The sequence below is a fragment of the Sphingopyxis sp. Root154 genome (genome assembly GCF_001427105.1).
Lineage (GTDB): Bacteria > Pseudomonadota > Alphaproteobacteria > Sphingomonadales > Sphingomonadaceae > Sphingopyxis.
Genome location: NZ_LMGI01000003.1, coordinates 114277 through 339736, shown reverse-complemented (window position 1 = coordinate 339736; position 225460 = coordinate 114277). Strand labels below are relative to the sequence as shown.

Here is a 225460-nt window from a genome sequence, read left to right as displayed (position 1 = left end):
GGTGCGATCAGTCATAGACTTCGGCGGCGGCGGTCAGTTTCGCGAGGATGGCCATCAACGTCGCGCGTTCGCTGGCGCTGATATTCGATTCGAGTTGCGTCTCGCTGGCTAGCGCCGCGGGGACGATCGCGTCGTAGAGCGAACGCCCCGTTTCGGTGAGTTCGAGATGGTGCGAACGCCCGTCGGCCTCATGCGCCTGGCGCGCGATCAGCTGGCGGTCGGCCAAGGCTTTCGCTGCGCGGTTCACCGTCACCTTGTCCATGCGCGTCGCCTCGACCAGCTCGCGCTGCGTCTTGGGCTGCCCTTCGCCCAGCACCGCCATCAACCGCCATTCGGGAATCTTCAGCCCGAAACGATTCTCATATTCGGCAGCGATCCGGCTCGACAGGGCGTTGGAGGCGATGGACAGGCGGTAGGGCAGGAAATTATCGAGATTCAGCTTCTTTGCGGCCATGAATTGGTCACCCCCACACGCTCAAAAAATCCCGGCGCGTCCATCCTATCGCCTGTTTCCACCCTGTGAAGGGCGGAATGACGCAAAAGTCAGAAAGAAAGGCGCGCGCCGAACCACAAGGTCCGCGGGGTCGCACGCTCGACGATCCCCGACGACGAGATCGCAGCGGGAACCAGCTCGTCGAAGAGATTCTCGCCGCGCGCCTCGATACTGGCCGCGTCCGAAAAGCGCCACGACAGCCCAGCGTCGAGCGTCAGTGCATCGTCCAGCGCGAGCAGGCCGAGATCGTCCTCATTCTGCTTGCCGACATAGCGCAGCGTCGCGAAGCCGCCGAAGGGGCCGCCCGTGCTGCTGCGCAGCGACACGCTGCCGCCGTGCTTCGCGATCTGCGCCGGGCGGCGGCCGTCGAGCCCAAGCGCCGCGCCCGATGCATCGACCTTGGCATCGGTGAAGGCATAGGTTGCACGCAGCGTCGCGGGACCGATCCGCTGCTCGGCGCTGACCTCGACGCCCTTGCTGTCGATCGCGTCGAGATTCTGCCGCTGGTTGAGGTTCGGCGCGAGCGTCACATTGGCGATGGCGTTCGTCAGACGGTTGGCGAACAGCGTTGCCGACAATTTTGTATCGCCATTGTCCCAGTCGGCGCCGACCTCGCCGCCCCACAGGTGTTCGGGTTTCAGCGCGGCATTCGCGGTCGTCACTTCGGCACCGACACGGAATGGGCGATAAAGCTCGTTGAGCGTCGGCAGACGCCAGCCACGATAAGCCGCGGCGCGCAGCGAGATGGCATTCGAGGTCCAGCGCAGGCCAGCGCGGCCGCTGCCTTCCCAGCCCTGCCGCGCCGCAAAACGCGCATCGGTGATGATGGGACCGGCAATATTGCGTTCGAGTCGATAGCCCTCGCCGACCCACCAGCGGTCGATGCGGCCGCTGAGCGTCCAAAGGAAGCCGTCGCCGACGTCGCCCGACGTCCACTCTGCAAAGGCACCGACGGTATCGCTGCTGCCGCCCGCTATGCGGTGGCGACCGGGGACCGTGCCGCTGAAGAAGAAATCCTCCTCGGTGCGGCCCACCGTCCGCCGCCAGTCGGCGCCGACCCGCAGCGGATTGGCGCCGTCGATCGCCGGGCGCAACTCGAAGCGCGCGCCGAGGCCGGTGGCGGGCACGCGCTGGAACAATGCGGGGGCGATGCTGTTCCGCCCGGCCGCGACGCTCGCGAAGCCGCTTTCGAAATCGCGGAGCTGGACATAGCCGAGCGCGAGCCATTGTGCCTCGCCGGCGGGATCGTGGACGAAGCGCAGGCTTGCATCGATCCCGTCGAACTTGCTTTGTGTGAAATCGGTCCCACGATCGCGCCGGTCGGAAAAGGCGCGTAGCGCGGCTTCGACCCGACTGTCGTCACCGGCGTCAAAACGAAGACGCAGGCCGAGGCCGCCCTGTTCATAGGGCGCGGCGCGATCGACCGAGCCGCGTTGTCCCTTCGCAACCGGCACGAAGCCATCGCCGCGAATGTAGCGGCCATCGACCGCGATTTGCCCGTTACCGATTTCGCCGCCAACCGACGCCGAAGCATCCCAGCTGTCGCGGCTGCCGTAAGCGAGACTTGCTTCGGCGCCGTCGGTCATTTCCGAATAGAGACCGACCGTACCCGCGAGTGCGCCTGGACCATCGACCCCGCTGCCACCGCCGCGCGTGACGATGATGCCGCCGAGGTTGATCGCATCATAAGCGCTCCACCCGACCCAGCCGCCGAAGGGATCGGCCTGCGGCACCCCATCGAGCGTGACGAGCGCGCGCGCCGACGCATTGCCGCCTAGCCCGCGCAACGTGACGCCCTGACTCGTTGGATGCGCCGAGCGGCCGTCGGAACGGCGGAACTGAACGATGCCGGCTTCGTCGCGCAGCCGGTTTTCGACCCGAGCGCCGAGCCCGGGTTCGGGATAGGCGATCAGGCTGGAGCCTTGGACGCTGTCGCTGTCGCCGGGACGAAGTACGCCGCTACCCCGAACGACGATGACCTCGGTCGGAATACGCGGGAAGAAAAAACTGCAACAGCCGCCGTCGTTGTCGGGATCGGGCGAATCCGCCTGGACGCCCTGCGCCATCGCCGACGCCGGCATCGCCAGCGCGAGGGCCCCCGTCAGAAGACGCATCACGCCGGCTTGACCGCGTCGGGATGCGCCTTCTGAAACGCTTCGAGCTCCATGCACGCGGCATCGATCTCGATCAGCCGCGGGAATGCGTCGAGCGGCACCTCGAAGCGCCGAGCATTATAGATTTGCGGGACAAGGCAGCAGTCGGCGATCCCCGGCGTTTCGCCGCCGAGATAGCGTCCGTCGCCCGCCATCGCCTCGAGTGCCTCGAAGCCCTGCGTGATCCACGTCGCGATCCAGCGCTCCTTGGTCTGCTCGTTGAGCCCGAGGTCGCGTTTCAGATATTTGAGCACGCGCAGATTGTTGAGCGGATGGATGTCGCTTGCAATCACCTGCGCACGCGCCAGCGCGACCGCGCGCGGCATCGCCTCTTCGGGGATTAGCCGCGGTTCGGGGTAGGCGCGATCGAGCCAGTCGATGATCGCCATGCTCTGGATGATCGGCTCGCCGTCGACGACCAGCATCGGCACGAAGCCCTGTGCATTCTGCTCGAGATAGGCGTCGCTGCGCTGCTCGCCCGCGATCAGGCTGACCTCGACGCGCTCATAATCGAGCCCCTTGAGATTCATCGCGATGCGAACGCGAAAGCTGGCCGAGGAGCGAAAATAATCGTGGAGCACAAGCTGGGTCATGACCCGCCTAATGCGATGCTTTCGGCATCTCCGCAATCCATTGCCTGAGCAGCGCCGCGCCCTCCTTATGCACTGTCGAGCGCCCGACCTCGGGCATCGCGATGCCGGGGTCGGTGCTTTCGAGGCGATAGATGAGGAAGCTGTGGCCGGGATCGCCGGACGCGATGGCAAAATCCATCCCCCCGCTGCCGCGCCCCGCCGCGGTCGGACGCTTGCCGATGCCATAGTTCACACCCGCCGGATCATCGGTCCAGCGCAGGAACAGCCCGCTGTTCGACGCGCTGCCCGCGGGGTTGTGGCAATGCGCGCAATTGACGTCGAGGTAGGCGCGCGCGCGGGTCGCAACGCTGCCTGCTTTGGGATCGTCCCATTGCGGCATCGTTGGTTTCAGCGCGGCGGGGTTCTCGAAATAGACGCTGCGCAGCTTGTCCGAGGCCACGGGATCGAGGATGAAATTGCGTGCCTTGGGCCCGATCGGTACGATCTCGCCGCCGAGGCTGTGACATTCCTTGCACTGATTCTTGTTCGGCACCGCATAGCGGATGTTGTGCTCCTCGCCGTCGTGGCTCTTGAAGGTCACGGGCACGCGCCGGCCGCCGAGCGCCAGTGTCGCATCCTTGCCGTCGGCATCCCAGATATAGGGCAGCGCGGTCCAGCCCGACGCACGGCGGATCAGCAGCCGCGTCTCTACCGGGCGCCCGCCGTTGACGTCGCTCCAGCCGAAGCTTTTGACGAGCACGGTCCCGACCGGAAAGTCGATCACCCCATCGTCAGCGACCTTCGCCTTCTTCCCTGCGGGAATCGAAATGAAACGATGCTTGTCGGTATAATCGCTGAACAACGGCGCGCGCAGCGTGTAGCCGATGCCAGTCGAAGGCTGCATCGGATCATTGCCGCCGAACAGCCCGAACGCCGACAGCTTCGTCGGCATTGCGTCGCTTTCGACCACCGCCTGATCGACCCCGGGCGGCGACGATGCCGCCCCGCCGCTCGCGCACAGCAGCGCCGCTCCAACCGCGGCGAAAACGCGCCTCACTTGACCTTTGCCTCCATCGCATCGGGCAGCTTGATCACGGGCAGCGCGGCGGGCGGCGTGCCCTTCGACAGGTCGGCAGGCGACGGCTTCGCCTCGCTCTGCGGCGTTTTCACATCGGGCAGGTTCAGCGACAGCACGCCGACCTTGTCGAGCACGACCGCGTCGCCCGCACCGTCCCACAGCACCGGCGGAATGCTGCCCCCCATCGCCGCCGCGATCATGTCGCCGCCGGCAAATTTAGGCGCATAGCCCGCCTTGCCGTGCTGGTTGCCGCGCACGACGATGCCCTTCGGCAGCGGCTGATATTTCGGATCCTTGTGTTCGTAACGATAGCCGACGATCATCACATTCGCAGTGCCATTCTGGTCGAAGACATTGTCGAAAATCTCGACATTGCGGTTCGCCATCACGAGCACGCCGGTGCCGGTGGGGACGCTCGCGACGATATTGCCCTTGGGCGCGAAGTTTGGCGTGCTGTTGTCGTTGACGATATTTTCGAACACGCGAACATTGTGGCCGCCCTGCATCGGCAGGCTCGGCAGGTCGAACACAAGGATGCCGCCGGTGTTCTTCGTCGCGACATTGTCGTGGACGTCGGCATCGTAGCTGTTCTCGATCTCGATTCCCGCGACATTTTCGGTGGCGATCGAATCGCGAACGACGATATTCTTCGACTGACCGACATAGATGCCGGCATCCGACGCGCCGCGCACATAGACGCTGTCGATCAGCACGTCGGTGCTTTCGACGGGATAGATGCCGTAGGCACCGTTGGTTTCCTTGGGCCCTGCGGTCCATTCGACGCGCAGCTTGTGATAGACGATGCGGTCGGCGCCCTTCGACTTGATGCCGTCGCCCCTGGTGTTGAGAACCGCGAATTCGGTGAGGAAGACATCGTCGGCGGTGACGAGCAGCCCCTCGCCCGCGCCCTGTTGCCCGGCAAAGTCGAGGATCGATCCGCCCTCGCCCGCCCCGGCGCCGCGCACCGTCACATTGGCAACGTCGAGCGAGAGGCCGTCGGTCAGCTTCCACACGCCCGCGCCGAGCTGCACCACATCGCCCGGCTGTGCGAGGATGAGCGCTTCTTGCAGCTTTTCGTTGGCGTCGGGCGTTGTTGCATTGACGCTGATCAATTTCGCCGTCGCCGGACTGGCGGCAAAGGCCGCCACGATGCAGAGCGTCGCCGCGTGGCGCAGGCCATGGAATCGCATATGTCTCTCCCCTTATTTTCGGGGAGCATGGTGCAAGACTTGACGGATGCCAAGCGATGTTGCTGACATATGTGTAGCTAACCGGGGAGAGGTCGCTTTGATTCACAGATTTGGTTTGGCGCTTGTCGCCCTGATTGCCGTGCCGTCGATGGCCGCGGCGCCCGCGCCGATTGCCGGGCGCTGGAAAACCGACGATGGCAAGGCGGTCGTGGTCATGGCCGCGTGCGGGAGCAAGATGTGCGGTCGAGTCGACCGCCTGCTGATCAAGCAGCCCGCCGGGGGCCAGCTCGACGAGCGCAATCCCGACAAGGGGAAGCGCGGCCGCAAGGTCACCGGGCTACAGATTTACTGGGATCTCGTGCCGCATGGCGACGGCTGGAAAGGCGAAGGCTATAGCCCCGAGGACGGCCGATATTACAAGGCGCATCTGCGCGCCAACGGCGGCAAGATGACGATGAAGGGCTGCGTCAGCCTGTTCTGCCGCACGGTGACCTGGACGAAGATGAGCTAAGCTAACCCCCTCCCGCAAGCGGGAGGGGAAAAGGATCAGCCTTCGCCCAAAATCCAGTCGACGCCCGCCGTGACGTGAATGCGCGTCGTGTCATAGATTGGCAGGACATTGGCGTCCGTATCGACCAGCATCACCAGCTCGGTACACGCCAGCACGATCGCCTGAATATCCTGCTTCGCGATGTCGGTGATGAAGGTCTTCATCGTGCGGCGCGAACTTTCGTTCACCTTACCGAGCATCAGCTCTTCGTAAATGATGCGGTCGATCTCGTCGACGCGGCTCGTGTCATAGGGTGCGAGTGTCAGCCCGTGACGGACGAGCCGCTGGCGGAACCAGGGTTCGGTCGTCACGTTGCGCGTGCCGATCACCGCAGCCGACTTGACCCCGTCGGCCTGCATCTTTTCGCCGGTTTCGTCGACGATGTGGAGCAGCGGGATCGAGATCTCTGCAGCGACTTCCTCGGCCACCTTGTGCATTGAATTCGCGGCAATCATCAGTGCGGTCGCGCCGGCGGCCTCAAGCCGCTGGGCCGAGGCGATCAGCACCTCTTTCGCATGCGTCCACCCTTCGGGAGTCGTGATGCGCGACAGGTCGCAATAGTTGAGGCTCTCCATCAAAATCGGCGCCGAACAGGCGGTGCCGAGGCGCTTTTGCACGCCCTTGTTGAGGTGGCGGTAATAGAGCTCGGTCGATGCCCAGCTCATTCCCCCGATCAGGCCGATTTTGCGCATTTTATCTCCAGAAAAACAAAAATCCGTTCGCCCTGAGCTTGTCGAAGGGCTGTTCTTCCACCCGGTAGAGGAAAAAACAGTGCTTCGACAAGCTCAGCACGAACGGTGTTTTGATCGGGCTGTCGGATTTAATGCCCGCTGCCGCTCAGGGCCTTGACGATGTCGTCGGCCATCTTCTTGGCATCGCCGAGCAGCATCATCGTCTGGTCCATGTAGAAAACGTCATTATCGACGCCGGCATAACCGACCCCGCCCATCGAGCGCTTCACGAACAGCACGGTCTTCGCCTTTTCGACGTCGAGCACGGGCATGCCGTAAATCGGCGACGTCTTGTCGGTCTTCGCCGACGGGTTGGTCACGTCGTTCGCGCCGATGACAAAAGCGACGTCGGCCTGCGCGAATTCGCCGTTGATGTCCTCGAGTTCGAACACTTCATCATAGGGGACGTTTGCTTCGGCGAGCAGCACGTTCATATGACCGGGCATGCGCCCCGCGACCGGGTGGATCGCATATTTGACCGTCACGCCCTCTTTCTTGAGCTGGTCGGCCATTTCGCGCAGCGCATGCTGCGCCTGCGCGACCGCCATGCCGTAACCCGGAACGATGATGACGGTGTCGGCCTGGCTCATCAGGAAGGCCGCGTCCTCGGCGCTGCCGGGTTTCCACGGACGCTGTTCCTTCGACCCGCCGTCGCTTGGCCCGGCATCGGCGCCGAAGCCGCCCGCGATCACGCTGATGAAGCTGCGATTCATCGCGCGGCACATGATGTACGACAGGATCGCACCCGACGAACCGACGAGCGCGCCGGTGATGATCATCGCGGTGTTGCCGAGCGTGAAGCCCATCGCCGCCGCCGCCCAGCCCGAATAGCTGTTGAGCATCGACACGACGACCGGCATGTCGGCGCCGCCGATCGGGATGATCAGCAGGAAACCGATGGCGAAGCTGAGGCCGGTGACGGTCCAGAAGACCCACGGGCTCTGGTCGAAGGTGAAATAGGCGACAAGCCCGATGATCGCGGCGAGCGTGCCGAGGTTGATGATGTGCCGGCCCGGCAGCATGATCGGCGAACCCGACATATTGCCGTTGAGTTTGAGGAACGCGATGACCGATCCCGAGAAGGTGATCGCACCGATCGCGATGCCGAGCCCCATTTCGATCCGGCTGACGGTGAAGATTTCGCCCGCGGCATCTGCAATGCCGAACGCTTGCGGATTGAGATAGGCCGCCGCTGCGACCGCGACGGCGGCAAGGCCGACAAGGCTGTGGAAGGCCGCGACGAGCTGGGGCATCGCGGTCATCGCGATGCGGCGTGCCATAACGATGCCGATGACGGCACCGATTCCGATCGCGACGAGGATTTCGACCAGCCCGATCGTATCGAGGGCGCCATCAACGGTCGCCGGTGCATGGGTGAGCAACGTGGTAACGACGGCGATCAGCATGCCAGCCATGCCGAAGCGGTTGCCGGCTTGCGCGGTCGCCGGGCTCGACAGCCCGCGCAGCGCGAGGATGAACAGGACGCCCGCTACCAGGTAGGCAACGGAGGCCCAGGGATTAACCGCGAGACCGTGGCCGCCGGATGCGGCGGAAAGGATCGACTGAAATTCCATCTCAGCGCTCCTTCTTCTTGTACATCGCCAACATGCGCGCGGTGACGGCGAATCCGCCGAAGATATTGATGCTCGCCATCACGACCGCGGCGAGGCCGAGCCATTTCGACGAGGCCGAACCCGCCGCGGCGCTGGCGATCAGCGCACCGACGATGATCACCGACGAAATGGCGTTGGTGACGCTCATCAACGGCGTGTGCAGCGCCGGGGTCACCGACCAGACGACAAAATAGCCGACAAAGCAGGCCAGTACGAAAATCGAAAAAATCGCGATAAAATCCACGGGCTCGCTCCCCTGCTGATTCCGTTTCGCGCACCTCTTGCCGCGCGCCGCCGAATGTGTCGACTCCAAAGCTCCCAAAAAGAAGCGCCCGCATTTCTCAGCGTGAGAAACGCGGGCGCTTTGCGACATAAAATATCGCTTTGCCGGGCCAGCCGGCGATGTTTTTTACATTTTCGGGACGAGCACCGCGTCGATGACATGGACGACACCGTTCGCCTGGCCGACATCGGCCTGCGTCACCGTCGCCTTGTTGCCGCTGGCGCTGGTCAACAATATGGCATCGCCGCTCTTGGTCGCAGCCAGATCCTGCCCGTCGGCGGTCTTGAGCACGGCCTTGCCGCCGCCTTCGGCGATCTTCGCACTAAGGTCCGCCGCGGTCAGCTTGCCCGGAACGACATGATATTTGAGTACGCTCGCGAGCACATCCTTCTGCGCCGGGCGCATCCAGCCGTCGCGCGTCACCGGCGGCACCTGCACAAAGGCGGCGTCGTTCGGAGCAAACACGGTGAACGGCCCCGCGCCCGACAGCGTCTGCACAAGACCAGCCTGCGTCACCGCCGCGGCCAGCGACTTGTGGTCGGGCGAGGCCGCGAGATTCGCGGCAATGGTGCTGCTCGCCAGCATCGCCGGCGGGCTGGCGGCGGGCGCGGGCGCTGTTTCGCTACCCGCGACCGTCGTCGTCTCGGCCGGCGTTTCCTTCTTGTCGCCGCAGCCCGACAGCGCGAGCGCGGCCGCTGCGGCCGTCAAGATCAGGTGGGTTTTCATATCCTTATCCTTTCAAAAGCCGAACGCAGCGGCGCGAATCATCAGCCGAGGGTCGGCATCAACACGCCGTTGATGACGTGAATGTTACCGTTCGACTGTTCGACGTCGGGCTGGGTGATAAAGCCGCTGCTGCCCTGCGTGCCATCGACCTTGATGTTGCCCTGCACTTCGGTGAAGGTCAGCGTCTCACCCTCGACGGTCGCGAGTGTCGCCTTGCCGCCGCCGGCCTTGATCTTCGCGAACAGATCCTCGGCGGTCACGCGGCCCGGAACGACATGATAGGTCAGCACCTTCGCGAGCGATTCGGTGTTGTTCGGGTTCATCAGCCAGTCGGTCATCGGCTGCGGCACCGCGGCGAAGGCCTGATCGGTCGGCGCGAAGATCGTGAACGGCTGGCCCGCGAGCTTGTCCGACACGCCGGCGGCGGTCAGCGCCGTGGCCAGCGTCTTGTGATCGGGCTTGGCGGCGATTTCGAGCGCGATGCCGGTAGGCTGCGCGGGTGCCGCAGAGGCTGCGGCTTCAGCGGGAGCAGCGACTTCGGCCGACGCAGCGGCGTCTGCTGGTGCAGCGGCCTCGGCCGGCGCGGCGGTTTCCTGCGCGTAAACGGGCGACAGGGTAGCAAGTACAAGGAGGGGAGTGGCGAAAAGCTTCGCAGACGACATCAATCATTCTCCAGTTGGTTGAAACTCAGGGTTTGGGAAACCCTGAACGCATAGTAACCAAAGGAGGTTTCATGAAAAGGCCGAAAACGGCCATTTTTTCCGATACGTCAGCGGCCGACGATCAACTGTGCCATAAGCTGATGGATTTTCTGCGGATCGCTCTTGCGCGAAATCTTGACCTCGAGCGGCGTCGCGGCGCCTGATACCCACACTTTCATGTCGGCATCGAGGTCGAAGGTGCCAGCTGTTTCGAACGAGAAGCGCGTGACCGAACGCCAGGGAATGCTCTGGAAATCCTTCTTCGATCCCGTCAGTCCCTGAACATCGACAAAGATGAAGCGCAGGTTCGTCAGCAGCACCGTATCGCGGATCGTCCGGAACGCCGCGAGGACGCGCTCGCCCTCGATCAGCCACGCCTGGAACTCGGCCTGCGCGCCGGCAATGTCGATATCCCCGGCGCTGAACAGGCCCATCGCTTAGCCCAGCAGCCGCTCGTTCACGACCTTGCCGCCCTGCGTCAGCCGAACCGCGTTGCCGATTTCCTCGTCGAGCACAGGCTTGCCGGCTTCCTTGTCCCAGAAGGCCGAGAGGAAGTTGAACAGGTTGCGGCTGAACAGCGCGCTGGTGTCGGCGGGCATCAACGCCGCGATATTCTTCGCGCCGATCACGGTCACACCGTGGATGCGTTTCGCCTCGCCCGAGACCGAGCCTTCGACATTGCCGCCGCTTTCGGCCGCCATGTCGACGATCACGCTGCCCGAGCGCATTGTCGCGAGCTGCGCGTCGCTGATGAGCCGCGGCGCGGGGCGCCCCGGGATCAGCGCGGTGGTGATGACGATGTCCTGCTTGGCGATGTGCGACGACACGAGTTCGGCCTGCGCCGCCTTATATTCGTCCGACATTTCGGTGGCATAGCCGCCCGCGCCCTCGCCCTCGATCCCCGCGACGCTCTCGACGAAGATCGGCTTGGCACCGAGCGACATGATCTGTTCCTTGGTCGCGGCGCGCACGTCGGTGGCGCTGACCTGTGCGCCGAGGCGGCGTGCGGTCGCGATTGCCTGCAGCCCTGCGACGCCGACGCCCATCACGAACGCTTTCGCTGCGCTGACGGTGCCCGCGGCTGTCATCATCATCGGAAAGGCGCGGCCATAGGCATTCGCCGCGATCAGAACGGCCTTGTAGCCCGCGAGATTCGCCTGGCTCGAAAGGATGTCCATCGACTGCGCGCGGGTGATGCGCGGCATGAATTCCATCGCGAGCGCCTCGAGCCCGAGCTTCGCATAGGCATCGACGCGTTCGCGCTCGCCGAACGGGTTGAGACCTGCGGCGAGCCAGGCGCCCTCGGCAAAGCCCGAAAGCCCCTTGGGATCGGGCCCCTGAATCGCGAGGATGATGTTTGCGCCCTTCAGCGCGTCGGCGCGGCTGCCGACGCTCGCGCCCGCGACACTATAATCGGCATCGGCGATCGAGGCTTGTTCACCTGCCCCCGATTCGACGGCAACTTCGGCGCCCAAGCCGATGAATTTCTTCACGGTCTCCGGGGTAGCAGCGACGCGGGTCTCGCCTCCGGCGAGCTCCTTCAGAACAGCGATGCGCATGCCGGTCCGGTCAGGACGCGATGAGAAGGACGACGCCGATGACGACGACCGCGGTGATGATCGAGCCGATCTTGAACAGGCTGATGAAACCCGCATAGGTTTCTTCGGCTGCCTTCATTTCCTGCTGTGCCATCGCTTTTCCCCTTAAACGGTCATTTGCTGTGCGCGAACGCACAGCGCCGCGCCCAGAATCGGTTATCGCGCCGGTCTTAGCCACGCGCCCCGCGATGCTCAAGTGCGGGTTTGGCTGCTGGACTTCGATGCAGGAAAAGACGAATGCCCTTAATCGCCCTTTTACCCCTATCGGATACTCATGCAGCCCTCAGCAAAACAAACCCATAGCAATGTCGGTTCAGGGGGCAGATTCGAAACGATGACTAGCACGCGCGACACGCGAATGGTGATGATCGTCGACAGCGAGCCTGCCCAGCAGCGCTTTCTGGCCGCCCTTGTATCGCGCGGTGGCTGGCGCAGCGTCATCGCCGCCGACACCGACACCGCGCTTGCCAAGCTCGGCACCCAGGAGGGCATGGCGCTCGACGCCGTGCTCGTCGACCAGGGCGCGCCGGGCATGGATATTTCCGAATTCGTCGGCGAACTCCGCCGCTGGCGCCCCGCCTTGCCGCTTGTCGTGATCACGATGCGCAACGGGGTCGAGGTGGCGGTTGGCGCGATGCGCGCCGGGGCGAGCGACTTCGTCCAGAAACCGATCGCCCCCGACCGCCTGCTCGAAGCGCTCGACCGCGTCGTGTCGACGAGCGGCCCGCAGGGCGAACTGCGCCCGCTCACCGAAAAGCTGCGCGCGCCATTGGCATTCGAGGAAATCATCGGATCGAGCCCCAATTTCCGCAGCGCGCTCGCGATCGCCGCCAAGGCCGCGCGCGCGCGCGTGCCGGTGATGATCAACGGCAAGCCGGGCACCGGCAAGGAAGTCTTCGCCCGCGCGATCCACAGCGCGAGCCCGCGCGCGCGCGGCCAGCTCGTCATGGTCGATTGTTCGGCGGTGTCGCCGGGCCTGATCGGGTCGGGGCTCTTCGGCCACGAACGCGGCGCTTTCGCGGGAGCGTTCGATCGACAGGTCGGCCGCCTCGTTCAGGCCGATGGCGGCAGCATCATCATCGACCATGTCGAGTGTATCCCGCTCGAAACGCAGGCGAAGCTCGTCGAATTCCTGAATAGCGGCGAAGTCCAGATGATCGGCGGCTCAATCCGCCAGAGCGTCGATGTGCGCATCATCGCGACGAGCACCAGCCCGCTCGACAAGCTGATCGAGGCCGGCCACTTCCGCGAAGACCTGTTCTACGCGCTGTCGAGCGCGCAATTCACCCTGCCCTCGCTTTCGGAGCGCCGCGGCGACGTCGGCCCGCTCGCGCGCCATCTGCTCGCGCGCATCGGCGGCCTGCCGGGCATGGGGCCGATCGGGGTCACCGACGACGCGCTGCGCCTGCTCGCCGCCTATGCCTGGCCGGGCAATGTCCGCCAGTTGCAGGACGTGCTGTTCCGCGCCGCGGTGAACAGCACCACCGACGTCCTCACCAGTGCCGATTTCCGCGCGATCGAGGCGACGCTCGGTGGCGGCAGCCCGAGCGGCGAAGGCGAGATCGCGATCAACGGCGAAGCGATCGGCGTCACGCTGTACCTGCCCGACGGCAACCTCCGCCCGCTCGAGGAAATCGAGGCCGACGTCATCCGCCTCGCGATCGGCCATTATCGCGGCCGCATGAGCGAAGTCGCCCGCCGCCTCGGCATCGGCCGCTCGACGCTCTATCGCAAATTGAGCGACCTCGGGATCGATACCGCCGCCTGACGCGCCGTCAGCGCGGTTCGCCCGATCACGCTTGATATATAAGTTATAGCTTATATATTTATCCCGAAACCATCGGGAGAATTATTATGTCGTTCGATACCGTCGCCCAAGCCGCCATGGTCGTTCGCAAGGTCGAGGACGTCACGCACGAGGGCCAACCCGCGCGCGCGGTTATCGCGTCGCGCGACTATCCCACCGACATCGCCGACCTGTGGAACGCGATCACCGAAAAGGACCGCATCCCGCGCTGGTTCGCGCCGGTCGACGGCGACCTCACGCTCGGGGGAAAATATCAGATCAAGGGCAATGCCGGGGGCACCGTCACCGCGTGTGACCCGCCGCGCAGCTTTGCACTGACATGGGAATTCAGCGGCGGGATGAGCTGGGTCGAGGTCGAGCTGGCTGCGGCCAGCGACGACAGGACGCGCCTCACGCTCAGGCATATAGCCCCGCTCGACGACAAATCGGAGGAATTCTGGGACAGGTTCGGCCCGGGCGCGGTCGGTGTGGGTTGGGACCTGTCACTGATGGGGCTTGGCTGGCACATCGAAACCGGCGAGAGCAACGAACGCTTCGCCGAAGAGACCTGGGCGCTGAGCGATGAAGGCAAGGCGTTTGCGACGTGGAGCAGCGAGGCATGGACCGCCGCTTCGATCGCCTATGGGACCGCCGAGGAGGCCGCGAACCGCGCGGGCACCAATACGACTGCCTTCTACACCGGCGCCGCTGCACCCGAATGAGTCACGCCTTTGACATCCTCGGCGATCCGGTGCGACGGCGTATCCTCGAATTGCTCGCCGACGGCCAGCGCGCATCGGGAGAGATCGTCGATGTGATCGCCGCCGAATTCGCTATCTCGCAGCCCGCGGTGTCGCAGCATCTGCGCGTGCTTCGCGACAGCGGTTTCGCCACGTCGCGTGCCGACGGGCGGCGGCGGCTTTACGCTGTCGCGCCCGATCGTTTCGACGAGATCGACGCGTGGGTCCAACGCTTTCGCCGGACGTGGGAGCCAAGGTTCGAGGCGCTCGCGACCGAAGTGGCGCGCGGGAAAAAGGCGCGGCGGCAGGACAGCGAGTCTGCCAGGCCGGTCGACTTGCCCGACGCGCCGCGTTAGGCTGGCGCCATGACCCGATCATTCACCGGACGAACGGCGCTCAAAACGGGGCATTGCTCCGGCATCGGCGGGGCGGCCGCCGCGCTGCTCGCCGAAAGCGGCGCGCGCGTAATCGGCGTGGACGTTTCACAAGGACGGGACGTCACGAGCCCCGAAATGTGGGAGGCACTGGCCGGCGATCTCGCGGAGATCGACCTCGCGGTCGTCAACGCCGGCATTTCCAGCGCGGGCGAGATCGCCGAAATGGATTTCGTGAGTTGGCGCCGCACGCTGTCGGTCAACCTCGACGGCGCGATGCTGACCCTGCGCGCGGCGATGCGTGCGATGATCGCGCACGGACGCGGCGGCGCGATCGTCGTCACCGCTTCGATCTCGGGTATCAAGGCCGAGCCCGGGGTTGGCGCCTATGGCGCGTCGAAGGCCGGCGTCATCCAGCTGGCGCGCGTCGCGGCGAAGGAAGGCGCACCGCACGGCATTCGTGTGAACGCAATCGCCCCGGGCGGCGTAGACACCCCGATTTGGGACGATCTCGACTTTTTCCCTGCGATGGTCGCCGAATATGGCAGCCGCGAAGCCGCCATCGATGCGATGGCAAAAGCGGCGACGCCGCTCGGCCGCTGGGCCAGCGCCGGGGAGGTCGCGCGGCAGATAGGCTTTCTGTTGTCCAACGATGCGGCGAATATCACCGGCGCCGTGCTCGCCGCCGACGGAGGCTATTCGCTTTAAACGGTGAGCGCTGCATCGCGCAGGCCGCGCCAGACGCGCAGCGCCTGCCGGTTCTCCGCAATGTCGTGGACGCGCAGCAATTGCACGCCCTGCGTCGCCGCCTGATAATGCAGCGCCACCGTGCCGCCGAGCCGCTGGTCGGCGGGCGCTTCGTTATCGAGCGCGCCGATCATCCGCTTTCGGCTGGCTCCAAACAAGACCGGGCAGCCCAATGTGTGGAACAACGCGAGGCCGTTGATCAGCGCGAGATTGTCGCCGACGCCCTTGCCGAAGCCGAGCCCCGGATCGACGATGATCTTTGCCGGGTCGACCCCGGCGGCGATGCACGCGGCGACGCGTTGGGCGAGCATGTCGTAGACGTCGAACAGCGCATGCGCATAGGTACCGCCCTCGTGCGGGTCGCTCTTCGTTGACGGCGCGTGCATCAGCACGACGGGGCAGCCCGCGTGCACGACCACTTCCATCGCGCGGTCGTCGTAGCGCAGCGCCGAAATATCGTTGACGATCCGCGCGCCGGCGGCGAGCGCCGCCTCCATCACTGCGGCCTTGCGTGTGTCGATCGACACCGCGACCCCGCCGCGTGCGAGCGCCGACACCACGCCTTCAATGCGCTTGATCTCGTCGCCTTCCCAGACCAGCGGCGCGCCGGGCCGCGTCGATTCGCCGCCAACGTCGATGATCGCCGCGCCTGCCGCGCCCATCGCGAAACCGGCTTCGGCCGCGGCAACGGCATCGACATGTTTGCCGCCGTCCGAAAAGCTGTCGGGCGTGACGTTCAAAATCCCCATGAGCTGCGGCTCGCTCAGCCGGATCTTCCGCTCACCGAGTTGGAGCATGCCGCGCGGCCGCACGACGCCGGCGCGCTGCGCATTTGCCGCCTGCGCCAATCTGTCGGGCATCGCCGCAATCCAGCCCTCCCATTCGGGAACCGGAATGATCGTCGACTTAACGGTCAAACCGTCGCGCAGACTGATGTGCCAGGCTGCGAACCAGACCATAGAGTCGGCGATCCGCAGGCAATCGTCGTCGAGCTCGTGCGGACGTTCGACGAAGCAGGTCGGGCGGCAATAGATTTGCGCGTCCGCCGACGTGGCGCCGAGGTCGGGCTTGGTCAGCGGCTGAAACATCAGGCTTCGTTCGCCAGCAGCCAGTCCTGCCGCACCGCGTCGATCACGCGGAGTTCCTTGCCATTGTCGACATGCCAGAAGGTCCAGCCATTGCAGCTCGGTGCGCCCTGCAGCCCCGCGCCGACCTTGTGGATCGACCCCGCGGGCTGGCCCTCGCAATCGAGGCTCCCATCGACGCGCACCTTGGCTTTCCAGCGGCGCTTGGCATCGGTCAGCACCGTTCCTGGTGTGATCAGGCCGCATTCGACGAGTGTGCCGAACGCGACGCGCGTCGCGGCCTTGGGCGCCATCATCGTCTTCACCGCGCTTTCGTCGAGCGGCAGCGCCAGTTCGATACGTTCCAGCGCGGCGGCGATATAATCATCCTCGCGTTCGATGCCGATGAAGTGACGACCGAGGCGCTTTGCCACCGCGCCCGTCGTGCCGGTGCCGAAGAAGGGATCGAGGATCACGTCGCCGGGGTTCGAGCAAGCGAGCAGGACCCGATAGAGCAAAGCCTCGGGCTTCTGCGTCGGGTGAACCTTCGTCCCGCCCTTCTTGAGCCGTTCCTGACCGCCGCAGATCGGGATCAGCCAGTCCGAACGCATCTGCAATTCGTCGTTCAGCGTCTTCATCGTGCGATAGTTGAAGGTGTAGCGCGACTTTTCGCCCATCGACGCCCAGATCAAAGTCTCATGCGCGTTAGTAAAGCGCGTGCCCTTGAAATTGGGCATCGGATTCGCCTTGCGCCATACGATGTCATTGAGGATCCAATATCCATTGTCCTGCAACGCCGTGCCGACGCGGAAGATATTGTGATAGCTGCCGATCACCCAGATGCTGCCGTTCGGCTTCAGGATGCGTTTCGCTTCCTTGAGCCAGGCATGGGTGAAGCGATCATACGTCGCGAGGCTGTCGAACTTGTCCCAGTCATCGTCGACCGCGTCGACCTGGCTGCCATCAGGGCGCAGGAGGTCGCCGCCGAGCTGGAGATTATACGGCGGGTCGGCAAAGATCATGTCGACCGACGCGGCGGGAAGCGAGCGCATCATCTCGACGCAATCGCCCTGCAAGATGCTGTCGAGGGGCAGGTCCGCGGGGTCGACTTTCGGCGTCCGCTGCTTCGTCGCTGGCGCCTTGACCCGTTCCATCACACCCATGCTTCACCCCGTTCCTTGCTCATAAGAAGGCCCTGATGAGTCCAGCGGAGTCCGCCGTCAAGCGCAGGAGTCTAAGGATTCCGCCTCTCTAACTGGTTAACGCGATGAGAACGAAACGAGTCTGACACACCATATGGAGTCGGCCGCGACTCGGAGACTCAACCACTGGTGGTGTGGTGACAAAGACTCACCGGCGAAAAAAATTTGCGTCGCTGGGTCAAAGCCCCGGATCGACCCCCGTCAGCTCAATCGAACGCTGCCACAGTTCGCGGGCGAGCTTCGGATCGCGTGCGTCGCGCGTCGCGCGCGCCGGGCCCGAGCGGCCCGACACCTCGCCGAGCCCCTGCGGCCCCAGATAGTCGCCGCCCTGCACGCGCGCGCCGGCGGCCGCTTGCAGGGTCGGCCAGGCGCCCTGCGCGGCGCTGTTGAAGAAAGGGCCAGCGAGCGGCGTCAACGTGCGCAGCGGTAGCGGCAGGTGGCGCGTGAGTTCGGTGAGCGCGACCCCCGGATGGCATCCGATCGCCTGTGTGGCGCGCCCCGCGGCGCTCAACCGCCGGTCGAGTTCGAACATATGGAGGAGGTTCGCGAGCTTGCTCATCTGATAGCGCGCCCAATTATGGTAGCTACGCGACGCCGACAGGTCGCTGTAATCCATTGCACCGTTCCGGTGCGCGATGCTGCCGGTGATGACGATGCGGTCGTCGACATGCGGGTGAACAAGGCCGGCAAGCGCGAACGTGCCAAGATGATTGACCCCGAATTGCAGCTCATATCCCTGCTTGGTCAGCGTCCGGGGCGGGATCATCACTCCCGCATTGTTGATGAGGACGTCGATCCGCGGTCCCGCGAGCACCGCCTTCGCCGCATCGCGGACATTGTCGAGGTCAGCGAGATCGAGCGGCTGGAACGACAGTTCGGCCTTTGGCACGTCGACCCAGATGCGGTTCATCGCCACCTCGGCCTTGTCCTCATCGCGGCACGCCAAGACGACATGCGCGCCGCGCGCCGCGAGGATCTTGGAAACTTCGAACCCGATTCCGGCATTGGCACCGGTGACAAGGAAACGCCGCCCTGTTTGCGCACCGACATCGTCGGCCGAAAATCCTCTGCTCATCGCCTGTTCCCCTCTTAGGCTTTTAGGCTTCGGGCGGTCAGACCAGCTGCATTTGTGCGACCGGGGCAAAACTGGTCCGATGGTGCGGCGTCGGGCCATGTTGCCGCAGCGCCGCGAGATGCTGCGCCGTACCATAGCCCATGTTTGTTTCCCAGCCAAAGCCGGGGAAGTCGCGCGCCGCCGCGACCATGAAGCGGTCGCGATGCTCCTTTGCGACGATGCTCGCCGCCGAAATGCACGGGTGGAGTGCGTCGCCGCCGATGATCGCGGTCGCGGTGTAGCGCCAGCGCGGCAGCCGGTTGCCGTCGACGAGTATCTCGGCCGGCTCGAACCCCAGCGCCTCGACCGCGCGTGTCATCGCGAGAAAGGTCGCTTGCAGGATGTTGATGCGGTCAATCTCCTCGACACTCGCCTCGCCAACGCCCCAGCGGCAGCGCGCCTTGATCTGCGCTTCAAGTTCGGCGCGGCGTTTCGCAGTCAGTTTCTTGCTGTCGTCTAACCCATCGATGCCGCCCTCGCAGAGCAGCACCGCTGCGGCGACCACCGGCCCCGCGAGCGGACCGCGCCCGGCCTCGTCGACCCCGACGATCATATGCGCCACGGCGGATAACGCCGATATTCGGCCGCCTGATACAGGCACAGGCGGTTCCCCGCGGGATCGGCCAGCCGCGCCTCGCGCCAGCCCCATTCCTCATCCTTCGGCATCTGTTCGAACCGCACGCCGCGCCGCGCCAGATACGCGACCCACGCATCGAGCGCACCGCTCTCCAGATAGGCGGTCGCGCCGCCCGCCGCGCCGTCGCCGACGTGGATCGACAAGGTAACCCCGTTGGCGGCTTCGAAGCGCGCATATCCATTGTCGGGGCTATCGACGATCTGCTTGAGACCCATCTGCTTGTAGAAAGCGACCGACACGGCATAATCGTTCGCGGGCAGCGTCATCTGATTGAGCGCCGGGCCGGTGAACAGGCCGTCGTTGCGCACATATTGCTGCCCCATAGGGCCATGTCCCTGCCCCAGTCCCGGTGCGTCCAGCAGCGACAGTCGGACGAAATCGCGCGCGCGCGCAATTGCGGGTTCGAGCGGCATGCCCTGCGCCAGCCCCGTCGCGATTGCGCTCGCGAGCGTGCACCCGGTGCCATGGCTGTGCGGGGTGTCGATCCGCGGCGCTTCCCAGCGCGCGACCTCACCTTCGCCGGTTTCGAGCAGGCGATCGATCACCGTCTCGCCCTCGGCATGGCCGCCTTTCACAAGCAGCGAACAGCCGTGCGCGAGCACCGCCTCCTCGCCGCCCAGCGCATCGAGTTCGGGCAAGTTGGGCGTCGCAACCATCGCGCGATCGAGTAACGCGCGAAACGCGTCGATCGTCGCCGCGTCGGCGAGCACCGATCCGCTCGTCGCGACCATCACCGGATCGAACACGAGCGTCGCTTGCGCGAGATCGGGCTGCGACAATCGCTCTGCCACCGCCGCGGCGGTTTCGGCGCTGCCGATCATCCCGATCTTGACCGCATCGACGCCGATGTCCGACGCGACGCTGTCGATCTGTTGCAATACCATCGCGGTCGGGACCGGATGGACGCCCTGCACGCCTAGCGTATTCTGCGCGGTGATCGCGGTGATTGCGGTCATCGCATGGCCGCCGAGCATCGTGACCGCCTTGATGTCGGCCTGGATGCCCGCGCCGCCCCCGCTATCCGAGCCCGCGATGATCAGGACGCGCGCGGTCACCCCTTATGCTTTCGCTCCGTCGATGCGGGGAACTTCGCGAGCGCCGCGCCCTCGCGCAGCGGCCGGTCGAGCAGGTCGCCGCCGCAATTGGGGCAAATTTCGTCGAGCTTGTCGGCGCAGTTCGCGCAGAAGGTGCATTCGAACGAGCAGATGAAGGCGCCGTGAAGGTTGGCGGGCAAATCGCGTCCGCATTTTTCGCAATCGGGTCGCATTTCAAGCATGGTAAGTCTCTTTCGGTTCTAGAAAATCAAATGGCTATGCTGTCGCCGCGCGCACGGCGTCGCAGATCATGTCGACGACCTGCTCGACCTGTCCGGCATCATCGCCCTCGGCCATCACACGGATCAGCGGTTCGGTGCCCGACGGGCGGATAACCAGGCGGCCGCGCCCGTTGAGCGTCGCTTCGCCCTCGGCGATCGCTGCGATGACCTGCTTGTCTTCGAGCGGCTTGCCGCCGGCAAAGCGGACATTTTTCAAAAGCTGCGGCATGGGGTCGAACTGGTGCAGCAATTCGCTCGCGGGCTTGCCCGACGCGATGAGCTCGGCGAGCACCTGCAACGCCGCGAGCGTGCCGTCACCGGTCGTCGCATGATCCGACAGGATCATATGTCCCGACTGCTCGCCGCCGACGTTGAAGCCGCCTTCGCGCATCCGTTCGAGGACATGGCGATCACCAACCTTGGTGCGTTCGAGCCGGAGCCCCTCACCTTCAAGGAAGCGCTCGAGCCCCAGGTTCGACATGACCGTCGCGACGACACCGCCGCCTTTCAGCCGCCCCTGTCGCGCCCAGCTCGCGCCGATCAGTCCCATGATCTGGTCGCCGTCGACGATCCGGCCCTTTTCATCGACGACGATCAGCCGGTCGGCATCGCCGTCGAGCGCGATGCCGATGTCGGCGCCGCTCGCGACCACCGTTTCCTGCAGCAGTGCGGGCGCGGTCGATCCGCATTTGTCGTTGATGTTGGTGCCGTTGGGCTCGACCCCGATCGCCACCACGTCGGCACCGAGCTCCCAGAACACCGTCGGCGCGCTGTTATACGCCGCGCCATTGGCACAATCGAGCACGATACGCAGCCCGTCGAGCCGGACGGACTCGGGCAGGCTCTGTTTCACCGCATGAATATAGCGCCCGCGCGCATCGTCGATGCGCTTGGCACGTCCGATGTGACTCGGTTCGGCGAGCTTCGGTTCCTGCGCGAGCAAATGCTCGATCTGCGCCTCGTCCTCGTCGGACAGCTTATACCCGTCGGGACCGAACAGCTTGATCCCATTGTCGTGATACGGATTGTGACTCGCCGACAGCATGACGCCCAGATCAGCGCGCATCGAGCGCGTGAGCATCGCGATTGCCGGGGTCGGCATCGGGCCGACCTGCACCACGTCCATGCCGACGCTGGTGAAGCCCGCGACGAGCGCGTTTTCAAGCATATAGCCCGACAAGCGTGTGTCCTTGCCGATCACGACGCGATGCTTGTGCGTCCCGCGCAGGAAGTGCGCGCCCGCCGCCATGCCGACGCGCATCGCGACTTCCGCGGTCATCGGGACCTGGTTGGTCAGGCCGCGAATCCCGTCGGTTCCGAAAAACTTGCGCATGTTCCCTCTGCTACCTAACCATCGCCTGGCAATTGCCTGCCCCGGCTTCCCACGGGATGGCCCCCGCGGAGCATTTCCCGGCCCAAAAACCGGTTCCCGTTTCTTTCGGGAGGTGCTCTAAGTCACCCTCTTTTGCTTGGCAAGCAGGCCAGAAAAAACGCCGGGAGAATCCGTCTTGAAATCCGCTTGGTTCATCCTTTCGGCGCTCGTCGCCGGCATGCTGCTGGGAATCGGCGTCGAGCTGGTGTCGCCCGACGCCGGGACCGCCTCGCTTCCCTTCGTCGAACCGATCGGACTGCTCTGGCTCAACGCATTGAAGATGACGATCGTCCCGCTCGTCGTCGCGCTGCTGATTACCGGCATCACCGCGACCGCCGATGCCGCGCGCGCGGGCAAGCTCGCCTTTCGCGCGGTGATGATCTTCCTCGGCGCGATCACGCTTTCGGGCCTGATGTCGCTGTTGATGACACCGCTCCTGCTGCGCCTCTTCCCGCTCTCCCCCGGCGCCGCCGAAGCGCTGCGCCACGGGCTTGGTGGCACAACCGACGCGGGGCCATCGCCGACCTTTGGCGATTTCCTGCTCTCGTTGATCCCGACCAACCCGATTGCCGCGGCGGCCGAGACCGCGATCCTGCCGCTGATCGTCTTCACGACCATTTTCGCCTTTGCGATCACGAAGCTCGAGCCCGTGCAGCGCGCGACGCTGTCGGGGCTGTTCAAGGCGCTCGGCGACGCGATGCTGATCGTCATCGGCTGGGTCCTCGCGCTCGCGCCGATCGGCGTTTTCGCGCTGGGCTATGCGCTCGCGGTCAAGGCCGGGGTCGCGGCGTTCGGCGGGCTCATTCATTATGTGCTGATCCTGTCGGCAATCGGCATCAGCTGCCTTCTCCTCGGCCTCCTGCTCGCGTGGCTCGTCGTCGGCATATCGCTGCCACGCTTCGTCCGCGCGATGGTCCCGACGCTCGCGGTCGCGATCAGCACGCAAAGCTCGCTCGCCAGCCTGCCTGCTATGCTGAAATCGTCGGAGGAACTCGGCGTCGATCCGAAGAAGGCCGACGTCGTGCTGCCGCTCGCGGTCGCACTGTTCCGCTTCACCAGCCCGGCGATGAACCTCGCGGTCGTCGTCTATGTCGCCTGGCTGTTCGGTGTCGAGCTCACTCCATGGGAAATGGCGGTCGGGCTTGCGGTCGCGATCGCCGCGGCGCTCTCGTCGGTCAGCCTGCCCGGATCGATCAGCTTCGTCACCTCGATCGCGCCGATCGCGGTGTCGATGGGCGTCCCGGTCGCACCGCTCGGGCTGCTCGTCGCGGTCGAGACTTTTCCCGACATCTTCCGAACCCTAGGTAATGTCGTCGGCGATGTCGCCGCGACCAAATATGCCGCCGACGGTGTCGACGACACAGCCCCCACAGCAGGAGTTACGCCATGAAATATCGCAAGCTCGGCCACGGCCTCGAAGTGTCCGCGATCGGCATCGGCTGCATGCCGATGATCAAGGGCGGTAACATCCTCTACGGCGAAGCCGCCGACCTCGACGAATCGACGCGCACGATCCACCGCGCGATCGACCTTGGCGTCACCTTTTTCGACACAGCGCAAATCTATGGCCCGTTCAGCAACGAGGACCTGCTCGGCGCGGCGATCAAGGGCAAGCGCGACGGCCTCGTCATCGCGACCAAGTTCGGCTTCAAATTCGAGGGCAAGCAGATCACCGGCGTCGACGGCTCGCCCGCCAATGCGCGCGCCGCGTGCGAGGGCTCGCTCCAGCGGCTCGGCATCGACACGATCGATCTTTTCTATCAGCACCGCGTCGACCCGTCGGTCCCGATCGAGGAGACCGTCGGCGGGATGATGGAACTGGTAAAGGAGGGCAAGGTCCGCCACATCGCACTGTCCGAAGCCGGCGCCGACACGATCCGCCGCGCCGCGAAGGCCGCGCCGATCACCGCGCTGCAGAGCGAATATTCGATCTGGGAACGCGATGTCGAGGATGAGATCCTCGGCGCGTGCCGCGACAACGGCATCGGCTTCGTCCCTTATTCGCCGCTCGGCCGCGGCTTCCTCGCGGGCGCGGTGCGCAGCCGCGACGAGCTTCCCGAGAATGACTGGCGCCGCAACGATCCGCGCTATTCGGACGAGAATTTCCCCGCCAACCTCGCGATCGTCGACGCGATCGGCGCGGTCGCCGACAAGCATGGCGTATCGAAGGCGCAGGTCGCGCTTGCGTGGCTGCTCGCGCAGGGCGACGACATCGTCCCGATCCCCGGCACCAAGCGCCGCGCGACGATGGAGGACAGCGTCGGCGCGGCCGACGTCACGCTGACCGCCGACGATCTCGCCGCAATCGACGCCGCGGCGCCGAAAGGCGGGACGAGCGGGCCGCGCTATGGTGAGATGGGCATGCGGATGGTGCGGCTGTAGCCGCACCATCCACGTGGCCGCTTTCGACCGGAAGCTGCCTCAAAGCCAACATCACTACGGCCTCCACCCTAACCCTTCACATCCATCCGCTCGCACAGCGCGTCGACCTTCCCCGCGAGTTCATGAATCCGCATCTGGTCGAGCTTCTCATGCAACCGCATGATCTCCAGCTCGGCGCGCAGGTTGATCTCGTAATCGAGCCCCGCCGCGATCCGGTCCTTTGCCGATGCGCGGTTCTGGCTCATCATGATGATCGGCGCCTGGACAGCCGCCAGCGTCGAGAGCATCAGGTTCAGGAAGATAAAGGGATAGGGATCGAACGCCATCCCCCAGCGCGACAGCACGTCCGAATTGAGCAGCATCCAGCCAAGCAGCACCGTGGTGAAGGCGATGATGAAGCCCCACGACCCGCCCACCGCGGCGACCCGGTCGGACAGGCGCGCGCCGAAACTCGCCCCCTCATCGTCGATGTCGGCGGCGTCGCGGCTAATCAGGCGGCGCTCGGCGATCGCGTCGAGAACGCGCCGCTCGTCGGCATCGAGTTCGTCGAGCGGCCGCCCGAGCAAGCGAAGCGACAGGTCGGCGGTCGTCGTCGTATCGTGCATCCCGTCAACCCATCCAGCGCCAGATTCCGGCGACCATATATCCCAGTGCTCCATGCGCCCAGGTCGCGACAAACCAAAGTAATATTCCGCCGAATAAAGCATGCGGGCGCGGGATCGTGTCGGCCCATGGTGCCGTGCCGCCGACCTGCCGCGCATAGGGCACGAAACTCGTCCGCGCCGCCCACTGGCGCCAGGCGTCGCCCATCAGTCGCGCCTTCTTCGCATCCTGCCCCGCCGAACCGACGAGCGCGAGAAAGACGATCGTCGCGGACAGGATGATCTGCGCCCCGGTCGGCATCACCAGGGCGTGCGCAAAGGCCCACAGCCCAAAGCCCCACATCATCGGGTGCCGCGTGATCGCAAACACGCCGCGCGGCGCGGCCTGCGCAGCCTTCGCCGCTCCCGGCGCCGGCAGGGCGGGATTGCCGATCAGCGATCCAATGAACAGGATGCTCGCGAAGAGCACGATCAGCGATGCGAGTATCCACAGCGGGTCATCGACTGTCCATAATGGCGGCTCGGGCGGCATACCTCGCCACGCCTGCACCACCATGATGAACGTCGCGATCGCGACGATCGAATAGGTGATCTGAAATCCTCGTTCGCCGAGCCGCCCCGCGAGCCCGCCCCGAAGCGGATGCGACAGCGCGAGGTGCGAGCCGACGAACAGAACGCAGGTCGCGATCAAAAGCGACATCGGTTGCATGACCAGTCCCTCCTCCAGCAATGTCATCTCTATCGCGCAAATCGCGACCACGCGCGACTCGGGACGCGTTCACCGACAGGGTTTGCGCGACAAAGATAACAGTGTCAACATGGAGGACGAAGATGGGCAGGCGATGAAACGCCTGCCCTGCCTACCTGTCGTATGCCTTGGGCAGCACCCCTTCCTGCGGGGTCGCATAGCGGTCGCGCAGGCGGTCCTGCCGCGTCGTCAGCGATTGCGCCTTGCCGTCGATCCACACCGCCGTCGGGCGGCTGCCGAGTTCGAGCGGGTCATTGTCCCAGATCACGACATCGCCGGCGCGGCCCGGACGCAGCGAACCGATGCTGCTCTCCATGCCGACGGCGCGCGCCGGAACGCTGCTGATCGACGCGAACGCCTGATCCCATGTCATGCCGCTCGCGCCCGGAACGCGCGCGAGGCCGACAAGATTCCCCGCATATTGCGTCGCATAGCCCATCTTGTGCGCGTCATCGTCGTCGAACACGCCGACCGACACGTCGACGCCGGCGGCCTTGAGCCGGCCCGCGTTCGATTGCGTCGCGCCGAGCTGTTCGAAACTCGACGGCAGGTCGGTGAGCGGCGACACGAGCACCGGCACCTTCGCCGCCGCGATGTCGCGCGCGACGAGCCAGCCTTCGGTCACCCCGACGAGCACGAGCTTCAGCGCGGGAAATTCGCCCTTTAGCTTGATGACATTGACGATGTCGGCGGCGCGATCGACGCGGACGAACAAAGGCGTCGTGCCGTCGATCACGCGCACTAGCGCGTCGGCGTCGGCGCGCTGGATCATCGCGTCGTTGCCCCATTCGGCGAGCGTCGCCGGGTTGCGGGCATAGCTGCGCGCCGCGAGCAATTGTTCGCGGAAGAGCAGGAAGGTCGCCGCGCGGCTGCCCCCCGCCTTCGCCGAGCCATCCTCGCCGAACGCGACATATTGCAGCGCGCGCGGGCGCGTCACCATCTCCATATCGTCGGCGAGGTCGACGACCGCGCCTTGCCCGGCGAACAAATTGCTGCTGCTGCCCGGCGCGACGATCGCACGTGTCACGCCCGAGGCGCGGTTGACCGCAACGGGCGAGCCCATCGGGTTCAGCGCGGGCGCGATGTCGAGCCCCGCCGAAAAGCGCGTGCGCGGTGCCGACCGGTCGTTGGTGCCGCTGACGGCATCGACTTCGGTGAGGCCGACGCGGCTGAACGCCGCGACGATGCCCGGCGTGACATAGCGCCCCTGCGCATCGACGCGCTCGACACCCGCGGGAACGGCAACGCCCGCGCCCGCCGCGACGACCTTGCCGCCGCGCACGACCACCGTGCCGCCCTCGATCGGCGCGCTGCCGTCGCCGATGACGAGCTTCGCGTTGACGATCGCGACATCCTGCGCAGCCACCGGAAGTGCGATCAGCGCAGCGGCGGAAAGAAGGAATGCGCGGATCATTTCACGTCTCCTTCGCCCGGCTGGCCCAGCTCGAAATCGCTCACCGGGCGGCGTTTGGGGTCGTTCGCATCGAACATCAACGCGCCATCGATCCACACCTTTTCGGGGCGCGTATAGGCGCTGAACGGGTTGCCGTTCCACAGCACGACATCGGCCATCTTGCCCGGCTTCAGGCTGCCGGTCTTGTCGGCAATACCCAATGCCTTGGCGGGGTTATACGACAGCCAGGTCCATGCCATCTCGTCGCTGACGTCGATGCCGATGCGGCGTCCCGCGGCGCGCGCCTTGGCGGCTTCCTGGTTCAAACGCTGAATCTGGTTCGCGTCGTCCGAGTGGACAATCGTGCAGGCGCCGGCCTTGTAGACGAGCGGGATATTCTCGTTGACCGAGTCATAAGCTTCCATCTTGAAGCCCCACCAGTCGGCCCACATCGCGGAGCAAATGCCTTCCTTCTGGAGGATGTCGGCGATCTTGTACGCCTCGACCGCGTGGTGGAAAGTCGACACTTTGTAGCCGAACTCCTTCGACATATCGATGACGAGCGCCATCTCGTCGGCGCGGTAACAATGGTTGTGGACGAGAATTTCGCCCGACAGCACGCCCGCGAGCGTTTCCATCGCGAGGTCGCGATCGACGGCCTTTCCGTCGTCCATCTTCTTCTTATACGCCGCCGCCTTTTGCCAGGTCGCGCGGTTCACCGCGAAATTGCCCATGCGGGTCGAGGGCGCACGTCCCTTCCCGCCATAGACGCGCTTCGGATTCTCGCCGCACGCCATTTTCAGGCCGTAAGGCGCGCCGGGGAATTTCATCCCCTGCACCGTGCGCGAGGGAACATTCTTGAGCGTAATCGAGCGCCCGCCCATCAGGTTCGCGCTGCCGGGCAGGATCTGAAGCGATGTCACACCGCCATTGGCGAGCGCGCGGCTGAACCCCGGATCCTGCGGCCAGACACTATGCTCGGACCAGACTTCAGGCGTCGTCGGCGAAGTCGCCTCATTGCCGTCCGAATGCGCATCGACGCCGGGCGAAGGATAGTCGCCAAGATGGCTGTGGATGTCGATGACGCCAGGGGTCAGATATTTCCCTGTGCCGTCGATGACATCCGCGTCGGTCGGCAGTTCCATATCGGGGCCCCCGATCCGGTCGACTTTCCCACTCGTCATCACGATCGAGCCATTGTCGATCCGCCCGCCCTCGCCGTCGAAGATGGTGACGCCCTTCACGACCGTCAGGCGGGTCGGGTATCCCTTGTACGTCGACGGATAGGGATCCTTGTTGAACTTGACCGGTTTCTCGGCGGGCTTATCGCTCGCCGAGGCCGTCTCTCCACCACTCGCCGCGCAACCGACGAGCGCCAGCGATACCGCAGCCAGCAGGCTGCCCTTCACACCCCGGATCATCGATTATGCCCCCTTGGGTTCGGGATGAACGCCAGCCGCCTGCGGCTCGGCGAGTTCGCTCGTGCCCGCGATATCGTCGCGGTCGCGCAGCGTGTCGAGGTGCATCCAGCGCTTCACGATCGGGCTGACCAGCAGCACGGCCACCGCCGCACCAATCGCTATCCAGCCGAACATCTCGTAAATCTCGAGCAGCTTGGCCTTGCTCATCTCACCGCCATGTCCGCCGGTGGCTTCACCGATCTTGCCGGCAACGAAATTGCCGACCGCGGTCATATAGAACCACGCGCCCATGATGAGCGACGCGACGAAGGTGGGCGCGAGCCGGTTCATCGCCGAGAGGCCCACGGGGCTGAGGCACAGCTCGCCGGTGGTGGCGAGGAGGTAATAGAGGAAAACGAAAATCACCGGAGTCATCGCCGCGATGCCAAATGCCTGCGCACCCCAGACGAGTATGAGGTTCGCAAGCCCCATCTGCGCCAGCGCCAGCCCGAATTTGGCCGGGGCCGACGGCTCCTTGCCGCGCTTGCCGAGCCATTGCCACAACGCGGCGAACAGCGGAGCGAGCAGGATGATGTAGATCGGGTTGATCGACTGAAAGATCGAAGCAGGCACCGCGCCGCGATCGACATAACGGTCGGTAAACAGGTTCATCGATCCGCCGGCCTGCTCGAACAGACCCCAGAACAGCGGGTTCAGGGCGATCAGGAACAGGATCGCGAACATCCGGTCGCGCGCATGATCTTCGCGGTTCATCTTCTCGACCACCATCACGCCGAGGAGGAGGAGGAAGCCGAACAGCGCGACCCACGCCGCGGGCGCGAGCCCGAGTGCGACGGGTCCGCTGGCGATGCCGAGGCCAAGGATGAGCGCCAGTGGCAGGAACAGCATCAGGGCGAGCCCCGCGAGCGCGGTGTTGACGCGGCTGCGTGGACCGGCGCCGATCGACCCATAGGGCAGCTGGAACGTCGCCACCAGAATGACATAGCCGAGCAGAAGAATGCCCGAGACGAGCAGGAGGTTCTGGATGACGTCCTGATACTGGACGAGCGCCCATATCACCGCAACTGCGGCCAATCCGACGGCGTAGAGGGTCCACTCGCTCGACCGCGACAGCGGTGCAGGCGCCTCGCCCGCGCCCTTGAGCGCGCTCTTGCCGAGCACGAAGACGACAAGGCCGGCGAGCATGCCGATGCCGGCTAGCCCGAAGCCATAGCCCCAACCGATCCGCTGGCCGAGATAACCGACAAGGATCGTGCCGAGCGCGGCGCCGACGTTAATGCCCATATAGAAGATCGTATAGGCGCCATCGCGGCGAATGTCGGTGAGCCGGTACAACTGGCCGACCATCACCGAGATATTCGCCTTGAGGAAGCCCGAGCCGACAATGATGAAGGCGAGTGCCGCCCAGAAGATATTGATCGTGGGATCATCCTGCCCGCCGACGCCTTCGACCGCCATCAGGCTGTGGCCAGCCGCCAGCAACAGGCCGCCGAACAACACCGCCTTGCGCTGGCCGAGGTAACGGTCGGCGAGATAGCCGCCGAGCACCGGGGTGATGTAGACGAGGCTGGTGTAGGCGCCGTAAATCAGGTTCGACTTGCTGTCGTTGAACAGCCAATGCTGGGTCAGGTAGAAAATCAGGATCGCGCGCATGCCGTAGTAGGAGAAGCGCTCCCACATCTCGGCAAAGAAGAGCATGTAGAGGCCCTTGGGGTGTCCGGCGAATTCGGGTTTCTTGCTGCCGGCAATCAGCGCACCGATGCTGAGGAAGACGCCCAGGACCAGAAGTGCGATCACCGCAATCCAGTCCCCCTCGTCCCACGAGCCCATATTTTTCATTATGTTGCGTCCCTTTTAGGATTGTCTGGCGCGGCCTCCCGCCGCGCGAATGCGGCAACCTAGCGCGAAAATTGCGTATTGGAAGAATCTAATTGCGCATGAAACCGTCTCAATCGGGCCAAATATTACTGCGAACCATTCGCAACACTTGCGCAGGTGCACGCGAAAGGCCACATGGCGCACCATGTTCAACGACACCTCCTCGCTCCTCGCCCATCTCGCCACGCGCCGCTCGGGTAAAGCCCGCGACATGATCGCCCCGGGTCCCGATGCCGCCACACTGCGCGACATCATCGCGCTCGCGCTGCGCACGCCCGACCATGGTAAGCTCGCGCCCTGGCGCATCGTCACCGTCGCCAACGATCAGCGCGAGGCCTTCGCGGCGTTGCTGAAACGGGCTTGGATTGTCGAGAATCCCGGGGCGGCGGGCATGGACCTTTCGGCGCTCGACCAGTTCGCGCATCAGGCGCCGACCTTGCTCGTGCTCGTCTCGACGCCGGTGCCCGGAGCCAAGATCCCCGTTTGGGAGCAGCAGATGTCGGCCGGCGCGGTCGGCATGAACCTGCTCCATGCCGCGCACGCGCATGGCTTTGTCGGCAGCTGGCTGACCGGCTGGGCCGCCTATAGCGCCGAGGTCGCGACCGCGTTCGGCGCCGGCGAAGGCGACACGATCGTCGGCTATTTCTTCTTGGGGATGCCTTCGCGACACCTCGATGAGCGGCCCCGTCCAGAATATGACGCCGTTGTCCACACCTGGGAAATTTAGTTTCATTTTCTGAACCTAGTTTGTAATTAGTGGCATTTGACTGTGCTGCTGTCTTATGGCATTAAGGCGGCATGCTCGATCAGTCCAAACCCGTGTATCAGCGTCTGCGCGATGTCATCGCCAACGCCATCCTCGACGGCCAATTTCGCGACGGCGACATGTTGCCGTCGGTCCGATCGCTTGCCGCCGAAGAAGGCGCCAACCCTTTGACGGTGGCGAAAGCGTATCAGACCTTTCAGGACGAAGGGCTGGTCACGGTGAAGCGCGGCGTCGGCATGTTCGTCGCCGCGGGCGCGACCGAGCGCCTCCGCGACCTGATGCGCGCCGATTTCCTCGCCAACGTCTGGCCGCCGGTCGCACAGCAGATGCGCCGCATCGGCCTCGACGCGCGGACTTTGCTCGACCTCACCGAGGCTTAACGCCCGATCTGCGCCGCCTTGTCGCGCAGGTCCGCCGCCGCTTGGTTTTTGCCGCGGCGTTCGAGCAGATCGGCGTAAAACTCCATGATCCCGGCATTGAGCGGCTGCAATCGATAGGCGCGGTCGATCAGCGGGAGCGCACGCGTGTCGTCGCCCTTTGCCGCCCACGCCCGCGCCAGTTCGCGTAGTAGCACGGCGTCGCGATTGCCGATCCGGCGGCGCACGCGCTCGAAATGCGCGATCGCCTGATCCCAATGCTCGATGTCCATCGCCAAATGCCCCGACAATCGGTCGGCGGCGATGCTCGACGGCTGGCTGCGCTGCAGCGCGAGGATCGCGGCGCCCGAACCCGCGGCATCCCCTGCGCGGAAAAGTGCATTGGCGAGCCGCAATGTGGTGCGCTCGCTCGCATCGAGGTCGCGCGCGGCGCGATAAGCCTGTACCGCCAGATCGGTTCGCCCGCCCGCCAGCGCCGCGTCGCCCAGCAGGATATGCGCGTCGGCGACGCCGCGGTTCGCATCGCGGAGCCGCGTGGCGCGCGCGATCGCCCGTGCTCCGTTGCCACTCGACAGGTCGGCCGAAATGGCCGGAATCGCATAAGCTGGATTGAGCGGCGCGGCGTCTGCCGCCATCGTCAGCAGGCCATAATCATTGTCGGCGGCAAAGGGCACCGCCTCGCCGGGCGCCAGCGCCGCCGCGCGTCCCAGATAGTCCGCCGATTGGATGCGCCGGCCGAGTTCCGCCGCAGAGCGCGACGCGAGCAGCAGCGACCAGCTGTCGGCGTCGGGGCGCTGGACCAGCGGCAGCAAGGCCGCGAGCGCGGCGTCAGCGTCGCCATCGGCCCATTCGGCCGCCGCGAGGATACGGCGTGCGGTGAAATTCTCGGGCTGCTCGGCCAGTAAGCGGTCGGCCCAGGTCGCGGCGACCGCCTCGCCGCCGAGTTCGAGTTCGACGATCGCGCTGAGCAGCATGAACGACGGCTGCGCGTCGAGTTCGCCGCGCGTGCGTTGCAGCAGGCTGCGCGCGAGCTGGTAATTGTCGGCCCGCGCCGCGAGCACCGCCTGCAAATAGAAGAGACGCGGGTCGCGCGGCACGATCGTCGCGGCGTGGCGCAGCGCAGTCAGCATATCGCGATAGTGGCCCAAATCGCCGAGCGTCGCCGCCTGCTCGATCAGCGCATCTTCATTGTCGGGATCGGCGGCAAGCGCGTCGTCGTACCAGGCGAGCGAGGCCTTGAGCCCCTCCTCGGTCCGCACTAGGTTCGCCTTGAACGCAAGCGCCGCACTGTTCGCCTTGTCGAGTTCGATCGCATAGTCGACCGCATCGCTCGCGCCGAGCGTGTCGGCATTGGCGTCGCGAAAACGCGCGACATCGACCCACAAGGCCGAATTGCGCGGCAGCTCATGCACCGCGCGGTCATAGGCTTCGCGCGCCGCGTCCAGATCGCCACCCGCCAGATGCACATCGCCCGCGACCCACGCCGCTTCGCCGACCATCTCGGGGATGATCGGGCCGCCGTCGAGGGTTTCGAGCGCACGGTTCCCCTCATCCTGCATCGCATAGGCACGGGCCAGCAGGGGGCGCAGCGCCGCTTCCTTGGCCCCCGCGCCGAGCGCGCCCCTGACCGCCGCCTCGGCCCCGACGCCGTCGCCCAGCTTGATCGCTACGCGCGCCAGTTCGACGCGGCGTGCGATGTCGTCCGGGTTGTCGGCGATCGTATCCTCCAACGCGGCGCGGCGCTGCTCATTGACCTTGCGCGGCGCGTCGGGCGCCCCGCCGTCTCCGCACGCCCCAAGCAGCATTGCCGCGAGCAGCGACACCGCCGTCCAGACGCGGCAAAAATCCATTCAGGCGTGCATCCGATATTGTTTGAGCAGGTCGTAAAGCGTTGGGCGGCTGATCCCGAGCAGCTTGGCGGCGGCCGAAATATTGCCCTCACTCTGCGTCATCGCGCGGCGGATCGCGACGCGATCGGCGGCCTCGCGCGCGCTGCGCAGGTTGAGCCACGCCTCCTCGCCTTCTGCCTCGCCGCCCGCCATGTCGAGATCCTCGCGCATCACCAGCTTGCTGTCGGCCATGATCACGGCGCGCTTGATGCGGTTTTCCAACTCGCGGACATTGCCCGGCCAACGCCCCTCGTCGATCGCCTGCAACGCGTCGGGGGCAAAGCCGCGCACGCCAGGGTTCATCTCAGGCGCATACTGGTGGAGAAAATGCCGCGCGAGCAGCACTGCGTCGCCCGGCCTCTCGGCAAGAGACGGGATCTTCACCACCATCTCGGCGAGCCGGTAGTAGAGATCGTCGCGGAAGCTCTGATCGGCGATCATCGTGTCGAGGTCGCGGTGGGTCGCGCAGACGATGCGCGTGTCGACCGCGATGGCCTTGCGCCCGCCGATGCGCTCGATCGTGCGCTCCTGCAAAAAGCGCAGCAGCTTGACCTGCAGCGGCAGCGGAATGTCGCCAACCTCGTCCAGGAATAGGGTCCCGCCGTGTGCGAGTTCGATCTTGCCTTCGGTCGTCTTGACTGCGCCCGTGAAGGCGCCCTTTTCATGTCCGAACAATTCGCTTTCGAGCAAATTCTCGGGGATCGCGGCGCAGTTGATCGCGACGAACGCCCCGTCGCGCCGCCCGCTGGCCTCGTGCAGCCCGCGCGCGAGCAACTCCTTGCCGGTGCCGCTCGCGCCGAGCAGCATCACACTGACGTCGAGGTTCGCGACGCGCTCGATCGTGCGCGCGACCTTCAGCATCTCGGGCGCGCCGGTGATCATTCCGCCGAGCACGCGATTGTCGTTCGCGCCTTGCTCCGCCAGCCGCGCATTCTCGACCTCGAGCTCGCGCACATGAAAGGCACGGGCAACGATCAGCCCCAGCTCGTCGATATCGATCGGCTTCTGGTAGAAATCCCACGCCCCGCTCGCGATCGCGGTCAGCGCGCTCGCACGCTCGCCATGCCCCGACACGACGATCACCTTGGTGTCGGGTTTCGCCTCGAGAATCGCCTTCAGCGTGCGGAACCCCTCGCGTGTCCCGTCGGGATCGGGCGGCAGGCCAAGGTCGAGCGTTACCACATCGGGCTCCTCTGCGCGCAGCAACTCGATCGCGGCATCATGATCGCCCGCGACGAGCACCTGATAATCCTCATACGCCCATTTGAGCTGAGTCTGCAGCCCCGGGTCGTCCTCGACCACTAGCAATTTGCGCAGATTGGCCCCGCTTTCGTTCATTTATGTCCCACTTTCATCACACGCGCATCGACACCCGCGTCGCCCCGCGCATCGGCAAGCGGCAGCCAGAGCGTGAAGCTGCTCCCCTTACCCGGCTCGCTCGCCACTTCGATCGCCCCGCCCATCGCCTGCGCGATCTGCAGCGCTTCGAACGCCCCCAGTCCGAAACCCGACTCCTTCGTCGACACAAAGGGCTTGAACAGCTCGTCGCGGATGAAATCACGCGTCATGCCGCACCCCTGGTCGATCACGTCGATCCGCACGCGTCCCTGTTCGGCGACAGCGACGACCTGCACCGGCGTATCGGGCGCCGACGCGTCGATCGCGTTGGCGACAAGGTGCTGGACAATCTGCCGGATCGCGCCCGCGTCGGCCCACGCCGACAATCCGGCCTGACAGCCGACGAATAGCGCACGGCGCGGCCGCATCTCTGCCGCGATCTCGTGCAGCACCGGCTCGACCAACGTCCGCCCCGCCTCCGCCGCCGGCCCGCGCTCGCGCGGCGACAGGCGAACGAGCAGGTCGGAAAGCCGCCCCGCCGAAATTTTCAGTGTCTCGACCATATCGGCACGGAAATCGGGCTTGTCGGCGTGGCGTTCGGCATTGCGCGCGAGCAGCCCGATCTGGCTCGCCAGATTCTTGATGTCGTGCATGATGAAGGCAAAACGCCGGTTGAATTCGTCGAACCGCCGCGCTTCGGACAGAGCCTGCTGGCTCTGCGATTCAGCGAGATAGCTCGCCGCTTGCTGTCCCGCAATTCGCAGCACGTCGAGGTCCTCCCAGTCGAGCGCGCGCGACACCGCGGGGCGGTGCAGCACGACGATCGCGATCATCCGCTGGAAATGCAGCACCGGCACGATAACCCAAGCGCGCGTATCGGCGATCAGCCAGTCGGGGATCGCCAGATCCTCGCCGGGATGCCCCCGGCGCTCGGCGTCGAGGTCGACGATATGCTGCGTCTCCTGCAGCATGAAGGCCGACCGCAGCGACAGCGTCGCATCCTCGCTCGCCCCGTCTGGCCAATGCCAATGCTCGGCAATGCGAAAACCGCCCGATACGCCGGGCAGCATCAGCAGCGCGCCGGGGCTTCCGGTCAGTTCGGCGAGCGCCTTGGCGACGCGGCGATGCAGGTTGCGGTCGTCCTCGCCCCCATCGCCTTTGGCGCCCTGCCCCAATGTCGCGGTAAAGCGCATCCATTCGGCGCGATAGTCATAACGATGCTCGAAGAAATGCTTGGAAATCATCACCGACAGCCAAGCCCGCGAGCGCGCCGAGGCGAGCATCAGGCCGCCGGTGCCAAGTGCGACGAGCAACGAGATCGCCTGCGCCAGTTCGGCATAATCGCCGCCGACAACGCGCGCGACGGCCCCCGTCAGCGCGATCACGATCAGATAGGCGGCGGCGCCCAGCAGGATCAGCGTGCGCGTCGCGGCGGTGCGCGACAAACGCATCCTTTCGCGCCCGATGTCCATCGCGGCGACGATATAAACCGGCAGGGTGAGCAGCACGATCGCCGGAAGCAGCGCGATCAGCATCGATGCGATTTTGCCCGTCAGCGCGCCGATCAGCTGGACGTTGAGTTCATAGGCCCACAGCATCGCGAACCCGCCCGCGACAGCCATCACCGGCATGCGCTGCCCCGCGCTCGCGTGTCGAACCCCGGCGTCGATCATCAGCAGTCCGCCAATCGCCACGACCGTCGCGGCGAAGCCCATCGTCGGCGTCATCCATGGCTCGGCCGCAGCACCGGCGCGCAAATGCGCCGCCGCGCCGAGCAGCAGCGTCAACAGGCAGATCGTCGCGAGCATGCGCGCAATCAGGCGGAGCGGCCGCGACATCGCCGCGCGCGGCGACCAGAAGGTCGCCCCCAGCCAGACGAGCATGGCGAGGTCGCGCACCGTCTGCACGACCAGCGATTGCGACGATCCCGGACCATAGACAGTCAGCGATGCGCACCACAGCGCGGTGGCGGCGGCGCTCGCGGCGAGCAATCGCGGCGCCGGCATCAACGCCGCCATCCGCGCGCGCGGCCGCATCAGTAGCCACAGCGTAACGCCGGCAAAGCCCGCCAGCGCAAGGCCCGACAGGATTTGGGACAGGCCGGTCAGCGCCGACACGGCTACCTTGCCCCCTCCGGCCACAGCACGACGCGCACCGTCTGGAGCAGGATCAAAAGATCGAGGAAGGGCGAATAATTCTTGGCGTAATAGAGATCATATTCCAGCTTCACTCGCGCATCCTCGACCGACGCGCCATAAGGATAGTTGATCTGCGCCCAGCCGGTCAGCCCGGGCTTCACCATGTGGCGTTCGGCATAATAGGGCAGCTTCTTTTCGAGTTCCTCGACGAAGCTCGGGCGTTCGGGGCGCGGGCCGACAAAGCTCATGTCGCCCTTCAGCACGCACCAGGTCTGCGGCAGTTCGTCGATGCGCAGCTTGCGGATGATGCGGCCGACGCGCGTGACGCGCGGGTCGTTTTCGCTCGCCCACACCGCCTTGCCCGACGCTTCGGCATCGGTGCGCATCGAACGGATCTTGAAGATGTCATAGGGTTCGCCGAACAGGCCGACGCGCGGCTGGCGGTAAAAGACCGGACCGCGGCTATCGAGGATCACCGCAATGCCCGCGATGATGATCAGTGGCAGGCCGACGACCAGCACGAGCAGACTGGCGAGGATGTCGAACAGCCGCTTGCCGACCTTCGAAATCCGTTGCCCCGCCGAAAATCCGTCGGAAAAGATCAGCCCGCTGGGGTTCGTCGTCGCCAGATCGACGCGTCCCGTCTCGCGCTCGATGAAACTCGCGATGTCGTTGACATGCACACCCGTCGTCTTGACACGCAGCAGGTCGTTCAGCGGCAGCGCGTTGCGCCGTTCCTCCAGCGCGAGCACGACTTCGCCGGCGCGCAGCGTCACGACGTGATCCGACAGATTGTCGAGCTGTTCGCGCGGTATGGCGCCCGGCACGGTCTTTTCGGTCGCGCTCATCGCAACGAAGCCGACCATCTCGAGCCCGCTTCCGGGCGCGTCGGCCAGTGCGGCCAGTCGGGCGGCGCGCGGCCCCGCGCCCAGCACCAGGATGCGGCGCCGAAATGCCTCGGTTCCTCCCGACTGGGTCAGCGCCAGACGGATGACGAACAGCACCGCGATGGCAAAGACCATCGCGTACAGGCTGTTGGCGCGCCACAGCGTCGCCGTCGGCAACAGGAAGCCGAGCACCGAAAGGAAAATCACGCCGAGCGAAATCGCCGCGAGCAGGCGCGCGGTGGCGAAACGCATCGAGCGCAGCCCTTCGTTCCCGTACATTCCGGTCGCCATCATCGCGAGCGAATTGGAAAGGCCGAATGTCAGCAGCGGCAGCCAGCGGCCCGCGAGCGGCCCGGCGTCGAACCCTGCCTGATGCGCATAGAGATGCCACGCCCCCTCGGCCGAGCCGAGCAGCGCGAAAAATTCGATCAGCGCCAGCCAGACGACCGCGTGCGGAACATAATGTTTAAACAGCCGGAACATGGGGACCTTTCGCTCGCGCGATACTACAGCCGAGGCGTCAACTGTCGGTTAATTTTACACTCGCTATATCGGCAATGACAGCGTGACCCGCCGCATCCAACAGGATAGACCGGACGTTATGACGCCGATGATCCAGCCCGTTATCCTTTGCGGCGGCGCCGGCACACGCTTGTGGCCGGAATCGCGGGGCACCCGCGCGAAGCAATTCCTGCTGCTCCACGGCCAGTGCAGCCTGTTCCGCCAGACCGTCGAGCGCACCCCGGCCGGCCCCGATTTCCTGCCCCCGATCGTCCTGTGCGGCGACAGCCATGTCGCGATGGTGCGCGAACAGATGAGCGACCGCGAGGAATCGCTGCTCGTCGAACCGATGCCGCGTAACACCGCCGCCGCGATCGCGCTCGCGGTCGCACGGGCCGATGCCGACACGCTGCTGCTCGTGATGCCGAGCGATCATGTCATCGCCGACGTCACCGCTTTTCACGCCGCGATAGCCAAGGGGGTGCGCCTCGCGCAGCAGGACTGGCTCGTGACCTTCGGCATCACGCCGGACAGCCCCGAGACGGGTTTCGGCTATATCGCCGCCGGCCATCCGCTCGGCGGCGCCGACGAATCTTGGGGCTTCGCGGTCGACCGCTTCGTCGAAAAGCCCCCGCTCGCCGACGCCGAAACCATGCTCGCGTCCGGCGGATACAGCTGGAACGCCGGCATCTTCCTGTTCCGCGCCGCGCGCATGCGCGACGCGATGCTGACGCATTGCCGCCCGATCTTCGAGGCGGCCGACAGGGCCCTCGCTGCGGGAATGCACGATGGCGACGCGCTCTATGCCGACGCCATCGAATTTGCGAAGGCACCGTCCGATTCGATCGATTATGCGGTGATGGAAAAGGATGATCGCGTCGCGGTCGTCCCCGTCGCAATGGGCTGGTCCGATCTCGGCTGCTGGCACACGATCCATGCGCTCGCCGACAAGGACGAGGCCGACAATGCCGTCACCGGCGACTCCTTTCTTCACGAAAGCAGCGGCAATCTCGTCCGCGCAGGCGACAAGCGCGTCTCGATCCTCGGCATGGACAATATCGCAGTGATCGTCGACGGCGACGACATATTGGTGATCCCGCTCGAACGATCGCAAGAGGTCCGCGCGGCCGCTAAGGCGCGCGAATAGCTCCCATGGCATCGCTGCCCTGCTTCGCCGACGCACCTTTGGGGTTGCTCGACCACGGCCCCGGTGAATTGCGCGACCGGCATTGCCATGATCGCGCCTTTGTCGCGGTCGTGCTCGAAGGGGGCTATCAGGAAGCTGGCGACGAAGGTCGCTGGAACGTCCGGCCCGGCGATGCCCTGATCCACCATGCCTATGAATCGCACCTCGACCGCTTCGAGGCAAAGGGCGCGCGCGTGCTTGTCCTGTCGCTCCCCGCTGAGCTCGCCACGACGACGGCCCTGCGCGGCCGCGTATCCGATCCCGACGGTCTCGTTCGCCTCGCCGAGCGCGACGGCTGCGCCGCATCGGCGCATTTCGCCGACCTGTTCGTCGCCGCTGCGCCGACGGTGCTCGACTGGCCCGACATGCTTGCCGACGACCTTCGCCGCCTCGATCCCTTCGCGCTTTCCGACTGGGCCGAGGAAAAGGGTGTCCGCGCCGAAACACTGAGCCGCGGCTTTCGGTCGGCCTATGGTTGCACGCCCAAATCCTATCGCGCGGGCGTCCGAGCGCGGGCGGCCTTTGCCGCGGCCCGAATGGGCGACGAGTCCTTCGTGGAGATTGCGCACCGCCTTCATTTCACCGATCAGGCGCATATGACGCATGCGGTCGCCGGGCTGACCGGCGCCACGCCCGGTTGGTGGCGGCGACGTCAAATGGATACAAGACAACGCTGAAGTCGCCGTTATAGTTGAGCAATACACACTCAACGGAGGCTTCCCCATGTTCGACCGTCGCACCCTGCTCGCCGCCGCCGCGGCCTCCTCGATGCTCGCGGGTGTCCGCCCGCGCGCCGCCTTCGCCGCGGCGCCCGACAGCGAAGGCGCGCGGCTGACCGCGATCTACGAGCGCATCTACGACATGCTCGTCGATCAGGATCCCGAATTTGCGACCTCGCTCGGGCTCGACAAGGGCGACCGCGCTGCCGCCAAGGCCAAGCTCGCCGACCGCTCGCCCGCGGGGATCAAGAAGGGGCACGATCTTTATCGCACCGGGCTCCGCGAACTGAAGACCATCGACCCGAAGAAGCTCTCGGGCATGGATCTCGTCAATTACGAGACGTTCCGCGGTCCGTGGGAAGGTTATGTCAAGGCGTACGATACCTTCGCCTACGGACTTCACAGCTGGCCTGAACCGCATCCGGTGACCCAGCTGAGCGGCTCATATCGCTCGATCCCCGATTTCCTCATCAACCAGCATAGCATCGCGAACGCCGCCGATGCCGAGGCATATCTGTCGCGCTGCGCCGATTTCGCGGTCCAGCTCGACAATGAAACGGGGCGGATCAAGACCGATCATGCCGCCGGGATCATCCCGCCCGATTTCGTCATCGACCGCACGCTCGGCCAGTTCGACCGAATCTGGGCGCCTGCCCCCGCCGCCAACAGCCTGACCACAAACCTCGCCGCCAAGACGAAGGACATTCCGGGCGACTGGGCCGGGCGCTGCGCCGCGATCGTCAAGGACCGCATTTACCCCGCGATGCGCCGTCAGGCCGACGAACTGCGCGCCGTCCGGTCCAAGGCGACGCACGACGCCGGCGTCTGGCGCCTGCCCAAGGGCGACGAATATTATGCCTATGCGCTGCGCTTCGCGACGACGACGGGCATGACAGCCGAGGAGGTGCACAAGCTCGGGCTCGACCGCGTCGCCGAACTCACCGCGCGCGCCGACGCGATCTTCAAGGCACAGGGCATGACCAAGGGAACGGTCGCCGAACGCATGCTCGCGCTCGGCAAGGATCCGCGCTTCCTTTACCCGAACACCGACGCGGGCAAGGAAAAGCTGATCGCCGAACTCAACAGCCAGATGCAGGCGATCCAGGCGCGCCTGCCCGAAACCTTCGGCCGCCTGCCCAAGGCGAAGGCCGAGATCCGCCGCGTCCCCGCGGACATCGAAGATGGCGCGACCGGTGGTTATTACCAGATCCCCGCACTCGACGGCTCACGCCCCGGCGCTTATTATATCAACCTGCGCGATACGGCCGAAAACCCCAGCTGGACGCTTCCGACGCTGACCTATCACGAGGCGTCACCCGGCCATCACCACCAGATCGCGCTCGCGCAGGAGGCGACAGGCATTCCGCGCCTCCGCCGCCTGCCCGCCTACTCGGTCTATACAGAGGGCTGGGGGCTCTATGCCGAGCAGCTCGCCGACGAGATGGGCGTGTATGAAAACGACCCGTGGGGCCGGCTCGGCTACCTACAAAGCTATATGTTCCGCGCCGCGCGTCTCGTCGCCGACACCGGGCTCCACCATTTTCGGTGGACCCGCGAGAAGGCGATCCAATATTATAACGAAACGCTCGGCACACCCGAGGGCTCGAACGTCACCGAAATCGAGCGTTATTGCGTTTGGCCCGGTCAGGCGACGAGCTACATGGTCGGCCAGACGAGCTGGGTCCGTATCCGCGAAAAGGCCAAAGCCGCGCTCGGCGACAAATTCGATATCCGCGGCTTCCACGACACCGCGCTGTCAGCAGGCGCGATGCCGATCTCGGTGCTCGAGTCGGTGATCGACCGCTGGGTGGCCGCGCAAAAAGCCTGAGCCGAACACGAAAAACCCTTCGCCTGTCGGGCAGGCGAAGGGTCATCGTGGCTGATCGCTGGGGATCAGCTGACCTGCGAACGCTTCTTCCTCGGCACTGAGCGACTCCGATTCAATTACGTTGGTCATGAGGTTCACATGGGTGCCCATGGCGTTTCTCTGTCGCCTGCGGTCAGATGAAGATCAGATGCGGCATCACCGCAAAGATCAGAAAGGCGAAGCTGAGCGACGCCATTGCGGCGAGGGGTTCGCCATTCAGGGTTTTGAAGTTAGCGTACATTTTTGCCTCCTTTGTTGGCGAGAGGAGAAATGCCAGCGCGCCGTGTGCGGCAGCGTTTGAACGAGCGTTGGAATTTGCCGTGACAGCGTGGAAATTGCGCGGCAGGACATCCAAATGCGCGGATCAGAGCCCTTCGAGGTCAGCCTGCTCGGCGAATTCGGGCTGCGCCGCGGCGGCACGCCGGTAGCGCTCCCCGCTTCGCGCAAGACGCGCGCCTTGCTCGCCTATCTGCTGCTCACCGCAAAACCCGTCCGCCGCGAGCGCCTCTGCGAGATGTTCTTCGACATTCCCGATGATCCGCGCGCCGCGCTCCGCTGGTCGCTGTCGAAAATCCGCGCGCTGCTGGGCGACGAGGCTGACCTGCTGGCCGCCGACCGCGAGCGCGTCGCGATCGACGCGTCGGGCTTTGCCTTCGACATCGACCGCCCCGATCCGCTGCGCGCGCTCGAAGCATCCTTGCCCGGGCTCGAACTCTCGGGCCTTGATGACTATACTTTGTGGCTGGCCTCCGAACGCGCGGCGATCGACCGACGCCGACGGCGCTGCCTCGACGAAGCCTCGCGAAGCGCGATCTGGCCCGCCGCCGATCAGGCGCGCTTCGCCGCCGCTGCCGAGGCGCTCGGTGAAGACGGATCGACGATCGAGCGAGCCGAATTCCCGGTGCAGCAAGTGCGCTATTGCTTCGCCCCCGACGGCGTCCGCATCGCCTATGCCATCACCGGAGGCGGTCCGCTGCTCGTCAAGACCGCCAACTGGCTCAATCATCTCGAACTCGATTGGGGAAGCCCGCTGTGGGGCCGCATGGTTGGCGGCCTGTCCGAGCATTTCCGGCTGGTGCGCTACGACGAGCGCGGCAACGGCCTGTCCGACTGGGATGTGGGCCATATCGATTTCGAATCGCTGGTTACCGATCTGGAGGCGGTCACCGACGCGCTCGAGCTCGATCGCTTCCCACTCTTCGCGCTATCGCAGGGCTGCGCGGTCGCGATCGAATATACGCGGCGGCACCCCGAGCGCGTCTCGCACCTGATCCTGCTCGGCGGATATGCGACCGGCTGGCGCCACCGCGTCGATCAGGGCGAGGCCGACGAGCGCGAGGCCGTGATCAAGCTCGTCCGCCGCGGCTGGGGCAAGGACACGCCGATCTATCGCCAGATCTTCTCGCAAAGCTTCACGCCGTCGGCGACGGCCGACGAACTCACCTGGTTCAACGATTTCCAGAAGCAGACGGTGTCACCCGACAATGCCGCCGCCTTCCTCGACCTGTTCGGCAATATCGACGTCCGCGATCAACTGGAGCACATCGACGTCCCGACGCTGATCCTCCACGCCCGCGCCGACCAGCGCATCGGCATCGAGCAGGCGATCGAGCTGGCTTCGGCTATCCGCGGCGCCTCGCTCGTCACGCTCGATACCGACAATCACATACTGCGATCGAACGAGCCCGCGATGGACGTCGTCATCGAACAGATCGTCAATTTCCTGAGCTGAGCACGCTAAGGCCCTAATTCTGGAATATCGCCGGCGTTCCGGGTTTGACCATCTGCGCCAGACGCGCGGCGTCCCAATTGGTCAGCCTGACGCAGCCATGGCTCTCGGAGCGCCCGATCGTATGCGGCTCGCTCGTTCCGTGAATGCCATAGTGCGGCTTGTTGAGGTCGAGCCACACGACGCCGACCGGACTGTTCGGGCCGGGCTGCAGCAACACCGCCTCCTTGCTGTCGCTGACGTCCCAGAATAGTTTCGGATTATAATGAAAGTCGGGATTGCGGCTGACGCCCTGAATCTTCCACTTGCCGATAGGCAACGGGTCGCGGCTGCTGCCCATCGTGGCGGGGAATTGCGCGACCAGCTCGTCGCCCTCGTCATAGACCTTCAGCACGCCCTCGGATTTGTCGACCACCAGCTTTGCCGCCGTAACCTGTTTCGGCGCAACCCCCAGGCGTTCGAGCGTGCCGTTCCAACCGCGCGCATCCTCGCCCAATGTCGCCCGGTCGATATCGGGGATGTTGGGGACGCGGAAGGGCCGGCCCGCGCCGACCAGCGTCGCGGGGCTGTTCAGCGCAACAAGCGTTTCGGGCGTCGTGTGAAAGCGTTCGGCGAGTGCTTCGGTCAGATTGCGATAGCCGAGCGCGGGCAGCTTGGCTTGCTCCGCCGCATCCTTCGGAAAGGCGGGGACGAACGGCCCCGCGGCAAAGGCGGCGGGAACGATCACCAGTCGCGTCGCCGGAATCTGTTTCCATTGTTGCAGCGCCTGCAGGGTCGCCGCATCGAGTTTGCCGCTGTCCTTCAGGTCATGCGCTTTCTGGAAACCGCGCAGCGCGGCGGCATAGGACTGCCCTTCCTTTCCATCGATCACACCGGGGGAAAAGCCGAGATGATCGAGCAGGACTTGCGCGCGCAGCGCGGGTGGTTCGGTGAAGGAACCCGCCGCCGGCGGGGCATCTTTGAAATCCAGCGAAGCCGGATCGGCCGCAGCCGTCGAGGATGTCGGTTTTTTAGAGCTATCGTCCGGGGCGGCATTGCAACCGGCGATCAGGAAAAGACACGGCAAAAACGGGGAAAGTTTCAATCGCTGGTCCTCTTGGCTAGGAGCAGGATCAACGATCCTCCGCGCGAAAGGATGCGCGCGTAGCGGGGATCGGCCGCCCGTAGGTCAGTTGGACGTGCTCATTGCGCCGCGCCGCGCGGGCCAATCCGATGATCGGAAGCCGGCACGGCGGCAGACGCCGTGTTCGAGGCAAGGACGCGAACGCGCAGCACCTCCCAATCCTGAAAGCGCCAGAAACCGGGGCTGTCGCGGCTGATGATCCGCGGGTGTTCGGCCGCCGGCGCGATCGCGCGGTCGATGGGTTCGATCTCGGACAGCGTCTCGCAATCGAAAAAGACGCGAACGACGACATCTTCGTCGGCCTCGCCGCCACTTCCTGCGACAACCCCGAGTTCGCCCGTCGACAGCCGGACCAATGTCCCGACAGGAAATATGCCCAGGCTGTCGGCGAAGCGGTCGAGCAGCGCGGGGTCGAAATGCCCCGTCCATCTCTGCATCTCGGTCAGCGCCTCGCACGGCGTCCACGCGTCCTTGTACGGGCGGTTCGACGTCACCGCGTCATACACGTCGCAAATCGCCCCCATGCGCGCGGCGAGTGACAGTTCATCGCCCTTCAGCCCGCCTGGATAACCCGACCCGTCGATCTTCTCATGATGCCGCAGACAGAGCTCGAGCGCGAGGTCGGGGGCACCGGGTGAACTTGCGAGCAGGCGATGACCGGCGACCGGATGGCTCCGCACCGATCGCATTTCGACTTTCGACAACGCGCCGGGCTTGTTCAGTATCGCATCGGACACCGCGACCTTGCCGACGTCGTGCAGCAGCCCCGCAACGCCCAGATCCTCGACCTCCTGCGGATCGAGCCCCATATGGCGTGCGAAGTTGATCATCAGCGCGCAGACCGCGACCGAATGGAGATAGGTATATTCGTCTTTTTCCTTGAGGCGCACGAGGTTGATCAGCGCCCTGGAATCGCGCTCGATCGAGGCGCCGATCGCGCTGGCGAGCTGGACCATCCGGCGAACCTCGACCGCCCGGCCAAGTCGCGCGGCGTCGAACATATCGACCACCGCCTCGCACGTCCGCTCGATCGCCCGCTTGGCGCGGCGGCACTCCCCCGCATAGCCGCGGCGGCGGCGCGGTGCGTCGCGCGCTGGCGACGGCGGCGGCGCGAAGGGGACGGCGGCGCGGAGCGGAATCGCGTCGCCCCCCGGCCGTTCCGATGCCGACGGACGCTTGCCCTGCGGCTTTTCTCTGGTTTCGGTCTCTAGCAGGTTTTCGGGCGCGCCAAGGCCGCGCCCGTCATCGATGACGATGCCATCGATGCCTGAATGGCGGATTCGTTGAAGCTGGTCTTGGGTCTCGACCCGAAAATAACGGCGCCAGAACGGGTGGTCGAACCACGACCCTTCGAAGGCGTGGATGAACATGCCGATCTCGACGTCTTCTGGTCTTATTCGAACAAGCATTTTCGGTCCCGTCGCGGCCGATCACCGCGCCACTTTCCAAATACGGCACCGCGCGTATCAATTTAAGCCGCGCATCGGCGATTTGCGTTCAATCGCCCGCGAAATCGAACGCGCTGACCCCGCGCTCGCCTTCGCGGAATCGCAGCGGGCGGCCGAGCGGCGGCATCGACCGCTGGACGCAGCCGGTGCGCGTGCAGCGACGGCAGCCGAGCCCGATCGGCGTCGCGGGGCTGCGCATCAGGTCGATCCCGCGCGCGGCGATCAATGGCGCCGCGACCTTCGCATCGACCCCGACGCACACCGCGAAACGCGCGGGCGTGCCGCTTCCCGTCGCCCCGGGCGCGGCGACCGAACGCGACTGGGTGAACCAGCGCGATCCGTCCTCGAGCTCGACGAGGTCGGCAACCACCTCACCCGGCCGCGCGAAGGCTTCGTGTACGCCCCACAAAGGGCAGCGCGCATCGCCGTCGACCAGCGGCGACTGGCTCGCCCCGGCGTAACGCTTACTCCCCTGCCCGGCGCGGTCGATGCGCAGCATGAAAAAGGGCATCCCCCGCGCGCCGACGCGCTGGAGCGTCGTCAGCCGGTGCGCGACCTGCTCAAAGCCCGCGCCGAAGCGTCGCTGGAGCAACAGCAAGTCATAGCCGGTCGCGTCGCAGGCGCGCAGGAAACGGCTGTACGGCATCATCAGCGCGGCCGCGAAATACTGGATCAGATGTCGCTCGAACAGCCGCGCCGCCGCGCTCTCGGCAAACTCCGCACCCGCGACAAGCGCATCGATCTCTGCCTTCGCCTCGATCTGAGCGAGTGTCGCCGCCGCCTGAAAGGTGCGCGACGCCGGACGCAGCAACTCATTGAGCATCAATTGCCGCGCGTGCCAGTCGAGCCAGCGCAACCGGTCGGGCATCACATCGCTCGGCAATATGCGGATTCCAAGCTGGTGCCGCGTGCGCAAACGTTCGGAAATCGTGCCGTACAGGTCGCCCCCGGCCAAGCGCAGTTCGTCGGCAAGCTCCTCGGCGCGCGCGTCGAGGTCGGGAAAATGATTGCGCCACTTCTCGATCGCTCGGCGCACGGCGGCAACTTCGGGCGCATCGGCTTCACCCTCCGCGCGCGCCTCAGGCGCCGCATCGAACAGTCGGGCGAAGGCAGCCGCCGTGGCGGGCGCGGTCTGGAGCCACTCCTCGACTTCCTGCGTTCCGATACCGAGGTCAGCGAAACGCGGGTCGGCGAGCCGCCGCCGGAGTCCCGCGAGCCCACCGGGCAAGTCTTCGGCGCCCAATTTTGCCGCGTCGAACCCAAAGCGTTCGGCGAGCTTTACGATAACCGTGGCACTAAGTGGCCGCTGCCCATGCTCGATCAGATTGAGGTAGCTCGGCGAAATATCGAGCGCCTCGGCCATCGCCGCCTGTGTCATCGCCGCCTCGCGCCGCACCTTGCGTACCGCCGGCCCCGCAAACACCCGTCGCTCCGCCATAGCTTGTAACTTTCTTTACTAATTTACACGCTGATTTACACGTATCAGCCATATTTCACAAATATTATTGACAAAGCTTTTCACTTTCGGCGGCAAATTCGGCAACTTCCACCCATCACCTCCGCACAAGGATAAGACGATGGGTTATCAGGAAGACATGGCGCAGGCAGGCCGCCTCATCCGCGATTACGACGGCACCTGGGACGGCATCAGCGGCGAAAGCATCGCCCGCATGCGCGCTCAGAACAAGTTCCGCACCGGCCTCGACGTCGCGCGCTACACCGCGCGCATCATGCGCGCCGACATGGCCGCCTATGACGCCGACCCCGCGAACTACACCCAGTCGCTCGGCTGCTGGCACGGCTTCATCGCGCAGCAGAAGATGATCTCGATCAAGAAGCATTTCGGGACCGTCAAGGGCCGCTACATCTATCTCTCGGGCTGGATGATCGCCGCGCTGCGCAGCGAATTCGGTCCGCTGCCCGACCAGTCGATGCACGAAAAGACCAGCGTCCCGGCGCTGATCGAGGAAATCTACACCTTCTTGCGGCAAGCCGACGCCCGCGAACTCGGCGGCCTGTTCCGCGAACTCGACGCCGCACGCGCCGAGGGTGACGAGCTCAAGGCCAAGCAGATCCAGTCGGCGATCGACAATCATGAAACGCACGTCGTGCCGATCATCGCCGACATCGATGCGGGCTTCGGCAACGCCGAGGCGACGTACCTCCTCGCCAAAAAGATGATCGAAGCCGGCGCCTGCGCGCTCCAGATCGAAAATCAGGTCTCGGACGAAAAGCAGTGCGGCCATCAGGACGGCAAGGTCACCGTGCCGCACGAGGACTTCATCGCGAAGATCCGCGCCTGCCGCTACGCCTTCATGGAACTCGGCGTCGAGGACGGCATCATCGTCACGCGCACCGACAGCCTTGGCGCGGGCCTGACGAAACAGATCGCTTTCTCGAAAGAAGCCGGCGATCTTGGCGACCAGTATAACAGCTTCCTCGATTGCGAAGAGGTCGAAGGCGCGGGCAACCCCGGCGACGTCCTGATCAACCGCGACGGCAAGCTGGTGCGCCCGAAGCGCCTGCCGTCGAACCTCTATCAGTTCCGCGCCGGCACCGGCGAAGACCGCTGCGTGATGGATTGCATCGCAAGCCTGAAGAATGGCGCCGACCTGCTGTGGATCGAAACCGAAAAGCCGCACATCGAACAGATTGCCGGCATGGTCGACCGCATCCGCAAGGTCGTCCCCAATGCGAAGCTCGCGTACAACAACTCGCCGAGCTTCAACTGGACGCTGAACTTCCGCCAGCAGGTGTTCGATGCCTGGGAGAAGGACGGCAAGGACGTCAGCGCCTATGACCGCGCCAAGCTGATGAGCGTCGATTATGACGGCACGCCGCTCGGCGACGAGGCCGACAACCGCATCCGCACCTTCCAGCGCGATTCGGCGAAGCGGGCGGGGATCTTCCACCACCTGATCACGCTGCCGACCTATCACACCGCGGCGCTGTCGACCGACAATCTCGCCAAGGAATATTTCGGCGACGAAGCGATGCTGGGTTACGTCAAGGGTGTCCAGCGCGCCGAGATCCGCCAGGGTATCGCCTGCGTGAAGCACCAGAATATGTCGGGCAGCGACATCGGCGACGATCATAAGGAATATTTCGCCGGCGAAGCGGCCCTCAAGGCCGCAGGCAAGGACAACACGATGAACCAGTTCGCCGCGTAAACAAGTTAGACGCGGGGGCCCGTTGCAACCCCCGCGTCGCCTATCTTGGCGCGGGGCCAGCGACCCGTCCCGCGCCTACCGAGCTTTCCTGGGGAGGAAAGCCTGTCCGTCGGAAGCCCTTGCGCTTCCGGCGGACATTTTTATTGCGGCAGCGCCGCTTCTTCCTCCCGCGTCTTGACCAGCGACCAGATGATGCCGCCCGCGATCAGTGCGACCGTCACGCCCAAGCTGACCAGCGGCGGAAACTTCGCGCCATCCAGGACGAAGTCGGCGACGAATATCTTCGACCCGATGAAGATAAGCACGAGCGCGAGCGCATATTTCAGATAATGGAAGCGGTGGACCATCGCCGACAGCGCGAAATAGAGCGCGCGCAGGCCAAGGATCGCCATGATGTTCGACGTGTAGACGATGAAGGTGTCGGTCGTGATCGCAAAGATCGCCGGCACGCTGTCGACCGCGAAGACGAGGTCGGCGAGATTGATCACCACGAGCGCGAGGAACAGCGGCGTTGCGGCGAGCACGATCTTGCCCGTTTTCGTATCGGGCACACGCACGAAGAACTTCTCGCCGTGCAATTGCTCGGTGATCGGCATCCGGCGCGACAGCCATTTGACAACCGGATTGCCCGCGACGTCCATCGGCTTTTCGCTCGCGAACAGCATCTTCACGCCGGTGAATACGAGGAACGCCGCGAAGATATAGAGCAGCCAGCCATATTCGGTGACGAGCGCCGCGCCGCCCGCGATCATGATACCGCGCAGCACGATCACCGCGACGATGCCCCACAGGAGCGCGCGATACTGGTAGCGCGGCGGGATCGCGAAGGTGGTGAAGATCAGCGAGATGACGAAGATATTGTCGATCGACAGCGCCTTCTCGATGAAGAAGCCGGTATAATATTGCAGGCCGGCCTCGCCGCCCTTCGCCGCCCAGACCCACGCGCCGAACGCGGTGGCGATGCCGATATAGAGCGCCGAGAGCTTCAGGCTCTCGCCGATCCCCATTTCCTTGTTTTCCTTGTTGAGGATGCCAAGGTCGAAGGCGGTGAGCGCGATGACGAGCGCGATGAACGACAGCCAGAACCAGGCCGGGGTGCCCAGCCAGTCGGCAAACAGAAATTCCATGGTGATTTCCCTGGATATGCCGAGCGCGCCGCCTTTCGGCAGCGTGCCCGGTCGTCAATTATGGTGGGTTAGCGGGCGAGCGCCGGACGCAGAGCGGGCCGCATCGTCAGAGCGGCAAGCCGTTCCTTCACCGCGAGCTTCAGTGTTTTCAGGCGCAGCAGGCGGAACGGATCGGCGCCGCGCCGGCGCACCTCGCGGCGCTCGGCATCGTCGAGCTGGCGATGCAGCACGGTCAGGCGATAAAGATTGGGATTCAAAGTCATAAAGGGCCTCCTGATTGAGAAATCAAGCAGGTGACGCCGATGCCGGGACCCCGAGAAACAGGGGGGAGATAGGGCCAGAGCATCGGGGTCACCCGATGCGGTCCGACATCACGTGGCGGGAAATATCCCGCCGACGCCAGAGGGGCCCGGCCCGCATTTCTTTTATTTAGGGTGCCGTCCCGCGGCTTGCAAGTCCCCCGGCGCCCCGGCACGCTGCAATGGAAGAAGGAGGAGGTTTGCATGAGCGTGCTTGTGAAAAGCGACGGCCCCGTCACGATCGTCACCATCGACCGCGCGGCGCGCCGCAACGCAGTCGATCCCGATACCGCGGTCGCCTTGCGGAATGCCTTCGCCGCCTTCGCCGCCGACGAAAATGCACGGGTCGCAATCCTGACCGGCAACGACGGGCATTTCTGCGCGGGCTTCGACCTCAATGCCGTCGGCACGTTGCGCTACGACCCCGACGGTCCCGGCCCGATGGGTCCGACGCGTATGCTGCTCGAAAAGCCCGTGATCGCCGCGGTCGAGGGGCATGCCGTCGCGGGCGGGCTCGAACTCGCGCTGTGGTGCGACCTGCGTGTCGCGGCGGCCAGCGCGGTGTTCGGCGTCTATTGCCGCCGCTGGGGCGTGCCGCTGATCGACGGCGGCACCGTTCGCCTGCCGCGCATCGTCGGCCAGGGCCGCGCGCTCGACATGATCCTAACCGGCCGCCCGGTTGCCGCCGACGAGGCGCTGCAAATCGGTCTGGCCGACCGTGTTGTTCCCGATGGCGAAGCGCTCGGCGCCGCGATCGAGCTCGCGAAACAGATCGCCGCCTTTCCGCAAATCTGCATGAACAGCGACAGGCTTAGCGCGTATCGCCAGTGGGATTTCGACATCGAAGGCGCGCTCGCGCATGAAGCGCATGCCGGGGTTGCCCCGCTGCGCGAAGGCGCCGCGGAGGGGGCGAAACGCTTTACCGCAGGCGCCGGACGCAGCGGCAGTTTTACGACCGGGGGAGAATGAAAATGAGGATATGGATTTCCGCCGCGGCGCTGGCCGCCCTGCCCTTGCCCGCTTTTGCGGCAAGCCCGGCCGATATTCCGGCCGCTATCTACACCGACCCGCCTGCCGACAAGGCGCACCCCGCGGCGATGGAGGTTGTCCATATCCCCAGCGGCAAGGTCGCGATCAACAGCGTCGTCTATGTCGCCGCCGGAGCCGGCCCGCACCCGACCGTCGTCCTCTGCCATGGCCTGCCCGGCAACGAGAAGAGCCTCGACCTCGCGCAGGCGATGCGCCGCGCGGGTTGGACCGTGATCACCTTCAACTATCGCGGATCATGGGGCAGCCCCGGCGATTATCGCTTTGCGCAAAATCTGGAGGATGCCGACGCGGCGCTGGCCTTTGCACGCGATCCCGCCAACGCCACGAAGCTGCGTATCGACCCGAAGCGGCTCGTGATCATGGGCCACAGCATGGGCGGCTGGGTCACCGCGCTCACCGCCGCGCACGACAAGGAATTGCTCGGCGCCGCGATGATCTCGGCGGGCAATATGGGCTGGCTCGGCGAACTGCCGCGCGATCAGGCGGTGAAGGCATTGGCGGACAACGGAATGGAGGCACTCGCCGGGACAACCCCCGAGATCTTGGCCGACGAAATCATCGCCAACACCGACCGCTTCGATTTCGTGAAATCCGCTCCGCAACTAGCGCAGACGACCCTGTTCGTCCTGACATCCGACGATGGGCTGGCACCGATGAGCAATGCGCTTTCGACCGCGATCGCTAAGGCCGGCGGGACCAGGACGAAGACCGTCCACGTCGCGACCGACCATAGCTGGTCGGACGCGCGCATCCGGCTTCAGGCCGAAATATTGAACTGGCTGGCGACGCTGAAGTAGCAGCTATTTCTTCGCCATCAGTTTCATCGTCATTGCCGTCAGCGCCTCGGTCGCGGTCGAGATGACCGCGGGCGCGTCGGGCGCCCAGAAGGGCGAATGGAGGCTGGGCAAGGTCCGCCCTTCCTTCTTCGCTGCGTCATATTCGGCCTGCGGCACCCCACCGACCCAGACGATCAGGCTCTTGATGCTCTTGTCTTCGCGTCCGAAGCGGCTGAAATCCTCGCCGCCCATCACCGGCGGCATCTGCACGACGCGATCGACCCCGAAGCTCGTTTTCAGATACGCCGCCATCTCTTCGGTGAATTCGGGGGTGTTGAAGGTCGAGGGCGTATATTCGTTCTTGTCGACGCTCACGACGGGCATTTTGTCGTCGGGCATGCCCGCGGCGATCGCCTCGCCCTTGGCGATGCGCGCGATGCCGTCCAGAAGGTGATCGCGCACTTCGTCGCTATAGCTGCGAACGGTAAGCTGCAGCTTCGCCTCGTCCGAAATGATATTGTGCTTCGCCCCGGCATGGAAGCTGCCGACGGTCACCACCGCGCTGTCGAGCGGACTGATCTCGCGCGAGACGAGCGTCTGCAATGCTCCGACGATGCGGCTGGCGAGCACGATCGGATCCTTGGTCGTCTGCGGATAGGCGCCGTGCCCGCCGACGCCCTTCACCGTGATGTCGACGCTGTCGACATTGGCGAGCGCATAGCCCGGCGTGTAGCCGATCTTGCCCGCCGGGAACTGTGCGGCATCGTGGAACGCGAGCGCATATTGCGGCTTGGGAAAGCGCGTGTAGAGCCCGTCGGCGAGCATCATCCGCGCACCCGCGCCGCGCTCCTCGGCGGGCTGGCCGATCATCACCAGCGTGCCCGACCATTTCGCCTTGTTCGCCGCCATCAGCCGCGCAACTCCGATCCAGGCGGTCATATGCGTGTCGTGGCCGCACGCGTGCATCACGCCGGTTTCGACGCCTTCCTTCGTGGTCACGCGCACCTTCGATGCGCCGGGCAGCCCCGTCTGCTCGGTGACCGGCAGGCCGTCCATGTCGGCGCGCACCAGCACGACCGGCCCCGGACCGTTCTCCATCACCGCGACGATACCCGTGCCGCCGACCTTTTCGGTGACCTTATACCCCAGTTTGCGCGTCTCGGCGGCGAGAATGCCCGCCGAGCGGACTTCCATGAAGCTGAGTTCGGGGTTGGCGTGCAGATTCTTGTAGATCGCCATCAGCGACGGCATCTGTTTTTCGACCTCTCCGCCGAGCGTCTGCGCGGCGGCGGGCGCAGCAAGAGCCAGCGCCGCGGCGCTCATCCACATAATTCGCATGCTAATTCCCCTGTTGTTCTTATTAGCTCGCCGGGACCAGTTCGATCACGTCGAGCAAGGATTCATACGCCGGAGCGGGCAGCACCAGCCGCCAGCGATTGTCGCCGATCCGCTCGACCAGCCCCGCCATGTCGCGCATCCGGTCGCTGCCGTAATTGACCGCCATCTTCTCGTCGCCGAGTTCGAGCGTGCCGAGGAAAATCTGCCGCTTCAGATTGTCGGGAAAGATCAGGCCGACCGGCCGCTGCGATCCCGAAATCTTGGTCAGGCTCGACAGCCCCTGTTCGGGCGCCACGCGGCACCGGAACCAGCCATAAGCGACATAGGACAGGCCGCTGCGCCCCTGCGCACCGACCTTGATCGTCCGGCACCGGTAATCGCCGGCGGGCAAATGCGGATTTGGCAATGCCGCCATCGGTTGCAGCAGCACACCTTCGCGGTCGATGTCGGCGCCAAAGCCTTTCGCGCGGGCGTCGGTCAGTGCCGCCTGCCAGCTGCTGTACCAGCCGCGAATGCGCTCCTTGTCCGCATCGGTCGACGTCGCACGCCAAGTGCCGTTCGCGTCGGGCGGCGCGTCTGCCGCCGATGGCGGCACCGGCGGCACGGTACGGCAAGCGCTTAAAGTGGCGCCCAGCGCCACCGCCAAAACCCATATGGTGCGACCCATGATTCTCTGTTTCTCCCCGATCCCTCTGCCGTTAACCTTAGGAGAGCGAAGAAGATTGCTCAAGGGCGCAGCCGATCAGGCGGCCGTCCACCCGCCGTCAACGCTGAGGTTCGCGCCGGTGATGTTGGCGGCCTCGTCGCGGGTCAGGAAGGATGCGATTGCCGCGACCTGCTCGACCGTCACGAACTGCTTCGTCGGCTGGCCCGCCAGCAGCACGTCGTTGATGACCTGTTCGCGCGTCATGCCGCGCGCCTTCATCGTGTCGGGAATCTGGTTCTCCACGAGCGGCGTCCAGACATAGCCGGGGCTGATGCAATTCACCGTGATCCCGGCATCGGCGACCTCAAGTGCGACCGTCTTGGTGAGGCCCGCGAGACCGTGCTTGGCCGTGACATAGGCCGATTTGAACGGCGAGGCGACGAGCGAGTGCGCCGACGCGGTGGCGATGATCCGCCCCCACTTCTTCTTGCGCATGACCGGCACCGCATGGCGGATCGTGTGGAACGCCGCGGTCAGGTTGAGCGCGATGATCATGTCCCACTTCTCGACCGGGAAATCCTCGACCGGCGAGACGAACTGCATGCCGGCGTTGTTGACGAGGATATCGACGCCGCCGAAATCCTTCTCGGCGCGCTGGAACATCTCTTCGATCTGGTCGGGCTTGGTCAAGTCAGCGCCGTCATAGGCGGCCTTCCCGCCGCTGATCGCTTCCAGCCCCTTACGCTCGGTTTCGATCGCGTCGGCATCGCCGAACCCGTTGATGATGATCGACGCGCCCTCGGCGGCGAACGCCTTGGCGATGCCGAGACCGATGCCCGAGGTCGATCCGGTGACGAGGGCGGTCTTTCCTGTGAGGCGCATGCGAAAATCCTTTTCGTGGGGGGAGAGTCTATTCAGGAACGCCGGGCTCGGCCTTTGGTCTCAATGCATTCGATTGCACCGCGAAACTGTCCGACCGCCCTTCGGCGATGCTGTCGGCGAGCAGATGGCCGTCCTTCATCGCGGCTTCGACCGCATCGCGGCCGAGCGCCCAGTTGACTTCCATCGTCGAGCGCGAAAATTCGAAATCGCGCGCGCCCGTCTGCCAGGCGGGTGGTTCGTGGATCAGTTGGACGACGTTGAGCGCCTTGCAGTCGACCATCTTGCGCACCGCCTTGACCTCGGACAGGTCGGCGAACTCGGGCGGCAATTTCTGCAGCATCCGGTCGATCAGCCGGTGCTCCTTGCGCCGCCGCACCAGCCCGTCCGAAATGCGGCGTGTGCGGCTGGAAAAGCGAATGTCCTTTTCACGCGACCAGGCTTCTTCCATGTCGTGCGGGCGATCGCCGCGCGCGGGGAACAGGTCGACCTGGAACACCAGCATATCCTCGTTCGCCGACTCGACCACATGTTCAAGCGGCGTGTTCGACACGAGCCCGCCGTCCCAATACCATATCCCGTCGATTTCGACCGGCGGGAGCCCCGGCGGCAACGCGCCGGACGCCAATATGTGCCGCGCATCGAGCGTTTCGAGTTTCGTATCGAAATAGCGGAAATTGCCGGTCTCGACCGCCACCGCACCGACCGACAGCCGCACCTTGCCGTTGTTCACCCGGTCCCAGTCAACCAGCCGGTCGAGCGTGGCGACCAGCGGCGCGGTGTCGTAGAAACTGACCGCCTCAGGCGTCTGCCGCGCGGCAAAGGCGGGCGGCAGGACACGCGGAATGAAAAAGCCCGGTACACCAAAGGCCGCGACCTGCCCCGCCGCCGCCATGTGCGCCCACTCCCGCGCCCAGTCGTTGTCGACCGTCAGCAGCGAGGGCAGCGCCGAGGAAACGCCTTCCCAGAACTCGCGCATCTTGCCGACGGCCTGGTCGCGTTCGTTTCCGGCGATGATCGCGGCATTGACCGCACCGATCGAAATCCCCGCCACCCAGTCGAGCTCGATGCCAAGTTCGATCAGTGCCTCATATACCCCTGCCTGGAACGCGCCGAGTGCGCCGCCGCCCTGCAAAACGAGCACGACGAGGTCGGGAAGCGGAAGCGCGGCGCGGGCGGCACGGCGTGGCATGGACTCGGGGGATCCTTGTTTTGGCGGAGACAAGATTTGTGCACCGCAACACAGCCTATTGCAATGGCTCGATTATATGCGAAGCCCCTTCCAATTACCCGGCGCTGCTGTAAATATCGCGGTGGAACGAGCATTTTACCGGTGGAGAAGCCCCATGCGCCTCGACGACTATGATCCCGGCGACGACATCCGCGACCTTGGCCGCGGTAGCGGTGGTGGATTTGGCGGCGGCGGAGGCGGCGGTCTCGGTGGGCTTCTCATCGGATTTCTCCCGATGCTGCTCGGGCGCAAAATGGGTTGCGGCACGATCCTCCTGATCGGCGCGGCTGCTTTTTTCCTGCTCGGCCCCGGCGCCAATATGCTCAGCAGCGGCGGCGGCACCGCCGATCCGGCCGTCGACAGCCGTGGCGGCGCCAATGTCGCCTGCGATACCGAGAGCGAACGCTTCGCCTGCAACGTATTCGGATCGACGCATACCGTGTGGCAGGGTCTGATCAGCGGCTATCGCAAGCCGACGCTCAATTTCTTCACCGAATCCAATCGATCGGGCTGCGGCGCCGCCCAATCGGCGATGGGACCCTTCTATTGCCCTGCCGATCAGGGCGTCTATCTCGACACCAGCTTCTTTCGTGAGCTCGAACAGAAATTCGGCGCGGCGGGCGACGCGGCACAGGCCTATGTGATCGCGCATGAGGTCGGCCATCACATCCAGACGATCAGCGGCATTTCGGATCAGGTCCGCCGCGCACAACAGCGCGCCTCGCAGGCAGAAGGCAATGCGCTCCAGGTCCGCATGGAGTTGCAGGCCGATTGCTACGCCGGCGTGTGGGCGGCGCGCGCGAAGACCAGCGCTGGCCAGCCGGTCATGGAAGCGGGCGATATGGAAGAAGCGATGCGCGCCGCGAACGCCATCGGCGACGACACGCTGATGCGCTCGGCGGGTCAGCGGCCGGTGCCCGAAAGCTTCACCCACGGCACGAGCGAGCAGCGCATGAGCTGGCTACGCCGTGGGCTGCAATCGGGGGATCCGCGCCAGTGCGACGCGTTCGGCGCGGCCGGCTGATCGCGGCGCTGGCGGCGGCACTCGCCGCAGCGCCCGCCTCGGCCGAAACCCTCTATGTCCAGACCGGGCGGTTGATCGACGGCGTCTCGAACGATGTCCGCACCGGCCAGTGCATCACCGTCGAGGCCGAGCGCATCAAGGTGGTCGGCGCGTGCGGAAAGGCGCCCGACGGCGCAAAGGTGGTCGACTGGTCGGGCTTCACCGTGCTTCCGGGCCTGATCGACCTCCACACCCATCTCGCCGATCTCGGGCAGAGCGCCGACCTTGCCGCGCCGATGAAGGCATCGCCCGCCGAAACCGCGCTCGTCGGTGCGCGCAATGCGCGCGTCACGCTCGACGCGGGCTTCACCAGCGTGCGCGATGTCGGCACCTATCGCGGCCTGACCGACGTGACGCTGCGCAATGCAATCGAGCGCGGCGACGTGCCGGGCCCGCGCATGTGGGTCGCGGGCGCTTATCTGACCATTCCGAAAGGTGGCGGCGAGTTGAACGGCGTGGTTCCGAACGAACAGCTTCCGCCCGACATGCGGCTCGGCGTCGCTGCGACGCCCGAGGAAGCGGCGGCGAAGACCACTTACCTGCTCGATCATGGCGCCGACTTCATCAAGACGATCGCGACCGGTGCGGTGCTCGCGATCGGCACCGAACCCGGCGCGCCCGAAATGACGGTCGAGCAACTGCGCGCGGTCGTGAAAGTCGCGCATGCCCGCGGCAAGAAGGTCACCGCGCACGCGCATGGCGCGATCGGCATTCAGAATGCGATCAACGCCGGAGTCGACAGCATCGAACATGCCAGCCTCGCCGACGAGACGACGCTGCAGCTTGCGAAGAAGCGCGGCACCTGGCTTGCGATGGACATCTATAACGGCACCTACATCGACGACGTCGGCACCAAGGAAGGCTGGCCCGAGGAATATCTGCGCAAGAATCGCGAGACGACCGACGCGCAGCGCGCCGCTTTCCGCCGCGCGGTCGAGCTGGGCATCAATATCGGCTATGCGACCGACGCGGGCGTCTATCCGCACGGGCTCAACGCACGTCAGTTCGGCAATATGGTCAAATATGGGATGAAGCCGATGCAGGCGATCCAGTCCGCGACCGGGCGCGCCGCAATCGAAATGGGCCGCGACGACGTTGGCGCCATCGTTCCGGGCCGCTATGCCGATTTCGTCGCGGTAAAGGCCGATCCGCTCGCCGACATCACGGCGCTGGAAAAGATCGACCATGTGATGAAAGGCGGCGTGATCGTCCGTTAGGAACCGATCTTTTCGCGCTTCCGCTTTTTCGTTTTTTCAGCCGCAAGCTTATCGCCCGCCATGGCAAGCAGCGCGTTGGCGACGCGTTCCGCCGCATGCGCCTCGGCGCGCGCCAGCAGCAAGGCGAGATCTTCGCGGCTGATATCGAAGGTCTCGCCCAGATCGGCGAGCGCGCCATCGATATCGTCCATCAACAGCCCGACCGGTTCCTGCGGCACCGCCTTCCCGTCGACGGGACGTGCGCGGTGCGGATAGCTGTGCCCCGAAAAGCGATGGAACAACATGCCGATCGCGACGAGGATCAGCGAATTGAGCAGCACGGGCACAAGGAAATCGACGACATGCCCCGAAAAGCTCTGCCAGCCGAGAACCGCGCTGAGCGCGACCGCACCGCCCGGAGGATGCAGGCAGCGCGCGAGCGACATCACCAATATGGCTGTCGATACGGCCAGCGCGGCCGCGAAAGCGGGCTCACCGATCGCCTGTGCCACGACCACGCCGAAGAGGCCGGATATGACGTTGCCGCCGACGATCGACCAGGGCTGGGCGAGCGGGCTCGCGGGCACAGCGAACAGCAGCACCGCCGACGCGCCGATCGGTGCGATGATCCACGGCATCGTCACCGGGAACATCGCCGCGCAGATCAGGCCGGCGAGGCTGATACCGACAAGCGCACCGACACTCGCGACCACTCGGTCGCGCAGGCTCGCGCCCGCAAGCAGCGGTATGAAAATCCGACTCGAATCCGGCTTGGCCACATATGCCTCCATGAAGGCGGCCCGATGGCGCATTGGGCACGGCGGCGCCAGAGAGGTTTGATTTATTATCGCCAAGCCCCGATTTTCAGCGACAATGGGGAAACGAGGCAATCCCGGTCGGTTCGTCCTTGAACCCGCGCGGCGCATCGCTAAACCGCTTTCATGCGAAACCACATCCTGTCCAGCGCGATCGCGCTCGCCGCCGCTCTTTCCACCCCCGCTTTCGCCCGGCCGATGACCGAGGTCGATCTTGCGACCTTGAAGCGCGTCGCCGCGCCGACCGGCTCGCCCGACGGGCGCTGGGTCGTGTTCCAGATGACCGAGACCGAGGGTGCGACGTACAAGCGCTCGACCGGCCTGTGGCTCGTCGACCGCAATGCAAAGGATGCCAAGCCCGCCCCGATCGCCGATACCGCGGGCAGGAATGAAGCCGCCCCCGCCTTCGACAAGGACGGCATCCTCTATTTCCTCTCGAACGCTTCGGGCAAGGATCAGGTGTGGCGCATCGATCCGAAAGCGGGCGCCGCCGCGACGCAGGTCACCGATACGCACGCCGATGTTTCGGGCTTCAAGATTTCACCCGACGGCTCGAAGCTGCTCGCGTGGGGCGACATCGCAAAGGAATGCACCGACTTCGGCTGCGACGCCAAGGACAAGGGCGCGCTTCCCGGCCCCGGCACCGGCCGCCTCTACAAGGATGGCGCAGGCTTCGTCCGCCACTGGGACCAGTGGGAAACCCCCGGTACCTACAGCCGACCCTTCATTTTCAACCTCGCAGACGGCAAAGCGAGCGCCGCACGCCCGGTCGACGCGGGCCTCATCGGCGACAGCCCGTCGAAGCCGTTCGGCGGCGGCGAGGAACTCGCATGGGGCGCTGACAGCCGCACGGTCTTTTTCACGCTGCGCAAGGCCGACCGGAACGAGCCGATGTCGACCAATCTCGATATCTACAGCTGGCTCGTCGACAGCCGGATGATGCCGGTCAATCTGACTGAGGACAATCAGGCGACCGACACGCTGCCTACCCCCTCACCCGACGGCAAATGGCTGGCCTATGCCGCGATGGCGCGGCCAGGATATGAGGCCGACCGGCAGGTGTTGATGCTGCGCAACCTCGAAAGCGGCGAGACGAAGAAGCTCACCGACGCATGGGACCGTTCGGTCGCTTCGATCGCATGGGCGGCGGACGGCCAGTCGCTTTACGTCACCGCGCAGGATACGCTCGAACACCCGGTGTTCCGCGTCGACGCTGCCACGGGCAAGGTGGAGAAGCTGAAGGCGACGACCGAAGCCTTCGAAGGCAATATCGGCGATGTCACGCCGCTGCCCGGCGGCGCCCTCCTCTATTCGCGCAACAGCGCGCTCGCGCCGACCGACCTGTTCGTCCGCGACGCCAAGGGCAAGGTGAAGCAGATCACCGCGGTGAACGCCGCGCGCCTCGCCGAATTCGACGCGGTGGAGCTTGACCGCATCCAGTTCGCCGGCGCGAATGGCGACAAGGTGTGGGGCATGATCCTGAAGCCCGTCAGCCCGGTCCAGAAACTGCCGGTCGCGTTCATCGTCCACGGCGGCCCGCAGTCGAGCTTCGGCAACAGCTGGTCGACGCGCTGGAACCCGCGCGTGTTCGCGCAGGAGGGCTATGGCGTCGTCACCGTCGATTTCCACGGTTCGACCGGTTATGGTCAGGCCTTCACCGACAGCATCAACAAGGACTGGGGCGGCAAGCCGCTTGAGGATCTGAAGCTTGGCCTCGCCGCGGCGGGCAAGCAGGACGCGCAACTTGACATCAACAACGCCTGCGCGCTCGGCGCCTCGTACGGCGGTTACATGATGAACTGGATCGCGGGCCAGTGGACCGACGGCTTCAAATGCCTTGTCCAGCATGACGGCGTGTTCGACCTGCGCGCGATGGCGTTCGAGACCGAGGAATTGTGGTTCGACGAATGGGATCATGGCGGCCCCTGGTGGGAGCGCACCGACCCCGAAAAATGGAACCCCGTGAACCACGTCACCAAGTGGAAGACCCCGATGCTGGTGATCACCAGCGAAAAGGATTTCCGCATTCCGTACAGCCAGGGCCTTGCGGCATTCACTGCGCTCCAGCGCCGTAATATCCCCTCGGAACTGCTCGTCTTCCCCGACGAGAATCATTGGGTGCTGAAGGGCGCAAACAGCGTCCAGTGGCACCAGACGGTGTTCAACTGGCTGGGTAGCCATCTGAAGAAATAGGCCCGCCTTCCCTTCACTCGTCACCCCGGACTTGATCCGGGGTCCATCTGCGGCCGCGGAATGGATGCCCGATCAAGTCCGGCATGACGAGGAGCGGGCTCGTTCCCCCTTGCCGCCTCGCCCCCCGGCTGGCAAAGGCGCCCGGCTATGCCGATGGAAAAAACGTTCGATCCCGCCGCTATTGAAGCGAAATGGGCCCATGAATGGGAAAGCCGCGGGCTGTTTCGCCCCGCGCGTCCCGACGCGACACCCTTCACGATCGTCAACCCGCCGCCGAACGTCACCGGCGCGCTGCACATCGGCCACGCGCTCGACAACACCTTGCAAGACGTGCTCGTTCGTTACGAACGCCTGCGCGGCAAGGACGCCTTGTGGGTCGTCGGAATGGACCATGCCGGCATCGCGACACAGATGGTCGTCGAACGCCAGATGGAAGAGCGGCAGGACAAGCGTACCAATTACAGCCGCGAAGATTTCATCGACAAGGTATGGCAGTGGAAGGCGGAAAGCGGCGGCCAGATCACCGGCCAGCTCCGCCGCCTCGGCTGCTCGATGGACTGGTCACGCGAGCAGTTCACGATGGACCCGCATTTTACCGAGGCCGTGGTCAAGGTGTTCGTCGACTTGCACAAGAAGGGGCTGATCTACCGCGACAAGCGTCTCGTGAACTGGGATCCGAAGCTCAAGACCGCGATTTCGGACCTCGAGGTCGAGACGCACGAGATTCAGGGCGGCTTCTGGCACTTCAAATATCCGCTCGCCGACGGGGTGAAACTCGACGATGGCCGCGACCATATCGTGGTCGCGACGACGCGCCCCGAAACGATGCTCGCCGACATGGCGGTCGCGGTGCACCCCGACGATCCGCGCTACAAGAGCGTGATCGGCAAGGAGATATTGCAGCCGATCACCGGCCGCCGCTTCAAGATCGTTCCCGATGAACATGCCGACCCCGAACTGGGTTCGGGCGCGGTGAAGATCACCCCAGGACATGATTTCAACGACTTCGACGTCGGCAAACGCGCGGGCTTCAAGCCCGGCGAGATGCTCAACATGCTCGACGGCGACGCGAACGTCATCCAGACTACCGATGGGCTGATCCCCGCCGAATATCTCGGCCTCCACCGCTTCAAGCGCGACGGCAAGGATGGCGCGCGCGAACTCGTCGTGACGCGGATGAAGGAAGCCGGCTTCCTGATCCCGCACATCGACAAGGACGGCGGCGAACATGACGCCGAGCCGCGCACGATCCAGACGCCGTTCGGCGACCGCGGCGGCGTGGTGATCGAGCCCTGGCTGACCGACCAATGGTATGTCGACGCCGAAACGCTCGCGCAGCCGCCGATACAGGCGGTGCGCGACGGGCGCATCAACATCGTCCCCAAGACGTGGGAAAAAACCTTCTTCAACTGGATGGAGAATATCCAGCCCTGGTGCGTCTCGCGCCAGCTCTGGTGGGGCCACCGGATTCCGGCTTGGTATACCGAGGATGGCCGTATCTTCGTTGCCGAAACCGAAGGAGAAGCGCAGGCCGAAGCCGGCGCAGGCGTTGCTCTGACGCGCGACGAAGACGTCCTCGACACCTGGTTCTCCTCGGCGCTCTGGCCCTTCGCCACGCTCGGCTGGCCCGAGAACACCGAGCTGCTGAAGCGCCACTACCCCAACGACGTCCTCGTCTCGGGCTTCGACATCCTGTTCTTCTGGGATGCGCGCATGGCGATGCAGGGCATGGAGTTCATGGGTGATGTGCCGTGGAAGACGCTCTATCTCCACGGCCTCGTCCGCGCGCCCGACGGCGCGAAGATGTCGAAGTCGAAGGGCAATGTCGTCGATCCGCTCGGGCTGATCGACCAATATGGCGCCGACGCGCTGCGCTTCTTCATGTCGGCGATGGAAAGCCAGGGCCGCGACATCAAGATGGATGACGCGCGCCTCGCCGGCTATCGAAACTTCGCGACCAAGCTGTGGAACGCCGCGCGCTTCTGCGAAGCCAATGGCATTTCGGCCTCGGCCAGCTTCGAAGCCCCCGCCGCGACGCTGCCCGTCAACCGCTGGATCATCGGCGAGGTCACCGCGACCGTCGCCGCGATGGAGACGGCCTTCGCCGCCTATCGCTTCGACGAGGCCGCCAACGCGATCTACAGTTTCGCGTGGGACCGTTTCTGCGACTGGTATCTCGAACTGATCAAGGGCGCGATCGACGACGAGACGAAAGCCGTCGCCGGCTGGGTGCTCGACCAGATTCTCGTCATGCTCCACCCCTTCATGCCCTTCATCACCGAAGAGCTGTGGACCGGGCTTGGCGACCGTGCCGATTATCCGCTGATCACCGCGAAATGGCCCGCGCCGACGGCCTCCAGCGATGCTGACGCCAGCGCCGATATCGACTGGCTGATCAAGCTCGTCAGCGAACTCCGCACCGCAAAGGCCGAACTTGGCCTGCCGCCGGGCGCGCGCCTGACCGCGCATTTCCCGGCATCGCTCAAAGGCCGCACTGACAAGCTCGCAGCGCAGCTCGACCGCCTTGCGCGTCTCGAAGCCATCAGCTTCGACCCCGCCCCTGCAGGCGCCTCGGCACAGCTCGTTGTCGAGGGCGAGACGATCACCGTCCCGCTCGAAGGCGTCATCGACATCGCCGCCGAACGCGACCGCCTGACCAAGGCGCTCGCCGCGGCAGCGAAGGAACGCGACGGCCTCGCGGGTCGCCTGAACAACCCGTCGTTCGTCGAGCGCGCCAAGCCCGAAGCGGTCGAAAAGGCGCGCGCCGACCATGCCGCCAAGGAAGCCGAGGCCGACCGCCTGACCGCCGCATTGGCGCGGTTGGGGTGATGCGCGGGTTGCAGCTTCTGGCGGTTGGGGCGGGGTTGTTTCTGACCACCCCGCTCGCTGCCGGACAGGCGACCCCACACACACCGTCGATTGGCAGCTCGGAACGCATCGCGATCCTGACAGCGCTGCGCACGCACCCCGACATGCGCTTCACCTTTCGCCACCTGCGCGTCTGGAACGATGGCGGCCGCGCCATCGCTTTTGCCGAAGGCGACAATGGCGTCATCGGCGGCTTCAAGATCATCCTGACCCGCGACGGCAAAGCGGGCTGGAGCGTGGTCTGGGGCGAAGGCGACGGCGGCAGCAACAGCTGCATTGCCGGCGCGCGCCACTATCGCTGGGCTATCGATCTGATCGGATCCTACCACACCCTGCCCGACGCCCTTTTTCCCGGCGTCACCGCGCAAACGCGCGAGCTGGAGCAGATGGCAAAGGATGACCCCGATTCCGATTGCGTCGGCGATCTGGAAGGCGGCCCGGCGTGAGCGAAGAAATCCCCATCACGCCGACGCCCGTCGCGGCGGCTGCCGACCCTGCCGCAGGACCGATTCCGCCGCGCCAGACCGCGCGCGACGGGCGGATGGACCTCACCCACGGGCCGATCACCAAGACACTGATCCTCTTCGCGCTGCCGACGCTGGCGTCGAACATCCTCCAGACGCTGTCGGGGTCGGTGAACGCGATCTGGGTCGGGCAGTTCCTTGGCGAAAGCGCGCTCGCGGCGACCGCCAATGCGAACATCATCATGTTCCTGATGTTCGGTGCCTTCTTCGGCTTCGGCATGGCGGCGACCGTCCTCATCGGCCAGTCGATGGGCCGCGGTGATATCGACGCCGCGCGTCGTGCGACGGGCGGCGTGATCGGCCTCGCGCTGATCTTCTCGGTCGTCATTGCGATTATCGGCTGGTTCGCGTCGGATCAGATATTGCGCTGGCTCGAAACCCCGCCCGAAGCCTTTGCGCTCGCGCACGATTATCTGCGCGTCACTTTCCTTGCGGTTCCCGCCTCGATGCTATCGGTGACGCTGATGATGGCCTCGCGCGGCGCCGGCGACGCAGTGACGCCGCTCCGTTTCATGATCCTCGCGGTCGTGCTCGACATCGTCTTCAACCCCGTTCTGATCCTCGGCCTCGGCCCCTTCCCGCGCCTTGGCATTGCGGGCAGCGCACTGGCCACGGCCGTCGCGGGGACGATCAGTCTCGCCGGCATGATCGGCTGGTTCTACGCCAAGAACCACGTGCTGCGCCTGCGCGGGCATGAACTATCCTATCTGCTTCCCAAATGGTCGGAGCTGCGCTTCATCATCGGGCGCGGCCTGCCGATGGGTGCGCAGATGCTAGTCATCTCGGGCGCCGGGCTCGTCATGGTCGGGCTCGTCAACCGCGAGGGGCTCGTCACCGCCGCCGCCTATGGCGCGACGCTGCAGCTCTGGAACTATATCCAGATGCCCGCGCTCGCGGTCGGCGCCGCAGTCAGTTCAATGGCGGCGCAGAATATCGGCGCCGCGCGCTGGGATCGCGTGGCGTCGGTGACGAACAGCGGGATCGCAATCAATCTCGCGATGACCGGCGTCCTGATCGCCCTCCTCCTGGCGTTCGACCGTGCCGCGCTCGCGCTCTTCCTCGGCAGCGAAAGCCCGGCGATCGAGGTGTCGCGCAATATCCAGCTGATCGCGACCTGGACCTTTCTGCCCTTTGGCACGACGATCGTGCTGATCAGCACGCTGCGCGCCAATGGCTCGGTCGTGCCGCCGCTCGTCATTCTGTTCCTGTCGATGTTCCCGATCCGCCTTGGAATCTATTATTTCGGTTATCCGGCAATCGGCAGCGACATCCTCTGGTGGAGCTTTCCACTCTCGTCACTTGCGTCGCTGGCGATGGCGTGGGCGATCTATCGGCGCGGCAACTGGCGCCGCGCGCTGCCGCAACCGGCGGGCTGACCGGTCTTCTGCTTTCGACCAAGGTGCGCGCAGCTTCGACTGGCGGCCCGGCGCCCGCTAGCCATAGGCCGGTATTTGGCGCTAAAGCATCGTCAATGAACATGACAAACCGCAAGGACGCGCTGCGTGATCAGCGCGCGAAAATGCTGGCGGCGGACCCCGACTGGCGCGCCTCCGACGCCCGCGTGAACCCCCGGGTCGCGATCGGATCGATCATCGCAATGTGGGTGATCTATTTCCTGATCACCACCGTCCTTGCGATGCTGACCGGCGCGCCCGAGCAGTGGACGTCGGCCGGGCGCCGCGCCGTCGTGGTGATCGCCGGCATTCTCTGCACCTTCGTCCTTTACCAGCTTCTACAGCGCGCCCAGCCGCAAAGCTTCGGCGCCCGCCTCGCGGCGGCGATGGGGGCGGCCGTGCCGCTCGTCATCATCTATGCGACGGTCAATCTACTCGTCTTCTATTACTGGTTTCCCGTGGCTGACAGCGCCAAGCTGATCGAGGAGATGCAGGGCAAATATCCGGGCGCATGGGAAATGATGCTGATCCTCGACAGCTCGATCCGCTGGTATTTCTTCTTCGCCGTCTGGGCCGCGCTCTATGTCGCGTTCGGCTATGCCAACGAGATGCGCGCACTCGAACGCCGCGCCAACCATTTCCGTATGGAAGCACAGACCGCGCAGCTCCGCGCACTACATTACCAGGTCAATCCGCACTTCCTGTTCAACACGCTCAATTCACTGTCGACCCTCGTGCTCAAGGGATCGAAGAGCGAAGCCGAGACGATGATCATGAACCTCGCGTCCTTCCTCCGCTCGAGCCTCGCCGTCGATCCCGAACAGCTGGTGAGTCTCGACGAGGAAATCGCGCTCCAGCGCCTCTATCTCGACATCGAACAGACCCGGTTCCCTGATCGTCTGCAGGTCGAAGTCGCCATGCCGAAAGAACTGGAAAACGCCTGCGTTCCGGTGCTGATCCTGCAACCGATCATCGAGAATGCCATCAAATATGGCGTCGCGCCCAGCAAGGGGAAGATCGCGGTCCGTCTCACCGCCAGCGCCGAATATGGGCTGCTGGTGCTGCGCATCGAAAACGACATCGACCCGAAGGCTCCCGCCCCCGCCTCGGGGACCGGCCTCGGCCTCGGCAATGTCCGCGAGCGCCTGCTCACGCGTTATGGCCCCGCCGCCGGATGCGAATGGGGCCCTTCGGATAGCGGCGGTTTTGTCGTATCGCTGTGGCTGCCACTGGCACGGGAGGCTTGCTGACCGATGATTCAAACGCTTCGCACTCTGATTGTCGATGATGAACCGCTGGCGATCGAACGATTGCAAATCCTTACCGGGCAGCAGGACGGCGTCTCGCTCGTCGGCACCGCCAGCGACGGCGCCTCAGCGCTCCGCATGGTCGATGCGCTCGCGCCCGATCTCGTGCTGTGCGACATCGCGATGCCCGATCTCAATGGGCTGGAGGTCGCCGCCGCGATCGAGGGGCTCGACAACCCGCCCGCGGTCGTGTTCGTCACCGCGTTCGATCGCTATGCGGTGGCGGCGTTCGACGTTGCCGCTGTCGACTATCTGCTCAAGCCTGTGTCGCCCGACCGCCTCGCCCGGGCGCTGTCACGCGTGCGCGAATGGCGCGCGACCGAGCGCGCGCCGGCGCAAAAAAGCCGATGGATCAATGAATTCTGGGTCCAGAACCGCGGCGAGATGTTGCGCATCGATGCCGGACAGGTCGATTTGATCGAAGCCGAACGCGACTATATGCGCCTGCATGTCGGCGGCCGCAGCTGGCTGATCCATCAGACGATCAAGTCGCTGGAAGCTCGCATGAACCCCGATCAGTTCATGCGCATCCACCGGTCAAAAATGATCCGCCGCGAAGGCATCGTCGGATTGAAACACCATGGCGACGGCGCGTGGAGCGTCGATCTGGGCGAAGGCGGCGTCCACCGCATCGGGCGAACCTATCTCCACGATGTAAAGGCGATCATGCACGCCTAGGGTCCGTACTCAATTACGGCGCCGTAATTGAGTACGGACCCTCCACAGGAAAGGCGGCCATGCTGCCGGGGCATGACCGCCTTTTGGGATTAACATACGACGGAGTTGGTCAGGGCGCGGCGGCGACGACAATCCGGCCGCGATCGGCCAGGCGGGCGCTTTCGCCGTTGAACAGGCCGGCCAGTTTCACATCGGCGTCGGCCATCGCGCTGTCCTCGCAGCGATTGGCAACGGCACGTTCGCGAAGGCCCTGCCGATAATGCAGCCGGGTGCCGCACACTTTCTGGACGGCAAATTTGACTCGGGCGTTCAACCGCTCGCGGCCGTCGGCGCCCGACAGGTCCAGGTCATCGTATCGCACGACAGCGGTATGCCGCTCGCCATCGCCTTCGGCTGCGGCCGGAACCGCAAAGCCAGCCAGCGCAACCGGCGCTGCCAGCAGGAATGAAAATTTCGCCATGGGGGAGTCCTCTCTTCAAAAAGGATGCGGGATACCGGCTGGCGGACCGGGGAGACCGTCTTCCGATACCCCGCAAAGGGGTGATACCCCCTGGACGTCATGAGAATCGCCTTTGGATCGATCAGGGCGGACAGCCGCTCGATTGACAGACGAAGCGCGTCGATCCGTCGACGAATGGCCGACCGCGCGGCAACATCATGGCGCCGGGCTTGCATCCGGCGTATGTTCATGGCCAAATTGACCAATGGCGAGGAAATTATCTTTCGCTGCGAGTCGCCGCACGGGCGCGCGCCTGTTCCGTTGGTGGGCGCTTGCGCTCGCTGGGGTCATCGGCGGGGCTTTGCTGGGCGAAATGGCCGTCGGGACGCGATTGGGCGGTGGGGGCAGCGAGCCGGCATCCTATTCGCGCCTCAGCGCCAATCCCGACGCGCTGGCGCCGCAAGGCAGCGGGGCCGCGCCGTGCCTCGACTGCGCGGACAGCTACGGCGTCGCTATAAGGCTGCGGGCGCATCGCGACGAAATGATGAGCGATGACGCGTTTCGCGAGCTCGGGGCGGTCGACGTCGATCCGCCGATCCTGGCCGATGTCTCCGACGACTATCGATACGGCGGCCGCTTTCCCGACCCAGAGCCTGCCGCAGCGGCAACGGGGGAAGACCCGCCCACCGATATGCCAGCGGGCGAAGCCTCTCCCCCCGACATCACAAAGGCGCCGGTGCCCGCCGAATATTGACGCCTTAGCGCGGCGGCTTTGTCGGCGCGGCGCAGCGGGTCGTGTCGCCGGCCTTGCACGCAGCGGCGTCGGCTTCCCATTTCATCCGCTCTTCGGCCGACATCGCGGCGACGCGTGCCTTCTCGGCCTCATAAACGGCGGTTTCCTCGGTGAACACCGTCTGGTCGTGCGCGACCTGTTGCTGCGCGGCGGAAACTTCCTGCGCATAGGTCGTGTTGTCGGCCCTGGCGCGCGACGCCTGTTCGGCGTTGAGCCGCGCCGTGTTCGACCGCTCTTCGGCCGTCGTGCCGTCCTTGGCTGGTTTCGCCGCCGACGTCGTATCGGCCGGCGTCTGGAAGGCGGCCGCCTGACCCGAGGCGAGCAGCGCAAGCGCGGCGGTGGCCGCCATCATATTTCTGGTCATCGAAGCTTCTCCTTCACATCCACATGTCTGCCGATCCAACGCTTTGCCCGATGGGCCGTTCCCGCCCCGAATTGACCTTGCGCCGGGCAAACGTCATGCTGATCCTTCTGACCATGTCCGATCGGCCGATCATTTGCCAGCATCTCCAAAGCATCCCCTCAATCGCCCGGTGTTTTTCACGCCCCTCGCGGTGCTTCTCGCCGCCGTCATTCTCAGCCTTTGGCAGGGACCCTCCGTCGTGGCGGCCGAGACGGCGATCAATGACTGGATATTGCGTTATTTCTCGTCGCTCTTCGCTTGGGCGGGGATCGGCTTTCTCATCCTTCTGGCGGGCATTTCCGTTTCGCCGCTCGGCGGGCGGATCATCGGCGGACCGGCCGCGCAACCGATATTGACCCGATGGCGCTGGTTCGCGGTGACGCTTTGCACGACGATCGCCACCGGCATCCTGTTCTGGGGCGCCGCCGAGCCGCTCTTCCATCTCAACGATCCGCCTGCAATGCTGGGGCTCGAACCGGGCAGCGAAGCGGCGGCGACCTTCGCCATGTCTACGATGTTCCTTCACTGGACGCTGACGCCCTACGCCATCTACACGGTCGCGGGCCTCGCCTTCGCGCTTGTCTATTACAACCGCAGCGAACCCTTCAGCCTGTCGTCGCTGTTCGTTCCGCTGCTCGGCCAGCGCGCGCATGGTCCGGTTGGCACCGGCATCGACATCATCTGCCTTTATGCGCTCGTCGCGGGCATGGCGGCGTCGCTCGGCGCCGGTCTCCTCGCGCTCGCGGGCGGGGTCGAGGGGATCGGCGCCTTCGACGGCGGCACGCCGCTACGCTGGGCGATTGCAGGAGCGATCGTCGCGAGCTTCCTGATTTCCGCCGCGACGGGGTTGCAAAAGGGCATTGCGGGTCTTTCGGTGCTCAACACCTGGCTGTTCTTCGCGATCATCGCCTTTGTCCTGATTGCGGGTCCGACCGCCGAGATGCTCGGGCTATCGCTGCGCGGCGTTGTCGATTATTTCCAGACCTTCATCCCGCGCAACCTCGGCCTCGACGTCGACACCGGCTGGCATCGGCAATGGACGATCTTCAATTGGGCCAACTGGTTCGCGTGGGCGCCCGTGACCGCGCTTTTCCTCGGCCGTCTCGCGGTGGGGTACAGCGTCCGCGCCTTCATCCTGTATAACCTGATCCTGCCGTCGCTGTTCGGCGCGGTGTGGATGGCGGCGATCGCCGGTGCGACGATCGCGTTCGACCAACAGAGCGGCGCCAGCCTTTACGCCGTGCTGACCGCGCAAGGCCCCGATCCGGTGCTGTTCCGGCTGTTCAGCGCGCTCGGCGGCGGACCTGTCGTTGCCGGGGTCGTGCTGTTCGCGATCTTCCTGTCTTATGTCGCCGGCGCCGACGCCAATGTGTCGGCGATGAGCGCGCTGTCGACCCGCGGCATTACGCCCGACGCCCCCGAGGCGCCGCTGTGGGTGCAGGCGGTGTGGGGAGTCACTGTGGGGTTGGTCGCAATCGTTCTCGTCGCGGGCGGCGGCATCGACGGGATCCGCATGATGTCGGTGCTCGGCGGCTTTCCCGCGCTGTTCGTTATCGTCGGCGCAGCCTTGTCGCTCACCGTGATGGCGGTACGGGGACGACACGAGGCCGCCCCCGCCCAATCCTGAGAAAGGGGTCTCAGGACTACCAGATCCGCGTGCGGTCCTCGGGCTTCAGATAATATTTGGCGCCCGCAGCGACGCTGAACGCCTTGTACCACGCATCGACGTTACGCACAGGCCCAATGATGCGCCAGCGCGCCGGGCTGTGCGGATCGCTCGCGACCTGCTGCTTGATCGCATCCTCGCGCTGTTTCGTCCGCCACGCCTGCGCAAAGGCGAGGAAAAAGCGCTGGTCGCCCGTCAGCCCGTCGATCACTGGCGCGGGCTTGCCGCCCAGCGAGCGACGGTAAGCGTCATAGGCGACCTCGAGCCCCGCCAGATCGGCGATATTCTCGCCCATCGTCAGGTCGGGGTTGATGAACGATCCCGGTGCCGCCTCATAGGTCGCATATTGCGCGCCGAATGCCTTTGCCTGCGCATCGAAACGCGCCGCATCCTCGGGCGTCCACCAGTCGCGCACCGCGCCCTCGGCGTCGATCTTGCGGCCCTGGTCGTCGAAGCCGTGGGTGATCTCGTGGCCGATGACGGCGCCGATCGCGCCATAATTGACCGCGTCGTCGACACTCTCGCTGAAATAGGGTGCCTGAAGGATGCCCGCCGGGAACACGATCTTGTTCTCGAGCCCGCCATTATAGGCGTTCACTTCCTGCGGGTTCATCGACCATTTCTTGCGGTCGACGGGCTTGTTGAGATCCGACAGCGCATAGGCATATTCGAACGCCGCGCTGCGCTTCACATTGCCGTAAAGGTCGGCGGGATCGATCTTCAACCCCGAATAATCGCGCCATTTGTCGGGATAGCCGACCATCACGTCCATCTTCGCGAGCTTGGCTAACGCCGCGTCCTTGGTCGCGGGCGCCATCCAGCTGTTGTTCCGGATGCGGTCGCCCATCGCGAGCTTCAGGTTGGTGACGAGCACCTCCATCTTCGCCTTCGCGCTCGCAGGGAAATATTGCTTCGAATAGGTTTCGCCGACGAGTTCGCCGAGGCTGCCGTCGACCAGCGTCAGGCCGCGTTTCCAGCGTGGACGGAGCTCGCCAACGCCGCTCAGCGCCTTGGTATATTCGAAGCGGCTGTCGACGAATGACTTCGACAGATAGGGCGCGGCGTTGTCGGCGACATGGAATTGCTGCCACAGCTTGATCGTGTCGAGCGGGGTCTTTGCGTATAGCGCCGCGATGTCGCGCACCGCGGTCTTTTCGTTGACGATGATGCGCTTTTGCGGCGCGATACCCGAACCCGCAAACCAGGCGCTCCAGTCGAGCCCCGGCGCATAGGCCGCCAGTTCATCCGCCGACATCGGGTTGTTGATCTTGCCGATGTCGCGGCGGTCGGCGATCGCCCAGCTGACTTTCGCGATCTCGGTCTCGAACGCCATGATGGCATCGGCCGCCTTTTCGGGGTCGGCATTGCCCGCCATCTTCATCGTCCGCGCGATATAGGCGCGGTACGCATCGCGCTGCGGCTTGAAGCTGTCGTTCAGATAATAGTCGCGTTCCGGCAGGCCGATCCCCGCCTGCCCCAGCCACAGGACGTTGACGGTCGGATCGGCGGTGTCGGCATAGGGTCCACCGCTGACGATCGTCGATCCGAACGTCCCCTGCGTGCCGCCCATGAAGCGCGCCATTTCGCTCTTGTCCTTGATCGCGGCGACCGCGGCGATGTCGGCCATCAGCGGCTTCGCGGCGAGCGTTTCGACGCGCGCCTCGTCCATGAAGCTCTGATATAGTCCGCCCACCTGGCTCGCCGCGGGAGCGCCGGCGACGACCGCGCGCAGCTGGCGCTGGGTCAGGTTGTAGACGTCGTAATCGACCCCCGCCGACGCCTGATCCGACGGAATTTCGGTACGCGCGAACCAGCCGCCATTGGCATATTTGTCGAAATCGTCGCCCGGCTTCACCGACGGATCGCGGGCACCAAGGTCGACGCCCCACTTGCCGAACGTCAGCGCCTTCAGCGACCCGGCCTCGGCGCTGCCTGCCGCCTCGTCGGCTGCCGCGGCCAATGATGCGGACGGCTTCGCTCCGTTGGCGAGCGCCGGCACGACGAGCGCCACGGCGATTGCAAGGCTCGCAGCCCCTGCAAAAAATTTCTTCATTCCCCAGTCTCCTCGCATTTCCCCTCGCCGTCCCGACGGGACGGCAGCCATGTTCGACTTGTCCGCCCGTGACGCCAAGCGGTCAAGCAAAGGTGGCGGCATTGGTCGACGGGAATCCCGCTTTGGTAGATTTATACGCTCAGACCGGGGAAGATGTTGACGCAGAACATTTATATGTCGATGCGTCGGCAGCGGCAGCAGCCGGTTTCGCTGGGGGGCAAAACAATAAAATTACTGATATCGGCGGCATTGGCGACCGCGGCTTTTTACAGCCTTCCCGGCCAGGCTCAGGAAAATGCGACAGACACCGCTCCGCAACCCGTCCGGGTTTCGGCCGAGCAGTTGTTCGCATTTGCGGATCAGGCCCGGGCGGCACGCGATTTCGCAACCGCCGAAACCGCCTATCGCGCGCTCGCGGGCAATCCCGACCTGGAGCTTCGTACCGAGGCGCGCTTCCGGCTGGCGTTGATGTTCGCCGACGATCTTGGAAGGCATCGCGACGCGGCGGTGCTGTTTCGCGAGATCCTCGACGAAAAGCCCGGCGCCGCGCGCGTCCGCATCGAGTTGGCGCGTATGCAGGTCATGCTGGGCGATCTGCGCGCGGCGGAGCGTGAACTGCGTTCCGCCCAAGCGGCCGGCCTGCCGCCCGAGGTCGAGCAGCAGATCCGCTTTTATGCCGCCGCGCTCAGCGCACAAAAGCCTTTCGGCGGATCGGTCGCGATCGCCTTCGCTCCCGACAGCAATATCAACCGTGCGACCCGATCGGACACGCTGGGGACGATCATCGGCGACTTCACGCTGGATGAGGATGCCAAGGCCCGTTCGGGGCTGGGGCTCGCGCTGCGCGGACAGGCCTATTTTCGCACCGGAATCGACAAACGCTCGCAATTGCTCGTCCGTGCGTCGACCTATGCCAATCTTTACCGGGCCGAACAGTTCGACGACATCGCGCTGTCGATCCAGGCGGGCCCCGAATATGTATCGGGCAAGGACCGGATCAATATATCGGGCGAAGCGACATGGCGCTGGTACGGCCTCGATCCCTATAGTTTCTCCGCCGGTGCCGGCGCGACCTGGCAGCATCCGATGGGCCAAAAGGCACAGCTGCGCCTCGACGGCCGCATCGCCGACATAAACAACCGTCGCAACCGCTTGCAGGATGCGACCAACCTCCTGCTCGCAGCATCCTATGATCGGGCCTTTTCGGCGAAATTCGGCGGCGGCGTCCAGATCAGTGGCAACCGCGAAGCCGCGCGCGATCCCGGCTATTCGACGGCATCGGGCGGCCTCACAGCCTATCTCTTCCGCGAGTTCGGGCAAACGACGCTGACCGCGAGCGCTGGCTACAGCAGGCTCGAGGCCGACCAGCGGCTCTTTCTCTATCCGCGCCGACGCGTCGACGACCGGCTGCAAGCTTCGATTGGCGGCCATTTCCGCTTTCTGAAGATCGGTAGCTTTGCCCCAACAGTCAAAGTCGGCTGGGAACGGAATAAATCGACCGTTGAGATTTGGGACTATTCCCGTATCAGTGCAGAATTCGGCATAACGTCTGCTTTCTAAAGCGTATATTGCCGGGAAAAATGGAACAGGGGGGCCTGATCAAATGAAAAATCGCTTCGCGGCCGCTGCGTCGTCGCTTGTTATGGCTTTTGCGCTGTCCGCATGCGGCGGTGGCGGTGGAGGCGGCGTCAACAGCACGCCAACGCCTCCAACCCCGACTCCTACGCCTACGCCGACGCCGACACCGACGCCAACGCCAACGCCAACGCCAACGCCAACGCCAACGCCAACGCCAACGCCAACGCCAACGCCAACGCCAACGACGGCCAACGCCGATCTGATCAATCTTGCAAGCAGCGAGCGCTTCACCAACGACGCGGCAACCGGCACGGCCACGGTGCCACTCGACGGGTCGCTAGGGACGACCAATGCGGCCCGTGCGACGGTGACGATCGAATATTCGGCAACCGACCGAAGCTATACGGTGACGACCGACGGCCGTAGCCAGACATTCCGCCCAGCCGACATCGATGCGGCCCGAAGTTCGGCCGCCGCAACCGTCTATATCCGGACCAATGGCGGGACGGCAGATGTCCTCACCCTGACCAAGCCGGGAACCAGCGGCCGCCTGACTTATCAATATGTCGCGGGGGGCTTCTGGGAGCGCACGGTAAGCGGGGCAACATCGACCAGCGGATCGGTCGACGGCTTTGCCTATGGCGTCGAAACCCCTGATGCCGCCCTTCCCCGTTCGGGGACAGCCAATTACGGCATCGATCTGATCGGGGTGATGGGCTATCCCAATTCGGCGCCCTCGCCGCTCGCCGGGCGGGGGACGCTCTACGTCGATTTCGCCAAAGGCTCGATCGTCATCACGGGCGAGGCCGACGGGGGGACGACCTTCAACGGCACGGCGACGATCGCCAGCGCGAGCAACAATTTCTCGGGGCGGTTCGAATATTATTCGCTCGGGTCGATGACCGGGCAGATCGACGGACGCTTTTTCGGGCCCGGCGCGCAGGAAGTCGGCGCGGCTTGGCATGTCAAGAACAATGGCGGAAACGCAGCCGCCGGCATCATACTCGGCCGCAAAAATCCGGACACGCCCGTCAACAGCGATTTCGTCAATATAGCGAACAGCCAGTTCTTCGAAAATTCGGGAGTTATCCTGAAGGCGACCTACGCCAATGGCTCGAACAACAGCAGTAACAAATTGACGCAGGCGTCCGATTTCCTCGTGCATTATGACGCGGGCTACAAAAGCTATACGATCGTCGCCGGCGACAAGGCCGAGTTTTTCGGTCCCGACCGGGTACCCGACAATGCTGCCCCCGGCTCGCATTGGACCAAGGGAATCGGGACGACGCGCAGCACGCTGCAATTTCTCAATGGCGGCACCCACGTCACGGGCGCGCGCTACGTCTTTACCGACGGCGATGCGACCAGTTCGTTCGTGACATCGAATTTCTTCATCTACGGCTTCCCTACCGCGAACGCCGACATCGTCCGGTCGGGAACAAGTTTTTTCAAGAGCAGCATCGCGGGTTCGATGACCGATCAGGGGTATGACAGCCTGCTCGACATCGCCGGTCCCGGTGTGATCCAGGTCAATTTCGCGACCGGCGCCATCGACATTCGCGGCGCATTCGACATCGTCTACCGGCCGATTACGGGCCCGCGTGCCGTTGGCAACGGCTCCTATACCGGCACCGCGCAACTCGCGAGCAGCGCCAACAGCTTTACGGGTTCGATCGAACTCGCGGCAAGCGATACCTATCGCGGCGATCTGTCGGGCCGCTTCTATGGCCCCGCGGGGAAAGAGCTTGGCGCGATATTCAAGGCGAGCGACAGCGGCGGCGACGTCGCTGCGGGCACGATCACCGCTTCGCTCGACCCGTCCGCCAATGCGAGCACGAAAGCGCTCGCCGACCTCACGGAGACCACGGTCTTCATCAGCAGCAAGGCGCAGGCGGGGATCACGGTCGACCAACCGTCCGGTCGGCAATTTTCGCTCGGCCCGCCGTCGGTTTCGAGGACCGGATTACAGCCCCGCATTACCTATGACCCGCAAACGGGCAGCTATATCGTCCGCGAGTTCGGCGGCGACCATCAGGACCAGCTTCTGGAGACGCTGCGCTTCGGGACCGCCGATCGCGATACCGCCGCGAGCGATGCCAAATTCGATGTCTTCAATGTAGCGAGCGGCAATACGACGCATCGTATCAGCCTGCTTCGTCCGGGTGCCGGCAATCCAGCCATCCAGCTCACCTATGCAAGCTTCATCGGCCTCGTATCGAAGACCGTGGAAGGCGCACCGATCAATCGCGACACGACCCGGTACAGCTATTTCGCCTTGGGCACGCCGACGGCCGAAACGCTCATGCCGCGGTCGGGGACCGGTACCTACAACGGCCTCGCGACCGGCTATGGAACGGTTCGTGGTATCGGCTTTGCCGAATATGACATCAGCGGCACCAGCAAGCTGTCGGTCAACTTTACGTCGCTCGCCACCCAGCTCGACCTGACACTGGCCGGCCGCAATCTCGCCGACGGGACAAATTTCAACTTCGGCGATTTCATCTTCAACGGTGCGCTCGGCTATTCGCTCGTCGATGGACAGCGCCTCAATCAGATATCGATGGGACTCAAGCGAGACACGCTGCCGCCGGGTTCGAGCGGCGACGCATTTGGGCATCTCTACGGTCCCGCCGGGCAGGAGCATGTGACGCCGTTCGGCATGCAGGTCCGCGGCGCTGACGGGTCGGAGACCGTTATCGGCGGCGTTGCTTACGGCAAGCGCGACTGATCGAACTCCCGGATCGCAACGGCGGCCTTGTACGGCGCTGTTGCGGCCGAGCCTTTGCGTTCCTATCTTTGGGCGACGCGGCGAAGTCCGTTCGCGGCCTCTTGCGCCCTTAGAACAAATCTGGAACAAACCTCCCCCATGAGTCTCACCCATATTTCCGTGCGCGGCGCGCGCGAGCATAATCTCAAGGGCGTCAACGTCGACCTGCCGCGCGATGCGCTGATCGTCATCACCGGCCTGTCGGGCAGCGGCAAATCGTCGCTCGCCTTCGATACGATCTATGCCGAGGGGCAGCGGCGCTATGTCGAGAGCCTCTCGGCTTACGCGCGCCAGTTTCTCGAGATGATGCAAAAGCCCGATGTCGAGCATATCGACGGACTGTCGCCGGCGATCAGCATCGAGCAGAAAACGACGTCGCGCAACCCGCGCTCGACGGTCGCGACGGTGACCGAAATCTACGACTATATGCGCCTGCTGTGGGCGCGCGTCGGCATTCCCTATTCGCCGACAACCGGCGAGCCGATCAGCGCGCAGACGGTGACCGATATGGTCGACCGTGTGATGGAACTACCCGAAGGGACGCGCGCCTACCTGCTCGCCCCCGTCGTGCGCGGCCGCAAGGGCGAGTATAAGAAGGAACTCGCGCAGTGGCAGAAGGACGGCTTCACGCGCGTTCGCATTGACGGCGAATTCTACGAGATCGGCGAGGCGCCCGCGCTCGACAAGAAATACAAGCATGACATTGAGGTCGTCGTCGACCGTATTGCCGTCCGCGAAGGCCTTGGCACCCGCCTCGCCGACAGCTTCGAAACCGCGCTGAAGCTCGCCGAGGGGCTCGCCTATGTCGACCTTGCCGACGGTCCGGTTCCAGGCCGCGAAGAGGAAGACACCGGCGGCGCGATGAAGGGCGCGGGCATCCCCGCGAACCGGCTGATCTTCTCCGAGAAATTCGCCTGCCCGGTCTCGGGCTTCACGATCGCCGAGATCGAACCGCGGCTGTTCAGCTTCAACGCGCCGCAGGGCGCATGCCCCGCGTGCGACGGGCTCGGCGAGCGGCAGGAATTCGACCCCGACCTCGTCGTCCCCAACCATGCGCTCAGCCTGAAAAAGGGCGCGGTGGTGCCGTGGGCGAAATCGAACCCGCCCTCGCCCTATTATATGCAGGTGCTCGAAAGCCTCGGCAAAGCCTATGGTTTCGACCTCACTACGCCGTGGCAAGACCTGCCCGGCGAGGTTCAGCTGATCATCCTCTATGGCAGCGGGGGGAAGCCGGTCGAGCTGACCTTCAAGGACGGCAAGCGCAGCTACACGACGCACAAGGCGTTCGAGGGCGTGATCGGCAACCTCAACCGCCGCCTGCTCCAGACCGAAAGCGCGTGGATGCGCGAGGAGCTGAGCAAATATCAGGCGCCGCATCCGTGCGAGACGTGCCACGGCGCGCGCCTGCGTCCCGAACCGCTCGCGGTGAAGATCGCGGGCGAAGACATCAGCATGTCGGCGCAGCGCTCGGTCGCCGACGCGCTCGGCTGGTTCCGCACGCTCGACGCAAAATTGAACGACACGCAGAAGCAGATTGCCAAGGCGATCCTGAAAGAGATCAACGAGCGGCTCGGCTTCCTCAACAATGTCGGGCTCGATTACCTAAACCTCAACCGTACCAGCGGCACGCTCTCGGGCGGCGAGAGCCAGCGCATCCGCCTCGCCTCGCAGATCGGCAGCGGCCTGTCGGGCGTGCTCTACGTCCTCGACGAGCCGAGCATCGGCCTCCACCAGCGCGACAACGACCGGCTGCTCGCGACGCTGAAGCGCCTCCGCGATCTCGGCAATACCGTGATCGTCGTCGAGCATGACGAAGATGCTATCCGCCACGCCGACTATGTCGTCGACATGGGACCCGGCGCGGGTCTGCACGGCGGCGAAATCGTCGCCGAGGGTACGCTGGAAGAGGTGCTCGCGAACACGAAGAGCCTGACCGCCGCCTACCTCACCGGCGCGAAGAAGATCGAGGTTCCCAAGCATCGCCGCAAGGGCAACGGCTTCGATCTCGTGCTCAAGGGCGCGCGCGCGAACAACCTCCAGAATGTCACCGCGAAGATCCCGCTCGGCACCTTCACCTGCGTCACCGGCCTGTCCGGATCGGGCAAATCGAGCCTGATCATCGACACGCTTTATGCCAGCGCGGCGCGCGTGCTCAACGGCGCGCGGATGATCGCGGGGCCGCACGACAGCCTGAAGGGGCTGGAGCATTGCGACAAGGTGATCGACATCGACCAGTCGCCGATCGGCCGCACCCCGCGCTCGAACCCCGCGACATACACCGGCGCCTTCACGATCATCCGCGACTGGTTCGCGGGGCTGCCCGAGAGCCAGGCGCGCGGGTACAAGCCCGGGCGCTTCAGCTTCAACGTCAAGGGCGGGCGGTGTGAGACCTGCACCGGCGACGGGCTGATCAAGATCGAGATGCACTTCCTGCCCGACGTCTATGTGACGTGCGAGACGTGCCACGGCAAACGCTACAACCGCGAAACGCTCGAGGTGAAGTTCAAGGGCCACAGCATCGCCGACGTGCTCGACATGACGGTCGAGGATGCGGCGGAGTTCTTCAAGGCGGTGCCCTCGATCCGCGAAAAGATGGCGATGCTCGTCCGCGTCGGCCTTGGCTATATCAAGGTCGGACAGCAGGCGACGACGCTGTCGGGGGGCGAGGCGCAGCGCGTCAAGCTCGCCAAGGAATTGTCGCGCCGCTCGACCGGGCAGACGCTCTACATCCTCGACGAGCCGACCACCGGCCTGCATTTCGAGGATGTCCGAAAGCTGCTCGAAGTGCTGCAGGCACTCGTCGATCAGGGCAACAGCGTCGTGGTGATCGAGCATAATCTCGACGTCATCAAGACCGCCGATTATATCCTCGACCTTGGCCCCGAGGGCGGGGTCAAGGGCGGCGAAATCGTCGCCGCGGGCACCCCCGAGCAAGTGGTGAAGGAGAAGCGCAGCTTCACCGGTCAGTATCTGGCGCCATTGTTGAAGTAATTGCCGCCCCCAACCGCAGCGGACCCGATTGACAAGGCACTGACAGCCTTGCAAGTAACTTTCGGCCGCACTCTGCGGCTTGGGGGAAAATGGATGAATTACCTGAAGGGCGCGGCCGCTTTTGCGGTCTCTTTTGCCATGCTTTCAATTTCGGTTCAGGCGCAGGAAGCCGCGGCACCAGCGGCCGAGCCCGCCGCCGTCGCCGAACCTGCCGCCACGCCGGCAGCAATCCCGGCCGTCTTGGCGGTACCGGCGCTCGCCGTCGCGGCGCCGCCCGGCCTGATGCTGCCGTCCTATACCGAAGTGATCCTGACGCCCGATGCCGAGGCAAACAGCAAGAAATTGCGCGAGGGGCACACGATCCCGATGCACACTGTCTTCGACGTGATGCACAATGGCGTCGTCGTGATCCCGAAGGGCACGCGCGGCATGGGCACCGTGACCTGGCGCACCGGCAAGGGCGCGTTCGGCAAGTCGGCGAAGATGGAAGTCACCTTCAACGAACTGACGCTGCCCAACGGCCATCGCCTGCCGCTGGCGGGCATGCACCGGCAGGAGGGCGAGGGCAACACCGGCGCAGCGATCGGCGCAGCGATCGCGGTCGGCGTGTTCGGCGCCTTCGTCACCGGCAAGTCGGCGATCATCCCGAACGGCCAGCATCTGATGGCCCGCACGAACGAGACGCTGGCCTATGCCATCCCGGCGGGCGCAGTGATCATCCCGACCGCGCAGCTGGCACCCGCGGCGAGCGTTGCCGTAGTGACGCCCGCCGCCGCAGTGGCGCCCGCGGCCGAAGCGCCGGCCCCGGCGGCTGAAGCGCCGGCAGCGCCTGCGGCCGGCAGCACGCCGACCACCGACTGAACGGACCGAAGGAAGGGGGTCCCGAACCACATTTCGGGGCCTCCTCTCTTCGCGACTCCCGCTGGAGAAACCGCGCGGAGGCGGCTAGGCTGCACACCTGATTTGCGGCGGGAGTTTCATGCGATGCCCTTCGATCCTGTACGCCTTGCCCTTTCCTTCATCGCGGCGCTGCTGGCGGCGGGACCCGCATTGGCGGCGCCCGACGCGTCTTCGCCCGAAGCCGCGCTCGAAGCCTATGTCGACGGGCTGCGCACGGGGCGGGTCGAACGCCTGCAGGCGCTGTTCCTGCCCGACGGGCAATTCTGCACGCTGGCCGAAGGCGGCGCGACGCCGGTCGATTGCAAGCGTTTCGCCGAGGTGCTCGGCGACTGGGCGGCGCGGCCCGATCCCGCCGCGACCGGGCGTGTCCTTGACCGCCGCGACGCGACGCCGTCTATGAGCGCGGTCACCTATGAACTGCATTTCGGCGGCGACCGATACGTCGACCAACTGCTGCTCTATCGCACCGATGCCGGGTGGCGCGTCGTCGCCAAGACCACCGCGGTGCAATAGCTAACGCCACACCGCCGAGAGCGGGTAGAGCGCGATCAGCCAGATGAGGCAGGCGCATATGATGCGCCGGTCGCTTGCCCAGCTCGCCAGCGCCGCGACGGGGAAGAAGCTCCAGGTCTGAACGATCCTGCGCAGGTCGAAGGGCGGGAGGCCATCGAGCGCCGCGACGCTGGCGATCAGCGCGACGTTGCACAGCAAGATGCCACCGATCACCATGCGCCGGTGTTTGTCGAAATGGGCGTTCAGGTCGCTCCACGCCTCGGGATCGTCGGGAAAGATGAGGCTCGCCGCGACATAATAGATGGCGGTGACGAGGAAGCCGCCGAACAGTACCGGCCAGCTCAAAGGCAGCAGGTCGCGCATCGCCCAGCCGTACATCCAGAAGGTGACGACGTCGCACGACACGAACAGCCCGAGCAGCGCGGTCGGCCAGCCGATGCGGACGCGGTGGCTGGCCTTGAGCGCGCGCGCCAGCCCGCCAAGCCCCTCGGCGAGCGCGAGGCCGAGGATCAGCCCGAACAGCGAAAAGATGAATTCGAACCCGCTCATATGCCCCCGCATAGCCACCTTCGTCGATCGATCCGCCCTATCGCAACGGCGCGGCGGATCAAGCCTGTCCCGCGCGAGCCCGGCCGACGCGGGAGGCACGCCGCGATGCCCAAAGTTCAGCAAAGTTCAGCCTTGTGTGCCGATTTGCCGTTGCCCTGCCCCATGCGCGCGGCAAGCCTGGCCAAGGCGCCCGCCCCGCACGCCGGGCAGCAACCGTCGTTGTCGATGATTTGAAAGAGCCGGATGAAGGCTGGCACAGCCGAATAATGTAGGAAAGCGGTTTTTTCTGAAGCCCTTCCCTTCACAATTCTCGTCACCCTCGAACGAGACACGTGGCTCGTTCGACTTGATCCGGGGTCCATCGAGGCTGCCTGTATGGATGCCGGACCAAGTCCGGCATGACGAAGGAGGGTAGCTCCCGCCCGTCAGGAGGCGTACCGCCCCTACCCCATCAGTTTCGCGGTGATATCCTCGGCGGCATAAATCCGGATCACCGGCGGCTGCGGCGACAGCGCGCGCATTTCGGCGACGAAGGCGGCGGACGCGGGCACCGCGAAATGGGCGCGCACCGCGTCGATGCTCTTCCACTCCTCGACGAAGACGAGCCGCATCGCGTCCTCGACATCGACATGGCAATGATGCGCCACACACCCCGCCTCGCCGCGCGACCGCGCGCTATGCTCGGCGCCGAGCGCTATCATTCGATCGCGATGTTCGGGGGTCAGGATGACGTGACCGGTTATGAGGATCATTACGATACTCCTGTCACTTTCTTGCGCTTTCAAATCATCTATGCAAATTATCGGCGCAGGGAGAGAACCGATGCCACGTAATACGAGGGAAACTGTTAGCGCAAGTTTCCATTTCCTTGCTCGAAAACATCCGACTGATGCAGACAAATTTGTACCGATAACTCAAGATGAATTCGACGAGGTATTGAATGCGATCGAGATTCAGCCGGATTACGATGTCAACGACCCGGAACTATTCCCACAACTAAGGTGGGGATCATTGATCCCCATGCACTCATTCGAACGGGTTCAACCAAATCTGGCCTTTGGAACGTTCAAAGCACCTATACGGGACACTCATTTGATAACTCTGAAAAGGGAAAGATTTCCGCCCAAAGTATAAATCAGAGGCAGTTTCAGTATCTCATATACCTATCTAAGTCAGGAAAAGTTTATCTCGGATGCCAGTATCTAGGAAACTACGGCGGCTACGCATATCTAGCCGACGCCATTAAAAGAAAATTTAGCAATATAAAAAAATTAGAAACCCATTCCTTCCGCACTGACAATATTGACCTTAAAGATGTCAGAGCAAAAGAAGTTAGAGTTACTGTATCTCAGAACGGGAAAGACATCACAAAAGGCAACATATTTAAAGGAAGAAACCTTATTGTTGCAAAAAGACAGAACAATGATGAGACTTTTGAAGAAGATGTAAATGGATCCATCCTGTCCCTGTTTGGGCAGAATATGAGTAGCAAGAAAAAGAAGCTGGCCGAGTATGTCAATCAGAGTGGAATGTACCACGTTTTAGATGAAGACATAGAAGACTGCGTCATTGTCGCAGACATTGGAAAGCTTCAAAAGACCATATATCTTTTTGACAACTCCGGATTCGTAACAAAATTCTTCATTGATGTTAAATTGAACGATGATGGACATCCGCCGCAAGCGGGCACACGCGCAAAAATGAAGGACATTCTCCAAAGTCAGATTATCGCGAAAACGGAAGCGATATGAACGTCCGCGATATAATTACCCGCCACAATAGAACGTTTTATCGCTTCGATGATAAAACTAAACGGTGCGTCGCTTGCAGATATGCGATGCTGTTCGTCATTTCTATTGCCTATGCAATTATTATAGGAAAAATTCCCCTAGACGCGAAAACTAACGTAATAACTACGTTTTCAATATTACTTGGATTTGGATTTAGCGTAATATTTTTTCTTGGAACGGAAAATAAATCTGAAAACTCTCATAGCATATACCTAGAAGATGCTGAAATTGAGAATAGAAAAGCCACAGTCCGGAAGGAACTATTTTACAACGTATCATATTTCAATATTCTTGCACTATTCTCGATATTTACGATAATAATGACCATGATCCCACTTGTTAGAATCGCGAAATTTGAAGTTTTGACGGGTTTTTGGGGCACGTATGAAGAGCTTACTGTTAGAACAGGAATCGCTATTTCGACATTCTTATGTCTAGAGAGTTTTTATTCCTTCTACTGGGTTCTCAGGAAAGTCACATACCTCTTCGATAAAAAGTTCGGCAATTCCTAGCTGAGACAGGAAACGCCTTCCATGACACATATATGACATTCCCTGTCACATACACGTCACACAACTCCCCCAAATGGCCCTCAGCGAGTCGCCGCGGGGGTGGTGGCTTGGATCGGTAACGACCCCCTCAACAGGATTACCCCATGCTGCAGAAATTCGCTCCCCGGTTGCTTGGCGTCGCTGGTGCCGCGACGTGCGCGCTGGCGCTTTCCGCGTGTCAGGATCAGGCGTCTTCGGGCGGCGGTGCGCGCGATTATATCAGCGCGGTCGGTTCATCGACCGTCTATCCCTTTGCCACCGCGGTCGGCGAGAAATTCGCCGAAGCGACGGGCAACAAGACCCCCAAGATCGATAGCACGGGCACCGGCGGCGGCTTTGAGCGTTTCTGCTCGGGCGTCGGCGGCGACACCCCCGACATCGCGAACGCATCGCGCCGCATCAAGAAGAAGGAATTCGACACCTGCGCCGCGAACGGCGTGAAGGACATCGTCGAAATCCAGGTCGGCATCGACGGCATCGCATTGGGCGAAGCATCGCGCGGCCCCGGCTTCAAGCTGTCGGAAGAAGATGTTTACAAGGCGCTGGCCGCCAACCCTTATGGCAAGCCGAACACCGCGAAGACGTGGAAGGACGTGAACCCCGCGCTTCCCGCGGTCGCGATCTCGGTCTTTGGTCCGCCGTCGACCAGCGGCACCTATGATGCGTTCAAGGAGCTGATCCTCGGCAAGGGCTGCGACGCCAATGCAGAGATGAAGGCGCTGAAGGACAGCGACAAGGACAAGCATGAGGCGACCTGCACCACGCTGCGCGGCGCGCCTTATTATGTCGAGCAGGGCGAGAATGATAACCTCATCATCTCGAAGCTCGACAAGAACCCGACCAGCCTCGGCATCTTCGGCTTCAGCTATCTCGATGCCAACAAGGACAAGATCAAGGCCGTCCCGGTTCAGGGCGTCGCGCCGACTTACGCGGCGATCGCCGACGGCAGCTACCCCGGTTCGCGTCCGCTCTTCATCTATGTGAAGAAGGCGCATGTCGGCGTCGTCCCCGGGCTCGCCGAATATGTCGCCGAGTTCCTGAAAGGCGCGGGCGAAGGCGGTTACCTCAACGCCAAGGGCCTGATCGTGTCGCCGAAGGCGATCGCCGACACGGCAGCGGCGAACGGCAAGGGCATGACCGCGCTGAACGGCGCCGAGCTCAAGTAAGTTTCCTCCCGCTGGTGGCCGGGCGGGTTTGCCCGGTCCGGCCACCGTCTTTTGATTGTTGCAGGATGGATATCGCGACGTGACCTTTAACGCCGCCGCCCTTTTGCTTTTGATTGCGGGTCTCGCGCTGATCGGCTGGCTGGCCGGCCGTGCGCGGTCGAACCTGCTTGCGGGTCGCGCGGGCACCAAGCTGCATTCGCGCCCGCAATATCATGGCTGGTATGTCGCGCTATGGCTGTTCGCCCCCGCGGCGCTGTTCCTTGCGGTGTGGGCGAGCGTGTCGCCCGCGCTGATCACCAACCAGGTGCTGACGAGCGAGGCGGCGCAGAGCCTGCCCGCGTACGGGTTCGAGCGCGGCGCGGTGCTGTCCGACGCGCGCAATGTCGCGCTGGGCAATCAGGCCAAAGTGCGGATGCCCGCCGCGGCACCGCTGGTGAAGCCCTACGCCGACGCCGCCCACAAATATGCGTGGATCGGTATCGCCGCGATGCTCGCGCTGGCGCTCGCGGGCGGGCTGTACGCTTTCACGCGGATCAAACCCGATTTCCGGGCGCGGACGCGGGTCGAAAAGATCGTGATGCTGGTGCTGCTGCTCGCGTCGCTGGTCGCGATCCTCACGACCTTCGGCATCGTGCTCTCGCTGCTCTTTGAATCGATCCGTTTCTTCCGCCTCGTCTCGCCCGCCGAACTCTTGTTCGGCACCGAATGGGCGCCGACGAGCGGGGCGCCGCAGCCCGATACCTTCGGCGGCATCCCGCTCTTCTGGGGCACGATCCTGATCGGCGCGATCATCGCGATGATCGTCGCGATCCCGATCGGGATGATGACCGCGGTCTACCTCACCCAATATGCCGCGCCGGTGGTGCGCAAATGGGTGAAGCCGATCCTCGAAATCCTCGCGGGCGTGCCGACGGTCGTTTACGGCTATTTCGCCGCGCTGACCGTCGCGCCCGCCTTGCGCGAATTCGCGGTGATGCTCGGTATTCCCAACGCCTCGACCGAAAGCGCGCTCGCCGCGGGTATCGTGATGGGGGTGATGATCATCCCCTTCGTCTCCTCGATGGCCGACGACAGCATCAACGCGGTGCCGCAGGCGATGCGCGACGGCTCGCTCGCGCTCGGCGCGACGCCGAACGAGACGATCCGCCAGGTGCTGATCCCCGCCGCGCTTCCGGGCGTGATGGGCGGCATCCTGCTCGCGGTCAGCCGCGCGATCGGCGAGACGATGATCGTGGTGATGGCCGCGGGCCTGTCCGCCAACATGACCGCCAACCCCTTTGCCAGCGTCACCACGGTGACCGCGCAGATCGTCAAATTGCTCACCGGCGACCAGGAGTTCGACAGCGCGAAAACGCTCGCCGCCTTCGCGCTCGGCCTCGTCCTCTTCATCGTCACGCTGCTGCTCAACATCGTCGCGCTGCGCATCGTCAAAAAGTATCGTGAAGCTTATGAATAGGCAGACCGCCCCCACCGACTGGAAAGGCGCCGTGATGCAGACCCGCATCGCGAAGCGCTACGCCGCCGAACGCCGCTTCAAGCTGTTCGGGCTGGGCGCGGTGCTGCTCTCGGGCGCTTTCCTCGCCTTCCTGCTCTTCGTCATGGTCGGCAACGGCGCGCGCGGCTTCATGTATACGCATGTCGCGGTGCCGGTCGATTTTAAGGCGATGCCGCTGACGGTCGACATGGCGCGGCTCGGCGATGCCGACGCCGATCAGGTGATTGCGAACGCAGGCCTGTCCGACATCGTCGCCTTTGCCGCCGACGAGGCGCTGGGGACCGACGGATCGAAGCTCATCAGCGAAAATGCCTGGAAAGAGGTTCGCAGCGCGATCAAGGACGATCCCGAATTGCTGAACGGCAAGACGGTGTTCGAACTGCCCGCCTCGTCCGAAGTCGACATCGCCGCCAAGGAAGGCGCCAAGGGCGCACTCGGCGCGAAGGTCGACGCGCTGGAGAAGGACGGCAAGCTGTCGACCGGCATCCACTGGCCCTTCTTCAAGAACGCCGACGCCACCGATCCCGCGGTCGCGGGCATCTGGGGGGCGCTCAAGGGTTCGGTGCTGACGATCTTCATCGCCTTCCTGATCGCCTTCCCGACCGGCGTGCTCGCGGCGCTGTATCTGGAAGAATATGCGCCGAAGAACCGCTGGACCGACCTGATCGAAGTGTCGATCAACAATCTTGCCGCGGTGCCCTCGATCATCTTTGGCCTGCTCGCGCTCGCGGTGTTCATCAACTGGTTCGGGCTGTGTCAGGCGAGCCCGCTCGTCGGCGGCTTGACGCTCGCGCTGATGACGATGCCGGTGATCGTGATCGCCAGCCGCAACGCGATCAAGTCCGTGCCGCCATCGATCCGCGATGCGGCGCTGGGCGTGGGCGCAAGCCCGGTGCAGGTCGTGTTCCACCATGTCCTGCCGCTCGCGCTGCCCGGCATCCTGACGGGCACGATCATCGGCATGGCGCGCGCGCTAGGCGAGACCGCGCCGCTGCTCCTCGTCGGCATGCGCGCCTTTATCGGCGACGTTCCGGGCGGCATCTGCTCGCCCTCGACCGTGCTGCCGATGCAGATCTTCCTCTGGTCGGACGAAGTCGACCGGGGCTTTGTCGAGAAAACCTCCGCCGCGATCATCGTGCTGCTTATCGTGCTGCTGTCGATGAACGCCTTTGCGATCTATCTTCGCAACAAATTCGAAAAACGCTGGTGATCATGACCCAAGACGACCTGACCATTACCGACCCCAAGATGAAGGCGCACGGCGTCAACGTCTTCTATGGCGAGAAACAGGCGATCAACGATGTGTCGATCGATGTCGGCACCGACCTGGTCACCGCCTTTATCGGCCCGTCGGGCTGCGGCAAGTCGACCTTCCTGCGTTCGCTGAACCGGATGAACGACACGGTCGCCAGCGCGCGGGTGACGGGCCAGATCGAACTCGACGGCGAGGATATCTATGCGCCGTCGATGGACGTCGTGCAGCTGCGCGCGCGCGTCGGCATGGTGTTCCAGAAGCCGAACCCCTTCCCCAAGTCGATCTATGACAATGTCGGCTATGGCCCGCGCATCCACGGGCTCGCGCCGAACAAGGCCGACCTCGACGTCATCGTCGAGCGCGCGCTGGTGCGCGCCGGCCTGTGGGACGAGGTCAAGGACCGCCTTCAGGAAAGCGGCACCGCGCTGTCGGGCGGCCAGCAGCAGCGCCTGTGCATCGCACGCGCGATCGCGGTCGACCCCGAAGTCATCCTGATGGACGAGCCCTGCTCGGCGCTCGACCCGATCGCGACCGCGAAGATCGAGGAGCTGATCCACGAGCTGCGCGGCAAATATGCTATCGTGATCGTCACGCACAATATGCAGCAGGCGGCCCGCGTGTCGCAGCGCACCGCCTTTTTCCACCTCGGGACGCTGGTTGAATATGGGAAGACCACCGACATCTTCACCAACCCGAAGCAGGAACGCACCAAGGACTATATCACTGGCCGCTACGGTTAAGCCGCAGCCAAAAGGACAAGAGTGATGGCACTAACGAACGATCATACGGTCAAAGCCTTCGACGAGGATCTGAACCGCCTGCGCGGCCTGATCAGCGAAATGGGCGGCCGCGCCGAACAGGCCCTGCTGCAGGCGATGACCGCGCTCAACATGGGCGACCTCGAACTCGCCGCGCAGGTCGTGCGCGACGACAAGAAGATCGACGCGCTCGAAAGCGAAGTCGAACAGCTCGCGGTCCAGACTATCGCGCTCCGCGCGCCGATGGCCGACGACCTCCGCGAAATGATCGCGGCATTGAAGATCGTCTCGGTGGTCGAACGCATCGGCGACTATGCGAAGAATATCGCCAAACGCGTCGCGCTGATGGACCAGACGCGCTCGATCGAGGCGATCCCCCTCCTCATTTCGATGTCGAACATCGTCGTCGAGCTGGTCCACGACGCGCTCGACAGCTTCGCGGCGCGCGACGCCGAACTCGCGGTACGCGTCACCGTTCGCGACAAGAATGTCGATGATTTCTACAACAGCATCTTCCGCACGCTCGTCACCTTCATGATGGAAAATCCGAAATATATCTCGGAGAGCGCGCACCTTCTGTTCGTCGCCAAGAACCTCGAGCGCATGGGCGACCATGCGACGAACATCGCCGAGATGGTCTATTATGTCGTCACCGGCGAACATATGGAGGAACGCGAGCGCGGCGAGCAGCCTGAAGATGGCGCCGCGGAGCAGGAGCAAGGCTGATGCCGCAGCCCGATCTGTTGCTGATCGAGGATGACGAGGCGATCGCCGAACTCATCGTCTGGCATTTCGCCCGCGAAGGTTTTTCGGTCCGCCAGACCCCCGATGGCGAGCAGGCGCTCGTCCTCGTCGAGGAACGCGTGCCCGACATCGTCCTGCTCGACTGGATGATCGAAAGCCTGCCCGGCATCGAGGTCTGCCGGCGCCTGCGCCGCAACCCCAAGTCGGCCAACGTCCCGATCATCATGCTGACCGCACGCGGCGAGGAAGAGGATCGCATCCGCGGCCTCGAAACCGGCGCCGACGACTATGTCACCAAGCCGTTCAGCCCCCGCGAACTCGTCGCGCGCGTATCGGCGGTGCTCCGCCGGCTGCGCCCCGCGCTTGCCGGCGAAATGCTGACCTATGCCGACATCGAGCTCGACTCGGTCGCGCACAAGGTTGTGCGCAACAGCCAGATCGTCGCGATGGGGCCGACAGAATTCCGCCTGCTCCGCCACTTCATGGAGCATCCGGGCCGTGTCTTCTCGCGCGGGCAATTGCTCGACAGCGTCTGGGGGCAGGACAGCGACATCGAACTGCGTACCGTCGACGTCCATATCCGGCGTTTGCGCAAGGCGATCAACCTGCCCGGCACCAGCGACATCATCCGTACCGTGCGTTCGGCGGGTTATGCGCTCGATTCGGGCAAGAGCGTCTGACCCAAACTCGCTTAACCGAGCAGGCTCAGGGCGACGACGATCGCAACGATCGTACCGGCGAAAAGGCCGAGTGCGATCCAGAGCAAGCGCAGCGATGCTTCGACCGATGCGGCCACGGTCACCCACCCGCTTGCGAAGAATAGCGCGGCGCGCCGATTTCTTGCGCGTCCGACCTCGCCGCATGCTATAGCCTCCTTTCGGGACAATGGTCGGCGACGCCGATGGAGCTTGCCCCCGATTTGGTTGCCGACAAGGCCGCGTCCTGCGGTCCGGGCGACCGGGAAGGCGCGCCGCATGGCTGCCGATATACCCTCTATCAACCTGGGCCGCACGCTGGGGCTCGCGGTCGTGCTCGCGTCCGACGCGCCGCTGCTGCTGCTCGACGAAAAGCTGGCGATCGTCGCGGCGAGCGACAACTTCTGCGCCGCCTTCGGCATCGACCCCCATACCGTCACCGGCCAGACGATCTATGACCTCGACTATCATCATTGGGATTTGCCGCGGCTGCACTCGCTGATCGACGCGACGCTGTCGGGTGCCGCGGAGGTCGAGGCGTATGAGATGGAGATCGAGACCAGCGCCGGCGCGGAGCGTTGTGTCGTGATCAAGGCGCAGCGGCTCGACTATGGCGACATCCACCACACGCGGATGCTCGTCACGGTGATCGACGTGACCGACGCACGCGCGAGCGAGAAGCGGCAGAAATCTTTGGTCCAAGACAATGCCGCACTGCTGCACGAGATGCAGCACCGCGTCGCCAACAGCCTGCAGATCATCGCGAGCATCTTGATGCAGAGCGCGCGCAAAGTGCAATCGAGCGAGGCGCGCGGCCATTTGAGCGACGCGCATCAACGCGTGATGTCGATTGCGACGCTGCAACGCCACCTCGCCGAATCCGGGGGCGGCGCGGTCGAGCTCGAACCCTATCTGGCGCAACTATGCGCCAGCATCGGGGCGTCGATGATCTATGACCGCGAGCAATTGACGCTGACCACCCACGTCGATCCGGTGTCAATCGGCGGCGATGTGTCGGTCAGCATGGGTTTGGTCGTCACCGAACTGGTGATCAACGCGCTCAAGCACGCCTTTCCGGGCGGCCGTCACGGCCATGTCGTCGTCGGCTATGTCGCACAAGGCAACGACTGGACGCTGTCGGTGTCCGACGACGGGGTCGGCATGGCGGAAGACGCCGAACGCTCGCGCGCCGGGCTGGGCACGCGCATCGTCCAGGCGCTCGCCAAGCAATTGGGGGCGGAGGTCGCAGTTGAGAACGTAGCTCCGGGGACGCGCGTGTCGCTGACCCACACGGCGCAGATCGCGCGGCGGGTCGCCGCGAACGACGAGGCGCACATCGCCGCGGTGTGATTTCCCCTCCCGCGAATGGAGAGGAAGTTCAGGGAGACCCGGAAACTCCGCTAACCGATCCAAAGCGGACACCCGGATCAGAAATCGACCTGCGTGCGCAGCCCGAACGTGTCGGCCGTATAGCTGCGGTCGCCCGTCGCGGTCGCGACGCGCGCGTCGTCAAGCCACACCTTGCCGTAGTTGGCGGTGATGCGGATATAATCGATCGGCGACCACACGAGCCCGATCAGCGCGGTCTTCTGCTGCCCGCCGACGATGCCCGCGTCATTGAGATCGAGATAGTCGTAGCGCGCGTTGACCTCGATCGCGCCGATCCCTCCGGCGTTGATCGGCTTCGACGGCTTGAGGCGATCGAACGCGCCATCCTTATACCCGCGCACGTCGCCGCCGGTCAGCACCATGCCGACCTCGGCATAGCCGCCGAAGAAGGTCGGGTCGGCGGCGGCGGTGCTGCGCTTGACTGTCTGCCAATAAGCTTCGCCCGCGGCGTGGAACGGTCCGGCGATCACCGCGCCCTCAAGGCCGAGACCACGCTCGCTCGATATGTCGATCAGCCCCGAGTCGACCAGCCGCACGTCGGTCGTATGCACGAAAGGACGCGCGCGATAGCGGTTCGTCGCCGCGGGGTCGTTGGGGTCGCGGTAATGGCCCGAGGCGGCAAGGTGAAGCTGGGCCTTGCCAAGCTTTGGCATGAACACGACGCGGCCGTCGACGCTAAGGCTGTGGTTGCTGTCAGTGAGGTCGGCAGTATTGTCGCCGAACACACCGCCCTGCAACAGTACAGCCTTGCCCTTATATTGCGCCGACAGGCCGACACGGCGCTCGAAACCGAACGCCTGCGTAAAGGCCGCGCGCTCGGTGAAGCTGGTAAACAGGTCGCTCGTCATGTCGTCGAGCGACCAGAAGGGCTTGATCTGGCCCGCGGTAACCGACAGCGGCCCGGTGCCATAGGCCAGATAGACATCGGTCAGCTCGACGCTGCTGTTCGCGATGTCGGCCTCGACGCGGTACGAAAAGCCGCCCGGGATCTTGCCGTCGACGCCCAGATAGACACGGCGGAATTCGGTCGCGGTACCGCCGCGGATGCCCGTGACACCCGCCGGCGCGTCGATGCTCGCGACGTCGAGCTGGATGCGGCCGCGCGGCTTGAAGCTCCAGCCGTCGGCGGTCTTGATCTCGGGCGCGCCTTTCCAGCTGATCTCGGTCGCGGGTTTCGCGGTCACCGAAGGCGGCGCGGGCGTCGCCACCGGTGCCGGTGCGGGTGCCGGCTGCGCGGTCGCGGTGTCGAGCCGCGTTTCGAGCGTCTGGACCTGCGCCTTCAGCGCCGCGATTTCGGCACGCAGCTGCGCCGCCTCCTCGGCCGTCATCGCCTGAGCGTGGGCGGCGGTCGGCAAACTGAACATCGACGTTGCCAGCAAGGCGGCGGTGATAGCGTGGCGCATGGGTTGCTCCGTTGCGAAAGGTGACAATCTGACGGCGCTGCTATGACGCTTACGTGACAGATGCACGTCATTTGGATGACATTTTTGTTGCACATGTCGTTTTTCGCACCCTCTTGCCAGCGGGGTGCGAACGGCTAAGGACGTTCCAGTTTTTTCGGGCAACCTTTTACCGGGCGGCCCCTTCCGGGAGACCATCATGACGATCAAATTTGACGGCCGTGTTGCTATTGTTACAGGCGCCGGCGGCGGCCTTGGCCGCGCCTATGCGCTCGAATTGGCGCGGCGCGGCGCCAAGGTGGTCGTCAACGACCTCGGCGGATCGCGCGATGGTACGGGCCATTCGGACGCGGCGCTGCAGGTTGTCGAGGAAATCCGCGCCGCGGGCGGCACCGCGATCTCGAACGGCGGCAGCGTCACCGAATACGACCAGATGGTCGAAATGGTGGCCAAGGCGAAGGAAGAATGGGGCGGCGTCCACGTCCTGATCAACAACGCCGGCATCCTGCGCGACAAGAGCTTCGCCAAGATGGAGCCCCAGGATTTCGACCTGGTGTTGAAGGTGCATGTCAGCGGCAGCGCCAACGTCACCAAGGCGTGCTGGGACCTGATGCGCGAACAGGCATACGGCCGCATCCTGATGACCGCATCGTCGACGGGCCTTTATGGCAATTTCGGTCAGGCCAATTATGGCGCTGCAAAGCTCGGCCTTGCTGGCCTTACCAAGACGCTCCACCTCGAAGGCGCGAAATACAACATTCGCTGCAACACGATCGCACCGGTCGCGGGCACGCGCATGACGGAAGACATCTTCCCCGCCGAGCTGTTCGAGAAGTTCACCCCGGAGAATGTCGTTCCGGCGGCGCTCTATCTGGTCAGCGAAGACGCCCCGACCAACATGATCGTCGGTGCGGGCGCGGGCGCGTTCCACGCCGCCTATGTCACCATGACCCCGGGCGTCGCGCTGCCCGAGGGCGAGCGCACGCCCGAAGGCGTCGCCGCAGCGTGGGAGAAGATCATCGATCGCAATGGCGAAATCGTCCCGCAGTCGGGCAGCGAACAGTCGATGAATGTCATGAAGGCATTGATGGCGCTGGGCTGAACCCTTCCGTCACCCCGGCGCAGGCCGGGGTGACGAATAGCACACCGCCACGCTGTATTGACACACTAACACGCCCATGCCATAGACATCGCGGGGCAAGGGGATCGGACAGAAGGACGACCCCGATGTATAGTGAAACCGACCTGCAAGCTGCGGTCGATGCAAAGGTACTGACGCCGGAGGCCGCGCTGGCTTTCCGGTCGCATATTGCATCGGTGCGCGCCGCCCCCGGAGCGGATGAGGAATCATTCCGCCTTATCACTGGCTTCAACGATATTTTCGTCAGCATCGCGGCGGTGATCCTGCTCGTCGCGGTCGGCTGGATCGGCGCCTCGATCCATACCGCGCTCGGCGGCGCCTTCGTCGCCGGCTCGGCATGGTTCCTCGCCGAATATTTCACGCGCAAACGCCGCATGGCATTGCCCAGCATCGTCCTCGTCCTCGCATTTGCGGGCGGCGTGTTCGCGACGATGGTCGGCTTCCTCGTCGAGCATGGCGAATCGATCTTCGGCAGGGACGTGGGCGAGACGACCGGCGCGATCCTCATCGGCGTCATGGCGCTCGTGACCGCCGGCGCGACCTGGGCGCACTGGAAGCGTTTCATGGTGCCGATCACCGTCGCCGCCGGAACCGCCGCGCTCGCCGCGACCGCGGTCGCACTGGTGCTCGCGATTACCGGAATGCCCAGCCCCGACGGCACGCTGCCGATGGTGCTGGTGCTGATCGCCGGGCTTGGCGTCTTCGCGCTCGCCATGTGGTGGGACCGCAGCGACCGGGTACGCCAGACGCGCCGCAGCGACGTCGCCTTCTGGCTCCACCTGCTCGCCGCGCCGATGATCGCGCACCCGATCTTCCACCTGCTCGGCGTTACGCGCGGCGACGACATCGGCAGCGCTGCGGCGGTGATGGTGATCGGCGTCTATATCCTGTTCGGCCTGATCGCGCTCGCGATCGATCGCCGCGCCCTGCTCGTCTCGGCGCTCGCCTATGTGCTGTTCGCGATGACGCAGCTGTTCAACACCTTTGGAGCGGTCGAACTCAACGTCGCGCTGACGGCCTTCGTGATCGGTTCGGCGCTGCTGCTGCTCTCGGCCTTCTGGCAAAATGCGCGGGCGGTGGTGGTCGGCTTCCTGCCCGACAATCTGGCGAACCAGCTGCCCGCGACGATCCGTCCGGTCAGCCCGATACCAGCTTCATAAGCTTGCGTTCGACGGGGGCGAGCACGTTCGACAGCTCGTCCCCGCGCTTCAGGATCGCCCCGGCTTCGGAGACAAGGGCCCACATGCCCTGCCGGCTCCGCAAGGCGGGGCGTTTTTCTATGCGATATTCAGGGCGCTCGGCGGCGCGGCGAAAGGCCGAGAAGATCGCGGCGTCGCGGTGGAAATCCATCGCATAATCGCGCCAGTGCCCCGCAGCGACCATGCGGCCGTAGAGATCGAGGATGCGCATCAGTTCGGGGCGCTCGAAGCCGGTCTGCTGCGGTGCCGCCCTATTCGCGAACGGCAAAGGCGTTACCGTTCCCATCAGGCGCCGGTCCGGCTCCCTTTGCGCCGCGGCGCTTCATCGTCGGCCGCGAGTTCGCGTTCGTCGAGCAAGGCCTTCAGCTGCTTCTGCATCTGGTCGAGCTGGCATTGCAACAATTCGACCTTCTGCGTCGCGGGGTCGAAATTCTCGCTGCACGACGTGCCATAGGGCACAAACTCGCGGGCATATTCGGTCGCGTCGAGCAGGGTCGAGCGCGCGGGAATGCCGACCATCACCGCGCCTTCGGGCACGTCCTTGGTCACCACCGCATTGGCGCCGACGCGCGCACGCGCGTTGACGGTGACCGGTCCGAGGATCTGGGCGCCCGATCCGACGATCACATCGTCGGCGAGGGTCGGATGGCGCTTGCCGCCGATACCGTTCGCGGGGTCGGTGCCGCCGAGCGTCACGCCCTGATAGATCGAGACATTATCGCCGATCTCGGCGGTCTCGCCGATGACGACGCCAAAGCCGTGATCGATGAACAGATGCTCGCCGATTTGCGCGCCGGGATGGATGTCGATCGCGGTCAGGAAGCGCGACAGGTGATTGACGAAGCGCGCGAGGAAAAACAGCCGTGCTTCGAACAGCCAGTGCGCAATGCGGTGCATGCCGACCGCCAGCAGACCCGGATAAAGCAGAATTTCCCAGCGCGATCGTGGCGCAGGATCGCGCGCCTTGATCGAATCGAGATAGGCGATCAGCCCGTTGAACATTCAATGTCCCCTGCGACCCTATTTTGTACCGGACAAGATAGATGTTCGGGCGCGGCATTTCCACCCCCGGAGCATTTTTATCGTCAGCGGCCGAACAGGCCGAGACGCAGCAAGAGCATAGCCTCGCTCCGAAAATGCCGCTCGCCACCGTAGCTCGCTATCATGCCGGCCCAGCGGTCGAGCATCAGAAGCGACCGATTTCGGCCAAAAACCCTGCGCGACGGCGCATCCAGCGCCTTTGCCTGACCGAGCAGATCGCGGGCTTCGGCCTCGCCTTCCTCGACACCCGCACCCCAGACCAAACCCCAGCGCTTTCCGCCAGCTTCGCCGCCGCCGGACAGCGCAAAAAGGTGTCCGCCAAAGCTTTCTGAGGCCGCGCGTCGGTCACTGGCGCTCTCGGCGAGCAGCATCGCTTCGGCGGCATCGACCAATGCATCAAGGCCGCTTTGCCCCGCCCACGTCGCCTGAAGCTCGGCGAGCAGCGGCTCGCCCTTCGGCAGTGCGTCCGGATCGCTCGCGATCAGCGCCGCCATGTCGCGCCACCATGCGAGCTTGATCTGCCCGATCAGCGGCTCGCGCGCATCAAGCAACAGCTTGGTCAGCCGTGCGGCCAGGCCCCACAGCGCCGACAGCGCCGCGCGCCGCGCGTGCGGTACGGAGACCAGCACGCGCGGATCGCGCATATCGGGATAGAAAGCCGCCTCCGGATCGTCAGGCGCGATTGCGAACCGCCTTCACGGCTGCAACGACGCGCGGCGTATCGATCAGCGCGGCCCTTTCGAGATTATGCGCATAGGGCAGCGGCACATCCTCGTTGCACACACGCATAACGGGGGCGTCGAGGTCGTCGAAGCCATGCTCCATCGCGACCATCGCGAGTTCGCTGGCGATCGAACAGACCGGCCAGCCTTCCTCGACGATGACGAGGTGGTTCGTCTTCTTGAGGCTCGCGAGCACGGTCGCGGTGTCGAGCGGACGCAGCGTGCGCAGATCGATCACCTCGGCGTCGATGCCCTCGCCCGCCAGCTCGTCGGCGGCTTCGAGCGCGAGCCCGACGCCGATCGAGTAACTGACGATGGTGACGTCGCTGCCCTGACGCATGATCCGCGCCTTGCCGATCGGCAGGACGAAATCGTCGACCTCGGGAACGTCGAAGCTGCGGCCATAGAGCAGTTCGTTTTCAAGGAAGACGACGGGGTCCTCGGTGCGGATCGCTGCCTTCATCAGCCCCTTGGCATCGGCGGCGTCGTACGGCGCGATCACGATCAGGCCGGGAACGCTGGCGTACCAGGGCGCAAAATTCTGGCTGTGCTGCGCCCCGACGCGCGCCGCGGCGCCGTTCGGACCGCGGAAGACGATCGGACAGCGCATCTGGCCGCCCGACATATAGTTGGTCTTCGCCGCCGAGTTGATGATGTGGTCGATCGCCTGCATCGCGAAGTTGAAGGTCATGAACTCGATGATCGGCTTGAGGCCGCCCATCGCCGCGCCCGCACCGAGACCGGCGAAACCATATTCGGTGATCGGCGTGTCAACGACGCGCTGCGCGCCGAATTCTTCGAGCAGGCCCTGTGTGACCTTGTATGCGCCCTGATATTCGGCGACTTCCTCGCCCATCACGAAGACGCGGTCGTCCTTCCGCATTTCCTCGGCCATCGCGTCGCGCAAAGCTTCGCGGACGGTCAGGCGAACCATGGCGGTGCCTTCAGGAATTGCCGGGTCCGACGCGCGCTCGGCGGCAGCGGGCGCTGCAGCCGGAGCGGCGGCGGGCGCGGGAGCGGGAGCGGGTGCCGGCGCTTCGGCCTTTGGTTCGGGTGCAGCAGCCGGTGCGGCGGCAGTCGCCGGAGCGGCCGCTTCCTCACCCTCGCCCGTGATCGTGGCGATCACGGTGCCGACCTTCACATTGTCGGTGCCCTCGGCGACGAGAATCTGGCCGATCGTGCCCTCGTCGATCGCTTCGAATTCCATCGTCGCCTTGTCGGTTTCGATCTCCGCGAGAATGTCGCCCGACTTCACCGTGTCGCCTTCCTTGACGAGCCATTTGGCGAGCGTGCCTTCTTCCATCGTCGGCGACAGCGCCGGCATTTTCAATTCGATGGCCATCTCAATATTGCTCCACCAGCACGTCGGTATAAAGTTCATGAAGTTCGGGTTCGGGCGCGCTTTCCGCAAAGTCCGCGGACTCGGCGACGATCGCGCGGATTTCCTTGTCGATTTCCTTGAACTTGTCTTCGGTGATGCCCGCATCGGTCATCAGCTTCTTCAGATGTTCGATCGAATCGGACTTGTCGCGCACCGCCTGCACTTCCTCGCGGCTGCGATATTTGGCGGGGTCGGACATAGAATGGCCGCGGTAACGATAGGTCTTGAGCTCCATCAACACGGGGCCCTTGCCCGCACGCACCCATTCGAGCGCGGTCTCGGCCGCACCGCGCACGGCGAGCACGTCCATGCCGTCGACCTGCATGCCGGGAATGCGGAAGCTTTCGCCGCGGCGATAGAGTTGATCCTCGGCCGACGAGCGGTTGACCGACGTGCCCATCGCATATTGGTTATTCTCGATCACGAAGATGATCGGCAGCTTCCACAGCTCGGCCATGTTGAAGCTCTCGTACACCTGGCCCTGGTTCGATGCGCCGTCGCCGAAATAGGCCATCGCCACGCCGCCGTCGCCGCGATATTTGTGCGCGAAGGCGAGCCCGGTGCCGAGCGACACCTGCGCGCCAACGATGCCGTGGCCGCCATAGAATTTATGCTCGACGCTGAACATGTGCATCGAGCCGCCCTTGCCCTTCGAGATGCCGGCCTGGCGTCCCGTCAGCTCGGCCATAATGACCTTGGGGTCGATGCCATAAGCGAGCATGTGGCCATGGTCGCGGTAGCCGGTGATCACGCTGTCCTTGTCGCCGTCGAGCGCCGACTGCAGGCCGACCGCGACGGCTTCCTGACCGATATAGAGGTGGCAGAAACCGCCGATCAGGCCGAGGCCGTAAAGCTGCCCCGCCTTTTCCTCGAAGCGGCGGATGAGCAGCATCTCGCGATAGAATTTTTCCAGCTCTTCGGGCGTCGCGTCATAGGGGACGGGCTCGCGCGGTTGCTCGCGATTGCTCGCGGCGGCCGGGGTGGATGCAGTCTTTTTGGGCGCGGGGGAGGTGCGCGCGGGTGCTTTGGCCAAGGCGGGTTCCTTTGCAGTTAGCCGTTACGGCAAGCGCTCCCTATAGGAGAGCCGCGCGCCACTTGGCAACGCCCACCATGGGACGGGGGCGATGCCAACTTACGTATGCAGCATGGGTGCAGCGATGCCGCAGCGAAAGCTCAGCGCTTCGCGTCGGGTTCCATCGGAATGATCACCTCGTCGGGGTGATAGGCGCCAAGCTTCTCGCGGACATATTCCTCGGCCAGATCGGGATCGACGCGGCGACGGTCGAGCAGGTTGACGCGGTTCTGCAACTCGGTCTGCTTCTTGGTCAGCTCGCTCAGGATGACGCGCTGCTTCTCGACCGACTGGCCATAATCGCCCCAGGCGTAGAGGCCGGTCGGACCGAAAATGATATAGCCGATCATCGCCAGCACCACCATCACCGCGATGGCGGGTCCGGCGGCCCGGTGCATCGATTTGCGGAATTTGTGGCGCTGCGTCATTCCGGCCCTTGAATCAGAGTTGATTCGCGGCGTCAAGGCGCCAGGTTCGGGTTTTGCACCCTTTTTCCATTTCAAAAACCATCAGCGGGACCATCGCCGACGCGACGGTGCTAGAGGACCACGCATCGGACGAAACGAACGGGCGTCGGCTCTCTGTTGACGAATGTGCAGGAGGAAGCGCTTGAGAATATCTTGAAATCGCCGCCAGCAACATGAAACTCGTCATTGCCGAATTCAATTATCAATAGGCCGTCGACAACAAAAATCATCTCGTGGCCTATCTCCGAATGCGCTTCCGACCGATAGCTGTCGCCGGGACCAAGCGACCACAGCCACAATTCGGTCTCCTTCGTCGACGGAGCGGTTCCCAGCAACCTGGCCTCGCTGCCCGCGGCCTTCCCCTGCCACGCAAGGCTGTTCACCCGCCTGCCATCGGCAGCATCTGGTGGCCGAACAATCTCGGAAAACGTGACCGACATGGCTGCGGCCAGTCGATCGATGCTGGCCAGGCTGACGTTCGTTTCTCCGCCCTCGATGGCGGAAATCATTCGCCGGCTGAGTCCCGACATCTGGGCCAAGGCGGTTTGGCTCAAATCCCTTTCATCGCGCAATCTGCGCAGGTTTTTCCCAACATTGGCAAGCACATCGGACCTGTCCGATACATGACGTTGACTGCGCAATATATTGCTCATACTAAAGCCGACCACTGGATAATTGGGATAGCGCGGTTTGCCACCAACGACCAACCGGGAAAGTGATTGATATGCACGGTCGCCCCATGCTTTTGGCAATGATGCTCGTCGCGGGCCTGTGCTTTTCCCAGGTCGCGGCGGCCGAACCGGTAGCAGAGGCACCGGTAACGGCACCCATCCTGACCACCGCAACGCGCGACGCGGCGCTGCAAGCCATCAAGGCTCGGCTAACCCGGGCCTATATCGATCCCGAACGCGTTCCCGCGATATTGGCACGGCTCAATTCGTCGAAAGCGCGATATCGAACCGACGATCCGGCGCGATTTGCGTCGCTGATTACCGCGGACATGCAGACGGTCGCAAACGACACGCACCTCTATTTACGGTTCGAGCCCGAATGGTATCGCGCGGCGACGGCCCCGCCGGATCAGGCCGCGATCGCGGCATCCAATGCCTTCGAAGCGCAGCATGCGCGCGACTTCAATCAAGGACTGGTCGAAACACGGCTTTTGCCGGGCAATATACGGTATCTGAAGATCGTCGGCTTCTTTTGGAACGAAGCCGAGACAGCGCGAGCTTATGACGATGCGATGCGCTTCTTGAAAGGCGGGCGAGCGATCATCATCGACCTGCGCAGCAATCAGGGGGGCGACACCAACGCGCTCGACTATCTACGGAGCCATTTCTTCGCCCCCGATACGCTGATGACCACCCTGATTACCCCCGGCAGCCCCGACGTACAGGTCCGATCGCAGCTCAACCTCCCGAGCGGGCGACTAACCGGCATTCCCCTATATGTGCTGATCAACCATCGCTCGCGCTCTGCCGCCGAAGCATTTGCTTATACGATCGGGCAATTCAAACTCGGTGAACTGGTGGGCGAACGCACCGAGGGTGCGGCCCATTTTTCGGACGATACCGCGGTGCCGCCATTCTTCCGACTCTCGGTGCCGCTTGGATATACGCAAGATCCCATCGGCAAGCGCGACTGGGAAGGCACGGGCGTTTCCCCCACCGTCGATGTTCCGGCGCCGGAGGCGCTGGACACCGCCTATGACCTCGCCCTCGCCCGGCTGCTGCCGGTCACGCCCGCCGGGATCGAAAAGGATTTTCTTGTCTGGGCACGCGACCGGTTGGCGGCGCAGCGCACCGGTTATGCGCCAACCCCGACCGAACTCTCGGCCTTCGCGGGCCAATATGGCGCCGCGAAGATCGAACTTCGGGGTTCGGCCTTATGGCTGATCCGGCCCGACCGCGAGCCGCGGCAACTCAACCCGCTCGGCGCCGGGGGATTGTTCGAAGCGGAAGACGATGACACCTTCCGCGTCAAAATCGGGAATGACGGCTTATATTTGTTGCGCCCCGGAAGCCCGCTTACCCTCGATTATCCGCGTTGACACCTCAACGCCGAGCCAACGGAACCGGCACGCTTCGCTCGCTCACCCGAAAATCGAAACGCCCGGATAACGCGCCATGTCGCCCAGCTCTTCCTCAATGCGGATCAGCTGGTTGTACTTCGCGAGCCGGTCCGAGCGCGCGAGGCTGCCGGTCTTGATCTGGCCGCAGTTGGTCGCGACCGCGAGGTCGGCGATCGTCGAATCCTCGGTCTCGCCCGAGCGGTGCGACATGACGGCGGTGTAACGCGCACGGTGCGCCATATCGACCGCGTCGAGCGTTTCACTGAGCGTGCCGATCTGGTTGACCTTGACGAGCAGCGAGTTGGCGAGCCCGTCCTTGATCCCCTGCTCCAGCCGCAGCGGGTTGGTAACGAACAGGTCGTCGCCGACGAGCTGACACTTGTCACCGACCAGATCAGTGAGCGCCTTCCAGCCCACAAAATCATCTTCGCTCATGCCGTCTTCGATCGACTTGATCGGATAGTCGTTCACGAGCGCGGCGAGATATTCGGCCATCTGTTCGGGGCTGAGCGACAGGCCTTCGCCGCTGATCTCATATTTGCCGTTCTTGAAGAATTCGGTCGCGGCGCAATCGAGCGCGAGCACGACGTCGGTGCCGAGCTTGAAGCCCGCCTGGTCGACCGACGCGGCGATGAAGTCGAGCGCGGCGCGCGTCGAGGCGAGGTTCGGCGCGAAGCCGCCTTCGTCGCCGACCGCAGTCGCGAGGCCCTTGGCCGACAGACCCTTCTTCAGCGTGTGGAAGATCTCGCTGCCCCAGCGCACGGCTTCGGCGATGCTGCCGGCGCCGACGGGCATGATCATGAATTCCTGCACGTCGATCGGATTGTCGGCATGCTCACCGCCGTTGATGATGTTCATCATCGGAACGGGCAAGGTGCGTGCCGAGACCCCGCCGACATAGCGATAGAGCGGCAGGCCGCGCGCGTCGGCTGCTGCCTTTGCGGCGGCAAGGCTGACGCCGAGAATCGCGTTGGCACCGAGGCGGCTCTTGTTCGGCGTGCCGTCGAGGTCGATCATCGCCTGGTCGAGTTCGCGCTGGTCCTCGGCATCGAGGCCGATCAGCGTTTCGGCGATATCGCCGTTCACCGCGGCGACCGCCTTGATCACGCCCTTGCCGAGATAACGGCTCTTGTCGCCATCGCGGAGTTCGACGGCTTCGTGCGCGCCGGTCGAGGCGCCCGAGGGCACCGCCGCGCGGCCGAAGCTGCCGTCTTCGAGCAGGACATCGACTTCAACGGTCGGGTTGCCGCGGCTGTCGAGGATTTCGCGGCCGTGGATGTCGATGATGGCGGTCATGGATTTTGTCCTGCTGATGCCCTGTTGACAGGGCGTAGGGAAAGGCGCCCGCCTGTTATCGGCGGGGTGCCCTTAGTGCAACCGTTGCATAGGAATTTTGCACGGCTATGGAACCATTAGGCCCGCCTTGCTATATATTGAGGCAGGACCAAAGGGTTGTTCGCGCACGCGGCGCCCGATAAAAGAAGAAGAGGACAACGCCAATGGCCAAAGCCGCTACTCCCGCGACCAAGAAAGTTGCCGCCCCCCGTCCCAAGGCACCTGCAAAGGCCGCCGCAACCAAGGCTGCGCCCGCGCGCAAGCCCGCGACGGTGAAGGCCGCCAAGGATCATCCGATCCGCGACCAGATCGCCGCAACCCGCGACACCATCAAGTCCGAAGCATCGAAGAAGGCCGCCTCGCTGAAGAGCGAAGCCTCGACGCTGACGAAGCAGGCATCGACCAAGGCGCGCGATGCCGCGAACAAAGGCAAGGACAAGGCCGCCGAAGCCGTCGGCAGCCTCGCCAAGCTGCTCGAGGACAGCGCCGGCACCGTCGATACCAAGTTTGGTAAGCAGTACGGCGATTATGCCCGTTCGGCCGCCACGACCGTTGCCGGCCTCGCCACGACGCTCGACAAGAAGGATCTCGACGAACTCGCCGCCTCGACGCGCGACATGGTCAAGAAGAACCCGGCGATCGCCGTCGGCGCCGCCACGGTGATCGGCTTCGTGCTCGCCCGGATGCTCAAGGGCAGCTCGAACGATTGACAGGGCATTGGCACCTTCAGATCCGAATACCCCACCGGCGCCCGACGCGCGCAGCTTTGACGGCATAAGCCACGGCTATGCGCCCGACGGGCGTCCGGTAACGCCGCCCCCCGTTCCGCTCGAAACGATTGTCGGCGATGTCGTCGATAATCTCTCGGCGACGGCACGGGCGGAGTTTGCGCTGATCGAGGCACGCGGTGAGCTGGCGCTGCACGGCGTCAGCTGGACCGCGGCATGGGGCACGATTGCCGCCTGCGCGCTCGGCATTGCGATGCTCGCACTCGCGTTCGGGGCAATCCTTGCGCTTGCGCCGCATGTCGGGCCCTTTGTCGCGACATTGATCGTCGTTGCCGTGCTGCTGGCGATCGCCGGCTTTGCGGGGCGGCGCGCGCAGCTCAGCTATGGGGACATCCGTACCGCGCTTCGCCGCGACCTGACGAACGAAGGGATCGACGATGCCGCGGACGCGTAATCGCCTGATCGTCGCCGCGCGCCGCTCGATGCTGCAGCGCGCCGAATTGCATCGCCGGCTCGACGTCGCGCGCGCGGCGCTCAAGCCCGGTGCGCTTCTAGATCGCGGCAAATACCGGATCGGCGAAAAGGTCGACGACACGGCACATGCGGTGCAGCAACAGTTTCGCAACAACCGGCTGCCGATCGCGATCGCCGCGGCAGCCGGCGTTGCCTGGCTGCTGCGCGATCCGATCAAGGAACATGCGCCGCGTCTGGCGCAAAAGATTCAGGACCTGGCGACCGACGTCGCCGATCATTTTCGCTCCTCCGACGAACCGGCGGACGAGGATGAAATCGAAAATGTGGAGGAAGATGATGAAGCCGTTCGGTGAAACCGCCCGCGAGACGCGTGCAAAAGCGAGTGAGCTTGCGGAGAAAACCGCGGAAAATGCGCGGCTGACCGCCGAGGCGGCAAAGGCGCGCATTCAGGACGGCTACGGCCGCGCCCGCGCCGCGACCGAAGACCTGGCGGCCAGGGCGAGCGAACAGGCCGGCGTCGCCCGCGAGGCGGCGGGCGAAGTCTATGAAAAGGGCAAGGCGCAGGCGAAGCGTGCGAACAGCAAGCTCAAGGACGCGGCCGAAAAGCAGCCGCTGGCCTTGGTCGCGGGCGCGGTCGCGGTCGGCGCGCTGCTCGGTTCGCTGCTGCCTAAAGGCCGCAAGGACGATCCCGACAGCTGAAAGACAGCTTACTTGCTTATTCGCCCGTTGCGGAATAGGGGGCTGCGCTTCCCCTCCCCAAGACTTTACCGGCAGGAATCCGAAGATGAGCAAGCTTCACCTGGTTTTCGGCGGACGCGTCAGCGACCCGCAGGGCCTCGACTTCACCGACCTTCACAATCTCGACGTCGTCGGCCTCTATCCCGACTACAAGTCGGCCGAAAAGGCGTGGCGCAGCGCGGCGCAGCGCACGGTCGACGATGCTGAAATGAAATATGTCGTCGTCCACCTGCACAAATTGCTGCAGCCGGACGCCGAAGGCTGAACAGGGCGGCCCTTCGGGGCCGTCTTTTTATCAGCGGAAATTGTCGGCGTAGGCCTGGATCTTGAGCGTACGCACGGGAGGCGCGGTAACGTCGACCTCGATGCCGTTACGCTCGGCGTAAGCCACCGCTTCTTCCTGACTCGCAAAACCCAGACGCAACTGGCGCTGCGTGTCGCCGCTGCCCGCCCAGCCCATCAGCGGATCAGCCTTGCGCGCTTCGGCGGGGGCAAATTCCAGAATCCAGCGCTGCGTCCCGGCACGCCCCGACTGCATCGCATTCTTGGGCTTCTGGAAGATACGCGCTTTCATCGGGGTGTCCTGTAACTGGTGCCTGTTCCGCCGCCTTAGCGCCAACCTGGCCCTGCGAAAAGAGGTCTATTGCGCATCGCGCCGCGCCTGCGCCGCTTTGGTCATCAAGCTTGGCCGCGCGCTCGCCGGATCGTCGGGCCAGCTGTGCTTGGGATAGCGCCCGCGCATCTCGCGCGCCACATCGTGCCAGCTGCCGCTCCAGAAGGAGACGAGGTCGCGCGTCGTCTGGATTGGGCGGTGCGCGGGCGAGGTCAGCGCGAGTATCAGCGGCACCGGCGGATCGCCGATCGTCGGGTGGCGCGCCAGCCCGAACAATTCCTGCACGCGCACGCTGACCGTCGGCCCGCCGTCGGCGCCATAGTCGATCGGATGCCGGCTGCCGACGGGTGTCGTATAATCCGCGGGCGCATGTTTTTCGAGCAACTGACGCGCAGGCCAGTCGAGCGTCGTCATCAGCGCGTCGGTCAGCTTGCGGTCGCCAATGTCGCGGAGGCCGCGGCACCCTGCGAGCAGCGGCTCCAGCCAGAGCTCGAGACTGTCGGCGAGCGCGCCGGTCGAAAGCCCGTCGATCCCGGCGTAAGAAGCGCGCTGGCGCAGCGCCTGCGCCGCCGGGCCCCAGCCGATCAGCCCCAGCCCCTTGCCGCGCACCGCCGCCATCCGCACCGCGATATCGTCCTCGGCATTTTCGCTGCGTCCCGCCTGCCCGCTCGTCAGCGCGATCGCGCCGAGCCGCCGTTCGCGGCGGTGGTCGACGCGGTCGTTCGTGCCGTCGTAGCTGCTCGCCGAATGCTGGGCGATGCGGTCGGCGAAGAGTGCCTCGACCTCGGCCAGTTCGATCGGCGCCGCGGCAAGGATGCGCACCCCCGCGGCATGCCCCTGCGCGTCGGCGATCGCGAGCCATTCGCTGCCCGCGAGCGGGTCGACCGGATCGATGCGATAGGCGCGGCCGCCGACGCTGAGATATTCGCCGCGCTGCCCTGCCCGCTGCCGCGCAACGCGGTCGGGCCAGGCGGTCGCGATCCAGCCGCCGATCGAGCGCGGCTCGACATCGCCCGCCCCCGCCGCGAGCTTCTCGCCGATCGTCGCAAGCCGCCGCGCAAGCCGCCACGCGCCTTCGCTGCGCTCATTGCGCTGGCCGCGCCAGCGCCCCAGCCGTGCCTCGACATCGACACCGCGCCCGCCGAGCCCCGGCTCGGTCAGCAGCACCGCCAGCCGCCCCGCCATCTCGGCCTCCCCCGCGCGCGCCGCGTCGAGCAGCATATGCGCGAGCGGCACCGGCAGCGGGATCGCGGCGAGCGCCTTGCCGTGCGCGGTGATGCGGCCGTCGTTGCCGAGCGCGCCAATCGCCTGCAATCGCGTCTTCGCCTCTGAAATCGCGGCGGGTGATGGCGGGTCGAGCCAGCCCAATTGGCGCGGATCGACGATGCCCCAGCTCGCGCAGTCGAGCACGACGGGCATCAGGTCATTCTCGTGAATTTCGGGCGGATCGAACGGCGGCATGCCCGCGGTCGCCGCGGCCTCCCACAATCGGTACGCAACGCCCGGCCCCTGCCGCGCCGCGCGGCCCGCTCGCTGCGTCGCCGACGCCTGGCTCGCGCGCTCGGTGACAAGCCGCGCGATACCTGCCGCCTTGTCGAAACGTGGGCGCCGCGACAGGCCCGCGTCGATCACGATCCGCACGCCATCGATCGTCAGGCTGGTTTCGGCAATGCTCGTCGCGAGGATCAGCTTGCGCTGCCCATTGGGATCGCGGACGAGCGCCTTGCGTTGCAGCGCCGGATCGATCTGGCCGTGCAGGCGGTGGACCGCGAGCGGCAGGCGCGCCTCCTCGACCGCGGTCGCGGCGCGCTCGATGTCGGCCGCACCGGGCAGGAAGACGAGCATGTCGCCTTTGGGCTCGTCGGCGAGCGCCTGCCGCACCGCGCCGAGCACCGACGCCTCGAGCCGGTCCTCGGCACGGCGGCCGATATGGCGCAGGTCGAGCGGCCAGATCTTGCCTTCGCTCTTCACCACCGGCGCGTTGCCGAGCAAAGCCCCGAAGCGCGCGCCATCGAGCGTCGCCGACATCGCGACAAGGCGGAGGTCGTCGCGCAGGCCCTGCTGCGCATCGATCGCCAATGCGAGCGCGAAATCGCCGTCGAGGCTGCGTTCATGAACCTCGTCGAAGAGTACCGCCGACACGCCCTGAAGCTCGGGATCGGCGAGGATACGGTTGCGGAACAGGCCCGGCGTCATCACGAGTAGCCGCGTCGCGGCGGACTGCTTGCTGTCGAGCCGGGTGGCGTAGCCGACGCGCCCGCCAACCGCCTCGCCCATCTCCTCGGCGATCCGCTCGGCCGCCCCGCGTGCCGCGAGACGGCGCGGCGAGAGCAGCCACACCGCGCCCTTGCACCACGGCTGGTCGAGGATCGCGGGCGCGACGCGCGTCGTCTTGCCCGCGCCCGGCGGCGCGACGACGACGGCGTTGGGTTTCAGCACCAGCGCCGCCATGATATCGGGCAGCACGACGTCGATCGGGAGTAGCTGCATCAGATACGCGCCGCGGGGTTGCCCAGCTCGGCGTTCAGGCGAAAGGCTTCGGCGGCGAGCGCCTCGACCGTCTCGGGCGACACCTCGGTCGCCTCGACGATCACCAGATTGCCGAGCTCATATTTGCCGCTCGCCTTGATCCGTGGTTCCAGCTCGCGGAGCCTTTTACCGCGCCAGAATCCGAGCAGTACCCGATGCTCCTCGGCGCGGATCAGGATGCACGGACCGTTGGCCATGAAGACGAGGTTGGTCCATTTGATCGTTTCTTCAAAAGGCGCCGCGCGCAGGATCGCCGCGCGCATCATTTCGCAGCGTTCGCGCTGCCAGCCCGACAACGCGGCGATATAGGCGTCGGGGCTTTCCGCCGCTGGGCCCATCATCGCCATCGGCGCCGCCTCAATAAGCGCGCGCGACCGCGAAGGCGACCGCTTCGGTCAGCGCCGACTTCGCCTGGCTGGCGCTGAAACCGCCGATCGCGTCGACCGCGCGCTGGCCATAATGGCGTGCGCGCGCGAGCGTGTCGGCGATCGTGTCGTGCTGGTGGAGCAGGCTCGTCGCATAAGCGAGATCCTCGTCCGAGGTCTTGTGGCCGGTGATCGCGAGCTTCCAGAACTCCCGCTCCTCGGCACTGCCGCGCGCATAGGCGAGGATGACGGGCAGCGTGACCTTGCCGTCGCGGAAGTCGTCACCGACGCCCTTGCCCATCGTTTCCGCGTCCGAAACATAATCGATCGCATCGTCGACGAGCTGGAACGCGATACCCAGATTGCGGCCATAGGCGTCGAGCGCGGCTTCGGTCGCCTCGTCGCGCTCGGCGACCACCGCGGCGATCTTGCACGCCGCGGCGAACAGCTCGGCGGTCTTGGCGTTGATGATCGCGAGATACTGATCCTCGCTCGTTTCGATCCGGCGCTGTGCGGAGAGCTGGTTGACCTCGCCCTCCGCGATCACCGCCGATGCCCGGCTGAGGATCTTGAGCACCTTTAGCGAGCCGTCCTCGACCATCACCTCGAACGCGCGGCTGAACAGGAAGTCGCCGACGAGCACCGAGGCGCTGTTGCCCCAGATGAGGTTCGCGGTCTTGCGCCCGCGGCGCAGGTCCGATTTGTCGACGACATCGTCGTGGAGCAAGGTTGCGGTGTGGATGAACTCGACCGCCGCGGCGAGCTTGCAGTGGCGGCGCCCCGGATAATCGAGCAGCTTGCCGCACGCGAGCGTCAGCATCGGCCGCATGCGCTTGCCGCCGCCCGCGATCAGGTGACCGGCGAGTTCGGGGATCAGCGGCACTTCGGACTGCATCCGGTCGAGAATGACCGAATTCACCTCGTTCATATCGGCGGCGACAAGCGCCATCATCGGGTCGAGCGAGGGCGGCCGGTCGCCGTGGAGCTGATGGATTTCCGCAGTCATAACGCGGCGAGCCTTGGCGCCGCAGTCACGATTTTGCAACGACTTTCGGCTTGCCACTGCCCCCTCGCCGGTGCCAAGCGTGCCGGAGAAGAGAGGAATCGCGCACCCATGGACGACCAACTGAGCCGCTATCGCCAGAGCATCGACAATATCGACGCAGCGCTCGTCTATATGCTCGCCGAACGGTTCAAGGTGACCAAGGCGGTCGGCGAGCTCAAGGCGCGCGAGGGCCTGCCTCCCGCCGACCCCGGCCGCGAGGAACGCCAGATCGAACGGTTGCGCGAACTGGCCCGCGATGCCGACCTCGATCCCGATTTCACCGAGAAATTCCTGCGCTTCATCATCGACGAAGTGATCCGCCATCACCAGCAAGCCAAGCGGGAACAAAGCGCGTGAGCCCGGGCCATCCGATCTTCGCCCGCTGGCGGGCGCAGCACCCCGACCGGATCCAGCTTTTCTCCGCGCCGACGCCGAACGGGGTGAAGGCGGGCATCATGCTCGAGGAAACCGGCCTTCCTTATGAACCGCACCGGATCGACATCATGGCGAACGAGAGCCATGATCCGGCCTTCCTCGCACTCAATCCCAATGGCAAGATCCCGGCGATCTACGATCCGCAAGGCCCGGGCGGAAAGCCGCTCGCGCTGTTCGAATCGGGCGCGATCCTGATCTATCTCGCCGACAAGAGCGGGCAGTTTCTTTCGGCCGACCCGGCAACGCGCTACGAAACGATCCAGTGGGTGATGTGGCAGATGGGCGGCGTCGGACCGATGTTCGGCCAGCTCGGCTTTTTCCACAAATTCGCCGGCCGCGAATATGAGGACAAGCGCCCGCGCGACCGCTACGCGGCTGAATCGGCGCGCCTGCTCGGGGTGCTCGACGAAAGGTTGGCGACGCGCGAATGGGTGATGGGCGCCGATTACAGCATCGCCGACATCTCGCTGCTCGGCTGGGTGCGTAACCTGATCGGCTTTTACGAAGCGCGCGAGATCGTTGGCTTCGACCGCTTTGCGCATGTCCAGCGCTGGCTCGAGGCCGGTCTCGCGCGGCCGGGTGTACAACGCGGGCTGGCAGTCACCGCGACGTGATTGGTCCTGGCGAACGGCCGCCCCCCCACGGTACGATCAATCGCTTTGGGCTTATCCTTGCCGCCGCGCTGCTGGTCTGCCCTGGTCTCGCCGCCGCACGCGATGACGAAGCCCTCGAACCGCGTTCGGACCTTGTGCACGCTGACACCCCGCTCTGGGGTTTTGGCGATGACATTCAACCGTACAACTTCACCGACGGCGATGACTTTGGCTGCCTCAGCCGCATCGCCTATGGCGACTGGACGATCCAACAGGCAGCCGACGCTGACGCCGAACCCGAATGGATGCGGCTGACCAACTATGGCGTTTTCCACTGCGCGATCGTCGAACGAAGCGCTCATGATCGGGACCATCTGGACCGCAGCGCCTACCGCTACTCCTTCTTCGTCCACATCGGCGATACGAAACGCGGCGGCAAACCGCTCGAATTATGGGTTCTTCAATCGGGCACGCGACCCGGCAGCGACTATTTGCTTCTGGCACGCACGCCCGCAGAGGAGATCATCAAGTCCTTCGACGTCTTGCAGAGGGAATGCCCGTTGTCCGCCAGGCGCACGGGTCTGCAAATGGACATCTGGCGGACCGATTATTGCAGCATTAATTCGCGTGGCGCGCTGATCGCGTTCGCCAAAGCGATGGCAAGGAAGCCACCATTGGCCAGGCTTGCCCATTTCGGCGAGCCCCCCGAAGACCCCGCCGCAACCGAACAATCGGCCGAAGCGGTTTCGGAGCCTTAACCCGCCGGTAGCCTCAGCCGCACGAGCAATCCGCCGAGATCCTCGCTCTCCTCGAGTGCGATGCTGCCGCCATAGATTTCGGCGACGTCGCGCACGATCGCGAGTCCCAGCCCCGTCCCCGGTTTGCCGCTGTCGAGGCGAACGCCGCGGTCGACGACGCGGTCGCGGTCGTCGGGCGAGATTCCAGCGCCATCGTCCTCGATCAGGATTTCCGCCATCCCGCCTTCGCGGCCGACGGTAACAAAGACACTGCCACCGCCATATTTGGCCGCGTTTTCGAGCAAATTGCCGACCAGTTCGTCCAGATCCTGCCGCTCGACCCGCACGACGACGGTCTTGTCGCCGGCCGCATCGAGCCGTGCGTCGGGATAGAGCGCGGCGACCGCCCGCGACACGCTGTTCACGCTGTCCCAAACGGTCGCGCGCGCCTGCGCCGCGCCGCGCCGTCCGACCGCGCGCGCGCGGGCGAGGTGGTGGTCGACCTGCCGCTGCATCGTCGCCGCCTCGCGCCGCACGGTGTCAGCGAGTTCCGTATCCGAGCTCGTCGCGCTGTTCACGAGCACGGTCAGCGGGGTTTTCAGCGCATGTGCGAGATTGCCAGCGTGCAGCCGCGCCTCCTCGGCCTGTTTTTCGTTATGCGCGAGCAGCGCGTTGAGTTCGTCGACCATCGGCTGCACCTCGAGCGGCAAAGGCGCATCGACGCGGCGGTTCTGCCCGCCGCGCATTGCCGCGATCGCGCGGCGAATGTGGCGCAGCGGCCACAGGCCGTAAAAGGTCTGGAGCGCGGCGAGGATGATGAGGCCGAGGCCGAGCAGCGCCAGGCTGGGAATCAGCGTCGCGCGCACCGCACGATTCTGGGTGTCGAGCGCTTCGCGCGACTGGGCAATCTGGAACCGCCAGTTGGTCTGGCTGCCGGGCAGGATGACATTGCGCTCGAGCACGCGCAGTTCCTCATCGGGAAACTGGTTGCTGTCGTACGTGTGGATCTGGTTGTCGACATGCGGCGTCGGCGCCTTCAGCGAGCGTTCCCATAAGGAACGCGAACGATAGGGCTCCTGATTGCCGCCGCTGATCTGCCAATAAAGGCCGCTATAAGGTTCGAGGAAGCGCTGATCGCCGAGCGGCTCGACCAGCCGCACTTCGCCATCGGGACCGATCTCCGACGAGCGGATCATCGCGATCAGCACATATTCGAGGCTCGAATCGAAGTTGCGCGTGATCGCACCGGTCAGCACGCGATCGAGCGCAAAGCCGCCGCCGATCAGCAGCACCGAAATCCACAGCGCCGCGATCGCGATCATGCGCCGCGCGAGCGAGCCTGTGATGCGGCTGGTCAGCGCCGCCGGTTTTTCCGCCGCGTCCGGGTCCTCTACGACCGCCGGGGCGACGTCGGCCTCGCTCACGGCTTACTGCGGATCGTCGAGCTGATAGCCGAGGCCGCGGATCGTCGTGATGATGTCGGCACCCAATTTCTTGCGGATGCGCGTCACGAACACCTCGATCGTGTTCGAATCGCGGTCGAAATCCTGATCGTAGATATGTTCGATCAGCTCGGTGCGCGACACGACCTTGCCCTTGTGATGCAGCAGATACGACAGCAATTTATATTCCTGCGCGGTCAGCTTGACCGGTTCGCCCGCGAGCGTGACGCGGCCCGAACGGGTGTCGAGGCGAACGGCGCCCGCGATCAGCTCGCTCGAAGCATTGCCCGCGGCGCGGCGGATCAGCGCACGCAGGCGGGCGATCAGCTCTTCGGTCTGGAACGGCTTGGCGAGATAGTCATCGGCGCCCGCGTCGAGCCCCGCCACCTTGTCCGACCAGCTATCGCGCGCGGTCAGGACGAGCACCGGGAAGTTACGCTTTTCACGGCGCCAGCGGTCGAGCACGGTGAGCCCGTCGATTTCGGGCAGACCGAGGTCGAGGATCGCCGCGTCGTAATTTTCGGTCGAGCCAAGAAAATGGCCATCCTCGCCATCGGTCGCGAGATCGACGGCATAGCCGGCTCCCTCCAGCGTCGCCTTCAGCTGCGGGCCCAGCGTGGGTTCGTCTTCGACAATCAAAATCCGCATTCAGGCGCCTTTCCGTTGCGCACCGGGCAGCCCGGCCGCATGTTTCGACTGTGTATCAAGTCCGAACGATCATCGCAAAATCTCGTTGCGACGAAACATTCGGACTAGTGAAATGTCAGGGTTTGCGTCCCACGATCCGGCCGGTGCGGGCATCGACATAGACGACCACCACCTGATTGCCGTCCATGAATTTCAGGGCATAGATCATCCGCCCCGCATCGAACTGCGGGCCGCCGAGATAGGTCATCTCGCTATACGGCGGGCGCGAACGGACGTCGGCGATCAGCTTGTTGAGCGGAATGACCTGTCCCTGTGCCGCCGCTTCGCGCAGATTGTCCTGGTCACGATTACCGCGGGCAGCCGCAGGCGCGCCTGCCGACAATAGCAGCGCGGAGATGAGGGAGAGGGTCAATGTACGGATCATGGCCGTTTCTCTAACGCGACAGCATTGAATAGGCGATGAATGGCCGGGTCAGCTCCGGTTTCGGTTTCCGCCATGGCCGAGAAGCCATGGTGGGCGCGACAGGGATTGAACCTGTGACCCCACCCGTGTGAAGGGTGTGCTCTACCGCTGAGCTACGCGCCCGATCGGGGCGGACCGATGGCCCGGCGTCCGAAAGCTGGACGTCCATAGCCGCTGCGACGGTGATTGCAACGGGCATTTGCTCAATCTTCACGCACAAACCGCATGGATCCCATCGGGCAGATACAAATCGGGCCGCAGCTTGCGCCACGGCCCGAGATGGTTTCACCAGAAGGTGCCTGTCAACTTAGTTGACGGCGTCCTTGAGGGCCTTGCCGGCCTTGAACTTCGGCTGGTTCGACGCCGCGATGGTCATCGTTTCGCCGGTGCGCGGGTTGCGGCCGGTCGATGCCTTGCGCTTGCTGACTGCGAAGGTGCCGAAGCCAACGAGACGGACTTCGCCGCCCTTCTTCAGCGAACCGGTGATCGCGTCGAACACGGCTTCAACCGCTTTGCTCGCGTCACCCTTGGTCAGGCCGCTCGAGTCAGCGACGGCGGCGATCAGGTCTTGTTTGTTCATGCCTAAGGAACCCCTGCAATATGGTTGGTTTAATGATTCTCATGGCCCGAAGCCATGGCGCGTCACTAACGATGTTTAACCCCGCCTTGTCAAAGCAAAAAAGGGCGCAAAACGCCCCAAAACGTCGATTTTGCGACGAATTTGGGGCGAATTGCCGTCAAGCGGCGATGACTCAGTGCCGAATCGTCGTTTCGGGGTCGGTGCCCGAGTGAACCGGGGGCGACGCGGCAAGCTCGTCGGCCTCGGTCCATTCGATCGGAACGACCGGCGAAACCAAGGCCACGGCGAGCACTTCGTCGACGTGACTGACCGGGATGATCTTCAATCCGGTCGTGATATTCGCCGGGATTTCAACGAGGTCTTTCTCATTCTCTTCGGGGATCAGCACGGTCTTGATGCCACCACGAAGAGCGGCGAGCAGCTTTTCCTTGAGCCCGCCGATCGCGAGAACACGCCCGCGCAGCGTGACTTCGCCGGTCATCGCGACATCGCGGCGCACCGCGATCCCGGTCAGCGTCGAAATCATCGCGGTCACCATACCGACGCCGGCCGACGGGCCGTCCTTTGGCACCGCGCCTTCGGGCAAGTGGATATGGATGTCCTTGCGCGCGAACAGGCTGGGCTTGATGCCATAGGCCGGCGCGCGCGCTTTCACGAACGACAGCGCCGCCTGCACCGATTCGGTCATCACTTCGCCGAGCTTGCCGGTGGTGCGGACCTGCCCCTTGCCCGATGCGGTGACGGCTTCGATCGTCAGCAATTCGCCGCCGACCTCAGTCCATGCCAGTCCCGTGACAGCGCCGACCTGGTCCTCCAGATCGCCCATGCCGTGGCGGAACTTCCGCACGCCCGCGAATTCGGAGAGATTGTCTGGCGTCACAGTGACGCTTTCCGCCTTGCCTTCAAGAATGCGGCGCAGCGCCTTGCGTGCGAGACGCGCGATCTCGCGCTCGAGCGTACGCACGCCCGCTTCGCGGGTGTAATAGCGGATCAGGTCGCGCAGCCCTTCGTCGGTCAGCTCGAATTCGCCAGCCTTCAGCCCGTGCGCTTCGACCTGCTTCGCGATCAGGTGAAGCTTCGCGATCTCCACCTTCTCGTCCTCGGTGTAACCTTCGAGGCGAATGATTTCCATGCGATCGAGCAGCGCCTGCGGCAGGTTCAGCGAGTTCGCGGTGGTGACGAACATGATGTCGCTGAGGTCGACGTCGACTTCCAGATAATGATCCTGGAACTTGCCATTCTGTTCGGGGTCGAGCACCTCGAGCAGCGCCGAAGCCGGATCGCCGCGGAAATCCTGGCCGAGCTTGTCGATCTCGTCGAGCAGGAACAGCGGGTTCATCGTGCCGGCCTTTTTGAGGTTCGTCACGATCTTGCCCGGCAGTGAGCCGATATAGGTGCGGCGGTGGCCGCGGATTTCGGCCTCGTCGCGCACGCCGCCCAGCGACTGGCGAATGAACTCGCGCCCGGTCGCCTTGGCGATCGACTTGCCGAGACTGGTCTTGCCGACGCCCGGAGGGCCGACGAGGCACAGGATCGGGCCTTTCAGCTTGTTGGTGCGCGCCTGGACCGCGAGATATTCGACGATCCGGTCCTTGACCTTTTCAAGCGCATAATGGTCGTCATCGAGGACCTCCTGCGCCTTAGCGATATCCTTCTTGAGCTTCGACTTCTTGCCCCACGGCAGCCCGATCAGCGTGTCGAGATAGTTGCGCACAACGGTCGCTTCGGCCGACATCGGCGCCATCGCACGCAGCTTTTTCATTTCGGCCTGCGCCTTGGCCTTGGCCTCCTTCGACATTTTGAGGCTGTCGATCTTGAGCTGCAGCTCGGCGAGGTCGTCGCCGCCCTCGCCATTGTCGTTGCCAAGCTCGCGCTGGATCGCCTTCAACTGTTCGTTGAGATAATATTCGCGCTGGCTCTTTTCCATCTGGCGCTTCACGCGGCCACGGATCTTCTTTTCGACCTGCAACACGCCAAGCTCGCCTTCCATGAAGGCGAAGACCATTTCGAGCCGCTTCGACGGCGCGTCCTCGACGAGCAACGCCTGCTTGTCGGAGACCTTGATATTGAGGTTGCCCGCGACCGAATCGGCGAGGCGCGAGGCATCCTCGATCTGCGACAGCTGCACCGCGGTTTCGGCGGGCATCTTCTTGTTGAGCTTGGCGTAATTTTCGAACTGATCGACCACCGAGCGCATCAGTGCGGCGGTGTCGACGCTGTCGTCGATCGTGTCGCCGACCGGCTTCACGCTCGCCATCACGGCCTTGTCTTCGTTGGTAAGCGCGAGCAGCTTCGCGCGTTCCTTGCCCTCGACGAGCACGCGGACGGTGCCGTCGGGCAGCTTCAGCAGCTGGAGCACGGTGGCGATCACGCCGACGTCGTACAGATCGTCGCGCTGCGGGTCGTCCTCGCCCGGATCGAGCTGCGCGACGAGGAAGATTTCCTTGTCGGATTCCATCGCGGCTTCGAGCGCGGCGACCGAACGGTCGCGGCCGACAAAGAGCGGCACGATCATGTGCGGGAAAACGACGATGTCACGAAGCGGAAGAAGAGGATAAGATTGCGTCATTACGGCTCCTGGACGGGCCCCGCGACCGGGCGCACCGCCCTTCTTATAGGTGGTTCTTCGCTAATATGGCGTAACTTGGCACGCATTCAATGTCGCTGCGCTGAACAGCGGGGCAAAGCTGGCTCAAAATGGCAGCTTGAAGCCCGGGGGGAGCGGCAGGCCGCTCGTCATCTTGCCCATTTCTTCGTTGCTCGCCGCATCGGCCTTTTCGCGCGCGTCGTTGAACGCGGCGGCGAGTAAATCTTCGAGCATCTGCTTGTCCGACGGAACGATCAGGCTGTCGTCGATCGAGATTTGCTTGATGCGGCCCTTGGCGCTCGCGCGAATCCGCACCAGACCGCCGCCCGAGACGCCTTCGACTTCGACGCTGTCGAGCTTCGCCTGCGCCTCCTGCATCTGCGCCTGCACCGTGGCGGCCGCTTCCTGCGCCGCCTTCATCATTTCTTCGATCGATTTCATGGGTTGGACTTATGGCGATTGTCGGCGGTCTCTTCAAGTTTCGCGTCGGGAAAAGCGGCCAGGGCGGCCTTCACCACCGGCAGCTCGCGGATTCGCGCGTCATTATCGGCGAGTGTTGCGGCGCGGATTTGGCCAAGGCTCGGCCGTCCTTCGCCCTCGCCTTCCCGCACCTGCCAACGGCTGCCGGTCTGCGCGAGCAGCGCGTCGCCCAGATCGCGCGCGAACGACGCGCCGAGCGCGCGAACCGGCGCGAAAACGATGCTGCCCGGTTCGAGTTCGATGATTCGCAGATGATCGTAGACATCGACCGCAAGCCGATGATTTCCCGTGCTTTCGAGGAGCTGATGGATCTGTGAGACGGTAAGCGCCGAGGCAGGCGAATCCGCGCTCGCGATTGCTGGCGCTTCCGTGACAGCCACCGGTTCGGCCGTCATGCTTTCTTGCGTTGCAGGCGCAGTCGGCGCGGCGAGCGGCATCGTCGGAACGCCGCCCTTTTCGAGCAGTTTAGCGAGTTCGCCCGGGTCGGGCATCGACGCGGCGTAAATCACGCGGAGCAGCAACATTTCGAGATGCTCGAGCGGATTGTTCGCGCGCAGCACCTCGTCATGCCCCTTGAGGAGCAACTGCCACAGCCGGTTGAGCGGCGCAAAACCGAGCTTTTGCCCCCAGTCGCCGATGCGTTCGCGGTCAGCCTCGGCCAGCGCGGGGTCGTCGTGGCGCGACACTTTGGCGAGCGTGATCGCGTGCGTCAGGTCCATGAGCCCGCGCACCATCGCGACCGGCTCGATTCCGAGCGCATATTGCGCCCGCGCGAGGTCGATCGCGCCGCCCGGGTCGCCTTCGAGGACCATCGCCATCAACTGCGCGATCGACGAACGGTCCGAGAGGCCCAGCATCACGCGCACCTGATCGGCACTAATCATCCCGCCGCCATCGAGATCGGCATGCGCGATCGCCTGATCGAGGATCGACAGGCCGTCGCGCACCGACCCTTCGGCGGCGTTGGCGATCAGCCAGATCGCGGGCGCCTCGGCCTCGACGCCCTCTTTCTGCAGGATCGAACTGAAATGCGCGAAGAGCATGTCGGGGGTGATGCGGCGCAGGTCGAAGCGCTGGCAGCGCGACAGCACCGTCACCGGCACCTTGTTCACCTCGGTCGTCGCGAACAGGAATTTGACGTGCGGCGGCGGCTCTTCGAGCGTTTTCAGGAGCGCATTGAAGGCGTTACGCGACAGCATGTGCACTTCGTCGATGATGTAGATCTTGTAGCGCGCCGACACCGCGGCGTAGCGCACCGCCTCGATAATCTCGCGCACATCGTCGACGCCGGTGTTCGACGCGGCATCCATTTCGATCACATCGATATGGCGGCCCTCGGTGATCGCACGGCAGGGCTCGCACACACCGCACGGATCGATCGTCGGCCCGCCCTGCCCGTCGGGGCCGATGCAGTTCAATGCCTTCGCGATCAGGCGCGCGGTCGAGGTCTTGCCGACCCCGCGCACGCCGGTCATCAGGAATGCATGCGCGAGCCGGTCGCGCGCAATCGCATTGCCCAGCGTGCGCACCATCGCATCCTGCCCGATCAGCTCGGCGAAAGTTTGCGGGCGATATTTGCGGGCAAGGACGCGGTACGGGCCGCTCGATGGCTGCGGCGCCGTCTCGGGCAGGTCCATTCCCAGCATCGGGGTTTCGTCATCGGCGGAATCGCTCATGGCCCCGTCTTAGGGGCGCGCCGCGGTCTTGTCGAAGGGGGAAATGGGTGGGAGCCGGAACGACCCGCAGCGAATTCGTTGCGGCTGCTTCCTTCCGGACCTGACCGGGTTGGCGAAGACTGCGTCCGCCCGACTCCCGCGGCGCTTATGGCGGGGACGGAGCCGAAATGCAAGGGCGGCTACGGCAGGTCCTGCACCACCGCCCGCGCGACGTCGGCGATCACCGCGTTGGCATCATCGCCCTTCACCGCAGGCCGGTCGAGATAGACCGCGATCATATATTTCGCGCCACCCGGTTCTTCGGCGAAGGCGACGTCATTATAGGCGGTGCCGCACGTTCCCGTCTTGTCGCCGGCGAGCCAGCCCTGCGGCAGCCCGCCGCGGATGCGCCCCAGACCGGTCTCGCTCTCGATCAGCCAGCCGCGTAGCGTATCGCGGTGCCCGGCGGTGAGCCAATCTCCATAGATATAGCCCGCCGCGCTTTTCACCATCGCTGCCGGGCTGGTCGTGTCGCGCACGTCGCCGGGGGCATTTTCATTGAGCGTCGGCTCGTTGCGGTCGAGCCGCGTGACCTGATCGCCGCGCCGGTGAATCTCCGCGGTGAACGCCGCTGGGCCTCCGATATGCGCGAGAATCAGGTTGGCGGCGCTATTGTCGCTCAGCACCACCGCGTCCTTGGCCGCGAAGCCGAGCTGCTGTTCGCCCCGCCCGTTCGGACCGAGCAGCTTGTCGGTGCCGGGAGAATAGGCCACCAGGTCGGCGCGCACAAACCGAAGCGGCGTGCGCAGCGACACGCCATGGGCCGCCTTTGCGAGCACCTGACCCGCGAGCAACAGCTTGAAAGTCGAGCACATCGCGAACCGCTCGTCGGCACGGTGGCCGAACAGCAGCGCGCCGCGCGCATCGGTCACCGCGACGCCCAGCCGGCCGCCGCTGCGTTGTTCGATGGCCGTCACCGCCCTGGCGAGGATCACCGAATCGCCCGTCGGTTCGCGGGGCGACGTCACGCACGCGGACGTGGCCAGCAGCACGACGGCTGAGAGGATCATTCTCATCATCGCGGTCCCTGCATGTTGCGGCTCTCGGCAGGGATATGCACCGTCAGCCCGTCGAGTTCCGCTGTCAGCACGATCTGGCACGCAAGCCGGCTCGTTCGCCGCACCCCGGCGGCGAGATCGAGCATATCCTCTTCCATCTCGCTCGCGGGCGGCAGGCGGCCGAAGTCCTCTTTCGCGACGATCACATGGCAGGTCGAGCAGGCCATCTGACCCTCGCACGTGCCTTCGAGCGGCATCATATGCGCCTGCGCAACGTCGAGCAGGATCGAACCCGGCTCGGCCTCTGCCTCGGTACGCGCCTTGCCGTCGGCGTGGATGAAGGTGACGTGCATCAGTTCACGCCCTGCAATCGCGCGGCGTCCTTGATGGCGGTGAGGCCGTCGCGCAGGTCCTGCTCGCTGGTGTAGCGGCCCCAGCCGAGGCGGATCGAGGCGCGCGCGTCGGCTTCGCTGACGCCCATCGCGCGCAGCACATGGCTGACCTTGCCTGACCCGCTGCCGCACGCGCTGCCGAGCGAAAAGGCGATTTCGCGGGCGTCGGACATCAGGCGGAGGCCATTCACGCCTTCGCGACGAACGTTGAGGTTGCCGTGGTAGCGGTGGTTCGCATCGCCATTGATCGTCCATTCGGGGAGCAGATCGAGTGCGAGCGACCAGATGCGTTCGACATGTCTTGCATCGGCGTCGAAGCGTTCGGCCGCGAGCGCCGCAGCAGCACCGAAACCGGCGCAGAGTGCGGGCGAGACGGTGCCCGAGCGCATCCCCTGTTCCTGCGCGCCGCCGAACATCAGCGGCGGCAGGTCGACGCCGTCCTTCACCCAGAGCGCGCCGATACCCTTCGGCCCGTGGATCTTGTGCGCCGAGATCGCGATCAGATCGGCACCCTCGGGAATCGCGACGCGGCCATAGCCCTGCACCGCGTCGCAGAGCAGCAGGCTGTTCTTCGCATGCGCGGCGGCGGCGAAATCGGCGACCGGCTGGATCGTCCCGACCTCGTTGTTCACCAGCATCACCGCGACGATGCCGTTTTCGGGGATGGACACATCGTCGGGCGGCAAGGCCAGTCCTTCGCCATCGACGGGCAGGATGTTGGCATTCAGCCGTTCAAGGCATTGCAGCGAAGCCGCATGTTCGATGCTGAGCCCCGCGACCCCGCCCGGCTTGGCCTCGGCGCCGCGCAGCAACGCCCAGTTGAGCGCCTCGGTGGCGCCCGAAGTGAAGAAGACCCGCCCGCCCTTCGGCAGAAGTGCTGCGACCTGATCGCGCGCGACCTCGACCGCCGCCGCGGCGGCGCGTCCGCCCTTGTGCGTGCTCGACGGGTTCGCGAAACCATCGCCCTCACCGGCTCCCGCCAGCCAGCGCAGCATCGCCTCGCGCGCCTCGGGAGCGAGCGGCGTCGTGGCTTGGTAATCGAGGTAAATCATCCGGCGAACAGATCCTTATTGCGAGCGATTCGCAAAAGTTGCAACATGCTACGCAATTTCTATATAGGCGCCATCTTCGCTCCGCCACCCTGCCAGCCCGGCGATTCGGCGGCCAGCCACAAAAAGATAAGAGGTGCTCCCATGCCCGACGTGATTTTCCCCGGCCCCGAAGGCCGCATCGAAGGCCGTTTCTCGCCTCCGCCGCGCCCGCGCGCGCCGGTCGCGCTGATCCTCCACCCGCATCCGCAGGGCGGCGGCACGATGAACGACCGCATCACGCAGGCGATGTACAAGAGCTTCGTCGCGCGCGGTTTCGCGGTGCTGCGCTTCAACTTCCGCGGCGTCGGTCGCAGTCAGGGCACGTTCGACAACGGCATCGGCGAGCTGAGCGATGCCGCGTCGGCGCTCGACTGGGTCCAGTCGATCCATCCCGAAGCGCAGACGACGTGGATCGCGGGCTTCAGCTTCGGGGCGTGGATCGGCATGCAGCTTCTGATGCGCCGCCCCGAGATCCGCGGCTTCCTGTCGGTCGCGCCGCCTGCGAACATGTACGACTTCAGCTTCCTCGCGCCCTGCCCCTCGTCGGGCATCATCGTCGCGGGTGGGCAGGACGAGATCGTGCCGCCGAGCGCGGTGCAGAAGCTGGTCGACAAGCTGCGCACCCAAAAGGGCATCACGATCCATCACGACGAGATCCCGCGCGCGAACCATTTCTTCGAGCATGAGCTCGACCAGTTGATGAAGTCGCTCGACAACTATCTGGATATGCGGCTCGCGCCCGATTCGCCGATCCGCTGACGAACGATCCTCCCTGTCGCGACGCGATGGGGAGGGTTATTTTACCGGCACCAGCCAGATCGCGACATTCGCGAACATCACCAGCGCCGCGACGAGCATCAGCAGCGCACGGCGGCGGTCGCCCTTGCGAAAGACATAGGCTGCGCCGCCGGTCAAAAGGACGCCGGTCAGCATCAGGATGGACATGATCGTGTCGGACATAGGGCGGCTTTATCGGCGCCGTCACAAATTTGCCACCTCGCTTATGGCCAATCCGCGCGGCTTCGCCTAAAGGGCGCTCATCGATTCCCTATCGCCCCGCGGGAGCCGCATCATGCGCATTGCAATAGCCTCTGACCACGCCGCCTGGGAGCTGAAAGCCGCTCTCGCCGACTGGCTTCGCGAAGCCGGTCACGAAGTCGAGGATCTCGGCACCAACGGCCCCGACAGCGTCGACTATCCCGATTACGGCTACAAGCTCGCCGAAGCCATCGCCGACGGCCGCGCGGAACGCGGCGTTGCGCTGTGCGGGTCGGGCATCGGGATATCGATTTCGGTCAACCGCAACCCCGCCGCACGCTGCGCGCTCGTATCCGAGCCGCTGTCGGCGAAACTGTCGCGCGAGCATAATGACGCGAACGTCATCGCAATGGGCGCGCGTCTGACCGGCATCGACATGGCCAAAGCCTGCCTCGATGCGTTCCTGACCACCGATTTTGCCGGCGACCGCCACGCGCGCCGCGTCGACAAGCTTTCCAATCCGCCCCAACTGGAGACCAGCCGATGACCACAGACACGCTCGCCAAGCCCATCAAGTCGGCCGGCTATTTCACCGACGGCGTCGGCACCGTCGATCCTGCGGTCGCGGCGGCGATGAAGCATGAGCTCGAACGCGAGCAGTATCAGATCGAGCTGATCGCGTCGGAGAATATCGTCTCGAAGGCCGTGCTCGAAGCACAGGGCAGCGTCTTCACCAACAAATATGCCGAGGGCTATCCCGGCCGCCGCTATTATCAGGGCTGCGCCCCGTCGGACGAGGTCGAAACCCTCGCGATCGACCGCGCCAAGCAGCTCTTCGATTGCGGCTATGCGAACGTCCAGCCGCACTCGGGCGCGCAGGCGAACGGCGCGGTAATGCTGGCGCTGACCAAGCCCGGCGCGACGATCCTCGGCATGAGCCTCGACGCCGGCGGTCACCTGACCCACGGCGCCCCGCCCGCGATGTCGGGCAAATGGTTCAACGCGGTTCAGTACGGCGTGCGCGCCGACGACCATCTCGTCGATTTCGACCAGGTCGAGGCGCTGGCCAAGGAACATCGCCCCGCGCTGATCATCGCGGGCGGCTCGGCCTATCCGCGCACGCTCGATTTCGCGCGCTTCCGTAAGATCGCCGACGATGTCGGCGCGCTGCTGATGGTCGACATGGCGCATTTCGCGGGCCTCGTCGCCGGCGGCGTCCACCCCTCGCCGATGGAACATGCGCATGTCGTCACGACGACGACGCACAAGACGCTGCGCGGTCCGCGCGGCGGCATGATCCTGACCAATGACGAGGCGATCGCCAAGCGGATCAACTCGGCGGTCTTCCCGGGGCTGCAGGGCGGCCCGCTGATGCATGTCATCGCCGCGAAGGCCGTGGCGTTCGGCGAAGCGCTGCGTCCCGAGTTCAAGGACTATGCGAAGGCGACCGTCGCCAATGCACAGGCGCTGGCCGGCCGGCTGAAAGCGCGCGGCGCCGACGTCGTCGCGGGCGGCACCGATACGCACCTTGCGCTGATCGACCTCCGCCCGCTCGGCGTCACCGGCCGCGATGCCGACGAAGCGCTCGAACGCAGCGCGATCACCTGCAATAAGAACGGCATCCCCTTCGATCCGCTGCCCCCGGTCAAGACCAGCGGCATCCGCGTCGGATCGCCCGCCGGCACGACGCGCGGCTTCGGCATCGCCGAGTTCGAGGAAATCGGCGATATGGTCGCCGATGTGCTCGAGGCACTGCGCGACAAGGGCGAGCATGGCGACGCCGATGTCGAAGCGAACGTCCGGGGCCGCGTCCGCACACTGTGCGAACGCTTCCCCATCTATCAGGGATAAGGCGATGGCACGGCAGCACCCCGAGGAACCGACGCTGGTCGAACTCTCGATCGAAGAGGTCAAGGCGATGGGCAAGCAAGGCATGGCCCATCCCTCGACCCGCCCCGTGCTGACCGGCGGCGTCGTCGGCGCGATCGCGGGCGCGGTGCTGCCGGTCGTGTCGTGGCCCGTCGGCCTGCTGGCCGGGGCCGCGATCGCACTTTACACGCGGGTGAAACGCTAACCCATGCGCTGCCCCTATTGCGGCCATGAAGACAGTCAGGTGAAGGACAGCCGTCCGACCGAGGACGGCGCCGCGATTCGCCGCCGTCGCCAGTGCGAGGATTGCGGCGCGCGCTTCACGACCTTTGAACGCATCCAGCTTCGCGAAGTCGGGGTCACCAAGGCCGATGGCCGCCGCGAACCCTTCGATCGCGAGAAATTGATGCGCAGCATCCAGATCGCGTGCCGCAAGCGTCCGATCGACGGTGCGCGTATCGAACGACTGGTGTCGGGCATCCAGCGCCAACTCGAAACCTCGGGCGAGAGCGAAGTGCAGGCGCAGCAGATCGGCGGCATGGTGATGGAGGCGCTGAAGGGCTTCGACAGCGTCGCCTATATCCGCTTCGCCAGCGTCTACCGCGAATTTACCGAAGCCAGGGACTTTGAGGAATTCGCGTCCTCGGTCACCGAAGCAGCGCATAAAAATTGAGCGCGGCCCCGCCCCCCGTCATCGTCCTCGTCCGTCCGCAGCTTGGTGAGAATATCGGCAAGGCGGCGCGCGCGATGCTCAATTTCGGGCTGACCGAGCTCCGCCTCGTCACCCCGCGCGACGGCTGGCCCAATCCCTACGCCGGCCCGGCATCGGCGGGCGCTGACATCGTGCTCGCCGAGGCGAAAGTGTTCGACAGCCTCGCGGATGCTGTCGCCGACTGCACCACCATCTATGCCACTACGGTGCGCAAGCGCGGCGTGATGAAGCCCGTGCTGACCCCCGAAGCGGCGGCGCGCGAGGTTCATGCGAGTGCGGGCCGATCGGCCTATGTCTTCGGTGCCGAACGCTCGGGGCTCGAAACCGACGATGTCGCGCTCGCGCACAATATCGTGACGGTACCGATCAACCCCGAATTCGCGTCGCTCAATCTCGCGCAGGCGGTCATCCTGCTCGCCTATGAATGGTCGAAGGGCATCGCGCTGGCGAGCCCGCCCGAGGTGCCGCTCGACCCGCCGGCGCCGCACGCCGAACTGGAAGAATTTATCCAGCATCTCACGCGTGATCTCGACGCGAGCGGCTATTTCGTGCCGCCCGAGCGCACCGAGGCAACGCTGCGCACCTTGCGCACCGCGCTGACCAAGACGGGGTGGTCGCACAATGATATCAGGATGATGCACGGCATCGTCACGGCACTTGGCAGGACGCCCCGGTCACGATAACGGGGAATCGACCTTGGAGACCATTATGCTCACTCTCGTTCTTTCCCTCGCGTTTTCTGCCGCTGCCCCCGCGGCGGCCGATGCACCTGCGCCGACCACCGCCACCGCCAAACCGACCAGGCCGAAGAAAATCTGCCGCTCCGATGTAAACACCGGCTCGCGCCTGAAGGGCCGCACCTGCAAGACGCAGGAACAATGGGACGCCCAACCGCAGGACGTTGGGAACGATGTCCGGATGAATGGCGGCGCTGGCACGCGCTGATCGGCCAGATTACCCGAGATCGCAATGATACACGGCGGCATCGCAGCCGATGGCCGCGCGATGCCGGACCGTCTGCGACGTCTTGCCAGCGTGGCGGTCTGCGCTATTCTCGCTCGCAAGCGGTCAGCGGTCGGCGCGCAGGCGATCCCACTGGACCGCCTCATAAGCGATCGATTGTTCGACCAGCTCGTTCCACACCGCTCGAAGCCGCTCGGGCTGGAGCCCGGCGGCTTCGGCCTCGCGTGCGACATTGTCGAGCACCTGCGCCTTGCGCGCCTCATCGCGAACGGTGCCGCGGTCGGTCTTGATGCGCGCAGCGGCATCCATATAGCTGAAGCGGCGGACGAGCAGCGCGACGAGTTCGCGGTCGACCTGGTCGACCCCGGCGCGGACCTCGATCATCGTTTCGCACTGTTCGGGAATTTTCGCGGACGTCATGCGCGCTGCCTTTAACGGCTTTTTCCATTCTGTCGAGCCGGGCCTTGGGCGCTTGACTTTGCACCCCTCCCCGTCTAACCGCGCGCCTTCGCAATGGACCCCGCACCCCGGTGAAGCGGCGGTCGCATATGGCATCTGCCCATATGGTGCGACCCGGGAACCGCCGAAATCCTTCGGCACACAGCAAGTTGGAGACGACATATGTCGAAGCGCCAGAGCGCCAAGTATAAACTCGACCGCCGGATGGGTGAAAATATCTGGGGTCGCCCGAAGAGCCCGGTCAACCGCCGCGAATATGGCCCCGGCCAGCACGGTCAGCGCCGCAAGGGCAAGATGTCGGACTTCGGCATCCAGCTCCGCGCAAAGCAGAAGCTGAAGGGCTATTACGGCGACATCACCGAGAAGCAGTTCAAGAAGAACTATTTCGAAGCGTCGCGCATGAAGGGCGACACCGGCCAGAACCTGATCGGCCTGCTCGAGCGCCGCCTCGACGCCGTCGTCTACCGCTCGAAGTTCACACCGACGATCTTCTCGGCACGCCAGCTTGTCAGCCACGGTCACGTCTATGTGAACGGCGTGAAGTGCAACGTCGCGAGCCGCCTCGTGAAGCCGGGCGACGAAGTCACCCTTGGCAAGAAGGCGCAGGAAATGGCGCTGGTCGCCGAAGCGCAGAGCCTGCCCGAGCGCGACCTGCCTGAATATCTGTCGGTCGACGGCACCAAGGCGACCTACGTCCGCGTCCCGACGCTCGACGAAGTGCCCTATCCGGTGAAGATGGAGCCGAACCTGGTCGTCGAATTCTATTCGCGCTGATCGAGTTCGCTATCGAATTCAAAGGGGCGGTCCGGCGACGGGCCGCCCCTTTTCGTTTCAGTGCGGCAGGAAAGCCGAAATCCGCCGCAACATGTCCGTGCGGGCTTCGCTGCTTTCCAGATTGTTTCCGACGTCTGGATATTCGACCAGTTCCACGCTCTTGCCCTTTCCTTTGAGGGCTCCGCGCATGACACGCGATTGCTCGATATTGACATATTGATCCATCGTGCCGTGGAATATCAGTACGGGTGCGTTGATCGCGCCGGCATTCTGCGCAGGCGAACCCTCGCGAATATGCGGCCCCGAACCGATATACAGTTGGGCCGTTCGCGAACGGCCATAGTCGGCGGCAAATTCCTTCAATCGCGCAAGGTCAGTCACCGGTGCGATCGTGACGATTGCTTTGAACAGGTCCGGCGCGAGCACTCCCGTCTGCAACGCGGCATAGCCGCCAAAGGACCAGCCAACGAGCGACAGCTTCTGGGCGTCAGCCCCCTCGGCCGCCAGCCAACGTCCGCCATCGGCGACATCGCCGAGCGCAGCTCGCCACGACCGGAAGCCATCCTTCAAAAACCATTGCTGGCTGCTATAGCCCGACGAGCCACGAAAATTGGGCTGCAGCACCGCGTAGCCCGATTGCGCGAAATATTGCGCAAGCCAGTCAAATCCCCATTCGTCCCGGTTATTGGCGCTGCCGTTCGGCATTACGATCGCCGGCAATCCCTTTGCATCTGTACGCCCCGGCGGAAGGGTCAAATAGGCGGAAATCGGCGTCCCGTCCGCGGCCGGATATGTGACCATCTTGACGGCCGATAAGGCCACGCCAGCCAGCTTTTCACGGAACATCAAAAGGGGCCGAAGCTCCTTCGTCCGGGCGTTGAACAGATAATAGGTGCCGGGATCGACATTGGACGTCGCAAGGATGAGGTAGTGGCTTTCGTCCATCGATTCATCGACGAATACCACTTGCCGACCGCCCAGCGCCTTCGACAGAGATTCGGACATCGCCGCGACTCCCTTGTCGACCATCACCGATTGCCGCCGGTCCGTGACGAAGGCGACGCCTGCCAAGCGATAGTGTGGGCCAATCGGAAGCATCTCGTCGACGTCAACGTCGGGCCGGGCGAAGATGGTGGTCAGATCCCCCGTTCCGTCGAGCGCCATCGCCGCGACCCCAGTGCGACCGTTGATCTTTTTGAAACCGTAGACACGATTCGTGGCGGCATCGACAATAGCCGGCTGGAAACCGTCGCGGCTTACGGGTTCGAGCTGGGTCAGCGGGCGCCAATCTCCCCCCTCCTGCGGTCGGAAGTAATAGCGGGTGATCGGATCATATTGTCCGGTGGCGCCGGCCGGCGGCGCCGTTTCCATGATTCGTACCCGCCCATAACCATCCGATATATATCCCGTTGCATTGGGTGCCGGATTCTCCACGCGCCGGCTCAATCCCGTCACAGTGTCAACAACATCCACGCCAAGCCCCGCGAGACGTTTGGTGATATTCGTACCGATATCAGTTTCAGGTACATAGCTGCGCGTCATCAGCACCGAGCCGTCATCGGATGGTGCCCGGTCGATGATGGAGCCCCCGCGCAGGTCAGTATAGAGGCTACGGTCGTTCCGCTTGTTGCTGAGCGTAAGCAGATTGCCACCATCGGAATCGATCGCGATCACGCTGCTCGCGCCATATATATCGCCAGCGTAGTTTACCCGTGCATGCGTTTTACAGGTCAATCGCGCGTTGGTCACCCAATTGCACCAGCTGAGTCTGCTATCTGTGCTTCCGCTAGACAGAATTGCGCGTGGCTTCGCTCCTTCGGTCGTATCGACAACGAACAAGCGACGCTTTCCGCCCGCGGCATTTTCGATATAGGCTAATTGCCTGCCGTCCGGAGACAGGCTGATGCCAGCGATGGATTCAAGCGCTCCAAACCGCGCGGCATTGTCGGCTTCCTGCGCCCCGCCGGATACAGGCACCATAGCCGCCAACAACGCCATCGCCGACAGGCTGAAAAACGCCATTTTCCCGAAATTCATCCCCGCCCCCGTTCTGGATTCATATATCGGAATGCCAGTTAATGGCGCCTTTTCAAGTTCTTTTGCAATTGCATTTGTAATGCGCATCGATCGGCAATCCGGGGACCGACAACCTTGCATCGTTGCGCCCCGGCTGGCACAAGCCCGGTCGTCGCAAATGAAACTTCCAAGGACATTTTCCATGCTTCGCTTCCCCAGAGCCGCCGCGGCCGCCGCGGTCCTTTTGACCGTTGCCGCGTGCAACACATCCGACAAGGCCGCGACGTCGGCCACCGCCATTCCCGACGTCCAGATTCCCGAACTGTCGCTCGCGACGCTTCAGGAAGTGACGAAGGAATTGTCGTCGGACGCCTATGAAGGCCGCGCCCCCGGCACCCCGGGCGAGGAAAAGACCGTCGCCTATATCATCAAGAAATATCAGGAAGCGGGGCTGAAGCCCGGCAACAACGGCAAGTGGACGCAGGACGTGCCACTGGTCGAAATCACCGCGAAGAATGCGACGCCGCTGAACTTCACCGGCGGCAAGACGCCGGTCACCGCGCAATATGCGAAGGATTATGTCGCGTTCAGCTATCGCGTCCAGCCCAAGACCGCGGTCAAGGACAGCGACGTCGTCTTCGTCGGCTATGGCATCAACGCCCCCGAAAAGGGCTGGAACGACTATGCCGGACTCGACGTGAAGGGGAAGACCGTCGTCGTCCTCGTCAACGATCCCGACTGGCAGACCAAGGAAGCCCAGGGCGAATTCAACGGCCGCGCGATGACCTATTATGGCCGCTGGTCGTACAAATATGAGGAAGCGGCGCGGCAGGGCGCCGCGGCGGTGCTGATCGTCCACGACACCGAGCCCGCCGCCTATGGCTGGAACGTCGTCGAATCGAGCAACACCGGCGCGAATTACCTTGCTGAAACCAAGGACGGCGGGGCGAAGGAAACGCTCGCCAACGGCTGGATCCAGCTTCCGAAGGCAAAGGAACTCTTCGCGAGCGCCGGACAGGATTTCGACAAGCTGCGCGCCGACGCGGGCAAGAAGGGCTTCAAGCCCGTCGCGCTGACCGGCGTGAAGGCGAACTTCGGCTTCGACAACGCGATTTCAAAGAAGATGTCGCGCAACGTCATCGGCGTGCTGCCGGGCGCGAAGCGTCCCGACGAATATGTGCTCTACACCGGCCATTGGGATCACCTCGGCCGCTGCACACCCGTTGCCGGCGACGACATCTGCAACGGCGCGGTCGACAATGCGAGCGGCATCGCGGGTCTCGTGACGCTGGCGCAGGCGTTCCACAAGGCGGGCGCCCCCGATCGCAGCATCGTATTCCTGTCGGTCACCGGCGAGGAATCGGGCCTGCTCGGTTCGAAATTCTACGCCGAAAACCCGGTCTTCCCGCTCGCGCAGACCGTCGGCGGCGTGAACATGGACGCATTGAACGCGATCGGCCCGGCGAAGGACATCGTTGTCGTCGGCCGCGGCAAGTCGGAACTCGATGCCTATGTCGCCAAGCTCGCCCAGATGGAAAAGCGCGTGATCAAGGACGAACCGACGCCGGAAAAGGGCTTCTATTATCGTTCGGATCACTTCAGCTTCGCCAAGCTCGGCGTGCCGATGTTCAACTTCGGCAGCGGCGACGATCTGGTCGAAGGCGGCGTCGAGGCCGGCAAGAAGGCCGCGGAAGACTATGAAAAGAACCGCTATCACGCGCCCGGCGACGAATATGAGGCGATCACCAACTGGGGCGGCATGATGTCCGACCTGCGCCTTTACTATGCCGCGGGCCGCATGCTCGCGATGACCGACGCATGGCCGAACTGGAACAAGGGCGACGAATTCCGCGCCGCCCGCGACAAGTCGCGTCCCGCAAAGTAAGCGGAAAGAGCGCGCGCCCATGACGCTGAAAATGCCTGCCGAATGGGCGCCGCACGACGCCGTCTGGATCGGTTTCCCGCACCTCGCCGAGGAATGGGCAGGTGCGATCGATGAAGGACGGCGCGACGTCGCCGCCTTCGCCAACGCCGTCCATGACGGCGGCCGCGGCGAAGAGGTGCGGCTGGTGGTCAACGACGCGCGGCAGGCGGATATCGCCGCCGCGCTCGTCGATCCGGGCGTGCGCATCCTGATCCAGCCCTTGGGCGACATCTGGCTGCGCGACACCGGGCCGATCATCGCCGGTACGGGCGCGGCACGCCGCGCGCGCAATTTCGAATTCAACTGGTGGGGCGAGAAGTTCGTCATGCCGGGCGATCAGGAAGTTGGCGCGGCGCTGGCCGCCGGATCGGGCCTGCCGGTCGACGATCAGGACTGGGTGCTCGAGGGCGGCGGGATCGACGTCGACGGCACGGGCCTTTGCGTCACCACCGAAGAATGCCTGCTCAATACGAACCGCAATCCCACGCTGACGCGTGAGGATATTGCGGTGCGGCTCCGCCAGTCGCTCGGCATCGACCGGCTGCTGTGGCTGGGAAATGGCCTCGTCGGCGATCACACGGACGGCCATGTCGACAATCTGGCGCGCTTCGTCGGCGAAGGGCGCCTCGCGCTTCCGGTCCCGGCAGGCGAGACCGATCCCAACGCGCATATCTATGCCGACGCCCGCGCGCGCACCGCCGCGTTCGGCGGGGTCGAGATCGTCGACCTGCCCTCGCCCGGCCGTATCGAGATCGACGGCGAGGTCGCGGCGGCGAGCTATATGAACTTCTACGTCGGCAACAGCGTCGTCGTGGTGCCCACCTATGGCGTCGCCAATGACATCGCTGCGGTCGACACCCTCGCCGCGCTCTTCCCCGATCGCCGCGCGGTCGGTGTGCCCGCCCGCGGGATCATCGTCGGCGGCGGCAGCTTCCATTGCTCGAGCCAGCAGCTTCCGAGCTAGCTTTCTCCAATCGTGTCCCGGCGAAGGCCGGGATGACGTGAAATGGAATGCCAGGCTTTTACTCTGGCAAGATGCGCAGGCTCGCTTATATCCGGCCCATGACCCGCACCATCACCGTCGCCGCGCTGCAACTCCCCCTGCCCGGCCCCGTTCAGCCTAATATCGACGCTGTCACGGCGCTCGTCGAGGAAGCGGCGACCAAGGGCGCGCAGATCATTCTGCCCCCCGAACTCTTTGAAGGCCCCTATTTCTGCCAGGTCGAGGATGAGGAATTGTTCGCTACCGCGCGTCCCACCGCCGAGCATCCGAGCGTCGTGGCCATGCAGGCGCTCGCCGCGAAGCTGAAGGTCGCGATCCCGACGAGCTATTTCGAGAAGGACGGGCCGCATTATTACAACACGCTCGCGATGATCGGTCCCGACGGGGCGATCATGGGCACGTACCGCAAGAGCCACATTCCCGACGGCCCCGGCTATGAGGAAAAATATTATTTCCGCCCCGGCAATACGGGCTTCAAGGTCTGGGACGTCTTTGGCACCCGCATCGGCGTCGGTGTCTGCTGGGATCAATGGTATCCCGAATGCGCGCGCGCGATGGCGCTGATGGGCGCCGAATTGCTCTTCTATCCGACCGCGATCGGCAGCGAGCCCTATGACGCCGACCTCGACACCAGCCGCATGTGGCGCCGCGCGATGCAAGGCCATGCGGTGTCGAACTGCATGCCGGTGATCGCCGCGAACCGCATCGGGACCGAGGGCGACGCGAACTTCTATGGCCACAGCTTCATCAGCGACGAATGGGGCGACCTTGGCCAAGAATATGGCGCCAGCGAAACCGGCGTGCTGGTCGCGACGATCGACCTCGACCGCGCGGCGAAGCACCGCGCCGGCATGGGCTTCTTCCGCGACCGCCGGCCGCAGCTCTACGGGCGGCTCGTCGAGGATATCTAATAAAAATTGGGGCGAAACATGGAATTACCCGACGATATTTTCACCGAGCCTGAGGATGTCGATCCCGAGACGCTCGCCAATCTCGGCCCGCTCCGCCGCCTGGCCGGCATCTGGGAGGGGCAGCGCGGGGTCGATATCAACCCCAAGGCCGACGGCCCCGAGACGCGCCAATATTATGAGCGGATCGAGATGCAGCCGATCGACCCGCAGGCTAATGGCCCGCAGCTATTCTATGGGCTGCGCTATCATCTGCACGTCAACACGCCCGAAGAGGACATCGCCTTCCACGATCAGGTCGGTTACTGGCTCTATGAAGCCGCGACCGGTCTGATCCTTCAGACGCTGGCGATCCCGCGCGGGCAGATCGCGATTGCGTCGGGACACGCCGAGCCCGATGCCAAGCGGCTCGTCGTCAAAGCGACGCGCGGCGAGACCGAATATGGGATCTGCTCGACCAGCTTCCTCGATCTCGCCTTTCGGACCGACGCCTATCAGCTGACGGTCGATTTTCACGATGACGGGTCGTGGAGCTATGTGTCCGACACGACGCTGATGGTGAAAGGCCGCGACGAGCCCTTCCTCCATCGCGACCGCAACACGCTGATGAAGATCGCCGAACCCGACCTCAACCCCTGGGCAAAGATCGCCCGCAACCGCTAGGGTCAGGACCTGAGGTCAGCTTTCGAAGCGGCGGATGCTTTCGAGGTCGGCGCGATCGAGCGGCTGCGTCAGCCACAGGCCGCCGCGGCCCGCACGCGACCAGCGAACGATCGCTCGGCGCTTGACCCCGCCCGCGAGTATCAGGTCGAGTTCCTTGCCGACTTCCAGATGGCCGTCGTGGATGAAACCGGCGCCATTCTGCGACAGGTCGACCAGTTCGATGCCGGTGGTGCCGTCGTCGGTGACCGCCTGCGCCTGCGTGCTCACGGGCAGGCGCGGCTGCCGATAGCCGGTGGCGCGTTGTTCGGCCGCCAATTGCTTGAGCACGTCGGCGACATCGACTTCCTTGTCGAACGCCACGCCGCACCGGCCCGCGTCGGACCAGACGACTTCGCCGCGGATCACAACCGTATCCGAAAGCGCGATCTCCAGCTTTTCGCCGACCCCGATCGGAACGTCGGCCGCCAGCATCATGCCCTTGTCGGAAATATTACGCACCCGCCACAAGCCCGCATCGCCATTGCGTATCACCTTGGCAATCCGCCAGACGGTGCGATAGCGGTCGCCACCACGACGATCGCCCCCGCTTTCCTGCTCCTTAACCGGATCGGAGAGGCGACGTTGGTTCATGTTATCTACCTTATCGAAGCAGCAGAGAATGGGAAGCATAACTTCCTGTCTATACTGCAAAATACACAATCCCCACGACATCGCATTACTTGAATTAAGCTTATAATTCAATCATAGTGCAGAATATAGTTAACGTCACGTCGATCAGAAAATGCGAAAGCGTGCAGCCCGGCTGGTCGTTCGATAGCGAAGCTTTCGTATTTTACACAATTTACGGTGCGAGCACGCCCGGATTAAGGGCTAAAATGTCCGGTTCGGCAAATCCATTCGCGCCGACGCGACGGCCCGGTCGAACTGAGCGGTGCTTTGCAGCATGAAAGCGAAACTACGCTTGACGCCGCCAACTCTACCGATCAAGTTGAGTTGCCGGCTTGATCCCGACCGGCGAGGCGTTTTTTTCGGGATCCGCGGCTTTTGACCGGGAAGCAGCTTGCTCCGCGTTACCAACAGCTAAAGCGCGCGATGCTCAGGCGACAGCGCCAGGTATCGTGTTCCCCTCATTCGATGAGGTGATACGATGCAATACTCCCCACCGCGATAGCGACCCGCGTCCGAGCCGGGCGCTTTCCTGACCCGAACCCGTTTTTCCGGCGCCGCGTGGCGGTTCGCCGATGCATCGCCGCGCGCTTCGCGCTGCGATCCCAATCGACAAGGATTTTGACATGACCGTCCAGACGCTCGAACATAGCGAAACCGCCATCAAACTCTTCGACATCACGCCGCTACAGCCGAGCCTCGGTGCACAGATCAGTGGCATCGACCTCGCGCGGCCGCTCGACCGCCCGACCTATGACGCGCTGCGCGCAGCGCTGCTCCAGCACAAGGTGCTCTTTTTCCGCGACCAGAATCTGACGCGCGAACAGCATATCGCGCTGGGCGCGGCGTTCGGCGATCTCGAGGAGCATCCGGTCTTTTCGCTGCCCGACTATCCGCAGATCCTGCCGCTGATCTCGCAAGAGCTAAAGGGCAAATATCGCCAGTCGACCGACAGCAACTGGCATGCCGACACGACCTTCCGCACCGAGCCTTCGGCGGCGTCGATCCTGATCCAGCGCGTGTCGCCGTCGCTGGGCGGCGACACCGTGTTCGCCAACGCCGTCGCCGCTTATGAAACGCTCGACGAGGAAACAAAGGCACGGATCGACGGTCTGACCGCGATCCACGACCCGAGCATCTTCATCCAGTTCCTCGACACCGAGGAAAAGAAGGACGCGCTACGCGCCAGTTTCCCACCGGTCGAGCATCCCGTCGTACGCGTCCACCCCGAGACCGGCGAGAAGGTTCTCTACGTCAATTCGGTGTTCACACGGTACATCGTCGGGTTGCCCGAGGATGAGAGCAAGGCGCTGCTCGCGCGGCTGTTCGATCAGGTCAAGCGCCCCGAATTCCAGGTGCGGTGGAGCTGGCAGCCCGGCTCGATCGCCTTCTGGGACAATCGCGCGACGCAGCATTATGCCGTCCCCGACTATAGCGAGGCGCGCCACATGGAGCGCGTAACGATCGTCGGCGACCGCCCGGTCGGCCCGAACGCCTGATCTGAATTCAGCAGATGAAACTCTCCCTCACGCCCCTCCGCACGCTCGTCGCCGGCGCCTTCCTGTCGCTTGCGGCGTGCGGCGGCGCGTCGGACAGTGGCACGACGATCAAGATCGGCGACCAGCTCCACGCGCTCAAATCGTCGCTCGACGTGTCGGGCGAAGGCGCGCCGACCGGTTACACGATCGAATGGGCCAATTTCGTCGGCGGACCGCCGATCATCGCCGCGCAGACGGGCGGATCGCTCGATGTCGGCTGGATGGCCGAAACGCCGCTGATCTTCGCGCAGGCCGCGGGCAGCCCGGTGAAGGTCGTCGCGGTGAGCAAGACGGTCGACGGCGGCGGCTCGCCCTATGCGCTCGTCGTCAAACCCGATTCCCCGATCCGCAGCGTCGCCGACCTCAAGGGCAAGTCGGTATCCTTCATGAAGGGCACGGTGCTCCATTATTTCGTCGCGCGGCTGCTCGACAAGCAGGGGCTGTCGCTCAAGGACATCAAGCCGGTGCAGGCGACGGGTTTCGGCACCGGGCTGCTCGACAAGGGATCGGCCGACGCGATCACGATCGGCGAGCCCTATCTGACGCAGGCGCTCGACGCCGGGAAGGTGCGCGTGCTGGCCAGCGGCGCGCCGCCCAACACGCCCGGCTTCTTCTACCTCGTCGCATCCGACGCCGCGCTCGCCGATCCGGTGAAAGCGAAGGCAATCGGCGATCTCGTGGCACGCGCGGCGCGGGCGACGCGCTGGCAGCGCGAAAATCCGGCCAAAGCCGCGCCCGCGCTCGCCAAACGTTATAATGTTGATGCGGCGATCGCGGAAAAGATCATCACGCGCGCGCCCGCCAGCTATGCGCCGATCAGCGATGCGATCATCGCGGCGCATCAGGACGAGGCCGATCTGTTCTTCAAGGAAGGGCTGATCCGCAAGAAGCTCAATGTCGCGGCGATTTTCGACAAGCGTTACGACGACATCGTCGCCGCGCAGGAGGTGGCGAAATGAACGCGCCGACGCCGATCGCGCTCGCGGGCGACCCCGGACGGCTCGTCCAGCCGGTCGTCCGCAAAACAGGCAACCGGTCGGAGCGCTTCTCATTCGTACGTCGCGCGACCGGGCCGCTGATCATCGTCGCGCTGTGGGCGATCTCGACCAGCGCGGGGTGGATCGATCCGTCGATCCTCCCCTCGCCCGCCGGGCTCGTTGCGGGATGGCAGCAACTCTGGACCGAACAGGCGCTCGCGTCGCAGATTGCGACCTCGCTCACGCGCGCGCTCGTCGGCGGCACAATCGGCATCATCTTCGGGCTGATCCTCGGCACGATCGCGGGCCTGTCGAAGCTTGGTGAGGAACTGTTCGACGCGCTGCTCCAGATGCTGCGCACCATCCCCTTCCTCGCGCTCGTCCCGCTCTTCATCGTCTGGTTCGGGATCGGCGAGGCGCCGAAGCTGCTGCTCATCGCGCTTGCCACGATGTTCCCGATGTATCTCAACACCTATGCCGGGGTGCGCAACGTCGATCGCAAGGTGATCGAGGCGATGCGCAGCTTCGGGCTCGGCGGGCGCCGCCTGATCCTCGAAGTCGTGCTGCCGCTCGCATTGCCGCAGATCTTTACCGGGCTGCGTTTCGCGCTCGGCGTCTCGGTGCTCGTGCTGATCGCCGCCGAGCAGATCAACGCCTCGGCGGGGCTCGGTTACCTGCTCAACAGCGCGCAAATGTACCAGCAGGTCGACGTCATCCTGATCTGCATCGCCATCTACGCCGTGCTCGGCCTCGGCGCCGACCTGATCGTCCGTTCGCTCGAACGGCTTTTCATGCCGTGGCGCGCGGGTGTCGCCATCCGATAGGAGATTTATCGATGACCGCCGTCCTTTCGATCGATTTCGCCGCCGCCGAACGCGTCGCCGTCCCCGATTTCTCGCACCGCCCGGTCGCGGTCGAGGTCAGCGACGTCAGCCGCAGCTTTACCGGCAATAGCGTCCTCGACAGCCTGAACCTCACGATCCACAGTGGCGAATTCGTCGCGCTGCTCGGCGCGTCGGGCAGCGGCAAGACGACGCTGCTGCGCATTCTCGCCGGGCTCGACGCCCCCGATGGCGGCGAAGCGTGGGTGCCCGAGGCGCGCACCGTGGTGTTCCAGGAACCGCGGCTCGTGCAGTCGAAGAGCGTGTGGAAGAATGTCGTCATCGGCCTGTCGGGCAAGGACGCGTCGCGCGAGCGCGCCATCGCGGCGCTCGCCGAGGTCGGGCTCGATCATCGCACCGATGCCTGGCCCGCGACGCTGTCGGGCGGCGAGGCGCAGCGTGCGGCGCTCGCGCGCGCGCTGGTGCGCGAACCGCGGCTGCTGCTGCTCGACGAGCCTTTCGCGGCGCTCGACGCGCTGACGCGGCTCAAGATGCAGCGGCTGATCGGCGAGCTGTGTCAGGCGCATGGTCCCGCAACGCTGCTCGTCACGCACGATGTCGAGGAAGCGATCCTGCTCGCCGACCGCATTCTTGTGCTGAAAGAAGGGCGGATCGGGTACGACACGCGCGTCCGCTTGCCGCACCCGCGCCGTGCGGGCGGCGAGGAATTCGACGCGCTGCGCGATACGTTGCTCGCCGAACTGGGCGTACCGCAGGCGCATTAGCGCCCCGCAATCGGACCACAGCAAAGGCTTTGACCACCCCGGCATGCATCGGCATGCTGGGGTCAGGGGGATTTCGACTCATGGTAATTTCGCGCGCACGGGCCTGGGCCACGCGCATGCCCGGATCGGGCTGGATGATCGTCGCGCTGATCCTCGGCTTCACGATTGGCACCTTCATCGCGGCATCGTCGCCGCTGGTCGAGGCCGCGCAACTGGTCGGCGGTATCTGGCTCGACGGGCTGCGCATGACGATCGTCCCGCTGATCTTCGCGCTCGTCGCGACCGGCGTCTCCAGCCTTGGCATGGGCGACCATCACGAAGCCGCGCGCCTCGGGCGGCGCCTGCCGCTGGTGCTGATCGGCCTGTTGATCGTCTCGGCGGTCATCGGCGCCCTGATGGTCCCGCCACTGCTCGGCGCCGTCACGATTGCGCCCGCCGATATCGCCGCGCTGCGCAGCCTCTTCCCCGCCCCGCCTGCACCGGCGGTCCCCGGCGCAGCCGAAACGATGCGCGCGATGATCCCGACCAATGTCGTCGCGTCGGCCGCCGAAGGCGCGGTCCTGCCGCTCGTCATCTTCGCGCTCATACTCGGCCTTGCCGTTGGCAAGATCGACCGCGACCGTGCGGAAGCGGTGCTCCAGCCGCTGCGCGGGCTTGCCGACGCGATGATCGTCGTCGTCGGCTGGGTGCTCCGCGTCGCGCCGATCGGCATTTTCGCGCTCGCGCTGGCGATCGGCGCCACCGTCGGGACAGCGGTGCTCGCCATCCTCGCCCAATATCTCGCGATCTCGATATCGGTGACGCTGGTGCTGATCGTCCTCGGCTATACTATCGCGCGCTTTTCCGGCGGCATCCCGCTCGGACGTTTTGCTCGCGCTATGGCTCCTGCGCAGGCCATCGCGGCGAGCACCCAATCGTCGATCGCCACGCTGCCGGCGATGATGGTGAGCGCCGAGCGCATCGGCATCGAGGAGCGTAATGCCGCCGCCATCCTGCCGATGGCGGTCGCGACCTTCAAGATCACCGCGCCGTCGAACACTGTGATGATGGCGTTGGCGCTCGCGTGGATGGCGGGGATCGAAGTCTCGCCGTTACAGCTGGCCGTTGCCTTGCCGCTCGCGGTGCTGTCGTCACTCGCGATTCTCGGGATGCCGGGGCAGATCAGCTTCTATGCGTCGGTCGCGCCAACCGCGATCGCAATTGGCGCACCGATCGAACTCTTGCCGATTCTGCTCGCGATCGACGTTATCCCCGACATGGTCCGCACCGTCGCCAATGTGACGCACGATGTCGCCGCGGCGGCGGCAATTGCACCGCCCACCACCGCCGATCAATAGCGGCCGGACAGCAAAGCCCCGGCGCCCGGAACTTCGGTCGACAGCCCAAGCCGCGTAAGCATCTGGTGCGCCGTGCAGATCGCCGCCGACACCACGGGCAAGCCGATCGCATCCTCGATCTTCTGCACCGACGGCAGCGAGGGCATCTGGACGCAGGCGGAAAGGACGAACGCGTCGATTCCGGTCAGGTCGAGCCTTTTGTAATGCTCGAGCAGCTTCGCAGGATCCTGCGCCGCGACCTCCAGATTGTCGGGAATTTCGAGCGCCAGCCAGTCGCTTACCTCGATACCTTCATTCTGAATGTAGGAAACGACCATCTGCGTCAGCGGCTTCATATAAGGCGCGACGAGCGCGATGCGCTTGGCCTTCAGCGCCGCCAGCCCCTCGATCAGCGCGCCGGCGCTGGTGACGACGGGCGCGGCACGGCCATTCTCGACCGTCCGCTGATGCAGCCGCGCCTCCGACACCCGGTGATAGCCCTCACCCATGCTCATGATCGCAACGAGGCAGGCATAGCCGAGCACATCGACCGCGGCGTCGGACAGTTCGAGCGCGCAGCGGTCGGAATCGGCGTCCATCGCCGCGAGTTCCTCCTTCGTCACCTTCTTCATCCGCATCCGCGACGAGTGGAAGGTAAAGCGTTCGGACGCGATCGCCTCGCGCGCGCGGAGCAGCGCGGGAATCTCGGTCTCCATCGTGACGTTCGAACTGGGCACGATTTGCCCGATGCGGATGGGGCGTGTCATCCTGGACGCCTCAGACTGCAATAATCGGGTTGCGCAGCGTGCCGATGCCCTCGACGGTGCATTCGACGACGTCGCCCGGCCACATGAACTCCTGCGGATCACGGCCCGCGCCGACCCCCGCGGGCGTTCCGGTCGCGATGATGTCGCCGGGTTCGAGCGTCATCACGCTCGAAATATCCGCGATCAGCTGGGGTACGTTGAACAGCATGAAGCGCGTATTGCTGTTCTGCTTTTCGACGCCGTTCACATGCGTCAGGATATTGAGATTGTGCGGATCGCCAATCTCGTCGGCGGTGACGATGCACGGCCCCATCGGGGCGAAGCTGTCCTGCCCCTTCGAGACGATCCACTGCCCCGCGCGGCGGCAATCGCGCGCCGACACGTCGTTGATCACGGTATAGCCGAACACATGGTGCAGCGCATCACCCTCGGCGACATGGCGCGCGGTGCTGCCGATGATCACCGCCAGTTCGGTTTCCCAGTCGAGCTGCTGCGTCACCTTCGCATTGTGACGGATCGGATCATTCCACGCGACGACCGCGGTCGGCGGCTTCGAAAAGATCACCGGCTGCTGCGGCAGCTCGTTCGATGTGTCGAGCGAACGCGCCGATTCAGCGACATGCTCGGTATAGTTGAGACCGATTCCGAAGATATTCTTGCGCGGCCGCGGGATCGGCGCGAGCAAGGTGACATTACCCTGAGGCAGCGACGTGCCGATCAGGTCGGCGGTGGTCGCCGCTGCGACGGCTTCCTGCAGGAAACGCAGAGGGATCGGACCAAGATCGATGAAATCGAGCATCGTCGAGGGCAGGTCATTGCCGATCGCATCGCCGAAATATTCGACGTCGATCACGAGCCCGTCGTGGAGAAGGCCGAGCCGCGGTTCGGTCTCGACCGTGCGATATGTCACGAAGCGCATGTTTGATGTCCGTCATTTTCCTGGAGGGCTTCCTCGATCCGGACGCCGAGCGCCTCCATCACGGGGAAATCGTTGAAAGAGAAGAGAAACGCCTCATCGGAAGGATCGAGATTGACATGCTCGTGCCACATCCATGCGGGGACACAGAAAATGTCGTGCGTGCCCCAGTCGAAGCGCTCGCCGCCGATGATCGAATAGCCGCGCCCGCTCGCGACATTATAGACGACATTGCCGGTATGGCGGTGCGCCTTGCCGCGGAAGCCGGGTTTGAGCATCTGCATATGCGCGCCCATCGTCTGGAGCGCCCAGCCGCCGGTCAGCGGGTTCGAATAACGCACCATATGCCCGTCGAACGGCGTGCCGTCGGACACTTTGGCGAGGTTCCACAGCGCGTCGCGCGTAGGCTCCCAGCGATAGACCATCACCGGCGAATAGGGCTTCTCCCACGCCGGCACGCCCTCGGGCCGCAGCCCCGCGCCGCCATAGCTCAGCGGCAGGTCGTCCGCAGGAAAGGCAGCGGTTTGCGCGGGTTGGTCGTAGACCGCGTAGAAATTGGTCTCGAGGCTGTTCATCAGCGGAATGTCGAGCCCGTCCTGCCAGATCGAGACTTCGCCCCCGGCGACGACGCCATGATCGTGCCAGGCGCCGTTCGGGGTCAGCACATAATCATTGGCACCAAGCGTGATGTGGTGCCCGTCGACGACGGTATAGGCGCCCTTCCCCTCCATGATGAAGCGGTGCGCCGACGCGGTGTGGCGGTGCGCGGGGGTGATCTCGCCGGGGCGCATCGCCTGCATCCCGCTGAACAGCCAGCCGCAGACCGCAACATTCTCGCGCCCCGCATCGCTGTCGTTGAGCAGCGTCACGACGCGGCGTCCCGCCTCCTCGGGCTTCACCAGATCGAGCGCGCGCAGGCACATGTCGCGCATCTCCGCATAGCGCCAGAGCGTCGGGCGATAGCGCGTCTCGGGTTCCCACGGCTCGATCGCATTGGCGCGTTTCCAGAACGCGCCGGCATTGCGCGCCGCAAGCTCTTGATAAAAGGCTTCAAGCTCGGGCGTGTCGGTGACGCGCGCGCGGCCGAGCACATCGTCGCGCGGGTCGATGATCGTGCTATTGCCTGCCATTATGGCATCTCCTCGTCGGAATCGACGGGCTGCGGCTCGTCGACAAACAGGGCCGACGCGCGGGGAGTCCGGTCGACCGTCAGGTTGAAGATGTCGAAGCGGTTATATCCGCCGATGATGTCGTGCATCAGCTTGGGCCGGATGCACTCGCCAAGGTCGATCTCGGCATAGACGATGCCCTCATTGTCGATCAGCGCCTCGCCCACCAGATTGCCGTGCGGGTCGATGACGCCCGAAAAGGCGCTGTTCGGCCGCGACAGCAGCTCGCGGTTCTGCGGCCGGTCGGCGCTCATTGCGTCGATGATTTCGGGGCTCACCGCCGAGCAGGCGACGATCGTGAACACCTTGCCCTCGAAGCTGTGCGCGGTCGCGCGGATCTTGATCGCCTCGGCCATATTGTACGACGCGGGCGCGACGGGCAGCGCAATATAATTGGCGACGTGGACGAGCTCACCCTGCGACAGCAGCGCAAAGCGCGCGAGCGTGTTCGTATTCTCGCCGCACGCGAGCGTGCCGAGCGGCCCGACCGGCGTGTCGTAGACGCGGATCGAGCTGCCATCGCCGCCCGCCCATGTGAGCTTCTCGGCCCACGTCGGCACCAGCTTGCGATGCCGCCCGAGCAGTGTACCGTCGGCGCCGATGATCAGGTTGGTGTTATAAAGCGTCCCGATGCTCACCGGATCGCGTTCGTTGATGCCGATGACGACGGTGCAGCCATGATCGCGGGCGGCGTTGCACAGCGCCGCGACCTCGGGCCCGTCGATCAGGAGCGACGCACGATAGAGGCGCTCGTGCCATTCGGCACCCTCGATCGGCGTCATTAGCCAGTTCCAATAGGGATAGGCGGACACGAACACTTCGGGGAAGGCGACGAGCTGCGCGCCGTTGCCGGCGGCCTCGGCGATCAGCGCGCACGCCTTGTCGACCGTGCGGGCGGTGTCGAGGAAGACCGGCGCGGCCTGCACCGCAGCGACGCGCGACTTCGGCAGGAAGGGTAACGACACGTCGCTCATGTCACCGCCGCCCGCTCATGATATTGCGGCTTGTCCCACGCGCGCGTCGCGCAGACCTTGTCGAGCCGCTCGATGGTTTCGACGATGTCGCGATAGCGCAGGTAAAGCGGCGTCAGCCCGAAGCGCAAGATATCGGGCGCGCGGAAATCGGCGATGACGTCATATTCCTTGAGCGCCTGCACGATCTGGTATCCCTGCGGGTGCGCGTAGGCGACTTGGCTGCCGCGCTCAGCATGGCTTTGCGTGCTGATCAGTTCGAAGCCGTAGGTGTCGCACAGCGGCCGCATCTGCTCGATGAAAAGGTCGCCGAGGGCGAGCGACTTGCGCCGGATTTCGGCCATGTCAGCTTCGAGCATGAGGTCGACGCCCACCTCGAGCGCCGACAGGCCGAGCACGGGCGGTGTGCCGCACTGGAAGCGCTCGATCCCGGCGGCCGGGTCGTAATCCTCCTCGAAGGCGAACGGCCGCGCGTGCCCGAACCAGCCCGACAGCACCGGCGTCGCTGCATGATGCCGCGCCGCAGCGAACAAATAGGCGGGTGCGCCGGGGCCGCCATTGAGGAACTTGTATCCGCAACCGATCGCGAAATCGGCGTTCGCGCCGTTGAGGTCGACAGGGATCGCGCCCGCGCTGTGGCTCAGATCCCAGACGACGAGCGCGCCGACCTCGTGCGCGCGCTGCGTGATTCCCGCCATGTCGCGCACGCGGCCCGACTTATAGTGAACCTGCGTCAGCAACAGCACCGCGACATCGTCGTTCAGCGCCTCGATGACCGCGTCGGGCGCAACCGTGACCGCCTTGACGCGTCCGCCCGAAAAGGCCTCGATGCCCTGCATCATATAGACGTCGGTCGGGAAATTCGTCGCTTCGGACAGGATCACCGCCCGTTCACGCCGCAACGAAAGTGCGGCGGTCAACGCCTTGAAGATATTCACCGAAGTCGAATCGGTCGCGACAATCTCGCCGGGGTTAGCGCCGATCAGTCGGCCGATCTTGTCACCGACGCGCCGCGGCGCGGTCGACCATTCGGCACCGAGCCATGACGTGATCAGCCCCTCGCCCCATTCGCTTCCCACAACCTCGGCGAGCCGGTCACCCGTCGCCTTCGGCAGCGCACCCAGCGAATTGCCGTCGAGATAGATTAGCCCTTCGCGCAAATGGAATCGATCGCGAAAAGGCGCCAGCGGATCGCCGGCATCAAGCGCCGACACATCGGTGGCAAGTATCGTGTCGGTCATGCGATTTCCCTCAGGATAGCGCGCACCGGGCTGGCGTCGGCGCCGACGATACGGAGCGGCAGCGCGACAAGTTCGTACCGGCCGGGCGGCACGTCATCGAGCACGAGGCCTTCCAATATCCGCATATCCGCCGCCTTGACCGCCTGATGCGCGTCGAGCGTCTTCGACTGTTCGGGATCGAGCGACGCGGCATCGGTGCCGATCAGCCGCACGCCCATGGACCCAAGCCGCGCGATCACGTCGCTTGCGATCGCAGTGAAGTCCGAGTCCCATTGGTCATGCGGGAAATGCTCATAGGTGCGCAGCAGCACGCGCTCGCCGCCTTCTATGGCATCCCAATCGATGTCTGCGATCTCGACGCGGCCGCGCGCGTGACGGACGTCGAGTAGTACGCACGATCCGATATACGCATCGAGATCGCAGTCGGCCGACGAGGCGCCGTCATTGGCATAATGCAGCGGCGCATCGCCATGCGTCCCGGCATGCAGCGGCGTGAACATGCCGCCGACATTGACCGGGCAGCCTTCGCCGATCACCGCATGGTTGTGGAGCGCGAAGGCCGGCTCGCCCGGCCACACCGGCACCGCGGCGTGGAGCGGCTGCGAAATGTCCCAGATCCGGCTCATGCGCTCTTCCCTTCGGCATAATCGCCGCCCTCGCGCGGGGCCGCCATCCGCGTGCGCATCGACCAGAGTTCGGGAAAGAAGCTCAGGTCCAGCGCCTTCACCAGATAATTGACCCCCGACGAGCCGCCAGTGCCGGGCTTGTGCCCGATCACGCGCGCAACCGTCTTCATGTGCTTGAAGCGCCATTCCTGGAAATAATATTCGAGCGCGGTGATCTTCTCGGCCAGCGTGTAGAGGTCCCAATGCGCGTCGACGTCGGTGTAGATTTTCAGCCAGGCATCCTCGACCGTCTCCGACGCCGCATAGGGCTTCGTCCAGTCGCGTTCCAGATGATCGGCAGGGATATCGAAACCGCGCCGCGCGAGCAGTCGGAGCAGCTCGTCGTAGAGCGACGGCGCCTCGAACGCGGCGCGCAGCCTTTCAGTCGCTTGCGGATCGTCCTTGTGAACGATCATCATATCCTCGCGCTTGTTTCCAAGCAGATATTCAAGCTCGCGATATTGCTGCGACTGGAACCCCGACGCGCGGCGCAGGAAGCCGCGGAAGGTCAGGAAATCATGCGGGGTCAGCGTCGCGAGCACCTCCCAGCTGTGGATCATGTGCCGCTGGATCGTTGCGATCCGGTCGAGCCCCTTGCCCGCGATCTCGAGCCCGTCGGCCTTGATCGCGTCGTGGACGAGGCGCGCCTCGTGCAACACCAGCTTGATCCACAGCTCCATCGTCTGATGCATGATGATGAACAGCATCTCGTCGGGCTTGTCCGACACCGGCACCTGTGCCGAGAGCAGCTGCGCCGTCTGCAAATGCCGCGCATAGGTCAGGCCATTGTCCCACTGGATCGTCTCACCGTCGATCTCGGTCTCGAAGATATCGGTGCCGCCATCGCTCGTCTGCCTGATCATAGGAACGCCTCTCCGCTCGCCGGCGCGGCCGACAGACGCCCTTCATAGGTCAAATCGCCCGGATAGGCATCTCCCGGCTCAAGCGCCGGATCGCCCGCGATCTTGCGATAGACGTCCGCGAAGTCGGTTTCCTCGGTCGCGCGCAGCAACTCCCCGAACCCCGCGACGACGAAGTAGGTCTGCTGGAATTCGTCGAAATTATATCGTGTCCGCATCACCCGCTCAATATCGAGCCAGATGCGACGTGGTTCGGGCGAGGTCAGCGCCGACAACGCCTCGGCGAAACTCGACATCAGGCCGCCGCCAAAGGCGCGCAGTTCGCCGTCCTCGACCACAAGACCGAACTCGACCGTATAAAGCCAGAGCCGCCCGAGATAGTCCGATGCCCCTAGCTTTTCGGCGCGCAGTCCCGCCTGACCATAAGCCACCAGAAAGTCCGAAAAAGCGGGATCGGTGAGCATCGGGATATGGCCGAAAATGTCGTGAAACATATCGGGCTCTTCGCTGTAGGCGATCTGCTCGGGCGGGCGGACGAAATTGGCGGCAGGGAAGCGCCGGTTCGCCAGATGCTCGAAGAAGGGCTGATTCGGAATCCAGCCGGGCACCGCGACGACTTCCCACCCCGACGCCGGCTTCAGCAGCGCGTTAAGCTCGGCGAAATCGGGAACGCCAGGTTTCAGCTGTCGAAGAATGTCGAGGCCATCGAGGAACGACCGGCAGGCATAGCCATCGAGCGCCGCCGACTGCTGATCGAACAAGGTCCGCCAGGTTTCGTGCTGCCCGGCGGTGAAGGCGGCCCAGTTCTGCGGCATTGTCCAATTGGCCGCGACACCTTCGGGCGGTGCGTCGAATATATGTGTCGCGGCCATCGGTCTCTCTCCAAACCTTCGGCGCAAGTGATAGCCCGGGGCCGCGCGAACATTGTGCGGATTTCGCGTCGACCGCCTACGGAAAATCGCCGTTCGTTCTGCCAACAATCATATTTGCAGGAATTTGTTCTCAGGTTTAGAATAAGGCGGCCCCATTCTCGCATAAACCCGATTCAGGACGGAACGCATGGACAAGCTCGACTGGAAAATCGTCGCCGCGCTCGAACGCGACGGCCGGCAGTCTTTTGCCGAACTCGGCGAGCAGGTTGGCCTCTCCAAATCGCCCTGTTGGTCGCGAGTGAAAAACCTGGAGGAAAGCGGCGTGATCGAAGGCTATGCGGCGCGAATTGATCCGATCGCGATCGGCCTCGCGGTGCAGAGCTTCGTCGAGGTCCAGATTCGCTTCGATGCGCACTCCGATTTCGAGGCCGCGGTGCTCGCGCATCCCGCGGTCGTCGAATGCCACACCACCGCGGGCGAGAGTGACTATCTGCTCAAAATCTTCTCGCGCTCTGCCGACCATCTCGACGAGCTGTTGCGCCACAATCTCTCGAAACTACCCGGCGTGCAGCGGCTGAAGACCGTCGTGTGTCTCAAGACGATCAAACGGCACGGCGACCTCGCCGAATGGGCGCGGACGACCGAGGGGCGCGGGCGCGGCGACTAGCGCCGCGGCGGCAGCGCGGCCCGACCGCGGCGTCAGTGCTTCAGATACTGGCTCGGCGGCACGCCGAAGGCGCGCCGGAACATCGCGGCGAACCCGCTGGGGCTGTCGTAGCCGACGTCATAGGTCACCTGCGTGATCGATGCGCCCGCGGCGAGCATCGAAAGCGCCTCCATCAACCGGACCTGCTGCCGCCATACGGCGAGCCCCATTCCCGTTTCCAGCTTGAAGCTGCGCGTGAAGGTCCGCCGCCCCATCGCTGCAAGCGCCGCCCAGTCGTCGATATCGCGCGGGTCCGACGGGTCGGCGATGATCGCGTTGCAGACTCGAAGCAGGCGCGGGTTCGACGGCATCGACACCTGGTAGGGCGCGTTCGGCATGCGCCCGATTTCATAGAGTAACAGCGTGATGATCCGCCCCTCGCGCCCATCGACGTCGTAGAGCGCGGGGAAGTCGACGACCTCGAGGATCAGCGATTTGACGAGGTTCGACACTTCGAAAACGCGGCATTCCTGCCCCGTCTCAACGCCCCGGCACGGCAGGTACAGCGTGCGGAGCGACACCGGGCCACGGCACGCGACCTCGTGACGTGTCCCCGCGGGCAGCCATACCGCGCGTTGCGGCGGGATCACGAAGCTCGTTTCGGGCGTGCGGACCGACATGACCCCCGACGAGGCGTAGAGGATCTGGATATGATCGTGACTGTGCATCGGATCGATGAAGCCGGCAGGATATTCATCCTGCAGCGCAATGAGCGGGCGGTCGTTCGTCAGAACATCGACACTATGCTTCATGGCCCGATCCTCGCAAGTCTTGGACAAATACACAATATAGGCCGCGCGCGCCACTGGCCAGCGACGATGCGCCCACTGGCCTGTCCGGTGCGGTGATTGGCCCGATTGGGCGATAGAGGCCGCCGCGCAAACGCTATCAGACGATCAAGGATCGTTTCGAGAGGATATGCCAAATATGTCAAAGGGCTTGAGCGCCATGCAGGACGACATGGCCGACCCCGATATCCGGCGCTTTGTCGACGCGATCAACGCTTCATACGTCGAACATGGCGCACCGGCAGGCGCGAGCATGTCAGCCCGCCGTGCGGTCGCCGAACGCGTGCGCCGGCCGTGGCGCGAGGGTGGCCCGATAATGGCGGAGAGCCACGAAATGGACATGGGCGGCGTCCGTCTGCGGCTCCATCGCCCGGTTGCCGATGCGACGCTGCCGGTCATGCTCTATATCCATGGCGGCGGCTGGACGCTGTTCAGCATCGACACGCACGACCGGCTGATGCGCGAATATGCCGCGCGCGCGGGCATCGCCGTGCTCGGCATCGATTACAGCCTGTCGCCCGAAAGCAAGTTTCCGGTTGCGCTGGAGGAATGCGCAGCGGCGCTCGACTGGATCGAGGCCCAAGCGGATGCGCTGAACCTCGATGCGACACGCGTACTGATCGGCGGCGATTCTGCGGGCGCCAATCTGTCGGTTGCGGCATGCCTGTTGCAGCGCCAGTGCGGCCGTCCGTTGCCGGCTGCGATGCTGCTCAACTATGGCGCCTTCGCGCCCGAATGCACCCCGAGCTATGCCCGCTTCGGCACCGACTATTCACTCGAAGCCGACGAGATGGACGCGTTTTGGGCGGCGTATGTCGATGGTCCTGAGCAGCTTGCCGATCCTTTGGTCGCGCCGCTGCGCGCCGACCTGACCGGCTTGCCTGCGGCTTTCCTCGCCATCGCCGAATGCGACATATTGGCCGATTGCAACGACGCTTTTGCACGCAAGCTCGAGGCGGCCGGCGTGCCGACGCGCGCGGTCACTTATCAGGGCGCAACGCACAGCTTTCTGGAGGCGGTATCGATCGCCCCCCTCGCGGGCCGCGCGCTCGACGAGCAGGCGGCGTGGATCCGTGATATCGTCGGGGCATGACCGACCTTTACACGCCGCGCGGCCCCGCCGACATCGCGCGACTGATCGCCGAATATCCGCTCGCCTGGGTGATATCGGGCGCCTTCCATGCCAGCCCGCTGCCGCTGATCGCCGAGGTGGACGATGAGGGCGCGGTGATCGCGCTGTTCGGCCATTGTGCGCTGCGTAATGTGCTTGTCACCGATTTCCGCGCCGACCCGCGCGGCCTGATCCTGTTCAACGGGCCGTCGGGCTATGTTCCGACGACGCTGTTGTCGAAGCCCGACTGGGCGCCCACGTGGAATTATGCGGTATTGCGCTTCACTGTCGAGATCGAGTTCGTCGGCGATGAAACGCGCGATGCGATCGAGCAGCTTGTCGCGAAGATGGAAGGCGGCGCCTGGTCGACAGCGAGCCTCGGCGCGCGCTATGAAAAGATGCTCGACCAGATCATCGGCTTTCGCGCGCACGTCCGCTCGGCCGAATACAGCTTCAAGCTCGGGCAGGATGAGAGCGCCGAGGGCTTTGCCGAGATCGTCGCGGGCCATAGCGACCGGACGCTCGCGAAATGGATGGAAGGACAAAGGTGAAGCTTTTCTTCGACGATCGCCAGACCGCCCATGCGCCGTTGCGCGAACTGCACAATGGCGACTGGGTGCCCTATGCCGAAAATATCGAGCGCCCGCGATCGATCGTCGAACAATTCAGCGATTGGCAACCGGTGCGCGACTTCGGCATGGCGCCGCTGCTCGCCGTGCATGACGCCGACTATCTCGCTTTCCTCGAACGCGCGCACCGCGACTGGGTGGCGGCAGGACGCAATGGCGATGCGATCGGCTATACCTTCCCGGTCAGGCGCCGCCGGCCGCTCGCTTTCGGCCGCATCGACGCCGATCTGGGCGCGTACAGCTATGACGCCGGGACGCCGATCGCGGCAGGGACGTGGGAATCGGCCTATTGGTCGGCGCAGGGCGCACTGACCGCGCTCGATCATCTTTCCACGAGCGGCGATGCGCATGCCTTCGCGCTGTGCCGCCCGCCGGGCCATCATGCCGGACGCGACTATATGGGCGGCTATTGCTACCTCAACAACGCGGCGATTGCAGCGCGCGAGGCGCATAACCGCCGCCTAGGGCCGGTCGCGGTGCTCGACATCGACTATCATCATGGCAACGGGACGCAGGACATCTTCTACGAAGATCCCGACATCTTCTTCGCCTCGATCCACGCGGACCCACGCACCGACTACCCCTTTTACTGGGGGCATGCCGACGAGGCCGGCGAAGGTGCGGGCGAAGGAGCTACGCTCAACCTCCCGCTGCCCCGCGGCACCGACGGGCCAAGCTATGCGCCCGCGCTCGACACCGCGCTGACGGCCATTTCGGATTGGGGAGCGAAATTCCTCGTCGTCTCGTTCGGCGCCGATACGCACAGCAGCGACCCGATTTCGAGCTTCGCGCTCGAGCGTGAGGATTATGCCCAGCTGGCGGGACGCATCGCCGCACTCGGCATCCCGACGCTGATCGTGATGGAGGGCGGCTATGCCGTCGGCGACCTGGGCAAGAACGTCGCCGCTTTTCTCTCGGGTTTCTGAAGACACAAATGGGCCGCCCCGCTCGACCGAGCGGTGCGGCCCTTTCTCATCTCAGTTCAGGCTGAACCGCACGCTCGCGCCCAGCGTGCGCGGCCGCGCGACCGAGCCCGCGAAAGCGAAGGGCGCGTTTAAAATGCCATATTGATTGAACAGATTCTTCGCGAAGAGGCTGAGTTCGATCCGATCGCTCACCGTCACCGACGCGTTGAGATCGACGAGATGGAAGTCGCCCTTGTCGAGCGCCCCGGCGAAATCGACGGGTGCGCTCGACAGATAGCGGTGTGCGATCCCGAAGCGCGGCTTCAGTGACATGTCGGGGAAGCTCAGGTCGAGCGAGTTCGACAGCGTCCATTCGGACGCGCCCGGCAGGCGTGTTCCCTTCGCATAACCGCCGCCCGGCGCGAAGCTGTCGGGCAAGAGCGACGACAGCCGCGCATCGTTGTACGCGATGTTCGAGGTGAAGCTGAGATTGCGCGTCGGGCGCAGGTTCAGGCTGATTTCGACGCCGTCGATGTCCGCTCCGCCGCCGTTTACCGTGTAAGCGCGGAAATCGCCGGGCGTGAACAGGCGGGCCTGAATATTGCCCCAATCGATATGATAGGCCGTGAGGTCGACGCTCAGCGTCCGGTCGATCAGGTCGAAGCGCGTCCCGATTTCATAATTCTTCGTCGTGTCGCTTTCGAACGTCAGCGGCAGCCCCGCGGTCGCGAGCGAATAGACATTGAGGCCACCGATGCGGAACCCTTCGGAATAGAGGCCATAGATCATGAAGTCCTTCGACGGCTTCCACGTCAGCGACGCCTTCGGGATGAAATCCGAATCCTTGCTCGTCTCCGGCGCATAGTCGAAGGGCGGGATCAGGTCGGAGTTCGGCAGATATTGCAGCCGCGGCGCCGTGCGATATTCGAACAGGCGCCCGCCTAGCGTCAGCGTCAGCGTGTCGACGATGGCGAACGACGCTTCGCCGAAAACTGCCTTTTCGGTGACGCGGTTGCTGCTGACCGTCCGCGATGCCAGATCGTCGGGGGCCAGTTCGCTCCCCGGCCGCCCGCCGAACTCGCCCGGATTGGCGTCGATATAGTCGGAGATGCCTTCGATAAAGGTGCCGTCGGTGTTGTTCGACCGCAGCCGCGTATAGTTGACGCCAAGCAGCCAGCGGAAACGCCCGCCGTCGGGTGACGCGAGCCGCAGCTCGCCATATTCGGTCTTCGACTTGCCCTTGCCGCTCGCGAGTTCGGGGGTGTCGGTCCGCGGGTCGTTGCCGCCAAAGATCGAATTGTCGAACGCCAGGTCGGCCTTTTTCTCGGTATAGCTGCCGACCGCGGTCAGCGTCGCAAAGCCCAGATCCTGCTCGATCCGCAGGCTGTGCATCATGAACTGCGTGTCCTGATATTCGGCAACGTTAGTGGCGCGTTCGAAGGTCTTGGGCGGACCGAAGATCACATAGGTCTGATCGTCGAGATCATATTCCTGATACATGCTGAGCGCTGAGACGCGCGTCGTCTCGGTCGGAGTGAAGACGATCGAACCGCGCAGGCCGCGTACGCGAAGGTCGTTGCTGCCCTTCTCGCCGAGCAGAGTGTTGTCGAGATAGCCGGCGTCGTAGCGCTGGAGCGCGACGAGGCGGACGGCGAGCTTGTCGGTCGCGATCGGCACATTGACCATCGCCTTGACCGCATAGCTCGCTTCGCCTGCGCGCTTGGTCGTCGAAACGCCGCCTTCGAACCCCGCATCGAAGCGCGCGGGATCGGCCTCGTTCACGACATAGTTGATCGCGCCGCCGAGCGACGAGGAGCCGAAGAGCGTGCCCTGCGGCCCGCGCAGCACCTCGACGCGGCTGATATCGAAGCTGTCGACGTCGGGGATCACGAGCGGGAAGCCGGGTTCGATCAGCGGAACTTCGTTGAGATAATAGCCCGTCGTCGCCTGGTTCGCCTCATGATAGGTCGACGACGCGACGCCGCGGATCACGACTTCGGAAACGCCCGGCTGGTAATCGTTGAAGATGACGCCGGGGACGCGCGTGATATAATCGGAGAGGCTCTGGGCATTGAGCTTTTGCAGCGTCGCCTCGTTGACCGCCGACACCGAACCGCTGACGTCGCGCACCGACTGTTCGCGCTTCGCAGCGGTGACGACGATCTCGGTATCGTCGGCTTCCTGCGCCAGCGCGCCCGATGCGTGTCCCAGCGCCAGGATCGAGATGCCACATGCGGCGACCCGCCTGATCGATGCAAAGCCCATTTTTGCCTCCCTTATTGATATTGCCTGTTGGTAAGAAGATCCGATGCTCAAGCTATCATGCGAAATTGGCGTGGCGGCGATGGTCGGGCCAGTTTCCAGCCGTATCGGGCCAGCAGCTTTGCTGAGGAAAGCACGGTTTCGTGAGGGCTTGCGGCCAATTTGCCCAATCGATGGATTGGGCGGCCTGATCGGCGCAGTACGCCAACCGGCGCGACATACACTGGACGCGACATCCCCACCGGGCGAGAGAGGGTCGCATGCAGAATATCGAGAACAAGGGTCGGCGCGCGTTTATGGGGAGCGCCGCGATGGCCGCACTCCTGCTGGGAAATCGCGCGGCATGGGCGCTGGATCAGGGCGGCACCGGGCGCTGGCCCAAAATCGCGCCGCCGCAATCGCCGCGTATCTCGCATGTGATCGATCAATTGGGCCGCCGGCGCGACGATGCCTATAGCTGGATGAAGTTCATCCCCGCCAATGGTGAGCGGTCGCGCGATAATTTGCCCGAGGCCGTCGGCACGATGCTGAAGGCCGAAAACGACTATGCCGACGCGATCCTTGCGCCGCTGGCCGGCGAGCGCGCGAAGCTGCTCGACGCGATGCTGGCCCGCGCATCGGGCGACATGGCAGCCCCCGCGCTCGAAAAGGACGGCTGGGACTATGGATCGGCCCGGCCCGCGGGCGCGGCGCATGCGATCTACACGCGGAGCAGGAAGGGCGGAAAGCCCGAGCAGCTCGTCGACGAGGCGGCGCGCGCCAAGGGCCAGCCCTATTTCCGCAGCACCGGGCACCAGCCGAGCCCCGACCACCGCTATTTCGCCTGGGCCGAGGACGTGATCGGCAACGACCGCCACCGCATTGTCATTCGCGACAATCAGAGTGGCGAAATTCGCACGATCGTCGACAAAGATGCCTATGGCTATGGCGGGCTCGCCTTCGCGCCCTCGTCGCGCTGGCTGTTCTGGATCTGGCGCGATGCGCGCAACCGCCCGACGCGGCTCTATCGCACCTCGGTCGACGGCAAGATCACCGACCTCGTCTATGAGGAAAGGGACCCGGCGATCTTCATGCAGGTGAAGCGCACGGCCGCCGACGGCTTCATCGCGCTGACCCTCGCCGGCCCCGAGACCGCCGAAGTGCGGCTGGTATCCGCGGCCGACGAAACCGCCGCCCCCGCCATCGTCTGGCCGCGCAAGACGGGCGTGCTCTACGACATCGACGAGTGGAACGGCGGGCTGATCGCGCTCACCGATGCCGATGATGCATTCGACATGGCGCTGCTGCGTCTCGACTCGAAGAATTTTCGGACGCTCGGGGTGCTCGCCCCGCACCGCGCCGGAACGCCGATCCTCCAAATCCTGCCGTTCAAGAATGCGCTGGTGCGCCTCGAACGCGTCGATGGCCTCCACCGGCTCGTCATCCTGCGCCCCGACGGATCGGAACGGGCGGTTGCCTTCGACGATCCCGCCTATGCGATCGAACTGCCGTCCGAGCAAAGCTATGGCGCATCGTCGGTGATGATCGTCCACCAGTCGCCCAAATCGCCGCGCCGGTGGATCCGCATCGATCTGGTCAGCGGCAAGCAGAATGTCGTCCAGCAACAGGCGGTCGCCAGTTTCGACCCCGACGATTATGAGGTCGAACGCCTGTTCGCCCCCGCCCCCGACGGTGAAATGGTGCCGATCACGCTGCTCTCGCGCCGCGGAGCGCCAAAGGACGGCAAGGCGCCGCTGCTCCAATATGGCTATGGCTCGTACGGTGTGCCGAGCGACCCCGAATTTTCGATCCCCGCGCTCGCGCTCGTCGACCGCGGCTGGCGTTATGCCATCGCGCATGTGCGCGGCGGGTCTGAAAAGGGTCGCCGCTGGTTCCTCGGCGGGCGCAAGTTCACCAAGCGCAACAGTTTCACCGATTTCATCGCCTGCGCCGAACATCTCGCGGCCGAGGGCTATACGTCAAAGGGCAAGGTGGTCGCTTACGGCCTGTCGGCGGGCGGGTTGCTCGTCGGCGCGAGCATGAACATCGCCCCGACCTTGTGGGGCGGCGTGATCGCGCAGGTGCCGTTCGTCGACATGCTCAACACAATGAGCGACGGCGCGCATCCGCTCGTGCCGCTGTTCCGTCCCGACTGGGGCGATCCGCTCGCCGACCCCAAAGCCTATGACTATATCGCCTCGATCTCACCCTATGAGAATGTCCGGGCGACCGCCTATCCGCCCCTGCTTTGCACCGCGGGGCTCAAGGACGACCGCGTCGCCTATTGGGAGCCCGCCAAGCTCGTCGCCGAAGTGCGGCGCCGCTCGACGAGCGGCAACCCCGCGCTTCTGCACACCGATATGGATAGCGGCCATCAGGGCAGCGGCGACCTGAAAAGCGAATATCGGCAGAAAGCGCTGTTCTGGGCCTTTGCGATGCACTGCGTCTAGAACCCGCGGAACGAAGGCACCGGGTCGAACATCAGCGCGATGAAGCCATAGGCGCTGGCGAGCAGCAGCAACACGCCCGCGGCGCCGACCAGCCAGTCGGCGCGCAGGCGGCGGACCAGATACGCCCCGATCGGCGCGGCAATGACGCCGCCGATCAACAGACCGATCGCCGCGGTGCTGAAGCTTTGCCAGCCCATCGTGCCGATGAACCCCGCCGCGATCGTCACGGTGACGAAGAATTCGGACGCGTTCACCGTGCCAATGACGGTGCGCGGCTCGGCGCCCTGCGCGAGCAGATTGGCGCTGACGATCGGCCCCCACCCGCCGCCGCCCGATCCATCGGCGATCCCGCCGATCAGCCCGAGCGGCCCGACGAACTTGATGCTGCGATAGGTTTGCGGGCGCCGCGCGCCGCGCCACAGCAGATAGATGCCGACCGCGCCGAGATAGGCGAGCACGACGGGCCGCGCGATGCTGTTGTCGATATTGGTCAAAATCCATACGCCGATCAGCCCGCCGACTATCCCCGGGACGACAAGACGACGGAACAGCCGCCAGTCGACGTTGCGCTGCATCGCATGCGCCAGTCCCGACACGCCGCCGGTGAAGCTTTCGGCGACATGCACCGCCGCCGAAGCAGACACCGGCGGCAAGCCCAGCACGAGCAACAGCGCGGTGCCGATGACGCCGAACGCCATGCCGAGCGCGCTGTCGATCAACTGCGCCGCAAATCCCACGAAGATGAAGGGCAGCAGTGCCCAGAGCGTCAGCCCGTCGAATATCGTCATTGCACGACGGGCCGCCGGCGCGCGGTTTTCGGAGTCCGGCGCGTGAAGAGGAAAACGGCGGGGAAGCAGAGCGCAATCAATGACAGCGCCCCGGCAAAGAGCGGTTCGCCGCCCGCGAGCCAGGGCAGCACCGCGGCCCAGATCGACACGCCGAGCACGGTCAGAAAAATCTGTTCCTGATCGATATCGGTGGCAACCGCGAGCGGGACGCCGCGCGCATCGGCGCGCAGCGCTTCGAGGCGGCGCGCGACCGGACTGTGCGGCGCCGCCCGCCGCCCCGGAGTCAGCGACGACAGCACCGATCCCACGCCCGCGCCGACCAGCCGGACACCGACCGCGCGGGCAAAGGCGCGCGGTTCCTCGAGCCGGTCGCCGACCGCGCGCAGGCTGAGCCGGCCGCCGAACACCAGGTCGATCAGCGCCTCGCCGGTCACCGCCTTGATCGGCCGGTCCTGCACCTCGTGGCTCGCCTCGATCCAGTCGAAGATCGCGCCCGGTACATCGATGCTGCACGCGCGCTCCAGCCCCTGGAACCCCGGGGCGCTGTTCGCCTCGCAGATCCGGTATCCCTCATTGTCGAACAGGATATCGATCCCGGCGACCTCCAGCCCCAGCGTGTCGGCGGCGCGCGCGGCAAGGTCGGCCATTTCGCCCGTCGGGGTATGGGCAATACCGACGCCGCCGAGCGAAACATTGGATTTGAAATGGCCCGCAGGCGAGCGCCGCTCCATCGCGGCGATCACGCGGCCGCCGATCACGAGCACGCGCACGTCGCGTCCGTGGCTGGACCGCACATAATGCTGAAACAGGAAATCGGCCTTGGCGTCGGCGCTTTCGAGCAGCCCCGCCAGATCTTCGAACTGGGTGCGATCCTCGCATTTGAGGACGCCGGTGCCGCGCGTACCGCGCAGCGTCTTGACGATCAGCGGAAAGCCCAACTCCTCCTCGACGATGTCGACCCCGATGGGGAATTTGCCGAGGATCGTCGCCGGAATGGGCAGGCCAGCGCGCGCGAGCCGCTGCATCGTGTGGAGTTTGTCGGCGACGAGGTCGATGGCTTCGGGGCCATTGATGAGGCGCACGCCGCGGCGTTCGAAATGGCGGAGCACCGCGAGCGTGAAATAGTCGGTCTCGGCGCCCGTCCGGCACAGAATGAAGTCGGGCCGGGCCAGCGAATGGCCTTCATAATGCACCGACCAGCCCTCGACCGGCGCCGCGACGATATCGAAATTATGGGGTTTCAGGACGTGCAGTTCGATCCCGCGCGCCGCCGCGGTCTCCTGAAACCGCAGGATTTCGGGGACCTCCGGCAGGGCCGGATCGAGATCCCGTTGGAAGAATATCCAGCCCAGCAACGATCGGCTCCTTCAACTTCTGGTCGAACGCATATGCTCAGTGCCAGAGAATATCCCGTTCGTGCAATCGTTCATGCGGAACTTTCGGTTAAGCCCCTGATTTGCCGGTTGGATTGAGCCGATCGCTCCGAACCGGACCAATTCCGCCCGAGAATATGCCTTCTCCGGCGCCAATCGGCCTTAAATCTTTCCCTTCGCGCTCGTTAAATATCGCATGACCACCAAAGCGACACAATCGAACGAACCGGTAGGACGGTTCCTGGGTTGGCTGGGGCTTCGCCAATCGCGCGGCGCTCCCTCCGAAGGCGGCCATGCGCCCCCGTTCGACCTTGTGCGGCAGGCGCGATATGAACTCGCCGCCTCGATCACCTCCTTCCTCGTCGACAATGATCTCGACGTGTCGCCCGCCAATCTGCTGCTCGCGCACAGCGCCTTTTCGGGCCGCAATCCCCGGCTCGCGCGGCAGGTGATCGCGCAGGCGCAATCGGCGGCCGGCATCAATCAGAATTGGCTCGACGAGCTTGGCGAACAGGACATCGGCCTTCCCGACCGCGCCGATCTCGACCGCCTGATGACCCGGCTTGAAACCAATCTCGAATCCTTCCACGCGAACACCAAAGAAGCCCGCACCGTCACCAGCGACTATGGCACCGAACTCGAACAGCATGTCATCGACCTCGAACAATTGCAGAAAACCGGGCGTATCGTCTCGAATCTCGCCGACCTTGCCAAGGTCATGCTCGACCGCACGCGCAAGGCCGAGGACGACATGCGCAAGAGCGAGGATGAGGCGAAAGCACTACGCAGGAGCCTCGAACGCGCCAAGCGCGATGCCGAGGTCGATTATCTGACCGGCCTGCCCAACCGCCGGGCGTTCGAAAACCTGCTCGACCGGCACCACAAGGAAGCGCGCGCGGTGTGCGAACCGCTCAGCGTCGCCTTTTGCGACATCGACGAGTTCAAGAAGGTCAACGACATCCACGGCCATGACGCGGGCGACCGCGTCATCAAGGCGATCGCCGACACGCTGGCGCGGATCTCGAACGATCATTGCCATGTCGCGCGCCACGGCGGCGAAGAGTTCGTCATGCTGTTCCGCGGCCTGACCCCGTCGCAGGCGGCCGAGAAGCTCGACGACGCGCGCGAGGCGCTTGCCGACCGGCGCCTGATCAACCGCAAGACCGACGAGCCCTTTGGCCAGATCACCTTCTCGGGCGGGGTGGCCGATGTCTTTGGCTATGGCGACACGCGCGCCGCACTCAAGGCCGCCGACGCCGCGCTCTACGAGGCCAAGGCCGGCGGACGAAACCGGATCGAAATCGCCGATCCGGCCTGATTTTCGGGCATTCCCGCGAGGGGGCGGGAGGCCGCGGGCGATTGCGCACCAGCGCGCGATCGCCCGCGGTTTTATTCGTCAACGGCACCGCTCGACCGTTACGCGGTCGCCGGACGCGCCGCCCACAGCCCGAAGCTCGCGATGATCGCATAGCAGATCAGCGGGACCGTCAGCGCGAGCCGGATGTCGCCGCTGAGATCGGCCACCGTTCCGAACAGGAATGGGACGATCGCCCCGCCGATGATCGCGGTGCACATGATGCCCGACCCCTGCGGCGTCCGTTCGCCCAGCCCCTCGGTCGCGAGGCTGAAGATCGTCGGGAACATCAGCGAGTTGCAGAAGCCGACCAGAATCAGCGCCCAGCCCGACAGCGCGCCCGTCGTCACCGCCGACAGAATGATCAGCGAAATCGCGCCAGCCGCAAAGGTCGCGAGCACGCGTCCGGGTTTCGCCAGTCGCAGGATAAAACCGCCGAGCAACCGACCGACCAGTGCGCCCAGCCAGTACATCGCAACCAGCTTGCCCGCCGCCTGGAGCCCCAGCCCCATCACGCTCGGCTCAGCCAGATAGGCCATCAGGTTCGAACCGATCGCCACTTCGGCGCCGACATAGACGAAGATGCACAGCGCGCCGAACTGGACGCGGCGGTTGTGGGTCAGCAAGCCCCAGGTGCCCTCGAGCTTCACATCGTCGGCTTTGGCGTGATCGATCGCCGACCGATACATCCAGAACACCGCCGCGATCACCAGCATCAGCACCCCGAGCCACATATAAGCGGTGCCGATCGACGCGCCCTCAGCGACGCGATAGGCTTGAATTTGCGCCTCGCTCGCGGTCTCGGCGTCGATCGGCTGTTCATCGCCGAGCAGGAAGGTCGCGCCGCCATAGACCATCAGGAACACCCCGATCGAATTGAACGCCTGCGCAAAGGTCAGCCGGCTGTGCGAGGTCTCGACCGGCCCCAGCGTCGTGATCACCGGATTCATCGCCACTTGCAGAACCGTGATCCCCGCGCCGATGCAAAAGAGCGCCGCGAGGAAGCCGGGGTAGGAGGCCGCGGCCGAAGCCGGGATGAAGAGGAAGGCGGCCGCCGCCACGATGATGAACCCGAGCACGAAAGTGCGGATATAGCCGAGTTTCGACATGATAATGCCGGCGGGGATCGAAAAGGCGCCATAGGCGATGAAAAACGCCATCTGCACCAGGTTCGCCTGCGCATGCGTCAGGTGGAACATCGGCTTGAACTTACCGACCAGCAAGTCGTTGATGTTGGTTACCCCGCCCAGCAGGAAAAACACCGCGAAGGCGAGTATCAGCACCACGCGCGTGCTGTTACCGCCCTTGCCTGGCTGTTCGACCGCGTTCGTCGCGACGTTCGGCGCTAATGCCATTATCTCTCTCCCTTGCCTTGTCTCAGGCTAACCCGGATACTGGTCTTGTCACTTTACCGCGGGCGGGCAAGGCAGATTCTCCCCAACCGCTTCCACATTCGTATTCAGCAGTGTCGCGGCGAAGCCCTTGTTGCTCTGGATCGAGACGGCATAGTCGACCTGCCGCAGATTGGCGCCCGCGTCAGCGAAGCAGCGGAGCGGCACCTTGATCGTCGACACCTGCCCCTTTGACGCCGCCTTGACCGCGGCCGAGATGTCGAACGCCTTGCCACCGAGCGCGAGAGTGACGGGGGCGCTGCCGATCGCATCGACCCGCCAGTCGACGCGGAGCGCGAAGCTGTTGTTGAGCTGGCGCGACAGGTCCGCATAGGGGCCGCTGAGGTGCAGCGCGGCGGGGCCCGTCCAGACGAAGGACTTGCCATCCTCCTGCGCCCGCACATCGACCGAACGCGCGGCGATCAACCCGCCGGGGCTCGATACGGGCGGCGATTCCACCGGGCGCGATCCGCCCGCGTCGGTGATCGTCAGCACCCACGGCGCGCGCGCGCGGCCGCCCGAGAAGAAGTTCTCGACGTTCAGCGCTGCCGCAATGTCGACGCCCAATTCCTCGGACAGCTGCGGGACGGTCGTGCTGGCGCCATATTTCAGGCCATAGCCAACCGCGAACTGCGGCTTTTCGACCGGCGACCGCGCATCGGCGGGCCAGGCGAAGGGCAAAGTGCCGGTGAAGGCGCGCGGTGTCTTGCCGTCCTTGCCCGCGACGAGCACGTCGGCGACGCCGGCGCCCTGCGACCCCGGCAGCCAGCCCGCGACGAACGCGTCGGCGGCGTTGATTTCGGGGTTGGTGAACATCGGCCGTCCCGACAGGAACAGCGCGACCACGGGAATGCCCGCGGCCTTCAGCTTCTTGAGCGTCGCGAGGTCGGTCGCCTCCGACGGCTGATAGTCGAGCGTCGCGACGTCACCCTGGAATTCCGCATAGGGCGCCTCGCCGAACACGACGATCGCGACGTCTGGTTTTTCCTTATACACGCCGCCGTCGGACAGCGTCGCGACGCCGCCCGAATCGCGCACCGACTTGTTCAGCGCTTCCCAGATCGTCTGACCGTTCGGGAAGTCGGCGTGGGTGACGTCGGTTCCCTGCCAGCTGATTGTCCAGCCGCCCGACTGGATCGCCATGCTGTCGGCGGCGGGGCCGGTGACGAGCACGCGTGCGCCGGGTTTGATCGGCAGCACGCTGCCGTTATTCTTCAGCAGAACGAGCGACTTGGCGACCGCTTCGCGCGCAATCGCCAGATGCTCGGGCGTGCCGACCGCTTTCACCACGCTGCGGTCGACATGGCCTTCGGGGAACAGGCCGAGCTTGTATTTGACGCGCAGGATACGCCGCACCGCATCGTCGAGCCGCGCCGCCGATATCGTACCGTCCTTGGCATGTTTCAGCGTGCTGTCGTACAATCCCTTCCAGCTGTCGGGCGCCATAAACATGTCGAGCCCGGCGTTGATCGACTGCGCGCAATCGGCGACGCTGCATCCCGCAACCTGCCCATGCCCGTTCCAGTCGCCGACGACGAAGCCCGCAAAGCCCATCTTATCCTTGAGCGCGTCGGTCAGCAGCCCCTTGTTGCCGTGATGTTTCACACCCTGCCAGCTTGAGAAGCTCGCCATCACGGTCAGCGCGCCGGCATCGATCGCAGCCGGGTAACCCATGGCGTGCTTGGCGATCAGTTCCTTTTCATCGACCTTGGCATCGCCCTGGTCCTTGCCTTCGAACGTCCCGCCGTCGGCGAGGAAATGCTTGGCGGTTGCCGCGACATGCGTGCCGTCGACCGTCTTGCCCGCGACCAGCGGCCCCTGCAGCCCCACCACCATCGCCTTGGCATATTCGGCGATCAGCTTGGTATCGGAGGTATAGCCTTCATAGCTCCGCCCCCAGCGCAGGTCCTGCGGCACCGCCAGCGTCGGCGCGAAGGTCCACTCGATCCCGCTGCCCGCGATTTCGGCGGCAGTAACCGCGCCGATCCGCTGAATCAGCTCGGGATCGCGCGCGGCGCCTAGACCGATATTGTGCGGGAACAGCGTTGCGCCGGGGATATTGTTATGGCCGTGGACGGCATCGACGCCAAAGATGATCGGGATCGCGACGCCGTTCGCCTGCGGACGCAACGACACCGCGCGGAAATCGCCGACCAGCTTTGCCCAGTCGGCGGCGGTCGAGCGTTCGTTGCCATTGGGGCCGCTGTTACCCCCGGCGAGGATCGAGCCGAGCGGATAGGTTTCGAGATCCTTGGGCGTGATCGTGCTGATGTCGGCCTGCACCAGCTGGCCGACCTTTTGCTCGACCGTCATCTTCTTTATCAGCGCGTCGATCCGCGCTTCGGTCTGGGGATCGGAGATCGCGGCGGGGCTTTTGGCCGCGGGCCACAGTTTGGGATGGACCTTGGCCGCTTCGGTTCCCGTGGTTTGTGCGGTCGCAGTTGCCGTTCCTGCCAGCAGCAGCGCGGTCGCCATACCCAATGCCTGTCGGCGCATCGTCTCTCCCATTCCTCGTATGTGAACGTTATCAATATTCACTTCGCATAGTGGGTGGATGAAAGCAAGCGCTCTGTTTTTGGGCTATATCAGCGCAGCCGCGGCATCGTCGCGAGCAGCAGCACCGCGATCGCGGAGAGCGTCGCGAGCAACAGGAAAAGCGCGTCGAAACCGAAACCCGGGACGAGCGAGATCGTCAGCCATGGCATGATCAGCGACGGCACGGTATTGGTCAGGTTGAAGATGCCAAGGTCGCGCCCGCGCCGGTCCGACCGCGGCAGGATGCGCAGCGTCTGGCTGCTATGGAGCGACAGGAACACCGTCGACGCGATACCGAAGACGAGGTAGCTCGCCTTCGCCGCGTCGAGCCCTGTCGCCAATGCCATGCCGACCATTCCGAGGCTCGACACCGCTGCGGCGACGACGAGCGGTACAAAGGGTCGGTCGTTGCGGTCCGCCAAGCGGCCGCTCGCCAGCGCGATCGGGATCGCGATCGTCAGCGCCATGCCGAACAATCGCGCCTTTTCATTGTCGTGCATGCCGGGATCGATCGAGCGGAACCAGAAATAGAGATAGGCGAACAGCGCCGCCTCGGCGATCTGGACGAGCAGGCGCGCCAGCCACATCCGCACCGCCGGGCCGGTCGGCCGCCGCCGCTCGCCGGCAACGCGTGCCGGGGGCGGCGCGGTGAGATCGGGGAACGCGCGCGGACGGCCAAGCAGCAGCACCGGCAGGACGGCGCTCGCCACCAGCAGCGCAATGACCACCAGCCGCTGCTCCGCCGACACCAGCCCCGGCCAGGTGACGAGCCATCCCGACCAGCCGCCGAGCGCCGGCGAAAAGGCGAGCAGTCCGCCGAGCAGCCCCTTTTGCTCGTCGGGAACGAGGTCGCCCGCCCATGCCGCGAGTGGCCCGAGCATCATGTTCAGCGTGAGTTGCCAGGCGACGATGATCGCAACGAGCGACCAGATATCGTGCGCCAGCGGAACAACCAGCAGCAAGGCGATCGTCAGGACCAGCCCCGCCAATATCCAGCCGCGCCGATTGCGCGTTACATCGCTGAGCCAGCCGAAACCGATACCGCCCGCGCTCGCCGCGACGGCGCCGAAAAAGGTGACATATCCCAGCGTCTGCACGTCGGCGGTCCCCGCCAGCTGGGTCATGCGCCCGGGCAGCCAGATCGTCAGGAAGGGAACATAGGCGATCGCCCCGCCCGCCGACGCGAGCGCATAAAGCAGAAGGAAAATAAGAGACTGGCGGCGCGGGGTCCCGGCGTCAGCCATGGACGGCGACAGGCGGCGCTGCGGTCGATCCGCGCTGGACGAGGCCGCCCTGCACGCGCGTCGGTTCCGTCGGGCGCGGCGCCCCGCGTTGCGCCGCGATGATCAGTTCGACCGCGCGCGACGCGGTTTCGGCGACCGGCTGATCGACCGCGGTCAGCGCCGGCTGGGTAAAGCGCACCACCGGTGTGTTGTCGAAACTGACGATCGACAATTGCCGAGGCACATCGATGCCAAGGTCGCGCGCGACCTCCAGCGTCGCGAGCGCCATCTGGTCGCTGCTCGCGATGATCGCCGTCGGCGGATTGGCGCCGCCCAGCAGGTGCCGCGCCGCGGCGGCACCCGACGCATAGGTGAAATCGCCCTCGGCAAGCAGCCCGTCGGTGGCAAGCCCCGCCGCCTCCATTTCGCCTTTCCAGCCGTCGATGCGCCAGCGGCTGAGGCTATATTCGGGCGAGCCCGGAATGAACCCGATGCGCTGGTGGCCGAGGTCGATCAGGTGCCGCGTCGCACGCCGCGCCGATCCCTCGTCGTCCATCGTCAGCGCGATCCCCGCCGCGCCGCCGCGCGAACCGATGCGCGCGAACGGAATCTTCTGCTGGTCGAGCAGGCCGACGATCAGTGGATTGTCCGAATGCGGCGGGGTCAGGATCACCCCGTCGGGTTGCAGCGCCGCGATCGCCGCGCGCAGTTCGCGTTCGACATGATCATTGTGCGTGTCGACCAGCTCGAAGATCATCCGATAGCCATATTCCGCGCATTTCAGCATCCCGCCGAGCAGCATCTGGTCGACCCAGTCGACCCCCTGCCGCCCCTGCCAGTCGGCGATCGTGCGCTCGCGGTCGTTGATCGCGAGGATCAGATAGGAGCGCGACCCGCTCATCCGCTGCGCCGCGATCGAGGGAACATAACCGAGCTTGTCGATCGACGCCTGCACCCGTTCCTTCATCTCGGGCCGGACATTGGGCTCGTTGTTGATGACGCGGCTCACCGTCTGCAGCGACACGCCCGCGTCGGCCGCAACATGCTTGATCGTAACCGACTGCCGCCGACGCCCCATTATCTTTCTTGATCCCCCGTACTGCCGCAAGCGCTAACGCCATCGTCCCCGCATTGCCATACGCGAACCCAATCTATTTCCATAATTTTCGGGTAGCCGCTTTCATCCACTCCCTTCAGCCCGCGGTCTTCGGCGAGCCCGCCGCCGACCGCAAGGTTCAGGATCAGGTGAAAAGGGCGGTCGAACGGCGCTGCGGTATCGCGCGAACCGCTCGTCGACCACTCGCTCGCGACACGCGTTGCGTAAGGCTTGCCGTCGACCGTCCAGACGATCCTGCCCTTTTCCCAAACGATGCCGAAGACATGAAAACCGTCGAGCGGCGCCGGGAGCGCGGTCTCATCGCCCTTATGCTTGTTGTCCGGCCACTGGCCGCCGAAATGCAGCGTGCCGAGAATGCGGTTCTCGATCCCGCCTTCGCACGTGTCGCAGCGCACGCCGAGGTTCACTGCCTCCAATATGTCGATCTCGCCCGAAGCAGCCCAGGTGCCGTAATGGCCGTCCTCGGGCAGCATCCAGATCGCGGGCCATGTCCCCTGCCCCTGCGGCAGTTTGGCGCGCACTTCGATCTTGCCATAGGTCCACGCCGCCTTGCCGCGCGTGACGAGGCGCGCGGAGGTAAACTCGCGCGTCGCCTGTGCGTTCGCTTTGCCGGCTTCGCCGCGCTGCGCCAGCGGAAAAGCCAGCCCCGTCGCTTTCTCCTTGCGGGCCGTGATGATCAGCTTGCCGCCCTTAATCGCGGCATTGCGGCGCTTGTCGGTGTAGCATTGCCGCTCGTTGTTGCCGCCGCCCCAGCAATCGACGTCGAAATCCCATTTTCCGCGGTCGATCGCCGTACCGTCGAACTCGTCCGACCAGGCGAGCCGCCAGCCGCCTTCGGCGAGCTCTTGCGCCGCCGCGCTGCCGCCGAACGCGCCCGCCAGCATCAGGACCGCCGCGGTGCGGATCATGCAGGCTGCGGCACGTCCGCCCCGCAATAACGCGCGACATAGGCGTGATGCTCGGGCAGCGTCGCGACGGTCTGGGCAATATTGTCGCGGATCGACTGGAACAGCCGTTCGACCTCATCGTCACGCAGCTTTTCGGCGATGGGATGATAGCTTTGCGGCTCGATCCCCTGCCCCATCATCACCTGCACCCAGCTATTCTCGGCGAACAACTCCTCATATTTGCGGAACACACGGCCGGTTTCGCGGAATAGTTCGATCTTTTGCTGCAGCGAGTCCGGAACCGGCATGTTGGCGACATGGCGCCAGAACGGGCTGTCGCGGCGGTTCGTCGCCTTGTAATGCAGCACCACGAAGTCGCGGATCTGCTCGATATCGACGCGTTGCTGGTCGTTGAACTCGGCGGCATCGCGCTCGCTGACGCGCCCGTTGGGCATCATGCGGATGAAACGCAGCACCGCGCGCTGGATCAGGTGCACCGTCGTCGCCTCGAGCGGCTCGACAAAGCCCCCCGCGAGCCCGACGGCGACGCAATTGCGGAACCATTGTTTCCGCCGCACGCCGCCCTTGAACTTGATGTCGAAGGGTTCGATCAGCGGCTCGCCAACGCTGCTCATCAGCCGGTCATAGGCCGCGTCGCGAGACAGATAGCCGCTCGAATAGACGATGCCCGCGCCCATACGATGCTGCAGCGGGATGCGCCATTGCCAACCCGCATCGTGCGCGATCGCCTGCGTATAGGGTTGCGGCGCGCGAAGATGCTTCGACTGCACGGCGATCGCGCTGTCGTTGGGCAGCCAGTGACTCCAGTCCTCGAACCCCGCATGCAGCGCGCCGTCGATCAGCAGCCCGCGAAAGCCGGTGCAGTCGACGAACATGTCACCCTCGACCCGCCGGTCGCCATCGAGATGCAGCGCCGCGATATCACCGCTTTCGCCGTCGAGTTCGACGCGCGCAATCTTGCCTTCGAGGCGCTTGCAGCCGTCGGCCTCGGCGAGCTTGCGCAGGAAGCGCCCGTAAAGCGTCGCATCGACATGATAGGCATAGTTCATCCGGTCTTCGGGCAGGTGCGCGAATTTGCCCTCCATCCCCGCGACGAGTTCGAGGCAATAATCGCTGTACGGCTGTTCGTGCCCACGTTCGCGCGCGTTGAGCCAGAAATGCTGGAAACCCGCCGACCAGTGATCCTTTCCGGAGAGGCCAAAGCTGTGGAAATAGCTGTCGCCGTCATGCTTCCAATTGTCGAACAGGATGCCGAGCTTGAAGGTCGCCTGTGTCGCGCGCATGAATTCGGGCTCGGGGATGCCGAGGATGCGGTTGAAATTGACGAGCGGCGGAATGGTGGACTCCCCCACACCGATCGTCCCGATCTGTTCGGATTCGACGAGCGTCAGGTCGACCGTCTGGCCCATCGTGCGCGCGATCGCAGCCGCCATCATCCAGCCGGCGGTTCCGCCGCCCGCGATAACGACACGGACAGGTTTCTTGTCGCTCATTTACTCAAAGCCCTCAGCAGGAAGGCGCGCAACCGGCCCGCCGTCTCGGACGTAAGCGGGGCGAGGATGCTGCGCGCGGTTTCGGGAATATGGTCGGTGACGCGGTCATCGTTGTCGAAAACATAATGGTCGAATTGCGCGCGCCAGATCGCCTTGTCCTCGGGCGGCAGGTCACGGATCGCGAGGATCGCATGGTGCAGCGCCGCCTGCGGCTGGCCGAGCCAAGCCGGCGTCCGGCGCCACCAGTAATTGACCAATATGTTGAAGCCTTCGAGCCCCTTGACATGGTGCCACCACATCGACGGAATGAAGATCGCATCGCCGGGCTCAAGCTCGACCGTCTGCGCTTCGGCCATTGCATCGACGAAGCGCGGGTGCGCGGCCAGATCGGGCGCATCGAAATCGACCATGCTGACGACGCGGCCCGCGGGGGTGTTGTCGATCGGCCCCAGATAGAGGTTGCGAAACTGGTGCGGCGGGAACAGCGTGAAGCGGCGGCGACCCACGGTGCAGCAGGCGAGATTGTCGGGAAAGTCGTTGTGCGCCGCGATCTGGGTGCGCGTGCCGATCCATATGCTCTTCAGCGGATCGCGGTCGCCCAGATCGATCCTGTTCGCTTCGTCCAGCCCGTCGAAATGCGACGGGATATCGATCGACGCGAGATAGACGGTGCGGCTTTCGCCCAGCTCCTCGGCCTTGTCGATTCCCGCGAAGATGTCGGCGAGCTTGCCGGTCCCGATGCGGAAATTCATCTCCATTTCCGCATCGTAGAACAGGCGCCCGTCGTGGCCCGGCGGACCGATCGACACTTTGAACGGACGATCGCGCGCGCGATCGAGCAGATAGCGCCGCGCATCCCGGGCGGAACGCTTACCCGCTTCGACCAGCGGCCAGTCGGCGGCGAGGCCGCGAAGGACAAAGGGCTCGCGCGCGCCTTCCAGCAACGCGTCGAGCCCCGTCCCCTTATTCCATTCGCGCTCGGCCACCGGGGCCAAGCGGTTGTAAATCGGGGCGTCGGCTTCAGCCACGGCCCAGCCTGCGGTTCTTCCGCGCAACGAGTACTGACAGTTGCGACAGCGAGGCGAGCGCCATGAACATCGGCATCAGGTGCCCCGCCACATGGAGCGCGCCGAGCGCCTCACCATCGAGCGCGCGCAGCTTTGCCTCGTCGATGATGTGGAAGCCGACGAGCGAATGGATCGATCCATCGTCGAGCGTCACTTCGAGACTGAAGGGTTCGAGCAGATCATAGGCCAGCAACGCGTCATAGAAAGCGGCGCTTTCGCGATAGCCATCGTCGAGGTCGCCGAGCCGCTCGACGATCTCGTCGAGATAAGGCGTCGCGTTGCCGTCCGCGTCGAACAGCCGAACACCCTCGCTCGCGGCAGCAATCCGCGGATGGCCCGTGTCGATATGAACCTGACCGGGACCGTCGCCGTTCGCCGGGCGCCCGATCAGGAAAGGCTGGATCGCGACCGACAGCGGACGATAGTGCGCGTCCCAGCGGTCGCCGTCGAGGAACAGATTCTCGCCATTCTGGAAACCGAACATCGCCAGCGCGGAGAAATCCTCGCGCCCGGTTTCGCGGCGAAACAGGATCGGAAAATACGCCTGCACGCGCCGGAATTCGCTCGGCACCGTGAGCGTCGCCATGATGTCGTCGCCCAGCTCCGCCCCCGCGTCGGTCCTTATGCGCAGGTCGCGGTGGGTCTTGTTGTCGAGGACGGCGTGGCGGGTCATCAAATTCCTTTCCTATCGCGCTGCGGCGCTATGGGCACCGGGCGCGAGGGCGTCGAGATAGTCGCGATTGGCGGGCAGCGCCGCGGCGAGCGCGCGAGCGCGCTGCCGGTTCTCGGCAAGCAAAGCGGCTGCCTTCTCGCCCGATGGCAGATCGGCGGGCACCGGATAGCCCATGCCATAGAGGATATATTGGTGGCTTTCGGCGGAGAAAATCTCGTCGACGCGCGGGAAATCCCATGCCGACGGCGGCTGGTCGCGCCACAATTGCAGCATCTCCGTCAGGCGCGGCGGCATGTGCGCGGGGTCGCGCTGCGCAAGCCAATAGGGCTCCTCGCGTCGGCTCAGCGCATAGTGGAGCTTGAGGAACTCGACGATGCGGTCCCAGCGATAGCGGAACAGCTCGTTGAAGCGATCGGCGTGGATCGGCATCGCCGCACGGCGGGCCGGGAAATTGTCGATGAGCGCCTTCAGCGACAATTCGATCATCACGATCGCCGACGCCTCCAACGGTTCGATGAACCCCGCCGACAGGCCGACGGCGACGCAATTGCCCTGCCAGAAGCGCGCGCGATGCCCGGTCGGAAAGCTCAACCGCCGCGCCGGGACGTCGGGCGCATCGGGCAGCGCGCGCGCAATATACGCGCGCAAGGTCGCCTCCGCCGTATCGTCGTCCATGAAGCGGCTGGCATAGACGCAGCCGATACCGCGGCGTCCCGGCAATCCGATATCCCAGATCCAGCCTGCGGCGTGTGCGGTTGACACCGTCTGCGACGCAATCGGGCTGCCGGGCGCAACCGGAACCTGCGCCGCGAGCGCACGGTCGTTGAACAGGACATCGCCGCGATCGATCCACTCGACGCCAAGATGCTCGCCAATCAGCAGCGATGCGTGCCCGCTGCAGTCGATGAACAGGTCGCCCGCAATATCGCCGTTCTGGCGCGTCGCGACCGATGCGATGCCGCCCTCATCGTCGCGCACCACATCGACGACATGGTCCGATATGTGGCGCACGCCGAGCCGCCGGACCGCATGCATCGCAAGCAGCGCCGCAAACTTGCCGGCGTCGAGGTGATAGGCGTAATTCGCCGCACCCTGATAGTCGGGCATCGCGCGCTGGCGCGGCGCGAGGTCGGATGCACAGACATGCGCCTGCGCGGTCATCGCCGCCGCAAACGGCAGGTCGGGCGCCCCCGCCCGCCAGGCCGCGAGCAACTCGGCGGTCGGTGCGGCGGGCGGCGACGTGAACGGGTGCAGATATCGGTCGCCCTCGGCGCCGGTCACCCAGCCGTCGAACCGCGATCCCTGCTTGAACGATCCGTCGCAGGCGGAAAGAAATTCGGCCTCGGCGATCCCGATCGCCGACAGCGTCGCGCGCATCGTCGGCCAGGTTCCCTCGCCGACTCCGATCGTCGGGATGTCGGGCGCCTCGATCAGCGTGACGTCGAGCTTTACGGCGCGGCGCGCGCTGGCGAGAAGGCAAGCCGCGAGCCAGCCGGCGGTGCCGCCGCCCACGATGACAACCCTCTCGATCGCGCTATTCATTGCCGTCGATCCTAAGCCAGCTTGCCGCTGCCGTCACGTAAAAGAGCCACGCCCGAAAAGGCGTGACCCTCTTGCCTGCGACCCGGCGGAAGTGGCCCCATCCACCTTAGAAGCTGAACCTGACCCCTGCCGCGTAGCGGGCGAAGCCCGGCTGCACGAAGTTGACGTTGTTCTTGTGACGAAGATGCCCGCGGCGCCCCTCGCCGGTCAGGTTGATCGCCTCGACGAATGCCGTGAAGCCCGGAATGAACTCATAGCTCGCGCTCGCGTCGATCTGCCAATATTCCTCTGTATAGAAAGGGTTGGGACCCGTTCCCGAGAGAAATTCATCGCGCCAGTTCCACGCGACACGCGCCTGGAGCCCGTTCTTGTCATAGAAGGCGACCGCGTTGGCGCTGTCGCTGAGCCCGGTCAGCGCGAACTGCGGCACCGACGATGGCTGCGTATTGTCGTACGTCGCGTCGCCGTTGACGATCGTATAGTTCAGGATCACGCCGAAACCCGTGTCCCAGAAGCTGTGCTGGAGTGCGAACTCCCAGCCGTTGATCGATGCCTTCTGATCGCTGTTGATCGGTGTCGTGATCTCGAAATTGACCAGCGGGTCGCCCGGCGCGGCGTTGATGATATTGCCGGTGACCGTATCGGGGAACCGCGTGATGATCTCCTGGCGGATTTGCGCCACCGTTGCGTTAGGTCCAAGTGCCGCTATCGCAGCATTCCAGCGCGGCCCGCCGATGGGCGTGGTGAGCCCGAATGCATTGGTATCGATGCGCGTCGACGATATGAAATTGCTCACATCCTTGTGGAAATATCCCACCGATATGTAGCTGTCGCGCCCGTAATACCACTCCGCCGACAGATCGATATTCTTCGATTTATAGGGGATCAGTCCGGGGTTGCCCTGGGCACCCGTGCCGCCACCGACGCGGAACAGCGTATCGATCGTGCGTCCGCCCTGCATACTGGCATAGTCGGGACGCGTGATCGTGTGGCTATACGATGCGCGTAGCTTGACGTCTTCCATCGGCGAGATATCGAAATCGACTGCGGGCAGCCAATTGTCGTACGAACCCTTGAACCGCGTGAAGTCGCTTTCGTTCGAAAAGACGACGTTGAGCTCATTGTCGCCGATCCAGCGGGTCGTGGTGGGTACCGGCACCAGTGCCGCCGAGGAAATATCGGTCGTCTCATAGCGGATGCCCGCCGTGAAGTGCGCCGGATTCTGGAACAGGTCGAACACCGTCGCGACCTGCAGATACGGCGCGAGCGTCTTTTCCGAAATGCGCCGGTCGGTGTTGAAATTGGCAAGGCAGGTGCCCGGCTGTGCCGAACCCGTTGCGGGGTTGCTGCACGTCTGGAAATTCTGCTCGACCAGATCGGCCATGCGCTCGAAATCGAACGTGTAGAAGCTCTGGATCATCCCGTCGCGGGCAAGACCCGGGAATTTGTCGGGAAGCGTGACCAGCGAGAAGATATCGTCGGGGATCGTCGATGCCGGACCCGCGCCACCCCAGGTGTCGTCGTTCTGGATCGTGCCGAACGCCGACCGCACCTTGCTGTCGACATACGACACGCCGAAATCGATGCTGTCGAGGAAGCCGCCGTCATGGTCATATTGACCGCGCAACTGCACCTGGTTGATCCGGTTGCGGAAAAATGCGTTGCGGAAGGCGTTGCCGGTCGGTGTGATCAGCGACGTGTTCAGCGGATCGATGCCCGGGTACATGCCATAGGAAATGATCGGCAGGTCGTTCTCGAAATTGATCGACTGGTTCTGAACGCCAAATACCGCGTTGCCCAGCGACATGCTCGACCCGAAGCGGTTGACCGGATTGACCTCGGCGGTCGAATGATGGCCGTCCAGCTCGAACGTCACGCCGCCCGGCCCCTTCCATTCGAGATTGATCCCCAGCGAGTTGTTTTCGGCGCGATTTTCGGTCAGCGCGCCGCTGTACGACAAATCCTTGCCGCCATAGAGGGCGTTCGGCCCGGGGACGCCCGTGGGCGCGGCGAAGCGTTCGGTGTAGAAGAGCGGGCCGGCGACCGGGCCATCGGTCCACGCACTCGACGTATCCTCGTGATTGAACCACACGCCGACATTGCTGTTCCGCGTTTCGACGGTGTTGCGCGAGTAGATATAATCGACCGTCGCGGTGAACGCGTCGCTCGGTCGGAATTGCAGCACCGCCTGCCCGTTGATGCGCTCGCGATTGATGTCGTTGAGATCATAAGACGCGTTTTGCGGCACCTGATAGACATCACCCGCTTCGGGGCGATTAGTGATGTTGGGATAGCGCGGATCGGGCACTTGCACGCCGTTCGAGTCCCGCGTCGGCTGCGCCAGCGAGCCCCAGTTGTTTTCACTGCCCAGATAGCCGTCGCGCCAGCCGACATTCGCGGTGTTCGTGCTCGACTTGCGCTTCTGGTACGACCCCGCGACCATGATTCCGATCGTGTCGTCGGCAAAGGTGCTGCTGAAGATCCCCGACACTTCGGGGGTGATCGGATTGCCCTTGTTGCGCGACGAATCGTACACGCCCTTGACCGACAGGCTGCCGCGCATCCCGGGATTGTCGAGCGGGCGCGGCGTGCGGATATTGATCGACGAGCCGATGCCGCCCGATTCGATCGTCGCACGGCCGCTCTTGTACACTTCGACCGATGCGATGCCTTCGGACGCGAGGTTGGCGAAGTCGAACGAGCGCGACGACGGAGCGTTGTCGCCGCCGCCGATCAGCGCGGTCGGCATCTGGCGCCCGTTGACAGTGACCAGGTTGAATTCCGGACCGAAGCCGCGAACCGTGACCAGCGAGCCCTCGCCGTTCGAACGGTCGATCGACACGCCGGTGATGCGCTGCAGCGATTCAGCGAGGTTGGTGTCGGGGAATTTGCCGATGTCTTCGGCGGAAATCGCATCGACAACACCCTGCGCCTCACGCTTGATGTCGGCCGACGCGGCAAGGCTGGCGCGGATGCCGGTCACGACGATCTCGTCGCCGTTCACTTCGCCCTCGGCCGGTGCTTCCTGCGCGGCCGCCGCTTGCGCAATGCCCATAAAGGACAGCGCCGACGTACCTACAAGAAGATTCGCCAGCCAATGCTTCTGAGATACCTGCACCCCTATCCTCCCCATTTACACCGCTCTGTTCGGCGGCAGTTATCTAATGTGAACGTTCACCTAAATGATAACGTTCCCTTTGTCAATCCGCCCGGTATGATACTTTCGTCCCAGATGACTACGTATTCGAGCAAAAATACATGCGGCAGAGGCGCTCTTGTGTAGCTTTATTGCGCGTAGCCAGCGAGCGCTGACGTCAACCACCAGGTCCGCGTTCGGCCCTTAGAGGATGCGTGGTTTGACACCGCAATTTGCTAGGTTTACGCCTCCTGTCAGAAGCGAGATGGTATCTCGCCGTCTGTTGAGGGAGGCGCAGATGAAATCGGTCACATTATATTGCATGCCATTAGTGCTGATAGCGCTTCCGTCTGGCGCGATGGCACAGGCGGATGCAGCGCTGCCGCAGATCGATCCGCGCGCGATGTCTATGAACGAAATTCGCGCCCACAACGCCAAGCTCGATCGCAAGGACCGCAAATATATTGTCTGTCGAACAAGCGAGCAGACCGGCTCACTGGCCCGCAAGAATCGCATCTGCCGCACGAACGGCGAGTGGGATCAGGCTTCACGCGGCGCACAGGACTGGACGAACGGCCTTTCGCAAAGCTCGCGAGGCGTACCTATTCCGCCGCCCGCTGGCAGCGGAAACTGACCGTTGACCGGAAGGTTTCCTTAACGGCTCCAGCGTGCGAAAATCGCGGTGGGAAGCAGCAATCCCCGCGCCTCTTCGCGCACCGCGAGTTCGCCGCACTCGACCTTGCCGGGCAGGTCGGCGAAAAGCTGCGCCAGCAACTCGCCGATCGCGAGCGCCGACATGCGCACCGCATAGACGGTCAGGAACAGCGCACGGCTGTCTTCGTCGAGCAGCTGGCGGCAATCGGCGAGCAACGGAGCAAGCCCCTCCTCGATCTGCCAGCGCTCGCCCCCGGGGCCGCGGCCGAACTTCGGCGGATCGAGCAGGATCGCATCGTAGCGCCGTTCGCGCCGCACTTCGCGCGCGGTGAACTTGCCCGCGTCGTCGACGATCCAGCGCACCGGCTTGTCGGCCATTTCCGCTAGTTCGGCGTTCTCGCGCGCCTGTCCGACCGACTTTTTCGACGCATCGACGTGCGTGACCGACGCGCCCGCGGCGGCGAGTGCCTGACTGCCGACGCCGGTATAGCCGAACAGGTTCAGGAAAGCGGGGTCGGGCTTGTCGGCGACGCGGTCGCGCAGCCAGTCCCACACCGGCGCCATGTCGGGGAAAAAGCCGAGGTGGCGAAAGGGCGTGCACTGCGCGGTGAAGCGCGTTTCGCGCCATGCGAGCGGCCAGCCTTCGGCGGGCACGGGCTTGTTATAATACCAGCGGCCGCCGCCATCGTCGTCGGATGCCGGGACAAACTCGCCATCGGCGGCGTCCCATTCGCTGGCAGGCAGCGCAGGCGCCCACATCGCCTGCGGTTCGGGGCGGATGAAGCGATACCGGCCATAGCGTTCGAGCTTGCGCCCATTGCCGCTGTCGACGAGCCCATAATCGTCCCACGCCTCACCGACGAGCGTGACGAGGGGCAGAAGATCAGCCACGCGCCGCTTCCGCGAGGACAAAGCCCTTCACCGCGTCATAGTCGCCCGGCAGGCGCGTATAGCGTTCCTCGCGGTCGAACAGATTGCCGAGCCGCGCGGGGAGCGGCGGGCGCACGCCGGTGGCGCGCTCGACGGCTTCACGGAACTTTGCCGGATGCGCGGTCGCAAGCGTGACGACCGGAATATCGGCATCGATCTCGAGCGCGCGCGCGGCGGCGAGACCGACCGCGCTGTGCGGATCGATGATCTGCCCGCCATGTTCCTGCGCCCAGCGCAGCGCGAGCGCCATCGCATCGCCGTCGATGCTTGCACTCGAAAACAGTCCGCGCGCGCCCGCGAGCATGTCGGCGGGGATCGTCATCGCGCGGTTCGTGTCGAACTCGCCCATCATCGCGGTGATCGCCGCGCCATCGCGTCCCGCAAGGTCGAACAGCAGCCGTTCGAAATTGCTGCTGACCTGGATGTCCATGCTGGGAGTCGCGGTCGCGGTCACCGTGCCCGCGCTATAGTCGCCGCGGGTCAGCGCGCGGTGGAGGATGTCGTTGACGTTCGTCGCGACGACGAGCTTTGCGATCGGCAGCCCCATCTGCGCCGCGACATAGCCCGCGAAGACATCGCCGAAATTACCCGTCGGGACGCTGAACGCGACCGGACGGTCGGGACCGCCGAGGCGGACCGCGGCGTAGAAATAATAGACGACCTGCGCCATCAGCCGCGCCCAGTTGATGCTGTTCACCGCCGACAGCGTGACCTGGCTGCGCGCCTCTTCGTCGCCGAACAGCCGCTTCACCATCGCCTGCGCATCGTCGAAGCTGCCGTCGATCGCGATATTGTGGACGTTGGGGGCGAGGACCGTCGTCATCTGGCGCCGCTGGACGTCGCTGACGCGGCCCTCGGGATGGAGCATGAAGATCTGGATGTGCTCGCGCCCTGCAACCGCCTCGATCGCCGCCGATCCGGTATCGCCCGAGGTCGCGCCGACGATCGTGATATCCGTATCGCCACCGGCGAGGAATTTTTCGAACAGCTGGCCGAGCAGTTGCAGCGCGACGTCCTTGAACGCGAGCGTCGGGCCGTGGAACAGTTCGAGCAGCCAGTGACGATGGTCGAGCTGGACCATCGGGGTTACCGCATCGTGGCTGAAGCGGCCGTAGGCGGCGCGGCAAAGCCCGCGCAGTTCGTCTTCGGTCAGCACGCCCTCGACAAAGGGCCGCATCACGCGCACCGCGGTTTCGGCATAGTCGAGACCCGCGAGCGCGCGGATTTCGTCCGCTGACATCTGCGGCCATTTCGCCGGCACATAAAGCCCGCCGTCGCTGGCAAGGCCGGCAAGCGTCGCGGCACGAAAGTCGAGGGTCGGCGCAGAGCCGCGGGTGCTGATATAGTCCATGACGAAATGCGCCTAGCGGCGCGCCGTCACGGCTGCAAGCGGCGGCGGACCGCGAGTATGTAGATAATCAGCGCAACGATCGCGAAGAAGAACCATTGGAAGGCATAGGCAAGGTGATTGTTCGGCGTATCGTCGGCCGATGGCACCGCGCTGGCCCGCAATCCCGCGACCGGTTGATCGGCGATCAGCATCGCGCGCGCGGGCACCGCCTTGCCCATCGCGCGCTCCATCACCGTCGGCTGCCCGGGTCCGGGAACGATCGTCCCCTGCACCGTTCCGCCGGTCCATTTGGGCGGCGTGAAATTGTCACCGATCCCGACATCGACGAGCACGCCCGGCCCTTCGGCGCCGGTGCGGCAATCGGCGATCATCCGAATGCCCGACTTGCCCTTGATGTCGGTGCCGCTACGCGGGTCCCAGCGCACGGGTTCGAGGCAGACGACGCTGCTCTTGCGATAGAGGAAAGCATCGGGAACGGGCGGCAGCTCGGGATAAGCGACCATCGAGGACATCGCTACATTGCGCTGGTAGAGCGCGATCAACGCTTCCTTCTCGCTCTTGCGCTGGAGTTGCCAGACGCCGAGCGCGATCATCACCGCGACCGCGACGAGCACGAGCAAGGTCGGGATCAGCGGCCAGCGCCGCACGGGCTGTTCGACGGGTTCAGTCATTCTTGTCCACCTTACGGCCCTCGGCTGCCTGACGCTGATGCTCGCTCGCCAGTAAGGCGCCCTTGCCGACGCGCAGGCCATAGATGACCGCGGCGGCGGTGAGCGGCACCCACAGGATGATATGCACCCACAAAGGCGGCCGTACCATGGCATCGAGCGTTAGCGCGATCGCGATCAGCAGCGCGCCGATGATCAATGTCAGGAACGCCGCGGGGCCGTCGCCGACATTATAGCGGCCATAATCGAGGCCGCAGCTTTCGCATTTCGCGCGGAATTTCACCGGCCCGTCGAACAGCGTCTTTGCGCCGCATTCGGGGCAGAGACCAAAAAGGGCAGCGCGCCAGACCGGCGGCTGCCCCTTTTGAAAGTGATCGCCAGCCGGCAATTTAGTGCGCGGCGATCGGCGCGCCCCAGCCGCCCCAGACATAGACGATGATGAAGAGGAACAGCCACACGACGTCGACGAAGTGCCAGTACCAGGCGGCGGCTTCGAAACCGAAATGCTGCGTCGGGGTGAAGTGGCCCTTGTAGGTGCGGACGAGGCAGACGATCAGGAAGATCGTGCCGACGAGCACGTGGAATCCGTGGAAGCCGGTCGCCATGTAGAAGGCCGAGCTATAGTTGCTCTGACCGAAGCCCCACGGCGCGTGCATATATTCATAAGCCTGGATCGACGAGAAGACCGCGCCGAGGATGATCGTCAGCCACAGGCCCTTCTTGAGACCCTCGCGGTCGCCGTGGATCAGCGCGTGGTGCGCCCAGGTGATCGTCGTGCCCGAGCAGAGCAGGATCAGCGTGTTGAGCAAGGGCAGCGAGAAGGGATCGATGACTTCGATGCCCTTCGGCGGCCACATGGTCATCGCCGCCGCACCGTCCTGGCCAAACAGCGAGGTGACCGCGCCTTCGGCATATTCGATCGGCACCGGGAAGAGCGAGAAGTCGAACCACGCCCAGAACCAGCCGACGAAAAACATGACCTCGGACGCGATGAACAGGATCATGCCATAGCGCAGGTGCAGCTGGACGACCGGGGTATGGTCGCCGGCGTGCGCTTCGTTGATGACGTCCGACCACCAGCTGAAGAAGGTCGCGATCACGCCCATGAAACCGAGGCCGAGGACCCATTTGCCGATGCCGCCGAAATAGTCGGCGTGCATAGCCATGACGAGCCCGAAGAACATCACGAGTGCAGCGACCGAGCCGATGAGCGGCCAGACGCTGGGATTTACGAGGTGGTAGTCATGATGTTTCGCACCGGACATGGCGTGTTTCCCGTTTTTAGCAGCCCCAGCATGATGATTCCCCATCATCTGCCGGTCTTGTTAGACTCTTGTTCGCGGCCTTAGCTCGCCTTTTTACCCTCGTCTACAGGGTGGAAGGTGTAGCTGAGGGTGATTTCCTGCACGTCGCGCGCGTCGGGGTCGTCCATGATCTTCGGATCGACGAAGAACAACACCGGCATGCGCATCTGCTGCCCCGGCTCCAGCCGTTGCTGGGTGAAGCAGAAGCACTGGATCTTGGTAAAATATTTGCCCGCCTGATCGGGCGTGACGTTGAAGCTGGCGGTCCCGACGACGGGGTGTGCCGAATTATTCTCGGCAATAAAGATCGCCATGTCGCGCGCGCCGATGCTGACCGTATCGGTCGGATGCTCGGGATAGAATTTCCACGGCAGGTTCGGCGAGACATTGGCGTCGAAGCGGACCGAGACCGTCTGGCTCAATATTTCGGGCTCCGCCGCCGCGGCGACCGGGTCGTAACGCTGGGTCGTGCCGCCGAACCCTGTGACGCGGCAGAAGAGATCGTAGAGCGGCACCGCCGCGAACCCGAGACCGGTCATCGCGAGCGCCATCAACGCTGCCAGGCTTGCGGTCTTCGCGTTCGGGGACAGGTGCCCAATGACCGGAAAGGCCCTCATGAGAAAATCTGCATCTTTGCGATGGTGATGAAGAAGAACAGGATCGCGAGCCCGCCGAGCATCCACGCCATCATGTTTGCGCGGCTGCGCTGACGGCGGCGGTATTCGGCCTCGTCAAACGGTTCGTTCGGGGTTTCGTCGGTCATAGCGGCCACCAATGGTCGGCGACGACAGCGCCGAACAGAATGAAAAGATAGGCGATCGAATAGGCAAACAGGCGCTTTTCGGGTTGCATCATATCGCCCTCGCCCGTCGTGCGCGTGCCGACCTGGACCGACAGCGCAACGAACAGCGCCGACAGGATCGCCGCGGTCCAGCCATAAAGCGCGCCGGTGTAGCCGAGCGGCCACGGTGCAATGGCACCGATCGCCATGATGACGGCGTAGAAGAGAATCTGGCGCCGCGTCGATTTCTCGCCCGCGACGACCGGCATCATCGGAATGCCCGCGGCGGCATAATCCGAGCGCATGAACAGCGCGAGCGCCCAGAAATGCGGCGGCGTCCACAGGAAGATCAGCAGGAACAGCATCACCGGCAGCGGCGCGATCGAACCCGTCGCCGCAACCCAGCCGATCAGCGGCGGAAAGGCGCCGGCAGCACCGCCGATGACAATATTCTGCGGCGTCCGCGGCTTCAGCCACATCGTGTAGACGAAGACGTAGAAGAGGATCGAGGCGGCGAGCAGCAGCGTCGCCTGCCAGTTCGATGCGAACAGCATCAGGAACAGCGAAAAGGCCGCGAGGCCGACGCCGAACTGCAGCGCAGTCTGCGGGTCAAGGCGCCCGGCGGGAAGCGGCCGGCCCGCTGTCCGCTTCATCTTGGCGTCGAGTCCGGCTTCATACCATTGATTGAGCGCGCCCGATGCCCCTGCCCCAAGCGCGATCGCGAGGATCGAGGAGAATGCGAGCACCGGCGGCACATGGCCCGGCGCCGCGAGCAGGCCGCACAGCGCGGTGAACACCACCAGCGACATGACGCGCGGCTTCGTCAGCGCGAACAGGTCGCGCCAGTCGGCGGGTAGTGCCGTTTCGCCGTGGGTCAGGCTCTGCGCCATGTTTACTCCGGCCTGTTGTTTGCGGGCCCCCTGCCGTCGAACGACAGGAGGCGACACAAATCAGGCGATACGCGGCAGTTCGTTGAACTGGTGGAACGGCGGCGGGCTCGAGAGCGTCCATTCGAGCGTCGTCGCGCCTTCGCCCCACGGATTGTCGGCGGCCTTCTTGCCCGCGAACAGCGAGTAGCCGATGTTCAGGAAGAAGAAGAGCATGCCGACGCCCATGATCACATAGCCGAGCGACGAGATGTGATGCCAATAGGCATAGGCTTCCGCATAGTCGGGGTAACGGCGCGGCATGCCCTGCTGGCCCAGGAAGTGCTGGGGGAAGAACATGACGTTCACGCCGATGAAGAAGACCCAGAAGTGCAGCTGGCCAAGCGCCTCGTTGTACATCCGGCCCGACATCTTCGGGAACCAGTAATAGAAGCCGGCGAAGAGCGAGAAGACCGCGCCCAGCGACAGCACATAGTGGAAGTGCGCAACGACATAGTAAGTGTCGTGCAGATTGGTGTCGACGCCGCCGTTGGCGAGCACGACGCCGGTCACACCGCCGACGGTGAACATGAAGATGAAGCCGAGCGACCACATCATCGGCGTCTTGAAGCTCAGCGTGCCGCCCCACATGGTAGCGATCCAGCTGAAGATCTTGATGCCCGTCGGAACCGCGATGACCATCGTCGCGGCGGTGAAGTACATCTTGAGGTTCACGCTCATACCGACCGTGAACATGTGGTGCGCCCACACGATGAAGCCGACGACGCCGATCGCGACCATGGCGTACGCCATGCCGAGATAGCCGAACACGGGCTTCTTGCTAAAGGTCGAGATGATCTGGCTGACCATGCCGAAGCCCGGCAGGATCATGATGTACACTTCGGGGTGGCCGAAGAACCAGAAGAGATGCTGGTAGAGGACGGGGTCGCCGCCGCCGGCCGCATCATAGAAGGTGGTGCCGAAGTTGCGGTCGGTCAGCAGCATCGTGATCGCCGCGGCGAGAACCGGCAGCGCGAGCAGCAGCAGAAAGGCGGTGACGAGCACCGACCACACGAACAGCGGCATCTTGTGCAGCGTCATGCCCGGCGCGCGCATGTTGAAGATGGTGGTGATGAAGTTGATCGCACCAAGGATCGACGCCGCGCCCGCAAGGTGGAGCGAGAAGATCGCCATGTCGACCGCGGGTCCGACCGAACCGCTGGTCGACAGCGGCGCATAGACCGTCCAGCCGGTGCCGGCGCCATTGCCGCTGCCGCCGGGAACGAACATCGAGCCGAAGAGCATGACGAAGGCAACCGCCGTCAGCCAGAAGGACACGTTGTTCATGCGCGGGAACGCCATGTCGGGCGCGCCGATCATCAGCGGCACGAACCAGTTGCCGAAGCCGCCGATCATCGCGGGCATGACCATGAAGAACACCATGATCAGACCGTGCGCGGTGATCATCACGTTCCAGAAATGCTTGCCTGCAACCTCGTCGGCACCGCCACCAAGGGCGCTGGCCCAGCCCGAAAGATACTGAACGCCGGGTTCGGCGAGTTCGAGGCGCATCATGCCCGACAGCCCACCGCCGACGATGCCGGCGATGATCGCGAAGATCAGGTAGAGGGTGCCGATGTCCTTGTGGTTCGTCGACATGAACCAGCGGACAAAGAAGCCGGGCGTGTCGTGATCATGGTCGTCATGCGCATGGTCGTGGCCGTGCGCGGGTGCAGTCGCTGCGATATCGGTCATCTGTCGGACCCCTTGTTAATTCTTGGCGGCCGGTGCGGCGGCGGGCGCCGCTGCCGGTGCAGCTTCGGTCGTGACGGCGGCCGGCGTCGCGGCGGGTGCCGCAGCCGGAGCGACGGCAGCGGGTGCCGGTGCGGCAGCGGCGGGTGCCGCGGCGACCGGACCGGCCGGGTTGCCGCCCTTCGAGCGGACCCACGCTTCCCACTTGTCGACCGGCAGCACTTCGACGGCGATCGGCATATAGCCGTGATCAACACCGCAGAGTTCCGAACACTGGCCGTAATAGACGCCGACCTTGTTCGCGGTGAACGTCGTTTCGTTGGCGCGGCCGGGGACCGCGTCCATCTTGGTCCAGAAGGCCGGGACCGCGAAGCTGTGTATCACGTCGGCGCCGGTGATGATCAGCTTCACCTGGCGGCCGACGGGAACGACCATGCGATTGTCGACGGCGAGGTGATAGGGCTCACCCGCGGCCTTCGCCTTGTCTTCGGGCAGGATCTTCGAGACATATTCGCCGATGCCCTGGTCGGGATAGGCATAGCCCCAGTACCATTGATAGCCGGTGACCTTGATCGTCAGCGCCTCTTTCGACGGCGGCTCATATTGCTGGGCCAGAAGCCGGATCGAAGGAACCGCGATCACCGCGAGGATCAGCACCGGAATGGCGGTCCAGATGATTTCGATGAACGTGTTGTGCGTCGTCTTCGACGGCACCGGGTTCGCCTTGGCGCGGAAACGGAACATCACCCAGAGCAGGAGGCCGAGGACGATCAGCGTGATGATCGTGATAACGGGCAACAGGATAACATGGTTGAACCAGTAAGCCTGTTCGCCAACCGGGCTGACCTGCGGCTGGAAATCGATGCCTGCGTCGACCGGCTGGCCAACCCCGGGGGTCGGCTTCATCGGGACATAGGTCGCATCGCCAGCCGGGGCCGCGGCGGTCGTCGCGACCGGCGTCGCTGTCGGAGCAGCCGCATCGGCGGTGACCGGAACCGGATTCGCCGGGGCCGTTGCGGCGGGTGCTTCGGCCGGAGCCGTCGCGGGTGTTTGCGCATGGCTGGCGCCCACCGCGCCCAGCGACAAAGCCGCCGCAATTACAAGGGTTTTCAAGCTCTTCATAAGGATAGTGCCGCCCGTTGCCTGTTGTTCTTATTGATGCCCCACCCCCTTTGCGGCAGCGGCCGGACATGCGTCGCGGCAGCCGGCAAGGGGCTGAATCTCGCGGGCGCTATAGACCCGCTTGCCGCTTGCCTCAAGCATCTCTAACACTATTTTGCGGCTGGATAATCTTCGCCGCCAAAACCCGGTCGCCCATCATGAGCGACGCACTGGACAAAAGAACAACTCCTCCATGACCGATGATGAAATCCTGGCCGAATTCCGTGCCGCCGACGCCCTGCTGCAGGGCCATTTCCTGCTCTCCTCCGGCCGCCATAGCGAATATTATCTGCAGTGTGCGCGCGTGCTGATGGACACCGAACGCGCCGGACGGCTCGCCGTCGCGCTTGCCGCCAAGCTGCCGCGCGAGCTGAAACAGGCGATCGACATCGTCGTCTCGCCCGCGATGGGCGGGGTGATCATTGGGCATGAAATGGGTCGCGCACTCGGCAAGCCGGCGATTTTCGTCGAGCGGCCGACGGGCACCTTCGAACTGCGCCGCGGCTTCACGATCGACCCCGGCGCCAGGGTGCTGATGGTCGAAGATGTCGTGACCACCGGCCTGTCGTCGCGCGAGGCGATGGAGGCGGTGCGTGCCGCGGGCGGCGAAATCGTCGCCGAGGCCGCGCTCGTCGACCGTTCGGCGGGCAATGTCGAACTCGGCGTGCCCTTCTATCCGCTCGTCGCGATCAATTTCCCGACCTATGCCGCGGACGAATTGCCCGAGACGCTCGCCGCCACCGAAGCGGTGAAGCCCGGCAGCCGGAGCAAGGCGGCTTGACCGGTCCCTCGCCTTCGCGTCTGCGCCTTGGCGTCAACATCGACCATGTCGCGACGATCCGCAACGCGCGGGGGGGCGAGCATCCCGACCCGGTGCGCGCGGCCGAAATCGTCGCGGCGGTCGGCGGCGACGGAATCACCGCGCATTTGCGCGAAGACCGGCGCCATATCCGCGACGACGACTTGGCACGCATCCAGGCGGCGACCGACCTGCCGCTCAACCTCGAAATGGCGGCGACCGACGAAATGCTCGAGATCGCGCTGCGCCACATGCCGCATGCGGCGTGCATCGTCCCCGAAAAGCGCGAGGAGCGCACGACCGAGGGCGGGCTCGACGCGGCGGGACAGCACAACCACCTTGCCCCCATCGTGTCGCGGCTGAACGATGCGGGCATCCGCGTCAGCCTGTTCATCGAACCCGATGCGCGGCAGATCGAGGCGGCGATGCGCCTCCGCGCGCCCGTCGTCGAATTCCACACCGGCCGCTATGCGCATGTAGAGGGCGAGGAGCGCGCCGCCGAACTCCGCCGCCTCGCCGACGCCGCGGCGCTCGCGTGGAAGAATGGCATCGAGCCGCACGCGGGCCACGGGCTGACCTATGAGAATGTCGTGCCGGTCGCGGCGATCCCGCAGCTCGCCGAACTCAACATCGGCCATTATCTGATCGGCGAGGCGATCTTTACCGGGCTGGAAGATGCGGTGCGCCGGATGCGCGCGCTGATGGACGAGGCGCGAGGCGCGCCGTGATCATCGGTCTCGGCTCCGACCTTTGTAATATAGAGCGTATCCAGAATTCGCTCGACCGCTTTGGCGAGCGGTTCGAGAATCGCGTTTTTACCGATATCGAGCGCGCGAAGGCGGCGCGGCGCCCGTTTACCCGCGCCGGCACTTACGCCAAGCGTTTCGCGGCGAAGGAAGCCTTTTCGAAAGCCGTCGGCACCGGGTTCAAGCGCGGCGTGTTCATGAAGGACATCGGCGTCGTCAACGCGCCGTCGGGAGCGCCAACGCTGGCGCTGACCGGCGGGGCCGCCGAGCGGCTCGCGCAGATGATTCCGGCCGGCCATACCGCGCACATCCATTTGACGCTGACCGACGACCATCCGTGGGCGCAGGCCTTCGTCATCATCGAAGCAATCAAGGACTGAAATCGACATGGCGAAAAGCGGCTCGAGAAACGGGGCGAAGGACGACGGCGGCTGGGGCAAGCTGATCCGCGATGTCGTGGTGATCCTGCTGCTCGTGCTCGGCATCCACAGCTGCGTCGCCAAGCCTTTCTATATCCCGTCCGACTCGATGATGCCGGTGCTGCGCAACGGCGACCGACTCATCGTCAGCAAATATCCCTACGGCTGGTCCTATTCGTCGGTCAGCTTTCACCTTGCGCCCAAGGTTGAAGGCCGTCTGTTCGCCAAGCTGCCCGAACGCGGCGACATCGTGGTGCTTGAGCATCCGGTGACGCGGATCGATTACATCAAGCGCGTCATCGGCCTGCCCGGCGATACGATCGCGCTGCGCAACGGCGAACTCAGCATCAACGGCAAGCCGGTGAAGCGCGAGGTCCAGCCGATGCTCTCGATCCCGGTCGATCCCAATTTGCCCGGCCCCGACAGCAGCCTGTTCCGCTTCATCTCCCGCGATGCGAACGGCAGAGAAATGCTCGAATTGCCGATCGTCCGCGAAACGCTGCCCGGCGGCGCGACCTTCGACACGATCGACATGGGCCCCGGCTATGCGACCGACGATTATGGTCCGGTCACCGTGCCCGCCGATCACGTCTTCCTCATGGGCGACAACCGCGACGGCAGCGCCGACAGCCGCGTCGATACGAACCAGAAAGGCCTCGGCGGCGCCGTCCCTTTCGACGCGATCGCCGGGCGCGCAGAGATCATCAGCTTTTCGACCGATGGAACCGCCGAGTGGTATAACCCATTGAGCTGGTTTAACGCTTTGCGATCGGGGCGCGCGGGAACCGACCTGCGGCCCGAGCGTCAAGGCAACTGACACAACAGGGAACAAAAGACATGGCGGCGACAAGGAAAACAACCGGAACGCGCGCCGCTACCGCCGCCGCCAAGGCCGAAGCTCACACCGAAGCCCCCGGCCCCACCGAAATCCGCAGCCAGCTCGTCCGCACGGAGTTGCTGAAGGCCGGCGTCTGGATCGGCCTCGCGTTGCTCATCGGCGTGTGCATCGTTCTGATCCAGCCGATCCTGCTGATCTTTGCCGGCATCGTGATGGCATCGATGCTCGACGGCGGAACGCGGCTACTCGGACGGGTGCTGCCGATCGCGCGCGGCTGGCGGCTGGCGATCGTCTGCCTGTCACTGCTTGTCTTCCTGATCTGGACCGTGATGTTCGCCGGGTCGCAGATCGCCGATCAGGCAGCGACGCTGCAAAAGGTCGTGATGGGTCAGGTCGAACGCATCGCCGCCTGGGCGAGCGATCATGGCATGGGCAATTTCCAGCTCGACACCAAGACGATCACCGACAATCTCGCCGGCACATTCGGGCGCGTCACCGCCGCGGTCGGCACCGTGCTGGGTGGCCTCACCAGCCTCATCATGATCCTCGTCCTCGGCATCTTCATCGCGATCGAGCCGCGGCTTTACGAACGCGGCGTCGCGTGGATGCTGCCGATGAAAAGCCGCGAGAATTTCTACATCACCACCGCGCGCATGGGCTTCACGCTCCGCCGGCTGATGGCGGGACGCCTGCTCGGCATGCTCGTCGAGGGCATCGGCACCTGGCTCGCGTGCCTTGCGGTCGGTATCCCAATGGCGGCATTGATGGGCCTGCTCACCGGCCTGCTCGCCTTCATCCCCAATATCGGTGCGATCGTGTCGGGCGTGCTGCTGGTGCTCGTCGGCTTTTCGGCGGGGACCGACACCGGGCTGTGGGCGATCGCGATCTATTTCATCGTCCAGACGGTCGACGGCTATCTGATCGTGCCGATGGTCGCGAAAAAGACGGTCGACCTTGCGCCCGCGCTGGTTCTCGGCGCGCAGATCCTGTTCGGCGCGTTGCTCGGCCTCATGGGATTGTTCCTAGCCGACCCGATCGTCGCGATGATCAAGGTCGCGCTGGAACGGGAGGCCGAGCGCAACGCCAATGGCGCCAAAACGACAACGGCGGCGGGCACCTGAACCCACCGCCGCTTTGATTTCGTCGAGACCGCTCGCTTATTACTGCGGCGGGATGCCCGGAGGCGGACCGCCCGGAGCGCCACCGGGGCCCCCCTGCATCATCTGCTGCTGTTGCTGCATCTGCTGCTGCATCGCGCGAACCTCGGCCTCCGAGCGGAAGTCGAGCAGCGTGACGGCAAAGTGCAGCGTGCTGCCGGCCGGGATCGGACCGACGGCGCGATCGCCATAGCCGAGCTGCGCGGGGATGGTGATCTTGTACTCGCCGCCCTTTTTCATGCGGGTCAGCGCTTCCGAAAAGCCCGGAACGACCTGCGCGACCTGCATCGGCGCCTGTTCGTTGGCGTCGAAAACGGTGCCGTCGTCGAGCTTGCCTTCATATTTGACCAGCACGACGTCGGCCTTGGTCGGGCTCGGCCCGGTGCCTTCCTTGACGACTTCGAACCCGATGCGCGGGGTCATGTGCCATGCAAAGGCCGCACCCGCCACGAGCAGTGCCGCGAGGCCAAACCACATCAGCCACAGGCCGCCTTTGCTCACCGGACGCAATGGAACCGTCGTTACGCTCATCTCTGCTGATCCTTCCGCAGGCGCCCGCGGGCGCAAATGTTGGCGAGGCCTATAGGCGGTGCGGCGCGGAACGGTCCAGAGGCAATTATGCGCGCACGCATAACGAAAAAGGGCGCCGCGTTGCCGCGGCGCCCTTTTCACGATGAGGATCCCGAACGGGAGACGGTCTTACTTGATCCCGTCGCGTTCCATCCGCTTGCGCTCCATCTTGCGGGCGCGACGGACAGCGGCGGCGTGCTCGCGCGCGCGCTTTTCGCTGGGCTTCTCGTAATGACGGCGCAGCTTCATTTCGCGATACACGCCCTCACGCTGCAGCTTCTTCTTGAGCGCGCGAAGGGCCTGGTCGACATTATTGTCGCGAACGATGATCTGCATACGCCGTGTCGTCTCCGGTTCGTCCAACGATGAACGGCTACCGGCCATCCGGTCCGCCATAAATCGCCGATATAAGGGCAATAAAAGAAGCGCCGCGAACCCGCGACGTTCCGATGGCTGGGCCACTAAAAGGATTCGCGGCAAAATGCAAGCCCTTGCGCGGTAAACCGCGCCTGCCCCGCTATCGAACCGCCCCACCCGCTGTCGGGATTGTGCCGCGCCCCATCCTTATGGCATAGGTAGCAGGACGAAACTAACATCATAATGAGGGACAGGCCATGGCGACCCAGCTCAAGCGCAACAGCAAATATAGCGAAGCCGAATGGACGGCGCGGCAGGAACTTGCCGCCTGCTACCGCATCTTCGCGATGATGGGCTGGGACGAGATGATCTTCAACCATATCACGGTGAAGGTCCCCGACGAGGAGGGCGCCTTCCTGATCAACCCCTATGGCCTGCATTTCAGCGAGGTTTCGGCGTCGAACCTGATCAAGATCGACATCGACGGCAACAAGGTCGACGAGGATAATCCCTGGCACGTCAACAAGGCGGGCTTCGTCCAGCACAGCCTGTTCCACCGCGTCCTGCCCGACGCGCATGCGATTATCCACACCCACACGACCGCGACCGTCGCGGTCTGCGCGCTCGAAGGCGGGCTGCAGCCGGTCAATTTCTACGCCTGCAACTTCGCCGGCCAGCTCGCCTATCATGATTTCGAGGGCGTGACGGTGCGCGAGGAAGAGGGCGAGCGGCTCGTCGAGAACCTCGGCGACAAGCGCATCCTGATGCTCAAGAATCACGGCCCGGTCGTGATGGGCAAGACGCTGACCGAAGCCTTCATCAAATATTGGGCGCTCCAGCGCGCGTGCGAGATCCAGATGGCGACAATGAGCATGGGCAAGCCGATCACTGTCCCGCAAGAGGTGATCGCGGTCCATCAGCGCGATCTGTTCATGGCCTCGATCCCGGGCCAGGCGGGCAAGGCGGAATTCGACGCGATGGTGCGCAAGGTCGACAAGATCGACACAAGCTGGCGTGACTAATCCGGCCGTTGCGCTAACAGGAACCGCATGACGCGATTCTCGGTCAACGACCGCCCGGTCGAATATCGCATGGAACCCGAAACGCCCCTGCTGTGGGCGCTGCGCGATGCGTCGAACCTGACGGGCACCAAATATGGCTGCGGCACCGGCGAGTGCGGCGCCTGCACCGTCGACATCGACGGCGAGGCGATTCGCAGCTGCATGGTCACGATCGCCGAGTGCGAGGGCCGCTTCGTCACGACGATCGAAGGGCTGGCGCGCGATCGCAGCCATCCGGTGCAACAGGCGTGGGTTGCCGAACAGGTGCCGCAATGCGGTTTCTGCCAGTCGGGGATGATCATGGCGGCCGCCGCGCTGCTGCGCTCGAACAGCAATCCGAGCGATGCCGAGATCGACGCGGCGATGACCAATATCTGCCGCTGCGGCACCTATCCGCGCATCCGCACCGCGATCCGCCTCGCGGGACGCGTGATCCGCGGCGAGGAACGCATCGCCGCCGCCCCGCCGCCGGGAATCCGCCCCGAGGACGCGGCGCGCGCCGTGCCGGCGCTCCGCCTGCCGCCCGGCAGCTGAACGGCTTCGTTCATCTAGCTGAACCGCAGGCAACAGCGCGGTCAGCCATCGATCATCTTGCCACTGGTAAGAATCGATTCATCATCCCGGCTGGCGTCTCCAGCACACGGGACATGAGTTGGAGAATGGCGAGATGAAGAAGATGTTTGGAGGGTTGCTGATCGCTGCAACGATCCTGACCCCGATCGCCCCGGCAGCCGCACAGGCATCGGGCGAGCGGGTGCAGATCGCGCAGCGCGGCGACCGGGGAGACCGCGGACCGCGCGGCCCTGAAGTGCGCCGCGGCGGCAATGGCGGCGGTCAGGCCCGCCCGGAGCGTCAGCAAAGCCAGCAGCCGCGAGTTGAACGGCAGCAGCGCAGCGAAATGCGCCAGCAGCAACGGCAAGAGCGCGGCAATGATCAGCAGCGTCAGGCCCAGCGCCAGCAATGGCAACAGCAGCGTGGCAACGACCAGCAGCGGCAAGCCCAGCGTCAGCAGTGGCAGCAGCAGCGCGGGAACGACCAGCAACAGCAGGCTCAGCGTCAGCAGTGGCAGCAGCGTCAGGCCGAACAGCGCCAGCGCGGCGGCAGCTATGACCGCAACCGCGACGGCCGCATTGACCGCCAGTGGGATCGCAACCGTAACGGTCAGGTCGACCGGCGTTATGATCGCAACGACAACAACCGCGTCGATCGCCGCTACGACCGCAATCGCAACGGCGATCTCGACCGCCGCTGGGATCGCAACAACAACAATCGCATCGACCAGCGAGACGGTCGCTACGATCGCAACCGCGACGGCCAGATCGATCGGCGCTATGACCGCAACAATAACAATCGCGTCGATCGCCGCTATAACGACAATCGCAGGAGCAGCTGGAACCGCGATTGGCGCAACGATCGCCGCTACGACTGGCGCAGCTATCGCGAGCGGAACCGCAGCTATTACCGGATGCCGCGCTATTACAACCCGTATCGCGGTTATGGCTATACGCGGTTCAGCATCGGTTTCTCGCTGAACTCGCTGTTCTACAGCCAGCGCTACTGGATCAACGATCCGGGCTATTACCGCCTGCCGCCCGCTTATGGGGGCACGCGCTGGATCCGCTATTATAACGACGCGCTTCTGGTCGATACCTATTCGGGCGAAGTGATCGACGTGATCCACGATTTCTTCTGGTAATATTCCTTTCGGTTATCAGATGACAAACTGAGGGGCTGGCTTGCCAGCCCCTCTTTTTATGCGCTTGCCCTCCCCCGCCCGCCGCGCCACGGTGGCGCGATCAGACAGGGGAGACTTCATGCGTAAATTGGGAATGGTCGCGGCAGCGACGCTGGCGCTGCTGGGTACGGCGGCGCACGCGAAAACCACCATCGTCTATGCGGGACGCGTCATCACCGACGCCAGCAAGCCCGCGCAAGGCCCCTCGACGATCACCATCACCGACGATCGCATCACCTCGATCGCACCGGGCCGCGCCGAAGCGCCCGCGGGCGCCGAAATCGTCGACCTCGGCGACAAGACGCTCCTGCCCGGCCTCGTCGACCTCCACGTCCACCTGACCGGCGATCCGGGCGAGGATTATCGCGCCGCGACGGTCGACCCCGACGAATGGGGCGTCGTCGTCGGCGCCAAGAATGCCGGTATTACGCTGCGCGCGGGCTTCACGACGGTGCGCGAGGCAGGTTCGGCGCAATATACCGCCTACGCCCTCCGCCGTGGGACGACCGCCGGCTTTATCGAGGGTCCGCGCATCGTCGCTGCCGGTCCCGCGCTGTCGATCATCGGCGGCCACGGCGACGTCACCGGTTTTCGCGAGGACGTCCACGACGTGCTCGACCAGGGCTACACCTGCACCGGCGCGCTCGAATGCGCCGAAAAGGTCCGCAAGGCATCGCGCGCGGGGGCCGACGTCATCAAGATCACCGCGACCGGCGGCGTGCTGTCGCAGCAGCGGCGCGGACTCGAGGGTCATTTCACCAGCCCCGAATTGCAGAGCATCGCCGACACCGCGCATTCGCTGGGCCTGAAGGTCATGGCGCATGCGCACGGCGCGGGCGGGATCACCGCATCGGCCGCGGCGGGCATCGACAGCATCGAGCACGGCACCTTCGCCGACGACGCGACGCTGAAGGTCATGAAGGCCCAGGGCACCTATCTCGTCCCGACGCTGATGGCGTTCGAGGGAATTCGCGAGCGGCTCGGCAAGGGCATCTATACCCCGACGGTCGAGAACAAGGTGCGCATGACGCTGAACGACGTCGGCAAGGCGGTGACGCGGGCCAGGGCGCTCGGCGTGCCGATCGCCTTCGGCACCGACGCCGGCGTGTTCGAACATGGCCGCAACGGGCAGGAGTTCGCGCTGCTCGTCAAACATGGCCTCACCCCGCGCGAGGCGCTGGCGAGCGCGACGACGGTCGCGGCGAAACTGCTATCGCTCGAAAACGAGATCGGCCGCATTGCGCCGGGCATGTCGGCCGACATGATCGCGGTCAGCGGCGACCCGCTGAGCGACGTCACCGTGCTCGAAAAGGTCGATTGGGTGATGGCGCGCGGCCGGATCGCCGATTGATCGCGGCTGTCACGCGGCGCGGCGGATTCGTCCCCGCGCCGGCGTGACCGTCTTTGGACCGGTCAGCCCGTCGATCTCGACCGCTTCGGCAAATTTCACGCCGACGCGGTTGCCCGCCGACCAGCGCGCCTCGGCATCGAAGATCTGGTCGGCGCCGAATTCGAGGGTCAGCGGTGTCCCGGGTGGAACATTCCATAGGCCCTCGATCAGCGCCCCGCGCGACGATATGTTGCGGACGATCCCCTCATATTGATAACCGCCGCTGCCGACCTGGATCGTGCGGAAGGTCGTCAGCCGCGCCTCGCGTGCGCTCTTGTACCCCTTCGCCTCGACGCGCCCGCCGCCCTCGCGAAGCAGGGCCAGTACCTCGACCAGATCCATTGGCTTGCCATAGATATAGCCCTGAACATGGCTGCACCCGAGCCCGCGGATCAGCGCGAGGTCGTCATGCGTCTCGACCCCTTCGGCTGTCGTTTCCATGTTAAGCGCGGTCGCAAGGCCGACGATCGACGAAATGATCGCGGCGTTCATACTGCTGGGATCGGCGGCGCCGAGGACGAAGCTCTGGTCGATCTTGATCTTGTCGAACGGCGCCTTTTTCAGATAGCCGAGCGCCGAATAGCCGGTGCCGAAATCGTCGAGCGCCAGCCGCACCCCGGTGCGCTTCAATTTCTGGAACATCGCGAGATTCTCGGGGCTCTCGTCGAGGAAGACGCCCTCGGTGATCTCGAGCTCGAGTTGCTCGGGACGAATGCCCGCCGCCGACACCGCGCTCATGATCGTTGCGGGCAGCTTTTCGTTCGCAAACTGGCGCGGCGAGACATTGACCGCGACGCGATATCCGGGGCCAAGGTGCGCGATCGTCGCGCAGGCGGTGCGGATGATCCATTCGCCGATCGGCACGATCAGGTTCGACTCCTCGGCTATGGGGATGAATTTCGACGGGCTGATCAGGCCGTCGGTCGCATGGTGCCAGCGGATCAACGCCTCGAACCCGGTGATCCGCTCGCTCTCGACGTCGACGATCGGCTGATAAAGCAGCCTGAGTTCGTCCTTCGCCAGCGCGTCACGCAAGGCATCTTCGATCGCCTTGCGCTCGCTCGCCTGATTGTGCATCGCGTCGGCATAGAAGCGATAGACGCCGCGCCCCGCGTCCTTCGCGGCATAAAGCGCAAGGTCGGCGTTGCGGACAAGCGCCGATACCGAGACGCCCTGCCCCTCCGACACCGCGATGCCGAGCGACGAGCCGACGCGCACCTGCTCGCCCTCGATGGAAAAGGGCTTGGCGAGGCTCAGAATGATCGCATTGGCGATGCCGGCAAGCTTCTCGGGCTGGCTCATCTGCGGCACGACAATCTGGAATTCGTCGCCGCCGAGCCGTCCGACCTGTCCCTTGTCGCCGACGATCTGCGTCAGCCGCCCCGCGACCTGCTGCAGCAACTGGTCGCCCACCGGATGCCCCAGCGTATCGTTCACCGCCTTGAACCGGTCGAGGTCCATCAGCAGCAGCGCGCAGGGCTGCGGCTGCCCACTATGGCTCTTGAGCGCGCGTTCGAGCAGGTCGGTGATGTGGCGGCGGTTCGCAAGGCCGGTGAGCGTGTCGTAGCGCGCGAGCTGGTTGATCTCGCGCTCGGACCTCTTCTTGTCGGTGAGGTCGGTGCCGCTGCCTCTGAACCCCTGGAAATTTCCAAGTTCGTTGCTGATCGGCTGGCCCGAAATCGACCACCAGCGCTCCTCGCCCGGCACCGCGGCCTGCACCGTCAGCTCCTTGAACGGGGTGCGCGACGACAGGCTGAAACCGAGAGTCCGCTCTTCGCTTTCGTCGTTGCCGATCCGCTTGCGGATGATGTCGGTAAAGGGATGGCCGAGCAGGTCGGCGAGCGGCCGGTCGAGCCGCGCCGCGACGGTTGGCGAGATATAGACGAGCTGGCCATAGCGATCTGTTTCCCAGAACCAGCCGCGCCCCGCGCGCTCGAAATCGCGCATCAGGTTCAGTGCGCGCTGCTGGTCGCTGACGCCCAGCCGCGCGGCGCGCGTCGCGCGGCGCTGGTGCCGGACATCCTCGCGCATCATGACGATCAGCAGTCCGAGGAAAACGAAACCTGCGACCGCGAACGGCCAGGAGGCGACGCCAATCGCCCCGCCCAGCGCCGTCGCACCCGCGAAGGCGAAAAAGGCGGGACGGACCACCGCGACCGCCGACGCTGCTACGAGGAGCGAGCCGATGTGGATGGCAGCAAAGGCATCGAAATGACGGCTGCCGTCGGGGACCGCGATCGCATCGAAGGTCGCGGCGGCGTTGAGCAATGTGCCGAGCACGATCAGCGTCATGCACAACATCGCCATCAGCCGTACCTGGCTGTGCGCGATTGGGCGCGGTTTGCGCATCGCCTGCCCGATCACCGTCAGCGCGACATCGCATGCCAGCCCGGTGGCCATGACCAGCCAGTGCAAAGGATCATCGAGGAAGCCGGCAAGGCCCGGCGCGAAAGCGAAGGTCAGGAATGCAAGAGCGCGGCCGATCAGCACATAATGCCATAGCTTTGCCACGCGCATCAGGTGCGCGACGAATTCCGGCGAATCGAACGGCGATTCGCCCGATGGCAAATCGCTGCCTCCCGGCCGGATGATGTTGCGCCGAACCCCCAATGTCCCGATATTCCCCGCTTTTATGGTCGCGGCAACCAGTGGCCGGAAGGGGTTTCCAAATCCTTACCTCAAGCCTGCGATTTCCGCCGATATTGTGCCAAAACGGAAGGGGTTACGTTTCGGTTCGCAACTCGTTATAGATCGGTCATGCCCGCCGTCCGCCTGTTCCCGCCCGACCGCTTTTTCGACCGCGCCGAATGGTCGGCACTCACCCGCGCCTGTTCGTGGCGCGGCATCTGGCTGGTCGCGCACGCGTGGATCGTCAGTATCGCGCTCGTCGGCCTTGCCGCATGGTCACAGAACCCGGTGGCGTGGCTGCTGGCCGTCATCTTCGTCGGAGGACGCCAGCTCGGGCTCGCGATCCTGATGCACGACGCGGCGCACGGCGCGCTCCACCCAAACCGGAAAATCAACAATTTCCTGGGCCAATGGCTGACCGGCGCGGCGGTCGGATCGGACCTGATTGCCTATCGCACCTATCATCTCCAGCACCATAAATTCACCCAGCAGCCCGAAGATCCCGACCTGTCGCTGTCGAAGCCCTTCCCCACCACGCGCGCCAGCCTTTGGCGCAAGGTTCTGCGCGACATGACGGGCCAGACCTTCTTCAAGCAACGCTTGGCGCAATTCGGCTTCGCCATCGTCGGATTGAAAGCGATGCTGCGCGGCGAACAGGGACAGAAAAGCGGCGCGAGCACCAAGGCCGGGACGCCGTTCAACAAACAGTCCGACGACGGCATGACGTCACCGACGATCGATGTCGCGGGCGCAATGGCGGTGGCGCGCGCGGTCGGCCGTTTCCTTGTCGTGCAGGCGGTGCTGCTCGCGGCGTCGCTCGCGCTCTATGGCTGGACGCCCTATCTGCTCTGGCTTGCCGGGCTTGCGACGACCTTCCAGCTGTATCTGCGCATTCGCAACATCGCCGAGCATGCGTGCACGACGACGGGCAGCGACGATCCCTTCACACACGCGCGCACCACGCACGCCGGCTGGTTGGCGCGCGCGACGGTCGCTCCATATTGGGTGAATTATCATGCCGAGCATCACCTGTTCATGGGTGTGCCTTGCTATCGGCTGCCGCAGGTGCATGCCGCGCTTGGCCGCGCGGGCAAGCATGATTCGATGACGATTGCGCCGGGCTACGCCGCGGTGCTGCGACAGGTTACCGTAAAAGGCTGATCAGCCTTCCTGCACGAAACGCGCGCCGGCGCGGTCCTTGACCGTCTTTTCGGGGTCGAAGATCATCCCGTTCATCGCGACATAGACGCCGGGCGGCAGTGTCTGCGCCGCCGCGAGCGCGAAGCCGACGTTGAATTCGGCATCGCTCGCGCGCACCGACGCGGGCTGCATCGCGCCCGTCATCACGATCGTCTTGCCCGCGATCCCTGCGAGCACGCGCCCGGTGACGACCATCGTGTCGGTGCCGTGGGTAACGAGGACGCGCGACGCATCGCTCGCGGCGACCGCGGCACGGATCGCTTCGCGGTCGGCGTCGTCCAGCTCGAGGCTGTCCTTGCGCATCAGTTGCGTGACGCGGTGCGGAACATGGACGTTGTTTTCGCGCAGCATGTCGGGGATCGCCGCGGGGCCGATCTGGAACTCGCTCAATGCGTCGAAATAAACTTTGTCGATCGTCCCGCCGGTGGTGAAGATGTCGATGACCTCGCTCATGCAAGCGCCTCGGCGATCAACCGCCGCGTGTTGTCGATGCCGAACAAGGCGATAAAACTGCCCATGCGCGGTCCGGCGCTCGACCCGAGCAGCGTCTCATAGAGCGCCTTGAACCAATCGCGCAGGTTTTCAAAGCCATAGGTCTCGTTCTTGCCGATCGCATACACGATATTCTGGATGTCGTCGGGCGAGGCATCGGCGGGCAGCGCGGCGAGTTCGCCGTCGAGTTCCTTCAGCGCCGCGGCCTCGCCGCCTTGCGGCTTGCGGCGATGGAGCGTCGGCGCGACATAGTCGCGGTTATACGCCATCGCATTGTCGATCAGCCGGTCGAGCTCGGGATAGGCGGCCGCGTCGGCCCCCTCGACATATTGGCCGAGGTAGCGCCAGATCTGATCCTTCGATGCGTCGGCGCCCATCACCCCAACGAGGTTGAGCAGCAGCCCGAAGGTCACCGGCAATTCACTTGCCGGAATTTGCTCGCCGCGAGCGACATGGACGTGATGCACCGGGTTGCCGAGCTTCTTGTCGCCGTCCTGCGACGGATAATTGCCGCGCATCTGCAGATATTCGTCGACCGCCTTCGGGATCACGCCAATGTGCAACTGCTTTGCCGCCTTGGGCTCGCGATACGCGAAAAAGGCGAGACTCTCTTCGCTGCCATAGTCGAGCCATTGTTCGAGGCTGAGGCCATTGCCCTTCGACTTCGAGATCTTCTCGCCCTTTTCGTCGAGGAACATCTCGTAGATCAGCCCCTCGGGCTTGCGCCCGCCGAGGGCCTTGGCGATCTTGCCCGACTGGACACCGCTGTCGGTCAGATCCTTGCCGTACATCTCGTAATCGACGCCGAGCGCGACCCAGCGCATCGCCCAGTCGACCTTCCACTGCAGCTTCGCGCCACCGCCAAGGATGCTATGCGTGATCGTCTCACCCTCGTCCTCGAACGACACAAGGCCCGCATCGGCATCGACGACGGTCACCGGCACCTGCAGCACGATTCCCGACTTCGAGCTGACGGGCAGGATCGGCGAATAGGTCGCCGCGCGCTCGGCGCGCAGCGTCGGTAGCATGATGTCGAGGATATCCTGATTGTGGCGCAGGACATTCTTCAGCGCCTCGTCAAACGAGCCCGCCTTGTACTGCTCGGTCGAGCTGACGAATTCATATTCGAAACCGAAACGGTCAAGAAACTCGCGCAGCATCGCATTGTTATGATGCGCAAAACTCTCATACTTGCCGAACGGATCGGGGATCGCGGTCAGCGGCTTGCCGAGATATTCGCGCAGCATGTCGCCGTTCGGAACATTGTCGGGAACCTTGCGCAACCCGTCCAGATCGTCGCTGAACGCGACAAGGCGCGTCGGCGCGCCGCCGGTCAGCGCCTCATAGGCGCGGCGGACCATCGTCGTGCGCAGCACTTCGTTGAAGGTGCCGATATGCGGCAGCCCCGAGGGACCATAGCCCGTCTCAAAAAGGATCGCCTCGCCGCCGGGCTTGCCATCCGGATAGCGTTTGACGAGCTTGCGCGCTTCCTCGAACGGCCAGGCCTTGGACGTTTGCGCGGGTTCGCGCAGCGAAGGGTGAAGGTGCAAGTCAGTCATGCCGCGCCCATAGCGGCAAGAAGCGAGGATGGGAAGAAGACCGGCCTTCTTCCCGTCGATCTCATCCGCGCGGCTGCATGGCGGGCAGGAAGCTGCTATTGCGCAGCAGCGCCGCCGAAACGAGCGATACCAAGAGCGCGACCGGGAATATCTCGGTCAGCGTCAGCGCCATGCGGAACAGCGGGTTTTTATACTGCTCCGCCATCGCACCCATTTCGGCCGAAAACGCCGCGATCTCGGCGGCCGGTTTGCCGGCGGCGCGCATATCCTCGACGCTCTTGGTAATATAGTCGGCCATGAAGGTCCCGCCGGTCTGCCACATATAGAGCTCCCAGCCGAGGACATAGAAAAGCGACGCGACCAGCCCGATGCCCAGCCCGACGCCGAGCGCCTTCCAGAAACTGATCACACCGCCCAGATTGATGTCGCGATAGCGCTTCACGCCGATGAAGACGAACAGCAGCGCGACCAGCATCGACAGATAGCCGGCGACCATGCCCATCGTGCCATGGTCGGCGACGAAGGTGATGCTGATAAACATGCCGAGAATGACGATGACGCCCGCGATGGCGCCGTATACTGCAATGATCCTGCCCATATTCTGTCTCCCCATGTGATGAATGCCACGCGGGATGGACCGAAACAACGGCCGGAATCTATCGCCCAAACGGGTGATTTGACGCGTTTAGTCCGATTTTACGGCAGGATGTCGAGCGTCCGCGCTTTCTGTACCGCCTGCGTGCGGCTGGCGACCGCCAGCTTTTCATAAACGCGCGCGACATGCGTCTTCACGGTGTTGGGCGAGATATCGAGCTGCCGCGCAATCACCTTGTTGGCGTGTCCTGCCGCCAGCATTTCCAGCACCTCGCATTCGCGTGCGCTGAGCCCCAGCGCCGCGATCGCCGCGTCGTTGCGCACAAAAGCCTGACGCGGCCGCGCGGTCAGCCGGTTGCCGGCCCATATGCCGAGCGCAACGCAAATGACGGCGACGCAGATGACGTAGAATTCGGTCGACCAGCGATGCACCACATGTTTGTAATTCAGCCATTCGAGCAGGAACGCCGCGGCGGCGAGATTGATGCCATAGAGGATGATCGGACGGACCATGATCCGCGTAGATCATTGTCGGAGATCGCTTGCAACATTGTCCCGGCGCGGGCCAACATCGTTACCGGAAAATTTACCATGCGGGCGTAGCGTCCCGGACATGGACAATTTTCGCACCCCTGCCGCCCGCGGCCACAAGCGCACTCCCGTTGTCATCGACGTCACCGTCAATGGCGTGCTCAACTTCGTCGACGGCCGGATTACCGACCTGTCCGAAAGCGGCGCGCGCATCGACGGGGCGAGCATGCCCGCGCGGTCGCGCTGTGAAATCCATTATGGCGGCGAGGTCACTTACGCCGTGGTGATGTGGTCCGAATTCGACCGTATGGGCGTTCGCTTCCCGTACGAACTCACACACGGTCCGCTCTACAACGCCCTGAAACGCGCGCGGACGGCTTCGATGGTTCAGCCCGCGCAGATATTCATGAGCAACCGCCCTTCAGCGTTTGGGCGCCGCGGGTTAAGTTAAGCATCAGGGCGCCAAGCGTCAGAAGGGCGTGATCGCCACGCCCGTGCGCTCATTATCCCAGATCATCGCCATGATCCGCCAGCCAAGATCCGGATCCTTGAACAGCTGAATCGAATTGATCCCGCGTCGTTCGGGCTCTGCGTCGTCTAGCGCAGCGCGTGCTTCATAAGCGCTCCAGGCATGGGCAATATTGCCCAGGACATCGACCCGCCGCCCGATCTCGATCTCGAAAAAATCATTTGCGGCGAAGAAAGGCGTGGTGTCGCGCGCATAATCTTCGAGTCCCATGCTGCGGAAAGTCGCGCGCCCGTCGGCATCGATCGACGTCCGGATCTGCCGCGCATCGGGATGAAAGCAATTCGCCTGTCGCGACCAGTCGCGCGGCCCCTTGGGGCCCGAGATCATCGCGTACATCTCGTCGATCACCGCGCCGATCGCCGCCTCTTCGCTCATCCGGATTGTCCTTTCATATGGTTTGGGTCGAGCGTCGCCGAAGCTCTCCGCGACCGCAAGAAGAAATCTGGCGGTCGACCGGATCGCCTTGCCGTGTTCGCCTTTTGTCCCTATCCATGGGGCGATGGCTCCCGACCCGCTTACCCTGCCCGCGATCCATGCGAGCCATATCGGCATCTGGATCGCCGACACGCACGGCCGCGTGCAGCGCGTCGGGCGCGGTGAAGCGATCGCGGCGGTCGCGGCCACGCCGCACTTGCTGCTGAATGCGACGCTGACCGGCGACCGGCTGGGCTATCCCGAATTGTCCGGCCTCGACCTGCTCGAACTCTTCGCCTTCCTCTATCCCGCGCGCTTCGCGGTGCCGACTCCTGCCGGAATCGCCGCCGCGATCGGCCTGACGCCGCCGAAAGGCGAAGAAGATGAAGAAGATATCGCCGCTTTCCTGCCCAAGGCGGCCGCGGCGATGCTCGGCAGCATCGACGATCCCGACTGGCCCGAGCGCGAGGGCGCGTGGCACGGCGTGCAGGCCTTGTCGCGCCAGCGCTGGTCATGGTCGCCGCTCGTCCAGCCGCGGCTGTCGCAGCCCGACGCGAACGAACGCTGGCTGTTCGCACGGTTGCCCGAATGGGAGGAACAACCGCCGCGCGGGGCGCCGCGGCAGGTCACGATCAACGAAGACGATGTGTCGGCGCGGCTCGACCGGCTGACCGGCGACGGCGCCGAGCGGCGGCCGGGCCAGCAGGATTATGCACGCGCCACCGCATCGATCTTCGCGCCGCGCGATCGCAAGGACGCGCCGCAGATGCTCGTCGCCGAGGCCGGGACAGGCATCGGCAAGACTTTGGGCTATCTCGCCCCTGCGAAACAATGGATCGACCAGTCGGCGGGCGCCGTCTGCATCTCGACCTTTACCAAGGCGCTGCAACGCCAATTGTCGCGCGAGACCGAGAAACTCTACCCCGACGCCGAAACGCACCGCGAAAAGGTCGTGGTGCGCAAGGGGCGCGAGAATTACCTCTGCCTGCTGAACCTCGAGGATGCGTTGCAGGGCGGCTTTTCGGGCCGCGCCGCGATCCTGGCGCAGCTTGTCGCGCGCTGGGCCGCCTATACGCGCGACGGCGACATGGTCGGCGGCGACCTGCCCGGCTGGCTCCCTGCCCTGTTCCGCCGCAACGGCACGACCGCGCTCACCGACCGGCGCGGCGAGTGCATCTATGCGGGCTGTCCGCATTTCAGGAAGTGTTTCATCGAACATTCGGCGCGCGCGGCGACGCAGGCCGAGATCGTCATCGCCAACCATGCGCTGACGATGGTGCAGGCGGCGCGCCCGCGCGACGGCGGCGCGCCCGCGACGCGGCTGATCTTCGACGAAGGTCATCATCTGTGGGACGCCGCCGATTCGATGTTCGCCGCGGCGCTGACGGGGCAGGAAGCGGTCGAGATCCGTCGCTGGGTGCTCGGTCCCGAAGGCAAGTCGCGCGGGCGGCGGCGCGGGCTTGCCGCACGCCTCGCGGATGTTGCAAGCTATGACGAGGCGGGCGACCGCGCGATCCAGGCGGCGATCGCCGCCGCCGCCGAACTGCCCGGCGACGGCTGGCTCGGACGCTTGTCCGAGAATGATCCGTGGGGCGTGATCGAGCGACTGCTCGTCGCGGTGCGCGGACAGGTCTACGCGCGCGCGGTCGATACGCGCACCGCCGACGCGGGCTATGGTCTCGAGACCGAACTTGCCGATCCGGACTCCGAACTGGTGACCGCAGCCGCAGCGGCGAGCGACGCGGTGGAGGCGTTGCTGCGTCCGCTGATGGCGCTCGGCAAACGGCTCGAAGCCTTGATAGACGATCCGCCCGACTGGCTCGACGGGCAAGCCCGGGCAAGGGTCGACGGCGCGCGGCACAGCCTCGGCACACGGATCGACACACTCGGCGGCTGGCTCTCGCTGCTCGGGCGCGTCGGCGGCCCCGCCGACCCCGATTTCGTCGACTGGCTCGCGGTCGACCGCTATGACGGGCGCGAGTTCGACTGCGGGCTGCACCGTCACTGGCTCGATCCGGCGCGGCCGATCGCCGAAATCGTCTATCGTCCCGCGCAAGGCGTGCTCGTCACCTCAGCGACGCTGCGCAACGGTGGTAACGGGCGTGGCGGCTGGACCGACGCCGATATCCGCACCGGCGCCCGCCACATGGACAGCGGGGTGCAGCATTTCGCGGTGCCGAGCCCGTTCGATTATGCGCGTCAGTCCGAAGTGCTGATCGTCACCGACATCGCGCGCGGCGACCTGCCTGCGCTCGCCGGCGCCTACAGCCGGCTGATAGAGGCATCAGGCGGCGGCGCATTGGGACTTTTCAGCGCGATCCGGCGGCTGCGTATCGTCCATTCGCGCATCGCCGACCGGCTGGCGCGCGCGGGGCTGCCGCTGTTTGCGCAGCATGTCGACCCGCTCGACACCGGGACGCTCGTCGACATTTTCCGCGCCGATCCGCACGCCTCGCTGCTCGGCACCGATGCCCTGCGCGACGGGGTCGATGTTCCCGGCGATTCGCTGCGGCTCGTCGTGATGGAGGGGGTGCCATGGCCGCGCCCGACGATCCTGCACGCGGCGCGGCGCGCGGCGCAGGGCGGCAGCGTCTATGACGACATGGTCATTCGCGGCCGCATCGGGCAGGCGTTCGGTCGGCTGATCCGGCGCGCCGACGATTTCGGCCAGTTCGTGATGCTCTCACCGAGCTTTCCCTCGCGCCTGCTCAGCGCCTTTCCCGAGGGCACCCCGATCCGCCGCCTGCCGCTCGACGAAGCGGTCAACCACGTCGCTGCGGCGAATGTGGAAAGGCGAAAAAGCGCCTTTCCAGCCTTTTCACCGTCATAAGTTTCCGGCACAAGGCCCGCGAACGAGGGCATGGCGCAACGGCGCGGGGAGCGATTTTGAAGACTTTGACTATCCTGCGCCATGCCAAATCGGGTTGGGACGTCCAGGTCGAGCGCGATTTCGACCGCCCGATCAACAAACGCGGGGCGCGCGGCGCCGAACTGATCGGCCAGTGGCTGAAGCGCCAGAAGCTGCCCATCGACCGCATCATTGCCTCGCCCGCGGTGCGCGTGACCGAAACGCTCGATATCTTCCAGCCCGCCGCCGACCTCGACGGGCTTGAGCCGCATTGGGACCGGCGCATCTATCTGGCATCCGCCGCGACGCTGATCGACGTGATCCGCGACACCGGTAAGAATGCAGAGCATCTGCTGATTTCGGGACATAATCCCGGGCTCGAAGACCTGATCCTGATGCTCGTTCCCGAATCGGCGGGCGACGAATTGCGCGCGAAGGTCGAGGAAAAGCTGCCGACCTCGGCGCTGGCGCGGCTCGAACTCGACATCGACAACTGGCACGATCTCGATACGAACAGCGCGCGGTTTGTGGGTTTCATTCGCCCGCGCGATCTCGACCCGGCGCTCGCGCCGGCGATGGATAACGACTAAGGCTTAGCCGAGCGCCGCGGCGAGCCGCTGGCGGAGCGCGACCAGCGCCTCGACCGGAACTCCCTTCACCACGCGCATCGGCGCGGCGCTGTCGAGCACCTCGCGAGTCAATGGCGCACGCGCCGTGGGCGCTGCGCCCGGCTCGGACAACGCCTTGCGCGCGCCCTCGACGGTGAAACCCTGGACATGCAGCAGATGGTGGATGCGCTCGGCAAGCGCGACGTCCTCGGCGCGGTAATAGCGGCGGCGCCCCGACCGCTGGAGCGGCTTCAGCTGCGGAAAACGCGTTTCCCAATAGCGCAGCACATGCGTCGGAACGCCGATGCGCACCGCCAGTTCGCCGATGGCGAGCATGGCGCCGGACGCCTTGCCGCCATCGTCGGTCATCTCAGAACCCGACATGGGTCAGGCGCGGTTTATTTGCCGGCAACGCGGGCTCGCATCGTCTGGCTGGCGCGAAAGGTCATCACGCGCCGCGGCAGGATCGGCACTTCGATGCCGGTCTTGGGATTGCGGCCGATCCGCTGCGCCTTGTCACGGAGGACAAAGGTGCCGAAACCCGAGATTTTCACATTTTGCCCGACCGCGAGCGCGTCGGACATATGATCGAGAATCGATTCGACGATTGCAGCCGATTCGTTGCGCGACAGACCGATCTGTTGATTGATCCGTGTTGCAATGTCGGCCCGCGTGAGCGTCCCTGCTGCCATGATGATCCCTTCCCCCTCACTGAAGCGAAATATAGTCGATTGAGTCCCTGACAGCCCCCACCGTCACGAGTCCCGTTACCATATGTAACAAATGCGAATTAATCCGCCAAACTGAAACGGATGGAGCGAGAAGTTGACGCGCCGGAGCGAAGCGTCAGACGCGCAAAACCGCAGCGCCCCATGTGAAGCCGCCGCCCATAGCCTCGAGCACCACAAGATCGCCGCGCTTGATGCGCCCGTCGCGCACTGCGAGGTCGAGCGCAAGCGGCACCGACGCCGCCGAGGTATTGGCGTGCTGATCGACGGTGAGCACGACGCGTTCGGGCGGCAAACCCAGCTTTTTCGCGGTGGCGTCGATGATCCGCTTGTTCGCCTGGTGCGGCACGACCCAGTCGATCGACTCGGCCGACAGCCCGACATCGGCCATCACTTCGCCCAGAACCGAGGCGAGGTTGGTGACGGCGTGGCGGAAGACTTCGCGGCCCTGCATCCGGACGTGGCCGACGGTGCCGGTCGTCGACGGACCGCCGTCGACATAAAGCATATCTGCGTATTTTCCCTCGGCATGCAGCCGCGTCGCGAGGATGCCCTGATCGTCGTCGACGTCCTTCGCCGACAGCACGACGGCGCCCGCACCGTCGCCAAAGAGGACACACGTCGTGCGATCTTCCCAGTCGAGGATGCGGCTGAAGGTTTCCGAACCGATCACCAGCGCATGCTTCGCCGCGCCGGTGCGGAGCATGGAGTCGGCGACCGACACTGCATAAAGGAAGCCCGAACAGACCGCTGCGACGTCAAAGGCGATGCAATCGGGGATGCCGAGCAGCGCCTGCACCTTGGTAGCGCTGGCGGGAAACGTATTGTCGGGGGTCGCTGTGGCGACGATGATCAGGCCGATGTCGGCTGGCTCAAGCCCGGCCGCAGCCAGCGCCTGCTTCGCCGCATCGGCGCCGAGCGTTGCCGTCGTCTCGTCGGATTCGGCGATATGGCGGAAACGGATGCCGGTGCGTTCGACGATCCATTCGTCACTGGTGTCGACGCGCGCCGCGAGTTCGGCGTTCGAGACCCGCGTGCGCGGCAGGGCCGAGCCGGTGCCGGCCAATATGGCACGGAGCGTCATGCTGCGGCTCCGCTACGGAAATTCGCGAGATCCTCGGTCACCTGACGCGTGATATCCTTCTCGATCAGCTCGGCGCAAAGGTGGACGCAGTTCGCGACCCCCTTCGCATCGGCGCTGCCATGGCTTTTGAGCACCACGCCGTTAAGGCCGAGGAACACCGCACCATTGTGGTTGTTGGGATCGAGATGATGCTTGAGCAGTTCGGTCGCCGGGCGCGAAATCAGGAAGCCGATCTTCGAGCGCGTCGAACTGGTAAAGGCGCGGCGCAAGAGGTCGGTGACGAAACGCGCCGTCCCCTCGATCGTCTTCAGCGCGATATTGCCCGAAAAACCGTCGTGCACGATCACGTCGACATCGCCGCGCGACAATTTGTCGCCCTCGATAAAGCCCGCGAACTCCATCGGCAGCCCTTTGGCCGCGCGGAGCATCGCGGCGGCATCGCGAATCTCGTCGGTGCCCTTGAGCTCCTCGGTCCCGATGTTCAAAAGCGCGACACGCGGGCGTTCGAGCCCCATCGCGGTGCGCGCATAGGCGGCGCCCATGACCGCGAATTGCGTCAGGTTGGTCGCGTCGCATTCGGTGTTGGCGCCAAGGTCGAGCATCACGACGTCATTGTCGCCGAGCGTCGGCAACAAGGCCGCAAGCGCCGGCCGGTCGATGCCCGGCATCGTGCGCAGCGCGAGCTTCGCCATCGCCATCAACGCGCCGGTGTTGCCCGCCGACACGGCACCGCCGGCATCGCCGCGTTTCACCGCGTCGATCGCGAGCCCCATCGAGGTGCTTTTCGCCTTGCGCAGCGCCTGGCTCGGCTTGTCTTCGCCCGACACCACACCGTCGGTGTGGATGATATCCGACGCCGCGCGCAGATTGGGGTGATTTTCAAGCGCCGCCTTGATCTGCACCTCGTCGCCGACGAGGATGAAGCGGAGGCCATCGTGCTTGTGGCGCGCCATTGCGGCGCCGGCGAGCATCATGCGCACGCCGACGTCACCGCCCATCGCATCAATTGCGATTCGCGGTGTCAGTGCCATTTAATGCCCTCCGGCTTGATTTTTACGCGCCGACCGACACCACTTCACGGCCATTATAGTGGCCGCAGGCGTTGCAAAGATTGTGCGGGCGCTTCAGCTCGCCACAATTGGGGCATTCCTGAAAGGCTTCAACCTTCAGGCTGTCGTGGCTGCGACGCATGCCGCGCTTCGAGGGCGAGGTTTTTCGCTTGGGAACGGCCATGATATTTCCTGCATTCTTAAATAGTGTGTCACGAATCGGCTACCCGGATTTGTCACCGCCGTCGCCGGAAATGACTGGCCCGCCCGCCACGCCGAAGCCCGCTCCTGCCGATATTCGACAGGGAAAAACTTCCGCCGGAGGGTGCCTCAACGCCATATGGTGTCGGGTGCCGGATCGGGCGGGGCTATAGCGTTTTTGCCCGCAAAGGCAAGCCCATTGCGTCCATCCCCGTGCAGGCTTGCCGCCCCGGTCAGGGGATGCCACACCCTGCCCGCTGCCGGCAAGCGAAACGCGCCGGTCCATAAGGGGGAAACCAGATGATTATCTTGCCGATCAGCCTGACGATCGCCGCCGGGGCGGCGCTGCTCAATCTGTGGCTTTCGCTGCGCGTCGGCCGCGTCCGCACGAAGGAAAAGGTCTTCATCGGCGATGGCGGCAACGACCTGCTGACGCGGCGCATGCGCGCGCACAGCAATTTCGTCGAAAACACCGCTTTTGTGCTGATCCTGCTCGCATTGGTCGAGCTGGGTCTCGGCTCGTCGTTCTGGCTGTGGGGCGTTGGCGCCCTCTATCTTGTCGGGCGCGTCCTGCACGCGATGGGGATGGACGGAATGATGTGGGGCCGGATGGTCGGCACGATCATCACCATGCTTACCCAGCTCGGCCTCGCGATCGGCGCCCTCGCGATCGTCTATCTGACGCCGACGAGCATCACCACGACCGAGATCGTGGAAACCGAAGTCGCCGCGCCGAAATAAGCCCTCCCCTCTCGCAAGCGGGAGGGGACATTACGCCTCCAGCGCAGCGTCGCTGACGAACGGATTGGTACGCCGTTCGTGAGCGAAATTGCTGTGCGCGCCGTGTCCCGGCAGAAAGGTCGTGTCGCCGCCGAGCGGCCACAGCCTTTGCGTGATCGAATCGAGCAATTGCTGATGATTGCCGCGCGGGAAGTCGGTGCGGCCGATCGATCCCTGGAAGATCACGTCGCCGACGATCGCAAGCTTCGACGGCGCGTGGTGGAAGACGACATGGCCGGGCGTGTGGCCGGGGCAATGGATCACGTCGATCGTGAGGTTGCCGATGGTCACCGTGTCGCCGTCGACCAGCCAGCGATCGGGCTCGAAAGATTCGCCGACCATGCCGAAGCGCGCGCCGTCCTCGGCAAAGGCTTCGATCCAGAAACGGTCGTCCTCGTGCGGCCCCTCGATTGGCACGCCGAGCTCCTTCGCGAGCATCCCCGCCTGTCCGCAATGATCCATATGGCCGTGGGTGACGAGGATCTTTTCGACCTCGACCCCGGTCTGTCGGACCGCGTCCTTGAGCTTGTCGAGGTCGCCGCCGGGATCGACGAAGGCCGCCTTGTTGGTCGCGGTGCACCACAGAAGGGTGCAATTTTGCTGAAATGCGGTGACGGGCACAATCGCCGCGCGCATGGGAGGATTGGGAGCGTTCATGGCGCTCGATGTGGGGAAATACGGCGGAAATGGCAAGAGTGGCGGCGGCTAACGAGCGGAAGCAGTCTCAACCATCATCGTCATCCCGGACTTGATCCGGGATCCATGGGCGCGACGGTAGCTGGAGACCCCGGATCAAGTCCGGGATGATGAAAGGAGGCAGTGTCCGCTACTACCCCAAAGCGGCCACCGCCTCAACGCAACGTCATAGTGTCGCCTTCGACGTTCACCGCGGCGAGTTTCGAGAGGAAGCTTTGCCCGAGCAGCGATACGCCCATGTCTGCGTCGACCACCGCGGCTTCGACGCGCCGGACTTCGATCCCGTCGATTTCGACGCTGTCGAGCATGACCGTGCGCATCGGGACGTCGCCTCCCGCGGTGCGCGCGGTGCCGCTGATGGGCAGGCGATCGACGTCGATGCCGATCACCTCGGCATCGCGGCGCGTCAGCGCGACGATCGACGCGCCGCTGTCCACCAGCATCCGGATATTGGTGCCATCGACTTCGGTGTCGGCATAGAAATGCGAGTCGCCTGATCGGTCGAGACGCACCGTTCCGCCCAAGGATTTGGGACTCGATGCCGAAGACCAGGTGCCGCCCTTGCTACGCTGGGTCGTCCAGTTTCCGTTATCATCGCCGCTGCTATCGGCAGAGCCCTGCGCAGGCCCCTGCGCATCGGCCATGCTTGTCGAGCGGCCGGCGATGCCCGCCATGCCGATCGACACCACCGCAATTCCCGCGGCCAACGTAAGAAATCGCCCGATCATTGGCACTCTTGTAGCAAAAGAGGGTTGGAGATTGGTTAAGCGGGCTCGCGCGGGGCGGTAGTAGCAAGAGCGCCGCCTTCACCTTGTTCGATGAACGCGCGCCAGGCCGGAATTCCGCGACGAATGCTATAAGCGATCCGCGCGCAGGCATAGGATCGCCCCGGCCGATTATCGGCCTCGACCGCGGTCGCCGGCCATAGCCCCGTGCCGTCGCTGCGCGCCGACCAGCAGACTAGCGCCTCCGCCTCCTGACCTCCTTCGATCGCCGCGCGTTCGTCCGCGCTCAGCGACGCGCGGGCGTTCCAGCCGAGGATCGCGCGTTGGGTGGAGCCCTTTGGGAAGAGTGCGTGAAGGAACGGGCTGTTCCGGTCGCCCAGCAGATTCTTGACGCGCGCGCGATCCGCGGCGGACAGCCACTGCCCGCCGAGCAAAGGCCCCCATTGAGCCTCATCGCGCGAGCGTAGCGCCATCGCCAATTCGTCCGCCGCGGCTGCAAAGCGCGGCATCCACGCGGAATCCGGCGCGAGCGGCGCGAGTTTGGAAGAGGGTTGCGCGGCCTCGGGTTCGGTCGGCAGCAAGGATGTCGGCGCCGCCACTGCAGGAGCCGACAGAGCGAAAGCGGCGACGAGCGCCGACGAAATCAGCATAGCGCGCATGCCCGGCAGTCTAGCAGCAAAGGCTGCATCTGTCATGAACCGGCGGCGAGCCCCTCGCGGAGCCACGCGGGCGCGACAGCCGCTTCGATATTCTCCACCCGCCGGTGCTCGACCGACCAGCCGAGGTCGGGATAGGCGATGACCTGCCGCTTTTCATCGGCCGCGGCGATCGGGACAACGACCAAACGCCGGTTGACCTTTTGCCGCCAGTTCATCCGCGCGGTGTTTTCCTGTCCGACATAGCAGCCCTTGGTGAAGCTGACGCCATTCAGATCGATCGCATTGCATTCCAGCCACAAGGTTGTCCCGTCCCCCAGTTCGGCGCGTCCCTCGGTGACGCCGAGCGCGAGGCGGTGGGCGCGCCACGCAGCGTCGGCGCCCTCGCCTTCACCGGCGGAGGCCAGCCAGCGCTGGCCGAGTTCGGGAAGGCGCGGGTCAACGACACCCATATCGCCGTGCGGCGCCCAATGGACCGCCAGATCGGGCTCGGCCGCGATCGTGATCGCACGGCGCAGCCGATAGAGCGTCAGACGCTTCGTCAGCGCCTCGGCGGCTTCGCGCTCGCAATCGATCAGCACGTCGCCCTCGTCGCCCCAGATCAGGAAATCGAACAGCGCCTTGCCTTGCGCGGTGAGCAGCGCCGCCCACACCGGCAGATTGCCCGACGTGTCGTTGGTGACCAGCCCTTGCAGGAAGCCGCGGACATCCTCCCCCGACAGACGAATGAGGGCGCGGTCGTTGAGGGTGGTATTGGTCATGGCGATAATCTAGGGACGCCCCAGCCAAAACCAACCCACAAGTTGACGAGTCCGTATATGACCGATCGCCTGACGATCCGCCGCCCCGACGACTGGCATGTCCATCTGCGCGATGGCGCGATGCTGGATCATGTCGCGCAATATACCGCGCGCCAGTTCGCGCGCGCGATCATCATGCCGAACCTGTCGCCGCCGGTGACGACCGCCGAAGAGGGCGCGGCGTATCGCGACCGGATCAACGCCGCGGTGCCCGGCGGACTCGACTTCACCCCGCTGATCGTCGCCTATCTCACCGATCACAGCAATCCGGACGAAATGGCGCGCGGCCATGCCGAGGGCATTTTCACCGCGGCGAAACTCTATCCCGCGCACGCCACGACCGGCAGCGCGCATGGTGTCACCGACATCGCGAAGATCATGCCCGTGCTCGAGCGGATGGCCGAAATCGGCATGCCGCTGCTCATCCACGGCGAGGTCACCGATCATGACGTCGATATTTTCGACCGCGAGGCGGTGTTCATCGAACGCACGCTCAAGGGGCTCGTCCGCGACCTGCCGAGCCTGAAAATCGTGTTCGAACATATCACGACATCGGAAGCGGTCGATTTTGTGACGGGCGCCCCCGCCAATGTCGCCGCGACGATCACGCCGCAGCATCTTCACATCAACCGCAACGCGATGCTCGTCGGCGGCATTCGCCCGCACGCCTATTGCCTGCCCGTCGCCAAGCGCGAGCAGCACCGGCTCGCGGTCCGCGCCGCCGCGGTGTCGGGTTCGCCCAAATTCTTCCTCGGCACCGACAGCGCGCCGCACGCGGTTCACACAAAGGAAGCCGCGTGCGGTTGCGCCGGCATCTTCAACGCCCCCTATGCGCTCGAATCCTACATCCAGGTGTTCGACGAGGAAGGCGCGCTGGACCGATTCGAGGGTTTCGCGAGCGAGCATGGCCCGAATTTCTACGGCCTGCCGCTCAACACCGGCACGGTGACGCTCGAACGCGGCGAAACCGTCGTTCCGGACAAGATCGGCGAAGTCGTCCCGTTCCACGCCGGCGAAACGCTCGGCTGGCGGCTTATCGCCTAAGCCGCCGGCATCATCCGGTCGGCGCGCATCTTGCGCCACATGTCGAAGCTGAACACCGCGATGCTGACCCATATCAGCAGGAAACAGGCGAGCTGCGCCGGTTTCAGCGGCTCGTGGAATACGAAGAGGCTGAGCAGGAAGGCGATGCTCGGCGCCAGATACTGGACGAAGCCGAGCGCCGCATAGCTCATCCGCCGCGCCGCCGTCGCGAACAGCAGGAGTGGCACCGCGGTGACAACGCCGCCCGCGGCGAGCAGCCAACTGATCCCCGCTTCGGATCCGAAGCCGCGGCCGTCGCCAAGCCAGATATAATAGGCCGCGCCTATAGCCGCCAACGGAAGCAGCAGCGTCGTCTCGATCGCGAGGCCCGGCAGCGAACCGACGGGCACGATCTTGCGGATCAGGCCATAGGTCCCGAAGCTGAACGCCAGCGTCAGGCTGATCCACAACGTGTCGAGCGCACCCGCAAGCAGGATCGCAACGCCGATCCCGGCAATCACGACCGCGAGCGCCTGGAGCCGCGAGAGCCGTTCGCCGAGGAAGATCATCCCCAGCATCACATTGACGAGCGGATTGAGATAATAGCCGAGGCTCGCCGCGAGCACATGGTCGGTGAAGATCGAATAGATATAGACGAGCCAGTTGAGCGCGATCAGCACCGAACTGACGAGGAGCAAGCGCAGCACGCGCCAATCGCGGAGCGCCGCGAGATACTCGCCGATCTGGCGGCGGAATGCCATGATCAGGAAACAGAGCGGCAACGACCAGACGATGCGCTGCGCCAGCACCTCGGCCGGCGGGACGCTCGACAGGAGTTTGAAGAAGAGCGGAACGAAGCCCCAGATCAGATAGGCGCTGATCGCAAAGGGCAAGCCGCCCTGATTGCTCCCCGCGGGGGCCGCTGGCTGGTTCATGATCGGCTAGTCCGGCTGGATCAGATGATGCCGCCGCCGAGCATCAGGCGGATGACGCCGATGACGATGACGACGATGTTCAGGTTGCGCCCGCTCGTCTTGTCCGACATCGCACCGAGCGCGAGGCCGACGACGGCGAAGGGTATGATCACCCAGTTCGCCCAGCCGAGCAGCGGGATGAACGCAAAAACGGCCAGAACCAAGGCGATAGCGCCAATGACGAGCGATCCGATATTGAGCATGCCGGGATTGTCGCATGCCGCCGCCGATGCGGCAAGAGCCTTTCGGTTCGTCGATGTAAGCGCTCGGTTCGTCTTGTTGCCTTGGGTTCATGCAACGGCTTTGCAGCCCTGCTCGTTTTCCCATCGAAGCGCCCGGTCTTGTGCAAGCGGGATGAGGCGCCGAACCAGGAAAGGACTTTTTATGCGTAATTTCACCAAGGGCCTGATGGGCACTTTTGCTGCCGCCAGCGTCGCCCTGACCGCGCCTGCCTATGCAGGTATCGCGGCTCCGGCGAAGGCCGATGGGTTCCATCAGCTCGACCAGTCTTCGGGCTTCTACAAGAAGCGCAAGGATCGCCGCTATTATGCGCGTGACGAGCGTGTCGGCAACAACACCCGCGTCTGGCGCGACAACGACGGCCGTTATCGCTGTAAGAAGGATAACGGCACGACCGGCCTGCTGATCGGCGGCGCGGTTGGCGGTGTCGCGGGTCACGAGATCGCAGGCGGCGGCGACAAGCTGCTCGGCACCGTACTCGGCGCAGCCGGTGGTGCCTTGCTGGGCCGCGAGATCGACAAGTCGAAATATCGCTGCCGCTAAAGGATAGCTAACCGTCTCGAGTATGGGTTCGAGACCCCTCCAGCCCGTACACGCTGATGGCGAGGGCGCCGGTTTAACGACCGGCGCCCTTAAGCGTATCCGCTTGCCGAATACGCCCTCTTGCCGCAGAAGCATTGGCCAATTGCTGCGGGAGAATGAATATGTTGAACGGCCCTCTGCTCGTCACCGAGCGGCTGATCTTGCGCCCGCCCGCGACCGAGGATTTCGACGGCTTCGCCGAAATGTGTACCGAAGAAGAGACGATGCGGTTCATCGGCGGCACCTGCCCGCGCTCGCAGGCGTGGCGCATGTGGTGTACGCTTGCGGGTGCCTGGCATATCCGAGGCTTTTCGATGTTCTCGGTGATCGAGCGCGCGACCGGCGAATGGGTCGGGCGGCTCGGCCCGTGGGAGCCCGACGGCTGGCCCGCGCCCGAGATCGGCTATGGCGTGCGCGCCAAATTCGCCGGCAAGGGCTATGCGCTCGAAGGCAGCGTCGCAGCCTGCGATTTCGCGGTAGAATTCCTGAAATGGCCCGAACTGATGCACAGCATCGACCCCGCCAACACGCGCTCGCAGGCGCTGGCGCAGCGACTGGGTGCGACGAACAGCGGCCCGACCCGCCTGCCCGCCCCCTTCCAGGATGCGCCGGTCGATGCCTGGACGCAAAGCGCCGACGCGTGGCGCGTCAAGCGCAAGGAATTTTTGCCCGGAGCGTGAGCAAAAGGGCAAAAGCGTCTCGCTCCGAGACAGTTTTCGGCCAACAAAGCCCCGCCCGTTAACGCATTTTATTTGGGCCTTTTTGACCAGAATAGGGCATTCCCGGCTATGGATTAAGGGAGTGTTAGCGATGATGTTGCGCGGAAAATGGCTGGTTACCGGCTTGCTGATGGCGGCGGCACCGCTCGCCGGGTGCCGGGATAATCCCAATGCCAAGGCCGACCTCGCCCCGCTCGACGACGGACTGACGGACGCCGACCCGGCGATCAAGGGCTCGCTCGAAGACAAGATCATGGTCGACCCCAAGCTCGCGAGTCAGGCAAACAAAAACGCCGTGGGCCCGGGCAACCGGCCCGTCGACGGTGGCGTCCCCGGCGTCGCGGGCGGCAAGGCTGCGACCGCTGCCGAGGCCGCAGCGGCGCAGGCTGCGGGCAAATTGCTCACCGCGCCGAAGGCATTGCCGTTCGAGGCCGGATGCGACGGCTGCGAAGCCAGACCGCGCCCCGTCACCATCGGCGCGCTCGCGCGCGACCAGCAAAAGGGCAGCTGCGACGCCAAGTTGACGTACAGCAACGCCTGGGCCGACCGCCTGCCCGCCGCGTTCAAAGTCTATCCGCGTGCGACGCTGCGCGAAGCCGCAGGCATCGCCGGCGGCAAGTGCAACATCCGCGTCGTCAATTTCCAGACCGCGGCGTCGATGCAGGCGGTGCTCGATTATTATCACACGATGGCGATCCGTGCCGGCTACACCAGCGACCACCGCGTCAACGGCAACGAGCATATGCTCGGCGGCACGAAAGGCGATCTCGCCTATGTGCTGATGATGCGCCGCGACGGCGCGATGACCGACGTCGATCTGGTAGCCTCCGGGGGCAAATAAGCCACTTCACGATACACAATGAAAAAGGCCCCGGGGAGAGGGATGCCCCGGGACCTTTTCATTACTTGCGTGACGCGCAAGTGGTCAGATCTTGTCGCCGAGCGCGCCCTGGACCTTGCCCTTCAGATTCTGGGCTTCGCCCTTGCGCTCCTGCGCTTCGCCTTCGGCGCGCAGACGCTCGTTATCGGTCGCCTTGCCGGCTGCCTGCTTCGCGTTGCCGGCAGCTTCGTTGGCGATGCCTTTCGCCTTTTCGGTGAATTCGCCCATGGGGTTTCTCCTTGGCTTTACAGAGGCGGGAGGGGCTCGCCTCTTGCCACACCAACGGGTCGCCGGAGCATTTGTTCCGGGGCACGGGGTAAAGCGTTCAGGGCAAGGGGTAGTCGGTCAATCGGCATAATTGTTCTTGATACGTTCCACCTCATTGCCTACTGTATCGACGCGCGCGCCGGTTAGAGGAGAGATGTGTTGAAACTCAAACCGGGCTGCATCATCGAACACACCGATCTTTCCAGCTTCGACTTCGCCGAGATCGACCTGGCGGGCGCGACGCTGACGAAATGCGTGCTGCGCGACGTCCAGTTAACGGGAACTTGCCTGCAGGATGCTCGCCTGACCCAGGTTCGCCTGATCCGGTGCCGCTTTGCCAATGTCGATATGCGCGATGCGATTTTCGAGGACTGTTCCTTCATCGACGACGCTGGCCACGTCGGCGCACAATTCGCCTTCTCGCGTCTCGACCAGTCACGTTTCAGGCGCTGCGACCTTTCCTTTGCCAAGATCGACCGCTCAACGCTGTTCGGCGTCGAATTCGATGCCTGCAACATGCGAGGCGCCGAGTTTCACAAGGCCGATTTCAGCCGGACGTTTGGCCGCAAGCTCGTTAAGACAGCCGCCAGCGTGCGCGGCTGCAATCTCGAATTCGCCGACCTGAACGGAATCCGGATGCCCGATTGCGACCTTTCGAACTCGACCTTTCGCGAAGCGGTTCTATTCGATTCCGATCTGGAAGGCGCGGACCTGCGCGGGAGCGATCTTGTCCTCGCGCTCACTGCCGGCGCCAAATTCGCACGCGCCGACCTTCGCGGCGCCGATGTGGCCGACCTGAACCTCAGGGAACTGGCAACCCTCGAAGGCATGATCGTATCGGCCGGCCAGCAGCCGCATCTGCTCGCGGCCATGGGGCTGGAGGTCTATCCGGACTGAAGGGCTTAGATCAGCCCCGCCAGCGGGCTCGACGGATCGGCGTAGCGACGAACGCCCATACGCCCTGCGAGATACGAGTCGCGCCCCGCCTCGACCGCGAGCCTCATCGCGCGTGCCATGCGGATCGGGTCCTTCGCCTCAGCAATCGCCGTGTTCATCAGCACGCCGTCGCAGCCGAGTTCCATCGCGACCGCGGCGTCGCTCGCCGTCCCGACGCCCGCATCGACGAGCACAGGAACCGAGGCGCCCTCAACAATGAGGCGGATCGTGACGCGGTTCTGGATGCCGAGCCCCGAGCCGATCGGCGCGCCCAGCGGCATCACGGCGACCGCGCCCGCATCCTCGAGTTGCTTCGCGGCGATCGGGTCGTCAACGCAATAGACCATCGGCAGGAAGCCCTCTTTTGCGAGCACCTCGGTCGCCTCCAGCGTCTCGCGCATGTTCGGATAAAGCGTCTTCGCCTCGCCGAGCACCTCGAGTTTCACCAGATCCCAGCCGCCCGCCTCGCGCGCCAGCCGCAGCGTGCGGATCGCGTCGTCGGCGTTGAAGCAGCCCGCGGTGTTCGGCAGATAAGTGATCTTCTTTGGATCGATATAATCGGTGAGCATCGGCGCGGTCGGGTCCGACACATTGACGCGGCGCACCGCGACGGTGACGATCTCCGCCCCCGACGCTGCGACCGCCGCGGCATTCTGCTCAAAATCCTTGTATTTGCCGGTGCCGACAATCAGCCGCGACGTGAAAGTCCGGCCGGCGACGGTCCAACTGTCGATCTTGTCCACATTCAATCCTTATTCTGTACCACATTCGCGATGTCGCCGAGCGGATCGCGAACGAAAAACCGGCGAACACCCCACGGCTCGTCGCGCAGGGCGTATATGATCTCGTGCCCCGCCGCGACCGCCCGCGCATGCACCGCATCGACATCGTCGACACCCACCGAATAGGCGGGTCGCAGTCCCGACGGATCTTCGGTCAGGATGCTGATCTGTGCCATCGGCTGGGTGCCCGAGCGATATATGGTGATGAAATCCATCGCCATCGCGGTCTCCAGCCCCAGCACATCGTTGAAAAAGCCTTCGCCGGCCCGGGCGTCGTCGGCATAGCGGTTGGGTATGATCCGCGCGACTGGCATCAGCCGCCCCCCACGAAATGGACTATTTCCAGCGCATCGCCCTCGGCGAGCGTCACTTCGGCAAGCGTCGAGCGCGGCACGATCTCGCGATTGCGCTCGACCGCGACCTTCTTCACGTCGAGGCCGAGCGATGCGACGAGGTCGGCGATGCTGCCTTCGCGCACCTGCCGTCGTTCGCCGTTGAGGATGACCGAGATCACTGGTGAATCCGCCTTGCTTTGCCTTTTGCCGAGCAGCCCATATAGGGGGAGCGCGCGTCCTCGCAACCGAAAGCCAAGCCCTTGACCAACGAGCGTACCGACAAGCCGACCGTCTTTGTCTTCTCCGGCCCCAACCTCAACCTGCTCGGCACGCGCGAGCCCGAGATCTACGGGCACGACACGCTAAACGACATCCACGCGCGGCTCGAGGCGCAGGCGGACGAACTGGGATTGCGCGTCGAATGCCGCCAGACGAACCACGAGGGCGTACTGATCGACTGGCTGCACGAAGCCTATATCGCGGGCGCCAAGGCGGTGTTGCTCAACGCCGGCGGCTATACCCACACCTCGATCGCGATCCACGACGCGATCCGGTCGATCAAGGTGCCGGTGATCGAGGTCCATCTGTCGGACCCGATGACGCGCGAGGAATTCCGGCACATCAGCTATGTCGGCATGGCCGCAGTGGCGCATTTTGCCGGACATGGCGCCAACAGCTACACGCTGGCGCTGGACGCCGCCGCCCGTCTCTGACAATAGGGCGCATCAAAAACGGGGTCTGAGCGTCGGAACACCGACGCCGCAACAACAGGAAATATTCTCATGGGTGACCATAAAGACAATGGCATCAACGTCGATCCGGCCTATGTCCGCGCGCTCGCCGAGTTGCTCGACGACACCGGATTGTCCGAAATCGAGGTCGAGGACGGCGAGCGCAAGATCCGCGTCGCGCGCACGCTGAACGCCGCGCCCGTCGCTTACGCTCCCGCCGCCGCGCCGGTTGCCGCAGCCGCCCCGGCCACCGCCGCAGCGCCCGCTGCTGCCGCGGCCCCGGCCGCCGACAGCTTCGCCGACGCCGTCAAATCGCCGATGGTCGGCACCGTCTATCTCTCACCCGAACCCGGCGCACCGAATTTCGCCGCGATCGGTTCGGCGGTAAAGGCCGGCGACACGGTCCTGATCGTCGAGGCGATGAAGGTGATGAACCCGATCACCGCGCCGGCGTCGGGCACGCTGAAGGCCGTGCATGTCGAGAACAGCCAGCCGGTCGAGTTCGACCAGCCGCTGTTCACCATCGGCTGATCCCAAAATGGCCATCGAAAAGCTCCTGATCGCCAACCGCGGCGAGATCGCGCTGCGCATCCATCGCGCGTGCCACGAAATGGGCATTAAGACAGTCGCGGTCCATTCGACCGCCGACGCCGACGCGATGCACGTCCGCCTTGCCGACGAAGCAGTGTGCATCGGTCCGCCCGCGGCGAAGGACAGCTATCTCAACATCCCCGCGATCATCTCGGCCGCCGAAATCACCGGCGCCGACGCGATCCACCCGGGCTATGGCTTCCTATCCGAAAACGAGCGCTTCGCCGAGATCATCGAAGCGCATGACATGATCTTCGTCGGGCCGAAGCCCGAGCATATCCGCACGATGGGCGACAAGGTCGAGGCGAAGCGCACCGCGGTCGCGCTCGGCCTGCCGGTCGTTCCGGGCTCGCCGGGCGCGGTCACCTATGGCGACGAATGCCGCAAAATGGCCGAGGAAATCGGCTATCCGGTGCTGATCAAGGCGGCATCAGGCGGCGGCGGGCGCGGGATGAAGGTCGTTCCCGACGCCGACAGCCTCGAAAGCCTGATGGGCCAGGCGTCAAGCGAAGCCGCGGCGGCGTTCGGCGATCCGACCGTTTACATGGAAAAATATCTCGGCAATCCTCGGCACATCGAATTCCAGGTGTTCGGCGACGGCCGGGGCACTGCCATCCACTTGGGCGAGCGTGACTGCTCGCTCCAGCGCCGCCACCAGAAAGTGCTCGAAGAAGCCCCCTCGCCGATCATCTCGGCCGAGGAACGCGCACGCATGGGCAAGGTGTGCGCCGACGCGATGGCGGCGATGCACTATCGCGGCGCCGGCACGATCGAGTTCCTGTGGGAAAATGGCGAATTCTTCTTCATCGAGATGAACACGCGCATCCAGGTCGAGCATCCGGTGACCGAAATGATCACCGGCTTCGACCTTGTCCGCGAACAGATCCGCATCGCGGGCGGATCGGACCTGTCGGTGAAACAGGAAGACCTGGAGTTTCGCGGCCATGCGATGGAATGCCGCATCAATGCCGAGGACCCGCGCACCTTCATGCCCTCACCCGGCAAAGTGACCAACTATCACGCCGCGGGCGGCATGCATGTGCGCGTCGATAGCGGGCTTTACGCCGGCTATTCGATTCCGCCCTATTACGACAGCATGATCGGCAAACTGATCGTTTACGGCCGCACACGCGAAAGCTGCATGATGCGGATGCGTCGCGCGCTCGAGGAAATGGTGATCGCGGGGGTCAAGACGAACATCCCGCTGCATCAGGCGCTGCTCGCCGATCCCGATGTCATCCACGGCGACTATACGATCAAGTGGCTCGAGGAATGGCTGGCAAAGCAGGATGAAGAGGCGAAGGCCTGACATCTATTCTTGCGTCGAGTTGTGCGGCAGCTCACTTTAACTGTGGATGCTTTTTAGCTATGGGCTTTAGCCATGGTCAAAAACTCCCCCTTTTCGGCGCGCCCTGCTGCGGCGCTTCTCCTTCCGCTGAGCCTGCTCACGGTGCCCGCTTTCGCGCAGCAAGGGGTCAAGGAAGATTCGGTGATCCTTCAGCCCGACAAGGTGAAGGACGACGCCCCTGTCGTCGAAACCGCCGCCGAGGCGAATTTGCCGAGCTGGTCGAAGCAGAATGCCGAAGCGCTGCTGGTTTCGATCGAGGGTATCGGCGCCGAGGGGCTGTTTGCCAAGGATTATAGTCCCGATGCGCTCGCCGCCGCGATCATGAGCGGCGATCAGGCGCGGCTCGATAAGACCGCGACCGACACCTTCCTGTTGCTCGCGACGCACCTGCGCGACGGGCGCACACCCAATGCGGCACGCAAGCAGTGGTTCATGGTCGACAGCGACGGTGACAGCGAACCCCTGCTGTCGCTCCTCGCCGCGGCGCTCGGTGCGGGAACCGTCAGCGAGACGCTCGCGACGCTCGACCCCGTGCATCCCGATTTCGCGGCGCTCAAGGCATCGCTCAAAAAGGCGAAGACGCCCGCCGAAGCCAATGCGATCCGCGTCAACATGGAGCGCTGGCGCTGGATGCCGCGCGCGCTCGGCGAACGTTATGTCGTCAGCAACGTGCCCGAATATCTGACCCGCGTCGTCCACGGCGGTACGATCATCGCGACGCACAAGGCCGTCGTCGGCAAGAACTCGACTCCGACGCCGCAGCTCAACCCGATGGCGACCGGCATCATCGTCAACCCGACATGGACGCTGCCGCGCAGCATCATCAACGAGGGCATCGGCGCGACGATCGCCCGCAATCCGGGCGCCGCGCGCGCGCAGGGCTATACATGGACGGGCAGCGGCAAGACTTTGTCGGTCGTGCAAAAGGCCGGACCCGGCAACGCGCTGGGCGTGATGAAGATGGAGATGCTCAACCCGCACGCCATCTATCTGCACGATACGCCGTCGAAGGGCGCGTTCGCCGCCGCCGCGCGAGCGTTCAGCCACGGCTGCATTCGCACCGAGCGCGCACTGCACTTCTCGGGCCTGATGGCGGTGATGTTCGCGGGCAAGAGCCCCGAGGAATTCGGCGAAGCGATCGCCAGCGGCGCGACGACGCGCTTCGGCTTTGACAATCCCTTCCCCGTCTATGTCGCTTATTGGACCGTCATTCCCGACGGCAAGGGCGGCGTGAAGAAGCTCGCCGACATCTATGGCCGCGACGCGCCCGTCGTGGCGAGCTTCGCCAAGCCCGGCCGCCCGACCGCGACGATCATTGCTCCGATGCCGCCCGCCGTCGTGCCGACGGTTACGACCGCGCGCGTCACGGCGCCGGGGACCACCGGGATCTATTGAAAGTCGTCAACTAACGACCGGTCGCTGACGTTCGGAAGTTGCCCCAATGCCTTGGCTTGGCGTTGCATCAGGTCGTCTGGTTCCGGCAGGAATTCATCGCGAACTGGTCAATCCGGCGTACGCCTCTTGACATGCGACGCGTTGACGTTGTCCTCGGCCGCCAGTTTGCGCCAGCGATCGAAGCGCGCAGAGGTAAATTCGCCCGCGGCAATCGCTGCTCGGACGGCACAGCCTGGCTCGACGCCATGAGCACAGTCGGAAAAGCGGCAATGTTGCGCCACAGCGATGAAATCGTCGAAAACTTCCGATATCCCGGTGGCCGCGTCGGACAGTTGCAGCTCGCGCATACCGGGCGTGTCGAGCAGCCAGCCGCCTCCGTCGAGTCGATGCATTTCGCGCACCGTGGTGGTATGGCGACCCGTACCGTCACGTGCGCGGATCGCTTGGGTGGCAATGCTGTCCGAGCCTCGCAAAGTGTTTACGAGCGTCGATTTTCCGACGCCTGACGATCCCAGAAGCGCAACGGTTTCGCCCTTACCGCACCATGCGGCGAGGCGAGCGACACTCGCAGGGTCGCGGCCGTTGACGGGTTCGACGCGCAATCCCGGTTCGATCGCGCTTGCGGCCGCTGCAAAAGTCTCCGGCGAGTCGGTCAGGTCGGTTTTGGTGAGAACCACGATCGGATTCACCCCGACCTCGCGTGCCAGCACCAAATAGCGTTCCAGCCGGGCGACGCTGAAATCCTGATTGCACGAGGCGACGATGAACAGG

226 protein-coding genes, 1 tRNA gene and 1 other RNA gene (2 of these 228 running past the window's edge) are annotated in these 225460 nt (G+C 64.6%); 98 read left to right on the top strand and 130 right to left on the bottom strand.

All coding sequences use genetic code 11. From position 1 onward, the window contains the following. The 6 genes from ASD73_RS17160 to ASD73_RS17135 all read right to left on the bottom strand — a co-directional run. Nucleotides 1–15: the start of an HPr-rel-A system PqqD family peptide chaperone gene (locus tag ASD73_RS17160; RefSeq protein ID WP_056374291.1), read on the bottom strand. The gene continues 267 nt to the left of window position 1, outside the view; 15 of the gene's 282 nt are visible here — the first part of the coding sequence; the start codon lies at nt 13–15; the stop codon falls past the left edge of the window. Further along, a complete protein-coding gene (locus tag ASD73_RS17155) occupies nt 8–454 on the bottom strand; it encodes a MarR family winged helix-turn-helix transcriptional regulator (RefSeq protein WP_056374290.1) in 447 nt (148 codons plus the stop codon). Before ASD73_RS17155 ends, ASD73_RS17160 begins: the two co-directional genes overlap by 8 nt. An 89-nt stretch (nt 455–543) precedes the next feature. Then, nucleotides 544–2607 carry a TonB-dependent receptor gene (locus tag ASD73_RS17150; protein ID WP_235534556.1) on the bottom strand — a complete coding sequence of 688 codons (2064 nt, stop codon included), beginning with the start codon at nt 2605–2607 and terminating at the stop codon, nt 544–546. Continuing rightward, a complete protein-coding gene (maiA, locus tag ASD73_RS17145) occupies nt 2607–3239 on the bottom strand; it encodes a maleylacetoacetate isomerase (protein WP_056374285.1) in 633 nt (210 codons plus the stop codon). The genes ASD73_RS17150 and maiA overlap by 1 nt, the downstream gene beginning before the upstream one ends. 7 nt (nt 3240–3246) lie before the next feature. Beyond that, a complete protein-coding gene (locus tag ASD73_RS17140) occupies nt 3247–4275 on the bottom strand; it encodes an SO2930 family diheme c-type cytochrome (protein ID WP_056374283.1) in 1029 nt (342 codons plus the stop codon). Next, entirely contained in the window at nt 4272–5486 is a 1215-nt protein-coding gene (locus ASD73_RS17135; RefSeq protein ID WP_056374281.1) for a parallel beta-helix domain-containing protein, read from the bottom strand. Before ASD73_RS17135 ends, ASD73_RS17140 begins: the two co-directional genes overlap by 4 nt. 115 nt (nt 5487–5601) lie before the next feature. On the opposite strand from ASD73_RS17135, the gene ASD73_RS17130 reads away from it, so the two are divergent. Next, nucleotides 5602–5997, top strand: coding sequence for a DUF2147 domain-containing protein (locus ASD73_RS17130; RefSeq protein ID WP_056374278.1), 396 nt, complete (start codon nt 5602–5604; stop codon nt 5995–5997). 35 nt (nt 5998–6032) lie between these two features. On the opposite strand, the gene ASD73_RS17125 is transcribed toward ASD73_RS17130, so the two are convergent. From ASD73_RS17125 to ASD73_RS17090, 8 genes are all read right to left on the bottom strand, one after another. After that, nucleotides 6033–6728, bottom strand: a complete 696-nt coding sequence (locus tag ASD73_RS17125) for an aspartate/glutamate racemase family protein (RefSeq protein WP_056374276.1) — start codon at nt 6726–6728, stop codon at nt 6033–6035. 128 nt (nt 6729–6856) lie between these two features. Continuing rightward, nucleotides 6857–8341, bottom strand: coding sequence for an NAD(P)(+) transhydrogenase (Re/Si-specific) subunit beta (locus ASD73_RS17120; RefSeq protein WP_056374274.1), 1485 nt, complete (start codon nt 8339–8341; stop codon nt 6857–6859). A 1-nt stretch (nt 8342) separates the two neighbouring features. Further along, nucleotides 8343–8624, bottom strand: coding sequence for a proton-translocating transhydrogenase family protein (locus ASD73_RS17115; RefSeq protein ID WP_039573456.1), 282 nt, complete (start codon nt 8622–8624; stop codon nt 8343–8345). 165 nt (nt 8625–8789) lie between these two features. Continuing rightward, the gene (locus ASD73_RS17110; protein ID WP_056374271.1) at nt 8790–9389 is read right to left on the bottom strand and encodes a fasciclin domain-containing protein; all 600 of its coding nucleotides are present in this window, start codon (nt 9387–9389) and stop codon (nt 8790–8792) included. 41 nt (nt 9390–9430) lie between these two features. Continuing rightward, the gene (locus ASD73_RS17105; protein WP_056374268.1) at nt 9431–10051 is read right to left on the bottom strand and encodes a fasciclin domain-containing protein; all 621 of its coding nucleotides are present in this window, start codon (nt 10049–10051) and stop codon (nt 9431–9433) included. A 107-nt stretch (nt 10052–10158) separates the two neighbouring features. Beyond that, complete coding sequence (locus ASD73_RS17100; RefSeq protein WP_056374266.1) at nt 10159–10524, bottom strand: PH domain-containing protein; 366 nt, start codon at nt 10522–10524, stop codon at nt 10159–10161. Nucleotides 10525–10527: 3 nt separating this feature from the next. Beyond that, a complete protein-coding gene (locus ASD73_RS17095) occupies nt 10528–11649 on the bottom strand; it encodes an NAD(P) transhydrogenase subunit alpha (RefSeq protein WP_056374264.1) in 1122 nt (373 codons plus the stop codon). A gap of 10 nt (nt 11650–11659) precedes the next feature. Then, nucleotides 11660–11782 (bottom strand): aa3-type cytochrome c oxidase subunit IV, encoded by a 123-nt coding sequence (locus tag ASD73_RS17090; protein WP_056374262.1) that lies wholly within the window; start codon nt 11780–11782, stop codon nt 11660–11662. A gap of 240 nt (nt 11783–12022) precedes the next feature. Between ASD73_RS17090 and ASD73_RS17085 the strand changes: the two genes are divergently transcribed. From ASD73_RS17085 to ASD73_RS17070, 4 genes are all read left to right on the top strand, one after another. Next, complete coding sequence (locus tag ASD73_RS17085) at nt 12023–13456, top strand: sigma-54-dependent transcriptional regulator (RefSeq protein ID WP_056374259.1); 1434 nt, start codon at nt 12023–12025, stop codon at nt 13454–13456. An 86-nt stretch (nt 13457–13542) separates the two neighbouring features. Next, nucleotides 13543–14196 carry an SRPBCC family protein gene (locus ASD73_RS17080; RefSeq protein WP_056374257.1) on the top strand — a complete coding sequence of 218 codons (654 nt, stop codon included), beginning with the start codon at nt 13543–13545 and terminating at the stop codon, nt 14194–14196. Continuing rightward, the gene (locus ASD73_RS17075) at nt 14193–14570 is read left to right on the top strand and encodes an ArsR/SmtB family transcription factor (protein WP_056374255.1); all 378 of its coding nucleotides are present in this window, start codon (nt 14193–14195) and stop codon (nt 14568–14570) included. The genes ASD73_RS17080 and ASD73_RS17075 overlap by 4 nt, the downstream gene beginning before the upstream one ends. 9 nt (nt 14571–14579) lie before the next feature. After that, entirely contained in the window at nt 14580–15296 is a 717-nt protein-coding gene (locus tag ASD73_RS17070) for an SDR family NAD(P)-dependent oxidoreductase (RefSeq protein WP_056374253.1), read from the top strand. On the opposite strand, the gene folP is transcribed toward ASD73_RS17070, so the two are convergent. From folP to glmM, 7 genes are all read right to left on the bottom strand, one after another. After that, entirely contained in the window at nt 15293–16423 is a 1131-nt protein-coding gene (gene folP, locus ASD73_RS17065; RefSeq protein WP_056374251.1) for a dihydropteroate synthase, read from the bottom strand. The two genes, ASD73_RS17070 and folP, sit on opposite strands and share 4 nt — an antisense overlap. Next, a complete protein-coding gene (locus ASD73_RS17060; RefSeq protein WP_056374249.1) occupies nt 16423–17562 on the bottom strand; it encodes a site-specific DNA-methyltransferase in 1140 nt (379 codons plus the stop codon). The genes folP and ASD73_RS17060 overlap by 1 nt, the downstream gene beginning before the upstream one ends. 217 nt (nt 17563–17779) lie before the next feature. Next, complete coding sequence (locus ASD73_RS17055; protein ID WP_056374247.1) at nt 17780–18676, bottom strand: oxidoreductase; 897 nt, start codon at nt 18674–18676, stop codon at nt 17780–17782. A 37-nt stretch (nt 18677–18713) separates the two neighbouring features. Then, a complete protein-coding gene (locus ASD73_RS17050; protein WP_056374245.1) occupies nt 18714–19268 on the bottom strand; it encodes a ribonuclease HII in 555 nt (184 codons plus the stop codon). After that, complete coding sequence (thiD, locus tag ASD73_RS17045; protein ID WP_056374243.1) at nt 19265–20407, bottom strand: bifunctional hydroxymethylpyrimidine kinase/phosphomethylpyrimidine kinase; 1143 nt, start codon at nt 20405–20407, stop codon at nt 19265–19267. The genes ASD73_RS17050 and thiD overlap by 4 nt, the downstream gene beginning before the upstream one ends. Then, entirely contained in the window at nt 20404–20628 is a 225-nt protein-coding gene (locus ASD73_RS17040) for a DUF1272 domain-containing protein (protein WP_037510600.1), read from the bottom strand. Before ASD73_RS17040 ends, thiD begins: the two co-directional genes overlap by 4 nt. Before the next feature lie 34 nt (nt 20629–20662). Continuing rightward, on the bottom strand, nt 20663–22000 hold the full coding sequence (gene glmM, locus ASD73_RS17035) for a phosphoglucosamine mutase (protein WP_056374241.1): 1338 nt from the start codon (nt 21998–22000) through the stop codon (nt 20663–20665). A gap of 175 nt (nt 22001–22175) precedes the next feature. Here glmM and ASD73_RS17030 point away from each other — a divergent pair, with 175 nt between their 5' ends. Both ASD73_RS17030 and ASD73_RS17025 read left to right on the top strand, forming a co-directional pair. Further along, entirely contained in the window at nt 22176–23429 is a 1254-nt protein-coding gene (locus tag ASD73_RS17030; protein ID WP_082521652.1) for a dicarboxylate/amino acid:cation symporter, read from the top strand. Continuing rightward, on the top strand, nt 23426–24421 hold the full coding sequence (locus ASD73_RS17025) for an aldo/keto reductase (RefSeq protein ID WP_056374240.1): 996 nt from the start codon (nt 23426–23428) through the stop codon (nt 24419–24421). The genes ASD73_RS17030 and ASD73_RS17025 overlap by 4 nt, the downstream gene beginning before the upstream one ends. 68 nt (nt 24422–24489) lie before the next feature. Here the strand turns inward: ASD73_RS17025 and ASD73_RS17020 are convergent, their stop codons facing one another. The 5 genes from ASD73_RS17020 to ASD73_RS17000 all read right to left on the bottom strand — a co-directional run bounded on the left by ASD73_RS17020 (nt 24490) and on the right by ASD73_RS17000 (nt 30424). Next, a complete protein-coding gene (locus ASD73_RS17020) occupies nt 24490–25026 on the bottom strand; it encodes a DUF1003 domain-containing protein (RefSeq protein WP_056374238.1) in 537 nt (178 codons plus the stop codon). A gap of 4 nt (nt 25027–25030) precedes the next feature. After that, the gene (locus ASD73_RS17015; protein WP_056374236.1) at nt 25031–25732 is read right to left on the bottom strand and encodes an NnrU family protein; all 702 of its coding nucleotides are present in this window, start codon (nt 25730–25732) and stop codon (nt 25031–25033) included. A 151-nt stretch (nt 25733–25883) separates the two neighbouring features. Continuing rightward, complete coding sequence (locus tag ASD73_RS17010; RefSeq protein WP_200934972.1) at nt 25884–27185, bottom strand: amidohydrolase family protein; 1302 nt, start codon at nt 27183–27185, stop codon at nt 25884–25886. Further along, nucleotides 27182–28585 carry an amidohydrolase gene (locus tag ASD73_RS17005; protein WP_082521651.1) on the bottom strand — a complete coding sequence of 468 codons (1404 nt, stop codon included), beginning with the start codon at nt 28583–28585 and terminating at the stop codon, nt 27182–27184. The genes ASD73_RS17010 and ASD73_RS17005 overlap by 4 nt, the downstream gene beginning before the upstream one ends. Before the next feature lie 3 nt (nt 28586–28588). Further along, on the bottom strand, nt 28589–30424 hold the full coding sequence (locus ASD73_RS17000) for a peptide MFS transporter (RefSeq protein WP_056374235.1): 1836 nt from the start codon (nt 30422–30424) through the stop codon (nt 28589–28591). A 184-nt stretch (nt 30425–30608) separates the two neighbouring features. Between ASD73_RS17000 and ASD73_RS16995 the strand changes: the two genes are divergently transcribed. Together ASD73_RS16995 and ASD73_RS16990 are read left to right on the top strand one after the other, a co-directional pair. Then, entirely contained in the window at nt 30609–31190 is a 582-nt protein-coding gene (locus ASD73_RS16995) for a nitroreductase family protein (RefSeq protein WP_056374233.1), read from the top strand. A gap of 71 nt (nt 31191–31261) precedes the next feature. Next, a complete protein-coding gene (locus ASD73_RS16990; protein WP_056374231.1) occupies nt 31262–31609 on the top strand; it encodes a GntR family transcriptional regulator in 348 nt (115 codons plus the stop codon). Here ASD73_RS16990 and ASD73_RS16985 read toward each other — a convergent pair. From ASD73_RS16985 to ASD73_RS16970, 4 genes are read right to left on the bottom strand one after another with little or no spacing between them, the layout of a single operon-like run. Further along, entirely contained in the window at nt 31606–33456 is a 1851-nt protein-coding gene (locus ASD73_RS16985; RefSeq protein ID WP_056374230.1) for a tetratricopeptide repeat protein, read from the bottom strand. The genes ASD73_RS16990 and ASD73_RS16985 overlap by 4 nt on opposite strands. Continuing rightward, nucleotides 33457–34833: a PEP-CTERM-box response regulator transcription factor gene (prsR, locus tag ASD73_RS16980; RefSeq protein ID WP_056374228.1), complete on the bottom strand. Its 1377-nt coding sequence runs from the start codon at nt 34831–34833 to the stop codon at nt 33457–33459. After that, a complete protein-coding gene (prsK, locus tag ASD73_RS16975) occupies nt 34830–36950 on the bottom strand; it encodes an XrtA/PEP-CTERM system histidine kinase PrsK (protein WP_056375191.1) in 2121 nt (706 codons plus the stop codon). Before prsK ends, prsR begins: the two co-directional genes overlap by 4 nt. Before the next feature lie 2 nt (nt 36951–36952). After that, the gene (locus tag ASD73_RS16970; protein WP_056374226.1) at nt 36953–38341 is read right to left on the bottom strand and encodes a TIGR03013 family XrtA/PEP-CTERM system glycosyltransferase; all 1389 of its coding nucleotides are present in this window, start codon (nt 38339–38341) and stop codon (nt 36953–36955) included. Between the two features lie 118 nt (nt 38342–38459). On the opposite strand from ASD73_RS16970, the gene ASD73_RS16965 reads away from it, so the two are divergent. The 4 genes from ASD73_RS16965 to ASD73_RS16950 all read left to right on the top strand — a co-directional run bounded on the left by ASD73_RS16965 (nt 38460) and on the right by ASD73_RS16950 (nt 43863). After that, nucleotides 38460–39506, top strand: a complete 1047-nt coding sequence (locus ASD73_RS16965) for a mannose-1-phosphate guanylyltransferase (RefSeq protein WP_056374224.1) — start codon at nt 38460–38462, stop codon at nt 39504–39506. 5 nt (nt 39507–39511) lie between these two features. Next, entirely contained in the window at nt 39512–40222 is a 711-nt protein-coding gene (locus ASD73_RS16960) for a helix-turn-helix transcriptional regulator (protein WP_056374221.1), read from the top strand. A gap of 46 nt (nt 40223–40268) precedes the next feature. Continuing rightward, nucleotides 40269–42092 (top strand): DUF885 domain-containing protein, encoded by a 1824-nt coding sequence (locus ASD73_RS16955; protein WP_056374220.1) that lies wholly within the window; start codon nt 40269–40271, stop codon nt 42090–42092. A 394-nt stretch (nt 42093–42486) separates the two neighbouring features. After that, nucleotides 42487–43863 (top strand): alpha/beta hydrolase, encoded by a 1377-nt coding sequence (locus ASD73_RS16950; RefSeq protein WP_082521716.1) that lies wholly within the window; start codon nt 42487–42489, stop codon nt 43861–43863. Nucleotides 43864–43876: 13 nt separating this feature from the next. Here ASD73_RS16950 and ASD73_RS16945 read toward each other — a convergent pair whose 3' ends face one another. The 3 genes from ASD73_RS16945 to ASD73_RS16935 form a co-directional block, all read right to left on the bottom strand. Then, complete coding sequence (locus ASD73_RS16945) at nt 43877–44926, bottom strand: L,D-transpeptidase family protein (RefSeq protein ID WP_235534553.1); 1050 nt, start codon at nt 44924–44926, stop codon at nt 43877–43879. 116 nt (nt 44927–45042) lie between these two features. Then, nucleotides 45043–46392: an HD-GYP domain-containing protein gene (locus ASD73_RS16940; protein WP_082521650.1), complete on the bottom strand. Its 1350-nt coding sequence runs from the start codon at nt 46390–46392 to the stop codon at nt 45043–45045. An 88-nt stretch (nt 46393–46480) separates the two neighbouring features. Further along, nucleotides 46481–47869: a helix-turn-helix domain-containing protein gene (locus ASD73_RS16935; RefSeq protein ID WP_056374212.1), complete on the bottom strand. Its 1389-nt coding sequence runs from the start codon at nt 47867–47869 to the stop codon at nt 46481–46483. 139 nt (nt 47870–48008) lie between these two features. On the opposite strand from ASD73_RS16935, the gene ASD73_RS16930 reads away from it, so the two are divergent. Next, nucleotides 48009–49601 carry an isocitrate lyase gene (locus ASD73_RS16930; RefSeq protein WP_056375189.1) on the top strand — a complete coding sequence of 531 codons (1593 nt, stop codon included), beginning with the start codon at nt 48009–48011 and terminating at the stop codon, nt 49599–49601. A gap of 140 nt (nt 49602–49741) precedes the next feature. On the opposite strand, the gene ASD73_RS16925 is transcribed toward ASD73_RS16930, so the two are convergent. Both ASD73_RS16925 and ASD73_RS16920 read right to left on the bottom strand, forming a co-directional pair. Next, nucleotides 49742–50728, bottom strand: coding sequence for a TerC family protein (locus tag ASD73_RS16925; RefSeq protein ID WP_056374210.1), 987 nt, complete (start codon nt 50726–50728; stop codon nt 49742–49744). Nucleotides 50729–50796: 68 nt separating this feature from the next. After that, complete coding sequence (locus ASD73_RS16920) at nt 50797–50991, bottom strand: DUF465 domain-containing protein (protein ID WP_056374208.1); 195 nt, start codon at nt 50989–50991, stop codon at nt 50797–50799. Between the two features lie 240 nt (nt 50992–51231). On the opposite strand from ASD73_RS16920, the gene ASD73_RS16915 reads away from it, so the two are divergent. Next, a complete protein-coding gene (locus tag ASD73_RS16915) occupies nt 51232–51996 on the top strand; it encodes a crotonase/enoyl-CoA hydratase family protein (RefSeq protein ID WP_056374206.1) in 765 nt (254 codons plus the stop codon). Between the two features lie 2 nt (nt 51997–51998). Continuing rightward, nucleotides 51999–52874, top strand: a complete 876-nt coding sequence (locus ASD73_RS16910; RefSeq protein WP_056374204.1) for an alpha/beta hydrolase family protein — start codon at nt 51999–52001, stop codon at nt 52872–52874. Nucleotides 52875–52877: 3 nt separating this feature from the next. Here ASD73_RS16910 and ASD73_RS16905 read toward each other — a convergent pair whose 3' ends face one another. The 4 genes from ASD73_RS16905 to ASD73_RS16890 form a co-directional block, all read right to left on the bottom strand. Beyond that, nucleotides 52878–54191, bottom strand: coding sequence for an amidohydrolase (locus ASD73_RS16905; RefSeq protein ID WP_056374202.1), 1314 nt, complete (start codon nt 54189–54191; stop codon nt 52878–52880). A gap of 22 nt (nt 54192–54213) precedes the next feature. Continuing rightward, on the bottom strand, nt 54214–54858 hold the full coding sequence (locus ASD73_RS16900) for a DUF4893 domain-containing protein (protein WP_056374200.1): 645 nt from the start codon (nt 54856–54858) through the stop codon (nt 54214–54216). 75 nt (nt 54859–54933) lie between these two features. After that, nucleotides 54934–55719, bottom strand: a complete 786-nt coding sequence (locus tag ASD73_RS16895; protein ID WP_056374198.1) for a 3-hydroxybutyrate dehydrogenase — start codon at nt 55717–55719, stop codon at nt 54934–54936. A 28-nt stretch (nt 55720–55747) separates the two neighbouring features. Further along, on the bottom strand, nt 55748–56908 hold the full coding sequence (locus ASD73_RS16890) for a patatin-like phospholipase family protein (RefSeq protein WP_056374196.1): 1161 nt from the start codon (nt 56906–56908) through the stop codon (nt 55748–55750). Nucleotides 56909–57062: 154 nt separating this feature from the next. Here ASD73_RS16890 and ypfJ point away from each other — a divergent pair, with 154 nt between their 5' ends. After that, nucleotides 57063–57971, top strand: coding sequence for a KPN_02809 family neutral zinc metallopeptidase (ypfJ, locus tag ASD73_RS16885; RefSeq protein ID WP_056374195.1), 909 nt, complete (start codon nt 57063–57065; stop codon nt 57969–57971). Next, a complete protein-coding gene (locus tag ASD73_RS16880; protein ID WP_056374192.1) occupies nt 57944–59227 on the top strand; it encodes a metal-dependent hydrolase family protein in 1284 nt (427 codons plus the stop codon). The genes ypfJ and ASD73_RS16880 overlap by 28 nt, the downstream gene beginning before the upstream one ends. On the opposite strand, the gene ASD73_RS16875 is transcribed toward ASD73_RS16880, so the two are convergent. Next, complete coding sequence (locus tag ASD73_RS16875) at nt 59224–59985, bottom strand: HPP family protein (RefSeq protein ID WP_235534551.1); 762 nt, start codon at nt 59983–59985, stop codon at nt 59224–59226. The genes ASD73_RS16880 and ASD73_RS16875 overlap by 4 nt on opposite strands. Before the next feature lie 162 nt (nt 59986–60147). On the opposite strand from ASD73_RS16875, the gene ASD73_RS16870 reads away from it, so the two are divergent. The 6 genes from ASD73_RS16870 (at nt 60148) to ASD73_RS16845 (ending at nt 68985) form a co-directional block, all read left to right on the top strand. After that, nucleotides 60148–62214, top strand: a complete 2067-nt coding sequence (locus tag ASD73_RS16870) for an alpha/beta hydrolase family protein (RefSeq protein WP_056374191.1) — start codon at nt 60148–60150, stop codon at nt 62212–62214. Nucleotides 62215–62361: 147 nt separating this feature from the next. Beyond that, a complete protein-coding gene (locus ASD73_RS16865; RefSeq protein WP_056374189.1) occupies nt 62362–65043 on the top strand; it encodes a valine--tRNA ligase in 2682 nt (893 codons plus the stop codon). Then, nucleotides 65043–65528: a hypothetical protein gene (locus ASD73_RS16860; RefSeq protein ID WP_056374187.1), complete on the top strand. Its 486-nt coding sequence runs from the start codon at nt 65043–65045 to the stop codon at nt 65526–65528. The genes ASD73_RS16865 and ASD73_RS16860 overlap by 1 nt, the downstream gene beginning before the upstream one ends. Next, entirely contained in the window at nt 65525–66982 is a 1458-nt protein-coding gene (locus ASD73_RS16855; RefSeq protein ID WP_235534548.1) for an MATE family efflux transporter, read from the top strand. The genes ASD73_RS16860 and ASD73_RS16855 overlap by 4 nt, the downstream gene beginning before the upstream one ends. Before the next feature lie 101 nt (nt 66983–67083). Then, nucleotides 67084–68250: a sensor histidine kinase gene (locus tag ASD73_RS16850; protein WP_235534540.1), complete on the top strand. Its 1167-nt coding sequence runs from the start codon at nt 67084–67086 to the stop codon at nt 68248–68250. 3 nt (nt 68251–68253) lie between these two features. Continuing rightward, entirely contained in the window at nt 68254–68985 is a 732-nt protein-coding gene (locus ASD73_RS16845) for a LytR/AlgR family response regulator transcription factor (protein ID WP_056374183.1), read from the top strand. Nucleotides 68986–69094: 109 nt separating this feature from the next. Here ASD73_RS16845 and ASD73_RS16840 read toward each other — a convergent pair whose 3' ends face one another. Beyond that, nucleotides 69095–69445 carry a UrcA family protein gene (locus tag ASD73_RS16840; protein WP_056374181.1) on the bottom strand — a complete coding sequence of 117 codons (351 nt, stop codon included), beginning with the start codon at nt 69443–69445 and terminating at the stop codon, nt 69095–69097. 244 nt (nt 69446–69689) lie between these two features. Here ASD73_RS16840 and ASD73_RS16835 point away from each other — a divergent pair, with 244 nt between their 5' ends. Beyond that, on the top strand, nt 69690–70178 hold the full coding sequence (locus tag ASD73_RS16835) for a hypothetical protein (RefSeq protein ID WP_056374179.1): 489 nt from the start codon (nt 69690–69692) through the stop codon (nt 70176–70178). Nucleotides 70179–70182: 4 nt separating this feature from the next. On the opposite strand, the gene ASD73_RS16830 is transcribed toward ASD73_RS16835, so the two are convergent. Next, entirely contained in the window at nt 70183–70581 is a 399-nt protein-coding gene (locus ASD73_RS16830) for a hypothetical protein (protein ID WP_156377442.1), read from the bottom strand. A gap of 169 nt (nt 70582–70750) precedes the next feature. Between ASD73_RS16830 and ASD73_RS16825 the strand changes: the two genes are divergently transcribed. After that, nucleotides 70751–72247: a BCCT family transporter gene (locus tag ASD73_RS16825; protein ID WP_235534538.1), complete on the top strand. Its 1497-nt coding sequence runs from the start codon at nt 70751–70753 to the stop codon at nt 72245–72247. Nucleotides 72248–72263: 16 nt separating this feature from the next. Here ASD73_RS16825 and ASD73_RS16820 read toward each other — a convergent pair whose 3' ends face one another. Further along, on the bottom strand, nt 72264–74339 hold the full coding sequence (locus ASD73_RS16820; RefSeq protein WP_056374174.1) for a M13 family metallopeptidase: 2076 nt from the start codon (nt 74337–74339) through the stop codon (nt 72264–72266). A 249-nt stretch (nt 74340–74588) separates the two neighbouring features. Between ASD73_RS16820 and ASD73_RS16815 the strand changes: the two genes are divergently transcribed. From ASD73_RS16815 to ASD73_RS16795, 5 genes are all read left to right on the top strand, one after another. Then, complete coding sequence (locus ASD73_RS16815) at nt 74589–75899, top strand: surface lipoprotein assembly modifier (RefSeq protein ID WP_056375183.1); 1311 nt, start codon at nt 74589–74591, stop codon at nt 75897–75899. A gap of 43 nt (nt 75900–75942) precedes the next feature. Continuing rightward, complete coding sequence (locus ASD73_RS23300; protein ID WP_235534537.1) at nt 75943–78645, top strand: hypothetical protein; 2703 nt, start codon at nt 75943–75945, stop codon at nt 78643–78645. 138 nt (nt 78646–78783) lie between these two features. After that, the gene (gene uvrA / locus ASD73_RS16805; RefSeq protein WP_056374169.1) at nt 78784–81675 is read left to right on the top strand and encodes an excinuclease ABC subunit UvrA; all 2892 of its coding nucleotides are present in this window, start codon (nt 78784–78786) and stop codon (nt 81673–81675) included. Nucleotides 81676–81813: 138 nt separating this feature from the next. Beyond that, nucleotides 81814–82536: a hypothetical protein gene (locus tag ASD73_RS23080; RefSeq protein ID WP_235534534.1), complete on the top strand. Its 723-nt coding sequence runs from the start codon at nt 81814–81816 to the stop codon at nt 82534–82536. A 123-nt stretch (nt 82537–82659) separates the two neighbouring features. Beyond that, on the top strand, nt 82660–83088 hold the full coding sequence (locus tag ASD73_RS16795) for a nuclear transport factor 2 family protein (protein ID WP_056374165.1): 429 nt from the start codon (nt 82660–82662) through the stop codon (nt 83086–83088). On the opposite strand, the gene ASD73_RS16790 is transcribed toward ASD73_RS16795, so the two are convergent. Next, on the bottom strand, nt 83089–83637 hold the full coding sequence (locus ASD73_RS16790) for a hypothetical protein (RefSeq protein WP_056374163.1): 549 nt from the start codon (nt 83635–83637) through the stop codon (nt 83089–83091). It abuts the gene before it with no gap. Between the two features lie 443 nt (nt 83638–84080). Continuing rightward, nucleotides 84081–84389: a putative quinol monooxygenase gene (locus ASD73_RS16785; RefSeq protein ID WP_056374161.1), complete on the bottom strand. Its 309-nt coding sequence runs from the start codon at nt 84387–84389 to the stop codon at nt 84081–84083. 249 nt (nt 84390–84638) lie between these two features. On the opposite strand from ASD73_RS16785, the gene ASD73_RS22840 reads away from it, so the two are divergent. The 9 genes from ASD73_RS22840 to ASD73_RS16750 all read left to right on the top strand — a co-directional run bounded on the left by ASD73_RS22840 (nt 84639) and on the right by ASD73_RS16750 (nt 93441). Continuing rightward, nucleotides 84639–85388, top strand: a complete 750-nt coding sequence (locus ASD73_RS22840) for a hypothetical protein (protein ID WP_156377441.1) — start codon at nt 84639–84641, stop codon at nt 85386–85388. 86 nt (nt 85389–85474) lie between these two features. Further along, complete coding sequence (locus ASD73_RS23295) at nt 85475–85939, top strand: hypothetical protein (protein WP_235534532.1); 465 nt, start codon at nt 85475–85477, stop codon at nt 85937–85939. A gap of 143 nt (nt 85940–86082) precedes the next feature. Beyond that, nucleotides 86083–87144, top strand: a complete 1062-nt coding sequence (locus tag ASD73_RS16780; RefSeq protein ID WP_056374157.1) for a substrate-binding domain-containing protein — start codon at nt 86083–86085, stop codon at nt 87142–87144. Nucleotides 87145–87223: 79 nt separating this feature from the next. Then, nucleotides 87224–88600, top strand: coding sequence for a phosphate ABC transporter permease subunit PstC (gene pstC / locus ASD73_RS16775; RefSeq protein WP_056375181.1), 1377 nt, complete (start codon nt 87224–87226; stop codon nt 88598–88600). Continuing rightward, complete coding sequence (gene pstA, locus ASD73_RS16770; RefSeq protein ID WP_056374155.1) at nt 88593–89849, top strand: phosphate ABC transporter permease PstA; 1257 nt, start codon at nt 88593–88595, stop codon at nt 89847–89849. Before pstC ends, pstA begins: the two co-directional genes overlap by 8 nt. Nucleotides 89850–89851: 2 nt before the next feature. Next, on the top strand, nt 89852–90634 hold the full coding sequence (gene pstB / locus ASD73_RS16765; protein ID WP_056374154.1) for a phosphate ABC transporter ATP-binding protein PstB: 783 nt from the start codon (nt 89852–89854) through the stop codon (nt 90632–90634). 24 nt (nt 90635–90658) lie between these two features. Then, nucleotides 90659–91378 (top strand): phosphate signaling complex protein PhoU, encoded by a 720-nt coding sequence (gene phoU, locus ASD73_RS16760; RefSeq protein ID WP_056374151.1) that lies wholly within the window; start codon nt 90659–90661, stop codon nt 91376–91378. After that, nucleotides 91378–92076, top strand: coding sequence for a phosphate regulon transcriptional regulator PhoB (gene phoB / locus ASD73_RS16755; protein WP_056374150.1), 699 nt, complete (start codon nt 91378–91380; stop codon nt 92074–92076). Before phoU ends, phoB begins: the two co-directional genes overlap by 1 nt. 294 nt (nt 92077–92370) lie before the next feature. Beyond that, complete coding sequence (locus ASD73_RS16750; RefSeq protein ID WP_056375179.1) at nt 92371–93441, top strand: sensor histidine kinase; 1071 nt, start codon at nt 92371–92373, stop codon at nt 93439–93441. 77 nt (nt 93442–93518) lie between these two features. On the opposite strand, the gene ASD73_RS16745 is transcribed toward ASD73_RS16750, so the two are convergent. Continuing rightward, complete coding sequence (locus ASD73_RS16745; RefSeq protein ID WP_056374148.1) at nt 93519–94883, bottom strand: OprO/OprP family phosphate-selective porin; 1365 nt, start codon at nt 94881–94883, stop codon at nt 93519–93521. 196 nt (nt 94884–95079) lie between these two features. Here ASD73_RS16745 and ASD73_RS16740 point away from each other — a divergent pair, with 196 nt between their 5' ends. Together ASD73_RS16740 and ASD73_RS16735 are read left to right on the top strand one after the other, a co-directional pair. Then, nucleotides 95080–95982, top strand: coding sequence for an SDR family oxidoreductase (locus ASD73_RS16740; RefSeq protein ID WP_056374146.1), 903 nt, complete (start codon nt 95080–95082; stop codon nt 95980–95982). A 125-nt stretch (nt 95983–96107) separates the two neighbouring features. Continuing rightward, the gene (locus ASD73_RS16735) at nt 96108–97181 is read left to right on the top strand and encodes a hypothetical protein (protein WP_056374144.1); all 1074 of its coding nucleotides are present in this window, start codon (nt 96108–96110) and stop codon (nt 97179–97181) included. Here the strand turns inward: ASD73_RS16735 and ASD73_RS16730 are convergent. From ASD73_RS16730 to ASD73_RS16700, 7 genes are all read right to left on the bottom strand, one after another. Beyond that, nucleotides 97159–97506 carry a DUF2794 domain-containing protein gene (locus ASD73_RS16730; protein ID WP_056374142.1) on the bottom strand — a complete coding sequence of 116 codons (348 nt, stop codon included), beginning with the start codon at nt 97504–97506 and terminating at the stop codon, nt 97159–97161. The two genes, ASD73_RS16735 and ASD73_RS16730, sit on opposite strands and share 23 nt — an antisense overlap. Next, nucleotides 97506–98222, bottom strand: a complete 717-nt coding sequence (cysE, locus tag ASD73_RS16725) for a serine O-acetyltransferase (RefSeq protein WP_056374140.1) — start codon at nt 98220–98222, stop codon at nt 97506–97508. The genes ASD73_RS16730 and cysE overlap by 1 nt, the downstream gene beginning before the upstream one ends. Nucleotides 98223–98305: 83 nt before the next feature. Beyond that, nucleotides 98306–98905 carry a hypothetical protein gene (locus tag ASD73_RS16720; protein WP_235534530.1) on the bottom strand — a complete coding sequence of 200 codons (600 nt, stop codon included), beginning with the start codon at nt 98903–98905 and terminating at the stop codon, nt 98306–98308. Nucleotides 98906–98933: 28 nt separating this feature from the next. Next, nucleotides 98934–100325 carry a pyruvate dehydrogenase complex E1 component subunit beta gene (locus ASD73_RS16715; protein ID WP_056374135.1) on the bottom strand — a complete coding sequence of 464 codons (1392 nt, stop codon included), beginning with the start codon at nt 100323–100325 and terminating at the stop codon, nt 98934–98936. 1 nt (nt 100326) lies between these two features. Beyond that, nucleotides 100327–101397 (bottom strand): pyruvate dehydrogenase (acetyl-transferring) E1 component subunit alpha, encoded by a 1071-nt coding sequence (gene pdhA, locus ASD73_RS16710; protein WP_056374134.1) that lies wholly within the window; start codon nt 101395–101397, stop codon nt 100327–100329. A gap of 140 nt (nt 101398–101537) precedes the next feature. Continuing rightward, nucleotides 101538–101864 carry an FtsB family cell division protein gene (locus tag ASD73_RS16705; protein ID WP_056374132.1) on the bottom strand — a complete coding sequence of 109 codons (327 nt, stop codon included), beginning with the start codon at nt 101862–101864 and terminating at the stop codon, nt 101538–101540. A gap of 110 nt (nt 101865–101974) precedes the next feature. Next, the gene (locus ASD73_RS16700) at nt 101975–102556 is read right to left on the bottom strand and encodes a helix-turn-helix domain-containing protein (protein ID WP_056374131.1); all 582 of its coding nucleotides are present in this window, start codon (nt 102554–102556) and stop codon (nt 101975–101977) included. Between the two features lie 86 nt (nt 102557–102642). Here ASD73_RS16700 and ASD73_RS16695 point away from each other — a divergent pair, with 86 nt between their 5' ends. Further along, complete coding sequence (locus ASD73_RS16695; protein WP_056374128.1) at nt 102643–103953, top strand: S41 family peptidase; 1311 nt, start codon at nt 102643–102645, stop codon at nt 103951–103953. Between the two features lie 42 nt (nt 103954–103995). On the opposite strand, the gene eno is transcribed toward ASD73_RS16695, so the two are convergent. Then, nucleotides 103996–105270 (bottom strand): phosphopyruvate hydratase, encoded by a 1275-nt coding sequence (eno, locus tag ASD73_RS16690; protein WP_056374127.1) that lies wholly within the window; start codon nt 105268–105270, stop codon nt 103996–103998. Between the two features lie 203 nt (nt 105271–105473). Here eno and ASD73_RS16685 point away from each other — a divergent pair, with 203 nt between their 5' ends. The 5 genes from ASD73_RS16685 to ASD73_RS16665 all read left to right on the top strand — a co-directional run bounded on the left by ASD73_RS16685 (nt 105474) and on the right by ASD73_RS16665 (nt 107514). Then, nucleotides 105474–106019: a hypothetical protein gene (locus tag ASD73_RS16685; protein WP_056374125.1), complete on the top strand. Its 546-nt coding sequence runs from the start codon at nt 105474–105476 to the stop codon at nt 106017–106019. A 7-nt stretch (nt 106020–106026) separates the two neighbouring features. Next, the gene (locus tag ASD73_RS16680; protein WP_056374122.1) at nt 106027–106491 is read left to right on the top strand and encodes a phage holin family protein; all 465 of its coding nucleotides are present in this window, start codon (nt 106027–106029) and stop codon (nt 106489–106491) included. Further along, nucleotides 106475–106864, top strand: coding sequence for a hypothetical protein (locus tag ASD73_RS16675; RefSeq protein WP_056374119.1), 390 nt, complete (start codon nt 106475–106477; stop codon nt 106862–106864). Before ASD73_RS16680 ends, ASD73_RS16675 begins: the two co-directional genes overlap by 17 nt. Then, on the top strand, nt 106845–107210 hold the full coding sequence (locus ASD73_RS16670; protein WP_235534528.1) for a hypothetical protein: 366 nt from the start codon (nt 106845–106847) through the stop codon (nt 107208–107210). The genes ASD73_RS16675 and ASD73_RS16670 overlap by 20 nt, the downstream gene beginning before the upstream one ends. A gap of 85 nt (nt 107211–107295) precedes the next feature. Further along, nucleotides 107296–107514 (top strand): DUF4170 domain-containing protein, encoded by a 219-nt coding sequence (locus ASD73_RS16665; RefSeq protein WP_056374115.1) that lies wholly within the window; start codon nt 107296–107298, stop codon nt 107512–107514. Between the two features lie 30 nt (nt 107515–107544). Here the strand turns inward: ASD73_RS16665 and ASD73_RS16660 are convergent, their stop codons facing one another. The 4 genes from ASD73_RS16660 to ASD73_RS16645 form a co-directional block, all read right to left on the bottom strand. Next, a complete protein-coding gene (locus ASD73_RS16660) occupies nt 107545–107823 on the bottom strand; it encodes an ETC complex I subunit (RefSeq protein WP_056374113.1) in 279 nt (92 codons plus the stop codon). 66 nt (nt 107824–107889) lie between these two features. Next, nucleotides 107890–110352 (bottom strand): ATP-dependent helicase HrpB, encoded by a 2463-nt coding sequence (gene hrpB / locus ASD73_RS16655; RefSeq protein ID WP_056374111.1) that lies wholly within the window; start codon nt 110350–110352, stop codon nt 107890–107892. Beyond that, nucleotides 110352–110738: a DUF1801 domain-containing protein gene (locus tag ASD73_RS16650; RefSeq protein ID WP_056374109.1), complete on the bottom strand. Its 387-nt coding sequence runs from the start codon at nt 110736–110738 to the stop codon at nt 110352–110354. The genes hrpB and ASD73_RS16650 overlap by 1 nt, the downstream gene beginning before the upstream one ends. 10 nt (nt 110739–110748) lie before the next feature. Further along, nucleotides 110749–111762 (bottom strand): polyprenyl synthetase family protein, encoded by a 1014-nt coding sequence (locus ASD73_RS16645; RefSeq protein ID WP_056374108.1) that lies wholly within the window; start codon nt 111760–111762, stop codon nt 110749–110751. A gap of 108 nt (nt 111763–111870) precedes the next feature. Between ASD73_RS16645 and ASD73_RS16640 the strand changes: the two genes are divergently transcribed. From ASD73_RS16640 to ASD73_RS16630, 3 genes are read left to right on the top strand one after another with little or no spacing between them, the layout of a single operon-like run. Continuing rightward, on the top strand, nt 111871–112158 hold the full coding sequence (locus ASD73_RS16640) for a chorismate mutase (RefSeq protein ID WP_056374106.1): 288 nt from the start codon (nt 111871–111873) through the stop codon (nt 112156–112158). Continuing rightward, the gene (locus ASD73_RS16635; RefSeq protein WP_056374104.1) at nt 112155–112850 is read left to right on the top strand and encodes a glutathione S-transferase N-terminal domain-containing protein; all 696 of its coding nucleotides are present in this window, start codon (nt 112155–112157) and stop codon (nt 112848–112850) included. The genes ASD73_RS16640 and ASD73_RS16635 overlap by 4 nt, the downstream gene beginning before the upstream one ends. After that, nucleotides 112847–113587 (top strand): hypothetical protein, encoded by a 741-nt coding sequence (locus ASD73_RS16630; protein WP_056374102.1) that lies wholly within the window; start codon nt 112847–112849, stop codon nt 113585–113587. The genes ASD73_RS16635 and ASD73_RS16630 overlap by 4 nt, the downstream gene beginning before the upstream one ends. Here ASD73_RS16630 and ASD73_RS16625 read toward each other — a convergent pair. The 12 genes from ASD73_RS16625 to ASD73_RS16575 form a co-directional block, all read right to left on the bottom strand. Beyond that, on the bottom strand, nt 113584–114888 hold the full coding sequence (locus ASD73_RS16625; protein ID WP_056375178.1) for a sensor histidine kinase: 1305 nt from the start codon (nt 114886–114888) through the stop codon (nt 113584–113586). The two genes, ASD73_RS16630 and ASD73_RS16625, sit on opposite strands and share 4 nt — an antisense overlap. 105 nt (nt 114889–114993) lie before the next feature. Next, complete coding sequence (locus ASD73_RS16620) at nt 114994–115656, bottom strand: response regulator transcription factor (RefSeq protein WP_056374100.1); 663 nt, start codon at nt 115654–115656, stop codon at nt 114994–114996. Nucleotides 115657–115771: 115 nt separating this feature from the next. Next, on the bottom strand, nt 115772–116080 hold the full coding sequence (locus tag ASD73_RS16615; RefSeq protein ID WP_056374098.1) for a PepSY domain-containing protein: 309 nt from the start codon (nt 116078–116080) through the stop codon (nt 115772–115774). Between the two features lie 87 nt (nt 116081–116167). Beyond that, nucleotides 116168–116242: transfer RNA gene (locus tag ASD73_RS16610), tRNA-Val, on the bottom strand. A gap of 184 nt (nt 116243–116426) precedes the next feature. Next, nucleotides 116427–116699: an HU family DNA-binding protein gene (locus ASD73_RS16605; RefSeq protein WP_037510426.1), complete on the bottom strand. Its 273-nt coding sequence runs from the start codon at nt 116697–116699 to the stop codon at nt 116427–116429. Between the two features lie 172 nt (nt 116700–116871). After that, entirely contained in the window at nt 116872–119268 is a 2397-nt protein-coding gene (gene lon / locus ASD73_RS16600) for an endopeptidase La (protein ID WP_056374096.1), read from the bottom strand. Nucleotides 119269–119391: 123 nt separating this feature from the next. Then, complete coding sequence (locus ASD73_RS16595) at nt 119392–119727, bottom strand: YbaB/EbfC family nucleoid-associated protein (protein WP_056374094.1); 336 nt, start codon at nt 119725–119727, stop codon at nt 119392–119394. Further along, on the bottom strand, nt 119724–121442 hold the full coding sequence (locus tag ASD73_RS16590; RefSeq protein ID WP_082521647.1) for a DNA polymerase III subunit gamma/tau: 1719 nt from the start codon (nt 121440–121442) through the stop codon (nt 119724–119726). The genes ASD73_RS16595 and ASD73_RS16590 overlap by 4 nt, the downstream gene beginning before the upstream one ends. A gap of 43 nt (nt 121443–121485) precedes the next feature. After that, an RNA gene (gene ffs / locus ASD73_RS22445) (signal recognition particle sRNA small type) lies at nt 121486–121583 on the bottom strand. Nucleotides 121584–121621: 38 nt separating this feature from the next. Beyond that, nucleotides 121622–122497: a class A beta-lactamase gene (gene bla, locus ASD73_RS16585; protein ID WP_235534527.1), complete on the bottom strand. Its 876-nt coding sequence runs from the start codon at nt 122495–122497 to the stop codon at nt 121622–121624. Continuing rightward, complete coding sequence (locus ASD73_RS16580; protein WP_056374089.1) at nt 122497–122832, bottom strand: 2Fe-2S iron-sulfur cluster-binding protein; 336 nt, start codon at nt 122830–122832, stop codon at nt 122497–122499. The genes bla and ASD73_RS16580 overlap by 1 nt, the downstream gene beginning before the upstream one ends. Then, nucleotides 122832–123923, bottom strand: a complete 1092-nt coding sequence (locus tag ASD73_RS16575) for a cysteine desulfurase family protein (protein WP_056374087.1) — start codon at nt 123921–123923, stop codon at nt 122832–122834. The genes ASD73_RS16580 and ASD73_RS16575 overlap by 1 nt, the downstream gene beginning before the upstream one ends. A gap of 141 nt (nt 123924–124064) precedes the next feature. On the opposite strand from ASD73_RS16575, the gene ASD73_RS16570 reads away from it, so the two are divergent. Beyond that, nucleotides 124065–124721 (top strand): alpha/beta hydrolase, encoded by a 657-nt coding sequence (locus ASD73_RS16570; RefSeq protein WP_037510410.1) that lies wholly within the window; start codon nt 124065–124067, stop codon nt 124719–124721. Between the two features lie 36 nt (nt 124722–124757). Here the strand turns inward: ASD73_RS16570 and ASD73_RS23075 are convergent, their stop codons facing one another. Beyond that, complete coding sequence (locus ASD73_RS23075; RefSeq protein WP_197411445.1) at nt 124758–124922, bottom strand: hypothetical protein; 165 nt, start codon at nt 124920–124922, stop codon at nt 124758–124760. Between the two features lie 112 nt (nt 124923–125034). Here ASD73_RS23075 and rpiB point away from each other — a divergent pair, with 112 nt between their 5' ends. Genes rpiB through ASD73_RS16540 form a run of 6 tightly spaced genes read left to right on the top strand, consistent with a single transcriptional unit; the run spans nt 125035 to nt 128466 of the window. Continuing rightward, entirely contained in the window at nt 125035–125487 is a 453-nt protein-coding gene (gene rpiB, locus ASD73_RS16565; RefSeq protein WP_056374085.1) for a ribose 5-phosphate isomerase B, read from the top strand. Then, entirely contained in the window at nt 125484–126791 is a 1308-nt protein-coding gene (gene glyA / locus ASD73_RS16560) for a serine hydroxymethyltransferase (RefSeq protein ID WP_056374083.1), read from the top strand. The genes rpiB and glyA overlap by 4 nt, the downstream gene beginning before the upstream one ends. A gap of 4 nt (nt 126792–126795) precedes the next feature. Beyond that, the gene (locus ASD73_RS16555) at nt 126796–127014 is read left to right on the top strand and encodes a hypothetical protein (protein WP_056374081.1); all 219 of its coding nucleotides are present in this window, start codon (nt 126796–126798) and stop codon (nt 127012–127014) included. A 3-nt stretch (nt 127015–127017) separates the two neighbouring features. After that, nucleotides 127018–127482, top strand: a complete 465-nt coding sequence (nrdR, locus tag ASD73_RS16550; RefSeq protein ID WP_056374080.1) for a transcriptional regulator NrdR — start codon at nt 127018–127020, stop codon at nt 127480–127482. Beyond that, the gene (locus ASD73_RS16545) at nt 127479–128204 is read left to right on the top strand and encodes an RNA methyltransferase (protein ID WP_056374077.1); all 726 of its coding nucleotides are present in this window, start codon (nt 127479–127481) and stop codon (nt 128202–128204) included. Before nrdR ends, ASD73_RS16545 begins: the two co-directional genes overlap by 4 nt. A gap of 13 nt (nt 128205–128217) precedes the next feature. Next, nucleotides 128218–128466, top strand: coding sequence for a hypothetical protein (locus tag ASD73_RS16540; protein ID WP_156407333.1), 249 nt, complete (start codon nt 128218–128220; stop codon nt 128464–128466). A gap of 123 nt (nt 128467–128589) precedes the next feature. Here the strand turns inward: ASD73_RS16540 and ASD73_RS16535 are convergent, their stop codons facing one another. Further along, nucleotides 128590–128904 (bottom strand): chorismate mutase, encoded by a 315-nt coding sequence (locus ASD73_RS16535; RefSeq protein ID WP_056374073.1) that lies wholly within the window; start codon nt 128902–128904, stop codon nt 128590–128592. Between the two features lie 201 nt (nt 128905–129105). Between ASD73_RS16535 and rpsD the strand changes: the two genes are divergently transcribed. Continuing rightward, nucleotides 129106–129717: a 30S ribosomal protein S4 gene (rpsD, locus tag ASD73_RS16530; protein ID WP_056374070.1), complete on the top strand. Its 612-nt coding sequence runs from the start codon at nt 129106–129108 to the stop codon at nt 129715–129717. Between the two features lie 57 nt (nt 129718–129774). On the opposite strand, the gene ASD73_RS16525 is transcribed toward rpsD, so the two are convergent. Beyond that, on the bottom strand, nt 129775–131841 hold the full coding sequence (locus tag ASD73_RS16525; protein ID WP_162248168.1) for an alpha/beta hydrolase family protein: 2067 nt from the start codon (nt 131839–131841) through the stop codon (nt 129775–129777). 94 nt (nt 131842–131935) lie between these two features. Here ASD73_RS16525 and ASD73_RS16520 point away from each other — a divergent pair, with 94 nt between their 5' ends. The 4 genes from ASD73_RS16520 to ASD73_RS16505 all read left to right on the top strand — a co-directional run bounded on the left by ASD73_RS16520 (nt 131936) and on the right by ASD73_RS16505 (nt 136231). Beyond that, on the top strand, nt 131936–133618 hold the full coding sequence (locus ASD73_RS16520) for a M28 family metallopeptidase (protein WP_056374067.1): 1683 nt from the start codon (nt 131936–131938) through the stop codon (nt 133616–133618). Nucleotides 133619–133637: 19 nt separating this feature from the next. Then, nucleotides 133638–134621, top strand: a complete 984-nt coding sequence (locus tag ASD73_RS16515; protein WP_056374065.1) for an agmatine deiminase family protein — start codon at nt 133638–133640, stop codon at nt 134619–134621. Between the two features lie 98 nt (nt 134622–134719). After that, nucleotides 134720–135571: an N-carbamoylputrescine amidase gene (gene aguB, locus ASD73_RS16510; RefSeq protein ID WP_056375174.1), complete on the top strand. Its 852-nt coding sequence runs from the start codon at nt 134720–134722 to the stop codon at nt 135569–135571. 18 nt (nt 135572–135589) lie between these two features. Beyond that, nucleotides 135590–136231, top strand: a complete 642-nt coding sequence (locus ASD73_RS16505; RefSeq protein WP_056374062.1) for an FABP family protein — start codon at nt 135590–135592, stop codon at nt 136229–136231. Nucleotides 136232–136246: 15 nt separating this feature from the next. Here the strand turns inward: ASD73_RS16505 and ASD73_RS16500 are convergent, their stop codons facing one another. Beyond that, nucleotides 136247–136861, bottom strand: coding sequence for a PilZ domain-containing protein (locus tag ASD73_RS16500; RefSeq protein WP_056375173.1), 615 nt, complete (start codon nt 136859–136861; stop codon nt 136247–136249). A gap of 662 nt (nt 136862–137523) precedes the next feature. Between ASD73_RS16500 and ASD73_RS16495 the strand changes: the two genes are divergently transcribed. The 5 genes from ASD73_RS16495 to ASD73_RS16475 all read left to right on the top strand — a co-directional run bounded on the left by ASD73_RS16495 (nt 137524) and on the right by ASD73_RS16475 (nt 142355). After that, complete coding sequence (locus ASD73_RS16495) at nt 137524–138396, top strand: TauD/TfdA dioxygenase family protein (protein WP_056375171.1); 873 nt, start codon at nt 137524–137526, stop codon at nt 138394–138396. 14 nt (nt 138397–138410) lie between these two features. Then, a complete protein-coding gene (locus ASD73_RS16490; protein ID WP_056374060.1) occupies nt 138411–139394 on the top strand; it encodes an aliphatic sulfonate ABC transporter substrate-binding protein in 984 nt (327 codons plus the stop codon). Next, complete coding sequence (locus ASD73_RS16485; protein ID WP_056374058.1) at nt 139391–140236, top strand: ABC transporter permease; 846 nt, start codon at nt 139391–139393, stop codon at nt 140234–140236. The genes ASD73_RS16490 and ASD73_RS16485 overlap by 4 nt, the downstream gene beginning before the upstream one ends. Nucleotides 140237–140247: 11 nt before the next feature. Beyond that, the gene (locus ASD73_RS16480; RefSeq protein ID WP_082521646.1) at nt 140248–141018 is read left to right on the top strand and encodes an ABC transporter ATP-binding protein; all 771 of its coding nucleotides are present in this window, start codon (nt 140248–140250) and stop codon (nt 141016–141018) included. A gap of 80 nt (nt 141019–141098) precedes the next feature. After that, nucleotides 141099–142355: a dicarboxylate/amino acid:cation symporter gene (locus ASD73_RS16475; protein ID WP_056376105.1), complete on the top strand. Its 1257-nt coding sequence runs from the start codon at nt 141099–141101 to the stop codon at nt 142353–142355. Here the strand turns inward: ASD73_RS16475 and ASD73_RS16470 are convergent. Genes ASD73_RS16470 through phhA form a run of 8 tightly spaced genes read right to left on the bottom strand, consistent with a single transcriptional unit; the run spans nt 142349 to nt 149795 of the window. Beyond that, nucleotides 142349–143101 carry a maleate cis-trans isomerase family protein gene (locus ASD73_RS16470; protein ID WP_056374054.1) on the bottom strand — a complete coding sequence of 251 codons (753 nt, stop codon included), beginning with the start codon at nt 143099–143101 and terminating at the stop codon, nt 142349–142351. The genes ASD73_RS16475 and ASD73_RS16470 overlap by 7 nt on opposite strands. A 10-nt stretch (nt 143102–143111) precedes the next feature. Continuing rightward, on the bottom strand, nt 143112–144020 hold the full coding sequence (locus ASD73_RS16465; RefSeq protein ID WP_056374053.1) for a fumarylacetoacetate hydrolase family protein: 909 nt from the start codon (nt 144018–144020) through the stop codon (nt 143112–143114). After that, nucleotides 144008–145147 carry a cupin domain-containing protein gene (locus ASD73_RS16460; protein WP_056374051.1) on the bottom strand — a complete coding sequence of 380 codons (1140 nt, stop codon included), beginning with the start codon at nt 145145–145147 and terminating at the stop codon, nt 144008–144010. Before ASD73_RS16460 ends, ASD73_RS16465 begins: the two co-directional genes overlap by 13 nt. Next, the gene (locus tag ASD73_RS16455) at nt 145147–146160 is read right to left on the bottom strand and encodes a carbon-nitrogen hydrolase family protein (protein ID WP_056374049.1); all 1014 of its coding nucleotides are present in this window, start codon (nt 146158–146160) and stop codon (nt 145147–145149) included. The genes ASD73_RS16460 and ASD73_RS16455 overlap by 1 nt, the downstream gene beginning before the upstream one ends. Next, nucleotides 146157–147398 carry a kynureninase gene (gene kynU / locus ASD73_RS16450; protein WP_056374048.1) on the bottom strand — a complete coding sequence of 414 codons (1242 nt, stop codon included), beginning with the start codon at nt 147396–147398 and terminating at the stop codon, nt 146157–146159. The genes ASD73_RS16455 and kynU overlap by 4 nt, the downstream gene beginning before the upstream one ends. Then, a complete protein-coding gene (gene kynB / locus ASD73_RS16445) occupies nt 147395–148024 on the bottom strand; it encodes an arylformamidase (RefSeq protein ID WP_056374046.1) in 630 nt (209 codons plus the stop codon). Before kynB ends, kynU begins: the two co-directional genes overlap by 4 nt. Then, nucleotides 148021–148926 carry a tryptophan 2,3-dioxygenase gene (locus ASD73_RS16440; RefSeq protein WP_056374044.1) on the bottom strand — a complete coding sequence of 302 codons (906 nt, stop codon included), beginning with the start codon at nt 148924–148926 and terminating at the stop codon, nt 148021–148023. Before ASD73_RS16440 ends, kynB begins: the two co-directional genes overlap by 4 nt. After that, nucleotides 148923–149795: a phenylalanine 4-monooxygenase gene (gene phhA / locus ASD73_RS16435; protein WP_056374042.1), complete on the bottom strand. Its 873-nt coding sequence runs from the start codon at nt 149793–149795 to the stop codon at nt 148923–148925. The genes ASD73_RS16440 and phhA overlap by 4 nt, the downstream gene beginning before the upstream one ends. 187 nt (nt 149796–149982) lie before the next feature. Here phhA and ASD73_RS16430 point away from each other — a divergent pair, with 187 nt between their 5' ends. Further along, entirely contained in the window at nt 149983–150462 is a 480-nt protein-coding gene (locus ASD73_RS16430; RefSeq protein WP_056374040.1) for an Lrp/AsnC family transcriptional regulator, read from the top strand. A gap of 32 nt (nt 150463–150494) precedes the next feature. On the opposite strand, the gene ASD73_RS16425 is transcribed toward ASD73_RS16430, so the two are convergent. Then, on the bottom strand, nt 150495–151253 hold the full coding sequence (locus ASD73_RS16425; RefSeq protein WP_056374038.1) for an AraC family transcriptional regulator: 759 nt from the start codon (nt 151251–151253) through the stop codon (nt 150495–150497). A 196-nt stretch (nt 151254–151449) separates the two neighbouring features. On the opposite strand from ASD73_RS16425, the gene ASD73_RS16420 reads away from it, so the two are divergent. Genes ASD73_RS16420 through ASD73_RS16410 form a run of 3 tightly spaced genes read left to right on the top strand, consistent with a single transcriptional unit; the run spans nt 151450 to nt 153955 of the window. Next, on the top strand, nt 151450–152382 hold the full coding sequence (locus ASD73_RS16420) for an alpha/beta hydrolase (RefSeq protein ID WP_200934984.1): 933 nt from the start codon (nt 151450–151452) through the stop codon (nt 152380–152382). Further along, nucleotides 152379–152951: an FMN-binding negative transcriptional regulator gene (locus tag ASD73_RS16415; RefSeq protein ID WP_056374034.1), complete on the top strand. Its 573-nt coding sequence runs from the start codon at nt 152379–152381 to the stop codon at nt 152949–152951. Before ASD73_RS16420 ends, ASD73_RS16415 begins: the two co-directional genes overlap by 4 nt. After that, nucleotides 152948–153955, top strand: a complete 1008-nt coding sequence (locus ASD73_RS16410) for a histone deacetylase family protein (protein ID WP_056374032.1) — start codon at nt 152948–152950, stop codon at nt 153953–153955. Before ASD73_RS16415 ends, ASD73_RS16410 begins: the two co-directional genes overlap by 4 nt. A gap of 51 nt (nt 153956–154006) precedes the next feature. On the opposite strand, the gene ASD73_RS16405 is transcribed toward ASD73_RS16410, so the two are convergent. Next, nucleotides 154007–156199, bottom strand: coding sequence for a TonB-dependent receptor (locus ASD73_RS16405; RefSeq protein ID WP_056374030.1), 2193 nt, complete (start codon nt 156197–156199; stop codon nt 154007–154009). 308 nt (nt 156200–156507) lie between these two features. On the opposite strand from ASD73_RS16405, the gene ASD73_RS16400 reads away from it, so the two are divergent. Next, entirely contained in the window at nt 156508–158625 is a 2118-nt protein-coding gene (locus ASD73_RS16400) for a S9 family peptidase (protein WP_082521710.1), read from the top strand. On the opposite strand, the gene ASD73_RS16395 is transcribed toward ASD73_RS16400, so the two are convergent. Both ASD73_RS16395 and ASD73_RS16390 read right to left on the bottom strand, forming a co-directional pair. Then, nucleotides 158622–159413: a sulfite exporter TauE/SafE family protein gene (locus ASD73_RS16395; protein WP_056374028.1), complete on the bottom strand. Its 792-nt coding sequence runs from the start codon at nt 159411–159413 to the stop codon at nt 158622–158624. The two genes, ASD73_RS16400 and ASD73_RS16395, sit on opposite strands and share 4 nt — an antisense overlap. Further along, entirely contained in the window at nt 159410–160768 is a 1359-nt protein-coding gene (locus ASD73_RS16390) for an ATP-grasp domain-containing protein (protein ID WP_056374026.1), read from the bottom strand. Before ASD73_RS16390 ends, ASD73_RS16395 begins: the two co-directional genes overlap by 4 nt. 214 nt (nt 160769–160982) lie before the next feature. Here ASD73_RS16390 and ASD73_RS16385 point away from each other — a divergent pair, with 214 nt between their 5' ends. Beyond that, the gene (locus ASD73_RS16385; protein WP_082521644.1) at nt 160983–162104 is read left to right on the top strand and encodes a sensor domain-containing diguanylate cyclase; all 1122 of its coding nucleotides are present in this window, start codon (nt 160983–160985) and stop codon (nt 162102–162104) included. Between the two features lie 98 nt (nt 162105–162202). Here ASD73_RS16385 and ASD73_RS16380 read toward each other — a convergent pair whose 3' ends face one another. The 10 genes from ASD73_RS16380 to ASD73_RS16335 form a co-directional block, all read right to left on the bottom strand. Further along, nucleotides 162203–163495, bottom strand: a complete 1293-nt coding sequence (locus ASD73_RS16380) for a sugar MFS transporter (RefSeq protein WP_056374023.1) — start codon at nt 163493–163495, stop codon at nt 162203–162205. Nucleotides 163496–163543: 48 nt separating this feature from the next. Beyond that, entirely contained in the window at nt 163544–166027 is a 2484-nt protein-coding gene (locus ASD73_RS16375) for a glycoside hydrolase family 3 protein (RefSeq protein ID WP_056375164.1), read from the bottom strand. Nucleotides 166028–166116: 89 nt separating this feature from the next. After that, the gene (locus ASD73_RS16370) at nt 166117–167310 is read right to left on the bottom strand and encodes an MFS transporter (protein WP_056374021.1); all 1194 of its coding nucleotides are present in this window, start codon (nt 167308–167310) and stop codon (nt 166117–166119) included. Beyond that, on the bottom strand, nt 167303–168367 hold the full coding sequence (locus ASD73_RS16365; protein ID WP_156377439.1) for a LacI family DNA-binding transcriptional regulator: 1065 nt from the start codon (nt 168365–168367) through the stop codon (nt 167303–167305). Before ASD73_RS16365 ends, ASD73_RS16370 begins: the two co-directional genes overlap by 8 nt. Continuing rightward, nucleotides 168367–169314, bottom strand: a complete 948-nt coding sequence (locus ASD73_RS16360) for a glycoside hydrolase family 16 protein (RefSeq protein ID WP_082521643.1) — start codon at nt 169312–169314, stop codon at nt 168367–168369. The genes ASD73_RS16365 and ASD73_RS16360 overlap by 1 nt, the downstream gene beginning before the upstream one ends. Further along, nucleotides 169311–170807 carry a tryptophan halogenase family protein gene (locus ASD73_RS16355; RefSeq protein ID WP_056374017.1) on the bottom strand — a complete coding sequence of 499 codons (1497 nt, stop codon included), beginning with the start codon at nt 170805–170807 and terminating at the stop codon, nt 169311–169313. Before ASD73_RS16355 ends, ASD73_RS16360 begins: the two co-directional genes overlap by 4 nt. Then, nucleotides 170804–171835 (bottom strand): cupin-like domain-containing protein, encoded by a 1032-nt coding sequence (locus ASD73_RS16350; RefSeq protein ID WP_056374015.1) that lies wholly within the window; start codon nt 171833–171835, stop codon nt 170804–170806. Before ASD73_RS16350 ends, ASD73_RS16355 begins: the two co-directional genes overlap by 4 nt. Next, the gene (locus tag ASD73_RS16345) at nt 171828–172547 is read right to left on the bottom strand and encodes a SapC family protein (protein ID WP_056374013.1); all 720 of its coding nucleotides are present in this window, start codon (nt 172545–172547) and stop codon (nt 171828–171830) included. The genes ASD73_RS16350 and ASD73_RS16345 overlap by 8 nt, the downstream gene beginning before the upstream one ends. Before the next feature lie 12 nt (nt 172548–172559). Beyond that, nucleotides 172560–174089: a tryptophan halogenase family protein gene (locus ASD73_RS16340; protein ID WP_056374010.1), complete on the bottom strand. Its 1530-nt coding sequence runs from the start codon at nt 174087–174089 to the stop codon at nt 172560–172562. 106 nt (nt 174090–174195) lie between these two features. Beyond that, nucleotides 174196–177144, bottom strand: coding sequence for a TonB-dependent receptor (locus ASD73_RS16335; RefSeq protein WP_235534615.1), 2949 nt, complete (start codon nt 177142–177144; stop codon nt 174196–174198). Nucleotides 177145–177523: 379 nt separating this feature from the next. Between ASD73_RS16335 and ASD73_RS16330 the strand changes: the two genes are divergently transcribed. Beyond that, nucleotides 177524–177859 (top strand): hypothetical protein, encoded by a 336-nt coding sequence (locus ASD73_RS16330; RefSeq protein ID WP_156377438.1) that lies wholly within the window; start codon nt 177524–177526, stop codon nt 177857–177859. 20 nt (nt 177860–177879) lie between these two features. Here the strand turns inward: ASD73_RS16330 and ASD73_RS16325 are convergent, their stop codons facing one another. The 10 genes from ASD73_RS16325 to coxB all read right to left on the bottom strand — a co-directional run bounded on the left by ASD73_RS16325 (nt 177880) and on the right by coxB (nt 186653). Next, nucleotides 177880–178758, bottom strand: coding sequence for a class I SAM-dependent methyltransferase (locus ASD73_RS16325; RefSeq protein WP_056375160.1), 879 nt, complete (start codon nt 178756–178758; stop codon nt 177880–177882). Nucleotides 178759–178762: 4 nt separating this feature from the next. Continuing rightward, the gene (thrC, locus tag ASD73_RS16320; RefSeq protein WP_056374004.1) at nt 178763–180160 is read right to left on the bottom strand and encodes a threonine synthase; all 1398 of its coding nucleotides are present in this window, start codon (nt 180158–180160) and stop codon (nt 178763–178765) included. Between the two features lie 26 nt (nt 180161–180186). Further along, entirely contained in the window at nt 180187–180831 is a 645-nt protein-coding gene (locus ASD73_RS16315) for an SURF1 family protein (RefSeq protein WP_056374002.1), read from the bottom strand. Beyond that, a complete protein-coding gene (locus ASD73_RS16310; RefSeq protein ID WP_056374000.1) occupies nt 180824–181216 on the bottom strand; it encodes a DUF983 domain-containing protein in 393 nt (130 codons plus the stop codon). The genes ASD73_RS16315 and ASD73_RS16310 overlap by 8 nt, the downstream gene beginning before the upstream one ends. 1 nt (nt 181217) lies before the next feature. After that, a complete protein-coding gene (locus ASD73_RS16305; protein ID WP_056373998.1) occupies nt 181218–182093 on the bottom strand; it encodes a cytochrome c oxidase subunit 3 in 876 nt (291 codons plus the stop codon). A gap of 80 nt (nt 182094–182173) precedes the next feature. Continuing rightward, a complete protein-coding gene (locus ASD73_RS16300; protein ID WP_056373996.1) occupies nt 182174–182749 on the bottom strand; it encodes a cytochrome c oxidase assembly protein in 576 nt (191 codons plus the stop codon). Then, entirely contained in the window at nt 182746–182895 is a 150-nt protein-coding gene (locus ASD73_RS23070; protein WP_200934970.1) for a hypothetical protein, read from the bottom strand. The genes ASD73_RS16300 and ASD73_RS23070 overlap by 4 nt, the downstream gene beginning before the upstream one ends. Continuing rightward, entirely contained in the window at nt 182892–183803 is a 912-nt protein-coding gene (locus tag ASD73_RS16295; protein WP_056373994.1) for a heme o synthase, read from the bottom strand. The genes ASD73_RS23070 and ASD73_RS16295 overlap by 4 nt, the downstream gene beginning before the upstream one ends. Before the next feature lie 60 nt (nt 183804–183863). Continuing rightward, the gene (gene ctaD, locus ASD73_RS16290) at nt 183864–185534 is read right to left on the bottom strand and encodes a cytochrome c oxidase subunit I (RefSeq protein ID WP_056373991.1); all 1671 of its coding nucleotides are present in this window, start codon (nt 185532–185534) and stop codon (nt 183864–183866) included. A 15-nt stretch (nt 185535–185549) separates the two neighbouring features. Continuing rightward, entirely contained in the window at nt 185550–186653 is a 1104-nt protein-coding gene (gene coxB / locus ASD73_RS16285; RefSeq protein ID WP_056373990.1) for a cytochrome c oxidase subunit II, read from the bottom strand. A gap of 232 nt (nt 186654–186885) precedes the next feature. On the opposite strand from coxB, the gene pyrE reads away from it, so the two are divergent. Genes pyrE through ASD73_RS16260 form a run of 5 tightly spaced genes read left to right on the top strand, consistent with a single transcriptional unit; the run spans nt 186886 to nt 190615 of the window. Continuing rightward, nucleotides 186886–187473, top strand: coding sequence for an orotate phosphoribosyltransferase (gene pyrE / locus ASD73_RS16280; RefSeq protein WP_056373987.1), 588 nt, complete (start codon nt 186886–186888; stop codon nt 187471–187473). Continuing rightward, nucleotides 187470–188219 (top strand): pyridoxine 5'-phosphate synthase, encoded by a 750-nt coding sequence (locus ASD73_RS16275; RefSeq protein ID WP_056373985.1) that lies wholly within the window; start codon nt 187470–187472, stop codon nt 188217–188219. Before pyrE ends, ASD73_RS16275 begins: the two co-directional genes overlap by 4 nt. After that, the gene (acpS, locus tag ASD73_RS16270; RefSeq protein WP_056373983.1) at nt 188216–188617 is read left to right on the top strand and encodes a holo-ACP synthase; all 402 of its coding nucleotides are present in this window, start codon (nt 188216–188218) and stop codon (nt 188615–188617) included. The genes ASD73_RS16275 and acpS overlap by 4 nt, the downstream gene beginning before the upstream one ends. A 7-nt stretch (nt 188618–188624) precedes the next feature. Continuing rightward, nucleotides 188625–189473 carry a signal peptidase I gene (lepB, locus tag ASD73_RS16265; protein ID WP_056373981.1) on the top strand — a complete coding sequence of 283 codons (849 nt, stop codon included), beginning with the start codon at nt 188625–188627 and terminating at the stop codon, nt 189471–189473. Nucleotides 189474–189493: 20 nt separating this feature from the next. Beyond that, a complete protein-coding gene (locus ASD73_RS16260) occupies nt 189494–190615 on the top strand; it encodes an AI-2E family transporter (protein ID WP_056373979.1) in 1122 nt (373 codons plus the stop codon). A gap of 39 nt (nt 190616–190654) precedes the next feature. Here ASD73_RS16260 and ASD73_RS16255 read toward each other — a convergent pair whose 3' ends face one another. Together ASD73_RS16255 and rpsU are read right to left on the bottom strand one after the other, a co-directional pair. Beyond that, nucleotides 190655–191182: an FKBP-type peptidyl-prolyl cis-trans isomerase gene (locus ASD73_RS16255; protein ID WP_056373977.1), complete on the bottom strand. Its 528-nt coding sequence runs from the start codon at nt 191180–191182 to the stop codon at nt 190655–190657. 168 nt (nt 191183–191350) lie between these two features. Next, nucleotides 191351–191557: a 30S ribosomal protein S21 gene (gene rpsU, locus ASD73_RS16250; RefSeq protein WP_037510267.1), complete on the bottom strand. Its 207-nt coding sequence runs from the start codon at nt 191555–191557 to the stop codon at nt 191351–191353. Between the two features lie 278 nt (nt 191558–191835). Here rpsU and ASD73_RS16245 point away from each other — a divergent pair, with 278 nt between their 5' ends. From ASD73_RS16245 to ASD73_RS16230, 4 genes are all read left to right on the top strand, one after another. Continuing rightward, nucleotides 191836–192600, top strand: a complete 765-nt coding sequence (locus tag ASD73_RS16245; RefSeq protein ID WP_056373975.1) for a class II aldolase/adducin family protein — start codon at nt 191836–191838, stop codon at nt 192598–192600. 27 nt (nt 192601–192627) lie between these two features. Beyond that, nucleotides 192628–193173 (top strand): (2Fe-2S)-binding protein, encoded by a 546-nt coding sequence (locus ASD73_RS16240; protein WP_056373973.1) that lies wholly within the window; start codon nt 192628–192630, stop codon nt 193171–193173. Between the two features lie 133 nt (nt 193174–193306). Then, nucleotides 193307–194335, top strand: a complete 1029-nt coding sequence (locus ASD73_RS16235; protein WP_082521708.1) for an RcnB family protein — start codon at nt 193307–193309, stop codon at nt 194333–194335. A gap of 118 nt (nt 194336–194453) precedes the next feature. Next, complete coding sequence (locus ASD73_RS16230) at nt 194454–195725, top strand: metal-dependent hydrolase family protein (RefSeq protein WP_056373969.1); 1272 nt, start codon at nt 194454–194456, stop codon at nt 195723–195725. 9 nt (nt 195726–195734) lie between these two features. Here the strand turns inward: ASD73_RS16230 and ASD73_RS16225 are convergent, their stop codons facing one another. After that, on the bottom strand, nt 195735–198332 hold the full coding sequence (locus tag ASD73_RS16225; RefSeq protein WP_235534526.1) for an EAL domain-containing protein: 2598 nt from the start codon (nt 198330–198332) through the stop codon (nt 195735–195737). A gap of 189 nt (nt 198333–198521) precedes the next feature. On the opposite strand from ASD73_RS16225, the gene ASD73_RS16220 reads away from it, so the two are divergent. Further along, nucleotides 198522–199553, top strand: coding sequence for a fatty acid desaturase family protein (locus ASD73_RS16220; protein ID WP_056373966.1), 1032 nt, complete (start codon nt 198522–198524; stop codon nt 199551–199553). Here the strand turns inward: ASD73_RS16220 and ASD73_RS16215 are convergent, their stop codons facing one another. From ASD73_RS16215 to ASD73_RS16200, 4 genes are all read right to left on the bottom strand, one after another. Beyond that, nucleotides 199554–200045 carry an asparaginase domain-containing protein gene (locus ASD73_RS16215; protein ID WP_056373964.1) on the bottom strand — a complete coding sequence of 164 codons (492 nt, stop codon included), beginning with the start codon at nt 200043–200045 and terminating at the stop codon, nt 199554–199556. Then, entirely contained in the window at nt 200042–201643 is a 1602-nt protein-coding gene (locus ASD73_RS16210; protein WP_056373962.1) for a lysine--tRNA ligase, read from the bottom strand. Before ASD73_RS16210 ends, ASD73_RS16215 begins: the two co-directional genes overlap by 4 nt. A gap of 61 nt (nt 201644–201704) precedes the next feature. After that, a complete protein-coding gene (locus ASD73_RS16205; RefSeq protein WP_056373960.1) occupies nt 201705–202241 on the bottom strand; it encodes a DUF4199 domain-containing protein in 537 nt (178 codons plus the stop codon). Nucleotides 202242–202339: 98 nt separating this feature from the next. After that, complete coding sequence (locus ASD73_RS16200) at nt 202340–202750, bottom strand: response regulator transcription factor (RefSeq protein WP_056373958.1); 411 nt, start codon at nt 202748–202750, stop codon at nt 202340–202342. 100 nt (nt 202751–202850) lie between these two features. Between ASD73_RS16200 and ASD73_RS16195 the strand changes: the two genes are divergently transcribed. Beyond that, entirely contained in the window at nt 202851–203219 is a 369-nt protein-coding gene (locus tag ASD73_RS16195; RefSeq protein ID WP_056373956.1) for a PilZ domain-containing protein, read from the top strand. 18 nt (nt 203220–203237) lie between these two features. On the opposite strand, the gene ASD73_RS16190 is transcribed toward ASD73_RS16195, so the two are convergent. Continuing rightward, nucleotides 203238–203672 carry a hypothetical protein gene (locus tag ASD73_RS16190; RefSeq protein ID WP_056373954.1) on the bottom strand — a complete coding sequence of 145 codons (435 nt, stop codon included), beginning with the start codon at nt 203670–203672 and terminating at the stop codon, nt 203238–203240. A gap of 124 nt (nt 203673–203796) precedes the next feature. Between ASD73_RS16190 and ASD73_RS16185 the strand changes: the two genes are divergently transcribed. After that, on the top strand, nt 203797–206541 hold the full coding sequence (locus tag ASD73_RS16185) for an ATP-dependent DNA helicase (protein WP_056373952.1): 2745 nt from the start codon (nt 203797–203799) through the stop codon (nt 206539–206541). Between the two features lie 56 nt (nt 206542–206597). Continuing rightward, a complete protein-coding gene (locus ASD73_RS16180; protein WP_056373950.1) occupies nt 206598–207149 on the top strand; it encodes a SixA phosphatase family protein in 552 nt (183 codons plus the stop codon). Nucleotides 207150–207152: 3 nt separating this feature from the next. Here ASD73_RS16180 and ASD73_RS16175 read toward each other — a convergent pair whose 3' ends face one another. The 5 genes from ASD73_RS16175 to rpmF form a co-directional block, all read right to left on the bottom strand. Then, nucleotides 207153–207536, bottom strand: coding sequence for a MerR family transcriptional regulator (locus ASD73_RS16175; protein WP_235534524.1), 384 nt, complete (start codon nt 207534–207536; stop codon nt 207153–207155). A 29-nt stretch (nt 207537–207565) separates the two neighbouring features. Continuing rightward, nucleotides 207566–207859, bottom strand: coding sequence for an integration host factor subunit alpha (locus ASD73_RS16170; RefSeq protein WP_056373946.1), 294 nt, complete (start codon nt 207857–207859; stop codon nt 207566–207568). 154 nt (nt 207860–208013) lie between these two features. Beyond that, nucleotides 208014–208979: a beta-ketoacyl-ACP synthase III gene (locus ASD73_RS16165; RefSeq protein WP_056373943.1), complete on the bottom strand. Its 966-nt coding sequence runs from the start codon at nt 208977–208979 to the stop codon at nt 208014–208016. Beyond that, nucleotides 208976–210010 (bottom strand): phosphate acyltransferase PlsX, encoded by a 1035-nt coding sequence (gene plsX / locus ASD73_RS16160; protein WP_056373940.1) that lies wholly within the window; start codon nt 210008–210010, stop codon nt 208976–208978. The genes ASD73_RS16165 and plsX overlap by 4 nt, the downstream gene beginning before the upstream one ends. A gap of 22 nt (nt 210011–210032) precedes the next feature. Then, the gene (gene rpmF / locus ASD73_RS16155; protein WP_011541714.1) at nt 210033–210212 is read right to left on the bottom strand and encodes a 50S ribosomal protein L32; all 180 of its coding nucleotides are present in this window, start codon (nt 210210–210212) and stop codon (nt 210033–210035) included. A gap of 317 nt (nt 210213–210529) precedes the next feature. Between rpmF and ASD73_RS16150 the strand changes: the two genes are divergently transcribed. Further along, nucleotides 210530–210970 carry an MAPEG family protein gene (locus ASD73_RS16150; RefSeq protein WP_200934969.1) on the top strand — a complete coding sequence of 147 codons (441 nt, stop codon included), beginning with the start codon at nt 210530–210532 and terminating at the stop codon, nt 210968–210970. 30 nt (nt 210971–211000) lie between these two features. Here the strand turns inward: ASD73_RS16150 and ASD73_RS16145 are convergent, their stop codons facing one another. The 4 genes from ASD73_RS16145 to ygfZ form a co-directional block, all read right to left on the bottom strand. After that, nucleotides 211001–211666 (bottom strand): MBL fold metallo-hydrolase, encoded by a 666-nt coding sequence (locus ASD73_RS16145; RefSeq protein ID WP_056373938.1) that lies wholly within the window; start codon nt 211664–211666, stop codon nt 211001–211003. 194 nt (nt 211667–211860) lie between these two features. Next, the gene (locus tag ASD73_RS16140) at nt 211861–212433 is read right to left on the bottom strand and encodes a retropepsin-like aspartic protease family protein (RefSeq protein ID WP_056373937.1); all 573 of its coding nucleotides are present in this window, start codon (nt 212431–212433) and stop codon (nt 211861–211863) included. A gap of 35 nt (nt 212434–212468) precedes the next feature. Next, nucleotides 212469–213089 (bottom strand): hypothetical protein, encoded by a 621-nt coding sequence (locus tag ASD73_RS16135; protein ID WP_156377437.1) that lies wholly within the window; start codon nt 213087–213089, stop codon nt 212469–212471. A 32-nt stretch (nt 213090–213121) separates the two neighbouring features. Further along, the gene (gene ygfZ, locus ASD73_RS16130; protein WP_056373933.1) at nt 213122–213847 is read right to left on the bottom strand and encodes a CAF17-like 4Fe-4S cluster assembly/insertion protein YgfZ; all 726 of its coding nucleotides are present in this window, start codon (nt 213845–213847) and stop codon (nt 213122–213124) included. Nucleotides 213848–213904: 57 nt separating this feature from the next. Here ygfZ and pyrC point away from each other — a divergent pair, with 57 nt between their 5' ends. Further along, nucleotides 213905–214930, top strand: coding sequence for a dihydroorotase (gene pyrC, locus ASD73_RS16125; RefSeq protein ID WP_056373931.1), 1026 nt, complete (start codon nt 213905–213907; stop codon nt 214928–214930). Here the strand turns inward: pyrC and rarD are convergent. After that, nucleotides 214927–215844 carry an EamA family transporter RarD gene (gene rarD, locus ASD73_RS16120; protein ID WP_056373930.1) on the bottom strand — a complete coding sequence of 306 codons (918 nt, stop codon included), beginning with the start codon at nt 215842–215844 and terminating at the stop codon, nt 214927–214929. The two genes, pyrC and rarD, sit on opposite strands and share 4 nt — an antisense overlap. Before the next feature lie 20 nt (nt 215845–215864). Continuing rightward, complete coding sequence (locus ASD73_RS16115; RefSeq protein ID WP_037516131.1) at nt 215865–216086, bottom strand: membrane protein; 222 nt, start codon at nt 216084–216086, stop codon at nt 215865–215867. Nucleotides 216087–216267: 181 nt separating this feature from the next. On the opposite strand from ASD73_RS16115, the gene ASD73_RS16110 reads away from it, so the two are divergent. The 3 genes from ASD73_RS16110 to ASD73_RS16100 all read left to right on the top strand — a co-directional run bounded on the left by ASD73_RS16110 (nt 216268) and on the right by ASD73_RS16100 (nt 218265). Continuing rightward, nucleotides 216268–216666 carry a glycine zipper 2TM domain-containing protein gene (locus tag ASD73_RS16110; RefSeq protein WP_056373927.1) on the top strand — a complete coding sequence of 133 codons (399 nt, stop codon included), beginning with the start codon at nt 216268–216270 and terminating at the stop codon, nt 216664–216666. 161 nt (nt 216667–216827) lie between these two features. Continuing rightward, nucleotides 216828–217385, top strand: coding sequence for a GNAT family N-acetyltransferase (locus tag ASD73_RS16105; RefSeq protein ID WP_082521640.1), 558 nt, complete (start codon nt 216828–216830; stop codon nt 217383–217385). Between the two features lie 130 nt (nt 217386–217515). Continuing rightward, a complete protein-coding gene (locus tag ASD73_RS16100; protein WP_056373923.1) occupies nt 217516–218265 on the top strand; it encodes a hypothetical protein in 750 nt (249 codons plus the stop codon). 84 nt (nt 218266–218349) lie between these two features. Here the strand turns inward: ASD73_RS16100 and ASD73_RS16095 are convergent, their stop codons facing one another. Beyond that, nucleotides 218350–218532: a CsbD family protein gene (locus ASD73_RS16095; protein ID WP_037516121.1), complete on the bottom strand. Its 183-nt coding sequence runs from the start codon at nt 218530–218532 to the stop codon at nt 218350–218352. A gap of 198 nt (nt 218533–218730) precedes the next feature. Between ASD73_RS16095 and ASD73_RS16090 the strand changes: the two genes are divergently transcribed. Then, nucleotides 218731–219468 carry a pentapeptide repeat-containing protein gene (locus tag ASD73_RS16090; protein WP_056373921.1) on the top strand — a complete coding sequence of 246 codons (738 nt, stop codon included), beginning with the start codon at nt 218731–218733 and terminating at the stop codon, nt 219466–219468. Between the two features lie 5 nt (nt 219469–219473). On the opposite strand, the gene ASD73_RS16085 is transcribed toward ASD73_RS16090, so the two are convergent. Genes ASD73_RS16085 through thiS form a run of 3 tightly spaced genes read right to left on the bottom strand, consistent with a single transcriptional unit; the run spans nt 219474 to nt 220803 of the window. Beyond that, on the bottom strand, nt 219474–220250 hold the full coding sequence (locus tag ASD73_RS16085; RefSeq protein ID WP_327196928.1) for a thiazole synthase: 777 nt from the start codon (nt 220248–220250) through the stop codon (nt 219474–219476). 2 nt (nt 220251–220252) lie between these two features. Further along, on the bottom strand, nt 220253–220603 hold the full coding sequence (locus tag ASD73_RS16080; protein ID WP_056373917.1) for a VOC family protein: 351 nt from the start codon (nt 220601–220603) through the stop codon (nt 220253–220255). Next, nucleotides 220603–220803, bottom strand: a complete 201-nt coding sequence (thiS, locus tag ASD73_RS16075) for a sulfur carrier protein ThiS (protein WP_056373915.1) — start codon at nt 220801–220803, stop codon at nt 220603–220605. The genes ASD73_RS16080 and thiS overlap by 1 nt, the downstream gene beginning before the upstream one ends. 81 nt (nt 220804–220884) lie before the next feature. On the opposite strand from thiS, the gene ASD73_RS16070 reads away from it, so the two are divergent. From ASD73_RS16070 to ASD73_RS16055, 4 genes are all read left to right on the top strand, one after another. Next, entirely contained in the window at nt 220885–221337 is a 453-nt protein-coding gene (locus tag ASD73_RS16070) for a type II 3-dehydroquinate dehydratase (protein ID WP_056373913.1), read from the top strand. A 69-nt stretch (nt 221338–221406) separates the two neighbouring features. Beyond that, the gene (accB, locus tag ASD73_RS16065; protein WP_056373910.1) at nt 221407–221886 is read left to right on the top strand and encodes an acetyl-CoA carboxylase biotin carboxyl carrier protein; all 480 of its coding nucleotides are present in this window, start codon (nt 221407–221409) and stop codon (nt 221884–221886) included. Nucleotides 221887–221893: 7 nt separating this feature from the next. After that, nucleotides 221894–223255 carry an acetyl-CoA carboxylase biotin carboxylase subunit gene (gene accC / locus ASD73_RS16060; protein WP_056373909.1) on the top strand — a complete coding sequence of 454 codons (1362 nt, stop codon included), beginning with the start codon at nt 221894–221896 and terminating at the stop codon, nt 223253–223255. Between the two features lie 72 nt (nt 223256–223327). Continuing rightward, a complete protein-coding gene (locus ASD73_RS16055) occupies nt 223328–224689 on the top strand; it encodes a L,D-transpeptidase family protein (RefSeq protein WP_156377436.1) in 1362 nt (453 codons plus the stop codon). A gap of 107 nt (nt 224690–224796) precedes the next feature. Here ASD73_RS16055 and rsgA read toward each other — a convergent pair whose 3' ends face one another. Continuing rightward, nucleotides 224797–225460, bottom strand: partial view of a ribosome small subunit-dependent GTPase A gene (gene rsgA / locus ASD73_RS16050; protein WP_056373906.1) — the 3' portion only. It continues 335 nt past the right edge of the window; 664 of the gene's 999 nt are visible here — the last part of the coding sequence; its start codon lies beyond the right edge, outside the window — the gene reads right to left on this strand; its stop codon occupies nt 224797–224799.

What these genes read in the sequence shown, in the direction of transcription:
- ASD73_RS17155 (WP_056374290.1), bottom strand. Translation starts at nt 454, where the DNA reads ATGGCCGCAAAGAAGCTGAATCTCGATAATTTCCTGCCCTACCGCCTG.
- ASD73_RS17150 (WP_235534556.1), bottom strand. Translation starts at nt 2,607, where the DNA reads ATGCGTCTTCTGACGGGGGCCCTCGCGCTGGCGATGCCGGCGTCGGCG.
- maiA (WP_056374285.1), bottom strand. Translation starts at nt 3,239, where the DNA reads ATGACCCAGCTTGTGCTCCACGATTATTTTCGCTCCTCGGCCAGCTTT.
- ASD73_RS17135 (WP_056374281.1), bottom strand. Translation starts at nt 5,486, where the DNA reads ATGCGATTCCATGGCCTGCGCCACGCGGCGACGCTCTGCATCGTGGCG.
- ASD73_RS17125 (WP_056374276.1), bottom strand. Translation starts at nt 6,728, where the DNA reads ATGCGCAAAATCGGCCTGATCGGGGGAATGAGCTGGGCATCGACCGAG.
- ASD73_RS17120 (WP_056374274.1), bottom strand. Translation starts at nt 8,341, where the DNA reads ATGGAATTTCAGTCGATCCTTTCCGCCGCATCCGGCGGCCACGGTCTC.
- ASD73_RS17110 (WP_056374271.1), bottom strand. Translation starts at nt 9,389, where the DNA reads ATGAAAACCCACCTGATCTTGACGGCCGCAGCGGCCGCGCTCGCGCTG.
- ASD73_RS17105 (WP_056374268.1), bottom strand. Translation starts at nt 10,051, where the DNA reads ATGTCGTCTGCGAAGCTTTTCGCCACTCCCCTCCTTGTACTTGCTACC.
- ASD73_RS17100 (WP_056374266.1), bottom strand. Translation starts at nt 10,524, where the DNA reads ATGGGCCTGTTCAGCGCCGGGGATATCGACATTGCCGGCGCGCAGGCC.
- ASD73_RS17095 (WP_056374264.1), bottom strand. Translation starts at nt 11,649, where the DNA reads ATGCGCATCGCTGTTCTGAAGGAGCTCGCCGGAGGCGAGACCCGCGTC.
- ASD73_RS17090 (WP_056374262.1), bottom strand. Translation starts at nt 11,782, where the DNA reads ATGGCACAGCAGGAAATGAAGGCAGCCGAAGAAACCTATGCGGGTTTC.
- ASD73_RS17085 (WP_056374259.1), top strand. Translation starts at nt 12,023, where the DNA reads ATGACTAGCACGCGCGACACGCGAATGGTGATGATCGTCGACAGCGAG.
- ASD73_RS17080 (WP_056374257.1), top strand. Translation starts at nt 13,543, where the DNA reads ATGTCGTTCGATACCGTCGCCCAAGCCGCCATGGTCGTTCGCAAGGTC.
- ASD73_RS17075 (WP_056374255.1), top strand. Translation starts at nt 14,193, where the DNA reads ATGAGTCACGCCTTTGACATCCTCGGCGATCCGGTGCGACGGCGTATC.
- ASD73_RS17070 (WP_056374253.1), top strand. Translation starts at nt 14,580, where the DNA reads ATGACCCGATCATTCACCGGACGAACGGCGCTCAAAACGGGGCATTGC.
- folP (WP_056374251.1), bottom strand. Translation starts at nt 16,423, where the DNA reads ATGTTTCAGCCGCTGACCAAGCCCGACCTCGGCGCCACGTCGGCGGAC.
- ASD73_RS17060 (WP_056374249.1), bottom strand. Translation starts at nt 17,562, where the DNA reads ATGGGTGTGATGGAACGGGTCAAGGCGCCAGCGACGAAGCAGCGGACG.
- ASD73_RS17055 (WP_056374247.1), bottom strand. Translation starts at nt 18,676, where the DNA reads ATGAGCAGAGGATTTTCGGCCGACGATGTCGGTGCGCAAACAGGGCGG.
- ASD73_RS17050 (WP_056374245.1), bottom strand. Translation starts at nt 19,268, where the DNA reads ATGATCGTCGGGGTCGACGAGGCCGGGCGCGGTCCGCTCGCGGGGCCG.
- ASD73_RS17040 (WP_037510600.1), bottom strand. Translation starts at nt 20,628, where the DNA reads ATGCTTGAAATGCGACCCGATTGCGAAAAATGCGGACGCGATTTGCCC.
- glmM (WP_056374241.1), bottom strand. Translation starts at nt 22,000, where the DNA reads ATGCGCAAGTTTTTCGGAACCGACGGGATTCGCGGCCTGACCAACCAG.
- ASD73_RS17025 (WP_056374240.1), top strand. Translation starts at nt 23,426, where the DNA reads ATGAAATATCGCAAGCTCGGCCACGGCCTCGAAGTGTCCGCGATCGGC.
- ASD73_RS17020 (WP_056374238.1), bottom strand. Translation starts at nt 25,026, where the DNA reads ATGCACGATACGACGACGACCGCCGACCTGTCGCTTCGCTTGCTCGGG.
- ASD73_RS17015 (WP_056374236.1), bottom strand. Translation starts at nt 25,732, where the DNA reads ATGCAACCGATGTCGCTTTTGATCGCGACCTGCGTTCTGTTCGTCGGC.
- ASD73_RS17010 (WP_200934972.1), bottom strand. Translation starts at nt 27,185, where the DNA reads ATGATCCGCGCATTCCTTCTTTCCGCCGCTGCGCTGATCGCACTTCCG.
- ASD73_RS17005 (WP_082521651.1), bottom strand. Translation starts at nt 28,585, where the DNA reads ATGATCCGGGGTGTGAAGGGCAGCCTGCTGGCTGCGGTATCGCTGGCG.
- ASD73_RS17000 (WP_056374235.1), bottom strand. Translation starts at nt 30,424, where the DNA reads ATGAAAAATATGGGCTCGTGGGACGAGGGGGACTGGATTGCGGTGATC.
- ASD73_RS16995 (WP_056374233.1), top strand. Translation starts at nt 30,609, where the DNA reads ATGTTCAACGACACCTCCTCGCTCCTCGCCCATCTCGCCACGCGCCGC.
- ASD73_RS16990 (WP_056374231.1), top strand. Translation starts at nt 31,262, where the DNA reads ATGCTCGATCAGTCCAAACCCGTGTATCAGCGTCTGCGCGATGTCATC.
- ASD73_RS16985 (WP_056374230.1), bottom strand. Translation starts at nt 33,456, where the DNA reads ATGGATTTTTGCCGCGTCTGGACGGCGGTGTCGCTGCTCGCGGCAATG.
- prsR (WP_056374228.1), bottom strand. Translation starts at nt 34,833, where the DNA reads ATGAACGAAAGCGGGGCCAATCTGCGCAAATTGCTAGTGGTCGAGGAC.
- ASD73_RS16970 (WP_056374226.1), bottom strand. Translation starts at nt 38,341, where the DNA reads ATGTTCCGGCTGTTTAAACATTATGTTCCGCACGCGGTCGTCTGGCTG.
- ASD73_RS16965 (WP_056374224.1), top strand. Translation starts at nt 38,460, where the DNA reads ATGACGCCGATGATCCAGCCCGTTATCCTTTGCGGCGGCGCCGGCACA.
- ASD73_RS16960 (WP_056374221.1), top strand. Translation starts at nt 39,512, where the DNA reads ATGGCATCGCTGCCCTGCTTCGCCGACGCACCTTTGGGGTTGCTCGAC.
- ASD73_RS16955 (WP_056374220.1), top strand. Translation starts at nt 40,269, where the DNA reads ATGTTCGACCGTCGCACCCTGCTCGCCGCCGCCGCGGCCTCCTCGATG.
- ASD73_RS16950 (WP_082521716.1), top strand. Translation starts at nt 42,487, where the DNA reads ATGCGCGGATCAGAGCCCTTCGAGGTCAGCCTGCTCGGCGAATTCGGG.
- ASD73_RS16940 (WP_082521650.1), bottom strand. Translation starts at nt 46,392, where the DNA reads ATGCTTGTTCGAATAAGACCAGAAGACGTCGAGATCGGCATGTTCATC.
- ASD73_RS16935 (WP_056374212.1), bottom strand. Translation starts at nt 47,869, where the DNA reads ATGGCGGAGCGACGGGTGTTTGCGGGGCCGGCGGTACGCAAGGTGCGG.
- ASD73_RS16930 (WP_056375189.1), top strand. Translation starts at nt 48,009, where the DNA reads ATGGGTTATCAGGAAGACATGGCGCAGGCAGGCCGCCTCATCCGCGAT.
- ASD73_RS16925 (WP_056374210.1), bottom strand. Translation starts at nt 50,728, where the DNA reads ATGGAATTTCTGTTTGCCGACTGGCTGGGCACCCCGGCCTGGTTCTGG.
- ASD73_RS16920 (WP_056374208.1), bottom strand. Translation starts at nt 50,991, where the DNA reads ATGACTTTGAATCCCAATCTTTATCGCCTGACCGTGCTGCATCGCCAG.
- ASD73_RS16915 (WP_056374206.1), top strand. Translation starts at nt 51,232, where the DNA reads ATGAGCGTGCTTGTGAAAAGCGACGGCCCCGTCACGATCGTCACCATC.
- ASD73_RS16910 (WP_056374204.1), top strand. Translation starts at nt 51,999, where the DNA reads ATGAGGATATGGATTTCCGCCGCGGCGCTGGCCGCCCTGCCCTTGCCC.
- ASD73_RS16905 (WP_056374202.1), bottom strand. Translation starts at nt 54,191, where the DNA reads ATGCGAATTATGTGGATGAGCGCCGCGGCGCTGGCTCTTGCTGCGCCC.
- ASD73_RS16900 (WP_056374200.1), bottom strand. Translation starts at nt 54,858, where the DNA reads ATGGGTCGCACCATATGGGTTTTGGCGGTGGCGCTGGGCGCCACTTTA.
- ASD73_RS16895 (WP_056374198.1), bottom strand. Translation starts at nt 55,719, where the DNA reads ATGCGCCTCACAGGAAAGACCGCCCTCGTCACCGGATCGACCTCGGGC.
- ASD73_RS16890 (WP_056374196.1), bottom strand. Translation starts at nt 56,908, where the DNA reads ATGCCACGCCGTGCCGCCCGCGCCGCGCTTCCGCTTCCCGACCTCGTC.
- ypfJ (WP_056374195.1), top strand. Translation starts at nt 57,063, where the DNA reads ATGCGCCTCGACGACTATGATCCCGGCGACGACATCCGCGACCTTGGC.
- ASD73_RS16870 (WP_056374191.1), top strand. Translation starts at nt 60,148, where the DNA reads ATGCGAAACCACATCCTGTCCAGCGCGATCGCGCTCGCCGCCGCTCTT.
- ASD73_RS16865 (WP_056374189.1), top strand. Translation starts at nt 62,362, where the DNA reads ATGCCGATGGAAAAAACGTTCGATCCCGCCGCTATTGAAGCGAAATGG.
- ASD73_RS16860 (WP_056374187.1), top strand. Translation starts at nt 65,043, where the DNA reads ATGCGCGGGTTGCAGCTTCTGGCGGTTGGGGCGGGGTTGTTTCTGACC.
- ASD73_RS16850 (WP_235534540.1), top strand. Translation starts at nt 67,084, where the DNA reads ATGACAAACCGCAAGGACGCGCTGCGTGATCAGCGCGCGAAAATGCTG.
- ASD73_RS16845 (WP_056374183.1), top strand. Translation starts at nt 68,254, where the DNA reads ATGATTCAAACGCTTCGCACTCTGATTGTCGATGATGAACCGCTGGCG.
- ASD73_RS16840 (WP_056374181.1), bottom strand. Translation starts at nt 69,445, where the DNA reads ATGGCGAAATTTTCATTCCTGCTGGCAGCGCCGGTTGCGCTGGCTGGC.
- ASD73_RS16835 (WP_056374179.1), top strand. Translation starts at nt 69,690, where the DNA reads ATGGCGAGGAAATTATCTTTCGCTGCGAGTCGCCGCACGGGCGCGCGC.
- ASD73_RS16830 (WP_156377442.1), bottom strand. Translation starts at nt 70,581, where the DNA reads ATGACCAGAAATATGATGGCGGCCACCGCCGCGCTTGCGCTGCTCGCC.
- ASD73_RS16820 (WP_056374174.1), bottom strand. Translation starts at nt 74,339, where the DNA reads ATGAAGAAATTTTTTGCAGGGGCTGCGAGCCTTGCAATCGCCGTGGCG.
- ASD73_RS23300 (WP_235534537.1), top strand. Translation starts at nt 75,943, where the DNA reads ATGAAAAATCGCTTCGCGGCCGCTGCGTCGTCGCTTGTTATGGCTTTT.
- uvrA (WP_056374169.1), top strand. Translation starts at nt 78,784, where the DNA reads ATGAGTCTCACCCATATTTCCGTGCGCGGCGCGCGCGAGCATAATCTC.
- ASD73_RS23080 (WP_235534534.1), top strand. Translation starts at nt 81,814, where the DNA reads ATGCTTTCAATTTCGGTTCAGGCGCAGGAAGCCGCGGCACCAGCGGCC.
- ASD73_RS16795 (WP_056374165.1), top strand. Translation starts at nt 82,660, where the DNA reads ATGCCCTTCGATCCTGTACGCCTTGCCCTTTCCTTCATCGCGGCGCTG.
- ASD73_RS16790 (WP_056374163.1), bottom strand. Translation starts at nt 83,637, where the DNA reads ATGAGCGGGTTCGAATTCATCTTTTCGCTGTTCGGGCTGATCCTCGGC.
- ASD73_RS16785 (WP_056374161.1), bottom strand. Translation starts at nt 84,389, where the DNA reads ATGATCCTCATAACCGGTCACGTCATCCTGACCCCCGAACATCGCGAT.
- ASD73_RS23295 (WP_235534532.1), top strand. Translation starts at nt 85,475, where the DNA reads ATGCTGTTCGTCATTTCTATTGCCTATGCAATTATTATAGGAAAAATT.
- ASD73_RS16780 (WP_056374157.1), top strand. Translation starts at nt 86,083, where the DNA reads ATGCTGCAGAAATTCGCTCCCCGGTTGCTTGGCGTCGCTGGTGCCGCG.
- pstA (WP_056374155.1), top strand. Translation starts at nt 88,593, where the DNA reads ATGAATAGGCAGACCGCCCCCACCGACTGGAAAGGCGCCGTGATGCAG.
- pstB (WP_056374154.1), top strand. Translation starts at nt 89,852, where the DNA reads ATGACCCAAGACGACCTGACCATTACCGACCCCAAGATGAAGGCGCAC.
- phoU (WP_056374151.1), top strand. Translation starts at nt 90,659, where the DNA reads ATGGCACTAACGAACGATCATACGGTCAAAGCCTTCGACGAGGATCTG.
- phoB (WP_056374150.1), top strand. Translation starts at nt 91,378, where the DNA reads ATGCCGCAGCCCGATCTGTTGCTGATCGAGGATGACGAGGCGATCGCC.
- ASD73_RS16750 (WP_056375179.1), top strand. Translation starts at nt 92,371, where the DNA reads ATGGCTGCCGATATACCCTCTATCAACCTGGGCCGCACGCTGGGGCTC.
- ASD73_RS16745 (WP_056374148.1), bottom strand. Translation starts at nt 94,883, where the DNA reads ATGCGCCACGCTATCACCGCCGCCTTGCTGGCAACGTCGATGTTCAGT.
- ASD73_RS16740 (WP_056374146.1), top strand. Translation starts at nt 95,080, where the DNA reads ATGACGATCAAATTTGACGGCCGTGTTGCTATTGTTACAGGCGCCGGC.
- ASD73_RS16735 (WP_056374144.1), top strand. Translation starts at nt 96,108, where the DNA reads ATGTATAGTGAAACCGACCTGCAAGCTGCGGTCGATGCAAAGGTACTG.
- ASD73_RS16730 (WP_056374142.1), bottom strand. Translation starts at nt 97,506, where the DNA reads ATGGGAACGGTAACGCCTTTGCCGTTCGCGAATAGGGCGGCACCGCAG.
- cysE (WP_056374140.1), bottom strand. Translation starts at nt 98,222, where the DNA reads ATGTTCAACGGGCTGATCGCCTATCTCGATTCGATCAAGGCGCGCGAT.
- ASD73_RS16720 (WP_235534530.1), bottom strand. Translation starts at nt 98,905, where the DNA reads ATGCGCGATCCGCGCGTGCTGGTCTCCGTACCGCACGCGCGGCGCGCG.
- ASD73_RS16715 (WP_056374135.1), bottom strand. Translation starts at nt 100,325, where the DNA reads ATGGCCATCGAATTGAAAATGCCGGCGCTGTCGCCGACGATGGAAGAA.
- ASD73_RS16705 (WP_056374132.1), bottom strand. Translation starts at nt 101,864, where the DNA reads ATGACGCAGCGCCACAAATTCCGCAAATCGATGCACCGGGCCGCCGGA.
- ASD73_RS16700 (WP_056374131.1), bottom strand. Translation starts at nt 102,556, where the DNA reads ATGAGCAATATATTGCGCAGTCAACGTCATGTATCGGACAGGTCCGAT.
- ASD73_RS16695 (WP_056374128.1), top strand. Translation starts at nt 102,643, where the DNA reads ATGCTTTTGGCAATGATGCTCGTCGCGGGCCTGTGCTTTTCCCAGGTC.
- eno (WP_056374127.1), bottom strand. Translation starts at nt 105,270, where the DNA reads ATGACCGCCATCATCGACATCCACGGCCGCGAAATCCTCGACAGCCGC.
- ASD73_RS16685 (WP_056374125.1), top strand. Translation starts at nt 105,474, where the DNA reads ATGGCCAAAGCCGCTACTCCCGCGACCAAGAAAGTTGCCGCCCCCCGT.
- ASD73_RS16675 (WP_056374119.1), top strand. Translation starts at nt 106,475, where the DNA reads ATGCCGCGGACGCGTAATCGCCTGATCGTCGCCGCGCGCCGCTCGATG.
- ASD73_RS16670 (WP_235534528.1), top strand. Translation starts at nt 106,845, where the DNA reads ATGATGAAGCCGTTCGGTGAAACCGCCCGCGAGACGCGTGCAAAAGCG.
- ASD73_RS16665 (WP_056374115.1), top strand. Translation starts at nt 107,296, where the DNA reads ATGAGCAAGCTTCACCTGGTTTTCGGCGGACGCGTCAGCGACCCGCAG.
- ASD73_RS16660 (WP_056374113.1), bottom strand. Translation starts at nt 107,823, where the DNA reads ATGAAAGCGCGTATCTTCCAGAAGCCCAAGAATGCGATGCAGTCGGGG.
- hrpB (WP_056374111.1), bottom strand. Translation starts at nt 110,352, where the DNA reads ATGCAGCTACTCCCGATCGACGTCGTGCTGCCCGATATCATGGCGGCG.
- ASD73_RS16650 (WP_056374109.1), bottom strand. Translation starts at nt 110,738, where the DNA reads ATGGCGATGATGGGCCCAGCGGCGGAAAGCCCCGACGCCTATATCGCC.
- ASD73_RS16645 (WP_056374108.1), bottom strand. Translation starts at nt 111,762, where the DNA reads ATGACTGCGGAAATCCATCAGCTCCACGGCGACCGGCCGCCCTCGCTC.
- ASD73_RS16640 (WP_056374106.1), top strand. Translation starts at nt 111,871, where the DNA reads ATGGACGACCAACTGAGCCGCTATCGCCAGAGCATCGACAATATCGAC.
- ASD73_RS16625 (WP_056375178.1), bottom strand. Translation starts at nt 114,888, where the DNA reads ATGATCGCGATCGCGGCGCTGTGGATTTCGGTGCTGCTGATCGGCGGC.
- ASD73_RS16620 (WP_056374100.1), bottom strand. Translation starts at nt 115,656, where the DNA reads ATGCGGATTTTGATTGTCGAAGACGAACCCACGCTGGGCCCGCAGCTG.
- ASD73_RS16615 (WP_056374098.1), bottom strand. Translation starts at nt 116,080, where the DNA reads ATGATCCGTACATTGACCCTCTCCCTCATCTCCGCGCTGCTATTGTCG.
- ASD73_RS16605 (WP_037510426.1), bottom strand. Translation starts at nt 116,699, where the DNA reads ATGAACAAACAAGACCTGATCGCCGCCGTCGCTGACTCGAGCGGCCTG.
- lon (WP_056374096.1), bottom strand. Translation starts at nt 119,268, where the DNA reads ATGACGCAATCTTATCCTCTTCTTCCGCTTCGTGACATCGTCGTTTTC.
- ASD73_RS16595 (WP_056374094.1), bottom strand. Translation starts at nt 119,727, where the DNA reads ATGAAATCGATCGAAGAAATGATGAAGGCGGCGCAGGAAGCGGCCGCC.
- ASD73_RS16590 (WP_082521647.1), bottom strand. Translation starts at nt 121,442, where the DNA reads ATGAGCGATTCCGCCGATGACGAAACCCCGATGCTGGGAATGGACCTG.
- bla (WP_235534527.1), bottom strand. Translation starts at nt 122,497, where the DNA reads ATGAGAATGATCCTCTCAGCCGTCGTGCTGCTGGCCACGTCCGCGTGC.
- ASD73_RS16580 (WP_056374089.1), bottom strand. Translation starts at nt 122,832, where the DNA reads ATGCACGTCACCTTCATCCACGCCGACGGCAAGGCGCGTACCGAGGCA.
- ASD73_RS16575 (WP_056374087.1), bottom strand. Translation starts at nt 123,923, where the DNA reads ATGATTTACCTCGATTACCAAGCCACGACGCCGCTCGCTCCCGAGGCG.
- ASD73_RS16570 (WP_037510410.1), top strand. Translation starts at nt 124,065, where the DNA reads ATGCCCGACGTGATTTTCCCCGGCCCCGAAGGCCGCATCGAAGGCCGT.
- ASD73_RS23075 (WP_197411445.1), bottom strand. Translation starts at nt 124,922, where the DNA reads ATGTCCGACACGATCATGTCCATCCTGATGCTGACCGGCGTCCTTTTG.
- rpiB (WP_056374085.1), top strand. Translation starts at nt 125,035, where the DNA reads ATGCGCATTGCAATAGCCTCTGACCACGCCGCCTGGGAGCTGAAAGCC.
- glyA (WP_056374083.1), top strand. Translation starts at nt 125,484, where the DNA reads ATGACCACAGACACGCTCGCCAAGCCCATCAAGTCGGCCGGCTATTTC.
- ASD73_RS16555 (WP_056374081.1), top strand. Translation starts at nt 126,796, where the DNA reads ATGGCACGGCAGCACCCCGAGGAACCGACGCTGGTCGAACTCTCGATC.
- nrdR (WP_056374080.1), top strand. Translation starts at nt 127,018, where the DNA reads ATGCGCTGCCCCTATTGCGGCCATGAAGACAGTCAGGTGAAGGACAGC.
- ASD73_RS16535 (WP_056374073.1), bottom strand. Translation starts at nt 128,904, where the DNA reads ATGACGTCCGCGAAAATTCCCGAACAGTGCGAAACGATGATCGAGGTC.
- rpsD (WP_056374070.1), top strand. Translation starts at nt 129,106, where the DNA reads ATGTCGAAGCGCCAGAGCGCCAAGTATAAACTCGACCGCCGGATGGGT.
- ASD73_RS16525 (WP_162248168.1), bottom strand. Translation starts at nt 131,841, where the DNA reads ATGCGCATTACAAATGCAATTGCAAAAGAACTTGAAAAGGCGCCATTA.
- ASD73_RS16520 (WP_056374067.1), top strand. Translation starts at nt 131,936, where the DNA reads ATGCTTCGCTTCCCCAGAGCCGCCGCGGCCGCCGCGGTCCTTTTGACC.
- ASD73_RS16515 (WP_056374065.1), top strand. Translation starts at nt 133,638, where the DNA reads ATGACGCTGAAAATGCCTGCCGAATGGGCGCCGCACGACGCCGTCTGG.
- aguB (WP_056375174.1), top strand. Translation starts at nt 134,720, where the DNA reads ATGACCCGCACCATCACCGTCGCCGCGCTGCAACTCCCCCTGCCCGGC.
- ASD73_RS16505 (WP_056374062.1), top strand. Translation starts at nt 135,590, where the DNA reads ATGGAATTACCCGACGATATTTTCACCGAGCCTGAGGATGTCGATCCC.
- ASD73_RS16500 (WP_056375173.1), bottom strand. Translation starts at nt 136,861, where the DNA reads ATGAACCAACGTCGCCTCTCCGATCCGGTTAAGGAGCAGGAAAGCGGG.
- ASD73_RS16495 (WP_056375171.1), top strand. Translation starts at nt 137,524, where the DNA reads ATGACCGTCCAGACGCTCGAACATAGCGAAACCGCCATCAAACTCTTC.
- ASD73_RS16490 (WP_056374060.1), top strand. Translation starts at nt 138,411, where the DNA reads ATGAAACTCTCCCTCACGCCCCTCCGCACGCTCGTCGCCGGCGCCTTC.
- ASD73_RS16485 (WP_056374058.1), top strand. Translation starts at nt 139,391, where the DNA reads ATGAACGCGCCGACGCCGATCGCGCTCGCGGGCGACCCCGGACGGCTC.
- ASD73_RS16480 (WP_082521646.1), top strand. Translation starts at nt 140,248, where the DNA reads ATGACCGCCGTCCTTTCGATCGATTTCGCCGCCGCCGAACGCGTCGCC.
- ASD73_RS16475 (WP_056376105.1), top strand. Translation starts at nt 141,099, where the DNA reads ATGGTAATTTCGCGCGCACGGGCCTGGGCCACGCGCATGCCCGGATCG.
- ASD73_RS16470 (WP_056374054.1), bottom strand. Translation starts at nt 143,101, where the DNA reads ATGACACGCCCCATCCGCATCGGGCAAATCGTGCCCAGTTCGAACGTC.
- ASD73_RS16465 (WP_056374053.1), bottom strand. Translation starts at nt 144,020, where the DNA reads ATGCGCTTCGTGACATATCGCACGGTCGAGACCGAACCGCGGCTCGGC.
- ASD73_RS16460 (WP_056374051.1), bottom strand. Translation starts at nt 145,147, where the DNA reads ATGGCAGGCAATAGCACGATCATCGACCCGCGCGACGATGTGCTCGGC.
- ASD73_RS16455 (WP_056374049.1), bottom strand. Translation starts at nt 146,160, where the DNA reads ATGAGCGACGTGTCGTTACCCTTCCTGCCGAAGTCGCGCGTCGCTGCG.
- kynU (WP_056374048.1), bottom strand. Translation starts at nt 147,398, where the DNA reads ATGACCGACACGATACTTGCCACCGATGTGTCGGCGCTTGATGCCGGC.
- kynB (WP_056374046.1), bottom strand. Translation starts at nt 148,024, where the DNA reads ATGAGCCGGATCTGGGACATTTCGCAGCCGCTCCACGCCGCGGTGCCG.
- ASD73_RS16440 (WP_056374044.1), bottom strand. Translation starts at nt 148,926, where the DNA reads ATGATCAGGCAGACGAGCGATGGCGGCACCGATATCTTCGAGACCGAG.
- phhA (WP_056374042.1), bottom strand. Translation starts at nt 149,795, where the DNA reads ATGGCCGCGACACATATATTCGACGCACCGCCCGAAGGTGTCGCGGCC.
- ASD73_RS16430 (WP_056374040.1), top strand. Translation starts at nt 149,983, where the DNA reads ATGGACAAGCTCGACTGGAAAATCGTCGCCGCGCTCGAACGCGACGGC.
- ASD73_RS16425 (WP_056374038.1), bottom strand. Translation starts at nt 151,253, where the DNA reads ATGAAGCATAGTGTCGATGTTCTGACGAACGACCGCCCGCTCATTGCG.
- ASD73_RS16420 (WP_200934984.1), top strand. Translation starts at nt 151,450, where the DNA reads ATGCAGGACGACATGGCCGACCCCGATATCCGGCGCTTTGTCGACGCG.
- ASD73_RS16415 (WP_056374034.1), top strand. Translation starts at nt 152,379, where the DNA reads ATGACCGACCTTTACACGCCGCGCGGCCCCGCCGACATCGCGCGACTG.
- ASD73_RS16405 (WP_056374030.1), bottom strand. Translation starts at nt 156,199, where the DNA reads ATGGGCTTTGCATCGATCAGGCGGGTCGCCGCATGTGGCATCTCGATC.
- ASD73_RS16400 (WP_082521710.1), top strand. Translation starts at nt 156,508, where the DNA reads ATGGCCGCACTCCTGCTGGGAAATCGCGCGGCATGGGCGCTGGATCAG.
- ASD73_RS16395 (WP_056374028.1), bottom strand. Translation starts at nt 159,413, where the DNA reads ATGACGATATTCGACGGGCTGACGCTCTGGGCACTGCTGCCCTTCATC.
- ASD73_RS16385 (WP_082521644.1), top strand. Translation starts at nt 160,983, where the DNA reads ATGACCACCAAAGCGACACAATCGAACGAACCGGTAGGACGGTTCCTG.
- ASD73_RS16380 (WP_056374023.1), bottom strand. Translation starts at nt 163,495, where the DNA reads ATGGCATTAGCGCCGAACGTCGCGACGAACGCGGTCGAACAGCCAGGC.
- ASD73_RS16375 (WP_056375164.1), bottom strand. Translation starts at nt 166,027, where the DNA reads ATGCGCCGACAGGCATTGGGTATGGCGACCGCGCTGCTGCTGGCAGGA.
- ASD73_RS16370 (WP_056374021.1), bottom strand. Translation starts at nt 167,310, where the DNA reads ATGGCTGACGCCGGGACCCCGCGCCGCCAGTCTCTTATTTTCCTTCTG.
- ASD73_RS16365 (WP_156377439.1), bottom strand. Translation starts at nt 168,367, where the DNA reads ATGGGGCGTCGGCGGCAGTCGGTTACGATCAAGCATGTTGCGGCCGAC.
- ASD73_RS16360 (WP_082521643.1), bottom strand. Translation starts at nt 169,314, where the DNA reads ATGATCCGCACCGCGGCGGTCCTGATGCTGGCGGGCGCGTTCGGCGGC.
- ASD73_RS16355 (WP_056374017.1), bottom strand. Translation starts at nt 170,807, where the DNA reads ATGAGCGACAAGAAACCTGTCCGTGTCGTTATCGCGGGCGGCGGAACC.
- ASD73_RS16345 (WP_056374013.1), bottom strand. Translation starts at nt 172,547, where the DNA reads ATGACCCGCCACGCCGTCCTCGACAACAAGACCCACCGCGACCTGCGC.
- ASD73_RS16340 (WP_056374010.1), bottom strand. Translation starts at nt 174,089, where the DNA reads ATGAATAGCGCGATCGAGAGGGTTGTCATCGTGGGCGGCGGCACCGCC.
- ASD73_RS16335 (WP_235534615.1), bottom strand. Translation starts at nt 177,144, where the DNA reads ATGGGCATTGCGCAAGCGGCGGCCGCGCAGGAAGCACCGGCCGAGGGC.
- ASD73_RS16330 (WP_156377438.1), top strand. Translation starts at nt 177,524, where the DNA reads ATGAAATCGGTCACATTATATTGCATGCCATTAGTGCTGATAGCGCTT.
- thrC (WP_056374004.1), bottom strand. Translation starts at nt 180,160, where the DNA reads ATGGACTATATCAGCACCCGCGGCTCTGCGCCGACCCTCGACTTTCGT.
- ASD73_RS16315 (WP_056374002.1), bottom strand. Translation starts at nt 180,831, where the DNA reads ATGACTGAACCCGTCGAACAGCCCGTGCGGCGCTGGCCGCTGATCCCG.
- ASD73_RS16305 (WP_056373998.1), bottom strand. Translation starts at nt 182,093, where the DNA reads ATGTCCGGTGCGAAACATCATGACTACCACCTCGTAAATCCCAGCGTC.
- ASD73_RS16300 (WP_056373996.1), bottom strand. Translation starts at nt 182,749, where the DNA reads ATGAGGGCCTTTCCGGTCATTGGGCACCTGTCCCCGAACGCGAAGACC.
- ASD73_RS23070 (WP_200934970.1), bottom strand. Translation starts at nt 182,895, where the DNA reads ATGACCGACGAAACCCCGAACGAACCGTTTGACGAGGCCGAATACCGC.
- ASD73_RS16295 (WP_056373994.1), bottom strand. Translation starts at nt 183,803, where the DNA reads ATGGCGCAGAGCCTGACCCACGGCGAAACGGCACTACCCGCCGACTGG.
- ctaD (WP_056373991.1), bottom strand. Translation starts at nt 185,534, where the DNA reads ATGACCGATATCGCAGCGACTGCACCCGCGCACGGCCACGACCATGCG.
- coxB (WP_056373990.1), bottom strand. Translation starts at nt 186,653, where the DNA reads ATGAAGAGCTTGAAAACCCTTGTAATTGCGGCGGCTTTGTCGCTGGGC.
- pyrE (WP_056373987.1), top strand. Translation starts at nt 186,886, where the DNA reads ATGACCGATGATGAAATCCTGGCCGAATTCCGTGCCGCCGACGCCCTG.
- lepB (WP_056373981.1), top strand. Translation starts at nt 188,625, where the DNA reads ATGGCGAAAAGCGGCTCGAGAAACGGGGCGAAGGACGACGGCGGCTGG.
- ASD73_RS16260 (WP_056373979.1), top strand. Translation starts at nt 189,494, where the DNA reads ATGGCGGCGACAAGGAAAACAACCGGAACGCGCGCCGCTACCGCCGCC.
- ASD73_RS16255 (WP_056373977.1), bottom strand. Translation starts at nt 191,182, where the DNA reads ATGAGCGTAACGACGGTTCCATTGCGTCCGGTGAGCAAAGGCGGCCTG.
- rpsU (WP_037510267.1), bottom strand. Translation starts at nt 191,557, where the DNA reads ATGCAGATCATCGTTCGCGACAATAATGTCGACCAGGCCCTTCGCGCG.
- ASD73_RS16245 (WP_056373975.1), top strand. Translation starts at nt 191,836, where the DNA reads ATGGCGACCCAGCTCAAGCGCAACAGCAAATATAGCGAAGCCGAATGG.
- ASD73_RS16240 (WP_056373973.1), top strand. Translation starts at nt 192,628, where the DNA reads ATGACGCGATTCTCGGTCAACGACCGCCCGGTCGAATATCGCATGGAA.
- ASD73_RS16235 (WP_082521708.1), top strand. Translation starts at nt 193,307, where the DNA reads ATGAAGAAGATGTTTGGAGGGTTGCTGATCGCTGCAACGATCCTGACC.
- ASD73_RS16230 (WP_056373969.1), top strand. Translation starts at nt 194,454, where the DNA reads ATGCGTAAATTGGGAATGGTCGCGGCAGCGACGCTGGCGCTGCTGGGT.
- ASD73_RS16220 (WP_056373966.1), top strand. Translation starts at nt 198,522, where the DNA reads ATGCCCGCCGTCCGCCTGTTCCCGCCCGACCGCTTTTTCGACCGCGCC.
- ASD73_RS16215 (WP_056373964.1), bottom strand. Translation starts at nt 200,045, where the DNA reads ATGAGCGAGGTCATCGACATCTTCACCACCGGCGGGACGATCGACAAA.
- ASD73_RS16210 (WP_056373962.1), bottom strand. Translation starts at nt 201,643, where the DNA reads ATGACTGACTTGCACCTTCACCCTTCGCTGCGCGAACCCGCGCAAACG.
- ASD73_RS16205 (WP_056373960.1), bottom strand. Translation starts at nt 202,241, where the DNA reads ATGGGCAGGATCATTGCAGTATACGGCGCCATCGCGGGCGTCATCGTC.
- ASD73_RS16200 (WP_056373958.1), bottom strand. Translation starts at nt 202,750, where the DNA reads ATGGTCCGTCCGATCATCCTCTATGGCATCAATCTCGCCGCCGCGGCG.
- ASD73_RS16195 (WP_056373956.1), top strand. Translation starts at nt 202,851, where the DNA reads ATGGACAATTTTCGCACCCCTGCCGCCCGCGGCCACAAGCGCACTCCC.
- ASD73_RS16190 (WP_056373954.1), bottom strand. Translation starts at nt 203,672, where the DNA reads ATGAGCGAAGAGGCGGCGATCGGCGCGGTGATCGACGAGATGTACGCG.
- ASD73_RS16185 (WP_056373952.1), top strand. Translation starts at nt 203,797, where the DNA reads ATGGCTCCCGACCCGCTTACCCTGCCCGCGATCCATGCGAGCCATATC.
- ASD73_RS16175 (WP_235534524.1), bottom strand. Translation starts at nt 207,536, where the DNA reads ATGACCGACGATGGCGGCAAGGCGTCCGGCGCCATGCTCGCCATCGGC.
- ASD73_RS16170 (WP_056373946.1), bottom strand. Translation starts at nt 207,859, where the DNA reads ATGGCAGCAGGGACGCTCACGCGGGCCGACATTGCAACACGGATCAAT.
- ASD73_RS16165 (WP_056373943.1), bottom strand. Translation starts at nt 208,979, where the DNA reads ATGACGCTCCGTGCCATATTGGCCGGCACCGGCTCGGCCCTGCCGCGC.
- plsX (WP_056373940.1), bottom strand. Translation starts at nt 210,010, where the DNA reads ATGGCACTGACACCGCGAATCGCAATTGATGCGATGGGCGGTGACGTC.
- rpmF (WP_011541714.1), bottom strand. Translation starts at nt 210,212, where the DNA reads ATGGCCGTTCCCAAGCGAAAAACCTCGCCCTCGAAGCGCGGCATGCGT.
- ASD73_RS16150 (WP_200934969.1), top strand. Translation starts at nt 210,530, where the DNA reads ATGATTATCTTGCCGATCAGCCTGACGATCGCCGCCGGGGCGGCGCTG.
- ASD73_RS16145 (WP_056373938.1), bottom strand. Translation starts at nt 211,666, where the DNA reads ATGAACGCTCCCAATCCTCCCATGCGCGCGGCGATTGTGCCCGTCACC.
- ASD73_RS16140 (WP_056373937.1), bottom strand. Translation starts at nt 212,433, where the DNA reads ATGATCGGGCGATTTCTTACGTTGGCCGCGGGAATTGCGGTGGTGTCG.
- ASD73_RS16135 (WP_156377437.1), bottom strand. Translation starts at nt 213,089, where the DNA reads ATGCGCGCTATGCTGATTTCGTCGGCGCTCGTCGCCGCTTTCGCTCTG.
- ygfZ (WP_056373933.1), bottom strand. Translation starts at nt 213,847, where the DNA reads ATGACCAATACCACCCTCAACGACCGCGCCCTCATTCGTCTGTCGGGG.
- pyrC (WP_056373931.1), top strand. Translation starts at nt 213,905, where the DNA reads ATGACCGATCGCCTGACGATCCGCCGCCCCGACGACTGGCATGTCCAT.
- rarD (WP_056373930.1), bottom strand. Translation starts at nt 215,844, where the DNA reads ATGAACCAGCCAGCGGCCCCCGCGGGGAGCAATCAGGGCGGCTTGCCC.
- ASD73_RS16115 (WP_037516131.1), bottom strand. Translation starts at nt 216,086, where the DNA reads ATGCTCAATATCGGATCGCTCGTCATTGGCGCTATCGCCTTGGTTCTG.
- ASD73_RS16110 (WP_056373927.1), top strand. Translation starts at nt 216,268, where the DNA reads ATGCGTAATTTCACCAAGGGCCTGATGGGCACTTTTGCTGCCGCCAGC.
- ASD73_RS16105 (WP_082521640.1), top strand. Translation starts at nt 216,828, where the DNA reads ATGTTGAACGGCCCTCTGCTCGTCACCGAGCGGCTGATCTTGCGCCCG.
- ASD73_RS16100 (WP_056373923.1), top strand. Translation starts at nt 217,516, where the DNA reads ATGATGTTGCGCGGAAAATGGCTGGTTACCGGCTTGCTGATGGCGGCG.
- ASD73_RS16095 (WP_037516121.1), bottom strand. Translation starts at nt 218,532, where the DNA reads ATGGGCGAATTCACCGAAAAGGCGAAAGGCATCGCCAACGAAGCTGCC.
- ASD73_RS16080 (WP_056373917.1), bottom strand. Translation starts at nt 220,603, where the DNA reads ATGCCAGTCGCGCGGATCATACCCAACCGCTATGCCGACGACGCCCGG.
- accB (WP_056373910.1), top strand. Translation starts at nt 221,407, where the DNA reads ATGGGTGACCATAAAGACAATGGCATCAACGTCGATCCGGCCTATGTC.
- accC (WP_056373909.1), top strand. Translation starts at nt 221,894, where the DNA reads ATGGCCATCGAAAAGCTCCTGATCGCCAACCGCGGCGAGATCGCGCTG.
- ASD73_RS16055 (WP_156377436.1), top strand. Translation starts at nt 223,328, where the DNA reads ATGGTCAAAAACTCCCCCTTTTCGGCGCGCCCTGCTGCGGCGCTTCTC.